The organism is Amycolatopsis dendrobii (assembly GCF_014145675.1).
Lineage (GTDB): Bacteria > Actinomycetota > Actinomycetes > Mycobacteriales > Pseudonocardiaceae > Amycolatopsis > Amycolatopsis dendrobii.
In genome coordinates, this window is record NZ_JACGZW010000013.1 from 112,725 (window position 1) to 312,433 (window position 199,709).

Annotated in this window: 158 protein-coding genes and 1 pseudogene; 102 read left to right on the top strand and 57 right to left on the bottom strand. The window is 71.4% G+C overall.

Annotated elements, in window-relative coordinates; genetic code table 11:
* Positions 1–175 precede the first annotated feature (175 nt).
* From H4281_RS34575 to H4281_RS34635, 13 genes are all read left to right on the top strand, one after another.
* Positions 176–3,760 carry a discoidin domain-containing protein gene (locus H4281_RS34575; protein ID WP_182895067.1) on the top strand — a complete coding sequence of 1,195 codons (3,585 nt, stop codon included), beginning with the start codon at positions 176–178 and terminating at the stop codon, positions 3,758–3,760.
* A 67-nt stretch (positions 3,761–3,827) separates the two neighbouring features.
* The gene (locus H4281_RS34580; protein WP_182895068.1) at positions 3,828–7,499 is read left to right on the top strand and encodes a CARDB domain-containing protein; all 3,672 of its coding nucleotides are present in this window, start codon (positions 3,828–3,830) and stop codon (positions 7,497–7,499) included.
* A gap of 162 nt (positions 7,500–7,661) precedes the next feature.
* Positions 7,662–7,946 carry a DUF1905 domain-containing protein gene (locus tag H4281_RS34585; RefSeq protein ID WP_182895069.1) on the top strand — a complete coding sequence of 95 codons (285 nt, stop codon included), beginning with the start codon at positions 7,662–7,664 and terminating at the stop codon, positions 7,944–7,946.
* A gap of 113 nt (positions 7,947–8,059) precedes the next feature.
* Positions 8,060–10,198: a N,N-dimethylformamidase beta subunit family domain-containing protein gene (locus tag H4281_RS34590; RefSeq protein ID WP_182895070.1), complete on the top strand. Its 2,139-nt coding sequence runs from the start codon at positions 8,060–8,062 to the stop codon at positions 10,196–10,198.
* A gap of 28 nt (positions 10,199–10,226) precedes the next feature.
* Complete coding sequence (locus H4281_RS34595) at positions 10,227–11,249, top strand: LLM class flavin-dependent oxidoreductase (protein ID WP_182895071.1); 1,023 nt, start codon at positions 10,227–10,229, stop codon at positions 11,247–11,249.
* Between the two features lie 253 nt (positions 11,250–11,502).
* Positions 11,503–12,621, top strand: coding sequence for a cobalamin-independent methionine synthase II family protein (locus tag H4281_RS34600; RefSeq protein WP_182895072.1), 1,119 nt, complete (start codon positions 11,503–11,505; stop codon positions 12,619–12,621).
* A 291-nt stretch (positions 12,622–12,912) separates the two neighbouring features.
* Entirely contained in the window at positions 12,913–14,181 is a 1,269-nt protein-coding gene (locus tag H4281_RS34605) for an ABC1 kinase family protein (protein WP_182895073.1), read from the top strand.
* On the top strand, positions 14,181–15,113 hold the full coding sequence (locus H4281_RS34610) for a DUF1702 family protein (protein ID WP_182895074.1): 933 nt from the start codon (positions 14,181–14,183) through the stop codon (positions 15,111–15,113). The genes H4281_RS34605 and H4281_RS34610 overlap by 1 nt, the downstream gene beginning before the upstream one ends.
* The gene (locus tag H4281_RS34615) at positions 15,110–17,023 is read left to right on the top strand and encodes a CRTAC1 family protein (RefSeq protein WP_182895075.1); all 1,914 of its coding nucleotides are present in this window, start codon (positions 15,110–15,112) and stop codon (positions 17,021–17,023) included. Before H4281_RS34610 ends, H4281_RS34615 begins: the two co-directional genes overlap by 4 nt.
* Entirely contained in the window at positions 17,020–17,952 is a 933-nt protein-coding gene (locus H4281_RS34620) for an RnfABCDGE type electron transport complex subunit D (protein ID WP_182895076.1), read from the top strand. Before H4281_RS34615 ends, H4281_RS34620 begins: the two co-directional genes overlap by 4 nt.
* The gene (locus tag H4281_RS34625) at positions 17,949–23,162 is read left to right on the top strand and encodes a type I polyketide synthase (RefSeq protein ID WP_182895077.1); all 5,214 of its coding nucleotides are present in this window, start codon (positions 17,949–17,951) and stop codon (positions 23,160–23,162) included. The genes H4281_RS34620 and H4281_RS34625 overlap by 4 nt, the downstream gene beginning before the upstream one ends.
* Entirely contained in the window at positions 23,159–23,590 is a 432-nt protein-coding gene (locus H4281_RS34630; RefSeq protein ID WP_182895078.1) for an acyl-CoA thioesterase, read from the top strand. Before H4281_RS34625 ends, H4281_RS34630 begins: the two co-directional genes overlap by 4 nt.
* A 12-nt stretch (positions 23,591–23,602) precedes the next feature.
* Positions 23,603–24,298: a winged helix-turn-helix transcriptional regulator gene (locus tag H4281_RS34635; RefSeq protein ID WP_182895079.1), complete on the top strand. Its 696-nt coding sequence runs from the start codon at positions 23,603–23,605 to the stop codon at positions 24,296–24,298.
* A gap of 142 nt (positions 24,299–24,440) precedes the next feature.
* On the opposite strand, the gene H4281_RS34640 is transcribed toward H4281_RS34635, so the two are convergent.
* The 6 genes from H4281_RS34640 to H4281_RS34665 form a co-directional block, all read right to left on the bottom strand.
* Positions 24,441–25,178, bottom strand: coding sequence for a twin-arginine translocation signal domain-containing protein (locus tag H4281_RS34640; RefSeq protein ID WP_182895080.1), 738 nt, complete (start codon positions 25,176–25,178; stop codon positions 24,441–24,443).
* Positions 25,179–25,348: 170 nt separating this feature from the next.
* Complete coding sequence (locus tag H4281_RS34645) at positions 25,349–26,023, bottom strand: 3,4-dihydroxy-2-butanone-4-phosphate synthase (RefSeq protein ID WP_182895081.1); 675 nt, start codon at positions 26,021–26,023, stop codon at positions 25,349–25,351.
* Positions 26,020–26,580: an NADPH-dependent FMN reductase gene (locus H4281_RS34650; protein WP_220508274.1), complete on the bottom strand. Its 561-nt coding sequence runs from the start codon at positions 26,578–26,580 to the stop codon at positions 26,020–26,022. The genes H4281_RS34645 and H4281_RS34650 overlap by 4 nt, the downstream gene beginning before the upstream one ends.
* 45 nt (positions 26,581–26,625) lie before the next feature.
* Entirely contained in the window at positions 26,626–27,408 is a 783-nt protein-coding gene (locus tag H4281_RS34655) for a creatininase family protein (RefSeq protein ID WP_182895083.1), read from the bottom strand.
* Between the two features lie 23 nt (positions 27,409–27,431).
* Complete coding sequence (locus H4281_RS34660; RefSeq protein WP_182895084.1) at positions 27,432–27,839, bottom strand: RidA family protein; 408 nt, start codon at positions 27,837–27,839, stop codon at positions 27,432–27,434.
* Positions 27,836–29,203, bottom strand: coding sequence for a purine-cytosine permease family protein (locus H4281_RS34665; protein WP_182895085.1), 1,368 nt, complete (start codon positions 29,201–29,203; stop codon positions 27,836–27,838). The genes H4281_RS34660 and H4281_RS34665 overlap by 4 nt, the downstream gene beginning before the upstream one ends.
* Before the next feature lie 193 nt (positions 29,204–29,396).
* Between H4281_RS34665 and H4281_RS34670 the strand changes: the two genes are divergently transcribed.
* Entirely contained in the window at positions 29,397–30,563 is a 1,167-nt protein-coding gene (locus tag H4281_RS34670; RefSeq protein ID WP_182895086.1) for an LLM class flavin-dependent oxidoreductase, read from the top strand.
* 39 nt (positions 30,564–30,602) lie between these two features.
* Here the strand turns inward: H4281_RS34670 and H4281_RS34675 are convergent, their stop codons facing one another.
* Together H4281_RS34675 and H4281_RS34680 are read right to left on the bottom strand one after the other, a co-directional pair.
* Complete coding sequence (locus H4281_RS34675; protein WP_182895087.1) at positions 30,603–31,187, bottom strand: helix-turn-helix domain-containing protein; 585 nt, start codon at positions 31,185–31,187, stop codon at positions 30,603–30,605.
* Positions 31,188–31,307: 120 nt separating this feature from the next.
* Positions 31,308–31,529 carry a hypothetical protein gene (locus tag H4281_RS34680; protein WP_182895088.1) on the bottom strand — a complete coding sequence of 74 codons (222 nt, stop codon included), beginning with the start codon at positions 31,527–31,529 and terminating at the stop codon, positions 31,308–31,310.
* Between the two features lie 439 nt (positions 31,530–31,968).
* On the opposite strand from H4281_RS34680, the gene H4281_RS34685 reads away from it, so the two are divergent.
* The 5 genes from H4281_RS34685 (at position 31,969) to H4281_RS34705 (ending at position 37,051) form a co-directional block, all read left to right on the top strand.
* The gene (locus H4281_RS34685) at positions 31,969–32,688 is read left to right on the top strand and encodes a GntR family transcriptional regulator (protein ID WP_182895089.1); all 720 of its coding nucleotides are present in this window, start codon (positions 31,969–31,971) and stop codon (positions 32,686–32,688) included.
* Positions 32,685–33,620, top strand: a complete 936-nt coding sequence (locus H4281_RS34690; RefSeq protein ID WP_182895090.1) for a carbohydrate kinase family protein — start codon at positions 32,685–32,687, stop codon at positions 33,618–33,620. The genes H4281_RS34685 and H4281_RS34690 overlap by 4 nt, the downstream gene beginning before the upstream one ends.
* Positions 33,621–33,634: 14 nt before the next feature.
* Complete coding sequence (locus H4281_RS34695; protein WP_312872240.1) at positions 33,635–34,657, top strand: ADP-ribosylglycohydrolase family protein; 1,023 nt, start codon at positions 33,635–33,637, stop codon at positions 34,655–34,657.
* Between the two features lie 38 nt (positions 34,658–34,695).
* Positions 34,696–36,066, top strand: coding sequence for an MFS transporter (locus H4281_RS34700; RefSeq protein ID WP_182895092.1), 1,371 nt, complete (start codon positions 34,696–34,698; stop codon positions 36,064–36,066).
* A gap of 271 nt (positions 36,067–36,337) precedes the next feature.
* On the top strand, positions 36,338–37,051 hold the full coding sequence (locus H4281_RS34705) for an alpha/beta fold hydrolase (protein ID WP_220508275.1): 714 nt from the start codon (positions 36,338–36,340) through the stop codon (positions 37,049–37,051).
* A 63-nt stretch (positions 37,052–37,114) separates the two neighbouring features.
* Here H4281_RS34705 and H4281_RS34710 read toward each other — a convergent pair whose 3' ends face one another.
* Positions 37,115–37,324: a CsbD family protein gene (locus H4281_RS34710; RefSeq protein WP_037812879.1), complete on the bottom strand. Its 210-nt coding sequence runs from the start codon at positions 37,322–37,324 to the stop codon at positions 37,115–37,117.
* Between the two features lie 183 nt (positions 37,325–37,507).
* On the opposite strand from H4281_RS34710, the gene H4281_RS34715 reads away from it, so the two are divergent.
* The 7 genes from H4281_RS34715 to H4281_RS34745 are packed head-to-tail and all read left to right on the top strand — an operon-like array spanning position 37,508 to position 40,136.
* The gene (locus H4281_RS34715; RefSeq protein ID WP_182895094.1) at positions 37,508–37,969 is read left to right on the top strand and encodes an Asp23/Gls24 family envelope stress response protein; all 462 of its coding nucleotides are present in this window, start codon (positions 37,508–37,510) and stop codon (positions 37,967–37,969) included.
* Positions 37,966–38,196 (top strand): hypothetical protein, encoded by a 231-nt coding sequence (locus H4281_RS34720; protein WP_182895095.1) that lies wholly within the window; start codon positions 37,966–37,968, stop codon positions 38,194–38,196. Before H4281_RS34715 ends, H4281_RS34720 begins: the two co-directional genes overlap by 4 nt.
* Complete coding sequence (locus tag H4281_RS34725; protein WP_182895096.1) at positions 38,193–38,507, top strand: hypothetical protein; 315 nt, start codon at positions 38,193–38,195, stop codon at positions 38,505–38,507. Before H4281_RS34720 ends, H4281_RS34725 begins: the two co-directional genes overlap by 4 nt.
* Positions 38,504–38,680, top strand: a complete 177-nt coding sequence (locus H4281_RS34730; RefSeq protein WP_037370607.1) for a hypothetical protein — start codon at positions 38,504–38,506, stop codon at positions 38,678–38,680. Before H4281_RS34725 ends, H4281_RS34730 begins: the two co-directional genes overlap by 4 nt.
* Positions 38,681–38,683: 3 nt before the next feature.
* Complete coding sequence (locus tag H4281_RS34735) at positions 38,684–39,052, top strand: Asp23/Gls24 family envelope stress response protein (protein ID WP_182895097.1); 369 nt, start codon at positions 38,684–38,686, stop codon at positions 39,050–39,052.
* A complete protein-coding gene (locus tag H4281_RS34740; protein ID WP_182895098.1) occupies positions 39,049–39,576 on the top strand; it encodes a DUF6286 domain-containing protein in 528 nt (175 codons plus the stop codon). Before H4281_RS34735 ends, H4281_RS34740 begins: the two co-directional genes overlap by 4 nt.
* A complete protein-coding gene (locus tag H4281_RS34745; RefSeq protein WP_182895099.1) occupies positions 39,573–40,136 on the top strand; it encodes an alkaline shock response membrane anchor protein AmaP in 564 nt (187 codons plus the stop codon). The genes H4281_RS34740 and H4281_RS34745 overlap by 4 nt, the downstream gene beginning before the upstream one ends.
* A gap of 33 nt (positions 40,137–40,169) precedes the next feature.
* Here H4281_RS34745 and H4281_RS34750 read toward each other — a convergent pair whose 3' ends face one another.
* Genes H4281_RS34750 through H4281_RS34765 form a run of 4 tightly spaced genes read right to left on the bottom strand, consistent with a single transcriptional unit; the run spans position 40,170 to position 42,357 of the window.
* A complete protein-coding gene (locus tag H4281_RS34750) occupies positions 40,170–40,664 on the bottom strand; it encodes a nitroreductase family deazaflavin-dependent oxidoreductase (protein ID WP_182895100.1) in 495 nt (164 codons plus the stop codon).
* Positions 40,665–40,690: 26 nt separating this feature from the next.
* The gene (locus H4281_RS34755) at positions 40,691–41,200 is read right to left on the bottom strand and encodes a pyridoxamine 5'-phosphate oxidase family protein (RefSeq protein WP_182895101.1); all 510 of its coding nucleotides are present in this window, start codon (positions 41,198–41,200) and stop codon (positions 40,691–40,693) included.
* Positions 41,201–41,207: 7 nt separating this feature from the next.
* Entirely contained in the window at positions 41,208–41,864 is a 657-nt protein-coding gene (locus H4281_RS34760; protein WP_182895102.1) for a TetR/AcrR family transcriptional regulator, read from the bottom strand.
* Positions 41,865–41,919: 55 nt separating this feature from the next.
* On the bottom strand, positions 41,920–42,357 hold the full coding sequence (locus H4281_RS34765; RefSeq protein ID WP_182895103.1) for a MarR family winged helix-turn-helix transcriptional regulator: 438 nt from the start codon (positions 42,355–42,357) through the stop codon (positions 41,920–41,922).
* A 95-nt stretch (positions 42,358–42,452) separates the two neighbouring features.
* Between H4281_RS34765 and H4281_RS34770 the strand changes: the two genes are divergently transcribed.
* Complete coding sequence (locus tag H4281_RS34770) at positions 42,453–43,709, top strand: alpha/beta hydrolase (protein WP_182895104.1); 1,257 nt, start codon at positions 42,453–42,455, stop codon at positions 43,707–43,709.
* Positions 43,710–43,756: 47 nt separating this feature from the next.
* Here the strand turns inward: H4281_RS34770 and H4281_RS34775 are convergent, their stop codons facing one another.
* Positions 43,757–44,686 carry an NADP-dependent oxidoreductase gene (locus H4281_RS34775; protein WP_182895105.1) on the bottom strand — a complete coding sequence of 310 codons (930 nt, stop codon included), beginning with the start codon at positions 44,684–44,686 and terminating at the stop codon, positions 43,757–43,759.
* A 127-nt stretch (positions 44,687–44,813) separates the two neighbouring features.
* Between H4281_RS34775 and H4281_RS34780 the strand changes: the two genes are divergently transcribed.
* The 5 genes from H4281_RS34780 to H4281_RS34800 all read left to right on the top strand — a co-directional run bounded on the left by H4281_RS34780 (position 44,814) and on the right by H4281_RS34800 (position 47,956).
* Entirely contained in the window at positions 44,814–45,311 is a 498-nt protein-coding gene (locus tag H4281_RS34780) for a MarR family winged helix-turn-helix transcriptional regulator (RefSeq protein WP_182895106.1), read from the top strand.
* 45 nt (positions 45,312–45,356) lie between these two features.
* Complete coding sequence (locus tag H4281_RS34785) at positions 45,357–46,001, top strand: helix-turn-helix transcriptional regulator (RefSeq protein WP_182895107.1); 645 nt, start codon at positions 45,357–45,359, stop codon at positions 45,999–46,001.
* Between the two features lie 32 nt (positions 46,002–46,033).
* Complete coding sequence (locus H4281_RS34790) at positions 46,034–46,501, top strand: DUF3291 domain-containing protein (protein WP_182895108.1); 468 nt, start codon at positions 46,034–46,036, stop codon at positions 46,499–46,501.
* A 64-nt stretch (positions 46,502–46,565) separates the two neighbouring features.
* Positions 46,566–47,093, top strand: coding sequence for a DoxX family membrane protein (locus H4281_RS34795; protein ID WP_312872233.1), 528 nt, complete (start codon positions 46,566–46,568; stop codon positions 47,091–47,093).
* A gap of 275 nt (positions 47,094–47,368) precedes the next feature.
* Positions 47,369–47,956: a dihydrofolate reductase family protein gene (locus H4281_RS34800; protein ID WP_220508308.1), complete on the top strand. Its 588-nt coding sequence runs from the start codon at positions 47,369–47,371 to the stop codon at positions 47,954–47,956.
* On the opposite strand, the gene H4281_RS46670 is transcribed toward H4281_RS34800, so the two are convergent.
* From H4281_RS46670 to H4281_RS34820, 4 genes are read right to left on the bottom strand one after another with little or no spacing between them, the layout of a single operon-like run.
* The gene (locus H4281_RS46670; protein WP_182895111.1) at positions 47,946–49,691 is read right to left on the bottom strand and encodes an ABC transporter ATP-binding protein; all 1,746 of its coding nucleotides are present in this window, start codon (positions 49,689–49,691) and stop codon (positions 47,946–47,948) included. The two genes, H4281_RS34800 and H4281_RS46670, sit on opposite strands and share 11 nt — an antisense overlap.
* 1 nt (position 49,692) lies before the next feature.
* Positions 49,693–50,526, bottom strand: a complete 834-nt coding sequence (locus H4281_RS34810; RefSeq protein ID WP_182895112.1) for an ABC transporter permease — start codon at positions 50,524–50,526, stop codon at positions 49,693–49,695.
* Positions 50,523–51,461 carry an ABC transporter permease gene (locus H4281_RS34815; protein ID WP_182895113.1) on the bottom strand — a complete coding sequence of 313 codons (939 nt, stop codon included), beginning with the start codon at positions 51,459–51,461 and terminating at the stop codon, positions 50,523–50,525. The genes H4281_RS34810 and H4281_RS34815 overlap by 4 nt, the downstream gene beginning before the upstream one ends.
* Positions 51,458–52,960, bottom strand: coding sequence for an ABC transporter substrate-binding protein (locus H4281_RS34820; protein WP_312872234.1), 1,503 nt, complete (start codon positions 52,958–52,960; stop codon positions 51,458–51,460). The genes H4281_RS34815 and H4281_RS34820 overlap by 4 nt, the downstream gene beginning before the upstream one ends.
* Before the next feature lie 173 nt (positions 52,961–53,133).
* On the opposite strand from H4281_RS34820, the gene H4281_RS34825 reads away from it, so the two are divergent.
* Positions 53,134–53,601, top strand: coding sequence for a cupin domain-containing protein (locus tag H4281_RS34825; RefSeq protein ID WP_182895115.1), 468 nt, complete (start codon positions 53,134–53,136; stop codon positions 53,599–53,601).
* A gap of 37 nt (positions 53,602–53,638) precedes the next feature.
* On the opposite strand, the gene H4281_RS34830 is transcribed toward H4281_RS34825, so the two are convergent.
* Positions 53,639–54,691 (bottom strand): LacI family DNA-binding transcriptional regulator, encoded by a 1,053-nt coding sequence (locus H4281_RS34830; RefSeq protein WP_182895116.1) that lies wholly within the window; start codon positions 54,689–54,691, stop codon positions 53,639–53,641.
* 147 nt (positions 54,692–54,838) lie between these two features.
* Positions 54,839–55,822, bottom strand: a complete 984-nt coding sequence (locus H4281_RS34835; RefSeq protein ID WP_182895117.1) for a nitroreductase family protein — start codon at positions 55,820–55,822, stop codon at positions 54,839–54,841.
* 230 nt (positions 55,823–56,052) lie between these two features.
* Between H4281_RS34835 and H4281_RS34840 the strand changes: the two genes are divergently transcribed.
* A complete protein-coding gene (locus tag H4281_RS34840) occupies positions 56,053–56,313 on the top strand; it encodes an ANTAR domain-containing protein (RefSeq protein WP_182895118.1) in 261 nt (86 codons plus the stop codon).
* 7 nt (positions 56,314–56,320) lie between these two features.
* Here the strand turns inward: H4281_RS34840 and H4281_RS34845 are convergent, their stop codons facing one another.
* Together H4281_RS34845 and H4281_RS34850 are read right to left on the bottom strand one after the other, a co-directional pair.
* Complete coding sequence (locus H4281_RS34845) at positions 56,321–57,079, bottom strand: GAF domain-containing protein (RefSeq protein WP_182895119.1); 759 nt, start codon at positions 57,077–57,079, stop codon at positions 56,321–56,323.
* Positions 57,076–57,783, bottom strand: a complete 708-nt coding sequence (locus H4281_RS34850) for a GAF and ANTAR domain-containing protein (RefSeq protein ID WP_312872235.1) — start codon at positions 57,781–57,783, stop codon at positions 57,076–57,078. Before H4281_RS34850 ends, H4281_RS34845 begins: the two co-directional genes overlap by 4 nt.
* Positions 57,784–57,910: 127 nt before the next feature.
* On the opposite strand from H4281_RS34850, the gene H4281_RS34855 reads away from it, so the two are divergent.
* Positions 57,911–58,378, top strand: coding sequence for an SRPBCC family protein (locus H4281_RS34855; protein WP_182895120.1), 468 nt, complete (start codon positions 57,911–57,913; stop codon positions 58,376–58,378).
* Here H4281_RS34855 and H4281_RS34860 read toward each other — a convergent pair.
* Entirely contained in the window at positions 58,369–59,949 is a 1,581-nt protein-coding gene (locus tag H4281_RS34860) for a phytoene desaturase family protein (protein WP_182895121.1), read from the bottom strand. The two genes, H4281_RS34855 and H4281_RS34860, sit on opposite strands and share 10 nt — an antisense overlap.
* Before the next feature lie 4 nt (positions 59,950–59,953).
* Entirely contained in the window at positions 59,954–61,024 is a 1,071-nt protein-coding gene (locus H4281_RS34865; RefSeq protein ID WP_182895122.1) for an NAD-dependent epimerase/dehydratase family protein, read from the bottom strand.
* A gap of 257 nt (positions 61,025–61,281) precedes the next feature.
* Between H4281_RS34865 and H4281_RS34870 the strand changes: the two genes are divergently transcribed.
* Together H4281_RS34870 and H4281_RS34875 are read left to right on the top strand one after the other, a co-directional pair.
* Positions 61,282–61,611 carry a hypothetical protein gene (locus H4281_RS34870; protein WP_182895123.1) on the top strand — a complete coding sequence of 110 codons (330 nt, stop codon included), beginning with the start codon at positions 61,282–61,284 and terminating at the stop codon, positions 61,609–61,611.
* A 49-nt stretch (positions 61,612–61,660) separates the two neighbouring features.
* Positions 61,661–62,512: a DUF72 domain-containing protein gene (locus H4281_RS34875; RefSeq protein ID WP_512699003.1), complete on the top strand. Its 852-nt coding sequence runs from the start codon at positions 61,661–61,663 to the stop codon at positions 62,510–62,512.
* A 41-nt stretch (positions 62,513–62,553) separates the two neighbouring features.
* On the opposite strand, the gene H4281_RS34880 is transcribed toward H4281_RS34875, so the two are convergent.
* Positions 62,554–63,450, bottom strand: coding sequence for a LysR family transcriptional regulator (locus H4281_RS34880; protein WP_182895124.1), 897 nt, complete (start codon positions 63,448–63,450; stop codon positions 62,554–62,556).
* Positions 63,451–63,550: 100 nt separating this feature from the next.
* Here H4281_RS34880 and H4281_RS34885 point away from each other — a divergent pair, with 100 nt between their 5' ends.
* From H4281_RS34885 to H4281_RS34915, 7 genes are all read left to right on the top strand, one after another.
* Positions 63,551–64,744 carry a CaiB/BaiF CoA transferase family protein gene (locus H4281_RS34885; protein WP_182895125.1) on the top strand — a complete coding sequence of 398 codons (1,194 nt, stop codon included), beginning with the start codon at positions 63,551–63,553 and terminating at the stop codon, positions 64,742–64,744.
* Positions 64,745–64,788: 44 nt separating this feature from the next.
* Entirely contained in the window at positions 64,789–66,063 is a 1,275-nt protein-coding gene (locus H4281_RS34890) for an MFS transporter (protein WP_182895126.1), read from the top strand.
* On the top strand, positions 66,060–66,830 hold the full coding sequence (locus H4281_RS34895) for an enoyl-CoA hydratase family protein (protein WP_182895127.1): 771 nt from the start codon (positions 66,060–66,062) through the stop codon (positions 66,828–66,830). Before H4281_RS34890 ends, H4281_RS34895 begins: the two co-directional genes overlap by 4 nt.
* A complete protein-coding gene (locus tag H4281_RS34900) occupies positions 66,827–67,615 on the top strand; it encodes an enoyl-CoA hydratase/isomerase family protein (protein WP_182895128.1) in 789 nt (262 codons plus the stop codon). Before H4281_RS34895 ends, H4281_RS34900 begins: the two co-directional genes overlap by 4 nt.
* A 5-nt stretch (positions 67,616–67,620) precedes the next feature.
* Positions 67,621–68,691 (top strand): acyl-CoA dehydrogenase family protein, encoded by a 1,071-nt coding sequence (locus H4281_RS34905; RefSeq protein ID WP_220508276.1) that lies wholly within the window; start codon positions 67,621–67,623, stop codon positions 68,689–68,691.
* Positions 68,688–69,581 (top strand): acyl-CoA dehydrogenase family protein, encoded by an 894-nt coding sequence (locus H4281_RS34910; protein WP_182895130.1) that lies wholly within the window; start codon positions 68,688–68,690, stop codon positions 69,579–69,581. The genes H4281_RS34905 and H4281_RS34910 overlap by 4 nt, the downstream gene beginning before the upstream one ends.
* Before the next feature lie 150 nt (positions 69,582–69,731).
* Complete coding sequence (locus tag H4281_RS34915; protein ID WP_182895131.1) at positions 69,732–71,192, top strand: hypothetical protein; 1,461 nt, start codon at positions 69,732–69,734, stop codon at positions 71,190–71,192.
* On the opposite strand, the gene H4281_RS34920 is transcribed toward H4281_RS34915, so the two are convergent.
* Entirely contained in the window at positions 71,189–71,953 is a 765-nt protein-coding gene (locus H4281_RS34920) for a helix-turn-helix domain-containing protein (protein WP_182895132.1), read from the bottom strand. The two genes, H4281_RS34915 and H4281_RS34920, sit on opposite strands and share 4 nt — an antisense overlap.
* An 86-nt stretch (positions 71,954–72,039) precedes the next feature.
* Here H4281_RS34920 and H4281_RS34925 point away from each other — a divergent pair, with 86 nt between their 5' ends.
* On the top strand, positions 72,040–72,981 hold the full coding sequence (locus H4281_RS34925; protein ID WP_182895133.1) for an amidohydrolase family protein: 942 nt from the start codon (positions 72,040–72,042) through the stop codon (positions 72,979–72,981).
* A 3-nt stretch (positions 72,982–72,984) separates the two neighbouring features.
* Here H4281_RS34925 and H4281_RS34930 read toward each other — a convergent pair whose 3' ends face one another.
* From H4281_RS34930 to H4281_RS34940, 3 genes are all read right to left on the bottom strand, one after another.
* Complete coding sequence (locus H4281_RS34930) at positions 72,985–73,722, bottom strand: adenylyltransferase/cytidyltransferase family protein (RefSeq protein ID WP_182895134.1); 738 nt, start codon at positions 73,720–73,722, stop codon at positions 72,985–72,987.
* A gap of 70 nt (positions 73,723–73,792) precedes the next feature.
* The gene (locus tag H4281_RS34935; RefSeq protein ID WP_182895135.1) at positions 73,793–75,364 is read right to left on the bottom strand and encodes a 4-hydroxyphenylacetate 3-hydroxylase family protein; all 1,572 of its coding nucleotides are present in this window, start codon (positions 75,362–75,364) and stop codon (positions 73,793–73,795) included.
* Between the two features lie 23 nt (positions 75,365–75,387).
* Positions 75,388–75,951 carry a flavin reductase family protein gene (locus H4281_RS34940; protein ID WP_037819593.1) on the bottom strand — a complete coding sequence of 188 codons (564 nt, stop codon included), beginning with the start codon at positions 75,949–75,951 and terminating at the stop codon, positions 75,388–75,390.
* A 128-nt stretch (positions 75,952–76,079) separates the two neighbouring features.
* Between H4281_RS34940 and H4281_RS34945 the strand changes: the two genes are divergently transcribed.
* On the top strand, positions 76,080–76,889 hold the full coding sequence (locus H4281_RS34945) for an IclR family transcriptional regulator domain-containing protein (protein ID WP_376771990.1): 810 nt from the start codon (positions 76,080–76,082) through the stop codon (positions 76,887–76,889).
* Positions 76,890–77,701: 812 nt separating this feature from the next.
* Positions 77,702–79,681: a hypothetical protein gene (locus tag H4281_RS34950; protein WP_182895136.1), complete on the top strand. Its 1,980-nt coding sequence runs from the start codon at positions 77,702–77,704 to the stop codon at positions 79,679–79,681.
* A 110-nt stretch (positions 79,682–79,791) separates the two neighbouring features.
* On the opposite strand, the gene H4281_RS34955 is transcribed toward H4281_RS34950, so the two are convergent.
* From H4281_RS34955 to H4281_RS34975, 5 genes are all read right to left on the bottom strand, one after another.
* Positions 79,792–80,757, bottom strand: a complete 966-nt coding sequence (locus tag H4281_RS34955; RefSeq protein ID WP_182895137.1) for a M28 family metallopeptidase — start codon at positions 80,755–80,757, stop codon at positions 79,792–79,794.
* A 108-nt stretch (positions 80,758–80,865) separates the two neighbouring features.
* On the bottom strand, positions 80,866–82,479 hold the full coding sequence (locus tag H4281_RS34960; RefSeq protein ID WP_182895138.1) for a M4 family metallopeptidase: 1,614 nt from the start codon (positions 82,477–82,479) through the stop codon (positions 80,866–80,868).
* 463 nt (positions 82,480–82,942) lie between these two features.
* Complete coding sequence (locus H4281_RS34965) at positions 82,943–83,605, bottom strand: alpha/beta fold hydrolase (RefSeq protein WP_182895139.1); 663 nt, start codon at positions 83,603–83,605, stop codon at positions 82,943–82,945.
* Entirely contained in the window at positions 83,602–83,991 is a 390-nt protein-coding gene (locus tag H4281_RS34970) for a RidA family protein (protein ID WP_220508277.1), read from the bottom strand. The genes H4281_RS34965 and H4281_RS34970 overlap by 4 nt, the downstream gene beginning before the upstream one ends.
* Positions 83,988–85,469 carry an FAD-dependent monooxygenase gene (locus tag H4281_RS34975; RefSeq protein WP_220508278.1) on the bottom strand — a complete coding sequence of 494 codons (1,482 nt, stop codon included), beginning with the start codon at positions 85,467–85,469 and terminating at the stop codon, positions 83,988–83,990. Before H4281_RS34975 ends, H4281_RS34970 begins: the two co-directional genes overlap by 4 nt.
* A 67-nt stretch (positions 85,470–85,536) precedes the next feature.
* Here H4281_RS34975 and H4281_RS34980 point away from each other — a divergent pair, with 67 nt between their 5' ends.
* Positions 85,537–86,184 carry a TetR/AcrR family transcriptional regulator gene (locus H4281_RS34980; RefSeq protein WP_182895140.1) on the top strand — a complete coding sequence of 216 codons (648 nt, stop codon included), beginning with the start codon at positions 85,537–85,539 and terminating at the stop codon, positions 86,182–86,184.
* A gap of 273 nt (positions 86,185–86,457) precedes the next feature.
* On the opposite strand, the gene H4281_RS34985 is transcribed toward H4281_RS34980, so the two are convergent.
* The gene (locus H4281_RS34985; RefSeq protein WP_182895141.1) at positions 86,458–87,438 is read right to left on the bottom strand and encodes a GlxA family transcriptional regulator; all 981 of its coding nucleotides are present in this window, start codon (positions 87,436–87,438) and stop codon (positions 86,458–86,460) included.
* Positions 87,439–87,570: 132 nt separating this feature from the next.
* Between H4281_RS34985 and H4281_RS34990 the strand changes: the two genes are divergently transcribed.
* The 5 genes from H4281_RS34990 (at position 87,571) to H4281_RS35010 (ending at position 91,328) form a co-directional block, all read left to right on the top strand.
* Positions 87,571–88,521: an NADP-dependent oxidoreductase gene (locus H4281_RS34990; RefSeq protein WP_220508311.1), complete on the top strand. Its 951-nt coding sequence runs from the start codon at positions 87,571–87,573 to the stop codon at positions 88,519–88,521.
* A gap of 32 nt (positions 88,522–88,553) precedes the next feature.
* Positions 88,554–89,459, top strand: coding sequence for a class I SAM-dependent methyltransferase (locus H4281_RS34995; RefSeq protein ID WP_182895142.1), 906 nt, complete (start codon positions 88,554–88,556; stop codon positions 89,457–89,459).
* Positions 89,456–89,974, top strand: a complete 519-nt coding sequence (locus tag H4281_RS35000) for an oxidoreductase (RefSeq protein ID WP_182895143.1) — start codon at positions 89,456–89,458, stop codon at positions 89,972–89,974. Before H4281_RS34995 ends, H4281_RS35000 begins: the two co-directional genes overlap by 4 nt.
* Positions 89,975–90,181: 207 nt before the next feature.
* Positions 90,182–90,595 (top strand): hypothetical protein, encoded by a 414-nt coding sequence (locus H4281_RS35005; protein ID WP_182895144.1) that lies wholly within the window; start codon positions 90,182–90,184, stop codon positions 90,593–90,595.
* A 214-nt stretch (positions 90,596–90,809) separates the two neighbouring features.
* Complete coding sequence (locus tag H4281_RS35010; RefSeq protein ID WP_182895145.1) at positions 90,810–91,328, top strand: hypothetical protein; 519 nt, start codon at positions 90,810–90,812, stop codon at positions 91,326–91,328.
* A gap of 3 nt (positions 91,329–91,331) precedes the next feature.
* On the opposite strand, the gene H4281_RS35015 is transcribed toward H4281_RS35010, so the two are convergent.
* Entirely contained in the window at positions 91,332–91,742 is a 411-nt protein-coding gene (locus tag H4281_RS35015; protein ID WP_182895146.1) for a nuclear transport factor 2 family protein, read from the bottom strand.
* Positions 91,743–91,780: 38 nt separating this feature from the next.
* Here H4281_RS35015 and H4281_RS35020 point away from each other — a divergent pair, with 38 nt between their 5' ends.
* Positions 91,781–92,671, top strand: coding sequence for an AraC family transcriptional regulator (locus H4281_RS35020; RefSeq protein ID WP_182895147.1), 891 nt, complete (start codon positions 91,781–91,783; stop codon positions 92,669–92,671).
* Positions 92,672–92,682: 11 nt separating this feature from the next.
* Here H4281_RS35020 and H4281_RS35025 read toward each other — a convergent pair whose 3' ends face one another.
* Positions 92,683–93,867, bottom strand: a complete 1,185-nt coding sequence (locus H4281_RS35025) for an epoxide hydrolase family protein (RefSeq protein ID WP_312872236.1) — start codon at positions 93,865–93,867, stop codon at positions 92,683–92,685.
* A 277-nt stretch (positions 93,868–94,144) separates the two neighbouring features.
* Here H4281_RS35025 and H4281_RS35030 point away from each other — a divergent pair, with 277 nt between their 5' ends.
* The 7 genes from H4281_RS35030 (at position 94,145) to H4281_RS35060 (ending at position 100,841) form a co-directional block, all read left to right on the top strand.
* On the top strand, positions 94,145–95,800 hold the full coding sequence (locus H4281_RS35030; protein ID WP_182895148.1) for a hypothetical protein: 1,656 nt from the start codon (positions 94,145–94,147) through the stop codon (positions 95,798–95,800).
* Between the two features lie 34 nt (positions 95,801–95,834).
* Positions 95,835–96,239 carry a DUF6389 family protein gene (locus H4281_RS35035; RefSeq protein ID WP_312872237.1) on the top strand — a complete coding sequence of 135 codons (405 nt, stop codon included), beginning with the start codon at positions 95,835–95,837 and terminating at the stop codon, positions 96,237–96,239.
* Entirely contained in the window at positions 96,236–96,658 is a 423-nt protein-coding gene (locus H4281_RS35040) for a hypothetical protein (RefSeq protein WP_182895149.1), read from the top strand. Before H4281_RS35035 ends, H4281_RS35040 begins: the two co-directional genes overlap by 4 nt.
* A gap of 78 nt (positions 96,659–96,736) precedes the next feature.
* Positions 96,737–97,141, top strand: a complete 405-nt coding sequence (locus H4281_RS35045; RefSeq protein WP_182895150.1) for a hypothetical protein — start codon at positions 96,737–96,739, stop codon at positions 97,139–97,141.
* Between the two features lie 498 nt (positions 97,142–97,639).
* Positions 97,640–98,659: a streptomycin biosynthesis protein gene (locus H4281_RS35050; RefSeq protein ID WP_182895151.1), complete on the top strand. Its 1,020-nt coding sequence runs from the start codon at positions 97,640–97,642 to the stop codon at positions 98,657–98,659.
* Between the two features lie 94 nt (positions 98,660–98,753).
* A complete protein-coding gene (locus tag H4281_RS35055) occupies positions 98,754–100,052 on the top strand; it encodes an acyltransferase domain-containing protein (RefSeq protein WP_182895152.1) in 1,299 nt (432 codons plus the stop codon).
* Positions 100,053–100,076: 24 nt separating this feature from the next.
* Entirely contained in the window at positions 100,077–100,841 is a 765-nt protein-coding gene (locus H4281_RS35060; RefSeq protein WP_182895153.1) for a thioesterase II family protein, read from the top strand.
* 13 nt (positions 100,842–100,854) lie between these two features.
* Here H4281_RS35060 and H4281_RS35065 read toward each other — a convergent pair whose 3' ends face one another.
* Both H4281_RS35065 and H4281_RS35070 read right to left on the bottom strand, forming a co-directional pair.
* Positions 100,855–102,537 carry a non-ribosomal peptide synthetase gene (locus H4281_RS35065; RefSeq protein ID WP_182895154.1) on the bottom strand — a complete coding sequence of 561 codons (1,683 nt, stop codon included), beginning with the start codon at positions 102,535–102,537 and terminating at the stop codon, positions 100,855–100,857.
* Complete coding sequence (locus H4281_RS35070) at positions 102,534–103,775, bottom strand: ATP-grasp domain-containing protein (RefSeq protein WP_182895155.1); 1,242 nt, start codon at positions 103,773–103,775, stop codon at positions 102,534–102,536. Before H4281_RS35070 ends, H4281_RS35065 begins: the two co-directional genes overlap by 4 nt.
* A gap of 150 nt (positions 103,776–103,925) precedes the next feature.
* Between H4281_RS35070 and H4281_RS46860 the strand changes: the two genes are divergently transcribed.
* The 12 genes from H4281_RS46860 (at position 103,926) to H4281_RS35130 (ending at position 142,219) form a co-directional block, all read left to right on the top strand.
* The gene (locus H4281_RS46860) at positions 103,926–104,408 is read left to right on the top strand and encodes a transposase (protein WP_182895156.1); all 483 of its coding nucleotides are present in this window, start codon (positions 103,926–103,928) and stop codon (positions 104,406–104,408) included.
* 249 nt (positions 104,409–104,657) lie between these two features.
* Positions 104,658–105,884, top strand: coding sequence for an aminotransferase class V-fold PLP-dependent enzyme (locus H4281_RS35080; RefSeq protein WP_182895157.1), 1,227 nt, complete (start codon positions 104,658–104,660; stop codon positions 105,882–105,884).
* Between the two features lie 17 nt (positions 105,885–105,901).
* Positions 105,902–117,400 carry a non-ribosomal peptide synthetase/type I polyketide synthase gene (locus H4281_RS35085; protein WP_182895158.1) on the top strand — a complete coding sequence of 3,833 codons (11,499 nt, stop codon included), beginning with the start codon at positions 105,902–105,904 and terminating at the stop codon, positions 117,398–117,400.
* Positions 117,401–117,438: 38 nt separating this feature from the next.
* Entirely contained in the window at positions 117,439–122,010 is a 4,572-nt protein-coding gene (locus H4281_RS46675) for a type I polyketide synthase (RefSeq protein ID WP_182895159.1), read from the top strand.
* Positions 122,007–130,007 (top strand): non-ribosomal peptide synthetase, encoded by an 8,001-nt coding sequence (locus H4281_RS35095; protein WP_182895160.1) that lies wholly within the window; start codon positions 122,007–122,009, stop codon positions 130,005–130,007. Before H4281_RS46675 ends, H4281_RS35095 begins: the two co-directional genes overlap by 4 nt.
* Positions 130,004–131,557, top strand: a complete 1,554-nt coding sequence (locus H4281_RS35100; protein WP_182895161.1) for a formyltransferase family protein — start codon at positions 130,004–130,006, stop codon at positions 131,555–131,557. Before H4281_RS35095 ends, H4281_RS35100 begins: the two co-directional genes overlap by 4 nt.
* A 26-nt stretch (positions 131,558–131,583) precedes the next feature.
* Positions 131,584–131,820, top strand: a complete 237-nt coding sequence (locus H4281_RS35105; protein ID WP_182895162.1) for an MbtH family protein — start codon at positions 131,584–131,586, stop codon at positions 131,818–131,820.
* Between the two features lie 13 nt (positions 131,821–131,833).
* On the top strand, positions 131,834–138,130 hold the full coding sequence (locus tag H4281_RS35110) for a non-ribosomal peptide synthetase (protein WP_182895163.1): 6,297 nt from the start codon (positions 131,834–131,836) through the stop codon (positions 138,128–138,130).
* A gap of 229 nt (positions 138,131–138,359) precedes the next feature.
* Entirely contained in the window at positions 138,360–139,847 is a 1,488-nt protein-coding gene (locus H4281_RS35115; protein WP_182895164.1) for an MFS transporter, read from the top strand.
* Positions 139,844–140,671 (top strand): SDR family NAD(P)-dependent oxidoreductase, encoded by an 828-nt coding sequence (locus H4281_RS35120; protein ID WP_182895165.1) that lies wholly within the window; start codon positions 139,844–139,846, stop codon positions 140,669–140,671. Before H4281_RS35115 ends, H4281_RS35120 begins: the two co-directional genes overlap by 4 nt.
* A 116-nt stretch (positions 140,672–140,787) precedes the next feature.
* Positions 140,788–141,759: a 3-oxoacyl-ACP synthase III family protein gene (locus H4281_RS35125; protein ID WP_182895166.1), complete on the top strand. Its 972-nt coding sequence runs from the start codon at positions 140,788–140,790 to the stop codon at positions 141,757–141,759.
* Between the two features lie 34 nt (positions 141,760–141,793).
* Complete coding sequence (locus tag H4281_RS35130; RefSeq protein WP_182895167.1) at positions 141,794–142,219, top strand: gamma-glutamylcyclotransferase family protein; 426 nt, start codon at positions 141,794–141,796, stop codon at positions 142,217–142,219.
* A gap of 336 nt (positions 142,220–142,555) precedes the next feature.
* Here H4281_RS35130 and H4281_RS35135 read toward each other — a convergent pair whose 3' ends face one another.
* From H4281_RS35135 to H4281_RS35145, 3 genes are read right to left on the bottom strand one after another with little or no spacing between them, the layout of a single operon-like run.
* Positions 142,556–143,407, bottom strand: a complete 852-nt coding sequence (locus H4281_RS35135) for a fumarylacetoacetate hydrolase family protein (RefSeq protein ID WP_182895168.1) — start codon at positions 143,405–143,407, stop codon at positions 142,556–142,558.
* A complete protein-coding gene (locus H4281_RS35140; protein ID WP_182895169.1) occupies positions 143,404–144,291 on the bottom strand; it encodes a DODA-type extradiol aromatic ring-opening family dioxygenase in 888 nt (295 codons plus the stop codon). The genes H4281_RS35135 and H4281_RS35140 overlap by 4 nt, the downstream gene beginning before the upstream one ends.
* Positions 144,292–145,752, bottom strand: a complete 1,461-nt coding sequence (locus H4281_RS35145; RefSeq protein ID WP_182895170.1) for an aldehyde dehydrogenase — start codon at positions 145,750–145,752, stop codon at positions 144,292–144,294. It lies immediately after the preceding gene.
* A gap of 230 nt (positions 145,753–145,982) precedes the next feature.
* On the opposite strand from H4281_RS35145, the gene H4281_RS35150 reads away from it, so the two are divergent.
* From H4281_RS35150 to H4281_RS35170, 5 genes are read left to right on the top strand one after another with little or no spacing between them, the layout of a single operon-like run.
* On the top strand, positions 145,983–147,275 hold the full coding sequence (locus tag H4281_RS35150) for a glutamine synthetase family protein (RefSeq protein ID WP_182895171.1): 1,293 nt from the start codon (positions 145,983–145,985) through the stop codon (positions 147,273–147,275).
* 35 nt (positions 147,276–147,310) lie between these two features.
* Entirely contained in the window at positions 147,311–148,561 is a 1,251-nt protein-coding gene (locus H4281_RS35155; RefSeq protein ID WP_182895172.1) for a cytochrome P450, read from the top strand.
* A gap of 23 nt (positions 148,562–148,584) precedes the next feature.
* Entirely contained in the window at positions 148,585–149,955 is a 1,371-nt protein-coding gene (locus H4281_RS35160) for a pyridoxal phosphate-dependent decarboxylase family protein (RefSeq protein WP_182895227.1), read from the top strand.
* 1 nt (position 149,956) lies between these two features.
* A complete protein-coding gene (locus H4281_RS35165) occupies positions 149,957–151,165 on the top strand; it encodes a cytochrome P450 (RefSeq protein ID WP_182895173.1) in 1,209 nt (402 codons plus the stop codon).
* Between the two features lie 43 nt (positions 151,166–151,208).
* Positions 151,209–151,556 (top strand): hypothetical protein, encoded by a 348-nt coding sequence (locus H4281_RS35170; protein ID WP_182895174.1) that lies wholly within the window; start codon positions 151,209–151,211, stop codon positions 151,554–151,556.
* A gap of 129 nt (positions 151,557–151,685) precedes the next feature.
* On the opposite strand, the gene H4281_RS35175 is transcribed toward H4281_RS35170, so the two are convergent.
* The 7 genes from H4281_RS35175 to H4281_RS35205 form a co-directional block, all read right to left on the bottom strand.
* Positions 151,686–151,931 carry an acyl carrier protein gene (locus H4281_RS35175; RefSeq protein WP_182895175.1) on the bottom strand — a complete coding sequence of 82 codons (246 nt, stop codon included), beginning with the start codon at positions 151,929–151,931 and terminating at the stop codon, positions 151,686–151,688.
* A 17-nt stretch (positions 151,932–151,948) separates the two neighbouring features.
* Positions 151,949–152,827 (bottom strand): 3-hydroxyacyl-CoA dehydrogenase family protein, encoded by an 879-nt coding sequence (locus H4281_RS35180; protein ID WP_182895176.1) that lies wholly within the window; start codon positions 152,825–152,827, stop codon positions 151,949–151,951.
* Between the two features lie 5 nt (positions 152,828–152,832).
* Positions 152,833–154,047, bottom strand: a complete 1,215-nt coding sequence (locus H4281_RS35185; protein WP_182895177.1) for a class-II aminoacyl-tRNA synthetase family protein — start codon at positions 154,045–154,047, stop codon at positions 152,833–152,835.
* Positions 154,048–154,070: 23 nt separating this feature from the next.
* Positions 154,071–155,228, bottom strand: a complete 1,158-nt coding sequence (locus H4281_RS35190) for an acyl-CoA dehydrogenase family protein (RefSeq protein ID WP_182895178.1) — start codon at positions 155,226–155,228, stop codon at positions 154,071–154,073.
* Positions 155,229–155,274: 46 nt separating this feature from the next.
* A complete protein-coding gene (gene pepN, locus H4281_RS35195; protein WP_182895179.1) occupies positions 155,275–157,827 on the bottom strand; it encodes an aminopeptidase N in 2,553 nt (850 codons plus the stop codon).
* A gap of 223 nt (positions 157,828–158,050) precedes the next feature.
* Positions 158,051–158,971, bottom strand: coding sequence for an ornithine cyclodeaminase family protein (locus tag H4281_RS35200; protein WP_182895180.1), 921 nt, complete (start codon positions 158,969–158,971; stop codon positions 158,051–158,053).
* Between the two features lie 12 nt (positions 158,972–158,983).
* Positions 158,984–160,084 carry a CaiB/BaiF CoA transferase family protein gene (locus H4281_RS35205; RefSeq protein ID WP_182895181.1) on the bottom strand — a complete coding sequence of 367 codons (1,101 nt, stop codon included), beginning with the start codon at positions 160,082–160,084 and terminating at the stop codon, positions 158,984–158,986.
* 448 nt (positions 160,085–160,532) lie between these two features.
* On the opposite strand from H4281_RS35205, the gene H4281_RS35210 reads away from it, so the two are divergent.
* Both H4281_RS35210 and H4281_RS35215 read left to right on the top strand, forming a co-directional pair.
* Positions 160,533–161,462 (top strand): ParB N-terminal domain-containing protein, encoded by a 930-nt coding sequence (locus tag H4281_RS35210; RefSeq protein WP_220508280.1) that lies wholly within the window; start codon positions 160,533–160,535, stop codon positions 161,460–161,462.
* Positions 161,463–161,524: 62 nt separating this feature from the next.
* Complete coding sequence (locus H4281_RS35215) at positions 161,525–161,740, top strand: MbtH family protein (RefSeq protein ID WP_182895182.1); 216 nt, start codon at positions 161,525–161,527, stop codon at positions 161,738–161,740.
* A gap of 53 nt (positions 161,741–161,793) precedes the next feature.
* Here H4281_RS35215 and H4281_RS35220 read toward each other — a convergent pair whose 3' ends face one another.
* Complete coding sequence (locus H4281_RS35220; protein WP_182895183.1) at positions 161,794–162,405, bottom strand: transglycosylase SLT domain-containing protein; 612 nt, start codon at positions 162,403–162,405, stop codon at positions 161,794–161,796.
* Between the two features lie 172 nt (positions 162,406–162,577).
* Here H4281_RS35220 and H4281_RS35225 point away from each other — a divergent pair, with 172 nt between their 5' ends.
* The 15 genes from H4281_RS35225 (at position 162,578) to H4281_RS35290 (ending at position 180,771) form a co-directional block, all read left to right on the top strand.
* The gene (locus tag H4281_RS35225; RefSeq protein WP_182895184.1) at positions 162,578–163,609 is read left to right on the top strand and encodes an LLM class flavin-dependent oxidoreductase; all 1,032 of its coding nucleotides are present in this window, start codon (positions 162,578–162,580) and stop codon (positions 163,607–163,609) included.
* Complete coding sequence (locus tag H4281_RS45260; RefSeq protein ID WP_220508281.1) at positions 163,599–164,036, top strand: nuclear transport factor 2 family protein; 438 nt, start codon at positions 163,599–163,601, stop codon at positions 164,034–164,036. The genes H4281_RS35225 and H4281_RS45260 overlap by 11 nt, the downstream gene beginning before the upstream one ends.
* Positions 164,033–164,851, top strand: coding sequence for an alpha/beta fold hydrolase (locus H4281_RS35230; RefSeq protein WP_220508282.1), 819 nt, complete (start codon positions 164,033–164,035; stop codon positions 164,849–164,851). The genes H4281_RS45260 and H4281_RS35230 overlap by 4 nt, the downstream gene beginning before the upstream one ends.
* Positions 164,848–165,786, top strand: a complete 939-nt coding sequence (locus H4281_RS35235; RefSeq protein WP_182895186.1) for a DUF1028 domain-containing protein — start codon at positions 164,848–164,850, stop codon at positions 165,784–165,786. The genes H4281_RS35230 and H4281_RS35235 overlap by 4 nt, the downstream gene beginning before the upstream one ends.
* The gene (locus H4281_RS35240) at positions 165,783–166,928 is read left to right on the top strand and encodes a M20 family metallopeptidase (RefSeq protein WP_182895187.1); all 1,146 of its coding nucleotides are present in this window, start codon (positions 165,783–165,785) and stop codon (positions 166,926–166,928) included. The genes H4281_RS35235 and H4281_RS35240 overlap by 4 nt, the downstream gene beginning before the upstream one ends.
* A gap of 29 nt (positions 166,929–166,957) precedes the next feature.
* Positions 166,958–168,022 (top strand): S-methyl thiohydantoin desulfurase family protein, encoded by a 1,065-nt coding sequence (locus H4281_RS35245; protein ID WP_182895188.1) that lies wholly within the window; start codon positions 166,958–166,960, stop codon positions 168,020–168,022.
* Between the two features lie 11 nt (positions 168,023–168,033).
* A complete protein-coding gene (locus H4281_RS35250) occupies positions 168,034–169,308 on the top strand; it encodes a hydantoinase/oxoprolinase N-terminal domain-containing protein (protein WP_312872238.1) in 1,275 nt (424 codons plus the stop codon).
* Positions 169,305–170,888 carry a helix-turn-helix domain-containing protein gene (locus H4281_RS35255; RefSeq protein ID WP_182895190.1) on the top strand — a complete coding sequence of 528 codons (1,584 nt, stop codon included), beginning with the start codon at positions 169,305–169,307 and terminating at the stop codon, positions 170,886–170,888. Before H4281_RS35250 ends, H4281_RS35255 begins: the two co-directional genes overlap by 4 nt.
* 80 nt (positions 170,889–170,968) lie before the next feature.
* Positions 170,969–171,988, top strand: coding sequence for a glucose-6-phosphate dehydrogenase (coenzyme-F420) (fgd, locus tag H4281_RS35260; protein ID WP_182895191.1), 1,020 nt, complete (start codon positions 170,969–170,971; stop codon positions 171,986–171,988).
* A 107-nt stretch (positions 171,989–172,095) separates the two neighbouring features.
* The gene (locus H4281_RS35265) at positions 172,096–173,649 is read left to right on the top strand and encodes a helix-turn-helix domain-containing protein (RefSeq protein ID WP_182895192.1); all 1,554 of its coding nucleotides are present in this window, start codon (positions 172,096–172,098) and stop codon (positions 173,647–173,649) included.
* A gap of 51 nt (positions 173,650–173,700) precedes the next feature.
* The gene (locus H4281_RS35270; protein WP_182895193.1) at positions 173,701–174,954 is read left to right on the top strand and encodes an activator-dependent family glycosyltransferase; all 1,254 of its coding nucleotides are present in this window, start codon (positions 173,701–173,703) and stop codon (positions 174,952–174,954) included.
* A gap of 103 nt (positions 174,955–175,057) precedes the next feature.
* A complete protein-coding gene (locus H4281_RS35275; protein WP_182895194.1) occupies positions 175,058–175,669 on the top strand; it encodes a TetR/AcrR family transcriptional regulator in 612 nt (203 codons plus the stop codon).
* Positions 175,670–175,823: 154 nt separating this feature from the next.
* Complete coding sequence (locus H4281_RS35280; RefSeq protein WP_182895195.1) at positions 175,824–177,002, top strand: macrolide family glycosyltransferase; 1,179 nt, start codon at positions 175,824–175,826, stop codon at positions 177,000–177,002.
* A gap of 294 nt (positions 177,003–177,296) precedes the next feature.
* Entirely contained in the window at positions 177,297–180,080 is a 2,784-nt protein-coding gene (locus H4281_RS35285) for an AfsR/SARP family transcriptional regulator (RefSeq protein WP_182895196.1), read from the top strand.
* Positions 180,081–180,267: 187 nt separating this feature from the next.
* Positions 180,268–180,771, top strand: a complete 504-nt coding sequence (locus tag H4281_RS35290; RefSeq protein WP_182895197.1) for a hypothetical protein — start codon at positions 180,268–180,270, stop codon at positions 180,769–180,771.
* A 64-nt stretch (positions 180,772–180,835) separates the two neighbouring features.
* On the opposite strand, the gene H4281_RS35295 is transcribed toward H4281_RS35290, so the two are convergent.
* Both H4281_RS35295 and H4281_RS35300 read right to left on the bottom strand, forming a co-directional pair.
* Positions 180,836–181,300: a hypothetical protein gene (locus H4281_RS35295; protein WP_182895198.1), complete on the bottom strand. Its 465-nt coding sequence runs from the start codon at positions 181,298–181,300 to the stop codon at positions 180,836–180,838.
* A gap of 21 nt (positions 181,301–181,321) precedes the next feature.
* Positions 181,322–181,888 (bottom strand): hypothetical protein, encoded by a 567-nt coding sequence (locus tag H4281_RS35300; protein WP_182895199.1) that lies wholly within the window; start codon positions 181,886–181,888, stop codon positions 181,322–181,324.
* 322 nt (positions 181,889–182,210) lie between these two features.
* On the opposite strand from H4281_RS35300, the gene H4281_RS35305 reads away from it, so the two are divergent.
* Positions 182,211–184,301, top strand: a complete 2,091-nt coding sequence (locus tag H4281_RS35305) for an AfsR/SARP family transcriptional regulator (RefSeq protein WP_312872239.1) — start codon at positions 182,211–182,213, stop codon at positions 184,299–184,301.
* Positions 184,259–184,459 (top strand): hypothetical protein, encoded by a 201-nt coding sequence (locus H4281_RS45905; RefSeq protein WP_246412528.1) that lies wholly within the window; start codon positions 184,259–184,261, stop codon positions 184,457–184,459. Before H4281_RS35305 ends, H4281_RS45905 begins: the two co-directional genes overlap by 43 nt.
* A gap of 378 nt (positions 184,460–184,837) precedes the next feature.
* Here the strand turns inward: H4281_RS45905 and H4281_RS35310 are convergent, their stop codons facing one another.
* Positions 184,838–186,580 carry an AMP-binding protein gene (locus tag H4281_RS35310; RefSeq protein WP_182895200.1) on the bottom strand — a complete coding sequence of 581 codons (1,743 nt, stop codon included), beginning with the start codon at positions 186,578–186,580 and terminating at the stop codon, positions 184,838–184,840.
* Positions 186,567–188,366, bottom strand: a complete 1,800-nt coding sequence (locus H4281_RS35315) for a prenyltransferase/squalene oxidase repeat-containing protein (protein WP_182895201.1) — start codon at positions 188,364–188,366, stop codon at positions 186,567–186,569. The genes H4281_RS35310 and H4281_RS35315 overlap by 14 nt, the downstream gene beginning before the upstream one ends.
* Before the next feature lie 225 nt (positions 188,367–188,591).
* On the opposite strand from H4281_RS35315, the gene H4281_RS35320 reads away from it, so the two are divergent.
* Genes H4281_RS35320 through H4281_RS35335 form a run of 4 tightly spaced genes read left to right on the top strand, consistent with a single transcriptional unit; the run spans position 188,592 to position 192,764 of the window.
* Complete coding sequence (locus tag H4281_RS35320) at positions 188,592–189,899, top strand: FAD-dependent oxidoreductase (protein ID WP_182895202.1); 1,308 nt, start codon at positions 188,592–188,594, stop codon at positions 189,897–189,899.
* Between the two features lie 43 nt (positions 189,900–189,942).
* Complete coding sequence (locus tag H4281_RS35325) at positions 189,943–190,872, top strand: 4-hydroxy-3-methylbut-2-enyl diphosphate reductase (protein ID WP_182895203.1); 930 nt, start codon at positions 189,943–189,945, stop codon at positions 190,870–190,872.
* Positions 190,873–190,905: 33 nt separating this feature from the next.
* Positions 190,906–192,108, top strand: a complete 1,203-nt coding sequence (locus H4281_RS46430) for a sensor histidine kinase (protein WP_182895204.1) — start codon at positions 190,906–190,908, stop codon at positions 192,106–192,108.
* Positions 192,108–192,764: a response regulator transcription factor gene (locus H4281_RS35335; RefSeq protein ID WP_182895205.1), complete on the top strand. Its 657-nt coding sequence runs from the start codon at positions 192,108–192,110 to the stop codon at positions 192,762–192,764. The genes H4281_RS46430 and H4281_RS35335 overlap by 1 nt, the downstream gene beginning before the upstream one ends.
* 3 nt (positions 192,765–192,767) lie before the next feature.
* Here the strand turns inward: H4281_RS35335 and H4281_RS35340 are convergent, their stop codons facing one another.
* A complete protein-coding gene (locus tag H4281_RS35340) occupies positions 192,768–196,205 on the bottom strand; it encodes an ABC transporter ATP-binding protein (RefSeq protein WP_182895206.1) in 3,438 nt (1,145 codons plus the stop codon).
* A gap of 26 nt (positions 196,206–196,231) precedes the next feature.
* Entirely contained in the window at positions 196,232–198,253 is a 2,022-nt protein-coding gene (locus H4281_RS35345; protein WP_182895207.1) for a polysaccharide deacetylase family protein, read from the bottom strand.
* Positions 198,254–198,833: 580 nt separating this feature from the next.
* Here H4281_RS35345 and H4281_RS35350 point away from each other — a divergent pair.
* Positions 198,834–199,586, top strand: coding sequence for an AfsR/SARP family transcriptional regulator (locus tag H4281_RS35350; RefSeq protein ID WP_182895208.1), 753 nt, complete (start codon positions 198,834–198,836; stop codon positions 199,584–199,586).
* A gap of 5 nt (positions 199,587–199,591) precedes the next feature.
* Here the strand turns inward: H4281_RS35350 and H4281_RS45915 are convergent.
* Positions 199,592–199,709: pseudogene (locus H4281_RS45915) on the bottom strand (flavodoxin-dependent (E)-4-hydroxy-3-methylbut-2-enyl-diphosphate synthase); the annotation flags it as partial.

Genomic DNA, 199,709 nt, shown 5'->3' on the forward strand with positions numbered 1-199,709 from the left:
TGCGGAAAGCATCTGCCCAGCCTCAACGAAGAGGTGCCATGTCGACTGCTCCGCGCTGTTCTCGTGCGCCCCCGGACCCGGTTTCCCCGGTCCGCTCCCTGGTCCCTGCCGTCCCGCGCCACGCGGGGCGCTTCCGTTCGAGTCGTCTCCCTCCTCCTTGGATCAGAGGAAACCCATGAGAACGAAGCGACTGCTCGCGCGCGCCGCGACCGCCGCCCTGTCCCTGCTCCTGACCGCGCCCGCCTGGTCGGCGAGCGCCGCGCCGGCCCCCGCTGCCCAGCCGGCCGTCCGGCCCGCCGCCCAAGCCGCCACCGCGACCTACACCGCCAGCAGCCAGCTCTCCGGCTATCCCGTCGCCAACGTGGGCGACGGCAACCAGGCCACCTATTGGGAAAGCACGAACAACCAGTTCCCGCAATGGATTCAGGCTGATCTCGGCGCCGCGACGAACGTCGCCCAGCTCGTGCTCAAACTGCCCGCGAACTGGGAAGCCCGCACCGAAACCTTCGCAGTGCAGGGCAGCGCGAACGGCGCGAGCTTCAGCGACCTCGTGCCGTCGGCCGGCTATCGGTTCGACCCGGCGACCGGGAACACGGTCACCGTGAACCTCGCCGGCAGCACCCGCTACGTGCGGCTGAACATCACCGCCAACACCGGCTGGCCCGCCGCGCAACTGTCCGAGTTCGAGGTCCACGGCCCGGCGGGCGGCGACACGCAGCCGCCGTCCGCGCCCGGCAACCTCGCCTACACCGAGCCCGCGAGCGGCCAGATCCGGCTGACCTGGTCGGCCTCCGCGGACAACACCGGCGTCACCGGCTACGACGTGTATGCCAACGGCCAGCTCCGCGGCAGCGTCGCCGGGGACGTGCTGACCTACACCGACAACCAGCCGGCCAGCGCGAGCGTCGCGTATTACGTGCGGGCTCGCGACGCGGCGGGCAACCAGTCGGCGAACAGCGCCACCGTGACCCGCAACGGCACCCAGAGCGGCACGAATCTCGCGCTGCACAAGCCGATCACCGCGTCGTCGACCCAGCAGACGTATGTCGCGGCCAACGCCAACGACGATTCGGCGACCACGTACTGGGAGGGCAGCGGGGCGTATCCGAACCTGCTGACCGTGGGGCTCGGCTCGCACGCCGACCTCGACAGCGTCGTCGTGAAGCTCAACCCGGACCCGGCGTGGAGCACGCGGACGCAGACAATCGCCGTCGAGGGCCGCGACCAGGACGCGACCGACTTCACCACGCTGGCGCCCGCGCAGGCGTACCGGTTCGACCCCGCGAGCGGCAACCTCGTGACCATCCCGGTCAGCGGCCGGGCCAGCGACGTCCGCCTGCGCTTCACCGCCAACTCCGGTGCGGGCGGCGGTCAGGCCGCGGAATTCCAGGTCTTCGGCGTGCCAGCGCCGAACCCGGACCTGACGGTCTCGGACGTGTCCTGGACGCCGCAGAAACCGGTGGAGACCGACGCGATCACCGCGTCGGCGACCGTGCGCAACGCCGGTACGGCCGCCTCGGGCGCGACCGACGTGAACCTGTACCTGGGCAAGACGAAGGTCGGCACGGCGGCGGTCGGCGCGCTGGCGGCCGGAGCGTCCGCAACGGTGTCCGCGAACATCGGCACCCGCGACGCGGGCAGCTACGACGTGACCGCGAAGGTCGACGAAGCCAATACGGTCGTCGAACAGAACGAGGACAACAACTCCTACACCAGTTCGACGCCGCTGGTCGTCAGCCTCGTGCAGAGTTCCGACCTCGTCGCGGCCACCGCGTGGTCGCCGAACAATCCGGCGGCGGGCAACACGGTGACCTTCACCGCGACTCTGCGCAACCAGGGCACGGTCGCCTCGGCGGACGGTGCCCACGACGTCACGGTCACGATCGCCGACCAGAACGGCACAGTCGTCAAGACGCTGAACGGTTCCTCCGCCGGAGTCATCGCACCCGGGGCCACCGCTTCGGTGACTCTTGGCAACTGGACCGCAGCGAACGGGCGATACACGGTCAAGACGGTCGTCGCGAACGATGCCAACGAGCTGCCTGCCAAGCAGGGCAACAACATCAGCACGCAATCGCTGTTCGTCGGCCGCGGCGCCAACATGCCGTACGACATGTACGAAGCCGAGGACGGTGTCGTCGCGGGCGGTGCGACAGTGATCGGTCCGAACCGAACGATCGGTGATCTCGCCGGGGAGGCGTCGGGCCGCAAAGCGGTGACGCTGAACGCGACCGGCTCGTCGGTCGAGTTCACCACCCGCGCGGCGACAAACACGCTCGTCACCCGGTTCTCGATGCCGGACGCCGCGGGCGGCGGCGGGCAGAACTCGACGCTCAATGTGTACGTCGACGGCACGTTCCTCAAAGCCATCGACCTGACCTCGCATTACGCGTGGCTCTACGGCGCTGAAGCCTCACCGGGCAATTCGCCGGGCGCGGGTCCGGCGCGGCACATCTACGACGAGGCCAGCACGCTGCTCGGCACGACGGTCCCCGCCGGGCACAAGATCAAACTGCAGAAGGACGCCGCGAACAGTGCGAACTACGCGATCGACTTCGTGAACTTCGAACTGGCCGCCGCGACGGCGAACCCGGATCCGGCGCACTACGCGGTCCCGGCCGGGTTCAGCCAGCAGGACGTGCAGGCCGCGCTGGACAAGGTCCGCCAGGACCCGAACCTCACCGGCGTCTACCTTCCGGCCGGGCAGTACCCGATGACCGGCAAGGTCACCGTGTACGGCAAACCGGTCACGGTGCTCGGCGCCGGGCCGTGGTTCACCAGGTTCACCGCGCCCGCCGGGCAGGAGAACACCGACATCGGCTTCGACGCGCAAGCCAGCGCGAGCGGGTCGGCCTTCAGCGGGTTCGCCGTGTTCGGGAACTACACCTCGCGCATCGACGGCCCGGGCAAGGTCTTCAACTTCACCGGCGTCACGAACATGACCATCGACAACATCTGGGTGGAGCACCAGATGTGCCTGCTCTGGGCGACCGATGTGGACAACTCCACGGTGCGGAACTCCCGCATCCGCGACACGTTCGCCGACGGCGTCAACTTCACCAACGGCAGCACCGGCAACCACGTCACCAACAACGAGGCCCGGTCCACCGGCGACGACAGCTTCGCGTTGTTCGCCGCCACCGACATCAATCAGGGCAACCAGTACGACAATGTGTTCGAGAACCTGACCGTGCTGCTCCCGTGGCGCGCGGCGGGCATCGCGGTGTACGGCGGGTACAACAACACCTTCCGGAACCTCTACATCGCGGACACGCTGACGTACTCCGGGATCACGCTCAGTTCGCTCGACTTCGGTTATCCGTTCCTCGGGTTCGGGCCGCAGCCGACGACCGTCCAGAACGCCACGCTCGTCCGCACCGGCGGCCATTTCTGGGGCAAGCAGACGTTCCCGGCGATCTGGCTGTTCTCCGCGTCGAAGGAGTTCCGCGGCATCCGGGTGTCCGATGCGGACATCCAAAGCCCGACCTACAGCGGCATCATGTTCCAGACCAAATACACCGGCAGCCAGCCGGAAAATCCGGTCCAGGACACGGTGCTGACGAACGTGTCGATCAGCGGGGCGCACCGCAGCGGCGACGAGTTCGACGCCAAGTCCGGGATCGGGATCTGGGCCAATGAGCTGCCCGAGCCCGGCCAGGGCCCGGCGGTCGGCTCGGCGACGTTCACCGGGCTCACCTTGAGCGACAACGACCAGGACATCCGGAACACGACGTCCACGTTCACGATCACCCGCAATTGAGCGCGCGGGTGCCCGCCCGGCTTTCCCGGCGGGCACCCGCCCATACTCCGCAAGAACGGAAGACGCTATGACACGTATGCGGTTGTCCCGTCTCGTCGCCGGTTTCCTCGCCGCAGGGCTTTTCGCGGCAGGGCTCACCTCCGCCGCCGCGGCCGGTGGTCCCTCGCCTGGTCCGGCTCCGAACGCTGCCGATGTGCCGTTGACGCGCACGGTCTCGGCGAGCAGCGTGCAGCCCGGCTATCCCGTCGCCAACGCCTTCGACGGCAACCAAGCCACCTACTGGGAATCGGCCAACAACGCGTTCCCGCAATGGATCCAAGCTGACCTCGGCTCCACCAAGCCGCTCTCGCGGATCGTGCTGAAACTGCCTGCCACCTGGGAGTCCCGCACGCAGACGCTCACCGTGCGCGGCAGCACCGACGGCACGTCGTTCACCGACCTCGTCCGATCGACCGGGTACCCGTTCAGCTCCGGCACGGTCACGATCCCGCTGACCGCGTCCGCCCGTTACGTACGCCTGGACGTCACCGCGAACACGCAGTGGCCCGCCGCGCAGCTCTCGGAGTTCGAGCTGTACGGGCCGGACACCGGAGACACGCAGGCCCCGACCGCGCCCGCGAACGTCGCGTTGACCGAACCCGCCTCCGGGCAGGTCAAACTGACCTGGTCGCCGTCCGCCGATGACGTCGGTGTCACCGGCTACACGGTCTACCGCGACGGCACGCCCGTCACCACGGTTACCGGCACCGCCTTCACCGAGAACCGGCCGGCGGGCACGCGGATCGAATACTTCGTGCGCGCCAAGGACGCGGCCGGCAACGAGTCCGCCGACAGCAACCACGTCGTCCGGGCCGGGACGCAGACCGGACAGAACCTCGCCGCGGGCAAGCCGATCGAGGCTTCCTCGACGGTCGGCGCGTTCGCGGCCGCCAACGCGAATGACAACAACACTGGTACTTACTGGGAGTCTTCCGCAGGCTACCCGAACACCCTGACAGCAAAGCTCGGCGCCGACGCCGACCTTTCGTCCGTCGTCGTGAAGCTCAACCCGGACCCGATCTGGGGCGCGCGGACGCAGAACTTCGAGATCCTCGGCCGCGCCCAGGGCGCAGGGGAATTCACTACGCTGTCCGCACGAGCCGACTACCGCTTCGACCCGGCGGCCAACCAGAACATCGTGACGATCCCAGTCACCGGCCGCGCCTCGGACGTGCAGCTGCGGTTCTTCGCCAACTCCGGCGCACCGGGCGGCCAAGCGGCGGAATTCCAGGTCTTCGGCACACCCGCGCCGAATCCGGACCTGGTCGTCACAGACACGACGTGGACCCCGTCGAACCCGACGGAAAGCAGCGACCTCGCCGTGTCGGCGACCGTGCGAAACGCAGGCTCCGCCGCTGCCCCTGCGACGACGGTCAACGTCAGCCTCGACGGCGCCGTCGTCGGATCTGCACCGGTCGGCGCACTCGCTGCGGGAGCGTCCAGCACAGCGATTGTGCAGGCGGGCAAACGACCCCAAGGCACCTACCGCGTGGCCGCCACCGTCGACCCGGCGAACACGGTGATCGAGCAGGACGACACCAACAACACGTTCACCTCGCCGACGCCGCTGGTGATCGCACCGGCACCGGGACCGGACCTCGAGGTCACCGGCATCACGTCGAACCCGCCGAACCCCGCCGTCGGCGCGCCAGTCTCGTTCACCGTCGCCGTGCACAACCGCGGCACGTCCGGCGCGGGTGTCTCGGTGACCCGGCTGACCGCCGGCGAAACCACTCTGAACGCCGACACTCCCGCGATCGCGGCCGGGGCCACGGCGAATGTCGCGATTCCTGGCACCTGGACCGCCGCGAACGCGAACCTCACCGCGACTGCCGACGCGACCGGCACAGTCGAGGAAACCAACGAAGCCAACAACACGCTCTCCCGGGCGATGGCGGTCGGCCGAGGCGCAGCGCTGCCGTACGTCGAGTACGAAGCGGAAGCCGCGCAGTACCAAGGCCAACTGCTGGAGACCGACCCGCTGCGGACGTTCGGGCACACGAACTTCGCGACCGAATCGTCCGGCCGGAAGTCCGTGCGGCTGGCGAACCAGGGCCAGTACGTGGAATTCACCTCGACGAACCAGGCGAACTCGATCGTGGTCCGCGACTCGATCCCGGACGCGCCCGGCGGCGGGGGACAGGACGCGACGATCAGCCTGTACGTCAACGGCGCCTTCGTGCAGAAGCTGAACCTGTCGTCCCAGCACAGCTGGCTCTACGGCACCACCGACGACCCCGAAGGCCTGACGAACACTCCCGGAGCCGACGCACGGCGCCTGTTCGACGAATCGCACGCGTTGCTCGCGCAGTCCTACCCCGCGGGCACGAAGTTCAAGCTGCAACGCGACAACGGCGACACCGCGGCGTACTACGTCATCGACCTGATCGACCTCGAACAAGTCGCACCGGCCCTGCCGAAACCGCCGGAATGCACGTCGATCACCGACTACGGCGCCGTGCCCGACGACGGGATCGACGACTCCGAGGCGATCCAGCGCGCGGTCACCGACGACCAGAACGGCGTGATCAGCTGCGTCTGGATCCCGCCGGGCCAGTGGCGGCAGGAACGCAAGATCCTGACCGACGACCCGAACGTGCCCAACGGCGGCGGGCAGTACAACCAGATCGGCATCTCGAACGCGACGATCCGCGGCGCCGGGATGTGGTATTCGCAGCTGTACTCGCTGATCCAGCCGCAGGACGCGGGCGGCATCAACCATCCGCACGAGGGCAACTTCGGCTTCGACATCGACAAGAACGTCCAGATCTCGGACCTCGCGATCTTCGGCTCCGGCCGCATCCGCGGCGGCGACGGAGGCGCGGAAGGCGGCGTCGGACTGAACGGCCGGTTCGGCGCCGGCACGAAGATCTCGAACGTGTGGATCGAGCACGCGAACGTCGGGGTGTGGGTCGGCCGGGACTACAGCAACATCCCGGCGCTGTGGGGCCCGGCAGACGGCCTGGAGTTCAGCGGCATGCGGATCCGCGACACCTACGCCGACGGCATCAACTTCGCCAACGGCACCCGGAACTCGCGGGTGGTGAACTCGTCGTTCCGTACCACCGGCGACGATTCGCTCGCGGTGTGGGCGAACCAGTACGTGAAGGATCCGTCCGTGGACATCGCGCACGACAACGTGTTCCGCAACAACACGATCCAGTTGCCGTGGCGCGCGAACGGAATCGCGGTCTACGGCGGGTACGGGAACAAAATCGAGAACAACCTGGTCTCCGACACGATGAACTACCCGGGCATCATGCTGGCGACCGACCACGACCCGCTGCCGTTCTCCGGGCAGACGCTGATCGCGAACAACGCCCTGTACCGCTGCGGCGGCGTCTTCTGGGGCGAACAGCAGAAATTCGGCGCGATCACGTTCTTCGCCCAGGGCAAGGACATCCCCGGCATCGTGCTGCGGGACACGGAAATCCACGATTCGACCTACGACGGAATCCAATTCAAAACCGGCGGCGGCGCGATGCCGGACGCGACGATCAGCAATGTGCAGATCGACAAATCGAACAACGGCGCGGGCATCCTCGCGATGAGCGGCGCCCGCGGCGGCGCGACGCTGTCGAACGTGACGATCACGAACTCGTCGACGGGCGACATCGTCCGCGAGCCGGGTTCGCAGTTCACGATCACCGGCGGACCAGTCCCGGCGGTCGCCGCGCGCAGCCGCCGCGGAATGCGATAGGGGAGCGGTCCGGCGCCGGGGCGGGTGATCGCTCCGGCACCGGACCGACACCGTGCGTGAAGATTCCGGGTTTCCCGAAAGACAGGCCGGTACCGTGTCGAAATCCCTCGACCAGGTTCGTACCTCGAGGTGAACGTCCCGCCCGAGAAGAAGGAGAACCCGATGAAGACCGGCGAACTCGACGAGAAATTCACCGCGACCCTGCGCAAGAGCCCGGCCAAAGGCGGCCACACGTACCTGGTCTGGCCCGGCTCCGCGGAGTTCTTCGGCACCCGCGGCCTGGTGAAGGTCCGCGGCACCGTCGACGGCGAACCGTTCCGGAGCTCCTTCATGGCGCTGGGCGACGGCACCCACAAACTCCCGGTCAGCGCCTCGCTCCGGAAAGCGATCGGCAAGGAGGCCGGGGACACGTTGACGGTCGTCCTGCTGGAGCGCCTGGCCCGCTGAGCGTGCTGTTGGGCTTTTCGGGTGGTCGTCGCGGATCCCGGGAAACGCCGCGCCGTCTTTCCCGCGTCATCCCTTGAGAGGCGAGAAAACGTGCACCGAGCTCAGGGGGAGACATGGGAATTCTCAGCGGCCGTGCGGAACTGCCGATCACGGAGGCCGAAGCGCCCAAGGGATACGCGCGTCCGGCGGAAGCGGCGGGCCAGGGTTTTGATCCGCACCAGCGGTGGAGCAGGCTCGTCGGCGGAGGCAACGGAATCGTCTACGGCGTGCAGGCGGACGGTTCCCTTTACTGGTACCGGCACCGCGGCTGGGCCACCGCGGCCTTCGACTGGAGCAACGGCTCCGGGCTGTTGATCGGGTCCGGCTGGCAGGACTTCGTCACCGTGCTCGCCGATCTGAACGGCGTCCTGTACGGCGTGCGCGGGGACGGGACGGTGCTGTACTACCAGCGTCTCGTGTCCAATCCGGACACCGGGGACGGGACCTGGGCCAACAACGGCACCGGGGTCGTCGTCGGGACCGGATTCAACGCCTTCCCGCGGATTTTCGGCGGACCGGGCGGCGTCATCTGGTGCGTGGACGCCAACGGAATCCTGTACCGGTCACGGCGGATCAACGGCACTTTCGAAACGCCCCAGCCGCTCGGCGACGGATTTAATGTCGCGCGGTATCTGTTTTCCGACACCGCGAATGTCATCTACGCGGTCAGCGGCACCGGCGCGCTCACCTGGTTCCGCTACCGCGACGGCAGCGGATGGGCGAACGGCGGGCAGCCCATCGCGATCGGCGACAACGACTGGTTCGAGCTGTTCCGCCGGGACCTGTTCGCGGGAGGCGGCAACGGCGCCGTCTACCTCATCCGGATCGACCACTCGACGGTGCCGGGCGACGACGGCGATCTCGTCGAACTGCGGCTCACCAACCACGAAACGGTCGACACCGACGGCGGGCCGCGCTGGATCAACAACGGGACCGGCGCCGTCGTCGGCCAAGGCTTCACGGTCGAACGGAGTGCCGGGTTGCAGGGGTATCCGCAGCGGCAGAGCGTGCCCGCCGGCGGCCGGGTGTCCATCGCGCTGTCGACGGCGTTCAGCTCGGTCACTGCACAGCTCGTGCGGGTCGCGCCCGGCGGGGACACGCCGGAGGCAGTCACCGGGACGACCACCGTGGCCGGCGGCCTGCAGATGGTGGCCGCGAACTACCGGTCCGCCGGATGCGGCTGGGCCGAACGCTACGCCGTCGACATCCCCGCGACCTGGCCCTCCGGGGTGTATGCCGCGCGGCTGACCGGCCGGTTCGGGCGGGTGCAGCACATCCCGTTCGTGGTGCGGCCCGCGGCGCCCGCGCAGGACATCGCCGTGGTGCTGCCGACCAACACCTACCACGCGTACAACGGCTGGAGCGGCCACGACCAGTATTCCGAGGGCCAGGCCGGCGTCCGGCGCACGATTTCGTTCCTGCGGCCCAGCTACACCTGGCTGATCGCGCCGAAAGGGCAGTACGACGTGGAGCTGTACAGCGATCTGGAACTGCTGCGCTGGCTGAGCGCCGAGCAGATCGGGTTCGACTGCTACACCGACCGCGACCTGCACACCGGCGGCTGGCTTTCGGACTACAGCGCCGTCGTGCTCGGTTCGCATCCGGAGTACTTCTCGATGGCCATGCGCGCCAACCTGGCGGACTACCTCGCGGCCGGGGGCAGCGTGATCGCCACCGGAGCCAACCAGATCTACGAACGCGCGGAGTTCAACACCGACGGCACCGCCCTGACCTTCCGTGCCGCCGACGGCAGCCGCGATCTGTTCCTCGACCACTACAACCTGCCGGAGTCGCAACTGCTCGGAGTGAATTTCGAGTACGACGGCTGGATGACCTTCGCGCCGTACCGCGTGCTGCGCGACCATCCGTTCCTGTCCGGGACCGCCCTGGCCGTCGGCGGCGCGTTCGGCGCGCACGGCCGCAACGGAGCCGCGAGCGCCTGGGAGTTCGACACCCTCCAGGGCCTCGACGGCGAGGTACGGCCGAACGAGGTCATCGCACAGGGCACGAACCCGACCGACCGCGCGGGCGCGGCGATGGTGTGCAAGGAGCTGCCCGGCGGCGGGTTCGTGTTCAGCGCGTCGTCGATGACGTTCAACGGAGCGATCCGGGTCGACCCGGTGGTGCGGCGGCTGCTGCGGAACGTGTTCGACCGGGCACTGTCCAGTCCCGCGCCGGCGAGTCCGGACCGCGCGGCGGCCGCCGGGGAATGAGACGGGGTAGTTGAACGTTTGACGATGCGTGAAGAACATTGGCTTCCTGTCGTTCGGCCACTGGTCGCCGAGCCCGCACTCCGAGACCCGGTCGGCCGCCGACTTCCTGCACCAGTCGATCGACCTCGCGGTCGCGGCCGAGGAACTGGGCGTCGACGGCGCGTACTTCCGCGTGCACCACTTCGCGCGGCAGGCGGGCAGCCCGTTCCCGCTGCTCGCGGCCATCGGCGCGCGGACGTCGAAGATCGAGATCGGCACCGGCGTGATCGACATGCGCTACGAGAACCCGCTGTACATGGTCGAGGACGCCGGCGCTGCCGACCTCATCTCGCGGGGCAGGCTCCAGCTCGGCGTCAGCCGGGGGTCCCCCGAGCAGGTGATCGACGGCTGGCGGTACTTCGGCTACGCCCCCGCGGAGGGCGAGACCGACGCGGACATGGCCCGCGACCGCGTCGAGGTCTTCCTGAAGCTCCTCGAAGGCGAGGGTTTCGCGAAACCGAACCCGCGGCCGATGTTCGCCAACCCGCCGGGCCTGCTCCGGCTCGAACCGCACTCCGAGGGCCTGCGCGACCGCATCTGGTGGGGCTCGGGCTCGAACGCGACGGCCGTCTGGGCGGCGAAACTCGGCATGAACCTGCAGAGTTCCACGCTCAAGGACGACGAGACGGGCGAGCCGCTGCACGTCCAGCAGCGCAAGCAGATCGAGGCCTACCGCGAGGCGTGGAAGGAAGCGGGCCACGAGCGCGAGCCGAGGGTGTCGGTCAGCCGCAGCGTTTTCGCGCTGACCAACGACCTGGACCGCGCGTACTTCGGCGGCGACCGCAACTCGCGCGACCAGATCGGCATGATCGACGAGAACACCCGGGCGATCTTCGGCCGTTCGTACGCCGCCGAGCCGGACGAACTGGTGCGGGAACTGAAGGAGGACGAAGCGGTGCAGGCCGCGGACACCTTGCTGCTGACCGTGCCGAACCAGCTGGGCGTCGACTACAACGCGCACGTGCTGGAGAGCATCCTGACCCACGTCGCCCCGGAGCTGGGCTGGCGCTGATCGGACTCTGGACGAGGGGACGGCGGCTGGAATCGGCCGCCGTCCCCTCGTTCTGTTCCGGCCGCAGATCCTGGGAAAACCGCGTAAGGCGTCGTCGCCTGGAATGCTTTTTCGCGGCGCGCCAATAAAGCGTTTTTCTCGCCGCGGCGCCGTGTCAACACTTTCGAACCGGTAATGGCTCGAAAGGAGGAGAACGGCGTTCTCCGGTGTTTTTTCCTGTTCCGTTCCGTGCGGTCGCTCCTAGGCTCGCCGCATGACCATTCCTTCCGAACCCATCGGCAGCATCCCGCGTTCGCCCGAATTGCTCGGCGCTCTCGCCGCGCGCGAAAGCGGGCAGCTCGGCGACGCGGCCTTCGCCTCCGTTCTCGACCGGGCCGTGCGCGAGACCATCGAAACGCAAGCGAGCCTGGGCGCGACCGTGGTCACCGACGGCGAGCAGCGCAAACCCAGCTTCGTCACCTACCCGATCGCGGGCTCGGGGAACCTTTCCGCGGACGGCGTCGTCATCCCGTTCGCCGACGGCCACCAGCGGCAGCTGCCCTGTCTGACTTCCGGGCCGTTCCGCTACCAGGAGCACGCCGAGCGCTATGTGCGGGCCGCCCGGCAGTGCACGAACCTGCCGGTGAAACAAGCGGTGATCGCGCCTTCCGCGCTGTCGCTGCTTTACCCGGCGTCCGGGATCGACGGCTATTCGCGCGAGAATTTCCTCGACGACCTTGCCGACGGGGCCGAGGCCGATATCCGGGGCTGCCTGGACGCGGGCGCGCACGTCGTCCAGCTGGATTTCACCGAGGGGCGCCTGTCGCTCAAGCTCGATCCCAGCGGCCAGGTGCTGCGCGATTTCGTCGCGCTGAACAACCGGGTCCTGGAGAGGTTCAGCGAATCCGAGCGGGCGCGGATCGGCGTCCACACCTGCCCCGGCGGCGATCTCGACTCGACGCACAGCCTCGACGTCGACTACGCCGACCTGCTGCCGGCGCTGTTCCGGCACACCGTCGGCAATTTCTATCTCCAGCTGGCCGGCGAGCCCGATCCGGACCGGGTCCTGCGCGTCATCGCGGACCAGCTCCGGCCGGGAATCCGGGTGTTCGTCGGGGTAATCGACCCGATCGATCCGCAGGTGGAGACGGCCGAAGAGGTGCGCGACCGGGTGCTGCGCGCCGCCCGCTGCCTCCCGGCGGAGCAGCTGGGGACTTGCGACGACTGCGGGTTTTCCCCGTTCGCGGACGACCAGTCGACCTCGCGGCGGACGGCCTTCGCCAAGATTCGCGCGCGGCTGGAAGGCACTGCGCTCGCGGCGGACCAGCTCGGGGTCGGGTTTCCGGCTGCCCGCAACGGCCAGGATGCGCACCAGGCCGCCGCTGTCGACTGAATATCGCGTGGCGCAAGGGAAATCCGCCGGGCGGTGACTACGCACGGTGTTTTTCCGTGCCTGGATCGGGGCAAGCGGGGGCACGACCGGGGCGGCGGCCGTGACCCGCGGCCGAGTGCGCGCGGCGAACCGGGCCGGATTCCCGGCCACGAAAGGGAAAAGTACTGCCGGCCGGGTGTTTCCGGCCGGGTTTCGCCGGAACGGATGGTCCTGCGGTAACAGGGCGCGTTCTCAGCGCTACTGGTTGTAACGTCACTCGTCGGCAGTCAGCCCGGACGGCGAAGGGGAGAGATGACGTTTCCGAGAATCGGCGGCGGCGCGGTGGCGCTGCGGACGGCGCGGGCTTTCGCGGTCCTCGCCGGACGGTCGCTGCTGCTGGGACCGGCGACGGCAGCGGCGTGGCTGCGCGGCGAACGGTTCGACCGAGACGCCTGGCTGGCGGACACGGTGGCGGCGCTCGGCCCGGCGTTCGTGAAGGCTGCCCAGCTTTTGAGCACCCGGGCGGACATTCTGCCGCCTCGGACATGTCGCGCGCTTTCCCGGCTGCACGACCAGGTTCGCCCGGCTCCGCCGCGCACGCTGCCGCCCGCGCTGAGGTTCGGCGCGGGGGTGCCGCGGCTGGTCGGGGCGGGCAGCATCGCCTGCGTGTACCGGGTGGACCTCCCGGACGGCCAGGCGGTCGCGGCCAAGGTGCGCAGGCCGGGGATCGTCCGGTCCCTTTCGGCCGATCTCGCGATGCTGGAACGAGGCGCACGGGTGGCGGCCCGGCTGCCGGTGCTGCGCGGCGTGCCGGTCACCGCCGTCGCCGCGCAGCTCGCCGAGAGCATTCGCGCGCAACTGGACTTCGGAAGGGAAGCGGAGCGGCTCGAAGGCTTCCGGAAAGCGCTCAGCGTCGCGGACGGAGTGACCGTGCCCGGAGTGCGCCCCGGACTGTCCACTGAGGACATTCTGGTGATGGACTTCCTGGACGGCCTGGCGCGTCGCCGTCCGGAGGAACTCGGCGAGGCGGAGCGCCGGAACGCGGTCGTCACGGCGTTGCGCGCGGTGTACCGGATGCTCTTCCTGGACGGCGTGGTCCACTGCGATCTGCACCCCGGCAATCTCTACTTCCGCGAAGACGGCTCGATCGTCGTGCTGGACGCGGGTTTCACCGTCCAGCTGTCCGAACCCGCGCGGGAGAAGTTCGCGGCGTTCTTCTACTGCATGAGCCAGGGCGACGGCGAAGCCTGCGCCGACATCGTGCTGTCGACGGCGAAGGCTCCGCCCGGTTCCGACACCGCGAGGTTCCGCGCCGACCTTGCCGCGCTGGTGGCGGAACACACCGGACGCAGCGCGGCCGACTTCGACCTGGTTTCCTTCGCCGCCAGGCTGTTCGACCTCCAACGCGGGCACGGTCTCCACGCCGATCCGCAGTTCGTGTTCCCGATTCTGTCCCTGCTGGTCCTGGAGGGCACAGTGCGCGAGTTCCATCCCGACGTCGACTTCCAGCGCGAAGCCCGGCCCATGCTGGTCACCGCCTTGATGGAACGCGTCGTGGCCGTGCCCCAGGAAACGCGGTGATGCCCGGCGTCATGGCCCGGGCGCTGCGCCAGGACCTGCGGCAGGTCGATTTCGGGCTGCGCCGGTTCCGGCTTCGCCCCGGCCCTGCCCGCGGTGTCCTGGAGGCGTCCGGGCGAGCGTTCCTGACCGGGCTGAACGCCTCGGTCGAACCGGGCCGGGACGCGCTCGGGCAGCGGGTGTCCGCGCTCGAACCGGAGCTGCGCGGGTTCGCCTTCGAGGGCGCGGGAATGGGCTGCGCCCTGCTGGACCTGCTCCTCCCGGCCCGGCGCGGACGGGTCGCCGCCCTGCTGAACGGACCGGCCGCGGACTATCCGCACCTCGTGCACGTCGGCATCGGCTGGGCCTACGCCCGGCTGAGGCTGCGCCCGTCGCGGAGCGCGGGAACGGATCCGTTGCTGCGGTGGCTGGCCTGGGACGGATTCGGCTTCCACCAAGGGTTTTTCCACACCGACCGGGCAGTCGGCCGCCATCGCGTCGAACCCGGGGTCGGGTCCGGACCGCGGCGGATCCGCGACCAGGGGCTCGGCCGGGCGCTGTGGTTCTGCGAATGCGCCGACCCCGACGGCGTCGCGTTGCGGATCGCGGAATTCCCGGTCGAACGGCGGCCGGACCTGTGGAGCGGAATCGGCCTCGCCGCGACGTACGCGGGCGGCGCCGACGCCGGGGAACTCGCCCGCCTCGCCGACCTGTCCGGGCCGTTCCGCGCTCATCTGGCGCAGGGTTGCGCGTTCGCCTGCGCCGCCCGGCGGGTCAGCGGAATCGTGCCCGCGCACACGGACAAAGCGGCCGAGGTGCTGGCCGGGACCAGCACCGGCGTCGCCGCGGACTGGACCGACCGGGCGCTCGGACGCCTGCCCGCTCCGTCCACGCTCGCGCATTACCAGCGCTGGCGCGCGGAAATCCGGTATCTCTGGGAGAGGAAGAGCCGATGAGACCTTTTCTGCGCCGGCATCTGGCCCGTGTGGTCGCGCTGTTCGGCTGCGCGGCGGTCTTCGCGTTCACGGTCGTTCCGCAGTCGTCCTCGGCCGAGCGAGCCGAACTGGCACACCAGTTCTCGTTCGCCGCGGCACCGGTCAGCCCGGACAACGCACCCGGCGGACGGCACGTGCGCACCGTCGCCCCGGCCTACGAGCAGATCCGGTCGTGGATCTCCTCGGTGGGCGCGGCGACCGCCCTGTTCGCCGCGGACGGCGGCCCGGTCGCGCACGACGTCTGCCTGGTAGATCCCCGTACCGACACGGTCACCGTGGAACCCGCCCCCGGCACCGGCGCGCGCTACCAGCCGTTCACGCTGACCCCGACCGGGCTGGAGATGCCGTCCTTCGCGGCTCCGATGGGCTGCCTGCCCGCGGACGTCGACGAGACCGGCCGCCAGGACGTCATCGTCTATTACTGGGGCCGTTCTCCGGTCGTCTTCGAGCGTATGCCCGGGGCCACGCCGTCCGCGGCGGCGTTCCGGCCGCGCGAGCTGGTCAGCCCGTGGCGGGTCTGGAACACCAACTCGGCCACGATCGGCGATTTCGACGGTGACGGCCACCCCGATCTCGTGTTCGGCAACTATTTCCCGGACGGCGCGCGCGTGCTCGACCCGAGCGCGCACCAGCCGGAACTGATGATGAACGATTCGCTGTCCCACGCCGCCAACGGCGGCACGCTCCGGCTGTTCCGCTCCGCTGGTTCCGGACGGTTCGCCGAGGCGCCCGACGCTTTCCCGCCGGGCACCCGAACCGGGTGGGCGCTCGCGCTCGGCGCCCAGGACATCGGCGGCCGAGGGCTGCCGGATCTGTACGTCGCCAACGACTTCGGCCCTGACCATCTGCTGGTCAATGAATCGACTCCGGGCCGCGTCGCGTTCCGTGCGGCGACGGGAACCAGGCACGCGACGACGCCGAAGTCGAAGGTGCTGGGCAACGATTCGTTCAAGGGCATGGGCGTGGCCTTCGCCGACCTCGACGCGAAGGGCGTTCCGGACATCCTGGTCAGCAACATCACCGAGCCGTACGCGTTGCAGGAAAGCAACTTCGCCTACCAGTCCACTATGGATCGAGCCGGAACAGCCGCTCGATTGCGCGAGGGCGTGGCACCCTACGACGACCGCAGCGAGGACCTCGGATTGTCCCGCACCGGATGGTCGTGGGACGTCAAGGCCGCCGACTTCGCCAACTCCGGTTCCGACGAGGTCATGCACGCGACCGGGTTCGTCGCGGGCGAGGCGAACCGGTGGGCGCAGTTGCAGGAGACCGCGATGTCGAACGACCTCGTGCTCAGCCATCCCGCGCTGTGGCCGCGATTCACCGAGGGCGCCGAACTGTCCGGCCACGACCACAACTCGTTTTTCGCCCGCGGCTCGGACGGCCGCTACGTGAACGTCGCGGACCAGGTCGGCGTCGGAACCGACGCGGTCAGCCGCGCGTTCGCGGTCGGCGACGTGGACGGTGACGGGCGGCTCGACTTCGTCGTCGCCAATCAGTGGGCGCCGTCCGCTTTGTACCGCAACACCTCGCCAGCCGGTGCATTTCTCGGACTGCGCTTGCGAAAACCTGTCGGCGGCAACGCGTGCGGGACAGGCGGGCCGATCTCGCCTGCCATCGGGGCCGAGGCCGAGGTCGCCGCGCCAGGCGGAGGGAAGCGGCTGGAACAGGTGTACCCGGCCAATGGGCACAACGGCGTCAACGCCCCTGACCTGCACTTCGGCCTGGGCAGCCAGCCGCCTTCCGCGGTGCCGGTCCGCCTGGCGTGGCGGGACGGCTGCGGACACCGCCACGACGGTTCGGTGTCGCTCCCGCCCGGCTGGCACCAGCTGCGGCTCAACCCCGACGGCACCATCGAGGAGGACCGGTGACCAAATCGCCGAGCGAACGCCGTTCCGCTGCCCTGCGCCGGTTCGGCGCGTCGATCACCGTGCTGACCGTGCTCGGGCACACCGTGCTCGGCTTCGAACAGGCGTATCTCACCCCGGTGGTCGCCGTCTTCGCCGCGCTGACCGCGGAGATCGTGCTGGAGTCGGTGGAGGCCGCGACAGCCCGGCGCCGCCCGCGCTACCTCGGCAAACCCGGCGCGGTGGCCGACTTCCTGCTTCCCGCCTACATCACCGGCATGGCGTGCGCGATGCTGCTGTACGCCAACGACCGGTTCATGCCGACAGTGCTCGCCTCGGTGGTCGGTGTCGCTTCGAAATACGTCGTGCGTGTGCGGATCGGCGGCAAGAGCAGGCATGTGCTGAACCCGAGCAACGTCGGGATCGTCGTCGTCCTGCTGCTGTTCGGCTGGGTCGGCATCGCGCCGCCGTACGAGTTCACCGAATGGGTCACCGGCTGGTGGGGCGCGATCGTGCCCGCCGTGCTGCTGATCGCCGGGACCATGCTCAACGCCAAGCTCACCGGCAAGGTCCCGCTGATCCTCGGCTGGGTCGGCGGCTTTCTCGGCCAAGCCCTGGTGCGCGCGCTGTTCACCGACATTTCGCTGGTCAGCGCGGTACTGCCGATCACCGGGACGGCGTTCGTCCTGTTCACCAACTACATGATCACCGACCCGGGCACCACGCCGTCCTCGCGACGGAACCAGGTGTGCTTCGGGCTCGCCACCGCCGTGGTGTACGGCGTGCTCGTGCAATTCCACGTCGTGTTCGGCCTGTTCTTCGCGCTGACGATCACCTGCGCGCTGCGGGCCGTGGTGCTCGCGGTCGCCGCCCGGAAGAGTCCGCAGTGGACGGTCCTGGTCCCGGCGCAGCGCACCGCCGCCGAACCGATGCCGGCCCGGGAACCCGCATGACCCGCCGCGAACCCGGCGAGCCGATCGCGATCGTCGGGATGGCCTGCCGCTACCCGGACGCGGCCGACCCGGCGCAGCTGTGGGAAACCGTGCTCCACCAGCGCCGCGCGTTCCGGCGGTTGCCGCCCGGACGGCTGGATCTGGCGGATTACTGGAGCGCCGACGCGAGCGTCCCGGACCGGACGTACAGCACCCAGGCCGCGGTGCTGGCGGACTGGGAGTTCGACCGGGAGGCGTTCCGGATCCCCGGCTCGACCTTCCGCGCCGCCGACCCCGCGCACTGGCTGGCGCTGGAAACCGCGGACCGGGCGCTGGCCGACGCGGGTCATCCGGCGGGCGCCGGCCTGGACGCCGACCGGGTGGCCGTCGTCGTCGGCAACAGCCTGACCGGCGAAATGACCCGCGCCCGGACGCTGCGGCTGCGCTGGCCCTACGTTCGCGACGTCCTGCGCTCGACGCTGCCCGAGGCCGACCTCGCAGAGGTCGAAAAGCGGTACCTGGCGGCATTTCCCGAGGTCGGGGACGAGACGCTGGCCGGAAGCCTCGCCAACACCATCGCGGGCCGCATCTGCAACCACTTCGGTTTCCACGGCGGCGGGTACACCGTGGACGGTGCGTGCGCCTCGTCGATGCTCGCGGTGATCACCGCCTGCCGGGCGTTGCGAGACGGCGGCGCCGATTTCGCGCTGGCCGGGGGAGTGGACCTGTCGCTCGACCCGTTCGAGCTGGTCGGCTTCGCCAAGACCGGTGCGCTGGCTGCCGAGGAGATGCGGATTTACGACGAGCGTTCGGCGGGTTTCTGGCCGGGCGAGGGCTGCGGAATGCTCGCGCTCGCCCGCGCCGAAGACGCCCGCGCGGCGGGATTGCCGGTGTACGCGGAAATCCTCGGCTGGGGCGTCTCCTCGGACGGCCGCGGCGGTATCACCCGGCCCGAGGCGGACGGACAACTGCTCGCGCTGCGCCGTGCGGGCGAGATGGCCGGGATCGAGCACGCCGAGATCGGACTCTACGAGGGACACGGCACCGGAACGGCGGTCGGCGACCTCGTCGAGCTGACGGCGCTGAACCGGGTCCGGTCCGGGCCCTCGTCGGCCGCCGCGCTCGGCTCGGTCAAAGCGAACATCGGGCACACCAAGGCCGCCGCTGGAGCCGCTGGGGTGCTCAAGGCCGCGCTGAGCGTGTCTTCGGGGCTGCTGCCGCCGACCACCGGCTGCGCGACCCCGCATCCGGCACTCGGCGAGACCCTGCGGGTGCTGTCGGCGGCGGAGCCCTGGCCGGAAGGCCGCCGGTTCGCCGGGGTGAGCGCGATGGGGTTCGGCGGCATCAACACCCACGTCGTGCTGGGCACCCCGACGCGGACCCGGCCGGTGCGGTCTCCGGTGGCCGATCGGTCGACTCCGGAATTCGACGTCCTCGCCGTCAGCGGGCCGGACCCGGCGCGCGTCGCTGCCGAACTGACCCGGATCGCCGAAGCGGCACCGCGGCTGTCGCGAGCCGAACTGCACGACCTCGCCTGCCAGTACGGCCGCCAGGACGCCGCCGGGCCAGTCCGGGCCGCACTGGTCGCCCGCACCCCGGCTGAGCTGGGCTCGCTCGCCGCCCGCGCGGCAGCCGAGGTGCCGACGCTGACCCACGGCCGACTGTCGAGGTCTCCGGGCTGCTGGCTGGGCAACGCCGTGCCAGGCCGGGTCGCGCTGCTGTTCCCCGGACAGGGCGCGAGCGGCGCGGAACCGGCCGACACCACGCTCGCTCAGCCCACGATCTACCGGGCGTGCGCCTCGGCGCTTGCGCGGCTCGACGAACTGGGCGTGACCGCGAGCGCCGCGATCGGACACAGTCTCGGCGAACTGGCCGCGCTCACGTGGGCGGGCTGTCTGTCCACCGAGGACGGTGAACGGCTGGCCGTCGAACGCGGCCGGATCATGGGCACGTACGGCAGGCCCGGCACCGGAATGCTGGCTGTCGCGGCGAGTGCGGCCGAGGCGCAGGCGCTCTGCACCGGGACCGATGTCGTGCTGGCCGCCGACAACTCCGCTCTGTCGCAGGTGCTTTCCGGTTCCGTGGAAGAACTCCGGATGGTGGCGGACACGGCCGAGCAGCACGGTTTCCGCGTCTCCTGGCTGCCCGTGTCCCACGGCTTCCACAGCCCCGCCATGGTTGCCTGTATCAAGCCGTGGCGTGCTTTCCTCAAGGGAATGGCTCTCGCTCCGGTGCGGCGCACGATGGTGTCCACTGTGCACGGCCGACCGCTCACCGAGGAGGACGATCTCGTCGAACTGCTCGTCCGGCAGTTGTGCGCGCCGGTGCAGTTCCGGGCCGCCGTACAGGCCGTCGACGCGGACTTGTTCGTCGAAGCGGGCCCCGGCCGTGCGTTGAGTGCGCTGGCCGGGCGGGCGGCGGTCAGCCTGGACATCGGCGAAGCCGGCGACCGCGCGTCCGCTGATTCCGCCGCCGCGCTGTTCGCCGCCGGAGCCGTCGCGGACCTCGTCCGCTGGTTCGCCGGACGAGCCGCCCGTCCCATCGAGCTCGACCGCGAACCGGAGTTCCTGACGAACCCGTGTTCGGCGGCGCCCTCGGAGATCCCCGCCCCGCGAGAGGCGCTCGACGCCGCGCCGGCTCGCGACGCCGCCGCGACGATCACCGGCCTGCTCGCCGAGGCCACCGAACTCGATGCGGCGCTCATCGGCTCCGACGCCCGCCTGCTCGCCGACCTCAACCTGAGTTCGCTGCGGGCTACCCAACTCGTCGTCGAGGCGGCGTCGGCGCTCGGCCGGAAGCTGCCGTCGGTGTCGATGGCGTTCGCGGACAGTTCGGTCGGCGAGGTGATCGCGGAGATCGAACGGCTCCCGGAGACCGCCGAACCCGATGCGGAGACGCCGGGCGTGCGGCCCTGGACCGGCTGTTTCGCCGAGGTCCTGGCGCCGGCCCGGCCGGAATCGTGGCGTCCGACGGAAACCGTGTGCCTCGCCGACCCCGAAGACGTCGAGGCACTGCTCGACGCCGGGCGGAAAGCCCTGCACCGCCAGGCGCTCGTCGTCGTGACGCACGACTGCGCGATCAGCGGCTTCTTCCGTTCGCTGCACCAGGAACACCCCGGGGTCGGCATCACCCTCGCCCAGGTCCCGGCCGGCACTGCGGATTTCTCCGCACTCCACGCCGAACCCGGCCGTTTCCGCGAACTGGTCCTCGGCGAGGACGGCGCCTGGTACGAACCGCGCGAACAGCTTGTTGCCGCGAAGCCGGACGACATACTCCTCGGTGACCAAGACGTGCTCCTGGTCAGCGGAGGCGGCAAAGGCATCGGCTACGAGTGCGCGCACGCCCTGGCCGGCGAGACCGGACTCGCCCTCGCCGTCCTCGGCCGCTCCCACCCGGAGACCGACGATCTCCTCCGGGCAAATCTGGACCGGCTCAGGGCGGACGGGATCCGCGTCGCCTACGAGGCGGCCGACGTCGGCGACCTGGACGCCGTCGCGCTCGCCGTGGAAAAGCTCACCGCCGAAACCGGCCCGGTGACCGCGCTGCTGCACGCGAGCGGCATCAACGAACCCGCCCGATTCTCCGACCTGACGCCGGATCGGATCCGCGCGCACCTGCGCCCGAAGGTCACCGGGCTCCGCGCGTTGCTCGCCGCCGTCCCGCCCGGATCGCTGCGGCTGCTGGTCACGTTCGGCTCGGTGATCGGGTCGGCCGGGATGGCGGGGGAGTGCCACTACGCGCTGGCCAACGGCCTCCTGCGCGCCGAAGCCCGGCGGCTCGCGCGGGAGCTGCCGTCCTGCCGGGTGCTCGACATCGCCTGGTCCGCGTGGTCCGGCGCGGGCATGGCCGAACGCATGGGCGCGGCGCAGGTCCTCGCCCGCTCCGGTGCCGCACCGATCCCGGTCGAGGAAGGAACCGGCCTGTTCCTGCGGTTGCTGCGCACGCCGTCGACCCCCGCCGACGTGTCCGTGCACGGACGGCTCGGCGCCGCGTTCCCGGCTGGAACGGGCCGCTTCCTGGAACGGATCCGCGCAGGCCACCCCGGCGTCGAACTCGTCGCCGACGCGACGCTTTCCCTGCGCACCGAGCCGTGGCTGGACGGTCACCGGGTCGACGGAGCGGTTCTGTTGCCCGCCGTCGTCGGGCTGGAAGCCATGGCGCAAGCCGCTTCCACAGTCGCTGGCCGGGCTCTGACGACGGCGTCCGATGTCCGGTTCGACCGGCCGGTCGTCATTCCCGACACCGGAGAGCACGTCGTCCGAGTCTGCGCGCTGCGGGACGGCGACGTGATCACCACCGTGCTGCGCTGTGCCGAATCCGCCTTCCAAACGGACCACTTCACCGCCACTTTCCCGTTGTCTTGCAACGAGAACACTGCACCTTCACCGGCGGTTGCCGACCACGGCCGAATTGAGCCGGCCGAACTGTACGACCGGCTGTTGTTCCACAACGGACCGTTCCGCCGGGTCACCGCGGCAGCCGTCCCGGACCCGTGGTCCTGCCGGGCCGCGATCACCCCGAACGACGAGCCCTGGTTCGCCTCGGTTCTCGGCGACCCGGCCGCCCACGACGCCACCGTGCACGTCCTTCAATCCTGCGTCCCGACGCGGCGGTTGCTGCCCGTCGCCTGCGACCGCGTCGACTTCGACCCCCGCGCGACCGGCCCGCGGGAACTCCGCGGCACCGAACAACACGCCGCCGACGGCCGCTACACCTGGGATGTCGTCGCCACCGACGCGAACGGCCGCACCGCCGTTCACTGGACCGGCCTGCGCCTGGCCGACACCGGCGCACTGCCCGACGACCGGCCCTGGCCGTCTTCCTTGCTATCGGTGGCGATCACCCGGACAGCGGTGGCCCTCGGGCTAGATCCGTCCCTGCGCGTATCGATCGGCGAACCATTCACCGTGGACGCCGGCAGTTCCTGTCCGGCAGCCTGTGCCTGGGAATTCGTGGAACCTCGTGAATCACCAGACGCCCGGCTGCTCCGCGTCCTCTCGGGCCCGTGCGACGAGCCGCCCGAGCGCCTGGCCGCACGGGCCTCAACTGTGACGCGGTGCCTGACCCAGGTGAGCGCGAGTCCTTCGGAAGCAAGGTTTTCCGGTGCCTACGAAGGCGGCTGGCTCGTCCTTGCCGCCGGGGACGCGCGGATCGCCTCGGCCGTGTTCACTGTGGACGGTTACCGCCTGCCGATCGCGATCGCCCTGCTGACGGTCGGCGGCGTCGCATGACTCCCGCCTACCGGTACCGCCACCCGGTCACGCTGGAGGAGACCAATCTCGTCGGCAACGTCTACTTCGCGCATTACATTCGCTGGCAAGGACATTGCCGGGAGAGCTTCCTCGCCGAGCACGCCCCGGACGTCCTCGCGTCGCTCGCCGACGGCTTCGCCGTGGTCACCACCGGCTGCGGCTGCGAGTACTTCGGCGAACTGACCGCAGGGGACGTCGTCGAACTGCGGATGACCCTGAGCGAACTCGAGGGCAACCGGGTGGCGATGGCGTTCGACTACTACCGGACCGAGGTCGCGGTGCCCCAGCTGGTGGCCCGGGGCCATCAGTCGGTCGCCTGCATGACCCGCGGGCCCGCCGGGCTCGAACCGGTCCCGGTCCCCGGACAGCTGCGGACAGCCCTGACGCCGTACTTGAAAATCCAGTAGTATGCTGGGCTGGTGACGACCACCGCCCGAGGAGAACGGCAGTACCGCCAGTACTGCGGGCTCGCCGCCGCCCTCGACACCGTCGGCGAACGCTGGACGCTGCTCATCGTGCGCGAACTGCTGCTCGGCCCGCGGCGCTACACCGAGCTGCTCGCGGACCTGCCCGGCATCGGCACCAACCTCCTGGCGGACCGGCTGAAAAAGCTGGGCGCCGCCGGAATCGTCGAGCGCTCCGCAACGGGCACCGGACACGCCTACCGGCTCGGCCCGCTGGGCGAACAGCTGCGGGAACCCGTGCTGGCGTTGTCGAAATGGGGCATCGGGCTGCTGGGCGAACCGAGCGCGGACATGGTCACGCGCCCGCACTGGGCCCTGCTGGCGGTCCAGTCCATGGCGGACGCGAGCCGGCTGCCGGCGGTCGCGGAAACCTACGAATTCCAGGTCGACGACGAGACCTTCCACCTGACCGTCGACCGCGGCGCGCTCACGACGGCGCGCGGCCCCGCCGACGCCCCGGCGCTGAGCATCCGCACCGACGCGACAACCTTCGTCCGGATCGGCGCGGGGGCGCTGGGCCCGTTCGAAGCGCTGGCGACCGGGAAGCTGACGTTCTCCGGCGACCCGGACGCAGTGGTGCGCTGCTCGACCGTGCTGGGGTTGATGGCGCGGCCCGAGCAGATGGTTCGTGAGCGGCTGCGCCGGTTCTAACCGGGGTGAACACTCACGAGACCCACGCCGCCGGAAACGCGCACCAGCACCGGCAGCCATCCCACTCCCGACCCCCTGACCTCGCAAAGCGACCCAGCCCGCCCGGCAAGGACGAACCGGGCCGCTCAGCACGCCCGAGACCTCAGAGCCCGCCCACCTTCACCGGGAACTTCTGGATCGTCGCGATCGTGGTGTCCGGGTCGTCCGGCAGCACCAGGTCGATCGGGTTCTGCAGCTGGTAAAGATCCCCTCGCGGCGGGAACTGGGTCAGCTTCCCGACCAGCAGCCCCGGGTCCTTCGTGGTCAGCACCAGCGGCTCGTACGCCTTCCGGGACCGGATGCCCGCCCGGCGCAGCATGTCGTCGGGCTGGTCGATCGTCATGGTGAAGCTGAGCACCATGACCTGCTCGAAGCGCGGCGGGAACCGCTGGGTCAGCTTGAGCAGGCTCTTGGCGTCCACGTCGACGTCGTTCTGCTCGATCGTGATCGTGCCGCCGCCCTGCTCCGCGCTGTCGCCGCCGGGCAGTTCGGCCGACACCCGGTGCCCGACCACCCGCAGCCGCACCGAGTTGACCGGGTCGTCGGGGTTCACGTCGACCCGAACCTTGATCCCGCCGCGGAAATCGACGCTCACCAGGGAGGTTCGGATCTGCAGCGGCGTGTTGATCGCCAGGCAGCTGCACGGGATCTCCGCCCCGATCGGCGGGAGGCCGGTCTGCTGCGGGAAGGCCTGGGCCTGCTGCCCGCCCAGCAAGCCGCCGGCCGCGACCCCGCCCACTCCCAGCGCGGCCGCGGCGGCGGCGCCCTTCAGGAAGTCCCGCCGGTCCTTGCCGGACCCTTGCCCGGGCTGGTCGGGTTTCTCGTCGTTCGGAGCAGGCATCCTCTACCTCCGCGGGTGCGTTTCGAAGACTCTGGCTCGCTTGAATTTAAGGTAGTGCCCGCGTTGGCGAACAGGGCCCGGAGCAAGATCGACCCGGTCGTGTCCGTCCTCGGCGACCCATGGCGACCGGACCCGGGGGAGTGCGCCAGCCGGACAGGCGACACCGGTCATCAGGTCGGGTGTCGCTCGCCGGAACCGGCCGCCGAGAGCGCACGACACGATGCGTCGCGCGGGATTCCGGAACGGCCCGCCGCAGCCGAATCGAGTAGCGGCAACCCGTGCGTGGCGGCGAAGGCGGCCGCTTCGCCCGGCGTCGCCATTCGCGTCGGATCTTCGGGGCTGACCAGCGCGGCGAACGCGGCCGCAGCGGGCAGTCCGGCTCGCAGGCACAGTTCTACGCTCGCTTCGGGGACCCCGAAGACTCCGTCCGGACGGGTGGCGTAAGGCAGCACGTGTCCTGGCCGGTTGAGGTCTTCCGGCCGGGTGTCGCGGTGGGCGAGGCGCCGGATCGTCTCCGCCCGGTCCGTGGCTGAAATCCCGGTGGCGACGCCATTCGCGGCGTCGACCGCGACACACCAGCCACGCTGGTCGTCGTGGCGGAAACTCGGTCGCATGGGCGGCAGTTCGAGCGCGTCGCACCGATCGCCGGGCAATGCGACGCCGACCAGACCGGAGGAATGCCGGATGACGAACGCCAGCGCCGCGGTGGACGCCTCCGCGGCGGGCAGGACGAGGGCCGCGTCCTCGAGGGCGGTGAGCACGACCGGCTGGCCGCGCGCGAGGGCATCGAGCAGAGCGTCGATCGGGCGTACGTCGAGCGAAGTCGCTTGAACCGGCAGCGTCATGCGACCGTCCGGATCTCCGCCGTCGCGAACCGGGCCACCTGCTCGGCGACGGTCGCGAGCTGGGCGGCGAGTTTCCGGTCGGCGACACGGCCGTCGGCGGCGAACGGCTGGGCAGTCGAGTCGACCACGACGCCGAGCGGGGTCGGCCAGCCGCGCAGTGCGTGCACGGTCGAGCGCAGCGACGTCAACGTCGTCACCCCGGCTTGCGGACCGTACGCGCTGACGATGCAGCCGACGGCGCGTCCGTGCAGGTAAGGACGGTCGTCGTCGGCGAGGTCCTGGAGGTAGTCCAAGGCGTTCTTGAGCAGGCCGGACAGTCCGCCGTGGTAGCCGGGCGTCGAGATCAGCACGCCGTCGGCGCGGCGGACGGCGTCGAGAAACGCGGTCGCGGAAGGGGAGCGATGCGCGAGATCCGGTTCGTACATGGCGAAATCGAGGTCTCGCGCGGTGAACAGTTCGGTGCGAGCCCCGTGCGCCCGCACGGCGCCGAGGACCGCGCGGAGGGCTCGTTCGGAGGAGGAGTCGGGGCGGACGGTGCCGCCGATGCCCACGATCATGGGTTCCTGGACGGTATGCATGGCGAACCGGCTTCCTGCGGTGGGTTATCGCGATCGGGCGGAATCGGGGAAGTCGAAGCGGGCGACTTCCGCGAGCTGGTCGCCCAGGGTGGCGACCATCGACTTGAACCCGCTCGCGCCCGCTTCGGCGGTGGCCAGGGTCGGGTCGCCGAGGTAGCCCTCGGCGCCGAAATCGTTGGCCAGCCAGCCGAAAGCGACGCTGCCGCCGAATCGGGCGTGGACGTTGCCGGCCATCCGCGCGGGGATCCGCCGTTCCGCGGCGGAGAGGTCGACCAGGTCGGGACGCAGGTGCAGCATCAGGGACGTTTCCGCGGCGCCGCCGTGGATGCCGAGCCCGTCCTCGCTCGCTGCCCAGGCGGGATCGTGCTCCTCGGCGAGGAAAACGTTGATGCCGAAGGTCAGGAGGCCGTAGGCCAAGCGCAGATCGCGCAGCGCGGTCTGGATCTCGGACACGTTCCCGCCGTGGCCGTTCACGAGGACGATCCGGCGGATGCCGGCGGCGGCGACCGAACGTCCGATGTCGTCGAGCACCGCGGCGAAAGTCGCGGTGGACAGGGAAAGGGTTCCTGCCGCCCACGTGTGTTCGACAGAGCGGCCGTAGCTGATCGTCGGCAGCAGCCAGAGGTCTTCGCCTTGGGCGGCAACGACTTCTTTCGACACTGCTTCGGCGACGAGTGCGTCGGTGGCCAGCGGGAGGTGCGGGCCATGCTGCTCGATCGCGCCGACGGGCAGCACCGCGATCGAGGACGGTCCGCACGCTGCCTCGACCTGCGAGGCCCGCAGCTCGGCGAAGAACCGTGAAGCCATAAGGAATTCTCCTTCCAGCGCGCTCAGGCGCCGAGATAGGCGACGGCCCGGATTTCCACCCGCATCTCCGGGGTGGCCAGCGGGGGGTAGATCAGCAACGACGCGTACGAACGCTCGGACAGCAGTTTCGGCGCGTGCTCGGCCAGCCAGCCGTCGCGCACCCGCATGTACTCCGCGCGGTCGGCGGGATCGGCGAGGAACTGGTCGAACTGCACGATGTCCTCGAAGTCCGCGCCCGCGTCGGCGAGCAGCCGGTGCACGCGGTCGAGCGTGACCAGGGTTTGCGCGGCGACCCCGTGGGCGGGCCGGCCGTGCTCGTCGGTGACGCCGTCGATTCCGCTGAGGAAGACGAAGCCGCCCGCCGCGGCTCCTCTGCCCCATGGCTGGACCGTGGTGCCGTACTTCAAGGGGCCAAGCGCTTGTTTTGTCACTCGTCGGCCTTTCGATAGCGTCGGATGAGGTAGTAGGCCAGGGCGGCGACCGCGCCCGCGACCCACGGGGTGAGGTCGCCGAACTGCGGGAAGCGCGCCGCGAACGCGCCGGTGTAGAGGCTTTGGTTCATGAACGGCACGGAGACCGCGATGGCGATCACGAACGCCGCCAGGCCAGGGCGGAACCGCCGGGCGCGGTCGAAATACCGCCGCGGGTCGATCTCCTGGCGGCCGAATACCACGGCGTCCACGACGACGATCCCGAGCCAGGGGCCGATCCAATACCCCATCAGGAACAGGAAATTCTGGAAGGTGCCGAAGACGGATCCGGCGTTGTGCCCGGCGACGAAACCCACTGCGGTCCCGAGTACGCCGATGATGATCGCGGAGATCCAGCGGCGAACCTTCGCACCCGCCATCAGCAGGCCGAGCGACGCGGTGTAGATGTCCAGGACGCTGCCGGAGATCGAAGCCGCGAGCAGTGCCACCAGGATGACGGCGGCGAGGCCGGCCGGGATCAGCTTCGCCACCAGGTCGGTCGGACTGTCCACAGTGATCACGGTGCCGATCGCCGCTCCGACGACCGCCATCCACAGCCCGGCCAGCGACGCGCCGGAGAACGCCGCGAGCAGCACCCGCCGCCGGGACGTGTCGCGCGGCAGGTAGCGCGTGTAGTCCGAACCGCCGATCGACCAGCCGAACGTCCTGGTCGAAGCGAGGGCGACGGTGGTCAGCATGCCTCCGGCGACTCCGCCCGCGCCCCGGTGCAGGACGTCGCCCGGCGCGGCGAGATCGCCTTTCGCCAGGCCGTACCAGGTGAGGATCACGAACAGCACGGACGCGACGATCGCGAGGAAGCGTTCGGCCTGGTGCACCAGATCGTGCCCGACGATCGCGATGACGATCTGCACCGCCGCCACCGCGACGAGCGAAACCAGGAACGGCAGCCCGAACAGTTCGCGGACGATGTAGGCGCCGAGCACGGTGTTCACCGCGAAGTAGCCGAGGCCGGTCAGGCACAGGAGCAGCACCGGCAGGAAATTGCCGTAGTAGCCGAACGGAATCCGCGACTGGATCATCTGCGGCACCCCGGCGCGGGGTCCCATCGAGGCGGCGAAGCCCAGCAGGACGCTGCCGATCAGGATGCCGACGGCCAGCGAGAGGACGGCCTCGCCGAAGCCGAGGCCGAGGAACGCGGTGGGAATGGCGCCGACCGCGAGCGCGGAGTACTGCAGATTTCCCGCGAACCACAGGGAAAAGGCGGAGCGCGGCGAACCGTGGCGCTGGTCGTCGGGAATCCTTTCGATGCCGTGGTGCTCGACGGACACGGCGGGTGGGCGGACTGCGTGGGCGTCTTTGACCATCTGTCCTCCAGCGGAGAGCCCCCTGCGACGGAAGTGTTGATATAGGTAACACGGCTGGCACAGCCTGCGCTGCGCCTTCCCAAGATGTCAAGAGGCCGCTGGGGTCTTGACACTCCGCAGGTCGCACCGCACAGTGTTGATATTACTTACATTTTGCCGACGACCCGGCGAGCCCGGGCGGGATGGAGGCGCTGTGCGGCACGGAGTGTTTTTCTTCGGCTCGGTCGAGATGCCGGACGTGCTGGCCGGGAACCCGGTGCCCGCCGCGCGGCGCCGCGCCACTCGCGAGCAGGTGTGGCACGCGCACGAGCGGCTGGTCGGGATGGGCGAGCTGGCCGAGGAGCTGGGGTACGACAGCTATTGGCTGGCAGAGCACCATTTCCAGCACGAGGGCTACGAGGTCGTGCCCAACGCGATGATGCTCGAAGCGCATCTGGCCGCGCGGACGTCGCGGATCCGGCTGGGTTCGATGTTCAGCATCGTCCCGCAGTGGAATCCGCTGCGGCTGGCCGAGGACTTCAGCAGCCTGTTGAACCTCTCCGGCGGACGAGCCGTGCTCGGCGTCGGCCGGGGAACGGTTTCTCGCGAACTGCGCAGCCTCACCGCGCATCAGGCGGACATCGGCGTGATGACGTCCAGCGAGGAACGCAAGGTCATCGACGCGCACAACCGCGAGGTGTTCGCCGAGTACATGGACATCGTGCGCACGGCGTTGAGCCAGGAAACCTTCTCGTACAACGGGAAGTTCTTCGAACTGCCGCCGCCGGACAACCGCGACCCCGAGCACGAGGCGGACACGCTGACGCTGGTGCCGGGTCCGTTGCATCCCGTGGAGATCTGGCAAGCGGTCACCAGTCCGCCCACTTTGGACTACGCGGCCGAGGTCGGCCACGGCTGTGTCTGGTGGAACCAGTACCACGGATACATCCGCGAGCAGTGGGAGCGGTACGCCGAACTGTACGAACGGCGCCACGGCACGCGGCTGGCCCCGGGGCAGAACCGCATTCTGGTGCTGCCGGTGCACATCGCAGACACTCACGAGGAGGCTTGGCGCACCGGGCGGATCGGGCACGACGAGTTCTGGAACCTGCTCGCGCCGTTCGGCTGGAGCAGCGGCTACCGCGGCGACGACGGGAAGCGGGCCCCGGCCGGGCTGGTGCCGACGCTGGAGCAGTCCACGCAGCAGAAGTGCTGGGCGGTGGGCACGCCGGAGGAGGTCGCGGAGATCGTGCAGCATCACAAGGACACGCTCGGCCTCGAACAGCTCGTGGTGTTCCCGCATTTCCCCGGGCACACCTACGACATGGCCGCCGAGCAGATGCGGCGCTTCAGCGAACAGGTCGTTCCGCTGCTGCGCTGAGCCTTTTTCCGGACCGCGCGGCTCGCCAGGGCCGCGCGGTCATTCCCCTGCGTTGATCAGCAGGACCCGGACCGGTTCGTCGCCCAGCCTGCGCCAGCGATGCGGCCGCGACCCCGGATAGGTCGCCACGTCGGCCTCGCCCAGTTGCTCGCGGCGCCCGTCGGCGAAATCCAGCTCGATCCGCCCGGTGACGACGTAGAGCATCTCCTGCCCGACGTGCTCGAAATACTCGCCGAACTCGGCCGGTCCGCCGGTGTATTCGATGGGCTGCACCGGAAAACCCGCCCTGGACAGCGCCCGCGCCGTGGACCCGGTCGGGATCTCGGCTCCGGGCATCACCATTCCCTCGTCGGCGCGCAGCAATCCGACGCCTTGTTCCGCAGGTCCCGCGAGAAGCGCGGACACGGTGGTGTCCAGCGCGACCGCGATGCGCTGCAACGTGCTGACGCTCGCGGCGGCCAGGCCGCGTTCGAACTGGCTGAGAAAAGCGTGCGACAGGCGGGAAACCTCGCCGACTTGCTTCAGGGTCAGCCCTCGGCCGCGCCGCAATTCGCGCACCCGCGCCCCGAGCATCCGCGCCGGATCCGGCGCGTCTCCGGCATCGGGGGCGGGAGGGGTTCGCATGGGGCCGACTATACCGGAGCCGGGGTGTTCCGAAGTGGACGCCGGATCCGAATGCGGCGATGTGCAAGGGAAATTCTTGCCGGGGACCTTGGCGGCGCGCCGCCGTGGGGAACCGCGAACTCACCAGCAGGCACCGGTGTGCATGCGTCCGCCTCGGCAGACGCGTTCGAAGGCCTTGATCGAGCTGCAGAAGCCGTCGAGAACGTCGGTATTGACGGCGTCCTCGACGGTCGCGCCGTCCTGGAGCGCGGTCCAGACGCCCGGTGCGAGCTGTACGGCCCGGGCGGTGCCCTGCATCTGGAACCAATTGCGCACCTGGCTCGGCAATGACGAGACCTGCACGACCTTGGGGTAGCCGGCCGGAAGCGGTGCGGATGGCGAGGATGTCGCCGGTGCTTCCGCGGTGGTGGAGACAGCGGTCGTGTCCGACGGCGGCGGGCTGGCGGACGACGGAGCGCTCGAAGCCGCGGCTGACGAGGACGGCGTGCCTGGCGGGCTCGCAGCTTGAGTGCCGGGGCCTGCGCACGCAGCACAGGCGAATGCGCAGAGCGCGCTGAGGAGTACGCGCTTGCTCGGTCGTTTTCGCTGCGTCATCGCGGTTCAACCTCCCTGGCTGTGCCAACGCGGATCTCGTTCGCTGAGCGCCTGACCAGTCCGGCTGGTGCTCTTCGGGTCGGCGCCGGCCGGACGGCTGTTGCTCGACTGGACCGGCTTGTCGTCGAAAAGCGATGCCAGAGGCGAGGGTGGCGAGCCAGTTGACACACTTAGTACACTAAGTTGCATGACCGGTCGACCCAGTCGTGCGCCGCTGTATCGCACGATTCAGAGCGAGATCCAGCGCGACATCCTGAGCGGCAGGCTGAAGCCGGGGGACTGGCTCCCGTCGGAGAGCCAGCTCCGGGCGCAGTACGGGGTGTCCCAGACGTCCGTCCGGCGCGCCTTTCAGGAGTTGCAGCGGCTCGGGCTGGTGGAGCGGTTCCACGGCCGGGGCAGCATCGTCGCGTCGAACGAGATCCGGGCGATGAGTCCGATGCTCGGGCTGGGGCGCGAGCTCCGGCAGCGCGGCTTCGCGATCCGGCCCGAGTTGCTCGGCAATGCCGAGGAACCCGCCGGGAAGGCAGTCGCCAAGGCGCTCGACCTCGAACCCGGCGACACCGTGAGCCACATCGAGCGGCGGTACTGGATCGGCGACGATCCGTTCGTCTTCCTCGACCACTATCTGGCGCCCCAGCCGGGAATCGACTTCGCCGAGTTCACCGGGGATTCGCTGTACGCGTTCCTCTCCGGCCGCGACGCGCAGCCCACGCACGCCCGCGAACGGGTCAGCGCCGTCAATCTCTCCGCGGCGGAGGCTGAGCGGCTCCAGGTCGAGCCCGGGGTCGCGGCGATGCTGCGCGAGCGCACGTCCTTCGGAGCCGATCAGCGTCCGGTGGAGTTCACCCGGTACATCCTGCGCGGCGATCGCTACCACCTCGACATCGACCTCAGAAGCGAGCGATGAGCGCCGGGCCGCGGCTCGTCGTCGTGGGGGACGCGAGCATCGACTACTTCGTCCAGGTTCCGCACATCGCGGGCAACGACAACAAGGCCATCGGCTCCCTGTCCGGCGTGTACGGCGGCGGAATGAGCGCCAATCTCGCCGCCGCGGCGGCGCAGCACGGCATCGCGGTCGACCTGATCACGAAGACCGGCGCGGGGCCGGACACCGACGCCGCGCTGGCCGAGCTCAGCAGGCTCGGCGTGTCGATCGAGCATTCCCTCCGCGACCTCGAGCATCCGACCTGGATGTGCTTCGTCCAGCTCGACGCGAGCGGCGAGAAGGCGCTGACCGGCGCGGACACCGGGATCAAGATTCCGGCGATCGACGAGATCGACGCGTCGGTCCTGGCGGGCGCGGACATCGTGGCGCCGCTGGCCGACGACCTCGGGTGGGCGGCCGCCGTCGGCGAACTCGCCCGGGAACGCGGAGCGCGGGTCGCCGTCGATCTCGAACCGGACGCGTTCGAGCCGGGCCAGCCTGAGTTCGCGCGGCTGCTCGGGCTCAGCGACATCGTCTTCGTCAACGCCGCCTCGGCGGCCAAACTCGCGGCCACCTCGCGCGGTGCGGCCCGGCGGCTGATCCAGCTCGGCGCGGAACTCGTTGTCATCAGCGAAGGCGCGCACGGAGCGTCCACTGTGGACAAGGACGGCATCGTGCATCGCGCGCGGTTGAACGGCGAGGTGACCGCCATCGACACGACCGGTGCCGGGGACGCGCTGGCCGGGGCGTTCCTGGGCGCGTTGCTGGCCGGAGCCGAAGCAGCCGAAAGCCTTCGCCGGGCAGTAGCCCAGGCGACCCGTTGCGTCACCGCTGTCGGCGGACGCACCTATCTGTCCGGCTCGCAGCGCGGCGACTGGCCAGACGACCTGATCACGATCACGACTGAGAGGTAACCGACTTGAATTCTGTGCTGCGTTCCAAGATCCACGGCAGTCTCGCCGCGGCCTGCCTGGCCGACGCGCTCGGCGCGCCGACCGAGGAACTGAGCCGGGACCAGATCCGGGCCGCGTTCGGCGGCTACGTCACCGAATTCCACGCCCCGCTCCCCGGCGCGCCCTACGCCAAGGGGCGCGCTGCCGCGCAGATCACCGACGACTCCAGCCAGATGATCCTGCTGACCCGGCTGCTCGCCCGCACCGGAGCCGCGCTGAGCCCGGACGACATGGCGCGGCTGCTGATCGAGTGGTCCAAGAACGAGAACTACTTCCCGCACTTCGCCGGGCCGACCACCCGCGAGGCGATCGCCCGGCTGGAACGCGGCGAGGACCCGCGCGAGGTCGGCCGCACCGGGACGATCATGACCCAGGGCACCAGCAACGGGGCCGCGATGCGGGTCGGGCCGGTCGGCCTGTTCCATCACGGCGACCCGGACGCGGCGGTCCGTACCGCGTTCACCACGTGCGTGCCCAGCCACAACACGCCGCCCGGAGTCGCGGGCGCCGCGGCCGTCGCCGCTGCTGTCGCGCGGGCTTGCACTCCCGGAGCGGAGATCGTCGACATCGTCCGCGCGGCCGTCGACGGCGCGCGAGCCGGTGCCGAACTCGGCCGGACCGAGGGTCGCGACGTGCCGGGCGCGTCGGTCGAACGGCGGATCGAGCGGGCGGTCGCGCTGGCCATCACGGCTCGCGACGACGAGCACGCGATCGACCTGATCGCCGGGGAGATCGGCGTCGGCCTGCCTGCCGCGGAAGCGGTACCGGCGGCGCTCGGGTTTTTCGTCGCCGCAGGCGGGGATCCGGTGCGCGTCGCGCGGCTGGCCGCCAACGCGGGCGGGGACAGCGACACCATCGGCTGCATGGCGGCCGCGATCGCCGGCGCGCACCGGGGGATCGAGGCGATCGACGCGGACGCCGTCGCCGAGGTGGAACGCGCGAACGACCTCGACCTCGCCGCGCTCGCCGACGAACTCCTGGCCGCCGCGCAGCACTGACCCTCTCTCCCCGCCCCGATCCGAAGGGACGCTCGACGATGAGCGCACGAAGCGAAGAATTCGCCACGGTGACCTGGAAGGAACGCCTCTCCTTCGGAGGCGGTGATCTGGCCACGAACATCGCCTGGGGTGCGCTGGCCACCTACGTGGTCTTCTTCTATACCAACGTGATCGGGGCGGCGGCGTCGGCGGTCGGCACGATCGTGCTCATCGCGCGGCTGTTCGACGGCGTCGTCGACGTCGGGATGGGCGCGATCGTCGACCGGACCTCGACCCGCTGGGGCAAGGCACGGCCCTGGGTGCTGTGGGCCGCCGCGCCGTTCGCCGTCGCGCTGATCCTGGTGTTCACCGTGCCGGGCATGGAACCGGCGCCGACGCTGGTGTACATCGCGATCACCTACGCGCTGATGAACATCGCTCTCAGCGCGGCGGTGATCCCGTACGGAACGCTGAACACCCGGATGACGCGCGACTTCACCGAACGCTCCCGGCTCAACGTCACCCGGATGTTCGGCGCCACCCTCGGCTCGCTGGTCGTCACCGTCCTCACCCTGCCGCTGGTGAGCGCGCTCGGCGACGACCAGCGCGCGTGGATCATCACGTTCTGCCTGTTCGGTGCGGTCGCGGCGGTGCTGTTCTTCATCACCTTCCGCAATACGCGGGAACGCATCGTGGACACCGCCCCGCCGAAGGACCAGCCGGGGATCGTCGAATCGCTGAAGCTCGCCGGGCGCAACCGTTATTGGCTGCTGCTGTTCGCGATCTTCATCGTGTTCAGCGTCGCGGAATCGCTCTACACCGGAGCGACGGCCTACTTCGCCCAGTACTTCCTTGGCGACGCCGGATTCGCCGCGCTGATGTCGTTCATGCTCTACATTCCGGCGCTGCTCGGAATGCTGTTCATGCAGCCGGTGTACCAGCGTTTCGGCAAAGTCGCCCCGATGATCGCCGGCGCCGCGATCTTCGTGGCGGGGTCGGTGATCATCGCCGTCGACCCGACGGACATGACGCTGGCGGTCACCGGTTCGATTCTCCGCGGCATCGGGCGGATCCCGATCTTCGGCGCGATCTGGGGCATGCTCCCCGACACCATCGAGTACGGCGAGTGGAAAAACGGCCGCCGGCTGGAAGGTGTGCTGTACAGCGCGGGAAGCATGGGCCAGAAACTCGGCTACGGCCTCGGTGCGGCGGTGCTGGGCTGGGTCATGGGCGCGGCGGGCTACAACGGCTTGAACCGCACCCAGCCGGATTCGGCGCTGTCGGCGATCAACGCGTTGTTCGTTTATGTGCCGATGGCGTTGTTCGTGCTGTTGATCGTCCTGTTCTGGGCGTACCGCCTGGAACGGATCTACCCGACAGTGGAGAAAGACCTGGCCGAACGGCGTGCGTCGGCTGGAGTCGCGTCGTAAGCGGTCTCGAGGTGGGGTTGTCCCTACCGTGCTCGGGCAGCCAGCGGTATCGAGGTTGACCGGGTTGTTCGCCACGCTGATGTAACGGAAGTTCCGTTGCGTGGAGGGGGATTCGGTGACCGATTCTGGTGTGCGGCGGGGAAGATCGAGTCGGCCGCTGGCTGCTCTGACGGCGGCGGTCGTCGCGGTCGGCGGTGTGGCCGGGTGCGCTGCCGGCGCGGCTGGTCCTCCGGCCGCCGGACCGCATCTGGTTGCAGTGAATGGCCGCAAGATGGCGTTTTCCGTCGCTCCTGGGCGATTGCCCGCCATTGTGCTCGACGCGGGCGGCGGGATGGATTCTTCGGAATGGCGCAAGGTCGTCCCGGACCTCGCGGCCAGGACCGGATCCGAGGTGATCGCCTACGACCGGGCGGGGGAAGGCAAGAGCGACGAGGCGTCCGGCCCGTGGCGAGCGGACAATGCCGCCGCTGATCTCGCGGCCGGACTGACGCAGCTGGGGGTGACTGGAAACGTAATCCTGGTGTCGCATTCGCTGGCAGGCGAAATCGCCTTTTCTTTTGCCCGGAGCCATCCGAAATGGGTTACGGGTGCGGTGTTCGTGGACGCTAATCTGCCGCAGTTCTTCACGCCGAGCGAGACCGCCAAGCTGGTGGCGTTGAACGAGAAACAAGTCGAAGCGCTCAAGAAAGCGCCGTCCACCCGGCAGACCCGTCAGCTGCTCGCCCAAGCCGACGGTTACGGGCCGGTGCACGCGGCGTACCACAAGCTGACCTGGCCGTCCGGCATTCCGGCGGCCGTGATCGTGTCCGCCGCGACGCCGTTTCCGGCTCCCGAGGACGCGCAGTTGTGGCGGCAGGCGCAGCAAGACTTCGCGCACGCCGCGCCGAACCGGACCCTCGGCACCGCCGAGCACAGTTCTCACGACGTCCCGATCGACCGGCCGGACGCGGTCGTCGCGGCGGTCGCGAATCTGCTGAAACAGTGACCGGCGGAAAGCGAACGCGGGACCCCGGCGTCGGGCCGGGGTCCCGCGTTCTTCAGCAGAAAGTCAGTCTTTCTTCAGCGCGTTCTTGACTTTGCCCGCCGCGTCGCCGAGAGCGTCCTTCACGTTTTCGGCGGCTTCCTTGATCCCGGCCTTCGCCTGGTCGGCTTTGCCTTCGTTCTCCAGCTTCTCGTCGCCGGTCAGCGAACCGGCGGCTTCCTTGGCCTTGCCGCCGAAGTCGTCTGCCTTGGCGCCGATCTTGTCGCCCATCGACATGGGTCTCCTCCTTCATTGCCGAACAACGAACGCGGGAATGCGTCATCGTGAACGACAACGCGGATCCCGAATCGTCACTCACTCGATGATGTGATCGTCATCACTCGTTCGGGGAGTGAGTTTTGCGTGGCCGCCGGGTCGAACCGATGAACTGAACAACGGGAACCGACTGGAGGAGAATCGATGGCTTCGACGACTGACGCGGCGGCCAAGTCCCAGGACGTGGAGAAGGTCAACGCCGGTCCGCTGACCAGTTCGCAGGGGAGCACGACCGTCGCGGACGTGGTGGTGCAGAAGATCGCCGGGCTGGCGACGCGGGAGATCCCGGGCGTGTACGACCTGGGCGGCGGCGCGGCGCGGGCGTTTTCGGCGCTGCGCGAGCGGATCCCGGGCGCTACGGCCTCGGCCGGGCAGGGCGTTTCGGTCGAGGTGGGGGAGAAGCAGGCCGCGGTGGACCTGCAGATCGTGGTCGAGTACGGCGTCTCGATCGCGGAGGTCGCGCGCTCGATCCGGCGGAACGTGATCAGCGCGGTGGAGGGGATGACCGGACTGGAGGTCGTCGAGGTCAACATCAACGTGGGCGACCTGCACCTGCCGTCCGACGACGAGGAGGACGCCTCCGGCGACAGCGGCCGGGTGCAGTGAGCGCGGTCGCGGGGCCGGGCCGGATCCTCGCCGCGGTGCGGACGCCGGTGACGGCGGACGTGCGCGGCGGGCGGTCCGGCCGGGCCGCGGCGTTCGGAACGGTCGAGGGCGATGGCGCCCGCTCAGGCGCAGCGGCCGCCGTCGCGAGCCGGACCGTCGCGGTGGTGCGGAAGCGGCCGGATGTGCCCGAGGCGATCGGGTCCTGCGACGGCGGACGGGCCCGGTGACCCCCCTGGACGAAGCCCGCCGGATCGTCGCCGCGGTGCGCGGGCTGCCCGAGGTGGCGGACGTGCACAGCGGCGAGTTCGGCCGGGTCGCGACGCTCGGGGCGGGCGGCCGGGTGGGCGGTGTGCGGGTGACCGAGGAGGACGTCACGGTCGGCGTGACGGTCCGGGCCCCGTTCTCGGCAGCGGACGTGGCCGCCGCGGTACGGGCGGCCGTCGCGTCGGGGCGGCCGGTGCACGTGGTCATCGCCGACGTCGAAGTGCCGGCTTCGGGGGAAACCGAGCCGGGAAACCGGAAGGAGACGGTGTCGTGAACGCAACGGGATTGGGGCTGATCACCGGCCTCGCGCTGGGCCTCGCCGCCGCGATCGGCGGGTTCGGGGCGTTCCTGCTGGTCCTCGTGCTGGGCGCGGTGGGACTGCTCGTCGGCCGCCTGCTCGACGGCAAGCTCGATCTGTCGCAGCTCACCGGCCGCGACCGGGGGTGAGCCGTGGCTGTCGCAGCGGAGGAACGGGGCGGCCTCACGATCAGCGAGCACGTCGTCGAGCGGCTGGCCGCCCACGCGGCGAGCGAGATCGACCGGGTCGGCGGGGCCGCCGGGCGGACGCTCGGGATCAGCCTCGGCGGCGAAGCGCTGGACCGGTCGGCCAAAACGTCCGCCCGGATCGCTGGCGGCGAGGTGGAGCTGGACGTGCGGATCTCGCTGGAGTACCCGGCCCCGGTCGGCGCGACGACCGAACGGGTCCGCGGCCATCTGCGCGGGCGGGTCGAGGAACTGACCGGGATGCCGGTCCGGCGAGTCGGCATCACGGTGACGGCCTTGCACGCCGAGGCCGCCGGGCAGAGGAGGGTTGAGTGAAACGCCGAACCCGCCGGTCCGTTCCGGCGAGCTTGACCGCCGGTGTGCTGCTGGCCGGGTGCGTATTGGCGGCCGTCGCGGCGATCCAGCGGCTGACCGGGCACCAGCCGTGGCTGGACTATCGCGCGGTCGCGACCGCGGTCCACGACGCGCGTTGGACGGACCTCGTCCCGGCACTGGTTTCCGCAGCGGTGGCCCTGCTCGGGCTGGTGCTGCTGTGGGCCGCGCTGCTGCCGGGCAAACGCCGGATCCTCCCGTTGACCGGAGATCCGGATTCCGGGGCCGACACCGTGGGCTACCGGTCCGCGTTGCGGGCAGCCGCGGCGGGCGTGGACGGTGTCGAGCGAGCCCGGCTTTCGACCGGACCGCGCAAGGTCAAGGTGCGGGTGAAAACCGCGCGCACCCGGACGGACGGGTTGGCCGACGCGGTCCGCACGGCCGTCGAGTCGCGGCTCGACCACATCGCACCGGCTCGGCGGCCCGCGGTGTCGGTGCGGGTCCGTGCTACGAGGGAGGGATCATGAATCGTCCGGCCGCGCTCAACCGGTTCCTGCTCGCGGTGCTCGGTCTCGTGCTGCTCGCCGCGGGCGGATTCGGTCTGGCCACCCACTTCCGCGTGCTCAGGCTCGTGAATCCCGAAGCGCCGCTCGTGCCGGGCACGGAAGAGCCGCCCACCTGGGCGTTTTACGTGATCGCCGCGGCGGCGGTAGCGGTGGGCCTGCTCGCTTTGCGCTGGCTGCTTGCCCAGCTCGCGCACCGGCCGCGCAGGGGAGTGTGGCGGTTCGAAACCGATCCCGCCTACGGACGCACCGAATTGCGCGCTGACGACGCGGTGGCTCCCTTCGCCGAAGAACTGCGCGGGTATCCCGGAGTGCACAAGGCGAGCGCGTCGCTCGCCGGGACCCGGGAGTCGCCGTCCCTGGCGTTGATCCTCACCTGCGAGCAGGACGCGGATCTGGGCGAGATCCGCGGCCGCGTCACCGGGGAAAGCCTGCCGCGGCTCGAGGAAGCGCTGGAGCTGAAGGACATTCCGGTCGCGATCGAGTTCCGGTTCACCGGGCGGGCGGCGTCCCGCGTCGGATGACGATCGGCGAGGGTGCCGACCCCGCGCACGCAGTCAGCGCGGAGTGAGCACCACGACCGGGATCTCGCGCTCCGTCCAGGCCTGATACTTCGCGAAATCCGCGTACAGCTCGACCAGCCGCGGCCAGAGTTCGCGCCGTTCCTCCGCCGACGCGACTCTTGCCGTGACCGGGACGTCGCGGCGGCCCTTCAGATGCACGCGGGTCTCCGGTTCCGCGCGCAGATTGAAGTACCACTGCGGATGCTTCGGCAACCCGCCTTGCGACGCGACGATCACCAGGTCGTCGCCGGACCGCAGGTACAGCAACGGGGTGGTGAACAGCCGTCCGGACTTGCGGCCGCGGTGGTCGAGCAACAGCGTCGGCACGGGCTTGCGGAAGCCCGCGCCGACGCGCCACTTGTGGCCGACCCGGCCGTTGGTCAGGGTGAAGACCTTCGCCTGGACCCGCGCCAGGTATTTCATGAGCGCCGCTGTCACCGGCGAGTCCAGGCCGTTCGGCTTCTGTGCGGGAAGGGAAAAGCGTCCCATCGTGACCTCCTGGCGGGGCGGACGCGTCAGCGGGCAGGCGGGTGCTGGGCGGCGGTCGAGCCGGCGAGGGGCATCGGGCCGAGCCCGAGCTTGCGGTGGTCCCAGGACCGGACCCGCTCCACGTCGACGCGGATCGCGACCCGTTTGCGGAGCATGAATTCCACCATCGGCTTCGCCTCGTCGGTGTACTCGCCGTGGTATCGCTGCCAGACGTTGACTCCGACCGCCCACAGCGCGTCCGCGTCGTCGACGACCTCGGCCCGCCCTTCGAGCGAGACGCCGCGCAGGACGTCGTAGGTCAGGCCGTCCTCGATCAGCACGGTGACGCGCGGGTCGCGGCGGAGGTTGACCGCCTTCTGCGCCTTGGCTTTCGTTTCGAACCACAGCACGCCGTCGATGACCGCGTACCACATGGCGACCGCGTGCGGATGCCCGCCGGGGCCGAGCGACACCAGCGTCGCGGTGCGCTGCGCGTCGAGGTAGGCCGACACCTCCCCGGGGGTCATCTCGATCTGCGCTCGCTGATTGGTTCCCATCGGTTCCTCACTTCCTGCGGCGGGCCCCGGGCGGGCCGGCGAGTACGGAGGTCACGACGTCGACGAGGTCGTCGACGATCTGGCCGGTGGTCCAGTCCGCCGCGTCCGGCCCGTGCAGGCGGCGGGTGCGGCCGACGTCGCCGAGGACGTTCAGCGTCACGGTCATCGCTTGGGACAGCCGGAAATCGAGCGTCCGGCGGGGGACTCCGGGGCTGAGCCGGTCCAGTTGTTCGACGAACGCGGCGTTGCGTTCGAAGAACGACTCGGCGATCGCGTCCAGTCCGTCGCCGCCGGTCGCCAGCAACTGGCCGACCAGCCGGATCCAGCATTCGCCGCCCGATTCGAGCACGGCGACCACCGGCTGCACGAACGCGCGGGCCAGTTCTCCTGCGGTGACGTCTTTTCCGGGCGATTCCCGCAGCATCGCGGTGCGTTCGCCGGTCACCTGGCCGAGCCGGCTGCGCAGGACCGCGTCGAGCAGCCCTTCCTTGGAACCGAAGTGGTAGTGGATCGCCGCGACGTTCGTCTGTGCCGCTTGCATGACGGTCCGCAGCGACACCGCGCCGACGCCGTGCTCGGCGAAAAGCCGTTCCGCGGCGGCGATCAGGCGCTGCTCGGTCGCCGCTCCGCGAGCGGCGGGGACCCGCGCGGCTTCGGTGCCCATGGCGCGGACTCTATCAGCCAATTCAATCAGTTGATAGAGTTTGCCGCTTCGCTGGTCAGAGGCGGTCGTAGAGCGAAGCCAGCCGGGCGAGCACCGTGCCCGCGGCTTCGATCGCGCTTTCGTCGAGGTCCTGGGTCAGTTCGCGCAATCCGGCGGCGAGGACCTGCTCGCGCTCCTCGTGCCGTCGACGGCCCGCGTCGGTCAGCGCGACGATCGACGTGCGGCGGTCCCCGGAGGCAGCCCGTTCACGCGTGACGTAACCGGCGTTGGTCAGGCCATTGACCAGTTGGGTGACTGCCGCTCCGGTCGTTTCGACGTGCCCGGCAAGCTGGTTGACCGTCATCGGCCCGTGTTCGGCCAGGCTCTTGAGCGCGCGGGCGTGCGCGAGCGAAAGGGCTTCGGCGCTGCGGGTCGCGCGGCCGCGCAGCCGGGAATCGGCCGCGCTGAGCCGGTAGGCGGCTCGTGCCAGCCGGGTGATCGCCTCGTCGCCCATCGGTTCGTTCTCCTGTGGTGCCCGCCGCATTCCTTGCCGCGCGGAGTCTAGCCGTGGCATATTAGCTAAGTACTTAGTTAATTGAGGAGGCGATCATGACGGCACGTTCGGCCGGGCAGAGCTGGGCCCTGGACATCGCACTGGCGCAGGGCGGCTTCGACGCGTTGCACCCGGAGGGCAAGGGCACGCTCGAACAGCTCGGGCACGATCACGCCGACTTCGACAAGGTGTTCGCGATGGTCCGCGCCGGAGCGATGCTGCCGAAGGCGTGGGCCGTCGTCGCGGGGCAGGCGGAGGAGCGGGCCGCGCACCACGAGCGGCTGGGCTACCGCAGGACGGCGTCGGACCTGTACCTGCGGGCAGCGGTGATGTACGGCCGCGCGCAGTACTCGATCTTCGACTCCGGCGACGGGCGCAAGGCGAAGTTCCGCGAGCGCTGCGATTCGTGCGTGGCGCGGCTGGCGGAGCTGCGGGGCAACACGGTCCGCCGGGTCGAACTGGACTTCGAAGGCGGCAAGATCTTCGCCCTTCTGCACCTGCCGGCACAGCCGGTTTCCGGTGCCCCGGCAGTGATTCTCGGTCCCGGCATGGACATGATCAAGGAGGACTACATCTTCGCGGCCGAGCGCTACTACACCTCGCGCGGCGTCGTGGCGCTGTCCATCGAAGGGCCGGGACAAGGGGAGACGCGGGCGCGCGGGCTGACCGTGACGCTGGACAACTACGAGCGCGCTCTCGAAACCTATGCCGCGCACCTCGCCGGTCTGTCCGAAGTGGACGAAGACCGGATCGGCATGTTCGGCATCAGCATGAGCGGCTATTGGGCCCTGCGCGCCGCGGCGATGTCCGGCACCCGCCTGCGCGCGGTGGCCGCGTTCGAAGCGGTGTCCGGCGACTTCGAGACGATTTTCGAGCGGGCACAACCGAGTTTCAAGAACAACTACCTGTACATGGCGGGCTATGCCGACGAGGCGGCGTTCGACCGCGACCTCAAGGCGAAGATGCCGCTGGGCGACCTCGTCACCGGCATCCGGTGCCCTGTGCTGCTCGGCATCGGCGAATTCGACGAGCTGACGCCGGTGGAGAGCGCGCTCGAGACTTACGAGAAGATCCGCGCGCCCAAGGAAATGCGCGTCTACGAGGACGAATTCCATCCGCTGGGCGGAACGGCGGCGGAGGTCTTCGCGTTCGGTGCGGAGTGGCTGACGCGCGGCCTGGACGGGGAGTTCGACACTTCCGGGCGGGACGAGCGGTTCTTCGTCCACCGCGACGGCCGTACGACCGAGGGAACCGCGGACCCGCGTTGGTGGCTCGGCGCGACTCCGGCCGGCCTGGCGGAGGCTCGGAGGTAAGCGGTTCGAGTGCTGAAGGCGGGGCCTCCAGCGCTCGAACCGGAGTTTCAGGGAATGAGGACGGTCTTGCCGACGAGTCGTCCCGACGCCGCTTCGTCGTGCACAGCCGGGAGATCCGCCAGCGGCCGCCGGTCGGCGACGGTGATCCGCAACGTCCCCGCGTCGACGCGCGCGACGAGTTCGGCCAGCCGCTCGGCGTCGCTGACGACGAACACCCGCGCCGTCCGGATCCCGCGTCCGGGATTCTCCGGCGGGGGAGTGGTGGTGCTGACCAGCGCTCCGCCGTCGGCGACCAGATCGGCGAGCGCCGCGGTCTCCTCCGGCGTGGTCGGCACGAGGTTGAGCACGACGTCGAACGGCGCTCCGTCGGCCGCGTCGGAAGCGAAGTCGAGGTGTCCGATGATCCGATCGGCTCCGTATTCGCGGAGGCGTTCCTCGCTGTGCGGGCTCGAGGTCGCGGTCACCGCCGCGCCTGCCTGATGGGCGAGCTGAACGGCGAAGCCGCCGACCGCCCCGCCCGCGCCGTTGATCAGGATCGTCTGGCCTGCTCGCAGTTCAGCGTGGTCGAAGAGCGCTTGCCGGGCGGTCAATCCGCCGACCGGCAGCGCGGCGGCGTCGGGCAGATCGACCGTCTTCGGGGCGGCGGCCAGCGCGTCGGCGGGAACGACGGCGTACTCGGCGGCCGCGCCGTCGGCGTTCATCGGCAGGAAGGCCACGACCGCGTCGCCGACCTGACGGCCGTCGACCCGGGGCCCGAGCTCGGCGATCGTCCCGGCGACCTCGATGCCCGGCACGTGCGGGAAGGCCAAGGGGAACACCTCTTGCAGACCGCCCGCCCGGATCTCGAGGTCGACCGGGTTGAACGAGGTGGCGACCACCTCGACGAGCACCTGCCCCTCGGCGGGCGCCGGCCGCTCGGCGTCCTCGATCGCCAGGACTTCGCTTCCGCCGTAACGGTGGTAGCGCGCTGCCTTCATGACATCCTCCAGAATATGTTTCGAAGTCGAAGCATCTGACGGCAAGTATGCTTCGATGTCGAAGCAAAGTCTCGGAGACGTGAGGACGACCACAATGATTCGACTTCGAAGCATCTAGACTGGCGGCATGGCGGACGTGCTGGAGCCCAAGCAGCTCAACACCTACTTCGCGCTCATGGAGGCCGTGAGCCTGCTGCAACACGCCGTCAGCCAGCAGTTGCGAGCCGAGGGCGGCCTCAGCTACGTGCAGTTCGAACTCCTCGCCCGGCTCTCCAGCTCCGACGGGCCGCTGACGATGACGGAACTGGCCGACGGCGTCGTCTACAGCCGCAGCGGCCTGACTCATCAGGCGGGCCTGCTCGAAAAGGCGGGCCTGGTCACCCGCGGTCCCAGTGCTGACGACCACCGGGCCACCGTCGTCGGCATCACCGAGGCGGGCCGGGAGCTGGTCGCGAAGGTGCTCCCCGGGCATGTCGACGCCGTCCGCCGGCTGCTGTTCGCCCCACTGTCCACTTCGGACCTGGACGCGCTGGGCGGCATCATGGCCCGCGTCCGCGACCACATGCGCGCCGAACCGCCGCGGTCGGTCGCGACGCGGAGGAGCCCGAAGGGGAGCGGCGCCTAGTCCGCCTCCTCTAACGCGCAAGCTCGTTGTTCTTAGACTGGCGGCGTGGAAGACATCGAGGCGATCGCCGTCTTGCAGGATCCGGTCCGGCGGCGGCTGTATGACTACGTGGTTTCCCAGGATCACGACGTGAGCCGGAACGAAGCGGCCGAGGGGGCCGGGATCCAGCGCACGCTCGCCGCGTTCCACCTCGACAAACTCGTGGCCGCCGGGCTGCTGGAGACGGAAAGCAAGCGGCTGAGCGGACGTTCGGGCCCGGGCGCCGGCCGTCCGGCGAAGCTCTATCGCCGGTCTGCGGCTGAACGCCAGTTCTCCGTCCCGGCGCGCGACTACCGCACCGCCGCCGACCTGCTGGCCGAGGTCGCCGAGATCGCCCGTCTCGACACCGAGCTCCAAGCCGCCGCCCGTCGCGAGGGCCGCGCCGCTGCCTGCGCGATCGAAGACCTCGCCGCGGCGAAGGAACTGCTGGCCGCCCGGGGCTACGAACCCCGCTCGGACGGCGACGTCCTGCGCCTCGTCAACTGCCCGTTCCACGTCCTCTCGCAACGGCATCCGGGGCTGGTGTGCGGCATGAACCTGGCACTGCTGGAAGGACTGCTCGACGGCGCCGAAGGCCTGCGAGCGCGGATGGACCCGCGTCCCGGACTGTGCTGCGTCGTCGTCGAGTCTTCTAAAAATAATGAGAGTTGACATAGAAGGCGCGGCGATGGTGAGGTGAGGGAGTGACGGAATACCACCTCGCCCAGCTCAACGTGGGCATCCTCAGGCACCCTCTCGAAGACCCCCGGATGCACGGCTTCACGTCGATGCTCGACACGCTCAACGAGGTCGCCGACAACGCGCCCGGCTTCGTGTGGCGCCTGGTCGAGGACGGCGGCAACGACGCGACCGCGATCCGGACCTCGCTCGGCGACGACGTCCTGGTGAACATGTCGGTCTGGGAGAACCGCGACGCGCTGTGGGACTACGTCTACCGCAGCGGCCACCTCGACATGCTGCGCCGCCGGTCGGAATGGTTCGAGCTGCCGAAGGCGCCGTTCCAGGTGCTGTGGTGGGTGCCCGCCGGGCACGTCCCGACGGTCGAGGAGGCCGTGGAGCGGCTGGAACTGCTGCGGGAGAAGGGGTCCTCGCCGAGCGCGTTCGGTTTCCGGGACAGCTATCTGCCCGAAGGCGCCGCCTCCGCGTCGTGACGTCCGCCCCCCTTTCGGCGACACGTCCGGCGGGTCGCCCGGCCCGGCCCGCGGGATGGCTAGGGTGTCCGGCGTGGCGAACATGTCCCGTTGGTCGGATGAGAATGGCGGCTTGGACTTCGGTCTGCTGGTGCTGCGGCTGATGCTGTCGGTCGCGATGGGGGCGCACGGGCTCACACAGGTCTTCGGCCTGTTCGGCGGCGCGGACATGGCGCACTTCGAGAACCTGTTGCGCGGCTACGGGTTCAGCCACAACATCGAATTCCTGGCCTGGCTGACCGGCATCACGGAGGTCGGCGGCGCGGTCCTGCTGGCACTGGGCCTGCTGACCCCGCTCGCCGCGGCCGGCCTGCTGGGCGTGGCCATCAGCGCGGTCCGGGTGAAGTGGTCGGGCGGCCTGTTCGGCAGCAGCGGCCCGGGGTTCGAACTGGAACTGACGCTCGCGGCGATGGCACTGGCGCTGTTGCTGACGGGGCCGGGGTGGTACGCGTTGGACCGGCATACGGCATGGCGGCAGAAGCCCCTGGGGTTCGCGGTGGGCGGGCTGTTCCTGGCGATTTGCGCGGCGATCGGGGCGGGATCGCTGTTCTGATCGGCGAGTGCCCCGTCGTCCGGTCCGGCGCGCGATATCGAAGTCCGTGAGGGGCCCTTGAGGGAATCTGATTCCCTCAAGGGGGCCCCTCACCGGCCTGTCGAGAGAGTTCCCCTCGCGGACGTCTGGGGGGAATGCGGGCTGGCTGTCCGGGAGCTGAAGACGGATCCCGGCTCAACGCATGGCGCTCCCGCCTCCGTCCTGCTATCTTCCTCCCAACCGCTTGCAGATCGCAATCACTCGGGAGGATCGCCGTGCCGGACACCACCTGTCACATGTCGATGTCGCTGGACGGTTTCGTCGCCGGGCCGGCGCAGAGCCGGGAAGATCCGCTCGGCAAGCGGGGGAAGGAACTGCACGGGTGGCACATCGGCGATCCCCGCGCCACCGATGCCGACAGGACCGCGAGCGAATGGCTCATGCGGCCGCGGGGCGCGTATGTGATGGGGCGGAACATGTTCGGCCCCGTCCGCGGCGAGTGGGACGAGGACTGGTCGGGCTGGTGGGGTTCCGAGCCGCCGTATCACGCGCCGGTTTTCGTGTTGACTCATCATGCTCACGAGCCGATCGAGATGGAAGGCGGGACGACGTTCTACTTCGTCACCGAAGGTTTCGACGCAGCCTACGCGGCCGCGTGCGAGGCCGCGGGGGACAAGGGCGTCGACATCGCCGGAGGCGCCTCGACCGTGCGGCAGGCGCTCAAGGCCGGGGTGATCGACGAGTTCACGCTCGACATCGCGCCCGTTCTGCTCGGGTCGGGCGAGAGCATGTTCGACGGCGTGGAGTCCTTCGGTTTCGAGCCCGTCGAGGTGCTGCATTCGCCGCTGACCACCCACATCCGCTACCGCCGCGTCAGTTCGTAGGCACCTCCAGCGTCGCGGCGAGCAAGCTTCGCGTGTACGGATGCGACGGCGAAGCGAGTACCCGCTCAGTCCGTCCCGATTCGACGGCCCGGCCTTCGCTGAGCACGACGACCTCGTCCGCGATGCTGCGCACCACCGCGAGGTTATGCGTCACGAAGATCATCGAGGGGCCCTCGTTCATCAGGGAGCGCAGGAGTTCCACTACGGACGCCTGCACCGAAACGTCCAGAGCGGACGTGACCTCGTCGCAGATGATCAGCTTCGGTTCGCACACCAGTGCCCGGGCGATCGCGACGCGCTGGCGTTGCCCGCCGGAGAGCTCCGACGGGTAGCGGCCGGCCAGCCGCGCGGGGATTTCGACGCGGTCGAGTGCGGCGCGGGCCCGGCGGCGGCCTTCGCGCGTGGTCACGCCGAAGTAGTGGCGCAGGGCGACCAGCAGGCCGTCCTCGACGGTCCGATGTGGACTCAATGAGCCATAGGGGTTCTGGAAGACGTACTGCAGTTCGCGCCGGGTGCGGGAGCCTCGCCGTGCAGCGGCGGGCGGGACAGGTTCGCCTGCGAACACCATCGAACCTTGCTGCTCGGCGTGCAGTCCGGCCAGGCAGCGCGACATGGTGGTCTTGCCGCTGCCGGATTCGCCGACGACCGCCAGGCATTGGCCGGGCCGCAGGTCGAAGGAGACGTCGAAGACGACCTGTCGGCCGCGGTAGCTGGCGTTCAGTCCGGAGACCGACAACAGCGCCGCCTGGTCCGCGGCAGGTACGTTCGGTTCGGGAGCGCGCGGCACATCGTGAACGCTCCGAGCTGCTTCGTCGGCGTGAATGCACCGGGCGAGGGTTCCGGAAGCCGAGCGGGCCAGCGTCGGATGCGTTGTGCTGCAAGCGGTGGTGGCGTAATCGCAGCGTGGCGCGAAGGTGCATCCGGCGCGGGGATCTTCAATACCGGGCGCTCGGCCGCGGATGGGGACCAGCCGGTGCCGGTGGGTCGCGGAGGGCACGGCCGCCAGCAGGGCGCGGGTGTAGGGATGCGCGGCGCGGGTCAGGACCTCGCGCGCGGGGCCGTGTTCGACCGTCTCGCCGCCGTACATCACCAGCACCTGGTCGGCGACGTCGGAGACCACCGCGAGATCGTGCGACACGTAGATCGCCGCCAGGTCGCGGGCCCGGCACAGTTCCCGGACCAGGTCGAGCACGCGGGACTGGGTGGCGACGTCGAGGCCGGTCGTCGGCTCGTCGAGCACGATCAGCCGCGGTCCGGCGGCGACGGCCATCGCGATAGCCACTCGTTGCTGCTGGCCGCCGGAAAGCTGGCGCGGGCGGCGGCGCAGGAACGCGTCGTCGCCGGGCAGCCCGACGGTGTCCAGCAACTGCCGTACCCGGGTTCGTGCGGGCTGGTCCAAACCTTCGGTCAGCTGGGTCGAGACCCGCAGGCCCGGGTTGAGCGCGGTCGCCGGGTCCTGGGGTACATACGCGACTTTCCGGCCTCTCGCGCGGCGCAATTCCGCGGCGGGCAAGGAAAGCAGGTCGACGCCGTCGACCACGACCCGTCCGCCCGTGATCTTCGCGCCAGGCCGGGCGAAACCCAGCAACGCGAGCGCGAGCGTGCTCTTGCCGGAGCCCGATTCGCCGACCACGCCGAGAACCTCGCCCCGGCCGAGCTCGAAGCCGATCTTCCGCACGATGGGGTTCCCGGCGGCCTCGACGGTCACGCCCGACACCACGACTTCCTTGGCCACGTCAGCTCTTTCCTTCCGTGCGGCTGACCGTCCGGGCGACCGACTCGGCGACGAGGTTGCCGCCGAGCGCCATCATCAGGATCAGCGCGATCGGCGCCAGCACGGGCAGCGGCGCGGCGGCGAGACCGTCCTGGTTCTCGCTGACCATGAGGCCCCAATCGGGAGCGGGCGGCGCGATGCCGAAGCCGAGGTAGTTCAGCGAGGCGATCGCGGTGACCGCCCACACCAGCCGCATTCCGGTCTCCACCATCAGCGGCGACGTCACGCCGGGCAGCACTTCGCCGAGGACGATCTGCCGCCCGGGCAGCCCGTTGGCCTTGGCCCACAACACATATTCGCTGTCGAGCACCGGCAGTGCCGCGCCTCGCAGCACCCGCGAGACGCCAGGTGCGAACGCCACTCCGACGAGTGACGCGGTGAGCAGCGGATGACGGCCGAACGCGGCCACGAAGACCAGCACGAAGATGGTCTCCGGGAAACTCAGCACGACGTCCATCGCTCGCATGAGGACGGTGTCGGCGAGCCCGTCGCGGTAGGCGGCCGTCAACCCGACGAGTGCGCCGAGGACCACGCCGACGGCGGTCGCGAGGAGCGTCGTCCAGGTGAGGGTGCCGCCTCCGGAAAGCAGGCGGCTGAGCACGTCCCGGCCGAGAAGATCCGTGCCCAGCGGGAATTTCGCGCTCGGTCCCTCCAGCGGCGGCGCGACGATGGCGGTCGGCGGCCACGGCGCGAGCGACGGGCCGAAGACGACGATGAACCCCGTCGCGGCAAGCAAACCGAGACCCAGCCGGGCGCGTCCGGTGCGGGCCGCGCGGCGCACCACTGAGACGCTCATCGGGCCCGCTCCGCCGCGGCGAGGACGTCCGCGAGGAGATTGCACAGGTAGTACGTCGCCGCGAGGATGAGCACGCACGCCTGCAAGACCGGCAGATCATGCGAGTTCACCGCGCTGACCAGCGCCGTGCCGAGGCCGGGATACGAGTAGACGTATTCGACCACCACGACGCCGGTGATCGTGACGGCTGCGACCAGGCCGGCGGCGGGCAGGCTGGCCGCGAGGGCGTTGGGCAGCGCGTGCCGGAACAGGACGCGGCGGCGGCTCAGTCCTTTGAGGACGGCCATCTGCGCGTATTCGCTGTCCAGCGCGTCGATGACCGAAGCGCGGACCAGGCGGCCCAAGTACATCACCCCCATGAACGCGAGCGTGGCGACCGGCAGCACGAGCTCCGCCGGATGCCACCACGGCAGGTCGCCGGGCGGGATGTCCGAAACCCCCGGCAGCACCCCGAGCATCGAGGTGGCGAAAAGCGCGATCAGCAGCATCCCCACGACGAACGGCGGCAGCGCCATGCTCAGCGACGTGACCGCGACGAACGCCTTGTCCGCGAAACTGTCGCGGTGCGCGGCGCTCAGCACCCCGGCGACCACCGAAAGCGGCAGGATCAGCAGCATCGAAACGAAGCCGAGGGTGAACGAGTTCAGCATCCGCGGCCCGAGGATTTCCGAGACCGGTTCCCGGTTCTGCAGCGACACTCCCGGGTCGCCGGTGAGCAGCCCGCCGAGCCAGCGGCCGTACTGCGAGACGAGCGGCTGGTCGAGCCCGAGCTGATGACGCAGCGCGGTCACCTGCTCGACGGTCGCGTCCTTGCCGAGGACGATCCGGGCGACGTCGCCCGGCAACGCTTGGGTCACCAGGAAGACCAGGATCGAGACCACCAGCAGCACGAGCACGCCGAGCGCGAGCCTGCGCACGAGCCATCGCGCGGTCATCCGACGGTCACCCCGGTCAGGAACGACAGCGGGCGGCCGTTCACGTCCGGCACCAGCCCGTGCACGGCCGGCCGGTGCGGCATCAGCACGTCGGAGAACGCGGGCGTGATGTTCGGGCCGCTCGTGTGCTCGATCTCGTGCATCCGGTTCATGAGCGGGCACTGGTCCTGTTCGGGGGAGGAGAACAGTTTCCCGGCGAGTTTCACGAACGCGGGGTCGTTCCAGTTGGAGCCGTTGCCGATCCGGTCCGGCAGCAGCGAGCCGAGCACCGACGGCAGGTAGGGCACCGGGTTGTAGTCGACGAAAGCGGGCCACTTGCCCCATTTCGCCAGCAGTTCCGGGGTCGGGACCACGTTGACGCTCACTTTCACCCCGGCCTGCGCGGCGTTCTGCGCGAAGACCTGCGCCAGTTCCGACATGCCCGGCAGCAGGCCGTCGGTGGTGATCGCGAACGACAGATCGGTCTGCCCGGCCTCGGCCAGCAGCCGCTTCGCCGCCGCGATGTCCGGAGCCCGCTGCGGGATGTCGGGCGCGGCGCACGGGGGCGCGGTGGTCTCGTAATCGTTCGCGATCCGGGCGTAGCCGCTGAAGACGTTGGACACGATCTGCTGCCGGTCGACCAGCAGCCGCAGGGCCTGGCGCACCCGGACGTCGCTGAACGGCGCGACCGCCGTGTTGAGCCCGATCCGCAGGCTGAAGTTCCCTTTGCTGTCCAGCACTTGGATGCCGTCCCGGCCGACGAGCGACTTCGCGATCGTCGGGGTCGTGTTCGACGCGATGTCGACCCGGCCGGACAGCAACGCGTTCGCCTGCGCCTGCTGGCTCGGGTACTCGATCAGCTGGACGGCGTCGAGCCGGGGTTTCTCGCCCCAGTACCCGTCGAATCGCTCCACTGTGGACTCCCGGCCCGGTGCGAACGACTTGACCGCGAACGGTCCGGTGCCGATCGGTTTCGCCGGCGCCGACCCGGTTTTGGTCATCGGCAGCAGGACACTCGCCCAGATCTCCTTGAACGGGCTGAACGGTTCGCTCAGTCCGACCCGGACGGTGAGCTTGTCCACCGCTTGAATCGAACCGGGTTCGATCATCTGGATCAGCGCGAGGCCCTGCGTCGCGTGTCCGGGATCGCGCAGGTACTTGATGCTCGACACGACGTCCGCTGAGGTGAACTCGGCGCCGTCGGTGAACTTCACGCCGGGACGCAGTGTGATCGTCCACTGTGTCCGGTCGGCGTTCGAGGTCATTCCGGTCGCGAGCCGCCATTCGGCTTTGCCTGCCGGGTCAAGGGCGGTGAGGCCCTCGAAGAGCAGGGAGCTGCGCAGTTCCTGGATCGGGCTCTGGCTGCCGACGTAGGGATTGAGGCTCTCGCCCGCGTCGGCGGAAACGGAGACGCGAAGCGTGTTGGCGCCGCCCGCGGTCGCGTCGTACGGAGGGCTGCAGCCGGCGAGCAGCGCCGCGGCGAGCAGGAGGGTTGGCAGGCATCGGGGTCTGCGCGACACTGGGGACCTCCAGGGAAGCCTGAAATCTAAGCGATTAGATACGCCGAACGTCGCCACAGGGTACGGGCAGTTGCTCCACGAGGGAAGAGTCTACAAGTGGAGAAGCTAATCGTTTAGAGTGAGCTGTCGGCCGAGTCGGCCCCCGCCGGTGGAGCAGAGGAGGAAGCAGCCGCATGACCAGTCCGTACGAGCGCCTGTTCGTGAGGAAAATGCCCAACTGTCTCGACGACCTCGTCAACGAGGGAGCCGCGGCGGGCGTCGTCGAACCGCCCAACGTCGGTGAATCGCTCGCCCTGATGCGCGCGAAAGAGGTCCCGGAGAGCAAGATCCACCTCACCTACACGTGGATCAGCGAATGCGACACTCCGGTGCAGTGGGTCAAGGAACACCAGCACGACTACGACGAGGTCCTGATCTGGCACGGCAACGACCCGGCGGACCCGGACGACCTCGGCGCGGAGATCTATCTCGACATCGAGGGCCATCGCCACGTGATCACGACCAGCGGTTCGGTCTACCTGCCCGCGGGCACGCGGCATTGCCCGCTCGGCTTCACCCGGGTCGACCGGCCGTTCCGGTTCAGCGCGCTGTCGCTGAATTCGGAGTACGCGTCGGACGAGCACAACACGCTCGCACTGTGACGGACTGCCCCGCCGCGCCGTGGCCGCGGCGGGGCGGTCATCCGCTCGCGGCCGCTCCGGCGTGCGCGGTTTCCTCGGCGGCGCCGGGTTCGCAACCGCAGGTCACGCCGATGCTGAGCGTTCCTTCCAACACGGAGGAATCGCCTCGGCCGTCGAGCGCGTCGAAGGCCCGGACCGCGAATTCCTCCAGCGGAACGCGGACGGTCGTGAGCGGAACGTCGCCGAGCCGGGCCTCCCGGGTCCCGTCGAAGCCGACGACCGCGAGGTCTTCCGGCACGCGCAGACCGAGGCTGTGCGCGATGCGGATGGTCACCAGCGCCTGCTCGTCGGTGGTCGCGTAGACCGCGCGGATCCGGCGGCCGCTCGTCAGCACCTCGCGCACCGCGCGGCCCGCCTCGACCTTGTCGAAGGACGTCCGGACCAGCCTGCCTTCGGCGGGCAGCCCGGCGTCCGCCATCGCCCGCCGCCAGCCGCCTTCGCGTCCTTCCGCCGGTCCTGCCGCGAATTCGCCCGCCACGCACAGAATGTCTTCGTACCCGTGCCCGAGCAGATGCTCGGTGACCAGCCGCGCGCCGTCGAAGTCGTCGAACACCACGCTGGGCGAGTCGTCCGGCGCCGCCCATTGCAGGAACACACACGGCGTTTCGGCCGACAGCCGCGGTTCTTCGCCGGTGGTCACGAAAATCCCGCGCGGGCGCAATTCGGAGAACGCCTCGCCGTACTCGTCGGCGAGGCCTGGGCGGTAATCGGTGTTGCCGAGCAGGGTGAGCAAACCCCGGCGGCGTCCTTCCGCTTCGAGGCAGCGCGACATCTCGCCGAAGAAGGCGTTCGCGGTGTCCGGCACCAGCAGACCGACCAAATTGGACCGTCCGCCGCTCAACGCCCCGGCGAGCGGATTGCGCCGGTAGCCGAGCATCCGGATCGCGTCCTCGACCTTGCGCCGCGTCTTCTCGGCCACCGGACGCGGCCCGTCGTTGACGACGTAGCTGACCACCGCCGTGGAGGTTCCGGCCAGCCGCGCGACATCGGAAAGAACCGGCCGGCGCCCGGGACGCTCGGCGCGGGGGAATTCGCCGGTTTCCGCTGCCACGGTGCCACTCTAAGGCACCAGCGCGAGAGCCGCGTCCAGCCAGCACAGTGGACACCCGCCGACCGCGTGCCGAGGCTGAGCATGGCGCGTCCGTGAGGGAATCAGAGTTCCCCTCACGGACTTTCTGCCGAGCGCGGGCGAATCCGGTCAGCCGTGATACCTCGCCGGTGCCTGGAGCGGTTCGAGCACGTCGTCGACGCTGGCCTGCGAGCGCGTCCGCTGGAGCCGCTTCACGCCGACCGGCGGCCGTCCCACCCACAGCACCGCCTGGGGCTCGTGCCCGAGCGTGACGCGGTCCGCGAGAGTTTCGCGCAGCCGCCGGCTGGCCCGGTTCAACCGGCCGGACGAGAGTCCGTGCGCGGTGGCGGTCAGCAGCACCGAGCTCAGTGCCTCTCCCGCGCGCAGCCAGGCGAGGTGGTCGTCGCCGGGCGTGCTGAGCACCAGCAGCGACGCACCGTCGCTGCGAAGTTCCGCTTCGTCTCGGGGGAACCGGTTTCCCGTCGATCCCGCAGCGGCGCGGACCAGAACGCCCTGGGGAGTTAGCGACGCGCTTCGCGCGTACGACTCTTCACGACGCATCTGGGCGGGAACCCGGGCGCTTTCGCCGATCGCGGTCATGAGGTATCTGCGGACTGCGCGGTCTTCCACTGGGTGCACTACCGCGCCTTCGCGGGCGGCTGCTTGCGAAAGCCGGTCAAGGCAGTCCGACGGCACGGGCCGTCCGCCGCACGGCCGCAAATCCTCGCGGCGCCGGGCGATCGACGTCGCGAGGGCAGCTTCCCCGGGGGCCGGTTCGCCCGGCCGCGGCGTCACGACGGCCAGATGGCCCGGTTCCTTCGGGCACGGCAGCCGGTCCACCGCGCAGGCCCAGCCGAGACCGGCGAAGGCGATCCGGAGGTGGTGCAGGGCCGCGCCGCTGGTGAGCGTCTGCCATCGCCCGGCGGGGTCGTCGGCGGTTCGCCAGCGGGCCGGGTCGGCGTACAGGTGGAGCGCGCGGTACCCGATGCGCCAGTGCCAGAACGGGGCGTCGGAGGCACCCGGCGCGAGGAGAGCGGCGGCGACCGCGGCCTCGACGGCGGCGGGGCTGGGAACCCGCGAATTCGCCGGTGAATCCGGCAGTGAGTTCGGCATTGTTGCTTCCCGCTCGGGTTGGGGGAGTGCGTCCGGTCGGTGCCTGGCTCCATGGTGCGCTCCCGCACTGGCCCGCGATAGGGTCCAAGGTTCATCAATTCGGCGCGACCTGGTTCAGGAACGCGCGCGCTCCGCGCATACCGGACGCGGCGCTCCTGTCCGTGATCGCGGCCCGATCCGCCCGCTGGGAGGTACTGGCGGGCGTCCCCGCGAAAGAGGACGGTAGGGGCATGGCCCTTCAGCTTCCGGACGACGCCGAGAACGCCGCGGCGGCCCGGATGCTGCGCGCGTCAGTGGCCGCGCGGGCGACGATCGACGAGGCGGTGGGCATCCTCCAGGGCAGGCACGGACTTGATGCCGAACAGGCCTTTCGTGCCTTGGCCGGAGGCGCGGGCGTCCAGGGCACGGGAGCGGAAGCCGCGCGGGTGGCGGCGGTCGCCGACGCCGCCGCTGAGGGCGGCGCGGACCCGGATTACGGGGACTGGGCCTGAGCGACGGTCAGGTGGCGAGGGCGGCCGGGTCGAGGGTGTGGTCGATCAGCGCGCGGGTGACCTCGCGCAGCGGCCGGTCGTGCCGGGTCGCGTAGCCGTTCACCAAGGCCCGGGCGGTGTCCGGGTCGGTGCCGAGGGTTCCGGCGACTACGCCGACGGCCTGGCTGTGCTGGACCCGGTCGTTCAGCGACGTGAGGGTCGCCTCGAACAGCCGGTCCGAGCGCCGCGGGCCGGTTTCCTGGACCAGGGCCAGCACCGCGAGGTCCGACACCACCTGCGCCAGGGCCGACTGCCACGGCTCCAGTTCGGTGGGCGCGGCGAACAGCAGGTTGAACCCGCCGACCGCCTCGCCGTCCAGCCGCAGCGGCACCGCGACCACGGCCTGGTACCCGGCGTCCAGCGCGGCGGCGGCGAAATCGGGCCAGCGGTCCAGCTTGCGGGTCAGGTCGGGCGCGGCGACCACGGCCGCAGTCGTGATGCAGTCGACGCACGGGCCCTGGCGCAGGTCGGTCTGCAGCAGCTCCAGGAACTGCGTGGTCTCGTCCGACGTCGCCACGACTGCGGGCTCGCCGCGCGGATCCTTCAGCAGCACCCCGGTGCCGCGCGCGCCGAGGAGGCCGGTGCCGACCTCGGTGATCAGGCGCAGCACCGCGGCGTTGTCCGGGTTTCCGACCAGCCGGGAGGTGATCGCGGCGAGCGCGGCGGGCGCCTCCGCGGGCAGGAGACCGGCGGTCGTCCGGCGGCCGGTGCTTTCGTGGTGGGTCATTCGGACGACTCCTCAAGGGTGATGCGGCGCTCCAGCACGTCCTTGGCCACGTCGAGCAGCGGCCGGTTCGTGCTGTAGGCGTGGGCGCGCAGGCGGGCGAACGCGTCGTCGAGGCTGATCCGCAGCTGGGCGGCGAGCATGCCGGTGGCGATGTGGACGTCCTGGTAGGAGATCACCGTGCGCGGGGCGAATTCGAGGCCGGCGCGTTCGGCCTCGCGGGACTGCCGCAGCAGCGCCGCGGTCGCCAGGTCGGCGGCGAGCGCGGCGTCTCTCGTCTCCGCGCTGGTCAGCCCGCCGGGGCGGCGCCGGACGAGTTCGAGGGTGCCGAGCCGGATGGCCCCGAACCGCAGCGGGAACGCGAAGGCCGCGGCGAGGCCGGTCGCGAGCGCGGTCTGGGCGAACCCGGGCCAGCGCACCTGGTCGACGGTCAGATCCGGGACCAGCACCGGGCTTCCGGTCTCGAAGGCCTCCGCGCCCGGCCCCTCCCCGGCGGTGTACTCCAGCTCCGCGAGCCGGGCCGCCCACGGATCGCTGGCCCCCAGCACTTCCTCCGACCGGGGGTCCGCCCGCAGCGACAGGATCGCCGCGTCGACCTGGTCGAGCGTTTCCACACAGGCGAGACACACCCGCTGCGCCCAGCTGTCGCGGCTGCCGTCGGCGCCGGGCGCGGCGGCGATCGCCGTCCACAGCGGCTGCCGCTCCACTGCCGTGCCCCCTTCGCACTGCCGGACATCCCGGACCCTCCACCCTACGAGACGTCTCGCGGGCGGGCAGGCCGGGCGTTTGCCCGCCCCGTCCGGGGGAATCCGGCGGGCGACAAGGAGGATACGCATGGTCGAAGTGAGTGCGACGGTGCCCGCGCCGCCGGAAGCGGTGTTCGAGGTGCTGGCGGACGGCTGGTCCTATTCCGGCTGGGTCGTGGGCAGCTGCCACATCCGCGACGTCGACGCGAGCTGGCCTCAGGTCGGTGCGCGGATCCACCACAGCGTCGGGGGATGGCCGCTGCAGCTGGAGGACACCACGGCGGTGCTGGCGGTCGAACCCGGGGCTTCGCTGGAACTGGAAGCCCGGGGCGGCGCGCTCGGCACGGCGCGGATCGAACTGTCGCTGGTTCCGGACGGGGCGGGCGAGACGACCGTGCGGATGGCCGAGCGGGTGACCGGCGGAATGGGCGCTCTGCTGCCGGAAAGGGTGCAGGCGCTGGTGCTGGGGCCGCGGAACCGGGAGTCGCTGGCGCGGTTGTCGGCGTTGGCTTCGGGGCGCTGGCGGGGGACCGGCGAGCCCTCCGGTCAGCCGTAGACGGCTCGGTTCGCCGCGCGGATCACCGCGGCGTAGCCCGGGCCGAGCAGGTGCTCGCGGGCCAGCGCGGCACGGGCGGCGTTCGCGCCCGGCCCGCCGTGGACCGCGCCGCCGGGATGGGCCGCCGCGCCGGCGAGGTACAGCCGGTCCACCGGGGTGTCCGCGCGGCCGAGGCCCGGCACCGGGCGGAAGAACAGCTGCTGGTGGATCGCCGTGGTGCCGCCGTTGACCGCGCCGCCGACGAGGTTCGCGTCGTGGCCGGCCAGCTCCGCCGGGCCCTGCACGCGGCGGGCCAGGATCAACTCCCGGAACCCGGGTGCGTTGCGCTCCACCGTCGCCTCGATGCGTTCGGCCTGCCGCCGCACCGTGTCCCGGTCGCTGCCGCGCGGGACGTGCGTGTAGGCCCACCCGGATTCGGTGCCGGCGGGCGAGCGCGTCGAGTCCGCTGTCGTCATCTGGCCGAGCAACAGGAACGGCTGTTCGGGGACGCGGTCCCGGGCCAATTCCGCGCCGAAAGCGGACAATCCGTCCTCGTCGCATCCTAAATGGACGGTTCCCGCGCCGCGAGCGTCCCTCGCGGTCCACGGGATCGGCTCGGACAACGCCCAGTCGAGCTTCACCGTCGCGCTGTCCCATTCGAACACCCGGAGATCGGCCAGCAACCGCGAAGGAAGCCATTCCGGTGCGACGAGGTTGCCGTACAACGTTTCCGCGGTGACATCGGCCAGCACGGCCTTGCGAGCCCGGATCGGCTCGCCGTCCGCGCAGCGCACCCCGACCGCCTTGCCGCGCGCCACCAGCACCTCGGTCACCGGAGTTCCGCAATGGACAGATCCGCCCTTGGAGCGGAGCCTGCGCGCCAAAGCGGCCGCCAGTTCGCCCGCGCCGCCCTCCGGGACCGGGAATCCGATGTCCTGGGCCAGCATGCCCAGCAGCCAGCCGAAAACCGCGCTTCCGGCATTGTCGACGGAAAGGTCGCTGTGCGCGGCGTTTCCGGACAGCAGCAGCCGGGTGCCCTCGCCTTCGAAGCGTTCGCGGGCGAATCGGCGGGCGGGCAGCGTCAGCATCCGCGCGAGCCGCAGCAGTTCGGCGGTTCCGGTGCGGCGCACGAATCGGGCACCGGCCCGCAGCGGCGGGAACGGCGTGAACAGCGCGTCGAGGAATTCGTCGCGGAATCCTTGCCATTGCGAGAAAAGCTCCCGCCATGAGTGCGCGTCTTCGGGGGCGAACTGCGCGACCGATTCCGCGGTGCGGTCGAGGTCGCGGGAAAGGACGGCGCAGCGGTCGTCCGGGAAGACGTGCGCGAGTGCGTCCGGCGCGTGGAGCCAGCGCAGGCCGTGCTCGGTCAGGTCGAGGCCGCGGAGCACAGGGGACGCCGCGCCGAGCGGGAAGAACGCGGCGCACAGGTCCGAGCGGAAGCCGGGAGCGGTGATCTCCTCGGTGCGCAAGGCCCCGCCCGGGTCGGGTTGTTCTTCCAGGACGACGACATCCCAGCCCTCGTCGGCGAGCAGGTTCGCCGCGACGAGCCCGTTGTGCCCGGCCCCGATGACGATCGCGTCGGCGGTGTGCACGGGCTCAGGCCTGCGACTGGCGGGTCGGGCGGCCCCGGCCCAGCGTCCGCGCGCGGTCGAGCAAGCCGGGCCGCGCCGAGGCGAGCGGGGCCGACGGCGCGCCCTCCTTCCGGCGCATCCCGGCGACCAGGTCCTGGACGGTCTCGGCGGAGCTGTACCGCGGCGCCCAGCCGAGCACGAGCCGCGCCCGCGAGGTGTCGACCAGTGCGGCCCGGTCGGCGAGTTCGAGCCAGCCAGGGTGCAGCGGCTGGATTCCGGCCAGCCACGCCGCGCGCGCGACTGTCCGCGCGACCGGCTTCGGCACCGTGACCCGGGCGCCGCCGACCGCGTGCGCGAACGCGGACGCGTCGAGCACGTCCTCGGCGGCGAGGTTGAACGGGCCGACCGCGCGCTGGGCGAGGGCCAGCCGGAACGCCTCGGCGACGTCGTCGGTGTGCACGGCCTGCAGCCGCAGCCCCTGCCACAGCGGCACCGGCGAGAACCGGCCGCCGATCAAGCGGGGCGGCAGCGCGGGCGGGAGCAGCCACCGGGTGAATTCCCCTGCCGCGCGCCGTTGCAGGACCGCGCACGGGCGCATCCAGGCGACGGCGACGTCCGGGTGCGCGGACGTGAACAAGTCCAGTGCGTCTTCCAGATCCGCTTTGCCCCGGCTGTATGCGCTGGCTGCGATTCCGCGGCACGGCCAGTCCTCGGTGACTTTTTCGTCGTTCGGCTCCGGCGCGTAGGCCGCTGCCGAAGACGCGCACACCACCTGTCCGACGCCTGCGTTGCCGACGGCCTTCAAGACGTTCGCGGTGCCGCCTTCGTTGGTGCGCGCCATCGGCGGGTCGCCCCATGCGGGGGAGATGGCCCACGCGAGGTGCACGACTGCGTCCGCGCCGGCGAAGATCTCCGTCAGCGCTTCGTCGGCGCCCGGCGCGCCGATGTCCACCGGCTGCCACTTCGCGCGCGAGTACGGCTGAGCGGCGCGATCCGGCACCCGGCGGGCGACACCGACGAGGTCGTGGCCGGGTTCGAGGGCACGCAGCAGCGCGGTGCCGACGTTGCCGCTGGCGCCTGTGATCACGATCCGCATGCGGGCCGTTTACCCGCTCCGCGCTGTCGGAAACCCGCCGGGCCGCTTCCCCGGTGCCCGCGCGTGTGCCGTCGCGCACACCGCGGCGGCTCCGAAACCCGGGCCGTCCAGCAAGAGCGGCGGATGCCGGAATCGCCTGCTCACGCGCTGCTGTCCAGTCCAATTTGACACCTGATGCGAACACATGTTCGACTCCCGTCCCGGGGCGCCGAGAACGCGGACGGCCCGGAGCGGGGAAGCGAGCGGGTGAGCCAGAGGTGAGCGAGTGGCCGTCGACGGTGCGGAAAGTGGATCCGCCGATTCCGGTGTGGGTGGGCGTGCGCAAGCTGCTCGTGCTCGGCACGGAGATCCTCGCGCCGCGCGATCGCGCCGGGCTGCGGATCGAGACCGAGCATCCCGGGCTGCTGTTCGAATGGGCGCGCCGCGAGGACGGCGGGCTGCTCGGCTGGGTCACCTACCAGCTCGTCACCGCGGACGAGCAGTGGTCGCGGCCGGTCAGCCACTACGTGCCCGCGCACCTGCTCCGCCGCCGGGGGCCCGCGCGCCGGCAGCAGCACGGCGACTACCGGCCCCGGACCCACGGATGACCGCACCCGGGTAGTAATTTCCCTCGCGAGCGAGGGGAGCGGACGAGAAGTGGCACGTCTTCATGTCGGCTGCGCGATGTGGACGCACAAGGCGTGGCCGGGGCGGTTCCTGCCGCCGTCGCTGCCTGCCAAGGAGCGCCTGCGGGCCTATGCGGGCTGGTGCAACGCGGTCGAAGGCAACACCACCTTCTACGCGACCCCGGCCCGGAGCACCGTCGAGACGTGGGCGGAGCAGACCGGTCCCGACTTCCGGTTCGTGGTCAAAGTGCCCAAGACCGTGACGCACGAGCGGCGGTTCGCCGGGGTCGAAACCGAGATGCGGGCGTTCCTGGACGCGCTCGAACCCCTCGGCGAGCGGGCCGTGCTGTGGACCCAGGTGCCCGGTTCGTTCGGCCCTTCGGACGTCGACGTGCTCGGCCGGTTCCTGCGCCGTCTGCCCGCCGCCCTGCGGCGCGCCGTGGAGGTGCGGCACCCCGGGTTCTTCACTGACGCCGGCGCGGCGTCGCTGCTGGAGGGGACGCTCGCGACCGCGGCCGCCGAGTGGGTGCCGTTCGACACCACGGTCTTTTTCCAGCGCCCGCCGACGAGCGAGGCCGAGCAGGACGCCTGGGCGAAGAAACCGCGGCTGCCGCGCCGGACGCGAGCGCTGACCGACCGGCCGGTCGTCCGTTATCTGGGCCGGGACTCGGTGGCGGAGACGGTCGAGGGCTGGCAGCCGTGGGCCGAGGTGGTCGCGGGCTGGCTGCGGGAAGGCCGCTCGCCGACGGTTTTCCTGCACACTCCCGACAACGACGAAGCGCCGGCGCTCGCCCGCCGGTTCCATGACGACGTGCGTGCGTTGGCGCCCGATCTGGATGCGTTGCCCGAGCCGGCGCCGGTGGAGCCCGCGACGCTGTTCTGAGGCGCGCGAACCCGCGTCCCGGCCGCAACCGGCGGCAGGAGTCAGGCGGATCGCGCCAGGGCCAAGACGCGCTCCACGGCCGGATCCCGTTGTCCCGCACGGGTAGCGGCGACGACCGTCAGCGCCAGATTGTCGTCCGGTCCGTCTGGATCCAACGTCCGGAACACCACCCCGGGCAGCGCCCCGGCGGGCACCTGCTCGGGCACCAGGCACACACAACTCCCCGCCGCGACATGGCTGATCAGGCCGGGAAGGCTGTCCGCGCGGGCTCCGTCGCGCGGGGCGAAACCGGCGGCGCGGCAGGCGGCGGCGACCTGTTCGGCGAGGCCGGCCAACGCGGTCAGCGAGGGCAGCGAGAAGCTCTCGCCGGCGAGGTCGGTCAGCCGCAGGGTCGTGCGCTCGGCCAGCGGATGTCCGGCGGGCAGCGCGACGGCGAGCCGCTCGGTCGCCACCGTGCGCAGGCCGAGTCCGTCCGGGTCGGCGAGCGGGCCGCGCACGAAGGCGAGGTCGAGTCTGCCGGAGCGGACCATCGACGCCAGTTCGGCCGAGGTGTTCTGGTGCAGGTGCAGGCGCAGCCCGGGGAAACGGTCCCGCGTCAGCCGGAGCACCCGCGGCAGGAACGTGTAGGAGATGCCGCTGATGAAACCGAGGTGCAGTTCGCCCTCGGTGCCGCTCGCGATCCGCTGCGCGCGGCCGACGGCGGCCTGCTGCGCCTCGAGCAAATGCCGGGCGTCGCGGGCGAACGCGGAGCCTGCCGCGGTCAGCCGCACGGCGCGGGTGCTGCGGTCCAGCAGCCGCACGCCAAGGCCGCGTTCGAGGCGCTGGATCGCCTGGCTCAGCGGCGGCTGGCTCATCGAAAGGCGCGCGGCGGCCCGGCCGAAATGCTCCTCCTCGGCCAGCACGACGAACTGCTCCAGCAGGCGAGTCGTCAGATCCATATGGCACAGCATATGGATAACCGGCCAAGAAGTATTGGCCGTAGATGAATGACCTCGTCTTGACTGGGCGCAGCTGCCGAGGAAACAGGAGGTGCGGGCGATGGCGCCTGGCGAGGTGGACGACGGGAAGCCGCGAGGCCCGCTCACCGGAGTGCGGGTGGTCGAGCTGGCCACCGTGATCATGGGCCCGTACGCGGGCGCGCAGCTGGCCGACCTCGGCGCGGACGTCGTCAAGGTCGAGGCTCCGGGCGGGGATCCGACCCGGCACTTCGAGCCGCGCCGGCACCCCGGGATGGCGGGTGCGGCGCTGAACTTCAACCGCAACAAGCGCAGCGTGTGCCTCGACCTGAAAACCGGGCCCGGGCGCGACGCGCTGCTCGCGTTGCTGGGCACCGCGGACGCGTTCGTCACCAACATCCGCCCGGGCGCGCTGGGCAGGCTCGGACTGGCCTACGCCGACCTGGCGGCCGGGCACCCCGGGCTCGTCTACGTGAACGCGCAAGGGTTCCGGAGCGATTCGGAGCTCGGCGACAACGCCGCCTACGACGACATCCTCCAGGCCGCCTCCGGGCTGGTCTGGTTGAACGAGCAGGCCACCGGCGAGGCCTATTACGTGCCGACGGTGCTGGCGGACAAGGTGTGCGGCCTGTTCATCGTCCAGTCCGTGCTGGCCGCGCTGCGCCATCGCGACCAGACCGGCGAGGGCCAGCACGTCGAGGTCCCGATGGCGGACACGATGATCGCGTTCAACCTCGTGGAGCATCTCGCCGGAGCCTCGCTGGACCCGACCGAGGAACCGGGTTACGGCTATCCGCGTGTCCTGAGCAAGCAGCGCCGGGCGTGCCGCACGGCGGACGGGTGGATGTGCATCCTGCCGTACAACGACCGCAACTGGCGCGATTTCTTCGCCCGCGCGGGCCGTCCCGAGCTTTCCGCCGACCCGCGCTTCGCGACCATGCCGGCCCGCGTCGCGCATGCCGACGAGTTGTACGGCCAGGTCCGCGAACTCACCCCGCAGTTCACTTCCGCCCAGTGGCAGGAATTCTGCGACCGCGTCAGCATCCCCGCGCATCCCGTGTACAGCCTCCAGGAAGCGGCCGAGAGCGACTACGCCCGGCAAGGCGGTCTCGTCCGGACAGTCCAGCACCCGACCGAGGGCGCCTGTCGTCTCGTGGCCCCGCCGGTCCGCTACTCCCGCACGCCGCCCGGGATCTACCGGCAGTTCCCGCCGGTCGGCGCGGACACCGCCGAGGTGCTGGCCGAAGCGGGCTTCGACCCGGCCCGCCTCGGCTGACCCCAACCGTCCCCACGACAACGTCGTCGTTCCGAGGAGAACCCATGGCGCCATCCGAACCCCTCGCCCCGCGTCCCGGGCGGGCGTGGACCGTCACCGCCCTCGTGCTGCTGTTCCTGCTGCTCAACTACGCGGACAAGACCGTCGTCGGCCTCGCCGCCGAGCCGATCATGAAAGACCTCGGACTCGGCGAGGAGCAGTACGCCTTCGTCCAGTCCAGTTTCTATTTCCTGTTCAGCGTTTCCGGCATCGTCGTCGGGTTCGCCGCCGCGAAACGCCGCACGACGCGGGTCATGGCCGTGCTCGCCCTGGTCTGGGGCCTGACCGCGCTGCCCATGGCGGCCGGACTCGGCTTCGGCGCCTTGGTCGCGTCGCGGATCGCGCTCGGCGCGGCGGAAGGGCCCGCGGTGCCCGCGGCGACGCACACCGTCTACGGCTGGTTCCCCACGCGCGATCGTGCGCTGCCCAACGCGTTGGTCCACATCGGACCGACGCTCGGCGTCGTGGCGAGCGCGCCGCTGCTCAGCTGGATCATCGCGGACTTCGGCTACCGGACCGCGTTCGGCGTGCTGTTCGCGCTTTCCGTGCTGTGGGCCGCGGCGTGGCTGTTGTTCGCGAACGACGGCCCGTACGCCAAATCCGCCGTACCGTCCGGCGTGCGCCGCGAACCGGTGCCGTACCGCGTGTTTTTCCGGTCCGGAACGGTGCTCGGCGCGATCCTCACCGGGTTCGTCGCCTTCTGGGCGACCACCACCGCGCTGGGTTTCCTGCCCCGCTACCTGTCCGCCGGGCTCGGGATCGGGCATCAGCAGGCAGGCACCCTCTCCGCGTTGCCGTCGTTGTTCGCGACCGTCGTGATCGTGGTGATGGGTGCTGTCTCCACGCGGTTCCGGCGCGGGGGAGCGGGCAGCCGCCGCGCGTACTGTCTGCCCGGGATGGCGCTGCTCGCGCTCTCCGGCGCCGCGATGATTCTCTTTCCGCACACGGAAAAGGTCATGGCGATCGTGTTGATGACGGTCGCGTTCGGGCTGCCGAGCGCGTTCTATCCGATGGTGTGGCTGCTCATCGGAGAGCTGGTCCCGCCGGAGCGCCGCCTCGCCGTGACCGCCGCGACGACCGCTGTCGCCACCTCCGCCGGAGTGTTCGCGCCGTTGGTGATGGGCGGTTTCCTCACCGCGGAAAACGGCTATGCGGCGGGATTCGGCGTGTGCGGCGCGCTGTTGCTGGCGGGCGCGGCCGTGGGCACTGTGCTGATCAATCCCGAACGAGACCAGCGGCGGCTGCCCGCGTTCTCCGTGAAAAGCGTCAGTGCCGCATGAAGCGGACCGACGAAGACGGAATCGCCGCCGTGGTCCTCGACTCTCCGCACAACCGCAACGCGCTGTCGGTCCGGCTGGCCGGCGAACTCACCGCGCAGCTGAGCCGAGCCGCCGAGGATCCGGCCGTCCGTGCGGTGCTGCTCACGCACACCGGCGAGACGTTCTGCTCGGGGATCGACCTGGCCGAAGCCCGCGCGGGCACCGGGCTCACCGCCGAGCAGCTGACGAACCTGCTGCGCATGGTCGTCGAAATGCCGAAACCCGTGGTCGCTCGCGTGACCGGGCATGCCAGGGCAGGAGGGCTCGGGCTGCTCGGCGCCTGCGACATCGTCGTCGCCAGCCCGGCCGCGAGCTTCGCGTTCACCGAGGTGCGCATCGGGCTCGCCCCGGCCGTCCTGTCGACTGCCGTGCTCCCGCGCGTGGATTCGCGGGCCGCCTCTCGCTACTACCTCACCGGAGAACGCTTCGACGCCGCCGAGGCCGCCCGGATCGGACTGATCACGCTGGCCGCGGACGACGTCGACGAGGCGCTCGAACCAGTGCTCGCCGGACTGCGCGCCGCCGCACCCGGGGCACTCGCCGCCGCCAAACACCTCACCACGACAGCCGCGCGGCAATTCTTCGGCGCCCACGCGAGCGAACTGGCCGCGCTCGCCGGGCGCCTCGGCGCCGGTGCCGAGGCAAGGGAGGGGATCGCGTCCTTTCTCGAACGCCGAAGCCCGGTCTGGGCGGCAACCCGTTTCTCCCTCAGGAAGGAGTCGCGATGACTTCCACCCCCGGTCTCGACGTCCGCGTCGAAGACCACGTCGGCTGGATCGTCCTCGACCGGCCGCGGCAGAAAAACGCCTTCACCGGCGACATGCTGCGTGCCTGGGCCGAGGCGTACCGGGCTTTCCAAGCGGACGACCAGGTCCGCGCGGTCGTCGTCACCGGCACCGGCGACGCTTTCTGCGCAGGAGCCGATCTCGCCGACCTCGGCCAGTCGCGCACCCCGCTGGGCAGCAGGCGGCTGATGACCGAGCACGTGCACCCGGTCGCCATGGCCGCGGAAGACCTCGCCAAACCGCTGATCGCCGCGGTCAACGGGGCGGCGGTCGGCGCGGGCATGGACATGGCCCTGATGTGCGACTACCGGATCGTCTCCGAGCGCGCCCGGTTTTCGGAGGGGTACGTGCGGGTCGGCCTCGTGCCCGGCGACGGCGGCTGCCATTACCTGCCGCGGATCGTGGGCCGGTCGCGCGCGCTGCGGCTGCTGTGGACCGGCGAGTTCGTCGGCGCGGACCAGGCGCTGGCCTGGGGCCTGGCGGACGAGACCTGCCCGCACGACCGGCTGGCCGTGCGGGCCCGGGAGTTCGCCGGGACGCTGGCGGCGCGGCCGCCGGTCGCGGTCGAGCTGATCAAACGCGCGGTCCGGGCGGGCGAGCACGCGGATCTGCGGACCTCGCTGGATCTGATCGCCTCGCACCAAGCCGTCGTCCAGTCGACCGCCGACTCCGCCGAAGCGCTCGCCGCGTTCGCCGGCGACCGGCCGGCGCGCTACACCGGGGAGTGAGCCAGATGACCGAAGATCTCCGCCGCCGGGTGCGGGATTTCCTCGCCGCCCACCCGTTCACGCCGCGCTGCGATTCCTGGGCGGGCTCGTACGACCTGGACTTCAGCCGCGAACTCGGCGCGGCCGGGCTGCTGGCCGTCTCCTGGCCGGAACGTCTCGGCGGCGGTGGCGGAACGGCCGTCGACCGGCTGGCCGTCACCGAGGAACTGCTGCGCGCCGGTGCTCCGCTGGCCGCGCACTGGGTGGGGGAACGGCAGATCGGCCCGACCCTGCTCCGGCACGGCAGCCCGGAGCTGCAGGAGGAATTCTGCCCGCCGCTGGCGCGCGCGGAGTGCACGTTCGCGCTCGGGATGAGCGAACCGGACGCCGGTTCGGACCTCGCTTCGCTGCGCACGTCCGCCGTCCGCGACGGCGACGGCTGGCGCATCACCGGGCGCAAAATCTGGACCAGCGGCGCGCACCGGGCAAGCCATCTCTACGTGCTGGCCCGCACCTCGCGCGAAGCCGACCGCCACGACGGGTTGACGGAGTTCGTCGTCGCGCTGGACTCCCCGGGGATCACCGTCACGCCGATCCTGGACCTGCGCGGCGAACACCACTTCAACGAGGTCGTCCTCGACGAGGTGGCCGTTCCGGACCGGTGGGTGATCGGCCGCGTCGGCGAGGGCTGGCGGCAGGTCGTCGGGCAGCTCGCTTTCGAACGGGGCGGTCCGGAGCGGTTCCTCTCGACGTATCCGCTGTTGTCGGCGGTACTTGCCGCGGGGCTGGCGGACGACACTGCGCGGCGCGGGCTGCGCGCATTGGCGGCGCGGTTGCAGATCCTGCGCGCCTGGGTGCTGGAAACGGCGCAGGTGCTCGACGCCGGCGGCTCCCCGGTCGTGCCCGCCGCGACGAGCAAATATCTCGGCCACCACTTCGAACTGGGCGTCATCGAGTGGGCGCGGCCGCTGATGCCGCGCGCGGCGCCGGAGGTCCGCGCGCTCTACGACCAAGCCCTCGCCGCCGCACCCGCCTCCGGCCTCCGGGGCGGCGCGGCCCCCGTCATGCTGTCGATGATCGCCAAGGACAACCGATGACAACGCACTCTCTGGAAACCGACCTCGACGTCTCGGTCACCGAGGTGATCGCGGACTGGGACCGGCCCGGCGACCTCCGCGAGCACTGGCGGATCGCGACCGGGCTCGGCTGGACCGCCATCCTGGACGACTTCCCGGACCAGCGAGAACTCCTCGACGCGGCGTGCGGCGCGGTCACCGCCCTCGCCCGCGGCGGGATCGCGCTCCCGCTCCGCCAGACGCTGGTCGCCCGCGCCGCGGCCGAGGTGCCACTGTCCACAGAGGACGCCATTGCCGGGCATCCCGCGGCACAGGGAATCTGGGCGCCGATCGCGGACGTCCTCGTCGGTGCGGACGGCGCGCCCGCTGAGGCCGGGCGAGATTTCGCGGGCCGGCCGTATTCTGTCTCTTCGTCGCCGGAGATCCCGTTGCGGGTCGCCGCGTTGTCGGAAATCCTCCGCTGCCAGGAAATGCTCGGCGCGGCCCAGGGCGCGTTCGCCGAAGCCCGCCGGTATGTCACCGAACGCGTGCAGTTCGGCAAGCCGTTGGCCGCCATTCCCGCGGTGCGGACCACGCTCGGCCAGCTGAAAGTCGATGTCCGGCAATTGGAAACGGTTACGCACGAAGTCAGGCTCCGCCTCTTCGGCGACGAGGCCGCGCTCGCCTTCGCGCTGGCCACCGCCCGCGCGGTCGCGGCGGAGGTCGCCCCGCGGATCGCGCAAACCGCGCATCAGCTGCACGGCGCGATGGGCATCACTTACGAGGCCGCACTGCATTGGCGGACCAAACTGCTGTGGGCGGACTGCGACGAAGGCGCACTGTGGGGCGACGACGGCATTGCCGCCATCCCGGTTGACGAAACCGCCCTGTGGTCGTTGACCGCTCCGGGGGACCGCGGCCAGCGTTATTAGCAAACCTGATCGCGAACAATGGAAATTCGAGGGCGATCAGGACGGTTTTCCTGCGCCACTCGGCCCAATTCTTCGCGGCATGGCTTTCGGTTGTCTCCTTTCGTGGTGAACTCGACGCCGGCCGGTCTTCGCGGGAAAAGGGGATGAGTCGTGCTGGTGCGTTCTGTGTCATTGCTGGGTTCGAGTGTGCTCGCGGCCGGTGCGCTGGCGGTGCCCGGGACGGCCGTCGCGCCGGTCCCGTGCGACGAGGCGAGTCTCGTCGCCGCCGTCAGCGCTGCCAACGCCCATCCGGGCAGTTCGATCGACCTGACGGAAGGCTGCACCTATCAGCTCACTGAGGCATTGCCCGCGATCTCCGCCGCCACGACCGTCAACGGCCATCACGCCACCCTCGCTCGCACGCAGACGGCCGCGCCGTTCCGGATTCTGCGCACCGACGCGGCCGGGGTGTCGATTCTCGATCTGTCGGTCACCGGCGGCCACACCGCGCCGGGCGAGGACGGCGGCGGCATTCTCAATACCGGCGCACTGGTCCTGACCCGGGTGACGATCCGCGGCAATTCCACCGGAGACGGCCCGCCCGCAACCGACGGCGGCGCCGGGGGCGGCGTGTTCAGTTCGGGCGGCACGCTGTCGATCGCCGACAGCACGGTCACTGGCAACGTCACTGGCAGCGGCGGTCCCTGGGCCCGGGTCGGCACGGGCGGTTTCGCCGGTTCCGGCGGCAATGGCGGCGGAATCGGGGTCCGCCAAGGCACCTTGACGGTCGAGCGCAGTTCGGTCGGCGGAAACCGGACCGGGAACGGCGGAGACAGTTCGGCGGCTCCCGGCGCCGAGGGGGACAGCTGGGCGCACGGCGGCTACGGCGGCGGGATCTGGAGCACCCAGCGCACCACCGGCACCGATAGCGCAGTGTGCGACAACACCGCGGGCGACGGCGGGACCGGCGGACCGGTCGGCAGCTCTCCCAGCGGATCCGCCGGTCATGGCGGCCCCGGCGGAAACGGCGGCGGCGCCTACGTCGCGGGCACCGCGACGTTCACGCACAGCATGTTGTGCCGCAACAGTTCCGGCGGCGCGGGTACTGGCGGTTCCGGGACCGCGCGCGGGTACGACGGAAACGCGGGCGACGGCGGCGGACTCTGGACCGGCTCGGGCACGGCGACCCTCGCCGACACCACGATCACCGACAATCGCACCGGCTCGCCCGGCACCGTCCGGCCCGGAACTCCCGGCTCCGGCGGCGGGATCTACGACCACACCGGCGACCTGACCGTCACCGGCGGCCGTCTCGCCCGCAACCGCAGCGGCCGAGACGGCGGCGGAGTCGGCCTGCACAGCACGCGGAAGCAGCCGGTCGCGCACTTCCGGATCACCGGAGCGAAGATCACCGGCAACCTTGCAGGCGGAAACGGCGGCGGCATCGCGGTCTCCAGCGTCCACGACACCGCGGCGCACGTTCTCGCCGACAGCGTCGTCACCGGGAACACCGCGGCCAGGGGCGGCGGCATCCACCTCGGCTCCGGCAACACGGTGCAGCTGGACCACGACACCATCGGCGGCAACCGTCCCGACGACTGCGTTCCGCCCGGCTGCGGAGGGTCGCGCTAGCCGGCCGGGACGAACGCGATGAGCCGCTGATGCGGATCGTCGACGACCTGCAGCACCACCTGGTCCAGCGTTTCCCCGACCCCGTCCGGCCGCCGCAGCCGCACCCGCAGGTGCGTGTGCGGCCGGACGACGTCGTTGCGTTCCCAGAGCGCGGCGAACCCGGGGTCCGTGCGCAGCAGTTCGTCGATCCAGCCGCCGGTCGGCGCTCCGGCCGGGGTGCTCGCGCGCACGATGCCGATCACGGTGCGCCGCATCGCTTCCAGGTCCGCGAACCGGCTCTGGAGGACCGGATCGGTGAACAGCATCTGCACGTACCGGCGGCGCTCCGGCGGGACCGCGCCGAAATCGGTCAGCAGCCGCGCGGCGGCGGCGTTCCAGGCCAGGACCGACGTCGCCGGTCCGACGAGGATCGCGGGCACCTCGCCCATCCGGTCGACCAGCCGGCGCAGCGGATCGCTCGGCTCGGGGTTCGGTGGAGGGGCTTCGCCGGCGACGACGAGATCGAGTGCGTACCGCGTCTGGTCGCCGTCGAGCCCGAGCGCGTCGGCGATGCGGCGGACCACGTCGGCGCTCGGCATGACCCGGCCCTGCTCGATCCGCGTGTAGTACTCGTCGCTGACGAACGCCAGCGCCGCGACCTCGCCGCGCCGGAGACCAGGCACCTGCCGACGCCCGGTTCCGGTGGAGGCGGGCGGCGGGGCCTCGTCGCGGCGGGCGTGCAGGAAGGCACCGAGCTGGGCGAGCCGGGGGTCGCGCGCCATCAGCGCGGGCTCCGGCTCCGCCGCCGGGGGAGGGGGATCGGATTCTCCCCCTCCCGCGCCGGCTGCCGCGGGCGCACGGTGGAGGCATGATCGACCGCGAACGCATCGACGTCCACACCCACCTGGTCCCTCCGTTCTGGGGCGAGGCCCTCGCACAGCACGGCGGCGACCCGTCGGGCTGGACGCTGCCGCCGTGGACGCCGGACGACCACCTGAAGTTCATGGACGCCAACGGCATCGCCACGAGCGTACTGTCGCTCACCGCCCCCGGCGTGACGGGCTGGACCGGCTCGGCGCGTCGCGAGACGGCCCGCCGCGTCAACGAATACACCGCCGAACTGGTGCGCGACCGCCCGGACCGGTTCGGCTTGTTCGCCACGGTCCCGCTGCCCGACGTCGAAGGCGCGGTCGCGGAGGTCGACCACGCGTTCGCCGCGCTCCGAGCCGACGGCGTGGTCCTGCTCTCCAACTACGACGGCGTCTACCTGGGCGACGACCGGTACGCCCCGCTCTGGGCGGCACTCGACCGGCAGCGCGCGGTGGTCTTCATCCATCCCGCGCACCCGCTCGTGCCGCTGCTTCCGGGGATCCCGGGGCCGCTGGTGGACTATCCGTTCGACACCACCCGCAACGCGGTGCACATGGTGTTCCACGGCATCACCGAGCGGTACCCGAACGTGCGGATCATCCTCGCGCACGCTGGCGGGTTCGTGCCCTTCGCGGCGTTGCGGTTCTGCCAGATCCAGGCCTCACTGGAGCCGGGCGGGCCTGCCGCGGAGGACTTTCTGGCACGGTTCCGCGGTTTCTACTGGGATACGGCGTTGTCGTCAGGCGAGTACGCGTTTGGTGCGCTGGCTCGGTTCGCTGACCCCGCGCGGATTCTTTACGGCAGTGACTTTCCTTATGCGCCACCGGAAGTGGGTGCTCGGTTCACGGAGATCCTGGACGCGGACAGCGGATTGACCGCTGAACAGAGCCGGGCGATCGACTCCGGAAGCGCCCGCGCCCTCTTCCCCCGACTGGGCTGAGAATCACCTAGCGTCGACGAGATCCACCGCGGTCGGCCCGTCCGGCAGGTCCGCGAGCAACAGCCCGGCCTCCACCTCGACGGTCCGGTCGCCATGCGGGGTGCGCGCCCAGTATTTGCCCGGCGGCGGCAGCAACGTCGTGCACGGCGTGACGATTTCGCCGTCGACCGTCCCGTGCACGCGATGCGGTCGGCCGAGAATCGCCGCGGCGCCAACGAGATCGCCCGCCGTGACCAGCGTGCGGACCAGCGTCGAGGAACAGCCGGGAAGCAGGTCGAGGGCATGCGCGGTGAAACCGGAGACAGGCCCGAGCTTCCGCAGGAGGGCGGTGTCCCCGGCGCCTCGGTGGCCGAAGCGGAAGTTGCTGCCGGTGACCACTGCGGTGGCGTCGAGGGTGCGCCTCAGCACGCCGTCGACGAAATCCTCGGCGGACGTCCGCGCGAGGCATTCGGTGAACGGGAGGACGAGCACCTGGTCGGCTCCGTGCCGACGGGCCAGCTCGGCTCGGTGTTCCACCGTCGCCACCGGTGTCGTGTCGCGCGGCCGTCCGGCGATGGTCGCCGGATGCGGGTCGAACGTCGTGAGGACCACCGGCGCTCCGCGCTCGCGGCCCAGGCGCACCGCGTGGTCCAGAACCCGTTGGTGGCCGCGGTGCAGTCCGTCGAAAACGCCGAGCGCGACGACGGACGGGCCCCAGCCGTCCGGCACCTCCGCGGTGCCGTGCCAGAAAACCGTGCTCACGCGAACCTCCCGCGTTCGGGCAGCGCTGGGAACCGCGGCGCCCCCGGGGACGCGAGGGCGCCGCGGCGGATCAAGAGCCCCGCTTCTTGAGGAACGAGACGTCGTCGTTGCCGATGAGGTCCGGCACGGTCCAGCCGTCGAGGTCGTATTCGGCGAGGCACTGCTCGGCCAGGCCCTTCATCGACTCGGTGGTGCCCTGGGCCTCGGCGGCGAAGAGCAGTTCCGCCTTGACGTTTTCGTGGTTGCCGGAGTAGTTGCGTTCGTAGAGTTCGTGCCGTCCGCCGAACTCCGAGCCGACGGCGTCCCAGAGGGCTTTCATGACCTTGACCCGGTCGACGGCTTCGTAGCCGTTGGAGCCGCGCACGTACTTGTCCAGGTACGGCCGGACTTCGGGGGTTTTGAAGTCGATGGAGTGCGAGTTGAGGTAGATCAGGCCGCTGGCCACGTCGGATTCGATGATCTCCTTGATCCGGGGGTAGGCCTGGATCATCAGCATCCGGTAGGTCAGGCCGTAGTCGAGCTTGGGCAGCAGCGCCCCGTTGGTCCATTCGTCGGGGTTGCGCGCCATCGCGTCGGCGAGCGCGAAGAAGGTGTTGCGCCATCCGACGACCTCGCCGACGCGGGTCTGCACGCCGCGGAAGTCCTTGCTGCCGGTGATCTCCAGCGCCTTGAGCAGGAGTCCGGCGATGAAGTCGATTTTGGTGGCGAGCCGGATGCAGCCGTGGAAGGTGAAGCGCGGGATGAAGCCGGAGACGGGGAAGAACCCGTTGATCTTCTCGATGTCGCCGTAGAGGAACACGTTCTCCCACGGCACGAGGACTTTGTCGAACACGAAAATGGTGTCGTTCTCGTCCATCCGGGAGGACAGCGGGTAGTCGAACGGGCTGCCCATCACCGCCGCCTGCTGCGTGTAGGAGGTGCGGCAGATGAGTTTCACGCCCGGCGCGTCCATCGGCACCGTGCAGATGAGCGCGAACTCCTTCTTCTTGATCGGCAGCCCGTAGTGGGCGATGAAGTTGTAGTTCGTGATGGCCGAACCGGTCGCCACGACCTTCGCCCCGGACACGATCAGGCCCGCGTCGGTTTCCTTCTCCACCTTCATGAACACGTCGCCGACCTCGTCCGGCGGCAGGTTCCGGTCGACCGGCGGGTTGATGATCGCGTGGTTCCAGTACAGGACCTTCTCCTGCGATTCCTTGTACCAGCGCTTCGCGTTGTCTTCGAACGGCGCGTAGAAGTCGGAGTTCGCGCCGAGCGTGCCGAGGAAGCTGGCCTTGTAGTCCGGGCTGCGGCCCATCCAGCCGTAGGTCATCCGGGACCAGGTTTCGATCGCGCGGCGGTCGGCGAGCAGGTCGTCGACGGTGTGCGGGCTGCGGAAGAACGGGTGGGTGACCCCGCCGTTGCCGGTGTCGGTCGGCACGGTCAGCGCGTCGCGCGTCTCGGGCGAGTGCAGCGCGTCGTACAGCCGGGCGGTCATCCGGACCGGGTTGCGGAAGGCGGGGTGGGTGGTGACGTCCTTGACGCGCTCGCCGTAGATCCACACCTCGCGTCCGTCCTGAATGGACTGGATGTACTCGTCGCCGGTCATCGGCGCGGAGGCGGTGGGGGCGGCGGCCGCGGAGCGGTCCTGCTGGATGGTCATGGCGATGTCCTTTCGGGTGGCGGTCAGGCGGCGTGCGGGCGCAGCGGGGTGAACGTGGTCGAGGCGCCGAACCAGCCCGCCTCGGGGCAGTCGAGCGAGCCGCCCCAGTGGGTGCCGGTCTCGCGGGGGCCGAGTTCGCGGAACGCGCCGGCGTAGAACAGCAGCGGCTGCCGGTTTTCGACAGCGACGTCGACGACCTCGCCGACCACGATCAGGTGGTCGCCGCCGTCGTAGGTGCGCCACGGGCGGCACGAGTACACCGCGGCGGAGCCGACGAGGACCGGTGCGACCGGCCCTTCGGCCCATTCGGGTCCGGGATCGGCCGGACGTCCGGCGAAGTGCCAGGCGGTGTCCGCCTGGTCGGCGCCGAGCACGTTGACGGCGAACGCGGCGCCGTCGAGGTAACTGCAGGCCTTGGACTGCCGGGTCAGCGTGACCTGGCACAACGCGGGTTCGAGCGAGACCGCGGTGAACGCGTTGACCGTCGCCCCGTGCGGGGTCCCCTGGTCGCTGCGGCAGGTCACCACGGTGACGCCGGTGGCGAACCTGCCGAACGCGTCGCGCAGTTCGCGGGACGGAACCGTCATCTCGCACCTCCTCGTGCGATGTACGCTATGCGTACAAAGTGAACGCTATGCGTGCAGTGAGTGGAAGGATGCATCAGGAGGCGACGGAGGTCAAGGGCGATACCGGAGCGGGTGAAATACTGCGGAGCGTGACGGCAGCCGGAAACGAGCGCGACTTCGTGCAGAGCCTGGAGCGCGGCTTCGCCGTGCTGCTCGCCTTCGACGAGGAGCGCACCAACCCCACGCTCACCGAACTGGCGACCGCGACGAACCTGTCGCGGCCCGCGGTGCGCCGCCTGCTGCTGACCCTGCAGCGGATGGGCTACGTGACCAGTGACGGGCCGCGCTGGTCGCTGACCCCGCGCGTGCTGACCATCGGCCAGCACTACACGGCGACCCGCGCGATGATCGACCTGGCGCATCCGCACCTGCTGCGGCTGGCGGAGACGACCGGGGAGTCCGCGTCGCTGGCCGAACTGGACGGCAACGAGGCGGTCTACGTCGCCCGCGTGCCGGTGCGGCGGATCATGAGCATCAACGTCGCGGTCGGCACCCGGCTGCCCGCGCACGCGACGTCGATGGGCCGGGTGCTGCTCGCGTGGGCGGGCCCGGAGCGGATCACCCGCTACCTGGAGGAAGCCCCGCTGCGCTCGTACACCGCGCGCACTGTCACCGATCCGGCGGAGCTGCGGACCGCGCTCTCCGCGGTGCGCGACGCTGGTCTGTCTATTGTGGACGGTGAGCTGGAGGAGGGCCTGCTGTCCGCGTCGGCCCCGGTGCGCGACCGCACCGGAGCGGTCGTCGCGGCGCTCGCCTCGTCGACAGCCGCCGGACGGCTCGCGCCGGAGCGGCTGCGCAAGGAAACCGTCCCGGTGCTGCTCGAAACCGCGGCAGCGATCAGCGCGGACCTCGGGTACGACCCGAGGCCCGTGCCGGTGAAACGGGACGGCTTCTACTGAGTTCGGGTCATCCGATCAGCGACGGAATCTGCGTGAGCGCCCCGTCGTGCGCGACGATCCTGCCCCGCTTCATTGCCAAGCTGCGCGGAGGGGAAAGCACCACGGTTCACCCGGCAGCACGAGCAAGTCGGCGACATCTCCCGGCGCGAGACCGGACTTCTCGTAACCGAAGGCGACGCTGGGGATGCTGAGTTCGCTGGGCCTGGTGGAGATCCAGGCCGACCGGGGCGCGTTCGTGACCGAAAGGACGTCGCCGCGCAGTCGCGGGAGGTGCAGCGTTCGCTCACCGACATCGATCTGGTCCGGGCGGTCCTGGAAATCGGAGCGCTGCGACTGGCTCGGCGGCGCGGCGTGTCCGCCAAGGGGCAGGCGACCGTGCGGAAGGCACTGGACGGGCTGGAGAAAACCGTCGCACCGGGCGCTGGTGCGGGCGACCGGATCCGATTCGCTGATCCGGCTGTGGGACGAGCACGCCGCCGAGATCGACCAGATCGTGCAGATCGGCCCAAGGGGCACGTGACGGACGCGGAAGACTTGGCCCGGCACCGGCTGCTGGCCTGGGGGAATGCTGGACGGCGACGTCGACGCGGCCATCGAGGCGGGCCAGTTTCTGCCCGAGGTTTGCCGCGATTTCCTTCGCCGGTTGCTGGGCTGAGGAACCCGGCATCATCCGGATTCCGTTCTCTGCTCGCTGATTTCCCACGAATGACGTGGTCGTCCACGCCGCTGACCACATCGGACTTTGCGCCTTCGGCCCAGCCGAAAACCGGCGTCCGCGAAAATTGTCAGACCTCGCCGCTACCTTGCTGGGCATGACGCTACTGGGGTTCTCCGAGGAGGACGAGTACCTGCCCGACTACGGCACCATTGTGCTTCGAGACGTATACCGCGACAGCAGTGTGCCCGTGCTGGGCAACGACCTGCTTGGCGAAAGCGCGACGAACGCGTTGTCCGGCACGGTCGCGACAGCAGGCGACGGCTGGCTGCACTGCACCGCCAACGACCCCTGGCAAGCAGTGCGCTGCGAGGCCCACGACGGGCCGCCGGAACTGCGGCTCGAGGAATGGGAAGACGTTGTCGAGTCGCCGTTTCACAGCCGTTCCGGGGCCGTGAGCCTGGCATTGCTGACCGGCGGTGCCACCGGCGACCAACTGAACCTGGGCGCGCAAGGCCTTTTCCGCACCCGGATCTGCCGCAAACCAGCGGAACCCGGGGAAGAGGGCGACGTCTGGCTGATCCAGTTCTGGCCGGCGCCCGACCGGCCGGAGCCGCCGCGGTGGCTCAACCGCACCCGCGCCACGCTGCACCCGGAAAACCCGGGCTGGCAACAGGTATTGGGATACCACTTGATCGAAGTGTCGTGGTACTTCACGCTCGCCGGCATGCCGCGCCGGGACGGCTGGCTCGACGAACCGTTGCCCGGCGAGCCGCCCTCGGACACTGTGTGCGCGCAGCTGGGCGTCGATCCGCCGCGTACGCGACGGGACGCGATTCCCCTGCTGGTCGCGGCAGGACTGCTCGTGGCGGACGGCTCCGGCGGCTACTCGGCGGGAACGCCGCGGCGGGCCACGGAAGTCCTCGACCTCCCGGCGGACCTGGCCGCCCGGTTGGATGCGGCGGCGGTGCGGGCCGTGTACGTCTGGCTCGCGGCCGACCTCGTCAGCATCGCGGCCTGGTCGAATCCGGCGCACGTCAAGGATGTCGCTGCTTTGCTGGCCGTCCCGGAGGAAACCGTCGAGCCGTTGCTCGAGTATGCGGTCAGCGACAAGCTGATCCGCCGGGAGGACGACACTGTCGCGGCGCTTCCCCGCCCGCCGCTGCCGCAGCAGGTGCCCCGCGTGACAATCGTTCACCGGGAGGAACCTCCGACCGTGGCCGGTGCTCCGCCGCGAGCCGGGTTCGTCTCCGGCGACGGCACGGTCGGCGTATGGCACGCGGGAGAGTTCGCGATTCTCGGCCGGGTCGAGAGCGACTACCGGTACCGCGCTTTCGAGACCCTGGCCGGAATTTACGTCGCGGCGTCCGGCGGGCAAGGACAGCTGATCGACTGGTCGGGCACTGCCCGGCAGCTTCCGGTGGACTTGGACATGGGGCCTGTCCGCAGCGCGGACGGACGCTACCTGGCGGGCGTGCAGACTCACGTCGGCAGGCGGTCGTGGGACCAGGTGCATTTGTACGACGTGACAACGGAAGAATCGTGGAGCCTGCCGAAATCGCCTGAGCTGACCCGAAGGGTCCTGGGCATCCACGACGGGGCGGTCTATTTCGTCACCGGTTCCGGAGGCGGGCCCTTCGTCGCTTCCCGCTGGACGCCGGGTCACGAACCGGCGGACCTCGCGTCGCCGATGCATCTGCTCGACCCGTTGTCCGGGGCGCAATTGCGCGAAGAAGCCTGGGGAATGGCGGTGGTCACCACGTCCGGGGAACAGCTGGCGGCGAGGGAACCCTACCGCTGGCGTTTCGTGCCGGGCGGCACGCGGATGTATTCGTTCCGGTACGACCCGCCCTCCGCGGAACTGCTCGACCTGGCTACCGGGTCGGTCACCGCCTGTCCGCTCCCGGCGGCCTGCGACCTCGGCGACACCGCGCCGACCGCGCCGGTCTGGGAAACCCCCGACACGGTGGTCTTCTCCCAGCCGCACCACGGGTGGACTCGCCGCATCGTCCGATGGCACGTGCCTCGCGCCGAGTTCGAGCATTTCGACCTGCCCGAAATCGCGGGATACCGCCCGTTCCCGGTCGAACCGATCCTCGCGGGAGAACCGGGCGCCGGAAAGCCGGTCCGGTCATGACGAACGTGTCGGCCGACTATCGCGGGCATCCGTCCGGGGGACGCTCCGGGCCGCCGCCGCAGTTTCCGCGGCGGCGGCCCGGAGCGGTTGCCCGGCTCCGGCGTTCAGTGTCAGCGATGCGCGACCGCGACGGGCGCGGCGACCGCCAGCTTCCACACCGCGTACCCGATCGCGTCGGAGTTCTTCTCCAGCGGCGTGTCCGGGATGTTCGACGTCGTGTCGCAGGCGCGGTGGTAGCAGTTGTCGAACGCCGCGCCCGGCGTGCCGCCCCACTTCTCGGCCTGTTCGTAGCTCTTGATGTCGCCGGCGCCCGTCGCGAGGCCGCCGACCGGGATGCCCGCGCGCTTGAACGACGCGTGGTCGGACCGTCCGTCGCCTTCGGTGTCGCCCTCGGTCTCGATGTTGATGGAGGCGAAGTACTCGTCGAAGACGGCCTTGACCGAAGCGACGTCGTCGTAGACGAAGTAGCCCCAGTTCTTCGAACCGATCATGTCGAAGTTGAGGTAGGTCGTGATCTTCGCGCGCTCGGTGCTCGACAGCGTGCTCACGTAGTACCGCGAGCCGACCATGCCGGACTCCTCGTCGGCCCACCACGCGAACCGGACGCGCTTGGCCATCGCCGGGTTGGTGCGGGCCAGCGTCAGCGCGACCTCGAGGATCGACGCGCTGCCGGAACCGTTGTCGTTGATGCCGGGGCCGGCGCTCACCGAGTCGAGGTGCGCGCCGAGCATCAGGACCTGGTTCGCGTCGCCCTGCGGCCATTCCGCGATCAGGTTCTGCGAGCGGCCGGTGCAGCTCGTGCAGGTCTGCCGCTTCGTGGTGTAGCCCGCGTTCTTGAGCAGGTTCTCCACATAGGACACCGACGCGGCGTAACCGCCGCCGCGCGGCGAGCGCGTGCCGCCGTTGTTGCGGGCGATCGCCTGGAACTGGTTGAGATGGGTCTTGATGTTGGCCAGCGAGATGTCCGGGGCCGCGAGCGCCGAGGCGGGCGCGGCGGTGGCCGCGGGCACGCTGACGACGCCCAGTACCGCCACCAGGGCGGTGACCCCGGCGCCGAGTCTTGTCTTCCACTTCATGACGGTGCGTTCCTTCGGTTGGGGTTGGGGGAGCGGGTGTTTCCGGGGGAGGGGCCGGGCGGGCCGGGTCCCGCCGCGCGGCGGCGAGCGGGACCCGGCCGCGTCAGGTCAGCGCGCGGCGCGCGTCGTGCAGGTCGGCTCGCCGGACACCGCGGGAACGGAGACGGCGTTCCAGGCTGCCTTGGTGGCGTTGAACTCGGTGCAGCTGCCCGGGTAGAGCGCGATCGCGGCCTGGAGAGTCGCCTTGCGGGCCGCCTTGTGGTTCCACGACGAGGTCTTCTTCAGCAGGCCGTTGTAGAAGATCTTGGCGGCCTTCTGGATGCCGACACCGGTGACGCTGCTGTTGTTGCAGGTCGGGCTGGCGGGCTTGCCGCCGCCCGGGTTCGAACCCTCGGCGAGCAGATAGAACCAGTGGTTCTGCGGACCGGCCGCCGCGTGCACCTCGGTGCTCGGGATCGACGACGAGTAGCAGTTCGGGTCGCCGGCCTTCGACGGGTTGTACATGTAGCGGATCGGGCCCTGGCCGACCAGGTTCACGCCCTCGCCGACCTCGTAGTCCGGCCGGTCCTTCGCGTTGTTCGCATACGCTTCGGTCATCGCGCCGAAGATGTCGCCGGTCGACTCGTTCAAGCCGCCGTTCTCGTTGCCGGAACCCGCGCCGCCCGGGGTGGTCTGGAAGATGCCGTGCCCGAACTCGTGGCCGACGACGTCCATCGACGTGGCCTGGCGCTGGTTGTCCTGCGAGTGCCCGAAGTGCGTCGACGAGCCGTCCCAGTAGGCGTTGACGTCGTTGAGGCCGACGGATGCCGGATAACCGCGTCCGCTGCCGTTGATGCCGTTGCGGCCCAGCCAGTCCTTCAGCATCTTCCACTCGGTCTGGACGCTGAAGAGAGTGTCGACGCAGCCGGTTTCGAGGTTCGTGCCCGAGCCGTTGCCCCAGCTGTTGTCCGGTCCGCTGTAGACAGACCCGCCCTCGCGGCCGCAGCTGATGCCCGGGCGGCCGGGGTCGCGCATCGAGTACGAACTGCCGGAACCGGTGGTGTCGATGGAGACGGTGCCGACGTAGTAGCTGTTGCCGGTGCCCGCCGCGTTCACCGCGTTCGGACCGGCCTGGGACTTGGCTCCGGAGCTGAAGGTCTTGATGTCGTCCCGCTGGTCGAGCACCGCGCCGGTGGCGGCGTCGACGAACACGTGCAGCCTGCTCGGCGCCGCGGCGGTGCGCCCGGTGACGACGACCTCGTAGGCCAGTTTCGGATTCGCCCCGGCCAGCACCACCTTTTCGGGTGCGCTCACACTGTCCACAGTGGGCAGTTGGGCGCGTGCGGTGGAAGCGGCCTTCGCGGCGTCGAGCTCTGCCTGCGTCCCGACGGCGATGGGTGCGGTTTCCGCGGCGCTGGTGTCGCGGACGTTCCCGGCTCCGTCCGCGACGACGACCGCGTCCCCGCCGACGACCCGCAGGCCTTGGTAGGTGCGCTCGTAGGCGCTGTAGAAGAGTCCGGCGTCGCCCGCGGTCTGGCCGACGCGCCGGAACGCCTCCGCCGGGCCGCGGCTGAGCCGGCCGAGCCCGGAGGCGACCGCCTGGTCGGCCGCGCGAGCGGCGGCCGCGTCGGGGGACGCGGGCTGGGCTTCGGAAGCCGCGCTCGCCGGGACGGCCGGCAACGCGAGGGACATGGCGAGACCGGCGGCGGCCGCCAAGCCCGTGGTGAGTCCGCGATGGGGCATCGAGGTCTTCCTTCCATGAAGGCAGGACGATGGGTGCGGGGAGAGGGAACGCGCCCGGCCGCTCACGGTGGGTATGCGGCCGAGCACAGTCGAGTAAAGGATCGGCGCAGAGGGGCGTCAATGCTCCAAACGGACCAACGGAATGTTCCGGATTCGGCGGTCAATTGGTATATGCCTTGCCGGTGCTGGGATTCCTCGCGCGTTCGGCGCTCAGCCGACTTTCGTAGGGAATGTCCCGGGTGCCGTACGAATGTCGGAAGAGTCCGGGCTGCGCAATGGCCGGGCGGAGGGGGAAGAGCGATTCCCCGGCGGGCGCGCGTTCGGCGGTGCCCGCTGCGGGTGGGCGAGGTGCTGCCCGGCGAACTCGATGGGCTCGCGGCGTCGACCCGCCGGACCAGAGCGCCGCCCGACCTGATTCCCGGACTCCCGGAACCTGTTCGCTGACTGGGACGACGTCGATGCCTCAGCGAGGTCCGGGCCGGCACCCCTCCGGCCCTGTCATGGCCGCGCACACTTCGGCGGCCGCTGTCCACAGTCCGAAATGGCCGGTCGCGACGGTCCGGCACACCATCCCCTGTTCCCGGGCGCGGGCAGACATAGCCGAGAAAGGAGAGTGCTCGCCGAAAAGAACGCAGCGGCCAGGCGGCCGCGGGCCGGCAGACGGCGGCGGCAAGGGTTCTTCGTGGCTGGCGAGGTCGATCGGCCGCAGCCGGGAGACCACGTCGGCGTGGGTGAACCCGAGCGCGTCGAGCCCGAACGGCGGCACGGTCCGGCCCGACGGGTCGTGGGAACGCGCCGCCTCGGCGAACAGCCGACGCAGCATCGGCATCAGGTCGAACGCGGATTCACCGGGCGAGGGAAGGAAAGCGTCGAGATAGATCGCTTCGCGCACCTGCTCCGGATGCGCGTCCGCGACCCCGGCGACGACCATTCCGCCGTAACTGTGGCCGACGAGGACGACCTGGTCTTCCAGCAGCAGCGCGACTTCGTCGAGGTGCTGCACCAAGCCTGGGCCAGTGAGCGTGGGCGCGGCAACGGTGTGCCCTTGTTCGGACAACCGCGCCGCGATCCGGTCCCATACCCAACCGCCGCACCACGAGCCGTGCACCAGGACGTAGTGGCTCACGGCGTGGGCACTTTCGCGACGACGTCGACCTCGACCAGCACATCGGGGGCGAACAGTGCGGCGACCCCGACCATCGTGCTCGCCGGCGCTGTGGGCACGCCTTCGCGCAGCGCGCCGAAGAGGCCGGAGATCAGCTCGGGGCGGTAGTCCACGACGTAGACGGTTTCCTTGACGACATCCTCGCGTCCGCAACCGACCGCGGCGAGCGCGATGTCGAGGTTCTGCGCGATCCGCCGCATCTGGGTCGCGTGGTCCTCGCCGCACAGGTTCCCGTGCTCGTCCCAGGCGACTTGCCCGGAAAGGAAAGCGAGGTCGCCGACGCGCACGACCGGAGTGAAGGCCCCGGGAGAGCGGTGGAGTCCGGCGGGCGTCAGGTGCTCGGTCATCGCCGCACCGCCGCTCCGGCCCAGTCGGTGATCGCGGCTTCCCGGAGCGCGGCGTCCGGCGGATCGGTTGCGCGGCGGACCCACGCGATGTGTCCGTCGGGCCGGACGAGGAGTTCGCTGAGGTTCTCGGGTCTGGTGCCGGCCACCGTGATCCGGTCTTTCCACCCCTCGGCGACCTGTTCCGCGCCGTCCCCGAAGTAAGCGAAGGTGCCGCTGTGCACCAGATCCGCGCCTTCCGGCCCGAACATCCGGCCGGTCGCGCGGGCGCCGATGAGCGGGTCGCCCTCCGGTGCCGGATAGGACGTCGACAGCGCGGACACCAGACCGGCCAGCCGGGCGTTGACCTCGGGGATTTCGAGCAGCGAATCCAGCAGTCCGCGCAGCGCGGCGACCGGGCGCTGGTAGCCGGGAACCAGGGTGAGTTCCAGCAGCAGCGTCTGGGCCCGGGTGTTGTCGGTGACGAGCTGCCCCGCCGGGAACCGCTCCGCGTGGTAGGTGTCGAGCAGGCCCGGCGGCGCCCAGCCGGTGATCTCGGCGGCGAGTTTCCAGCCGAGGTTCATCGCGTCCTGCAAACCGGTGTTGAGGCCCTGGCCCGCCGCCGGGAAATGGATGTGCGCCGCGTCGCCCGCGACGAAAACGCGGCCGGACCGGTAATTCTCGGCCAGCCGCGTGGCGTTGCCGAACCGCGAAAGCCAGCGCGGCTCCGCGATGCCGAAGGACGTCCCCGTCAGCTCCACCAGCGTCGCGCGGAACTCCTCGAAGGTCACGGGTTCCGTTGCCGGGACACGCATCCGCTCCGGACTGGTGACCACGATGCGGGTCAGTCCTCCGGAAAGCGGGGCGATCAGCAGGGGAGTCCGTCCGGCCGCGGCGATCGCCTCCTGGTCGGCGACGGCGAAGTCGCCGAGCATCGAGCTCATCGTGCCGTCCGAGCCCGGGAAACGGATGCCGGCTGACTCCCGGACCTTGCTCCGGCCCCCGTCGCAGCCCACGAGATACGCGGCGCGCAGCCGGAAGTCCCCGTCCGGCCCGATGCCCGCGACGTCGACCCCGTTGTCGTCCTGGGCCAGCGACACGACTTCGTGCCCGTAGGAGATTTCGGCGCCGAGTTCCCGTGCGCGTTCTTCGAGCAGTTGCTCGGTCCGCGCCTGCTCCAGAAACAGCGTGTAGCCGTGGCGAGTGTCCAGCACGGAGAAGTCGAGCCTCCGCGACAGCCCGGCGAAATGCCAGCCCGGCACGGTTCGGCCCTGGGCGAGAAACCGGTCGGCGATGCCGCGCAGCTCGAGGATCTCGATGCTGCGCGGATGCAGCGTGAGCGCGCGCGACTGCCCGTGCCGCGCTTGCTGTCGTTCGAGGATCCGGACCCGCACTCCGGCCAGCGCCAGTTCGGCGCCGAGCAGCAGCCCCGTCGGGCCCGCCCCGCTGATCACGACATCGGTGTCCACAACCGCCTCCACTATTTTCCGAACGATGTTCATTTAAACCTGCCGCCAGTGTCCTGAGGAAGCGCGAAGCTGTCAAACACGCTGCTAGGCTCACCTCGACATGACCGCGCACCAGCCCCGCACCCGAGGACGTCCGCCCGCCGCCGACCGGGCCCACGTCACCGCCGCCGCGCTCCGGCTGCTCGACGAAGAGGGCCTCGACGCGCTCACCATGCGAAAACTGGCCACCGCGGTCGGCGTCCAAGCGGGCACGCTCTACGGCTACTTCCCGACCAAAACGGCCTTGCTGACCGCGATGGCCGAGTCGATGCTGAACGGCTGCCGCGCCGCCGCCGACGAAATCGCCGATCCGCGCGAACGGGTGCTGACCCTCGCGAGAAGCCTGCGCACCGCGCTCCTGTCCTATCGCGACGGTGCGCGGGTGTACGCGGGCACGCACGCCGTCGGACCGAACACCCTAGGCTTCGCCGAAGCCCTCAACGGCGCTTTGCGAGAGTCCGGCCTCGACGCCGCGGCGGCGATGAAAACCGCACTGCTGGTCCTGCACTTCGCGACCGGCCACGCACTGGAGGAACAAGCAGCGATCCAGTCCGGCCCCGACCTGCCCGTCGGCATCGACCGCCTGCGCGAGGCGATCCAGGACGGGGATTATCCGCATCTCGCCGAGGCACAGGACCATCTGACCGGAGCGGACTTCGCCGAACTTTTCGAGCAGGGCTTGCGCTTGCTCACCGCGGACCTGCCCTGACGGCCGGGTTTCACCGTGCTGTCCACGGTTCCGGTGCCGGGCTTGAGGAACGGGTCGCGTCCCGGACCTGCCCGTCGGCATCGGCCGCCAGCGCGAGGCGATCCGGTGCGAGGGTTATCCACGTATCGGCGAGGCGCAGGATTGCCTGACCGCAGCGGCCCTGCCCGAAGGGCGGATTTCACCGCACTGTCCACGGTTCCCGCGCGTCGTGGGCCCGGCTTGAGAAACGGGCAGCGACCCAGTTCTGCCCGGACCCGCCCTGTCGGCCGGATTTCACCGTGTTGCCAACGCCTCCGGGGCGTTGTGGGCCCGCCGGTAAGCCAGCGGCGACAGACCCAGGTTGGCGTAGAAATGCTTGCGCAGCGCGACCGGATCGCCGAAACCGCACGCCGTCGCGATGCGCGCGACGGGCAGGCCGGTGGTCTCCAGCAGCAGCCGGGCGTGCGCGAGCCGTTGCTGTGCCAGCCATTTCAGCGGGCTGCTGCCGACCTCGCTGCGGAATCGCCGGGTGAAGGTGCGCGCGCTCATGTGCGAATGCCGCGCCATGTCGTCGAGGGTGATCGGTTCGGCCAGCCGGTCCAGCGCCCACTGCCGGGTCGCCGACGTCGAGCGGTCGGCGTCGTGCGGAACCGGGTGCTCGATGAACTGCGCTTGCCCGCCCTCCCGCCACGGCGCCACCACACACCGGCGCGCGGCGGCCGATGCCACTGCCGCGCCGTGGTCTCGGCGGACCAAGTGCAGGCATAAGTCGATACCGGCCGCTCCGCCCGCGGAGGTGAGGATGCGGTCGTTGTCGACGAACAGCACATCCGGGTCGACTTCGACCTGGGGGAACAGCCGTGCCAGCGCGTCGCACAGGGCCCAGTGCGTGGTGGCCCGCGCGCCGTCCAGCAGGCCGGCCGCCGCGAGGAGGAACGCCGAGGTGCACAGGCTGACGATGCGGGTCCGCGGCCCGATCCGGTCCAGCGCGGCGGCGATGTCCCCGGGAAGTTCGCCGGTCGCCAGCAGGTGTTCGCCGGGCTCCTGGGTGGCGAGCACGACGGTGTCCGCGGTCGCCAGCGCCGATTCGTCGTGCTCGACGACGATCCGGTAGTCCTCGTGCGTGCGCACCGGACGGCCGCCGAGCGAGCAGGTCGCGACGGAGTACAGCCGGGTCCCGTCCGGTTCGCAGGCCTCGTTGAACACCCGCGCCGGGATGCCCAGGTCCAGGGGCAGGACACCGTCGAGGGCGAGAACTGCGACACGATGCGGCATGGCTGGAATAGTACGATAGGTGTCTTCCCGGCCACTCACTCCTCGCCGCGAACGCGGGCCACTCTGGTCTGGCGCCGCAGTCCCGGCGCGCGATCAACGACAGGAATGAGCGAGAACACCATGAGCGAGCACATGCGGGCGATCACCATCCGGGAGTTCGGCGGGCCGGAGGTGCTGACCGCCGAGCAGGTCGCGCGACCCGAGCCGCTGCCGACCGAGGTGCTGGTGCGCGTGCGCGCCGCCGGGGTCAACCCGGTGGACTGGAAGACCCGCGAAGGCCACGGGATGGCGGGAATGCAGACGTTCCCGCTGGTCTTGGGCTGGGACGTCTCCGGCGTCGTCGAAGAGGCCGGCTTCGGCGTCACCACCCTCGCGCCGGGCGACGAGGTCTACGCCATGCCTTGGTTCCCTCGCGCCGCGGGCGGTTACGCCGAGTTCGTCACGGCCCCGGCCCGGCAGTGGGCTCGGAAGCCAGCCAGCCTCGACCACGTGCACGCGGCCGCCGTGCCGCTGGCGGCGTTGACCGCGTGGCAGGCGTTGGCCGACACAGCTCAGGTGCAGGCCGGACAGCGAGTCCTGATCACGGCCGCTGCCGGCGGGGTGGGCCACTTCGCGGTCCAGTTCGCGCGGCACCTCGGCGCCCACGTGATCGCCACCGCCAGCGCCGCCCGGCACGCGTGGCTCGAGGAACTCGGCGCCGTCGAGACCATCGACTACACCACGACCCGCTTCGAGGACGTCGCCAACGACGTGGACGTCGTCATCGACCTGATCGGCGACGCGAAGGACCAGACCAGTACCCGCTCGCTCAAGACGGTGCGCCCCGGCGGCCTGCTGGTCGCCGTCCCCTCCGGTGTTTCGCCGGAACTGGCCCAGGCAGCGAAAGCCGCTGGTGTGCGCGTCACGCCGTTCCTCGTCGAGCCGGACGGCACCGCGCTGACCACGATCGCGGGCCTGATCGACGCGGGGGAGGTCGCCGTCGAGGTGGAGGAAACCTTCCCGCTGGACCAGGCGGCGGAGGCGCATGCCCGCGGCGCGGCCGGTCGCACCCGCGGCAAGCTCGTCCTCACTGTCGCGGAGTAGGGGGAGCACGACCGGATGGATAGAGTTCGCGGATGGCGGTGCTGGAGATCTCCGATCTGGTGGCGGAGTGGGATCCGTCGACCGGCGAACGCCTTCCGGTCCTCCGGGCGGACGTGGTCGCCGCGCTGCGCGCGGCCGGTGACGAACGGGCGGCCCGGATCGTGCGGCGGATCCCCGTCCTCGGCGAGGTATTGGATCCCGCGGCGGTGGACCGGCTGCTGATCCGGGCCCACACCGAGTTGCAGCGGCTCAACGAGGAAGTGCGGATGGCGCAGCGCTTCGCTGAACTGCTGGCGCCGATCCTCGCCGCGGTCCGGGCGCGGGGGATCCGCCCGCGGGTGGTGGACATCGGCTGCGGGTTGGGGTTCATCGTGCGCAGCCTGGCCAGTTCCGGTGTGCTCGGCCGCGACGTCGACCTGGTGGGTGTGGATTTCAACCGCGCTCTCGTGGCCGAAGCGAGCAGACTGGCCGAAGACGAGCGACTCCCGTGCGCGTTCGTGTGCGGGGACGCGTTCGCGCTGGCCGAGGACGCCACCGTGTACCTGTCCAGCGGGGTGCTGCACCATTTCCCGGCCGACGCGCTGCCGGATTTCTTTCGCGCCCAAGACCGCGCGGGCACGGAGGCGTTCATCCACTACGACCTCGCCGCGACCCGGCTGGCGCCGTTCGGCGCCTGGCTGTTCCACCGGGCCCGGATGCGGGAACCGCTGGGACGGCACGACGGCGTCGCCTCCGCGCGGCGCGCCCACGGCGACCCGGTGCTGCTGTCGGCCGCCGCGCACGCGGCCGGGATGGAAACGTTTCTCTTCGAAGCGACCAAGTACACCAACCCGCTCTGCGCGGCGATGCGTCCGGTTGTCGGCCTCCGTCCGCAGCTGACCGGCGACGTCCTTCGCGCGCTGGGACGCCGCGCCCGCGGGCTGGCTCCAGCGAGATGACCGTGCTGGTTCCGCTTTCGCTGGGCACACTCGCGCTCATCGACGCCGCTCTCGCCGGGTTCCGGGCCGCGACCGGACGCAACGCCCGGATCCGCAAGCGCGCCTACTACCTGACCGCCTCCCGCCGGGGCCTGGCGAGCGGTGCCGCAGGCCTCGGCTTGCCGGCGTTGCTGATCGCGGCGACCTTGCCGTTCTCGTCGGACCCCGGCGCCCGGTACGCCGGACTGGTCGGCGCGGGTGCCCGGATGCTGCAGGTGCTGACCCCGTTCGCGGTGGTCGTGGTGCTTTCGCTGCTGGCGTACTGGCTGCTGCCGATGCGGGGGAGCACGTTCGTGATCCTGATCGGGCTCGGGCCGTTCACGCTGGCGAGGCCGGCGGTCGTGCTCGTCGCTGTGGTGTGGTCGGTGGCACCGTCGGGCGACTGGCTCGTCTGGGCGGTCGCGCTCGCGGCGGCGGTTGCTGTGCTGGCGGTGGAGCCGATGGTCCACCGGCGCTGGTACCGGAATCCCGGGTGAGCGTTGTGCCGATGCCGGAATAGCACGACCCGGTGAACACGGCTGGCGTGATCGGGTTCTCCGGCGAATAGTTCAGCAACAGCGGAAATGCGCACCGAAAGGTCTTGAGTCCCGGGAGGAAGTGACGTCCGGCGGTGGGCGTCTTGCGCTGCGCGCGGTGGAATCGGGATCCTGGGCTCGTCGGGGGCGCCGGGGAGGAGCTGGGCGATGGACGACGTGGAGCTGACGCATCGCGAATGCGTCCGGCTGCTCCGGTCACCCGAACGGGGCCGTCGCGGGATTGTCGCGATCGACGGGCTGAAGCCGGTCGATCGGGTCTGCCTTCTCCTCGACGCGGGGGACGTGCTGATCCCGACCGGGCCGGACAGCGGGCTGGTGCGGGCCGCGGCGTTGCGCCCGGTTTCGCTGGAGTTCACCGATCGGGGCAAAGACGGGCAGTTGCGGTGGACCGTCCGCGGGATCGGGCTCGCCCGGCCGATGACCGGGCTCGACGTTCCGCATCCGGTGCCGCGCAGCACCGTGCTCGCCGCGGCGCCCGACGCGTTCCGCAACGGGGTCCGGGTCGTCGTGGCCCGGTACCGCGGCAACCGGTCCGCGATTCCCTCGCCGCGCGTCGGCTGAGAAGGCCGCGCGGCGGGCTTGGTAACCGTTTGGCGACGCCGCCGCACGGCCCAACCCAGGCGGTTGCGACCGGATAAGATGCGTTTGCCTGAAATCAGTTGTTCATGCGTTTCGCGAGCGGCTGGGTGATCAGGAGGGGGACTGCGAGGCGAAGCCGGGCCGTGCACAGGCGGCCGGGCTGCCGAGCGGCGGCGTCATTCAGTCGGAAGGAACCATGAGCGCACCTGTCAGCATCGCGAGAACCAACGTCAAGACCTTGACGTTCATCACCATCTGGATCCTCGTTGCCGGCGCCGTATTGCTGGGCACGGGATTCATCATGCTCATCACCGCGCCGCCGCACAGCGGAGCCAACATCGGCGCCGGGGGAGCCTTCACCTTCGGCCTCGGCGGGACCGTGGCGGGCCTGCTGATCGGCATGGGGACAGCGGTGGCCGCGCTGCGGGTCCGGAGGCGCGAGGGGCGCCGCGACGCGCATCTGCTGGCCTGGGAGAAGCGTCTCCGGCGCTTGACGGCGGCCGCGGTCGGCCTGGTCACGATCGGGGGCCTCGTGCTGTGCTGGGCGACTGTCGTTTTCATGCAGGGACGCGTCGGAAGCGGCATCGTCAATTCTTACTCGCTTTTCGTGACCGGTATGTGCATCGCTGGGTGCGGTTTGCTCGCCGGGACCCCGCACACGCTGTACTGGCTGTCGCGCCAGCGGACCCGCCGCCATTTCGCGCGCCGGGCATAGCGGTCACGCGGGCCGCATCGTCCGCATGGTGCGCTCGAACTCCCAAAAGGCCCGCACCGCAAGGATTTTGCCTTCGTCGTCGACCCGGTAGACGAACACTCCTTCGGCTTCGAGCACCTGCCCGCCGTTCTGGCTGCGGACCTGGCCGGTGAAGGCGACCTCGTTTCCGCAGGCGAAGGAGTCGTCGAAGAGGAACTCGACCGACTCGCTGGGCGCGATCGCGCGGTCCCAGAACGCCGAAATGGCGTCGCGGCCGCGATGCCCGGCGCCTTCCGGGTCGAACAGCGAAGGGCCGACCGGGTCCTCCACGAGGGCGTCCGCGGCGAACAGCGCCAGCCAGGCCTCCTTGTCCCGCCTCCGCACGGCGGCGTGCAAGGCCTGGCTGGCGGTGCGAGCGGGATGGGCGGTGGTCATCGAGCCTCCTGGGGTCGATCGTCGCTAGCCTGGGAACCATGGTGTTCGACTCCACGCGGCTGGATCTGCGGCCGTACGCCGGGTTCGCCATGGAGCGGTACGTCCGGCGCACGTATTGCAGCTGGGAGGACGCCGGCTGGGAGTCCCTGCTCGTACAGCGGTTCGAGCACGTCCCCGTCGCCGAGGAAATGGCGTTGCCCGCCGCGGCGGATCTGCATTTGGTGTTGCCGGTCGGGAGAAGCGCGGAGATGGAGACGTGCCGGGGCGGCCGGTGGGGGCGCACTCCGTGGACGCCGGGGCGCGTCGAGCTGATGCTTCCGGACCAGCCCGCTGTGCGGCGTTACCGGGCGACGGGCGTGCTGGACAGCGTGCAGGTCCACATTCCGCGCGGCACCGTCGACGCGACCGCGGCGCAGCTCGGCGGCGGCGCGGTGGACTTCGCTGCCGTGGCCGCGTCGCTGGCGGCGGGGGATCCGCTGGTCGAGGAGATCATCCGAGCCGTCGGCGCCGCGGGCGGGGCCGACGACCTGTACGCCGAGTCCGCGGCGGCGTTCCTGACGATGCAACTGCTCACCCGGCACACCCGGCGGTCCGCTCGCGCCGCACCGGGGCGGGAGAACGCGCGGGTCCGGGCGGTCGTCGCGGCGATGCGCGAGCGGCTCGCCGAGCCGATCAGCCTGGCCGACCTCGCCGGCGAGGCGCATCTGAGCGTCTACCACCTGGTCCGGGTCTTCAAGGAAGCGACCGGGGAGACGCCGTACCGGTATCTGACCCGGTTGCGGATCGACGAGGCGAAACGGCTGCTGCGCGGCACCGAGCTGACCATCGCCCAGATCGCCGGGCGCTGCGGATTCGCCAGCCCGGCCGCGCTGTCGACGGCCTTCCTGCGGCACACCGGGACGCGGCCCTCGGCGTACCGCGGTTCCTGACGGGCCCGGCATCAGGGCTTGCGCTGGTGCCGGAACGCGTCCCGGATCTCGGACACCAGCAGATCCGGCTGCTCCAGGCCGGGGAAGTGGCCGCCGCGGTCGAGTTCGTGCCAGGAGCGCAGGTCGAGGTAGCGGCGTTCGGCCCAGTGGCGGACGGTCGGCCAGGGATCGGCCGGGAAGATCGAGCAGGCGGTCGGCACGGTCACCGGCTGCGCGTTCTCCGCTTCCGCGCTGCGGGCCACCCAGCGCATCGCCTCCCAGTACCAGCGCGAAGACGACGCGCCGGTGCCGGTCAGCCAGTACAGCGCGATGGTGTCGATCTGCTGCGCAATGCTTACCCCGCCGCCGGATTCGGGCCGGGTGTCGGAGTAGGCGGCGAATTTCTCGCCCAGCCACGCGGCCAGCCCGGCGGGGGAGTCGAGCAGCGAGTAGCCCAGGGTCTGCGGGCGGGTGCTCATCTGCATCCCGAAGCCGTAGCCGTCGGCGAGGTGCAGGTTTCGCCGGTCCAGGACGCGTTGTTCGGCCGGGCCGGGCGCGAGCAGGTCGTCGGGCAGGGGCGAGGCGATCGGCATCGTCAGGTGCAGGCCCGCGACGCGTTCGGGGACGAGACGGGCGAGTTCGGTGCTCACGAACGCGCCCCAATCCCCGCCGTGGGCGCCGAACCGCGGATAGCCGAGCACGGTCATCAGCCGCGCCCACGCCCGTGCGGTACGGCCGGGATTCCAGCCCTGTTCGCGCGGCCGGTCGCTGAACCCGAACCCCGGCAGCGCCGGAATCACCAGGTGGAAGGCGTCGCGCGCGGAACCGCCGTGCGCGGCCGGATCGCTCAGCGGGCCGATGACGTCCTCGAACTCGAGAACCGAACCGGGCCAGCCGTGCGTCAGCACCAGCGGAAGCGCGTCCGGCTCGGGGGAACGCACGTGCCAGAACGCGATCCCCAAGCCGTCGAGGACGATCCGGTAGTGCGGGATGGCGTTCCACCGCTCCTGCCGCGCGGGCCAGTCGTGCTCGCGCCAAGCCGTCAGCAGGGTCGACAGCTGCGCCAGCTGGATGCCTTGGGCCGCGTCCGGCACGGTCTCGTGCTCGGGAAGGCGGACCCGGTCCAGTCTGGCGCGCAGATCGGCGAGGTCCGCGTCGTCGACGCGAACGGCGAAGCGTTCGGGGGCGGGCGTCTCGCCCGCAGAAATGTCAGCCACGCAATGAACCGTAGGGCCGGGGGCGCGCTCGCCTCAATGTCCGATATTGCTGTGTGTGAGTCAATAATTGCTGTGCGGCAGCCCGGCAGCCCGGCGGTCCGCGCGGTGCGCCCGCTGGCGTCAATTATCTCGCCGGCCGGACGGTGCACAATAAGCCCAGCAAATATGTAGTCGATTATTTTCCCTTGCTGAATCATTTTTCCGGACGATGTAACGGGAGGCGTTTCCCTCTCGATTACGAACTGATCAGTCGAACGAATCCCCGGATGGGAAGCGCATGTCGACAGAAAATGATCTCCACTTCGCCGAATCTGATGTCGTGGTGCGCGAAAAGCGACGGCGGGTGCCGTGGCCGCTGCTGACCGTGACCGCCGTTGTCGTGCTGGGCTTGTACTCCTGGTGGCTCGGCCCGGTCGCGCTGGTGGCGCCATGGGATAATTTCATCCTGCTGGACGGCGGTTACCGGATCGCGCAAGGGCAGGTGCCCGGAACAGATTTCTCTAATGCCATCGGCCCGCTCGTCTATGTGCTCGCTTCGCTCGGCATGCAGATGCAGGCGGTACCGTCATTTGCCGCAGTGGCCTACGGCTGTTTGCTGTTTCTTCCGATCGCGACGGTGCTCGCCGGATATGTCGCGCACCGGCGGTTGCCCGGCGGGTACGCGACCGGGTTTACCGTATTCATGGCTTTGCTCGTCATTTCCGTCCGGCCGCCGGGGTACTCTCCGGGCACGACGACGTACGCGATGCTCTACAACAAGTTCGGCTGGCTGCTTTACTCCGCGCTTTTGCTCGCTGTATCAGTCCCTCCGCGCACCCGGCGCCCGCTGGCCGACGGCGCCGCGATCGGCCTGATGCTCGGTTTGCTCGCCTACGACAAGGCCAACTTCTTCCTGATGGGCGTGCTCGCTGTCGTCCTCGGACTGGTCCTGCGGACCCTCGCCGCCCGCGCGCTAGCCGGTGCGGCCGGCGGATTCGCGCTGGTCGTCGTGGTGTTCTGGCTGGGTTTCGGGATCGGCCCAGCCGGCTACGCGGGCGACGTCGCGACGGCGTTCGCCGCGCAGGGCGCCGGGAAGCGGCTCGGCCTGCTGCTGCGCAGCATCGCCTACAACGCGCCAGTCGGGGCGCTCGCTTTGCTCGTCGTCGCCGGTCTTTTCTGGCTCGCCCGGCGGCGCGGAGAACCGGCCCGGCCGTGGCGGCTGCTCGTGCTCACCCTGTTCGTGCTCGGCTCGAGCGTGGTCATTTCCGCTGCCGACAGCCCGGAGAAGTCCGACCTCGCCGCGCTCGCCGTCATCCCGCTCGTGCTGGTGGCGGCGCTGAAACCGGAGTTGCCGCGCTGGAGTGGAGGAGACGGCCGGCGCCGGATGCCGGTGCCGCTGCTCGCCGGGCTCGTCCTGCTGCTCGTCGCGACGACCGCGCCGATAGCCGGGAAAGACGCGTTGGCGCTCGGCATCAGCGCGGCCCGCCGGGAGGTCGTCGCGGCGCCGCCGCCGTCGCAACGGATTGCCAGCCCGCATCTCGGCGACTTCGTCGTCCCGGCGGACGCGACGTGGCAGACCGCCTACCGCACCGCGTCCGCGGTCCCGTCGATGCTCGACGACGGCCTCGCGTTGCTGCGCCGCCACATCCGGCCCGGCGACCGCGTGGTCAGCATGTCCTTGGCCAACCCCTTCGCCTTCGCGCTCGACCTGACGCCGGCGACCGGCGGCCCGCTCTGGTGGGACCTGGGGATCAGCTTCGACGAGCGCACGCACCCGGCGGCCGAGCAGGTCTTCGGGGAAGCGCAGTGGGTCATGGTGCCCAAGCTGCGGCCCGGGCAGGGTTGTTGCCAGGACACCGTCGAGGCGATGACCCGCGTCTACGGCGGTTACCTGGCGGACAATTTCCGGCTTGCCGAGTCCACAGAGGATTGGACGCTTTTGACGCGCAGTTGAACAGCTCTTGACCTTCGAGGCTAAGCTCCCTGTCGTGGACACGGGTGGCTACCGGGCCGCGGTGACCGGGATCCTCGGCTCCGCGTCGCACGAAACCTCCGCCCGGCTCGAGCAGTTCTGGGCCGCGGCGCGCGCGGACGGCGTCGAGGGCGTCGTGATCGATGTCTTCGTCGACCAGGACGGCGAGGGCCCGTTCGACGTCTGGGCCCGGTTCGAGGGACGCGACGCGTTCGCGCTCGACCGCCGGTTCGGCGACGAGCGGCATCTTTTCGGTGTGGCGTGGGGCGAAGACGGCTGGGAGCCTGGCGTTCCGCCGCGGCCGAGCGGGTGGACGCGCGACGACCTCGAAGCTGCCGTCGTCGAGGTGGTGGCGCAGTGGATCACGCCGCTCGTCCCGGCCGGAGCGCCCGAGGGCTTCTGGCGGATCGGGTCCCCGTGAGCGCGCGATCGCCGGGAAGCCTGTCGTTCCGGACCGTCTACGGCGACCCGGCGATTCCGACGGCCGTGATTTCCGAGCTGACCCGGCTCAAGGCCGGCTTGCGTCCGCTGGACTGGCAGTTCGGCTACGACCTGTTCGTGACCGTCGGCGGCGACCTCACTGTCGTCACCGAGCCGACCGCCCTGCTCAGCCCTCGGGTGATGCTCGCCGAACGCAGGGCGAGCGGCGAGCTGCGCCTCAACAGCGACGACGTCCTGCGGACGACGGACCCGGCGGCCCTGTTGCGGCCGGCGGTGCATGACGCGCTCGGCGAACTCGTCACGCGGGCAGCTCGGCGGGTCCCCGGATTCGACGCGGAGTCCGAGCGTGCCCGCTTCGCTTTTCTCCGAAGCTCCGCCGTGGAGCGAACGCCGTCGTGACGCGCCCGGACATCGTGACCTACGACGGTCTTCCGGCCGGCGCGGACGCACCGGGAATGGCGCGTCCGCGAGGACAGCGTGGACGCCGTCCTCACCGCACTCGACGATGCCGAGCCGGACGCCGTCACCCGATACGGCCGGTCCGCGGCCTGCCTGGTGCTGAACGCTCCCGTGCGGCTCGTCGACCCGGCCGGCCGCGAACCGTACGCCGGAGTGTCCGAAGAGGACACCGGCCGGTTCGCGGTCGACGGATACGGCCGGACGCTCGGCGCCTCCCGAGTGCGGGCGACGATCGGGTCCGCCGCTTCCTCGCTGTCGCTGTGGCTTTCGTTCCCGGCCGACGACCGCCTGAGCGCCGCGGCCGCGCAGGTGCAGAAGCACGCACCAGTGCGTCTCGCGGCGAAACACTGGCGACGCTGGACGCCGGGCCGGGACGAAGCCGGCTACCGGTCGGGCAAGATCCCGTCGCCGGTCGCTCGGTGAGCAGCTTCGGCGGGAAATGCTCTTTTCGAGCGAAATCGCGTCTTCCGGTGAATTGACGCACCGAGCGGAGAGTAATTCCGCAAAGGGGCTCGTGCGGAAATAAGAACGATGGTCGGCGGCAGGCCGCCGGAATGGCTGGCGAGACGCGGCAGCTGTCTGTTCGCCGGGCTTGACAGACTCCGCTATCGTTCGCCGCGAACCGCTGCCGCTCCGCCGGAGGGCGTGCGAGCGCAGGGCAAAGCTGCCTTTTCCGCTGGTGCCGGTGTTCAACTGGTTGCCCCGGACCGCCCGAACGGACGAGTTGTTTGCCGCCGGTTGCGGTGAAGAGTTTGCCGTTGCTAGGGTCATCTTGTTGGTTAAGGCCGAAATGCCCGGGAAGAACTGGGGTCGTTTCCGAGCGCGTTTCGCTGTCCGGCCTCCGCAATCGCGGAGCAGGCCCGGGTCCGTCCGATCCCTCGTTCTTCTTTTCCGCTGTCCGAATATCGTGAGGGAGCGCTGATGGTGCAGCCGGGTCGTCCGCCGCGGGACGGCATGCGCGGCGAGTCCGGGGCGTGCGCGGACTGGGCGCGGGCCGAACTGGAAGGCTGCCCGGTCGAACAGGTCGCGGTGGCCGGGCTTTCCGTGTCGGGATGGGTGCGCGGCGGGGGCGGGGACGACGCCCACGTCGGCCTGCTCGCGGAAACCGAGGCGGACCTGCCGCCGATCGTCGTGCACGTGCCGTCGATGCGCGTCGTCGACGGGGTGCACCGCGTGCGCGCCGCGGCGGCCCGGGGCCGTGCGAGCGTCGCCGCGGTGCTGTACGCGGGCAGCGCGGCGGACGCTTTCGTGCTGTCGGTGTGGCTGAACCGCGTGCACGGGCTGCCGCTGGACCGCGTCGACCGGCGCGCGGCGGCGGAGCGGATCCTTGTCTCGCACGGACATTGGTCGGACCGCAGGATCGCGGCGGCGGTCGGATTGGCCGCGGGAACGGTGGCCGGTCTGCGCGGCCGTTCGACTGGCCAGAATGATCAGTTGGACAGACGGGTGGGCCGCGACGGCCGGGGCCGCCCGGTGAACGCCGCGGCGGGCCGCCGGCTCGCCGGGAAACTGCTGACCGAGGAGCCGGGCGCGTCGCTGCGCTCGGTGGCCCGGCGCGCCGGGGTTTCCCCGGCCACGGTGCAGGACGTGCGGCGGCGGCTGAGCGCCGGGGACGATCCGGTGCCCGCGCAGCGCCGCGGTTCGCCGCCGCCGCGCCGGGTCCAGTCCTGGGCGGTCTCGGCCGCGGAGCTGCGCCGGGCGCTGGAGCAGATGAAACGGGATCCCGCGCTGCGGTTGAGCGAATCCGGCCGGGCGCTGCTGCGGTGGCTGGACCGGCACGCCGCGGGCATCGCCGAATGGGGCCAGCTCGTGCAGGCGGTGCCGAGCCACTGCCGCGCGCTGGTGGCGGAATTCGCCAGGGTGTACGCGGCGGCCTGGGCGGATCTGGCCGGTTCGCTGGAGAACAGCGGCGCGGCCGGGCTCGAGACCGCCCGGGGCTAGGGAATGCGGTGCCGCAGGTGATTCCGTTCTCGAGGACCGCACTGGCGCGCTGGCGGCCGGACGCGGGACCGCTGGGGGTTAGGGGAAAAATGTGATGCTGCATCTGATTCCGGTGAGCGGAGCCACTGCCGAGGACCTCGAGGACCGCACCGTCGCGCTGGCCGCCGAACTGGAGACCGCCGCGGGCGGGCTCGCCGCGGTGGCCAAGGCGATGCCGCTGGATCCGGCGCACCGCCACCGGCGCTGTGTGCTCGCCTACGACACCGCGCACGCGCTGGCCACGGTCCGGGACCGGGACACGCGCTGGCTGCTGACCCGGTCGCCGTCCGGCAGCGAACCGGCGGCGGCCGGGACGCCGTCGGTCGCCGTGCTGTTCGCCGGGTTCGGCAAGCTGTCGGTGGTGCGCGGGTCGGATCTGTACGACCGGCTCGGCCGGTTCCGCGCGGTGGCCGACCGGCTCGGCGAGCTCCTCGTGGCCGAGTTCGGCGTGGACCCCCGGCAGGCGATGTTCGCCCCGGCGGGCGATCCGCGGTCGGCGGAGTACGAGGAGCTGCTGCGCCGCAACACGATCGGGCATCCGGCGCTGTTCGTGCTGGAGTACGCGCTGCTGCGGGTGTGGCGGGACTGGGGCGTCGAACCGGCGGCGATGCTGTCGCACAGTCTCGGCGAGTACGTCGCCGCCACGGTCGCCGGGGTGCTGGAGGCCGAGGACGCGCTGCGGCTGATCGTGCGCCGCGCGCTGATGGTCGACGAGCTGCCGCAGGGCCGGATGCTCGCGGTCTCGCTGTCCAGGGAAGAGCTGGAACCCTATCTGCGCGAAGGGCTTTGGCTCGCCGCGACGAACGGGCCCGACGTGAGCATCGCCGCCGGCGGCACCGCCGACACCGAGGAACTGCGCGCCCGGCTGGCCGCCGACGGCATCCGCTGCGGGATGCTCGACACCACCCACGCCTTCCACACGCCGAAACTCGAGCCGGTCCGCCCGCGCCTGGTCGAGGCGGCCGCGTCGATGACGAGGAAGCCGCCGCGGCTGCGGTACGTCTCGTGCCTGACCGGCACCCGGCTGAACCCGCGCCAGGCCACCGATCCCGAGCACTGGGGACGGCACATGTGCTCGCCGGTGCTGTTCGCCGAGGGGCTGCGCGCGCTGTGGCGCCGTCCGCCCGGCGCGGTGCTGGAGATCGGGCCCGAACAGACCGCGCTGAACATGGCCACCCGTTTCCTCGCGGCGAGCGGAGCCGAACCCGCGCCCGTGGTGGCGTCGCTGGCGCCGTCGCCGTACTGGGAATCCCACACCGACAGCCTGCTGGCCGCCGCCGCCCGGCTGTGGCTGGAAGGCGTCCCGGTGAACTGGGACGCGATCCGGTCCGACCGGGCCGCGGCGGAGAACTGACACCTCTGGACAGGAGCGCACGGCATGGCCGGAACGACCCGCAATCCCTGGACGCTCACGCCGCAGCCGAGGCCCGGCGCGGCGCTGCGGCTGATCTGCCTGCCGCACGCGGGCGGCGGCGCGGCGGCCTACCGGGACTGGCCGGGCTGCTTCAGCAGCGACGTCGAAGTCACCCTGGTGCAGCTGCCCGGCCGCGAGAACCGGATGTTCGAGACCCCGCACTCCCGGATGGACACCCTGGTCCCGGAGCTGGCCGAGCAGCTCGGCCCGCTCACCGCGGACCGGTACGCGCTGTTCGGGCACAGCATGGGCGCGCTCGTCGCGTTCGAACTGAGCAGGCGCCTCGCGGCGGACCGGCGGCCGGAGGTGCTGATCGTGTCCGGGCACCACGCCCCGCACCTGGAGCGCACCGGCCCGCACCGGCACGCGCTGTCGGAGGCCGAACTCGTCGCCGCGCTGCACGAACTGGGCGGGCTGTCGCCGGAGGTGCTCGAGAACCCCGAGTACCTGAAGCTGGTGCTGCCCACGGTTCGCGCCGATCTGGCGGTGGTGGAGGAGTACAGCTGGCCGGGCGGGGAACCGCTGGACCACGACCTGGTCGCGCTGGGCGGGGCGGAGGACCGGATGGTGCCGCCCGCCGACCTGCGCGCGTGGGAGCGGCACACGACGGGACGGTTCAGCCACCGGGTTTTTCCGGGCGGGCATTTCTTTTTGCAGGAGCACCTGGCCGACGTGGTCGACGAGGTGCGGCGTGCGCTTGTTCCGGGGGAGCGGCGGGTGGCGCGGTAGCGTGCCGTGCTGGTCAGTGTTCTTCCAGTGAACGGGCCAGTTCGCCTGCGGTTTCGGCCAGCAGGAGGTCCGCGAGTGCGATCGGGAGTCCGGTGGCGCGCCGCAGTTCTGCGGCGACGCGGTTCATCCGCAGCGAATCGCCGCCGAGTTCGAAGAAGTTGTCGTCCATGCCGACCGCGTCCACGCCCAGCACCGCCTGCCAGGTCTCGGCGACCAGCTTCTCGGCCGGGGTGACCGGCGCCGGGCCCGTCTCGGCGGACGGCTCGCCGGGCACCGGCAGCGCCGCGACGTCGACCTTTCCGTTGGGGGACAACGGCAACGCCGGAAGCCGCAGCACCGACGACGGCACCAGGTAGGCGGGCACCCGCTCGGCCAGCCATGTCCGGAGCGCGCTGAGGTCGGCCTCGTCCCGCTCGGGCACCACGTACGCGAGCAGCCGGGAGCCGCCCGCCTCGTCCGGTACGCCGACCGCGGCGGCGGCGCGGACGTCGGGGTGCTCGCCGAGGACGGCTTCCAGTTCGCCGGGTTCCACCCGGAAGCCGCGGATCTTCACCTGCCGGTCGGCCCGGCCGCGGAACTCCAGCGCGCCGCCGGGCAGACGCCGCACCAGGTCGCCGGTGCGGTAGCGGCGCGTGCCGTCCGGGCCCGCGACGAACCGGGCAGCCGTCGCGCCCGGCCGGGCGTGGTAGCCGCGGGCCAGGTTCGGGCCGCTCACGTACAGCTGCCCGGTTTCCCCGTCCGGCACCGGGGCCAGCCGGTCGTCCAGGACGTGTGCGGCGACCCCGGCGAGCGGCCGCCCGATCGGCATCGTGGACCGGCCGTCCGCGGCCAGTGCGCCGAGGCCGGGCTGGAGGGTCGCGAAGGTGGTGCACTCGGTCGGCCCGTATCCGTTGACGAGCACCGTTTCCGGCGCGAGCGCGGCGGCTTGGCGGACGACGTCGGCGCGCACGGTGTCCCCGCCGGAGAACAGCAGGCGCAACCCGGCCGGCAGGCGCTTCTCCGCGGTCACCAGTTCGTGGAACAGCCCCGCGGTGAGCCAGGCGACGCTGACCTCGGCTCGCTCCATGAACTCCAGCAGGTCGCTGGTGCCGAGCGCGCCGGGCGGTGCGACGGCGAGCGTGGCGCCGCGGGCGAGGGCGCCCCAGATCTCGAAGGTGGAGGCGTCGAAGGCGAGCGGCGCGTACTGCATCACCCGGTCGCCCGGCTCGATGCCGAGCCCCGGCTGGGTCACCAGGTTCGCCACCGCCTCGTGGGTGGCCGCCACGCCCTTGGGCGTCCCGGTGGACCCCGAGGTGTAGACCAGGTACGCGGGATTGCCCGGGAGCGGAGCCTCGGGCAGTGCGGTGTCCACTGTGGAGTCGAGATCGGCGGTGCCGGCGAGGACGAGCCGGGCCCCGGAATCGGCGATCGTCCGGGCGCGGTGCGCGTCCGGGTGGCCGGGATCCAGCGGGACGTAGAAGCCGCCGCATTTCAGCACGGCGAGCATCAGGAGCACGGCTTCCGCACTGCGCGGCACCTGGAGCGCGACCGGGGTTTCGCGACGCACGCCCAGCGCGGCCAGCGCGGCCGCCAGCTCGTCGGAGCGGGCTTTCAGCGCGGCGTAGGTGAGCGTGCCGCCGGGGTGGTGCAGGGCGATCGCGTCGGGTGTGACCGCGGCCTGGCGGTCGACGAGTTCGGGCACGGTGCTGCCGGTCATCGGGCCACCTCCGGTTCGGCCGCCGGGCGAAGGGATTCGCCGACGAGCTGGCTGAGGAAACGCAACTGGGCGTGGTCGGCCACGGCGCCGTACACCGTGCCGACCCGGCTGCTCGCGCCGGTCGCGACGGCGGGCAGCACGCGGGGCAGGTCGGCGAGGTCGACCTTGCTCACGCCGGGCAGGGCGCGGACGGCGGCCGCGCCGCTGATCCGCCGCACCACCCTCGTTCCGTCCGGCGCCAGCACGAAATGCTGGAAGGACACCCGGTCCCAGCGCGGCCGGTCCGGGACGCCGGCGGCGCCGAGCGCGGCCAGCAGGGCGAGCCGGACCAGGTCGGGGCCTCCGGCGCGGCGGACCAGATCGGCCACGTGCCCGCCGAGCCGTCCGTTGACCTCGATCAGCCGGGGGCCGTCGGCGGTCAGCTTGATCTCGGTGTGCGTCAGGCCGTGCCGGAAGCCGAGCGCGGCGAGCGCGCGCCGGGTCAGGTCTTCGGTCTCGGCCCGCAGGTCGCCGGGAAGGTCCGCCGGGACGAACATGCCTGTCTCGCGGAAGCCCGCGGCGAGCGGGAGTTTCCCGGTGACCGCGAGCGGAACCGTGACGCCGCCGGAGGTCAGCGACTCCACGCTGACGTAGTCGCCCCACCCGCCGAGCGGTTCGCCCTGGAGGAATTCCTCCAGCACCAACCGGTCTTCGGGACCGGCGAGCAGCCGCCGGGCCCGTTCCCCGCCTTCGCCGGCCGAGGTGACGAGCGAGGTGTTCCGGCTGGACCCGCCGACCGCCGGCTTGAGCACCGCGGGCAGGCCGACTACGGCGAGCGCGGCGTCGAAATCGTCCGGCGCGTCGACGCGGGCGATGCGGGTGGCGTCCACCCCGGCCGCGGCGAACGCGGCCCGCTGGGCGGCCTTGTCGGTCAGGAGCTCCGCGGTTTTCCGGTCCTGGTAAGGAAGTCCGAGCGCCTCGGCGAGTCCGGCGGTGCGGCGGAGCTGGTACTCGGCGAAGGTGACGATCCCGGCCGTGTCCCGGCGGCGCAGTTCCGCGGCGGTGCGCCGCAGGTCCCAGCCGGTGGTGTCGAGGGTTTCGCCGAGGTCCGCGAGCAGCCCGGCCACCTCGGCCGGATGCTCGTCGGCCCGGTCGTAGACGAAAACCGGGGTGCACACGCCCCGCGCGGCGCGCAGCACGTCGGCGGGACCGGCCGAGCCGAGGTCGTAGACGACCGCGACCCTCGGCGGTGCGGGCATAGTTCGCTCCCGGAGTGCTTTTCGGGGGGATTTTCGCGCCCCGACTCTATCGGCGGCCCCGGGTTCTTGTCATCGACGGCGAATCGCGGGAAATAGCTGCGCAATGAACGCGATTGCCCGATCGGCGGGCGCGGTGCGATGGTCTTTTTCATGGCCGATGCGTTGATGCGGAGAGTGGTTCCCGACGAGTTGTGGGAATTGGTGGAACCGGTGTTGCCGAAAGCCCCGAAACGTCCGCAGGGCGGCGGCCGGGCCCGCGCCGAGTCGCGCCGGGTGTTCGCCGCGGTGGCGCTGGTGCTCAGCGGAGAGACGTCGTGGCGGGCGGTGCCGCCGTCGCTCGGGGTCGCCGTGCCGACCGCGCACCGCTGGTTCGCGCGGTGGACCGAAGCCGGGGTGTGGGAGCGGCTCGCGTTCGCCGCGCAAACCCGGGAAATCGACCCTGAGCTGGACGAATGGCTCACCTTCCTGGTCGAGGCGGCGACCGCGAGGGCCGGCGCGGCCGACCGGCGGAGCATGTCCGCGATGGCCGCGGGAACGCGGGTCGAGGCACCGGTGCGGCTGCCCGGCCAGGTCCGGCGCGAGGATGTCCAACCGAGACGGCGCGATTCCGGGCCGGTCCGCGTCGCGGTCTGATCCGACCTGCGGAAATGCGCGGGAGACAATCGCGGCGACGCTGTCTCGGACCGGTGTTCGAGGCTGCTTGCCCCCGCGCTTTCCGGTGGTACTGTCGAACTCGTCCGGCGATCGGAAACTGATTGCCGGAATATGTTCCGCGACCGGTCCGGCCGCGTCCGTTTCTTTTCCGGCGCGCCATTGCGGATCCGGTTTTCCCCTGCTTGCGGCACTGATATCTCGGAGGTTGCTGGCGTGTGCGGCGGTCGGATGGAGCTAGCCGATCCGGAGGCGGTCGGCGGCGCGGCGCGCTTCGACATCGCGCGGGCGCGGGCGGAGACCGCCGGCTGCGGCGGGGTGATCCATCTGAACAACGCGGGTTCGGCGCTGATGCCGGGGCCGGTGCTGGACCGGGTGGTCGGGCACCTGGAACTGGAGGCGCGGATCGGCGGGTACGAGGCCGCCGAACTGGCCGAGGCGGAGGTGTCCGGCGTCTACGAGTCGGCGGGAGCCCTGCTCGGCTGCCTGCCGTCGGAGGTCGCGCTCACCGAGAACGCCTCGCGCGCCTGGCAGGCCGCGGTGCAGGCGGTCCCGCTGGCGGCGGGGGACCGGATCGTGGTCGGCGCGGCCGAGTACGTGAGCAATCACCTGGTGCTGCAAGCGGTCCGCGAGGCGACCGGGGCCACCGTCACCGTGGTCCCGGACGACGAGCACGGCCGGTTCGACGTCGAATTCTTCCGCGGCGTGCTCGACGAGCGCACGAAACTGGTGGCGCTGACCCACGTTCCGGTCTACGGCGGCCCGGTGAACCCGGTGCGCGAGGTCGGCGGGCTGCTCCGCGACGCACCGGCGTTCTATCTCGTCGACGCGTGCCAGACAGCCGGGCAGCTGCGGCTGGACGTGGCGGCCATCGGCTGCGACCTGCTGACCGCGGCGGGCCGCAAGTACCTGCGGGGCCCGCGCGGCACCGGGCTGCTCTACGTGAACTCGGCGCGGATGCCCGAACTGCGCGGAGCCTGCCTGGACACGCGCGGCCTGCGCTGGTCGGGCAACGGCGAGGTCAGCGCGCGCCAGGACGCGCGGCTGTTCGAGAGCTGGGAGGCCAGCTTCGCGATCCGGCTCGGGCTCGGCGCCGCCATCGACTACGCGCTCGCCTGGGGTCTCGACGCGATCTGGGAACGGATCCGGCTGCTGTCGGCGCGGCTGACCGAACGTCTCGGCTACGTGCCGGGCGTGCTGCTGCCGGACAACGCGGCCGTGGCGCCGAGCGGGCTGGTCCGGTTCCGGCTGCCGGGGGCCGACCCGCACCGCATCCGCCGGGAACTGCGCCGGGGCGGCGTGAACGTGTCGGTGTCCGAGCGCGAGCTGGCCCCGCTGGATCCCGCGCAGCGCCGGGAAACCGCGCAGCTGCGCGCCTCGGTCCATTACTACAACACCGAAGACGAGATCGACCGCTTCGGCGACGCGCTCGAACTGCTGCTCAAAAAGGACGCCTGAGAACAGGGGAAGACTCGATGGAGCAAGGAACCGGGCTGGAGATCGCCGTGGTCGGCCTCGGCGGCAGGTTTCCCCAGGCCCCGGACGTCGCGCGGTTCTGGTCCCTGCTGTGCGACGGCGCCGAAGGCATCCGCGAACTGACCGAGGACGAGCTTCGCGGGTCCGGTGTGGACAGTGCGGAAGCCGCGGCGGCCGGGTACGTGCGCGCGGCCGCGGTGGTCGAGGGCGAGGACCGGTTCGACGCCGGCTACTTCGGCTGCACCCCGCGCGAAGCGGCGCTGCTCGACCCGCAGCAGCGGCTGTTCCTGGAGTGCGCGGCCGAGGCGCTGCAGTCGGCCGGGCACGACCCGGAGCAGGAACCGGGCGCCATCGGCGTGTTCGCCTCGGTCAGCGTCAACGAGTACGGCTTGCGCAACGTCTATCCGCACCGCGGTCTGGACGACGTGGTCGGCTACCTGCAGAAGCTGCTGGCCAATGACAAGGACTTCATCGCCAGCCGCACCGCGTACAAGCTCGGCCTCCGCGGACCCGCGGTGACCGTGCAGACCGCGTGCTCCAGTTCGCTGGTCGCGATCCACCTTGCCTGCCAGTCGCTGCTGGCCGGGGAGAGCGATCTGGTGCTGGCCGGCGGGGCCACGGTGCGGGTGCCGCAGCGGATCGGGTACCACGGCGGGGAGAACGGCATCGCCTCGCCGGACGGGCACTGCCGCCCGTTCGACAAGCTCGCGGCGGGCACGGTTCCCGGCAACGGCGCCGGGGTGGTGGTGCTGCGCCGGCTGCAGGACGCGCTCGACGACGGCGACCCGGTCCGCGCGGTGATCCGCGGTTCGGCGATCAACAACGACGGTGCGGCGAAAATCGGCTACACCGCGCCGAGCGTGACCGGGCAGGCGGAGGTGATCCGCGCCGCGCTGGCCGCCGCCGAGGTGCATCCGGACACCGTCGGCATGGTCGAGGCGCACGGCACGGCGACCCCGCTGGGCGACCCGATCGAGGTCGCCGCGCTGACCCAGGCCTACCGCTCGGCGGGAGCCGCGGGCGAACGGTACTGCGCGCTGGGCTCGCTCAAGGGCAACGTCGGCCATCTCGATTCCGCGGCGGGCGTGGCCGGGGTGATCAAGGCGGTGCTGGCGGTCGAGGCGGGCCTGATCCCGCCGAGCCCGCATTTCGCCGAGCCGAACCCGGAGATCGATTTCGCCCGCAGCCCGTTCTACGTCAGCACGGACCTGCACGAGTTCCCCGGCGACGGCCCGCGCCGGGCCGCGGTCAGCTCGTTCGGCATCGGCGGCACGAACGCGCACCTGCTGCTGGAGCAGCCGCCCGCCAAGGCGGAGCACAAGCGGGTGCGCGCGGCCGAAACGATCGTGGTTTCGGCGCGGTCGGCCGCCGCGTTGCAGCGGTCCGCCGAGCGCCTCGCCGACCACTTGGCGGCCCGCGAGGGGACGAATCTGGCCGACGTCGCGCACACGCTGCAGACCGGCCGCACGGCGATGGCGCACCGCCGGGCCTTCAGCGCGCACGACGTCGAGGAGGCGGTGCGTGCGCTGCGGGATCCCGAGGCGGGCGCCACCGCCGAAGCCGGTGAAGGCACCGCCCCGGTGGCTCTGCTGTTTCCCGGACAGGGCAGCCAATACGCCGGCATGGGCAGCGGACTGCACGCCGAGGAGCCAGCGTTCCGCGAGGCGCTGGACGACTGCGCGAGCCTGCTGGACTTCGACCTGCGCGCGCTGCTGTTCACCACGGGTGACGAAGCGGCGGAACGCTTGGCGCGCACGGAATTCACCCAGCCCGCGTTGTTCGCCGTGCAGTACGCGGTGGCGCGGTTGTGGGAGTCGCGGGGAGTGCGGCCCGCCGCGATGCTCGGGCACAGCATCGGCGAGTTCGTCGCGGCTCATCTGGCCGGGGTGTTCAGCCTCGAAGACGCGGTGCGGCTGGTGGTCCGGCGCGGCGAGCTGGTGCAGCGGATGCCCGGCGGGGCGATGCTCGCGACCCGGCTTCCCGCGGTCGAACTGGCCGCCCTGCTCGACGGCGAGGTAGCGCTGGCGGCGGACAACGGCCCGGCCGATTCGGTCGCGTCCGGTCCGGTGGCGGCCGTCGAGGCCCTGCGGGACCGGCTGGCCGAGCGCGGGGTGCGCACCCGGTTCCTGCGCACGGCGCACGGGTTCCACTCCTCGCTGGTGGACCCGGTGCTCGGCGAGTTCCGCGCCGCCTTCGACGGCGTCGTGCTGCACGCGCCGCGGATTCCATACGTCACCAACGTGACCGGCACCTGGGTCCGGCCGGAGGAGGCGACCGATCCCGCGCACTGGGTCCGGCACCTGCGGGGCACGGTCCGGTTCGCCGAAGGCGTCCGCACGCTGCGCGAGGAGGTCGGCGGCGTGCTGCTCGAAGCCGGGCCGCGGCGGACGCTCAGCTCGCTGGCCGCCGCGCAGACCGGAGCCGAAGGCGTCGTCCCCACGCTGCCCGCCGCCGATCCGGCCACCGAGGGCGCCCAGCTGGCCGCGGCCACCGGTGCGGTGTGGGCCGGGGGAGTGCCGGTCGACTGGGCGGGGCTTCGCGGGGCGGAACGCCGGTCCCGCGTCGAACTGCCCGCCTATCCGTTCGAACGGCGGCGGTACTGGATCGACCCTCCCGCCGACGACGGCGCGCGGGCAGCGGGCCCGCGGATCCGGACCTGGGAATCGGGTGCCTCGCCCGCTGAAGGCGGACCGTTCCTGCTGCTCGCCGAACCGGACCACCCGCTGGCCGCCGAACTCGGAAACGCCGCAGCAGCAATGAATCCGGACGACGTCGAGGCCGCCGCACGCGAGCACGGCCCGCTGCGGCTGGTGACCTCTCAGGAACCGGACCGCTTCGAACACTTGGTCTCCGCCGGGCTGCTCACCGGCATCACCGTGCTCGCCCAGGGCGGGCTGGCGGTGGAAAGCGCCGATCGCGCGAAGGAGTTCGCGGTCACGGTGGCTGCCGTCGGAGCGTACCGGGTGGTGGACGTGGACCGGCTCCCGGCCGGTGGCCGCCGGAGGGCCGCGGTAATGCGCTCGGTGCTCGCCGACGCTTCGTCGGTCGAAGGGCCGGAGGTCGTGGCGTATCGCGGAGAGCGGCGTTACGTGCCGGGGCTTCGGCCGGTGGACAGTGGCGGGCAGGGCTGGCTGCGTGCGGGGAGCACCTTCGCGGTGGCTGGCGCGCGCGGGCCGCTCGCCGATGCACTTGCTGATGTCGCGGTTCGTCCCGCCGCTGAACTGGGTGCCGCGGACGGTGTGCTGTTCGAAGGCGGCCCGGCCGGGGACGTCGAGCGGATCGGGCGCGAACTGCTCGAGTCCGCCGTCCGGCTGAACGCGGAAACCGTGCTGCTGGTGCTGCCGTGCACCACCGGCCAGGAGCGGGTTTTCGCGCGCCGCCTCGGCATGTTCGCCGCAGAAGCCGACGTGGACTGGGTCGTGCTGGAGTGGGACGGCGAGCCGCGGCCTGGCGAATGGGCCGCGGCACTGGCCGCCACCCGTGCGACGACGCTGAGCGCGGCTGCCCCCGCCTCGGCGTGGGTCGACACGGGGGACACCGAGGAAACCCCGGTGGAAACGCCGCCGCGGACCGCTGTCGAGGAGCAGGTCGCCGGGGTGATGGCGAACCTGCTCGGCGTGCCGGATGTCGGGCTGCGCAAGGACTTCTTCGCCCTCGGCGGGCATTCGCTGCTCGCCACCCAGCTGGCCGCCCAGCTCGCCGGCCGCTTCGGCGTCGAGCTTTCGGTGCGGGACCTGCTCGCCGAACCGACCGTGGCGGGCATCGCCGCGGCGCTCGACGGGCTGCGCGCGGCACCGGCCGCGCAGGCCCTCCCGGAACTGCGCCCGACGCCCGCCGACGGCCCCGCCCCGGCGTCGTCGACCCAGGAAAGCCTGTGGTTCCTTCAGGAACTCGATCCCGGCAGCGCGTTCTACGTGATGGCCAACGACGTCTGGCTGACCGGCGAACTCGACACCGGCGCCCTGCGCGCGGCCTTGGCCGAACTGGTCCGCCGCCACGAAACGCTGCGCACCGCGATGCCGCTCGCCGACGGCCGCCCGGTGCAGGTGGTCGGCCCGCCGCGCGAGCAGCCGCTGCCGGAGCTGGATCTGTCCGGTGCGGACGATCCGGAAGCCGAGGCCGCGCGGATCGCCGCCGGATTCTGCCGCGAGCCGTTCGACCTGCGCGCCGGGGACTTCCTGCGGACGCGGCTGCTGCGCCTGTCGCCGACGCGGCACGTGCTGCTGGTCTCGACCCACCACATCGTCTCCGACTACTGGTCCAGCGGCCTGCTCTTCCACGAGATCTTCCGGCTGTACGAGTCCTTCGCCGCCGGTCGCGCGCCGGAGCTGCCCGAGCTGGCCGTGCAGTACCGCGACTACGCGCGCTGGCAGGCCGCCGTGCACGAGGGCCGGTACCTGGACGACCAGATCGCCTACTGGAAGCAACGGCTGGCCGGGGCCGCGCCGCTGCTCGAACTGCCCGCCGACCGGCCGCGTCCCGCGGTGCAGAGCCGCCGCGGCGGCTGGCAGGAGTTCTCGCTGAGCCCGGCCGCCGCCGACCGGCTCAAGGAACTCGGCCGGGAGACCGGCGCGGCGCCGTTCATGGTGCTGCTGGCCGCGCTGAAAGCCGTGCTGCACCGCTACACCGGGCGCGAGGACCTGCTCGTCGGCACGTTCAACGCCAACCGCACCAAGGCCGAGCTCGAACCGGTGATCGGCCTGTTCGCCAACACGCTGGTGCTGCGCACCGAGGTCGGCGGCGAGCTGAGCTTCCGCGAGCTGCTGGCCAGGGTGCGCGACACCTGCCTCGGCGCCTACCAGCACCAGGACGTGCCCTTCGAACGGCTGGTCGACGAGATCGCGCCCGGCCGCGACCTCAGCAGCAACCCGCTGTTCCAGGTGATGCTGGTGCTCGAATCCGCGCCGGTGGGCGAGATCGGGGCGAGCGGGCTGGAGGTGGACGTCCGCGCGCTGGACAACCGCACCGCCAAGTTCGACCTGCTGTTCATCGTCTTCCCGGGCGAGGACCGCGGCGCCTTCCACGGTCTCGTCGAGTACAACGCCGACCTGTTCGACCCCGGAACCGTCGAGCGGATGGCCGGGCACTTCACCACCTTGCTCGCCGCCGCCGTCGAAGCGCCGGACACCCCGGTCGGCCGCCTGCCGCTGATCCAGGCGGGCGAGCGGGCCCTGCTCTCGCGCTGGGCCGGGAACCCGGACCCCGAGCCCGCCGGAGAAACCCTCGTCGACCTCTTCGAACGCGAGGCCGCGGCGAACCCCGCACGGCCCGCCGTGCGCACCGCGGACACCACGCTTTCCTACGGCGCGCTGGACGAATCGGCCAACCGGCTCGCCCGGCGGCTGGCCGAACTCGGCGCCGGGCCGGAAGCGCCGGTCGCGGTCTGCCTGCCGCGCGACGAGCGCCTGGTGGCGACCCTGCTCGCGGTGCTCAAGGCCGGATCCGCCTACGTGCCGCTGGACCCGGCCTACCCGGCCGAGCGGCTGGCCTTCATGCTCGCCGACTCCGGCGCCTCCGTCGTGGTCGCGACCGAGGCGGACGCGGCGGCGCTGGCCGGTTCTCCCGCGTATGTGCTCCGCCTCGACGATCCCGCCGAAGCCGCCGGGATCGCCGGGCACGCGGCGACTCCGCCGCAGCGGCGGCTGACCTGCCGTTCGGCGGCCTACCTGCTCTACACCTCCGGCTCGACCGGACGGCCGAAGGGCGCGATCACCGAGCACGGCGGCCTGCGGGTGCTGCTGGACTGGGGCCGCGGCCTGTTCTCCGACGAGCTGCTCGCCGGCATGCTGGCCTCGTCCTCGGTCTGCTTCGACTCGTCGGTGTGGGAGCTGTTCCTCCCGCTGAGCCACGGCGGCTGCGTGGTGCTGGCGGAGAACGTGCTCGCGCTGCCGCGGCTGCCCGAGCAAGTGGCGGCGGCGGTCCGGATCGTCAACACCGTGCCGTCGGCCGCCGCGGAACTGGCCAGGACCGGCGGGATCCCGCGCGGGGTCGAGGCGGTCAGCATGGCTGGGGAAGCCCTGCCGAACGCCGTGGCCGCCGACCTGCACCGGCTGCCGGGCGTGCGCCGGGTGCTCAACCTGTACGGGCTGACCGAAGCCAGCGTCTACTCGACCTTCGCGGACCTGCCGGGCGGACCGGCGGACGGCAACGCGACCATCGGCGCTCCGGTGCCGGGTGTTCGCGTCTTCGTGCTGGACGAGCGGCTGGAGCCAGTGCCGCTCGGCGTGCCGGGAGAGCTGTACGTGGCGGGACCGGGCGTCGCGCGCGGCTACCACGACCGGCCCGCGCTGACCGCCGAGCGGTTCCTGCCGGACCCCTCCGGCACGCCGGGATCGCGCATGTTCCGCACCCGCGACCTGGCGCGCTGGCGGCCGGACGGCACGCTGGAATTTCTCGGCCGCGCCGACCACCAGGTCAAGGTCCGCGGGTTCCGGATCGAGCTCGGCGAGGTCGAAGCCGCCCTGCGCGGCCGGGCCGGGGTGCTCGAAGCCGCGGTCACGACAACGACCGAACGCGGCGGCACCCAGCTGGCCGGTTTCTACGTGCCGGACGGGGAAGATCCCGGCGAGGACGCGATCCGCGCCGCCTTGCGCGAGATCCTGCCCGAGTACATGGTGCCCGCGCACCTGCGCCGCCTCGCCGCGCTGCCCCGCACGCCGAACGGCAAGTTCGACCGCGGCGCACTGCCCTCGGTGTCCGCTCGGAGCGACGGTCCGCGCGGCGCCGCGCGGACCGCCGCCGAAGAGGTGGTCAGCGGGATCTGGGCGAAGGTGCTCGGGGCGGGCGAGGCCGGCCCGGAGGACAACTTCTTCGCGCTCGGCGGCGATTCGCTGCGGAGCCTGCGCGTGCTGGGCCTGCTGCGGGAGCGGGGATTCGCCCTCGAACTGCAGGACCTGTTCCGCTGCCAGACCGTCGCCGAGCTGGCCGCCGCGCTCGAACACGGCGGCCAGGTCCCGGAGCCGACCGCGCCGTTCGACCTGGTGTCCGGAACCGACCGTGCGCTGCTGCCGGACGGCCTCGCCGACGCCTACCCGATGGCCGCGGCGCAGGCGGGGACGCTCTACCACAGCACGATCGACCCGAACACGCCGATCTACCACGACCTGATCGGCTACCACGTCCGCGCGCCCTACGACGAGCAGGCACTGCGCGGCTCGCTGGCCGCGGTGGTCCGCAGGCATCCGGCGCTGCGCACCTCGTTCGACCTCGTCGCGTACAGCGAGCCGATGCAGCTGGTCTGGGGCAGGGCCGAACTGCCGCTCGAGTTCGGCGATCTGCGCGAACTCGCCGCCGCCGAGCAGGAATCGCGGATCGAGGCGTGGCTGGAGGAGGAAAAGACCCGCGGCTTCGACTGGACTCGCGCGCCGCTGGCCCGGATCAGGGTGTTCCGCCGGGCGGCGGACCGCTTCACGGTCGTGGTCAGCTTCCACCATTCGATCCTCGACGGCTGGAGCATCTCGACGCTGTTCGGCCACTGGCTGAGCGACTACCGGCGCCGGCTGCGAGGCGAGCCCGGCGGGCTGGACGAGCGGGACGCCGGCGCCTACCGGGAGTTCGTCGCGCTGGAGCGCCGCGCCGCGCGCGACCCGCAGCAGCGGGATTACTGGTACCGCAAGACCAGCGCGCTGCCGTCGCTGCGGCTGCCGGAGACCGCGGGCACGGTCGCCGGGCCGCGGGGCGCGGCACGGCAGTACGTGCTCGACGGCGGGGTCGCCGACCGGCTGCGGGAGGCCATGCGCGCCGAAGGGCTCACGGTCAAGTACGCCTGCCTCGCCGCGCACCTGTGGGTGCTCGGGCAGGTGACCGGGCACGCCGAGGTCTACACCGCGCTCGCCGCGAACGGACGGCCGCCGCAGCCGGGCGTCGCCGAGGAATGCGGGCTGTTCGTCAATGGCGCGCTCGTGCGCACCACACTCGCCGACGGCAGCTGGACCGATCTCGCGCGCACGGTGTTCGACGCCGAATGCGAGCTGATGCCCTACCGGCACTTCCCGTACGCCGAGGTGCACCAGCTCGCCGGGCCGGGCCTGGTCGTGGAGACGGGGGCGAACTTCGTCCGCTATCTCGCCTACGAATCCTTGGCGGACAACGAAGACGTGCACGTGCTCGACTCGACCCTGTTCGAGGAGACGGAATTCCCGTACGCGGTCTACTTCGTCGCGGACCCGCAGAACGCCGAAATCCTCATCCGGGTCCAGTACGACGGGCACCGCTTCGGCCCCGACTGGATCGACGAGGTCGCCGGGCAGTACCTCGCGGCGCTGGAACGGTTCGCCGCCGATCCTTCGGCCCGGTACGGAAAGCCGGCCGGGTTGACCGACCGGGTGGCGCAGCGGTTCGGCCTGCCGCCGGGCGGGATCGAGCGGATCAGCGCGTTCACCCCGGTGCAGCGCGACCTGTATCTCGAACACGCGGCCCGGCCCGACGTCGGCGCGTTCATCCCGGCCTTTTCGCTGGATCTCGGACCGGACGGGGACGCCGAGCGGTGGCGTGCCGCGGTGCGGTCGGTCACCGCGGCCGAGGAGCTGATGCGCTCCGCGCCAGTGCTGCTCGACGGGGAACCGGCGCTTGCCGTGCTCGCACCGTCCGAAGCGGACTGTCCGCTGCTCGACGTGCGCGAGGCGGCCGAGCAGCCGTACGGCCTGCTCGACGCGATTCCCGAGCACGCGCAACGGCCCTACGCCCCGGAGGGCGAGCCGCTGATCCGGCATCTGCTGGTGCGGGACGAGCACGGGCATCTGCAAGCGGTCGTCGGCGCGCACCACGCGGTGATCGACGGGCCGTCGGTGCCGCTGATGTTCCGGCGGCTGGTCGACGCCTACCGCGGCGTCGCGGCGGAACGGGACGGCGCGGAGTCGTTCCTCGACCGTGTGCCCGAGATCGCCGCGCGGTTCGACCGCCCGGAAACGCTGGACTACTGGCGCGGCCTGGCCGCCGGTTCGGCGGCGCTGGAGATCCCGCCGGTGCCCGAGGGCGACGGCCGGGCGGTGCTGCGGCCGATGGCTTCGCTGGAAGGCGAGGACCTGGCCGCCCTTCGCGGCTGGTGCGAGGCCAACGGGCAGCGGCTGCCCGGTTTCCTGCTCGCGTTGTTCGCCGTCTTCGCCGGACGGCATTCGGCGGGGGACGACGACTACTTCGTCTACACGCTCGCCGGCGGCCGTCCGCCGGAGCAGGCCGGTTCCCTCGGCTGCTATCTGCACGTCCTGCCGGTGCACGTGCCGCGGCCGGGGCCGGCGGAATCGGCGGCCGAGTACGCCGCGCGCTTCCGGCAGCGGCGGCGGGACGCCCGCGGACACGAGGCAGTGTCCGCGTTCCAGCAGCGCCGGATCCTGCCCGAGGACAACCTCCGGTTCGTCTTCAACTTCCTGCCCGCGAACCTGGTCGCGAAGGTCGGCGGGGACATCGGGTACGCCACCTACGAGGACGTGCCCTTCGACGAGGCGCATCTGACCCTGCGCGAGTACGAGGACCACGTCGAGCTGCTCTTCCAGTGCGCGCCGGAGCTGTTGTGGGGCGAGCATTTCGCCGCCGAGTTCGCCCGGTTCGCGGTCGCCGCGGTGTCCGGCGGCCCGCTGTCGGCGGTGCCGTCGGTGCACGGCGAAGCGGAGGCATGGCTGAAGCGGGTCAGCGCCGGCGCCGTCGGCGAACCGGGCTGGGACACGGTGCTGGAGTGGGTCGAGCACACGGCGGCAGCGCAGCCGGACACCGTGGTGCTGTCCGAAGGGGACCGGCAGTTCACCCACCGCGAACTGGGCGAGCAGGCGAACCGGCTGGCCAGGGAACTGGCCGCGCTGGGCGCCGGGCCGGACGAGGTGGTCGCCGTCGCGGTGCCGCGCTCGGCCGAGCTGGTGGTCTCGCTGCTGGCTGTCGTCAAGACCGGGGCCGCGTTCCTGCCGGTCGACCCGGAACTGCCCGCCGAGCGGACGGCGATGATGATCGGCGACGCCGGCGTGCGGCTGGGCGTCACGGTCGTCGGCGCCCTGCCGGTCCTGCCGGAGTCGAACTGGCTGGTCCTCGACGACGACGCCACCGCGGCACGGCTCGCCGAATCGCCTTCGCACGGCCTGAAACCGGAGATCTCCGCCCGCACGCCGATGTATGTGCTGTTCACCTCGGGGTCCACGGGCAGGCCGAAGGGCGTGGTGGTCGAGCACGGCGGCGTGGTGAACCGGCTGCGGTGGATGCAGGACGAATTCGCGCTGACCGGCTCCGATGTCGTGGCGCAGAAGACGCCCGCCGGATTCGACGTGTCGGTGTGGGAGTTCTTCTGGCCACTGGTCGCCGGTGCGCGGCTGGAGGTGCTGCCGCCTGGTGCCCACCGCGATCCCGGTCAGCTGGTGAAGGTCGTCCGCGCGGCGGGAGTCTCGGTGCTGCACTTCGTGCCGTCGATGCTGAGCGTGTTCGCCGAAGACCCCGAAGCGCCGGAATGCACGACCGTGCGCGACATCGTGTGCAGCGGCGAGGTTCTGCCGGGTGCGCTGCGGGACCGGGTGGCCGCTGTGCTGCCGGGAGCGCGGCTGCACAACCTGTACGGGCCGACCGAGGCTTCGATCGACGTGACGCGCTGGGCGTGCGCGGAGGATTCCGGGCCGTCGGTGCCGATCGGCCGGACCGTGCCGAACACCCGGCTGCACGTGGTCGACGCGGCGGGCGGGCTGGCGCCGCCGGGGGTGGCGGGCGAATTGTGCATCGGCGGGGTGCAGGTGGCCCGCGGGTACGCCGGCCGGCCGGGGCTGACCGCCGAGCGGTTCGTGCCGGATCCCTGGGGCCCGGCCGGGTCCCGGATGTACCGCACCGGGGACCGCTGCCGGTGGCGCGCGGACGGCGCGCTCGACTACCTCGGCCGCGACGACGGCCAGCTGAAGATCCGGGGCCAGCGCGTGGAACTGGGCGAGATCGAGGCTGTGCTGGCGCGGCACGAGGGCGTGCGGGAGGCGGTGGTCCGGGCCCGCGACGGCGGTCGCGGCGAAGGCGACGTGCTGCTCGACGCCTACCTGGTGCCGTCCGGCTCCGGACTGTCCACAGAGGACGTCCGGGCGCGGGCGAGGGCAGTGCTTCCGGGCTACATGATCCCGGCGACCTGGACCGTGCTGGACACGCTGCCGGTCACCGCGAACGGGAAGCTGGACCACCGTGCCCTGCCCGCTCCGGCCGACGCCGCCGGAACCTCGGCCTCGGCGGTGCCCGCGACGGAACTGGAGAAGGCCATCGCGGCGGTGTGGGCGGAGACGCTGGGCCGTCCGGTGCCCGGGGTCACGGACAACTTCTTCGACCTGGGCGGCCATTCCTTGCTGCTGCTGCGGGTGCACGCCCGGCTCCAGCGGGCGCTCGGCAGGCCGCTGCGGATCGTGGACCTCTTCAGCCATCCGACAGTGCGCGCGCTCGCCGCGCATCTCGGCGGCGCGGACGGCGGCGAACCCGTCGCGCCGAGGGCGGGCAGGCGGCGGGCCGCCGCCGAACTGCGGCAGAAACGCCTCGGGGCCAGGGGCGCGCGGTGAACGAGACGAACGACTTCCGAGACGGTCAGGTGAGGTTTGTGAGTGATCCGGTAGACGCGATCGCGGTCGTCGGCATGAGCTGCCGGTTCCCGGGCGCGGACGATCCCGAGCGGTTCTGGGCCAATCTGGCCGCGGGCGTGGAGTCGATCTCCACGTTCGACCGGGACGAACTGCGGGCCGCCGGGGCCGATCCGGCGGTGCTGGACCACCCCGGGTTCGTGCCGAGGGGCGGCGTGCTCAGCGACATCGACCGGTTCGACGCCGCCTACTTCGGGTACAGCCCGCGCGAGGCGGAGCTGATCGACCCGCAGCAGCGGCTGTTCCTCGAATGCGCGGCGGGCGCGCTCGACGATTCCGGCTACGACCCGGCGCGGTTCGGCGGCGTGGCCGGGATTTACGCGGGCGTCGGGCTGAGCTCGTACATGTGGAACAACATCTACCCGAGCGAAAGCGAACTGGCCGACGTCAGCCAGATGCAGATGATCCTGTCGGTGGACAAGGACTACCTGGCCACGCGCGCGGCGTACAAGCTCGACCTGCGCGGGCCCGCGGTCACCGTGCAGAGCGCCTGCTCCACCTCGATGGTGGCCATCCACCTCGCCTGCCAGGGGCTGCTCACCGGCGAATGCGACCTCGCGCTGGCCGGCGGGGCCTCGCTGATCCTGCCGGAGGTCCGCGGGTACGTGTACGAGGAGGGCGGCGTGCTCTCCCCGGACGGGCACTGCCGCTCGTTCGACGCCGCCGCCAAGGGCACCGTGCCCGGCAGCGGGGTCGGCGTGGTCGTGTTGCGGCGCTTGGAAGACGCGCTCGCCGACGGCGACACGATCCACGCGATCGTCCGCGGTTCGGCGATGAACAACGACGGTTCCGCGAAGGTCGGCTACACCGCGCCGGGCACGCGCGGGCAGACCCAGGTGATCACCGACGCGGTCAGCGCCGCGGGCGTGGAGGCGGACACCATCGGCTACGTCGAGACGCACGGCGCGGCCACCCCGCTCGGCGACCCGATCGAGATGACCGCGCTCGCCGACGCCTTCCGCGCGCTCGGCGCCAGCGGCGGGCACCGGTGCGCGATCGGCTCGCTGAAGTCGAACATCGGGCACCTCGACTCGGCGGCCGGGGTGGCCGGGTTCATCAAATCGGTGCTGATGGTCAAGCACGGCAAGGTCCCGCCGAGCCTGCACTTCCGCGAGCCGAACCCGAACATCGACTTCGCCTCGACTCCGTTCTACGTCAACCGCGAACTCTCCGACTGGCCGGTGACCGGGACGCCGCGCCGGGCGGGGATGAGCTCGTTCGGCATCGGCGGGACCAACGCGCACATCGTCGTCGAAGAGCCACCGCCGCCGCGGCGGCGCGAGCAGACCGCGAAACCGCGGCCGGTGCTGCTCTCCGCCCGCACTCCCGCCGCGCTGGAGCGGGCCACCGACCGGCTGGCCGAGCACCTGCGCGCGCATCCGGAGCTGTCGCTGGCCGACGTGGCGGGCACGCTCGCCGCCGGCCGCCGGGTGCACGCCCACCGCCGCGCCGTCGTGGCGGCCGACACCGCGGGCGCGGCGAAGGCGCTGGAAAGCCGGTCGCCGGAGGTGTTCACCTCGGCCGGGCCCGCCGGGACCCGCTCGGTGGTGTTCCTGTTCTCCGGCGTCGGCGACCAGTACCCGAACCTGTGCTCCGGGCTGTACCGCGACGAGCCGGTGTTCCGCGCCGAACTCGACCGGTGCGCCGAATTGTTCGCCCCGCACCTGGGTTTCGACCTTCGGGAGCGGTTGTTCGCCGCTCCGGCCGAACCGCCGCGCGAACTGCCCGCCGACCCGCTCGCCCGGATGCTGCGGGAACGGGAGGCGGGGCCGCTCGACGAGACGATCGTCGCGCAACCGCTGCTGTTCTCCGTCCAGTACGCGATGGCGCGGCTGTGGATGCACTACGGCGTGCGCCCGGACGCGCTGCTCGGCTACAGCGTCGGCGAGTACGTCGCAGCCGCGGTCGCCGGGGTGTTCTCGCTGGCGGACGCGGCCTGGCTGGTGGCGCGTCGCGCCCGGCACATCGGCGGTCTGCCCGGCGGTGCGCTGCTCGCGGTGATGAACTCGGCCGAACAGGTCGAGCCGCTGCTGGAGGGCCAGCTGTCACTGTCCGCTGTGGACGCTCCTTCGCTGTGCGTGGTCGGCGGTCCGGCCGAGGAGGTCGACGCGCTCGCCGAACGCCTTCTCGCCGACGGGATCGCCAGCCGCCGCGTGCCCGCCGAGCACGCGTTCCACACGGCGATGATGCGCCCGCTGGAGGAAAGCCTGCGCGCCGACTTCGCCGGGGTGGAGCTCAAGACGCCGGAGATCCCGTACCTGTCCAATGTCACCGGCCAGTGGGTCGCCCCGGCCGAGGCGGCCGATCCCGCGCACTGGGCCCGGCACAGCGTGGCCACCGTCCGGTTTTCCGACCAGATCGCCGCGATGTGGCAGCTGACCGCGCCGGTGGTGGTCGAACTGGGACCGGGCCGCGCATTGGGGAGCCTGCTGGTGCAGCACCCCGACCGCGCCGACGACGGTCTCGTGCTGGCGTCCTCGCCCGCCGCGCACGATCGCGCGGACGACCGGACGGTGCTGCTCGAAGCGCTGTCCCGGGCGTGGCTCGCCGGGGTCGAGGTGGACTGGGCCAAGCTGCACGCGAACGGCGAGTGGGGGCGGGCGAGCCTGCCCGGCTACCCCTTCGAACGCGCCGGCTACTGGCTTTCCGCGCGTACGCCCGGCAAATCCGGTGCGGCCGCGCCGGGCACCGGACGGCAGGCCGATCCGGCGGACTGGTTCCACCTGCCGGACTTCTCGCGCAGCCTGCCGCCGCGGGCCGAGCCGGACGCGGCGGCAGGCGAGACCTGGCTGGTCGCCGGGGACGCCGCGTCGATCGCGGAAGAGGTCGCCGCCCGCTCGGCCGCGAGGGTGATCCGGGTGAGCTGGGCCGAGGAGTTCGCCGACTGCGGCGACGACCGCTACACCCTCGATCCCGGCGATCTGACGGGCTGGCTGACCCTGCTCCGCGGGCTGAAGGGCGCGGCGCCCGGGCGCGTGGTGTTCGGCGCGGACGGCCCGCAGTGGGACTTCACCGCTTTCCACGGCCTGGTGCTGCTGATGCGGGCGTGGACCGAATGCGGACTGGTCGACGACGTCGAGATCGGCGTGCTGTCGGTGTCCGGCCTGGTCGTGGCGGGCGAGACCGAGGTGCGGCCGGAACGCGGCATGACGGCGGCGCTGTGCCGGGTGATCGGCCAGGAACTGCCGCAGGCCCGCTGCCGATTCGTCGACACCGCCCCGCCCGCCTCGGCGCGGCAGCGCGCCCGGCTGCTGACCCACCTGCACGCGGAAATCGTGGCGGGCACGGACGATTGCGTCGCCTACCGGGGCGACACCCGCTGGGTGCGCGGCTTCGTGCCCGCCCGGCTGGAGGCCACTGGAGCCACGCGGCTGCGCGAGGGCGGCTGCTACCTGGTTTCCGGCGGGCTGGGCCGGATCGGCGCGGTGATCGGCGATCTGCTGGCGGCCCGCCGGGCCCGGATCGGGGTGATCCGGCGCTCGGCGGTTCCCGCCCGCGACCACTGGGATTCCTATGTGGCCACGGCGGATCCGGACGATTCCGTCGCCGCGGAGATCGCCGCGATCCGGCGGCTGGAGGCGGCGGGCGCCACGGTGGCCACCGCGTCGGCCGACGTCGCCGACGACGAGGGTTTCGCGGCCGCGGTGGCGAAGCTGGAGCAGGAACTCGGCCCGTTCGACGGCGTGTTCCACGTGGCCGGGGTGGTGACCGCGGACGGCGTGGTGCCGCTCGCGCAGGCGACACCGGAGAGCGCGGAACCGCACCTGGCCGCGAAAGCGCGGGGGGTGCGGGTGCTCGCCGGAGTGTTTTCCGGACGGGAGCTGGACTTCGTGCTGCTGTGCTCGTCGATCGCGTCGGTGCTCGGCGGGATCGGGTTCTCCGCCTACGCCGCGGCGAATCTGTACCTCGAGCTGTTCGCGGCCGCGCGGTCCGCCGACGGCGGCACCCCGTGGACGGCGCTGGCCTGGGAGGGCTGGACCGTCGAAGGGGACGACGCGGCCGCGGCGACCCTGCGCGAGTACCTGATCGACGAGGCCGACGCGACCGCCGTGCTCGACCGGGTGCTCGCCGGGAGCCTGCCCGCCCAGCTGGTGAACTCGACCGGCGACCTGCGGTCCCGGTTCGACCAGTGGTCGGGCGACGAGGCCGGATCCGCGCCCCGCCGCGGCGGCGGGCACGCGCGCCCGGACCTGCAAACCTCATACGCCGCACCGGTGACCGACACCGAGAAGCTGATCGCCGAGGTGTGGGCGGGCCTGCTCGGCATCGACCGGGTCGGCCTGCACGACAACTTCTTCGAGCTCGGCGGCCATTCGCTGCTCGGCACCCGGGTGATTTCGCGCCTGCTCAAGGAACTGCGGGTCCAGGTGCCGCTGCACACCCTGCTGACCAGCCCGACGGTGGCCGAGCTCGCCGCCGCGGTGGCCGAGCTCCAGGACGCCCCGGCGGCGCCGTCGATCACCCGCGTCGACCGCGGCGGCTACCGCCGGAGCGGCGAGGCGGCCGAGCCGACAGGAGCGACGACCCGATGAACAGCGACACCCCGGAGATCCACCGGTTCCCGGCGTCCTTCGCCCAGCGCCGGCTGTGGCTGGTCCAGCAGGTCGATCCGGGCAACCCGTTCTACCTGATCCCGATGGGGATGCGGCTGCGCGGCGAACTCGACGGGCCCGCGCTCGAGCGGGCGCTCGCCGCCGTGGTCGACCGGCACGAGGCGCTGCGCACCGGGTTCGCCGTCGAGGACGGCGAGCCGGTGCAGGTGGTGCACGGCCGGGTGGACGTGCCGCTGCCGGTGGCCGATCTCAGCGCGCACGCCGATCCGGCGGCAGAGCTCGCCCGCCTGGAGACCGAACTCGGCTCGCGCCCGTTCGACCTGGCCGCGCCGCCGCTGCTGCGCGCGCTGCTGGTGCGGCTCGGCGAGGCCGACCACCAGCTGCTGATCACCGTCCACCACATCGTGTGCGACGCCTGGTCGCAGGACATCTTCTTCCGCGAACTGGGCGAGTGCTACGCCGCCTTCGCCCGGAACGAGACGCCCGAGCTGCCCGAACTCGCCGTGCAGTACCCGGATTTCGCGGTCTGGCAACGGGAGCTGGCCGGCACCCCGGAGTTCGCCCGGCAACTGGACCACTGGCGGGAGCACCTGCGCGACGCGCCCCGGCTCTCGGCGCTGCCCCTGGACCGGCCGCGCCAGGCGAAACGCGACCATCGCGGCGCCTGGCACGATTTCGTGGTCCCCGCCGCCGTGCTCGACGACCTGCGCGCGCTGGCGAGAGCGCACAACTGCACGCTGTTCATGGTGGTGTTCGCGGCTTTCTCGGTGCTGCTGTCGCGTTCGGCCGGGCAGGACGACCTGGTGATCGGCTCGCCCATCACCGGCCGGGGCCGCCCGGAGCTGGAGGACCTCGTCGGGTTCTTCGTGAACACGCTGCCGCTGCGGGCCGATCTGTCCGGCGACCCGGCGTTCGCCGACCTGCTCGCCCGGGTGCGCCGGACTTGCCTGGACGGGGTGGCCAACCAGGACGTGCCGTTCGAGAAGCTGGTCGAGGAGCTGGCCCCGGACCGCGATCCCAGCCACGACCCGCTGTTCCAGAACATCCTGGTGTTCCAGGGACCGGCGAGCGCCGAGGTCGGCGTCGGCGATCTTTCCCTGGAATACCAGGGCAAGAACAACAACACGGCGAAATTCGACCTTTCGCTGTACGCGGGCGAGGCCGGGGACGGCCTGCGGTGTTCCTTCGAGTACGCCACCGCGTTGTTCGACCCCGAGACCATCGAACGCCTCGGCCGCCGGTTCGCCACGCTGCTGGCCGGGATCGCCGCGAACCCCGGTGCCCGGCTGTCCGCCCTGCCGCTGCTGGACAGCGGTGAACGCGACCGGCTGCTGGCGTGGGGGCAGAACGGCTGGCCCGAAGTGCCGGTGCCGGAAGCCACCCTGCCGGAACTGGTGATCCGGGCCGCGGAATCGGCACCGGACGCCACGGCGGTCTGGCACGCGGACCGCGTCCTCACCTACCGCGAACTGGAACGGGAGTCCGGGCGGCTGGCCCGGCGCCTGCGGGCGGCCGGGGCCGGACCGGGCACGCGAGTCGGCGTGTGCCTGCCGCGCACCCCGGACCTGGTGGTCGCGCTGCTCGCGGTGCTGCGCGCCGGGGCGGCGTATGTGCCGCTGGACCCGGAGTACCCGGCCGGGCGGCGACGGCTGATGCTCGCCGACGCGGCCGCGCCCGCGCTGGTGACCGACGAGCCCGGCGGTTTCGACGGCTATCCGGGGAAGGTGCTCGCGGTCGGCGGCTCCGGCGACGAGGCGCCGCTGCCCGAACCGCCGCCCTCCGGGCAGAGCGCCGCCTACGTCATCTACACCAGCGGTTCGACCGGAAGTCCGAAAGGGACAGTCATCTCGCACGATGCCGTGCGGCACCTGCTGTCCTGGGGCCGCGACCTGCTCGACGACGACGAACTGGCGGGCGCGGTCGCGACCTCCTCGGTCTGCTTCGACGCCTCCGTGCTCGACCTGTGGGTGCCGCTCGCGTTCGGCGGCCGGGTGGTGCTCGTCGACAACGCGCTGCACATCGGCGCCTTGCCCGGGGAAGCGGCCGCGATGGCGCGGTACTTCTTCGCGGTGCCCTCGGTGGTCGGCGAACTGCTGCGCGCCGGGCATCTGCCCGACGGCCTGCGCACCTGCATCGCGGGGGGAGAGGAACTGCCCGCGGCGACCGCGCGCGCGATGTTCGACGCCGGGGCCGCCCGGGTCGTCAACGTCTACGGCCCCACCGAAACCACGGTCGTCGCCACCAGCCTGGAACTGACCGCGACCGAGCAGCCGGACGTGCACCTCGGCGCCCCGCTCGGCCACGCCAGGGTCTGCGTGCTCGACGACGCGGGCGGGCTCGCGCCGACCGGGGTGTTCGGCGAGCTGTGCATCGCCGGTCCCGGCGTCGGTCTCGGCTACCTCGGCAATCCGGCGCTCACGGCGGCGCGGTTCGTGCCCGACCCGTGGCGCGCGGGGGCCCGGATGTACCGCACCGGCGACGTGGTGCGCTGGCGGTCCGACGGCGGGCTGGAGTTCCGCGGCCGCGCCGACCACCAGGTGAAGATCCGCGGATTCCGGATCGAGCTGGGCGAGGTGGAGGCCGCGCTGGCCGCGTTCCCCGGCGTCGCCGAGTCCGCGGCGAAGGTCGTGACCACCGACGCGGGGGAGCGGTTGCTCGCCGGGTACCTCGTCGGGGAAGCGGAAACCGATGCGGTGAAAGCGTTCCTGCGCGAGCGCCTGCCCGCCTACCTGGTGCCCGGCGCGCTGATCCGGCTGGGCGAGCTGCCCCGCACGGTGAGCGGGAAACCCGATCGCTCGCGCCTGCCCGATCCTCGGCCCGCCGCCCGCGAGACCCCGCGCGTCGCCCCGCGCAACCGGATGGAACGGCTCGTCCTCGGCGTCTGGCAGGACGTGCTGTCCCGCCGCGACGTCGGGCCGCAGGACAACTTCTTCGACCTCGGCGGCCATTCGCTGCTGCTGATCCGCATGCACACCGCGCTGACCGAGGCGTTGCCGGTGACCGTGCCCTTCGCCGAGCTGTTCCGCCACACCACCGTCAGCACGCTCGCGGCCTATCTCCGCGAACTCGCCGAACCGGCCACGCCGAAAGCCGTCCCGAAGGAGGAAAAACCGGTGCGCAGCAGCGAGAAACCCAGCGACACCGACATCGCGGTGGTCGGCATGGCCTGCCGCTATCCCGGCGCGAGCAGCCCGGAGGAGTACTGGCGGGTGCTGCTGGAAGGCCTCGAAACGATCAGCACCGCCACCCCGGACGAGATCCGCGCGGCCGGGTTCGGCGACGACGCGTTCGCCGAGGACTTCGTGCCCCGCGGCGGCGCACTCGCCGGCATCGAGTACTTCGACGCGGGCTATTTCGGCTACAGCCCCAGCGAAGCGGCGCTGATCGACCCGCAGCAGCGGCTGTTCCTGGAATGCTCGGCCGAGGCGCTGCAGCGCGCCGGGCACGACCCGGAGCAGTTCGACGGCGGCATCGGCGTCTACGCCGGGGTCGGGCACAGCGACTACATGTGGAACAACACCTTCGTCAACCAGGAGACGGTGCCCAACTCCAACGGCGCGCACCTGCTGATCTCCTGGGACAAGGACCATATGGCCACCCGGGTGTCCTACAAGCTGAACCTGCGCGGCCCGGCGATGACCGTGCAGACCGCGTGTTCCACCTCGCTGGTGGCCACCCACGTCGCGGCCCGCGCGCTGCTGTCCGGCGAATGCGACATGGCGCTGGCCGGCGGCGCGTCGATCCTCATCCCGAACGTCGGCTACAAATGGGTCGAAGGCGGGATCTTCAGCCCGGACGGGCATTGCCGCCCGTTCGACGCCGCGTCGCAGGGCACGCTTCCGGGCAGCGGGGTCGGCGTGGTCGTGCTGCGCAGGCTGGCCGACGCGCTCGCCGACGGCGACCCGGTGCACGCGGTGATCCGCGGTTCGGCGATCAACAACGACGGTTCGGCGAAGGTCGGCTACACCGCGCCGGGCGTCGCCGGGCAGGTCGAGGTGATCCGCAAGGCGCTGGCCGCCGCGGACGTCGAACCGGGCAGCATCGGGCTGATCGAGGCGCACGGCACCGGCACCGTGCTCGGCGACCCGATCGAGGTGACCGCGCTGACCCAGGCGTTCACCGGACCGGGTCCGCTGCCGCCCGCGTCGTGCGCGCTCGGGTCGGCCAAGTCCAACTTCGGCCACCTCGGGACCGCCGCCGGGGTCGCCGGGCTGATGAAGGCGGCGCTCGCGGTGGAGCACGGAGTCGTGCCGCCGTCGCTGCACTTCGAACGCCCGAACCCGAACACCGATCTCGAGGGCAGCCCGTTCTTCGTCAGCAGCGAACCGGCCGCGTTCCCCGGCGAGGGCCCGCGCCGCGCGGGCGTCACCGCGCTGGGCATCGGCGGCACCAACGCGCACGTCGTGCTGGAGCAGCCCCCGGCGAGGCAGCCGTCGACCCCGGGCCGGGGCTGGCAGGTCCTCCCGCTCTCTGCCCGCAGCCGCGGCGCACTGGAGACGGCGGCCAAGGAACTGGCCGACCACCTCGCCGGCACGCCGGACATCGACCTCGCCGACGTGGCCTACACGCTGCAACTCGGCCGGACCGCGCTGGACCAGCGTCGGGTGGTGCTGGCCAGGACGACCGCCGAGGCCGCCGGCCTGGCGCGCGACGGCGGCGAGGAATTCGTGCGGGTGCGCGAAAGCGGCGACGCGCAGAGCTCCTGGACGCTGGTGCTCCCCGGCGGTTTCCCGGTCGTGCCGGGCAGGGCGGCGAAGCTGTACTGGCGGCTGCCGGTGATCCGGTCCGCAGTGGACGAATGCAGCGAACTGCTCGCTCCGGGCCTCGGCGCCGATCTGCGCGAAGCGGTTTTCCTCGCGTCCGCGGACGAACCGGTGGATCCGCGCTTCGAGCACCCCGCGCGGTTCGTGACGCTTTACGCACTGGCCCGCGGTCTCGTGGAGCTAGGCCTGCGGCCGGACGAGATCGCCGCGTCCGGGGCGGGCGAGCTGGTGGCCGCGTGCCTGACCGGAGTGCTGGACCTGCCACAGGCGGTCGCCGTGCTGCTGGGCCAAGGCGCGCCGGAGGTCGGTGCCGCGCCGGAGACGCCGTGGAGCTCGGTGGCGTGCGACGGATTCGTCACCGAGGACGAACTGGCCGATCCGGAGTTCTGGACCAGCGGCATCTGGGCCGGCGGCGACTTCGGCGAGGTGCTCGAACCGCTGCTGGACGACCCCGCGCAGGTGCTGGTGGTGGCGGGAGCCACCGCCTGGGCGCCGGGCTGGGAACAGCCGGCCGGAGAGCTGGTCGAGGTGCTGCCGCAGGATTCGGCCGACGCCGAGTACGACTTCGCCGCGGCACTGGGCAGGTTGTGGCTTTCCGGCGCGACAGTGCGCTGGAAGTCGTTGTTCGAAGGACAGCGGCGGAAGCGGCTGCTGCTGCCGGCCTATCCGTTCGAGCGGAGCCGGTACTGGCTGGAACCGCCCGCGGACGCGAAGCCGTCGGCGATCGCGGTCCCGGCCGGGGAACGGGCCGCCGATCCGGCGGACTGGTTCTACGCGCCCTCGTGGAAACGCGCCGCCCGCCCGGTCGCGGCCGGCGCCGGAGGCACCTGGCTGGTCGCCGGGACGGACACGATCGCCGGGGAGGTCGCCGAACTCGGCGCCGGCCGGGTCATCCCGGTCCACTGGGGACGGTCGTTCGCCGACCTCGGCGAGGACGGCTACCTCGTGGACCCGGAATCGCCGGCGGACTGGGAAAGCCTCGTCCAGGCACTGCGGGACGCGGGCGAAACGCCGGACCGCATCGTGCACGGCGCCGGGGCACTGGACGAGGACGCCGCTCCCGGCGGCTACGACTCCTTCCTCGCCGTGCTGTTCCACGCCAGGGCGCTCGCGAAGGCCGGAATCGCCGCGAACCTTTCCGTGCTCGCCGTTTCCGGGCTCGCCATCGCCGACGAACCGCGCGTGGCGCCCGAACGGGGCATGATCTCCGGACTGTTGCGCGTGGTCGCGCAGGAAGCGCCGGGCCTGCGCTGCCGGTTCGTCGATGCCGCCCCGGCAGGGACCGGCAAACGGCGTTCGCGGCTGCTGGGCAGGCTTTCCGCGGAAGTGCTCGCGGGCGAGGAGCCGTGCGTCGCCTACCGCGGCGAGCACCGCTGGGTGCCCGGATACGCGGCGATTCCCCTGCCGGAAGCCGGGTCCTCGATGCTGCGGCCCGACGGCTGCTACCTGATCGTCGGCGGGCTCGGCCGGATGGGCTCCGAAATCGCGCGGGAGCTCGCCGGGGCGCGGATCGGCCTGATCCGGCGTTCGGCCCCGACCGCCGACGAGACCCGCGCGATCCGGGAGCTGGAGTCCGCCGGTTCGGAGGTGGCCGCGATCGCCGCGGACGTCGCCGACGAGGCCGCGTTCGGCGAAGCGGTCGCCCGGCTGGAGGAGCGGCTCGGCCGGTTCGACGGCGTTTTCCACGCCGCCGGGGTGGTTTCCGGCGACCGGCTGGTCCCGGTGGCGGGCGCGACCGCCGAATCGGTCCGCGCCGATCTCGCCGCCAAGGCGGACGGCGCCGCGGTGCTGGCCAGGGTGTTCGCCGGGCGGGAACTGGACTTCGTGTTCCTGTGCTCGTCGATCTCCTCGGTGCTCGGCGGTGCGGGTTTCGGCGCCTACGCGGCCGCGGCGGTGTACGCCGAGCTGTTCGCCGCGCAGCAGTCGATCGCGGGAGAGACGCCGTGGCTCGCGGTCGCCTGGGACAGCTGGCGCGCCGGCGGGAAGCTCGGCCTGGACGGCGGGGAGGCGCGGGAGGTGCTGCGCCGGGTGCTCGCCGCCGATCCGCTGCCGCAGCTGGTCGTGTCCACCGGGAACCTGCCCGCGCGGATCGCCGAGGCCGCGGGCGGTCCGGAAACCGGTGCGGCGGAACGGGAAACCGGCGAGACCGTCTATCCCCGGCCGGACCTCGCGACCGAGTACCTCGCCCCGCGCGACGAAACCGAACGCCGGATCGCCGGGCTCTGGCAGGGCCTGCTCGGCATCGACCGGGTCGGCGTCCGGGACAATTTCTTCGAACTGGGCGGGCATTCCCTGCTGGCGGTCCGGCTGGTGAGCGCGCTGCAGGCGGAGTTCGGCGACACCACGGTCTCGCTGGCCACCGTGCTCAAGGCGACCACGGTGGAACTGCTCGCCGGAGCGGTCGCGGGCGCCTCGCCCGGCGGGGACGCCTCGTGCGTCGTCCCGGTGCACACCACCGCGGGCGCCCCGAAGCTGTTCCTGGTGCACCCGCTCGGCGGCACGGTCCTCTGCTACCACGCGCTGGCCGCCCAGCTGGCCCCCGGCTGGTCGCTGTACGGGCTGCAGTCGCCGTCGGTGTCCGGCGGGGACGGCCCGGCCACCGTGCCCGAACTGGCCGCCCGGTACGTCTCGGATCTGCGCGCCGAACAGCCCGAAGGCCCGTACCACCTCGGCGGCTGGTCGCTCGGCGGCGCCATCGCCTACGAGATGGCCCGGCAGCTCGCCGCGGCCGGGCAGCGGGTCGCCGAAGTGGTGATCATGGACGTCGAACCGCCGGATCCGGACCAGCCGGTGCGCACCACCGAGGCCGAGATCGTGCTCGCGCTGCTCGACGCCCGCGACCTCGCCGCGTCCGACCTGCCCGAGCCGGGCGCCGGCCCGGTGGCCGAGCGGATGCGCGCCTACGCGGACTGGGCCGGCGAACGCGGGCTCGTGAAGCCCGGTCCGGACACCGACCGGCTGGTGCGGTTGTTCGTGGCCGCGCACCGCAATCTGACCGCCTGGCAGTCGTACCGGCCCGAGCCCTACTCCGGGCGCGTGGTCTTCCTCCAGGCCGAGGAAAGCGGCGCGGACGGCACGGACTGCTACGGCTGGCGGTCCTACGCGAGCACCATCGAACGGCACCAGGTGCCCGGCGGCCACGAGACGATGCTGCGCGAACCGCACGTCGCCACCGTCGCCAAGGTGCTGTCGGGATCGCTGGTCGAACCGTGACGGCATACGACTGCCAGCTGATCGGCTGGGGCGCGCTGCTGGTGGAGAGCGCGGAACTGCTCGCCGCCCGCGGGCACCGGGTGACCGGCGTGGTCACCCGGTATCCGCCCGCGCTCGACTGGGCTCGGGAGCACGGCGTGCCGGCCGCTGCCCGGCTCGGCGACCTGCCCGGCCGGCCGGACTACCTGTTCAGCATCACCAACGACGTGCTGCTGCGGGCCGAGGACCTGGCGCGGCCCCGGCGGATGGCGATCAACCTGCACAGTTCGCTGCTGCCCCGGTACGCGGGCGTGCACCAGACGACGTGGGCGCTGCTGCACGGCGCGACCGAGCACGGCGTGACCTGGCACGAGATGGTCGCCGAGATCGACGCGGGCCGGGTGCTCAAGCAGTCCAGGTTCCCGGTCGGGCCCGGCGACACCACGCTCGCGCTGGACGTGCGCTGTCACGAGCACGGGCTGCGTTCGCTGAAGGAACTGCTGGACGACCTGGAGGCGGACGCGCTCGTCCCGGTCGCGCAGAATCCGGGCGAACGCACGTACTTCCCGGCCCGGCGGCTGTTCCCGGACGGCGGCCTGGTCACCGGCCGGCAGACGGCGGCGGAACTGGACCGCTGGCGCCGGGCAGGCGAGTTCGGCCGGTTCGACAACCGGTTCGGCCGCCCCCGGATCGTCGCCGGCGGCGAGGCTTTCCTCGTGACCGGCCTGCGCCCGCGGCCTGGCCCGGTCGAGGCCGAGCCGGGCACGGTGCTGACCGGCCCGCAGGTGCGCGTGAGCACCGTGGACGGTTCCGTCGAGCTGACCGCCCTGTCCACAGTGGATGGCGAGCCGGTTTCCCCGGACGCGGTCCTGGCCGCGGGCGACCGCCTCGGTGCGCCGGAGTTCACCGGCTGGTTCGGGAAATGGGCGCACCGCGAAGGCTTCTGGCTCGAGCGGCTCGCCGCCTGCGCCGCCGCCCCGGACCCGCTGGTTCGTCCATTGTGGACTCCTTCGCCGGTGACCCGCGGAACCACGCTGGTCCCGCGCGCGCTGGTGGACCGGCTGCGCGACCCGGCGGCCGAACTGCTGACCGCGTGGCTGGTCTGCCTCGGCTCCCGGTACGGCACCGTCCGCTACAGCGACGACGACCGGCGGGCGTCGGTGGCCGGGCTGGAAGCGCTGGTCGCGAGGGACGTGCCGCTCCCGGTCGAACTGCCGCCGGAACTCGGCTTCGCAGGCGCGACCGCCGCGGTTTCGCGAGAGCTGGCCGGGCTGCGCGGCAGCTACCTGCGCGACCTTCCCGCGCGCTATCCCTTGCACGGCCTGGCGAACCGTCCGATGCCGGTCGCTCTCGCCGTGACCGAAACCGGGGCCCGGCTCGATCCGGCGCCCGGCACGGCCGCGGTGCTGGCGATCGACACGGCGACCCCGGCGTTCCACTGCGCGGCGACCGGGCATCTGGGCCCGCCGCGCGAGACGGTCCGGGAGTTCGCCGGGCTGGCGAAATCAGTGCTGACCCTGATCGAGGCGGTCGTGGAACGACCCGCCGTCCCGCTCGCCGCCGTGCGGTGAGCGGTTTACCCCGAGGAGAGATGGACATGGCTTTCGAGGACGACGATTCCGCTGCTGTTTACACGGTGGTGGTGAATGGCGAGGAGCAGTATTCGATCTGGCCGCGTGAGCGTGCTCTTCCCGCAGGTTGGCGGGACGCGGGTTTCCACGGCCCGAAGGCGGAGTGCCTCGCGCATGTCGAGAGCGTCTGGACCGACATGCGTCCGTTGAGCGTCCGGCGCCAGATGGACGGCGCGGCCTGGCTGACCGGTCTTCCCGAGTGAGGAGTGCCTTGCGATGAACCTGTCCTTCGGCCAGGAGCGCCTGTGGTTCACCCACCAGCTCGACGCCACCGGGCACGCGCAGAACGTGCCGGTGGCGGTGCGGGTCCGCGGCGAACTGGACGTCGCGGCGCTGGCCGCGGCGTGGGCCGAGGTGGTGGCCAGGCACGAGGTGCTGCGCACGGTCGTGCACGCGGAGCACGGCGATCCTCGTCCGGTCCTGCTGGACACGGCCGAGGTCGCCGCTGTCCGGATCGGCGATCCGGCGCGGGCGGAGGAGGAACTGCGCGCCGAGGCGGAGCACCGCTTCGACCTGGCGGCGGGACCGCTGGTGCGGGTGACCGTCTGGCGGCTGGGGGAGCGGGACCACCTGATCGGCGTCGTCCTGCACCACCTGGTGTGCGACGCGCACTCGCTGTCTTTGCTCTTCGACGACTGGGCCCGTGCCTACCGCGGCGAGGAACTGCCGCCGTCCGACACCGGGTACGCGGATTTCGCGGCCAGGCAACGAAAAGACGACGCGTTCGCGGAACAGCTGGAGTACTGGGCGGCGAACCTCGCGGACTCGCCGGCGGACACCGGGCTCCGGCCGGACCGGCGGCGCACCGGAGCGCCGTCCTTCCGCGGCGCGCAACACCGCTTCACCGTGCCCGGCAAGGCGGCCGGGCGGGTGAAGGACCTCGCGCGCGCCCACCGGTGCACCCCGTTCATCGTGCTGCTGGCCGCTTTCCAAGCGACGCTGGGCGCGCGTACCGGCGCCGACGACGTAGTCGCGGGCACCCCGATGGCGGCTCGCTCCGATCCGGATTTCGAGCGGGTCGCGGGCTATTTCCTGAACACCCTGCCGATCCGGGTTTCGCTGGCGGGCGATCCGGATTTCGCCACCCTGCTCGGCCGTGTCCGCGAAGCCTGTTTCGGCGCTTACCGCCACCAGGACGTGCCGTTCGAGAAGCTGGTCGACCGGCTCCGGCCGGATCGCGCGCTCGGCGCGAACCCGTTCTTCCGCGCCATGCTCGTGGTCCGGGGCGAAGACGCCGAGCTGGCGCTGCCCGGAGCCGAGACCGAGGTTTCGTTCGTCCCGAACGGCACCGCCAAACTCGACCTGACCCTCTATCTGTCCGAAAAGGACGGTGAACTCGCCGGAGAGCTCGAATACGACACCGATCTCTACGACGAGGCGACCGTGCGCGCCTTCGCGGCGCACTTCGGCAGGCTGCTCGACACGGTGACGGCGCACCCGGACGGCAGGCTCTCGGCAGTACCGGTGCTCGACGCCGCCGAAGCCCGGCAGGTGCTCGATTGGGGCACGGGTGAGCGGACCGATCCGGGTGCTGCCACGCTCGTCGAACGGTTCGCCGAAGCGGTGCGCCGCCAGCCCGACGCGATCGCGGTGGTCTCCGGCGAAAAACGGCTCACCTACGCCGAACTGGACCGGCGCGCGGACCGGGTGGCGAGCGTGCTGTCCGCCCGCGCGAGCGGCTCGGTGGTGGCCGTCGCGCTGCCGCGGTCGCCGGAGCTGATGGCCTCGCTCTGGGGCGTGCTGAAGGCGGGCCTCGCGTACCTGCCGGTGGATCCCGAACTCCCGGCCGAGCGGATCGCCGCCATGCTCGCCGACGCCGGGGCGGAGACCGGCCTGACCCTCGCGAAGCTCCGCGACGGCTTGCCCGGCGACGGCTGGCTCGCGGCCGACGACCTGCCCGAGGACGCGGCCGCCGCGGGCGGACGCCGGGACCGCGCGCTGTACGTCATGTTCACCTCCGGCTCGACGGGACGGCCGAAGGGCGTGGTCGTCGAGGAGCCCGGGGTGGTCAACCGCCTCGACTGGATGCAGCGCGCGTTCGAGCTGACCGCGGGCGACGTCGTGCTGCAGAAGACGCCGATCGGCTTCGACGTTTCGGTGTGGGAGCTGTTCTGGCCGCTGATCACCGGCGCCCGGCTGGTGCTGGCCGAACCCGGCGGGCACCGCGATCCCCGGTACCTCGCCGGGCTCATCCGGGCCGAAGGCGTTTCGGTGCTGCACTTCGTGCCGTCGATGCTGAGCGCGTTCGCCGAGGAACCGTCGGCCGCGGGCTGCACGAGCGTGCGCGACATCGTGTGCAGCGGCGAGGTCCTGCCGGGTGCGCTGCGGGACCGGGTGGCCGAGGTGCTGCCGGATGCCCGCCTGCACAACCTGTACGGGCCCACCGAAGCGTCGGTCGACGTCACCTGGTGGCCGTGCGACCGCGAGCGCGAACCCGACGTGCCGATCGGCTTCGCCGCGCCCAACACCCTGCTCTACGTCACCGACGCCGGGGGACGCCTGCTCCCGCCGGGCGTCGACGGCGAACTGTGGATCGGCGGGGTGCAGGTCGCCCGCGGCTACGCCGGACGGCCGGACCTGACCGCCGAGCGGTTCGCGCCGGACCCCTTCGGCCCGCCCGGAAGCCGGATGTACCGCACCGGCGACCGGTGCCGCTGGCGCGCGGACGGCAGCCTCGCCTACACCGGCCGCGGCGACCGGCAGGTGAAGATCCGCGGCCTGCGCGTCGAGCCCGGCGAGATCGAGGCGGTGCTGCGGGCCCATCCGTCGGTGCGCCAGGCCGTGGTGCTCGCCCGCGACGACGGGCAGGGTTCCCTGCGCCTGGACGCCTACGTGGTGCCCTCGGCCCCGGCCGGACTGCGCGAGTTCGCGCGTTCACGGCTGCCGGAGCAACTGGTGCCCGCGACCTGGACGCCGGTGGAAACCGTGCCGGTCACGGCGAACGGCAAGCTCGACGTCTCGGCGCTGCCCGGCCCGCGGCCGCCGGAGCCGGCTGCCGCGACCGGCGCGGCGACCCCGCTGCAGGAGACCCTGTGCGGCATTTTCGCCGGCGTGCTCGGGGTGCCCGAGGTGGGCGTGCACGACGACTTCTTCGCCCTCGGCGGGCATTCGCTGCTGGCCACCAAGCTGGTCAGCCGGATCCGTCCGGTGCTCGGCGCGGACGTGCCGATCCGGGCGCTGTTCGAAGCCCCGACGGTCGCCGCGCTCGCCCCGCGCATCGCCGAGCACCGCACGGAAGAGACCGGGCTGACCGCCCGGCCGCGACCGGGCCGCGTGCCGCTTTCCTCGGCGCAGCGCCGATTGTGGTTCCTGCACCACGCGTCCGGACCGAGCGCCGCCTACCACATGCCGCTCGCTTTCCGGCTCCGCGGCGAACTGGACACCGGCGCGCTGGAACAGGCATTGGCCGACCTCGCCGAACGGCACGAAAGCCTGCGCACGGTCTTCCCGGACACCGACGGGGAACCGGAACAACTCGTGCTCCCCGGCGCCCGGCCCCGGCTGCGCACGGCCGAGGTCGGCCCCGCCGACCTGACCGCGGCACTGGAAACCGCCGCCCGCGAGGGTTTCGACCTGGCGACCGAACCGCCACTGCGCGCCTACCTGTTCACCACCGCCCCCGGCGAGCACGCGTTGTTGCTGTCGCTGCACCACATCGCCGGAGACGGCTGGTCGCTCGCGCCGCTGAGCCGCGACCTGGCCACCGCCTACCGCGCGCGGCTCGACGGCCGGGCATCGGACTGGGAACCGCTCCCGGTGCAGTACGCCGACTACACGCTCTGGCAGACCGAACGGCTCGAGCGCGACGCGTCAGCCGAGGCGGAGATCGCGTACTGGCGCGAACGGCTGGCGGGCGCTCCCGAGCAGCTGACCCTGCCGATGGCCCGGCCGCGACCGGAACGGGCGAGCCAGCGCGGGCAGACCGTCGAATTCGCTTGGGACGCCGAACTGCACGCCGCGCTGGCGCGGGTGGCGCGGCAGCACCGGTGCACCATGTTCATGGTCCTGCACGCCGGGCTCGCCGCCCTGCTCACCCGGCTCGGCGCGGGAACCGACGTGCCGCTGGGCAGCCCGATCGCCGGCCGGACCGACGAGGTGCTCGACGAGCTGATCGGCTTCTTCGTCAACACCCTGGTCCTGCGCACCGACACCGCGGGCGACCCGACCTTCGCCGAACTGCTGGACCGGGTCCGCGAAACCGACCTCGCCGCTTACGAGCACCAGCGGGTGCCGTTCGAGCGGCTGGTCGAGGAGCTGAACCCGGTGCGCTCGACCGGGCACCACCCGCTGTTCCAGATCATGTTCGTGCTGCAGAACGCGGGCAGCCCGGAGCTTTCCCTGTCCGATGCGGACAGCGAGCCGATCGCCGTGGCCACCGGGACCTCCCGGTTCGACCTGGTGGTGAGCCTGACCGAACGGCCGGGCGAGGGCGGGATCGAGGGCGACATCGAGTTCAGCACGGACCTGTTCGACGACGAGGACATCGACCTGCTGATCCGGCGCTGGCGACGGCTGCTGAGCGCGCTGGCCGCCGACCCGGCGCAACGCATCGGCGCCCCGGACGTGCTGTCCGAGGAAGAACGACACCGGCTGCTCGTCGAATTCAACGACGTGGGCCGGGAAGCGACCACGGCGAGCGTCGCCGAGCTGTTCGAGGAACGGGCCGCCGCGTCTCCCGAGGCCACGGCGCTGATCCAAGACGACGCCTCGATGACCTTCGCCGGGCTCGAACGGACCGCGAACCGGTTCGCCCGCCACCTGATCGGGCAAGGGGTCGGCACCGAAGAGGTGGTGGCACTGCTGCTGCCGCGGTCCTTCGCACTGGTCGCCGGAATCCTGGGGGTGCTCAAAGCGGGCGCGGTCTACCTGCCCATCGACCCGGAATACCCGGCCGACCGCGTCCGCTACATGATCGCCGACAGCAAGCCCCGGCTGGTGCTGACCGCGCCCGGGCTGGAACACCTGGTGCCGGAAGGCGCTCCGCGGCTGGTGGTGACCGGAACGGAAACGCTCGACGCGCTGTCCGCAGCGGACACCGCGCCGACCGACGCGGACCGCGTGCGCCCGGCGCTGCCGGGCAACCCGGCTTACGTCATCTACACGTCGGGTTCCACCGGCAGGCCCAAGGGCGTGGTGATGCCGACCTCGGGCATCGTCAACGTGCTGGACTGGCACCGCGCGACCCTGCGCGGCGGCCCCGGCTGGCGGACCGCGCAGTTCACCGCGATCAGCTTCGACTTCTCGGTCCAGGAAACCCTGGTCACCCTGCTGATGGGCAAGGCGCTGGCGATTCCGGGGGAGCGGGTGCGCCGGGACCCGGACGAACTGGTCCGCTGGATCGACCGGCACCGGGTGAACGAGCTTTTCGCGCCGCGGCTGGCGATCGAGGCGATGATCGAGGCCGCGACCGCGCAGGGCAGCGGACTGGACTCGCTGACCGACGTGCTCCAGGGCGGCGAGGCGTTCATGGTCACCGACGCGATCCGCGAGTTCTTCCTCGCCCGCCCCGACCGCCGCGCGTACAACTTCTACGGCCCCACCGAAACGCACGCCGCGACCGCGCACCTGCTGGACCCCGCGCCCGGCAGCTGGCCGCACCGCGTGCCGATCGGCCGGGGACTGGGCAACATGCGCATGTACGTGCTCGACACCGGGCTCCAGCTGACCCCGCCCGGCGTGCCCGGCGAGCTGTTCATCGCCGGACCGCAGGTCGCGCGCGGCTACTTCGGCAGGCCGGCGCTGACCGGCGACCGGTTCGTGCCCGACCCGTTCGGCCCGCCCGGCTCCCGGATGTACCGCAGCGGCGACCTCGTGCGCTGGAGCGCGGACGGGTTCCTCGAATACCTCGACCGCATCGACGACCAGGTCAAGATCCGCGGCTTCCGGGTGGAGCTCGGCGAAATCCAGGCCGCGCTGACCTCGCACCCCGACGTCGGCGAAGCGGCGGTCACCGTGCACACCGACGAAGGCGGCACCAGGCTGGCGGGATTCGTGGTGCCCCGCAACGGAACCGCCGACCTGCCCGCGGTCCGCGCTTTCCTCGGCGAGCGCCTGCCGGAGTACATGGTGCCCGCGGTGCTGACCGAGGTGCCGTCCCTGCCGCGCACGCCGAGCGGAAAACTCGACCGCCGCGCACTGCCCGTGCCCGACCGCGCCCGCCCCGGCGGCGACAGCGGATACGTCGCGCCGGCCGACCGGCTGGAGCGGACGGTGAGCGAGGTGTGGGGCGACCTGCTCGGCATCGAACGCGTCGGCGTGCGCGACAACTTCTTCGACCTGGGCGGGCATTCGGTGGTGCTGCTGAAACTGCAGAGCCGCCTGAGCGCGGCCACCGGCGTCCGGCTCGGGGTGGTGGACCTGTTCCGGCACACGACGGTCGCCGCGCAGGCGCGGGCCATCGCTGCCGCCGGGCAGGAGGCCGAGCCCGCCGACTCCGGGCGGACGGCGGCGGATCTGGGCGCTCGGGCAGCGGCAGGGCGCGCCCGGCTGGCGCGGCGCCGGAGCCGGGCATGAGGACGGGCGGCGAGTCCTTGGCCGTCGGAGGGCGTTCGGTGGTGCCGGCGAAGGACTCCGGGCCGAGGAGCACGGCTGCCGAACCGAGTGCCCGCGCGACGGCGAACCCGGGCAGGCACGGCGATTTCCCCGGCCTCGGCGGGTATCCGGCTGTGCTGCTGAAGAACTGTCTCGACGCGGCGCCCCGCCAAGCCCCCGAAACCGCCCGTCCGCGGCGACGGAGCCGGCCATGACCCCCGCCGGACCCCGGCGCTGGTGGGTGCTGTCCGCCCTGTGCCTGACGCTCTTCATGACCGTGCTGGACAACACGGTGGTCAACGTCGCGATCCCGTCGATCGTCGAGCAACTCGGCGCGACCACGGCGGACGTCCAGTGGATGGTGAACGCCTACACGGTCGCGGTCGGCTCGCTGGCGGTGGCCGCGGGCGGGATCGGCGACCGGGTCGGCTACCGGGCGATGTGGCTGGCCGGGCTGGCGCTCTTCGCCGGCTTTTCCGTGCTCGCGGTGACCGCGGGCGAGCCGGTGCAGCTGATCGTGGCCAGGGCGGGCATGGGCGTCGGCGGCGCGTGCGTCGTCCCGGCCACGCTCGCCGTGCTCACCCGGGTGTTCTCCGAACGGGACCGGCCGCGCGCGATCGGGATCTGGACCGCGGTGGCGGCGGGCGGGCAGGCGCTCGGGCCGCTTCTCGGCGGTGCGCTGCTGGCGCGGTTCCCGTGGCAGGCGGTGTTCGCGCTGAACATCCCGATCGCGGTGCTGTGCCTGGTCTTCGCCCGCACCTGGGTGCCCGAGTTCCGCGGGCCGGGCGGACGGCCCGACGTGGCGGGGGCGCTGCTTTCGGCCGCGGCCATGGTCGGGATCGGCTGGGCGGTCATCGCCGCGCCCGGCCGGGGCTGGACCGCCCCGGAGGTGCCGGCCTCGCTGGTGCTCGGGGCGGCGCTGCTCGCCGCCTTCGTCCGCCAGGAGAAACGCGCCCGGGAACCGATGCTGGACATGGCGTTGTTCCGGGTGCCCGCGTTCCGGCTGTCGGTGGTCACCAGCCTGCTCGCGGCCTTCGGGCTGGCCGGGTCGATCTTCCTGCTCACCCAGCATCTGCAGTTCGACTTCGGCTACTCGCCGCTGGACGCGGGGGTGCGCACGCTGCCGATGGCCGCCGGGCTGCTGGTCTGCGGCAGCCTCGTCAGCGCCCGCGTCGGCGCGCGGCTCGGGGCCGCGCGCGGGATCACCGCCGGGATGACGCTCGCCGCCGCCGGCCTGGCCGCCATCGCGCTGGTGCCCCTGTCGGCGGGTTATCCGGCGCTGGCTCCCGGGCTGCTCGCGGCGGGGTGCGGTCTCGGCATCGCCGGGCCGCTCGTGGCGAACGCGCTGCTCGGCTCGGTGCCGCCGGAGCAGACGGGGGCGGCGTCGGGAACCCAGGGCATGTTGCACGAAACGGGGGCGTCGCTCGGGGTGGCGGTGCTCGGCGCGGTGAGCGCGGCGCTGTTCACCGCGCGTCTCCCCGGCGACCTCGAGGCCGGCTCGCTGGCCGAGGCGCTCGCCCGCGCGCGGTCCGGCGGGCAGGCGGAGCACGCGCGCTCGGCTTTCGCCGGGGCGATCTCGGCGGCTCAGCTCACCGGGGCCGGGCTGGTGCTGCTCTGCGGAGCGGTGGCCTGGTTCCTGCCCCGGACCGAACCGGCCGTCGCGGCCGGGCAGACGACGAACACCGGAGGACAGCAGTGAGCACACCACTGGCGGGCAGGGCCGCGATCGTGTCGGGGTCCAGCCGGGGCATCGGCCGCGGCGTCGCGGAACGGCTGGCGGCCGAAGGAGCCGCGGTCGTGGTCAACGGCATGGACAAGCGGGCGGTGGACGACACCGTGGCCGCGATCGCCGCGGCGGGCGGCGCCGCGGCGGCGTGCGTCGGCGACGTGACCGCGGACGGGTTCGCGGAGCACTTCGTGCAGACCGCCGTCCGCGAGTTCGGCGGCCTCGACATCGTGGTGAACAACGCCGGGTTCCCGTGGGACAACGTGATCCAGAAAACCACCGACGAGCAGTGGGACACGGTGCTCGACACGCACCTGAAAGCGCCGTTCCGCATTCTGCGCGCCGCCCAGCCGGTGCTGCGCGACCAAGCCCGCGCGGACGAGGAAAAAGGCCGCCGGGTGCACCGGAAAGTCGTGAACGTCTCCTCGATCGCCGGTGTTTTCGGCAATGTCGGGCAGGCCGGGTACGCCTCGGCCAAGGCGGGCGTCTTCGGGCTGACCAAAACGCTGGCCAAGGAATGGGGCCGCTATCGCGTGAACGTGAACTCGGTGGCGTTCGGGCTGATCGACACCCGGCTGATCCGCGCGGTCGGCGACAACGAGACGATCACCGTCGGCTCGCGGGAAATCCCCATCGGCATCAACGAAGATGTGCTCGACCGGATCCGCGCGACGGTGCCGCTGGGCCGCTTCGGCACGGTGGCCGAGGCCGCCGGCTCGATCTACCTTTTCTGCGGACCGGATTCCGATTACGTCACCGGGGAAGTGCTGACCTGCGGCGGCGGAGTCACCATTTGAAACACCCGATTACCGTCGTCGTGCGCGCATTTCCTTGAACCGTTCGCCGACCGGCTGGTAATTTTCCGGCTGAACCGGCCTATTCCCTCGCTCGCCTTGCCAGAAGGAGCTTCGCCATGTCCACAGGAATTCTCGGCGCCGCCGGCTACCTGCCGCCCCGGGTGGTCGGCAACGACCAGGTGGGCGCCTGGGTCGGGCAGGAGCCGGACTGGATCCTCGAACGCACCGGAGTCGTCGAACGGCACTACGCCGCAGACGACGTGTCCACTTCGGACATGGCGTGCATCGCGGTGGAGAAACTGTACGCGGACTGCCCGGAAAAGCGCGCCAGCGTCGGCGCGGTCATTCTCGGCACCAGCACGCCGGACCACAGCTTTCCGTCCACCGCGGCGATCGTGCAGGGCCGGATGGGACTGGGCCGGGCGTTCGCGTTCGACCTGAGCGCCGCCTGCTCCGGGTACGTGTTCTCGTTCGTGATGGCGCACTCGCTGCTTTCCGCCGACCCGAACCTCGACGAGGTGCTGGTGATCGGGTCCGACACCATCTCGAAGGTGCTCTACAAGCCCGACCGCAAGACCGTCACCGTGTTCGGCGACGGCGCGGCGGCCACCCGGGTCGGCCGCGTCCCCGACGGCTACGGCCTGCTCGCGCACACCCTGATCACCGACGGGTGCCACGCCGGTTTCGTCGGCCAGCCCGCCGGCGGCAGCCGCCGTCCGCTCGACGCGGAGACGGTGGACTCGCGCGAGCGGTACATGGTGATGAACGGGCGCCCGGTGCGGGAGTACTTCGAGGACGTGGTGCCGAAGCTGGTGCACGAGGTGGCCGAGCAGGCCGGGGTTTCCCTGGAGCAGATCGACCATTTCGTCTTCCACCAGGCCAATCCGCAGATGCTGGCCGACTGCGTCGAGACCATGGGGCTGGACCCGGCGAAGTGCCCGGTCCCCGGTGTCTACAGCGGCAACACCGGTTCGGCGTCGATCCCGCTGGTGCTCAGCGGCCTGGAGGCGAAGCGCGGCGACCTGGTGATGATGGCGGCGATCGGCTCCGGGATGACCGCGGGCGCGGCCGTGCTGCGCTGGTACTGACCGGGCGGGAACGGAGAGAAGGGCGGTGGCCGGGATGGAACAGCTTCCGGTGTTCGTGTACGGGACCCTGCGCAGCGGGCAGCGCAACCACGGGCTGATCGGCGACCGGGTGGCGCAGCGGTTCCCCGCCAGAGCGGCCGGGCTCGGCCTGTTCGGCGACCGGATCCCGTTCGCGCTGGACCGCCCGGGGCAGCAGGTGGTCGGCGAGCTGATGGTGCTCGCCGAGGCGCAGTACGAAGCGGCGATGGCCGACCTGGACCGGCTGGAGAAGTACCATCCGGACCGCCCCGGCGACTGCCTCTACCTCCGGGTGCGCAGGCCGGTCGACTACCTGGCCGAGAACGGGGAATGGGCCGAGACCCCCGCCTGGCTGTACCTGACCGGGCAGGCCGCGCGCGGGCGCTACGACGAGAACGTGCCGATTCTGGGCGGCGACTGGGTGGCCGTGCAGACGGGCTGAGAACCGGGCGAGGCGAAGGCGGCCGGCGAGACGATGAGGTCTCGCCGGCCGCCTTCGCGTCGGAGGTGTGCGCGGGGAGCCCCCGCGCACTCAGAGTCAATGTCAGGAACTCAAGGCTGTGGCTTGGACGTGCTTCCGGGGTGCTGCAGGCAGCGGAAGCCGGGTTGTGGTCCGTGAGGGACTCCTTGAGGGAATCAGATTCCCTCAAGGAGTCCCTCACGGACTTCAAGACACGGTCGCCTGGCGATAAATCGGGCAGTTCGGCACAGCTTGAGTCCTTTGTGGACGGTTAGTCTGCCGTGTTCCCCTCGCGTACGTTCGCCCGCGGCCCCGGAGTCAGGCGGGGTGCGGGGCCCGGATGCCGCGGAATTCCCAGTCTCCGCCCAGCGCGGTCGAAAGGACCTGCTCGGATTCCGTGGGCTGGGCCCCGATCGGGCCGGTCGCCGGGGTCGGGCCGGTCACCACGGTGTTGCGCAGCACGCCGAGGCCGTCCGCCTCGACCTCGACGGTGTCGCCCGGCTGGATCGGGCGGGAGTTCGCCGGGGTCCCGGTGAGCAGGACGTCCCCGGGATGCAGGGTGATCAGCCGCGCGATGTCGGCCACCAGGTAGTGCGCGTCCCAGGTCATCTCGTCCGTGCTGCCCTCCTGGACCACCTCGCCGTTCACCCGCGTCCGCAGCACGCGCCCGCGCGGATCCCAGCCCTCCACGATGCCCGGACCCAGCGGGCACAGGGTGTCCGCTCCCTTGACCCGCAGCATCGAGCCTTCGTCGGTGTCGCGGAAATCGTGCAGCCCCAGGTCGTTGGCGAGCGTGTAGCCGCGGATGTGCGCGGGAGCCTCGCCGACGCTGATGTTGCGGGCGGTGCGGCCGATGACGACGGCGATCTCGCCCTCGTAGTTCAGCCATTTGCAGCCCTCCGGCCGCACCACGTGTCCCTGGTGCCCGGTCAAAGCGGACACCGGTTTGTGGAAGTAGGTGGGAGCCGAACGCGGTTTCGCGCGGAACTCCTCGAACCGGCTCCGGTGGTTGAGGTGCACGGCGATGATCTTGCTCGGCGTGACCGGCGGCAGGTGCACGGCGTCGTCCGCCGCGATCGTCCGGCCGTCCGGCGCGAGCAGGGTGTCCCCGTCGCGGCGGACCTCGACGGCGGCTCCGTCGAGCAGGATCCTGCGGTATTCGGTGGTCATCGGTTCGCTCCCGTCCATCCGCCGGCCGGCCGGTCGAACCACAGGTGGATCTGCCCGGTGCCGATCGCGTTCTCGTATTCGCTGCAGCGCCGCGCGGGGGCGGCGCAGTCCTGTCCGCCGAGCGCGCCGGCCAGCATCAGGTAGTGCGCGAAGCCGGCTTCCGGCTTGAACCGGCGGAAGTCCGCCATCGTGGCCAGCACCTTCGCGTGGTCCCCGGATTCGAGCCAGCCGATGCGCTCGGCGTCGGCGGTCACCGCCTCCTGGCTGAAAATGTGCTCTGCTCCCGCCGATTCGTGGGCGCGCAACGCGCGCAGCGAATGGAATCGGTGGCTGAGCGCGCCGGAGGCGATCAGCAGCACCCGGCGGTCGGCGGAGGCGATCGCGTCGGCGAGCGCGCGGCCGAGCCGGAGGTGGTCCTCGTCGTCGCCGGTCTGGCAGACGCTGACGCTGAGCCACCGCTTGCCCGGAACTCCGAGATAGGTCCACAGGTTCACGGTGGCGTACGAAACCGGCAGGCACGGGTCGTCGATCGGGGTGATCCACGTGCCGTGCGCCTCGGCGCGGTCCGCCAGCGCGTGCGCCAGCTCCGGGTCGCCGGGGAAGTCGTACGGGATGCGGCTCATCCCGCGCGGGAGTTCGTCCGAAGTGAACAACCCGGCGCGGCAGGCGTGCGAGGCGACCACGAATTCCACCGTGGTCGCCCAGTGCGAATCGAAGACGACGACCGTGTCGTAGTCGGCGGTGTCGAACACCTCCTCGCGCAGCCTGCGCAGTCCGGTGACCAAAGTGGACTCTTCGCCGTGGTTCAGTTCCCGCCGCGTCGCCTCCGGCAGCATGATCGTCGGCACGTGGGACAGCAGCCCGCCGCCGGCCGTCTCGCCCATCTACATCCATCCTTTCGGGCTGGTCACGGTGTTCTTGACGTCGCAGAAGAAGTCGAAGCTCCAGGTGCCGCCCTCCCGGCCGACGCCGGAGCGGCGGGACCCGCCGAACGGCGCGCGCAGGTCGCGCACGAAGAAGCAGTTCACCCAGACCGTGCCCGCGGTGAGCGCGGCGGACACCCGTTCCGCCCTGGCCGGGTCGCCGGTGACCACGGTCGCCGCCAAGCCGAACCGGGTGTTGTCGGCGAGTGCGACGCCCTCGTCCTCCGAGCCGAATTCCTCGAGCGTCAGCACCGGGCCGAATACTTCCTCGCGCAGGATTTCCGCGCCCGCGGGCGCGTTGGCGAGCAGCGTCGGCCGGTAGTAGGTCCCGCCGAGGTCGGCGTTCGGCCCGCCGCCTTCGAGAACCTCGGCGCCCTCGGCGACCGCTCGCCGGACGAAACCGTCGACCCGCGCGACGTGGTCGGGGTGGATGTTCGGGCCGAGGCCGGTCTCCGGCTGCCGGGGGTCGCCTTGGCGCAAGCCGCGGACGGCCGCCCGCAGCCGCTCGGTGAACTCCGCCGCGACGGGGGAGTGGACCAGGATCCGGGTGGCGGCCAGGCAGACCTGTCCCGCGTTGTCGAACTGCTCCGCGGCCAGGTCGACGGCGAGGTCGAGGTCGGCGTCGGAGAAGACCAGCAGCGGCGACTTCCCGCCCAGTTCCATCGACACCGGCGTGAGATTCCCGGCCGCGGCCGCCGCGATGCGCCGGGCGGTCGGCTCGGACCCGGTGAAGCTGATCCGCCGGACGTCCGGATGCGCGCACAGCGCCGCGCCCGCCTCGGGGCCGAGCCCCTGCACCACGTTGAAGACGCCGTCGGGCAATCCGGCCCCGGCGGTGATGTCGGCCAGCAGGGACGCGGTCATCGGCGACCACTCCGCCGGCTTCAGCACCACGGTGTTGCCCGCGGCGAGCGCCGGGGCGATCTTCCAGGACGCCAGCATCAGCGGCGCGTTCCACGGGGTGATCAGCGCGCAGACCCCGGCGGGGTCCCACGACACGCGGTTGCGGTGGCCGCGGGTGTCGAACTCGGGGTGGCGCAGTTCTCCGGTGAGCCAGTCGGCGAAGAACCGGAAATTGTGCGCCACCCGCGGCATCACGCCGCGCAGGTGCGAACGCAGCAGAGCGCCGTTGTCCTCGGTTTCGACCGCCGCGAGCTCCGGCGTCCGGCGTTCCACTTCGTCGGCGATCCGGTGCAGCAGCTCGGCCCGGCGCGCCGGGCTGGTGCGCCGCCACTGTCCGAACGCGGCGGCCGCGGCCCGCACCGCGCTGTCCGCTTCGGCCGGGCCGCCGCGGCAGAACTCGCCGAGCGCGCGTCCGTCGATCGGAGAGAACGACGTGAAGCGCCCGGCGGATTCGACTCGTTCACCGCCGATCCAGTGCCCGGTGTCGACCGGGGTCCCGGAAACTGTCGCAACGGGCATGCGGCTCCCTCGAGAGAATTGTGCGTGGACGTCCGCGACGGTAACCGGCGGATCCGCAGGGCGGCAATAAAGCGCGCGACCGCGCTCGCCATTCGAGACACCGGGGCGCCATCAGAGACAGTTTTTCCCATGGCTACGCGACTTCCCGGTCGCTACGCTGAACCGAGAGCGCAGGCGGCGCGGCTGTTTCTGTTCGTGTTTCCCCTTTCCCGGAAAGGCGATGGTTCATCGTGGAGAACGCCGGAACGGTGCGGATCCAGTATCCCGACCTGATCGGCACCGAACGCGGCCGCGATCTGCCCTCGGACGTATTCGCTTCCCTTTCCGGCGGGCTGCATTTCTGCCGCGCGGTCTACTACACCACCACCCAGGGCGAAACGCTCGACGGCGAGCATTCGCTGTCCGACGGCCTTCCGGACGTGCTGTTCCGGCCGGACCGCGCGACGCTGGCCCCGATGCCGTGGGAACCCGGCTACCAGTCCTGCCTCGGCGACATGCTCGACCCGGCGACCGGGCTGGCGATCGGGGAATGCCCGCGCGGTGCGGCGAAAGCGGCGGTCCACCGGCTGGCCGCGCTCGGCAGCCGCGCGGTGGTCGGGCCGGAACTGGAGTTCTTCCTGCTGTCCGAACGGGACGGAGCCTGGGCCCGGTACGGGGATTCTCCGGGCAACGTCTACCGCGTGGGCCGTCGCGGCGACCCGGACGGGCTCGCCCCGGCGCTGCTGGCGATGCTGCGCTCGGCCGAACTGGGCGTCACCGCGGTCAACCACGAGTTCGCCGCCGGGCAGTTCGAGGTGAACCTCGGCCACTCGGCCGCGCTCGACGCCGCCGACCGCGCGTTCCGGTTCAAGCACGCGGTGCGCGAGTTCGCCGCCCAGCGCGGCCTGAGCGCCACCTTCGTCGGCAAGCCGTTCAACGAGGAAGCCGGATCGGGCTTCCACCTGCACCTGTCCCTGCTCGACGAGAACGGCCGCAACCAGTTCGCCGCCGACGGCGCGCCCGCCGGACTCTCGGCCACCGCGCGGCACGCCGTCGGCGGCATCCTCCGCCACGCCCGCGCGCTGTGCGCGCTGCTGGCTCCGACGGTGAACGCCTACCGCAGGCTCGGCCCGGACACGCTCGCTCCCGCGCTGGCCGACTGGGGCCTGGACAACCGCTCCACCATGGTGCGGGTGCCGCCCGAACGCGGCGAGGCGACCCGGCTGGAGGTGCGCCTCGGCGACGCCGCGGCGAGCCCGTACCTGGCCGTGACCGGGGTGCTGGCGGCGGTGGCGCTGGGCATCGAGGGCCGGATCGAGCCGCCGGACCCGGTCCGCGGCTACGGCTACGACGGCGCCCGCGCACCGGCACTGCCGGAAACGCTCGACGCCGCCCTCGACGCGCTGGCCGCCGACGACGAGTTCGCCGACGCGGCGGGCAAGGACCTGGTGGCCGCCTTCGACCGGGTCAAACGCGACGAGACCGCCCGCTTCCGGCGCTGGGTGACCGACTGGGAGCTGCGCGAGTACCTGCCGCACCTGTGACGCCCTCCCGAGACCGAGCCGAACGAGGATTCCCGATGCGCCTGGACGAAGTGGACCTGTCCGACGTCGACCGGTTCCTGGACCCCGAGACCCCGTGGCGGATGTTCGACGTCCTGCGCGAGCGCAGCCCGGTGCACTGGCAGCCCGAGGCCGCGCCGAACAGCGGGTTCTGGGCCGTCACCCGGCACCGCGACCTGGTCGCGGTCAACCGCGATCCGGACACGTTCACCTCCGAGCAGTTCACCAACCTGGAGGAGGTCACCGACCCCGGGCTGCGGGACCGCAGGCGCTCGCTGATGGAGACCGACGGCGAACGGCACCGGGCGATGCGGCTGCTGCTCAGCCGGGAGTTCAGCCCGAAGCTGGTCTCCCGGTACGCGGTGTTCCTGCGCGGGCTGACCGCGTCCACTTTGGACACAGCGCTGGCCGAGGAATCGTTCGACCTGGTCGCCGGGATCGCCGCCGAGCTGCCGATCATGGTGCTGGCCCGGCTGATGCTCGACGTGCCCGCCGCCGACACCGGCAAGCTGATCGCCTGGGGCAACCGGATCATCGGCAACAACGACCCCGACTGCGCGGACGTGCTGCTGGAGAGCGCGGACAGCGAGCGCTACAAGCACGTCCCGTTCCGCAGCCCGGCCGCGCTGGAGATCTTCGAGTACGGCAGGGAACTGGCGGAAAAACGCCGCGGCGGCACCGGGACCGACCTGGTCAGCAGGCTGGTGAACACCGTGCCCCGGGACGGGGTCCCGCTCACGCCCACCGACTTCGACAACTACTTCCTGCTGCTGGTGGTCGCGGGCAACGAAACCACCCGGCACGCCATCTCGGCCGCGGTGCACGCGCTCGCGCGGAATCCGGCGCAATGGTGGCGGCTCAAGGAAAACCCGGCGCTCATCGGCACGGCGGTGGAAGAGTTCCTGCGCTGGGCGTCGCCGGTCTACCACTTCCGGCGCACCGCCACCCGGGACACCGAGATCAGCGGCCAGCGCGTGCGCGAGGGCGACAAGGTGGTGCTGTGGTTCGCCTCGGGCAACCGCGACGAGGCCGCCTTCGAGAAACCGTACGAGTTCGACGTGGGCCGCGAACCCAACGACCACCTCGCTTTCGGGCTCGGCGGCCCGCACTTCTGCCTCGGCGCCGCGCTGGCCCGCCTCGAACTGCGGATCCTGTTCGAGGAATTGCTGGCCAGAGCGGAGCAGATCCGGCTCGCGGGCCCGGTGACCCGGCTGCGGTCCAACTTCGTCAACGGGATCAAGACGCTGCCGGTGACCGTCACCAGGTGAAGCTTCGCGAAAGGCTGGACACGGTGGATCTTCCCTACTGGATCGCGCGTGCGGTCGAAGGGCACGGGCAGTGGACGTCGACCTTCGCGCCGTACGAGCGGCATCCCTCGCTGGAGATCAGCGACGACCGCTTCGCGACGGTCTTCGAGAACTACGAGAAGCTGCTGCACGGCAACTACCCGTTCTTCCACCCGCGCTACATCGGGCAGATGCTCAAGCCGCCGCACGAGGCCGCCGTGGTCGCCTACCTCAGCGCGATGCTGATCAATCCCAACAACCATTCCTCCGACGGCGGCCCGGTCACCGACCGGATGGAGCGGGAGGTGATCGACCAGCTCGCCGCGATGTTCGGGTTCGGCAGCCACCTCGGGCACCTCACCTCGAGCGGCACGATGGCGAACCTGGAGGCGCTCTACGTCGCCCGCTGCCTGCACCCGGGCCGCGGCGTGGCCTACAGCTCGGCCAGCCACTACACGCACGAGCGGATGACCCGGCTGCTGGGCATGGACTCCCGCGCGGTGCCCGCCGACCGGTACGGCCGGATGGACCTGGACGCGCTGGAAGACGTGCTGCGCACCGGGAAAGTCGGCACCGTCGTGTTCACCCTCGGCACCACCGGCGTCGGCGCGCTCGACCCGCTGGCCGAGGCGATGGCACTGCGCGAACGCTACGACGTCCGGTTCCACGTCGACGCCGCCTACGGCGGGTTCTACTCGGTGCTCGCCGGCACGCTCGGGCTGGACCCCGCGCCGTGGCGGGCGGTCCGCGACTGCGATTCGGTGGTGGTCGACCCGCACAAGCAGGGCCTGCAGCCCTACGGCTGCGGTTCGGTGCTCTTCGCCGATCCGTCGGTGGCGAAGTTCTACGTGCACGATTCGCCCTACACCTACTTCACCCCGGCGGACCTGCACCTCGGCGAGATCAGCCTGGAGTGCTCGCGGGCCGGGGCCACCGCCGCCGCGCTGTGGTTCACCTTCCAGCTGCTGGCCCCGACCGCCGACGGGCTCGGCGAGGTGCTCGCGGCCAACCGGCGGGCCGCGCTGCGCCTCGCCGCGCTGACGGCGGACTCGGACCGGCTGCGGCTGCACCAGGAACCCGACCTGGACATCGTGACCTACTTCCCGCGCCGCGCGGGGGATTCGCTGTCCGGGATCGGCCGCGCGTGCGCGGCGATGCTGGAGGAGGGCATGCACGACGGGGCCGACCCGGTGTTCCTCAGCCTGATGCGGATCGAGCGCGACGCCTTCGCGCAGCTGCACCCGGACGTGCGGGCGGACGCGGACTCGACCCGGATCCTGCGCAGCGTGCTGATGAAACCCGAATCCGAGACCTATGTGGACGAACTGCACCAGCGGCTGGAGCGGCTGAGTGCGAGCCAGGGGAAAGAGGGCTGAGATGACCGAAACCACAGCGGCCGCCACGCGGCCGGGGCCGCCCCCGCCGCTGACCGACGGCGGTGCGGCGCAACTGGAATGGCTGCGGCGGATGCGCGCCGAGGAACCGGTGCACCGCGACGAGCACGGCGTGTTCCACATCTTCCGGTACGACGACGTGCGGCGGGTGGCGAGCGATCCCGGGGTGTTCTCCTCCGGCCTCAACCGGGACGTGCTCGGCGCGGAGGACATCACCCGCGGCAACCCGGCGTGGACCGACCCGCCCGAGCACCGCAGGCTGCGCGCGCTGGTCGGGCAGGCGTTCACCAGGACCAATGTGCGCGAGTACGAACGGCGCACCTACGACCTCGGCAACGCGCTGCTCGACGAGGTCGACGGGCAGGACCGGTTCGACCTGGTGGAGAAGTTCGTCTGGCCGCTGCCGGCGATGCTGATTGCGGAACTGCTCGGCGTGCCGGTGTCGGACCGCCAGCTGTTCCTGAGCTACGCGGACAAGCTCGCGTCGCTGCAGGTCGGCGATCCGACCGATGACGAAGAGGGCTACGGCGGGATGATGAGCCGGGTCACCGGCGAGATCCGCGGCTACCTGACCGAGCAGTACCGGAGCAGGCTCGCCGCCCCCGCCGACGACCTGATCAGCAAGCTCGCCGCCGCCGAGGACGACGGAAGCGGGCTGGACGAGGACGAGGTCGTCAACATCTGCCTGGCGCTGCTGTTCGTCGGGCACTTCAGCACCAACGGGCTGATCGGCAACCTGCTGCTGTGCCTCGACGAGCACCCCGGCGTCGCCGCCCGGCTGCGCGCCGACCGGAGCCTGATCCCGGCCGCGGTCGAGGAAGTGCTGCGCTACCGGCCCTCGGGCACCCGGTTCATGCGGGTGACCAGCCAGGACACCGAGGTGGCCGGCACCCCGATCCCGGCGCGCTCGCTGGTGATGCTGTGGTTCTCCTCGGCCAACCGCGACGAGCGGCGCTTCCCGCGGCCCGACGAGTTCGACATCGGCCGCACGCCCAACGGGCACATCAGTTTCGGGCACGGCATCCACTTCTGCGTGGGAGCCCCGCTGTCCCGGATGGAGGCGGCGGTCTCGGCGAACCTGCTGTTCGACCGCTTCGCCGACCTCCGCATCGAAAGCGAGGGCCCGCTGCCCTTCTACGAACAGGGCATGTGGGCGCCGCGGCGGATCCCGGTGGCGGTGCGCCGGGCTTGACGGGGCCGCGAGGGCGGCCCGGAAACCCAAGGAGAGGAAGAACATGGCCGAGACCGAAGAGAAGAAGCCCGCCGAGGGCAACTTCATCAAGAACTACATCAACGACATCCTCGACAGCACCAAGACCCTGGTCGAACGGGACAAGAACACGATTTTCCTGTACCTGGCCAGCATCGTGCGCAGCACCGAGGGCGTGATCGACCGCGTGCTGCGGGAGGTCGAACACGCCGAGAACGACATCTGGGGCTCGATCAAGGCTCCGGTCAGCAGCGGGGACAACACGTCGCACCTCAACGAGCTGACCGAGCTGAAGGCGTCGCTCGACGACCTGAACGCGAAGATCGACAAGCTTTCGTCGGCGAAGATGTACACCGACCGCGAGGCGAGCTGACCCGTTTTCCGCGCCAGGGCCCCGATCCCGAGCCTGGGATCGGGGCCCTTCGCTGTGCAAAAGGACTGCCTGGCGCCACGAAAAAAGCCCCCGCTTCCCAGGAAGCGGGGGCTTTGCGGCCGGACAGGCTCAGCCGACCGGCGCGTTGTTCGCCTCGACGAACGCGGCGATGGCCCCGATGGACCGGAAGTTGTCCAGCGTCAGGTCGCCGCCGCGGACGGCGATGCCGAACTCCTTTTCCAGCCAGACCACGATCTGCACGGCGAACAGCGAGTTCAGGTGCCCGCCCGCGAACAGGTCCTCGTCGTCGGGCAGGGTCTTGCCGCCGAGGTGCGAGGTGATGTATTCACGCACCGTCGCCAGGTGGTTTTCCATGGATGGCAACCTTTCGCTCAGTCGTATGCGTAGAAACCGCGGCCGGTCTTCACCCCGTGCAGGCCGGCGTCGACCAGCCGGGTCAGCAGCGGACACGGCCGGTACTTGCTGTCGCGCAGGCTGTCGTGGATCACCTCCAGCGACAGCAGGACGGTGTCGAGGCCGATCAGGTCGGCGGTGGCCAGCGGCCCCATCCGGTGCCCGAAGCAGTCCTTGAACAGCCGGTCGACGTCGGCGGCCGAATCGGCGACGCCCTCGTGCAGCAGGAAGATCGCCTCGTTGACGGTCAGCATCATCACGCGGTTGGTGACGAAGCCCGGCGCGTCGTTGACGACGATGCTGTCGCGGCCCGCCGAGCGGAACAGCGCCTGCGTGCGTTCCACGGTGGCGGCCGAGGTGTGCGTCCCGCGGATCACCTCGACCAGCGGCTTGAGCGGCGCGGGGTTCATGACGTGCGTGCCGATCACCCGGTCGGCCCGGCCGGTGCGCCCGGCCAGCCGGGTGATCGAGACGGCCGAGGTGTTCACGCCGAACACGCAGTGCGGCGGGCAGATCTCGTCCAGCAGCGGGTACAGCTCCTCCTTGAGCTCCCGTTTCTCGGTGACGTTCTCCACCACGAAGTCGCTGGTCTTCAGGTCCCCGTGGTCGGTGGAGAACACGATGCGGCCGGTCACCTCCGCCGGGTCCAGCCTCGGCAGCGAGGCGTCGACCAGCGGGTAGAACGCCACGTTGCGCTCGATCAGCCCGCGGGACTTCTCCAGCGCGGCTTCGGCGGTGTCGACCAGCACGACCTCGTGCCCCGCCGCGGCGAACAAGTGCGCCACCCCGGTGCCCATCGTGCCGGCGCCGACGACGCCGATCGTTTCCTTGTCCCGCGTCCCAGCCGTCTCGGCCATCCCGGTCATCCCAGCCTCGCCCTCGGATCGGTCTCGATGCGCACGTCCTGCGGCCAGCCGGCCGGGTCGGCGCCGTGGCGGCACAGGAACGCGTAGGTGAAGCGCTCCAGTCCGATGCCCGCGCAGCCGGTGATGACCGGCCCGGGCCCGCCGTCGTGCGGCCGGATGCCGAACGACCGGCCGAAGAAATCGTCGTGGAAGTTGAACGAGGCCGCGGCGAGGGTCTTTTCCGGGCCGATCGGCAGCCGCAGTTCGTACTTGAGCTCCAGCAGCCGCTGCGACCACGCCCGCTGCGGCGATTCGACGCTGCCGAAGAACGGGTCGTTGCCGACCTCGCAGTGCCCGCCCAGGCCCAGTTCCGCGGCGAACGCGGTGGTCAGCTCCAGCATCCGGCGGCGCTGGTCGAGCACCTCTTCCCGGCCGCCGAGGAAGACGATCTCGCGGATGGTGAAGTCCCACAGGCGTTCCAGCGACCGCCAGTACCGCGATTCGTGCCGGAAGGACTTGCCGCGCGCGGTGATCACCAGGCCCGGCGAAGGCAGCGGCTGGTCCTGCAGATGCCGGTAGGTGTGGTAGCACATGGTCGGCGGCAGGCAGTGCGAAGTGTCCCCGCAGTAGTCCAGCAGGCCGGGCAGCCCGCCGTCGGAGGCCTCGACGTCGGCGAGGAAGCCGCGGTAGTTGTCCGCGTCCGCGTGCAGCCGGGTGACCAGCATCAGGAAGTGCGGGAACGAGGAGAAGTACCCGCACCGGCGCATCGTCTCGGTCGCGATCAGCGTCGGGTACCGGTACTGCCGCGCGCCGAACTCGGCGGCGACCATGCCGGTCAGGCGCCGGTCGAAGTACTCCATCAGCGCGGTGACGGCCGGGCCGAGGGCGAACTGCCCCGGTCCCATGTGCACGAGTTCGCCCGAGCCGAGCAGTTCTCCGGCCACGTCGTGCACCTCGCCGGAGTGGGGCGAGGTCCAGACGATCTTCGGCGGCCCGGCGCGCTGCGGCCGGACCTCCTCGTCGGCCATCCGGTTGACCTTGGCCGCCAGGTCGGCGGCGTCGCCGGGGCTGCCGGGACCGTCGGTGCGGAGCACCACCTCGGTCAGCTCGCCGTCGCCGCCGGGCAGCGTGAAGTCCACAATGGACTCGGAAAGGAAGTAGATGCGCTGGGCCAGTTCGCCCGCCAGCTCGGCGGGGAGCGGTTCGGTCAGCGCGATGCGGTGCTGCGCCATGGTTGCCTCCTCGGCGGGTGCGCTCAGCTGGGGACGCCCAGCAGGCTGGCGACGATGTCGCGCTGGATTTCCGAGGTACCGCCGTAGATCGTGCCGCCGAGCGCGTCGCGCAGCTCGCGTTCGACGCCGAACTCGGCGAGGTACCCGCGGGCCCCGTGCAATTGGACCGCGTCGAGCATGGAGCTGAGGTGGCTCTCGCTGATCGCCAGCTTCGCGATCGCGGAGTCGAGCGGGGCCAGCTGGCCCTCGCGTTTGCGCCAGGCCGCCTTGTACAGGGCCAGCCGCGCGAGTTCCAGGCGGACCTTCATGTCGGCGATGCGGTGCCGCACCGCCTGGTTGACCCCGATCGGCCTGCCGAACTGCACGCGGTCGCGGGCGTGCGCGACGCAGTCGTCGAGCACCCGGTCCATCACCCCGATCTGGCTGGCGAACAGCAGGCTGCGCTCCCAGTCGATGGAGCTGGTGAACAGGTTGAACCCGTTGCCCTCCGCGCCGAGCAGGCAGGACGCGGGCACCCGGCAGCCCTCGAATTCGACCTGCCCCATCTCGGTCGAGCGCAGCCCCGCTTTGTCCCAGCTGCGGCTCACCGAAACCCCGGGCAGGTCCCGGGACACCACGAACGCGGTCAGGGCCGCGGCCGCCGGCGCGTCCGGGCCGCCGGTGCGGGCGAAGGTCAGGAACACGTCGGCGACCGGTGCGTTCGAGATGAAGGTTTTGGTGCCGTGCAGCACGTACTCGTCGCCCTCGCGGACCGCGGCGGTGCGCATGCCCAGCACGTCCGAGCCGGATCCGGGTTCGGTCAGCGCGTGCGCCCCGATCAGCGAACCGTCGGCCAGCCCGGGGAGGAAGCGCTGCTTCTGGTCTTCGGTGCCGTGCTCGACCAGGTAGACCGCGCACGCCCAGAGGTGGTTGTTGAGCGCGAACACCAGGCCGTTGTCCCGGCAGCCGTATCCGAGCGCCTCCAGGCCGACGGCGATGGTGACCGGGTCGAACCCGGAGCCGCCGTAGGCGGTCGGGACCGGCCAGCCGGTGATGCCGAGGCCGGCGCACTTCTTCCACGATTCCCGGTCGAGCCGGGCCAGCCGGTCGCTTTCGGCCGCCGCGTCGTTCAGTTCGGTCCTGGCGAACCGGATGACCGACCGGCGCAGCGCCGCTTGCTCGGCAGTGATGCTGAAGTCCACCGAAGGATGCCCTCTCGTCCGCAGGTTTCCGGGTAGTCAGGGGGAGTCACGCCGCTTCGCGGTCGCGTTCGCGGGCGGCGAGCGGCCGCGCCAGCATTTCCGTCCGCAGTTCGAGGATCAGGCGGTGCAGCGCGGGCGGACGCGTCCCGGCGAGCCAGCCGTCCGCGGCGGCCAGGTTTTCCGGGGTCAGCTCCCAGCCGGGGAAGAGATGGACCACCGCGGGCAGCGCGCGCTCGCTGGAGCGCCGTTCCCAGACCTCGCCGATTTCTGCGAAGTAGCGGGCGCCGTACCCGGTCAGCAGTTCGTGCTGCGCGGGGTGGCGGAAGCCGCTGACGATCGCGTCGCTGACCGCGTTGGGCAGCTCGTCGTCGGTCAGCGCTCGGCGCCACGCCTCGGCTTTAGCTTCCGGATCGGGCAGCAGAGCACGGGCTTTCTCGGCCTGACGACGGCCCGCGGCGGTGTCGTCGAGCTGGAGCGCTTCGCCGATTTCCTTTTCGCCGCGGCGGCCGTGGGCGACCAGGGCTTGCAGCAGCCGCCAGCGCAGATCGGTGTCCACGGTCAGCCCGGCCAGCGGCGCGGTCCCGTCCAGCCAGCCGGTCAGGAGGTCGAGCAGCGCGTCCTCCAGCGGAGCGGCGGCCAGCGCGTTGACGAAGGTGAGCTGGCGGTCCGAGCCGGGCTCGGCGCCGTCGGCCAGTTTCCGGAGCACACCGGCGAATTCCGGCCATCCTCGCTGCTGTGCCCATGCGGGGTCGGCGTAGGAGCCGAGCGCGGTCCGCGCCTGGGCGAGCAGGGTTTCCACCACGCTCAGCTCGGTTTCGGCGGCGATGCCCCCGGCCACCAGCTTGACGTAGTCCCTCGCGCGGAACTCGGCCGCGCGCGTCATCTCCCAGGCGGCCGACCAGCAAAGACTGCGGGGGAGCGGGTCGGCGAGGTCGGCGATGCGGTCGATCAGCGCGGTCAGCGAGCGCGGGTCCAGGCGCAGGCCGCAGTAGGTCAGGTCGTCGTCGTTGACCAGCACCAGGTCGCCCGCGGCCTGCCCCGCCAGCTCCGGGACCTCGGTGCGTTCGCCGCTGACGTCCAGTTCGATCCGCTTGGCGCGCACCAGTTTCCCGGCGTCGTCGGACCGGTAGACGCCGACGGCGATCCGGTGCGTCCGGTGCTCGCCCGCCCCGGGTTCGGCACCGCTCTGCTCGACGGCGAAGCTGGTGAACCGGCCCTCGCCGTCGACCTCGTATCGCGGCCGCAGGGTGTTCAGGCCGGTGGTTTCCAGCCATTCGGCACTCCACCGCGACAGGTCGCGGCCGGATGTTTCTTCCAGCGCCGCCAGCAGGTCGGCGAGGGTGGCGTTGCCCCACGCGTGCCTGGCGAAGTACCGGCGGAGGCCGTCGAGGAAATCGTCCTGGCCGACATAGGCGACCAGTTGCTTGAGCACGCTGGCGCCCTTGGCGTAGGTGATGCCGTCGAAGTTGACCTCGACCGCGTGCAGGTCCGCGATGTCCGCGGCGATCGGGTGCGTCGACGGCAGTTGGTCCTGCTGGTACGCCCAGGCCTTTTCGACATTGGCGAAGCTGGTCCACGCGTTCTTGTACTCGGTCGCCTCGGTCAGGGCGAACACGCTGGCGAAGGTCGCGAACGACTCGTTCAGCCACAGGTCGTCCCACCAGCGCATGGTGACCAGGTCGCCGAACCACATGTGCGCCATCTCGTGCAGGAGTGTTTCGGCGCGCCTTTCGTAGGCGTAGTGCGTGACGCGCGAGCGGAATACGAAATCTTCGAGGACGGTGACCGTGCCGGCGTTCTCCATCGCGCCCGCGTTGAACTCCGGCACGAACAGCTGGTCGTACTTGGAGAACGGGTACGGGGTGCCGAATTTCTCGTGGTAGAAGGCGAAACCCTGTTTGGTCTCGGTGAACAGCCGCTCGGCGTCGAGGTGCTCGGCGAGCGAGGCGCGGCAGTAGAGGCCGAGCGGGATCTCTCCGTGCTGGTCGCGGTAAGTGTCGTGCCACGAGGCGAACGGACCCGCGACGAGCGCGACGAGGTAGGTCGGGAGGCGGCTGGTCGGGGTGAACACCGTGGTGACCGCGCCGTCCCCGGCTTCACGCGTGGTCGCGGGCCGGGTGTTGCCGATGACCGACCATTCGGCGGGCGCGGTCACTTCGAGGGTGAAGCTCGCCTTCAGATCAGGCTGGTCGAAGCACGCGAAGACGCGCTTGGCGTCGGCGGTTTCGAACTGGGTGTAGAGGTAGCCGGCGTCGTCGACCGGGTCGACGAACCGGTGCAGGCCCTCGCCGGTGTTCGTGTACCGGCATTCGGCGTGCACCACGAGCTCGTTGGCCTCCGCCAGTTCGGGCAGCGCGATGCCGTCCTCTTCGCGGTACCCGGACACATCGAGCGCGACGCCGTTGAGCGTGGCCGAACACACCCGGTCGGCGACCAGGTCGATCCAGCTCGGCTCGCGCCGCGCGCCGGAGAACCGGACCGTGGTGACCGACGAGAACGTCCCGCTCCCGGTCAAGTCGAGCACGACCCGGTAGGACTCGACGGCGAGCAAAGCCGCCCGCTGTTCGGCGGCGGCGCGGGACAGGTTGGGACTGGCCACGAAAACCCCTCGCTCGTGCGGTACCGGCACTCGTCAAACTAGCGAGGGAAATGCGTCCGGAAAACGGTTTCGATTGAACGCCAAATGAGACGCGGAAAACTGATAAGAATGCGAATCGGCGGCTTTTGCCCAGCGGGCTCGCTGTGTTGTCCGCCAAGCAGCACGGCAGCCAGGGGAGAGTCCCACGGGTCCGGCAACGCGGTGCCCGCTCGGCGGGTTTTGCTCAGTGGCGGGCGTGCTGTGCGAGCAACCGCGCGATGGCCCAGTCTTGTGCGGCGACGCCGACCGATTTGAACACCGTCCGCCCAGTCGCCTCCGGCGGCTCCGCCAGCGCGTTCCCGAGGTCGAGCACCCCTGAGCGTTCCAGCAACCCACGGTCCAGCGCATGCCGGATCTCCCCGGCGTCAGCGGCCGCGGCGAACTGGTCGACCAGCACCGTCGAAGCGGTGGCGAGCAATTCGGCGGGAAGTTCGCGCATGGACGCGCGGAACGAGCCGATCGCGTTGACGTGCACGCGTTCCGGCAACGCCGACAGCTCGAACAGCGGCTCCTCAGCCGACGTCGCGCAGCACACCACGTCGGCGCCCGCCACCGCCTCGGCCGCGCTCCCGGCCGCACGCACGCGCAGCCCCGGGAATTCGGCGGACAGCTCGTCCAGCAACGGCCCCACCCGCCGCGCGGTCCGGTTCCACACGGTCAGCTCGCTGATCTTCCGGACCGCCAGCACCGCGCGGACCTGGTCGGCTGCCTGGGCTCCGGCGCCCAGCAGGGCGAGCCGGTTCGCGTCCGGGGCGGCCAGCAGGTCGGTCGCGACCCCCGCCGCGGCGCCGGTGCGCAAGGCGGTGACCGCGCCCGCTTCGGCGGTGAGCTGGCCGCCGTCGTCGGTCCACACGAGCGTGGCGAGGATGGCGGGATCGCGGCCGAGCACCACGCCCGCGGTTTTCACCACGGCCGCGCCGCTGGGGCCGTGGTGCGCGGTCATCACCATGACCGCCTGGTCGTCGGTGCCGAGGACGAGCCGGGGCGGTTGCGAGAAATGCCCGGCGGCCAGCCCGGCGAATGCCTCGCGCACCGCGCTCACGGCCGCGGGCATGCCGACCGCCGCGCGGACGTCGGCGGCGCTGTAGTTCCCCAGTGCGGGCATGGAATTCCTCTTTCAGACGGCCCAGTCGCGCAGCACGGCTTCGTGATGCGCGCCGGGCGGCGGGGGCGCGGCGGGAGTGGCGGCGGCGGTCCGGGAGAACTCCGGAGCGGGCGAGGGCTGCCGGATCCCGTCGCGGGTGAAGAACCGGCCCCTGGCCCGGTGGTGCGGATGCGCGGCGACCTCGTCGAGCGAGAGGACCGGGCTGACGCACGCGTCGGTGCCCTCGAAGACCTCGGCCCAGTGGTCGCGCGGGTGTGCGGCGAACACGCCGGCGAACCGCGCGCGCAGCACCGGCCAGCCGTCCCGGTCCTGTTGCGCTGGCAGGTCTTCGCCGTCGAGGCCGAGTCCTTCGAGCAGCGCGCGGTAGAACTGTGCTTCGATGGCGCCGACGGCAACCCAGCGGCCGTCGCGGCAGGTATAGGTGTCGTAGAAGGGCGCGCCGCCGTCGAGCAGGTTGGCCGCGCGTTCGTCCTGCCACGAGCCGTAGCCGCGCAGCATCCAGATCATCTGCATCAGCAGCCCGGTCCCGTCGATCATCGCCGCGTCGACCACCTGGCCGAGCCCCGAGCGCTCCCGTTCCCACAGCGCCGCGAGCACCCCGGCGACCAGGAACAGCGAGCCGCCGCCGAAATCGCCGATCAGGTTGAGCGGGGGCGCGGGGCGGTCGCCGGTGCCGATCGCGTGCAGCGCGCCGGTGAGCGCGAGATAGTTGATGTCGTGGCCGGCCCGGTCGGCGAGCGGGCCGGTGCGGCCCCAGCCGGTGACGCGGCCGTAGACCAGCCGGGGGTTGCGGGCGAGGCAGTCGTGCGGGCCGATGCCGAGGCGTTCGGCCACGCCCGGCCGGAACCCTTCGAGGAGCACGTCCGCGCGTTCGGCGAGACGACGCGCCAGTGCGAGCCCCGCTTCCGACTTCAGGTCCGCGACCAGTGCCCGCCTGCCGCGCAGCAGGTGGTCCGGTTGCCCGCCGGCGAGGTCGAAACCGCCGCCGGGCCGGTCGATCCGGACCACGTCGGCCCCGAGATCGGCCAGCAGCATCGCGGCGTGCGGCGCGGGCCCGAGCCCGGCCAGTTCGAGGACCCGGAGCCCGGCCAGCGGGCCGGTCGGTGCGGTCACGGCGGATCCTCCTCGGTCCGGTCGATCATCCTCCCGTTCCTAGCCGAGCCCGCGCGTCGTGTCCAGGGTGGACTGATCGCGACGGCGATTGTCGTTTCGCCGCAACGCGAATCACTCGGACAGCCTAGTCGGTTCGCCGCTCCGGCGACGCTGCGTGGAGGGGGCGACCGTTGTTGCGGGGGCGGGAATCCCGTTGCTAGTCTCGGATTGTGAGCATGCCTTGACATGGCGGGGCCCGGGGGCTCGGGGGGACATGGCTTGGTCTGGGGCCTGGGGGCCGTTCGCCGGGAGCGTGCCGGCGCCGCGTCCGCCGGATTCCTCGAACCACGAGTTTTCCCTTCTAGTTCCGGGAACCGACGAGTCCTGTGGGGTGCCGATGATGCGGGCGGATGGCGGTGCGTCGGGAGGCTGCGCGGACTGGGTCCGGGCCGAGCTCGACGGATGCCCGGTGGAACCGGTGGCGGTCGCGGACCTGTCGGTCGCGGGTTCGCCGCGGCGGGCGGGCGAGGACGAAGCGCACGTGGAGGCGCTGGCCGAGGCGGACGGAGAGCTGCCGCCGATCCTGGTGCACGTCCCCTCGATGCGCGTGATCGACGGCGCGCACCGGGTGCGCGCGGCGCGGGCACGCGGGAACACGCACGTCGCGGCGCGCTGCTACCGCGGCAGCGAGGCGGACGCGTTCGTGCTGTCGGTGTGCCTCAACACCGCGCACGGGCTGCCGCTGACCCGGGCGGACCGGCGGGCGGCCGCGCAGCGCATCCTCGCCTCGCACGCGCAGTGGTCGAACCGGCGGATCGCCGCGGCGGCCGGACTGGCCGCGGGCACCGTCGCGGCGCTGCGCGAGCGTTCGACCGACGAGGATCGGCAGTCGAACAAGCGGGAGGGCCGCGACGGCCGCCGCAGGCCGGTCGACGCGGCGGCGGGCCGCAGGCTGGCCGGGAAGCTGCTGGCGGAAGACCCGCAGGCCTCGCTGCGCTCGATCGCGCGCCGGGCCGGGGTTTCGCCCGCGACCGTGCAGGACGTGCGGCGCCGGCTGGCGGCCGGGGACGACCCGGTGCCCGCGCAGCGGAGGGCCCGCGAGCGGCCCGCCGCCGAGAGCCGGGCGTGGCAGGTGTCGGCGGAGGAACTGCGGCAGTCGCTGGAACAGATGAAGCGGGACCCGGCGCTGCGCTTCAGCGAAACCGGCCGCGGCCTGCTGCGGTGGCTCGACCGGCATGCCGGGGGCATGGGCGAGTGGGCGGAGCACGCTCGTTCGGTGCCGAGCCACAGTGCGTCGCCGGTGGCGAATTTCGCGCGGATGTATGCGGCGGCGTGGTCGGATCTGGCGGCGTTGCTGGAGGACGATTCCCCGGTTGACTGGGAAGCGGCGCGGTGCTGAACGCTGGCTGCCGTCCGCGGTGCTCCGCTAGAAAGGGCGCAACCGCGAGAAAGGCGCTGGCGATGAGCGACCCGTTCGATCAGGAAGACGGCGTGTTCCTGGTGCTGGCCAACGACGAGGGGCAGCATTCGCTGTGGCCCGCTTCGGCGGCCGTGCCCAGCGGCTGGACGAAGGTCCACGGCGAGGCGAGCCGCCAGGACTGCCTGGACTACGTCGAGGAGCACTGGACCGATCTGCGGCCGAAGTCGCTGGCCGAGGAGATGAACCGCGTCCGGTGACGCCGGTCCGGGCCGGGGCCGGACGTCCGTCTTCCGGCGAGGCGTGAAGCCGTTCACGGCTCGCCGAGTGCCTTGCCCGCCTTGGCCCAGTTCTCGCGCAGATTGTCCAAATAGGACTGAGCCTGCGCGCCCGGCTTGGTCCCGCGCGCGAAGCTCTTCATCGCGGCCGGCCCCGCGTTGTAGCCGAGCGCGAGCAGTTCGTCGGGGGTGATCGAGCCGGACCGGTGTGCGGGCAGTTGCCCGGCCAGGTCGTGCAGGTACCAGGATTCCGCCTGGATCGCCAGGTCCGGGTCGTCCGGCAGCTGGTCCCACGAGCGTCCCGCGAACGCGCGGCCCTTCTTCGTCGCGTTGAAGGTCGCCTCGTGCATGTTCGCCACCCCGAACGCGGCACCCGGTTTCAGCCGCTGCCAGGCGCGTTCGAGAGCCGGATCGTGCGGTTTGTACGACTCGTTGAAGAGAATCGCCATGACCAGCCGAGGGGATGCTCCCGCCTCCTTCGCCCGGGTCCAGACGATGGGGGCGAACCGCGCCGGGTCGTAACTCCCGCTGGGGGCGGAGGTGGTCGGGGGCGCGGGTTCCGGCCGGCTTACGGGGCTGGTGCAGGCGGCGAGACACAGCCCCAGCATCGCCGCTGACAGCCAGGTCCGCCAATGTCGCTCGCGCATCGTCTCCGCCTTCCTGCTGCTTCCACCTTGGCAGAAAACCGGCGCGTCGGTGGTGCACCGTGCACTGTCGCGTTTCGGCCGTTTCGTCGCCGTGCCCGAAGCGCCGGGACCGGTGCGGTTCCTAACGTCGAGCCCAACGTTGTGATCCAGCCCGCACGACAGGAGCCCGCCGATGACCCACCCTTCCCGCAGCCGGCTGGGAGTGCTGCTCGGCAGCACCACTCCGCCCGAACAGATCGGCGCACAGGCCGCGGCCGCGGAAGCCGCCGGTTTCGGGGAATTGTGGCTGCCGGAGGACTACTTCTTCCTCGGCGGCATCGCGGGCGCGGCGCTCGCGCTCGGAGCGACGTCGCGGGTCCCGGTCGGGATCGGGGTCGTGTCGTCGGTCGTCCGGCATCCGGCGTTGCTGGCCATGGAAATCAGCACGCTGGCCCGCGCATACCCGGGCAGGCTGATGCCCGGGATCGGGCACGGCGTCCCGGCCTGGACCGCGCAGATGGGCCTGACCCAGCGGTCGCCGATGAGCGCCCTGCGCGAAACCCTCACCGCCGTCCGAGGGCTGTTGCACGGCGAGACGATCAACGAGGAGGGCCGGTTCGCCGCCTTCCGCGAGGTCGCGCTCACGCATCCGGTCGCCGGGCCGGTGCCGCTGTTCACCGGGGTGCTCGGGGACAAGGGGCTCGACCTGACCGGCCGGCTGGCGGACGGCCTGCTCGTCAGCGCGCTCGCACCGGTCGAGTACGTGCGGAGCGCGCGGCGCAAGCTGGACGAGGCCGCGCGCGCAGCCGGGCGGGACGAGCGCATCACGATCACCGTCCTTGCCGCGGCCAACGTGACGCGGGATCCGGGACAGGCGGCTGCCACGAGGGAAGCGCTCAAGGCGGTTCTCGCCTTTTACCTCGCCGCGACGGGCCCGGGGCCGTTGTTCGGTGCGGTCGGCGCCAACGAGCAGCTCGCGGACCTGCTTTCCCGCGGCGGTCCCGAGACGGTCGCGGCGGAGATGCCGGACGAGTGGCTCGACGTCTTCGGCGTCGTGGGCGGGCAGGACACCGCGCGGGCCCGCCTCAAGGAATACCTCGACGCGGGCGCGGACAACGTCGCCATCGCGACCGTCGTCGCCGACGGCGCGGAAGAAACTCTCGCCGCGGTCGGAGAACTGACCGGCGAATTCACCCACGGAAAGGGCACGACCCATGAGCACTGACCTCGAGCGGATCCTCGAAGTGCACCAAGGCTGGTACGAGGCGAACATCGGCCTCGTCGCCGACCGGATGCTGCGGTACTTCCCGGAGGGCGGCGGCTACCACCAGTTCAACCTCAACGGCCACACCTACCACGGCGTGCTGGACAAGCACCGCCTGTGGGTCAACGCCGCGAAGATCGGGCTGAGCATCACCGCGATCAAGGACACCGTCGGCCCGGACGTCCAGGTTTTCGGCGACGTCGCGCTGCTCACCGCGGAAGGAACCGCGGACGTGCTGGCTCCCGGCCGGCAGGACGCGGTCCCGACCCCGTTCCGCACCACCGAGTTCTTCCGCCGCGACGACGGCAAGGGCGGTCCGGACTGGCGGATCTGGCACATGCACGTCAGCGTCCAGGACCCGCAGATGCCCAAGCACGGTACGGAATGAGCAGGGTCTTGCATCGCGTCAGCGTCGAGGGGCCGACCGGCCGGCTGTCAGTGCTGCGCACGGCGGACGACCGGCCGGGCGTCCCGCTCGTGCTCCTGCATCCGATCAACTCCGCGGCTGTCGTCTGGGAGGACGTCGCCGCCCGGCTCGACCGGCCCGTCGTGGCTCCGGACCTGCGCGGGCACGGGAACTCCGGGCGGACCGGACCGTTCACCGTCGAAGACGGCTACGTGCCGGACGTCCTGGCGGTCCTCGACGCTCTCGGCCTGGACGAGGCGCATCTGGCCGGCGGGTCGCTCGGCGGCACGATCGGCGTCGCGCTGGCCGCCCTGCACCCCCGGCGGGTGCGCAGCGTCGCGACCTTCGGTTCGACGCTGGGCACCGGCGTTCCGGCCGAAGCGATCGCCGCGATGGTGCGCGAACTCGAGGCAGCCGGGACCGCCGGGTATTTCGCCGGTCAGGTGCCCGAGATCGTCGGCCGGGAACACCGCGACTCGGCGAGAGTCCGGGAGGTGATGGCGGAAGCCGTCGGCACCCGGCCGACGAGCGTGGTCGCGGAAATCCTTTGTGGAGCGTTCGGCGCGGACATCCGGCACCTGGCGGGAAAGGTTGCCACGGCAGGGATTCCGGTGCTTGCGGTGGCCGGAACCGAGGATCCGACGTGCCCGCCCGCGATGTCGCGCGAACTCGCCGAAGCCACCGGCGGCGCCGCGAAGGAGCTGGACGGAACGGGTCACCTGCCGATGCTCGAGGAAACCGGCCAGGTGGCAGACCTCCTCCGGGACCACCTCGCGCGGGCGGAAGGAAATTCGTGACGTACTCGATCGTCGCGCGCGATCCGGTCACCGGATGTCTCGGGGTCGGGGCCCAGACCCACTTCTTCGGCGTCGGCACGTTGCTGCCGCGGGCCGAGGCGGGCGTCGGCGCGGTGGCCACCCAGGCGTTCGTCAATGTCGATTATGGACCTCGCGGCCTGGAGTTGCTGCGCGCAGGCGTACCCGCACCGTCCACTGTGGATATCCTGGTGGCCGGGGACCCGGATTCCGCATACCGCCAGCTGGGAATCGTCGACGCGCGAGGCTCGGTGGGGGCCCACACCGGCGAGTCGTGCGCGCCGCACACCGGGTCCGCGCGCGGGCATCAGGTTACGGTGCAAGGGAATATGCTGGCCGCTCCAGGCGTGTGCCAGGCCGCGCTCTCCGCCTTCGAGACCGCGGACGGCGACCTCGCCGACCGTATCCTCGCCGGGCTTCAGGCCGCGGACGGCGCCGGGGGAGACGTGCGAGGCGCCCAATCGGCGGCACTGCTGGTCGTGTCCGGCCGACGCGGTCCGACGCCGTGGAACGAGGTGGTCGTCGATCTCCGCGTCGACGACCACCCGGACCCGCTCGCCGAACTGTCCCGGCTGCTTCCGCGTTCGCGGGCCTTCGGCGCGGTCGGCGAAGTGATGTTCGCGCGCGGCTTGACGCTCGGTCCGTTCGAGGGCGTCGCCCCGGACGAGCTGGACGCACGGCTGAGCGGCCTCGCTTCAGCGGCGGAGGTCATCGGGCCGGACAACCGCGAGGCCGACTTCTGGCGCGCGATTCTGCTCGCCCGCGCCGGACGGCGCCGGGAGGCCGCCGGCCTCTTCGCGGAGGTGGCGGCGTTCCGGCCCGCGTTGCTGGGATTCGCGAAAGGCCTTGCCCCGCTGGGTTTTCTCGACGCCGAAGCCCTCGCCGCGATGACCGCACACCTCGAGGAGCCCGCATGAACGCCGCAGCCGCCGTCCGAGCCGCGCGGGTGACCGAACTGGCCGCGGACCTGATCCGGTGCGACACGCAGAACCCGCCGGGCGGGGAACGGCCGGCAGCCGAACCGCTGTGCCGGGTCTTGGCGGAGCTGGGCGCCGAGGTCGAGATTTTCGAGCCCGAACCGGGCCGTCCGTCGATCCTGGGCCGCATCGGGTCCGGCGACGGCCCCACGCTGCTGGTCAACGGGCACGTGGACGTCGTTCCAGTGTCCGAAGAGGACTGGTCGGCGCCGCCGTTCGGCGGGCTGGTGCGCGACGGGCTGCTCTACGGCCGTGGCGCCTGCGACATGAAGGGCGGGATCGCCGCGGCGCTCGAAGGGATGCGCGCCTGCCGCGACGCCGGAATCGTGCCGCCCGCGAATGTCGTCTTCCACCTCGTGGCGGACGAGGAGACCGGCGGCCGGGCCGGAACCGAGGCGCTGGTCGCGGCCGGGCTGGTGCACGCCGACGCGGCCGTCGTGCCCGAACCCAGCGAACTGCGGGTCGGGGTGGCCGAGCGCGGCTCGCTGATGGTGGAGATCGTGGTGCGCGGCCGGGCCGGGCACGGCAGCGATCCGGCGGCCGGGCACTCCGCCGTCGCCGACGCCGCGCGGATCGTCTCGGCGCTCCACCTCGCCGACTTCGGCGACCGGGCGCATCCGCTCCTGGGCACGCCCACCGCGAACGCGGGAACCATCGCGGGCGGCACCGCGGTCAACATCGTGGCCGCCGAATGCCGGCTGCGGATCGACCGGCGGGTGCTGCCCGGCCAGACCCGGAACGAGGCGCTGGCCACCGTGACCGGGCTGATCGACGCCGCGGGCGAATTCGACTACGACGCGGACGTGCTCGCCTTCGCCGAGGGCTCCGAACTGGACCCGGAACACCCGTTCGTCGCCGAGGTCCGGCGGGCAGCGGACGACGCGCCGGTGCGCGGGCTGAAACTCGGCACGGACGCCCGGTTCCTGCGCAATCGGCTCGGCATCCCGACGGTCGTGTACGGGCCTGGGTCGATGACGGTCGCGCACACCGCCGACGAGTACGTGCCGGTCGCCGAACTGACCGCCGCCGCCCGCGCGTTCGCCCGGCTGTATGCCGGTTTCCGGGGTGTCGCGACCGCCTGAGCAGCCACGACGCCGGTTAAGGTTGGCACATGGAGCACGTCGCCGAGTCCGCGATCGACGACGTGGTGCGCGGAGCCGTGCACTTCGGGAGCGGAGGCGGCGGCGACCCGTACCTGGCGCAGCAGCTCCTGGTCGCGGCCGTCCGGCGGCATGGGCCGATCCCGCTCGGCACGGCAGGCGAACTGGACCCGGACGCCCTCGTCCTCCCCGTGGTGTCCGGCGGAACCCCGCACACGCTCGTCGAGAAGGCGCACAGCACCGCCGAGGCGGAGACGCTCCGGAAAGCCGTCGAAGCACGCGCCGGGCGCGAGTGCGCGGCGGTCCTGCCGATCCAGCTCGGCAGCGTGAACGTGGCCGTCCCGCTGACAGTCGCGGCCGAACTCGGGCTGCCGTGCCTCGACCTCGACCTGATGCGCCGCACGCTGCCCTCGATCGACCTGACGCTGCTGCGGCTGGCCGGGTTCTCTGCCTCGCCGATCACCGTCGTCGGCGGCTCGGGCATCGTCGCCGAGTTCAGCCAAGGCACCGACGCGGTGCTCGGCGAGCTGGTGCGGGCCGTGCTGCCGCCGCTGGGGCTCGTGGCGCTGATCAGCGCGTATCGGGTGACCGCGGGGGACTGCGCGCGGCTCGGCGCCGTCGGGTCGATCAGCGAATGCGCCAGGATCGGAGCGGCGCTCGCCGAGGCCGGAACCGACGCGTACCTGCGCGCCTGCGGCGGGCGCCTCGTGTGCACCGGGACCGTCGCCGAGGTCCTGCAGCATTCCTCGGACGGCTGGCCGCGCGGCGTCGTTTCCCTCGACACCCCGGCGGGTTTCGTGCGGATCGACTTCCAGAACGAGAACCTGATCGTCAGCCGGGAAGGCACGGTGCTGGCCACGGTCCCGGACCTGATCGGCGTCGCGGACGCGGACACGGGCGCGCTGACGCAGACCGTCGACCTGGTCGCGGGCCAGGAAGTGCATGTGATCGCCAGCCCGGTCGACGACCGGTGGCACACGCCAGAAGGGCACGCGGCGGCCGGGCCGCGCGCGTTCGGCTACGCCGTCGACCCGGTGCGGTTCGACGGTTCGACGCCCTTGGCCGGTGTCCGATGAGCCGGTTGCGAGTGGGCATTGACGCCGTCGCCGCCCGCGCCGTGGCGCTGGACGAAGCGGGCCGGATCGTGGCGTCCCACCGAGGAATTCCCGGAACCGGCTCGCCGCCGGGATTGCTCGACGCGCTCCTCGCGGAGGTCGAGGCCGAAGCGGTCGACCGGGTCGTGGCGATCCTGCCGGAGCCCGTGCCCGCCGTGGCGGCATCTCGCGTCGGCGTCCTGCGCATCGGCGGCGCGACCGCGCTGCCGCCGCTCGTGGGCTGGCCGGTCGAGCTGTCCGGCGCGCTCGCGGGACCGGTCGCGATGGTGCGGGGCGGGCACGAATACGACGGCACGGCATCGGCTCCGCTGGATCTCGCCGCGGTGACCGAATTCGCCCGCCGGTGCGCCGGAACCGTCCGCGCGGTCGCGGTCGCCGGAGTCCACGGGCTGGAGAATCCCGACCACGAACAGCGGGCCGCGGCCGTCCTCGCCGACGTGCTCGGGCCGGACGTCCCGGTGCTCAAAGGCAGCGAGACCGAGGCGATCGGGCTGCTGGAGCGGGAGAACACCGCCGTGCTCGACGCGGCCCTGGCCGAGTCCGCCCGCGCCCGGATCGGCGAACTGGGCGCCGCGGTTCGGAACCACAATCCCGCGGCGGAGCTGTATTTGGTGCGCGGCAACGGAACCGTGCTGCCCGAGCCGGCCGCGCAGCGGCACGCGACGGCCTGCCTCGGAGCAGCCCAAGCGGCGTTGCTGCACGGTGCCGCCCGGCTGGCCGGAGTGCCCGCGGCCGTGGTGGCCGACGCGACCGGCGACCAGACCGTCGTCGGGACGACCCGCGGTGGTTTGCTCCCCGAATCGAGCGCACACCGGGAATTCGGCGGCGTCCGGATCGGCTCGCGGCTTCCGCGGCTGACGGTGGCGGATCGCTCGATGTCCGTCGCCGCGGCGGTCGCCCGCGCGCGGTACGGATCCGCCGATCTCCCCGTCGTGCTCGTCGGAGACCGGTCCCTGCCCGACGCGATCCGGCCGCCGGACGGCGATCTCGCGGCCGCCGCGGGCGCGGCTGGCGCGGAAGCGGCGGGCTCGGTCGACCGGATCTTCTGGCAGGGCGCCGGCGGACGCGAAGATTCGGCGGCCCGCGCCCGCCAGCTGGCCCGCGATGCCGCCGTCCGCGCCGGCGCCGATCCGCGCACCCTGCGGGAAACCCCGGTGAAGGAGGCGCTGATGACCTACGTTCCGGTGCCGGCCGCGCGCCTCCAGACGACCGCGGTGGGGCCGATCCTGGAACCGGCCGCGCCATGACGGTGACCCTCGCCCAGCTGCTGGACCTGGACCTGATCGGGCACTGCGAGGTGCTCGCGGGCGAGACCGGGCTGAAGAGGCCCGTCGGGGCGGTCGTCGCGGGTTCCGCGGTGCACGAGATCGCCGAACTCGCGCCGCGCAGCGTCGCCGTGTTCGGCCGGGAACAGCTCGTTCTCGACGATCTCGCCGCGGACCTCGCGATCCGGCTGGCGGGCAGCGCGGGCCTGTCCGGGATCATCGCGGCCCGCCCGCACCGGCCGGTGCCGTTCGCGACCCGCAGGCTCGCCGACCGCTTGGCGCTGCCGCTCATCGGCGTCGAGGACATGACCCCGACCGGGGTGATCACCGCGTTCGAGCCCTACGTCAGCGCCCCGGAAATCGCGGGCCTGCGCGTGCTCGGCGACGCGTCCCGCCGGTTCCAGCGCCCGCCCGCCGACGCGCACGCGCTCACCACGCAACTCTCGGCGACGCTCGGCGAACCGGTCGCGCTCGTCGATGCCGAAGCCCGTTTCGTGGCCGGTGCTCCGGAGGCACACGCGCTGCTCGTCAGCTGTGCCGACCCCGCCTTGCTGGCCGATTCGCGGCCGGTCGCCCTGACCGTCGGGACCGACGGCGAGCTGATGCTGCACCCGGTCCAGGTCGTCACGACCGGACCCGCGGTCTACTGGATCGCGGTGCGACGGCCCCGCTTCGCCGCCGGAGTGCTGCTCGAACCGGTCCGGCGCGCGATCGCGATCGCGGCGCTGTCGTTCGCGGTGCACGTGGCCGGGGAGGCGGTCCGGGACGAACGCGAACACCGGCGCCGTTCGCTCCTGCTCAGCGAAATCCTCGAACAGCCCGGCGAACCGGGACGCCGCACCGTCGAACGGGCCACCGCACTCGGCTGGCGGCTGGCCGGACGGCACACCGCGGTCCAGGTGCAGGCGGCGGCTGTGCCGTCCGCACTCCGGATGTCCGCGCTGGGCACGGAATTGGAGGCACAACTGGCCGAGCACGGCGTCGCCGCCACGCTGGTCGAACGCGCCGAAGGATGGCTGTTCTGGCTGACTTCGGACGCGCGGGCCGAGGATCCCGGCCCGTTGCTCGACCGGCTCGCCAGGACGCTCGCCGCCGTCGAAGCGGAGCATCCGGGCTTGCGGCTGTGCGCCGGGGTGGGCCGGGCGCACACCGGAGCGGCGGGCATCGGCCGCTCCGCCGAACAGGCGCGCCGCGCGGCGTTGCTGGCCCACACCTCGCACCGCCGGGCGGTCGTCGAGCACATCGACGCCGGAAGCGCCCGGAAACTGATCGCAGGCTGGTACGGCTCGGCCCCCTTGCGCGGTGCGGCAGCCGACTTGCTCGCTCCCCTGGAAGAGGCGGATCCTTCTGGCGGTCTGGTTCGGACGTTGCGCTGTTACCTGGATTTCCAGTCTTCGGCGAAGGCCGCTGGGGCCGCGCTCGGGGTTCATCGGAACACGGTGATGCAGCGGATGGAGCGGATCTCCGAGCTGCTGCCGGTCGATCTGGGTGATCCGGACGACCGGCTGGCGGTGCATTTGGCGACGCGCGCGGCGGGCATCGATTGGGACGAACCCGGCTGACGTCGAGCACAAGACAGCGAACCGCCCTTCGTCCGCCGTGCACGATGACCTCGTGCCGCCAACCGGGTTGAGTGTCCGGAATGGACACACGCACCGCGGGAATCACCGTTGGCTACAAGGCATCCGCCGAGCAGTTCGGGCCGCGTCACCTGGTGGACCTGGCCGTCCTCGCCGAAGAGCGGGGCTTCGACTCGGTCCTGGTGAGCGACCACTACCAGCCCTGGCGGCACCGGCACGGGCACGCGCCGTTCTCGATGGCCTGGCTCGCCGCGGCGGGGGAGCGGACCGAGCGGGTCCGGCTCGGCACCAGCGTGCTGACCGCGACCTTCCGCTACCACCCGGCCGTGGTGGCGCAGGCCTTCGGCACGCTCGGCGCGCTCTTTCCCGGACGCGTCCTGCTCGGCCTCGGCACCGGCGAAGCGCTCAACGAGGTCGCGGTCGCCCGCATGGAATGGCCCGGCTTCAAGGAACGTTTCGCCCGCCTGCGCGAGGCGATCGACCTCATCCGTCGCTTGTGGACAGAGGAGCGGGTGAGTTTCGACGGCGAGTACTACCGAACCGAAAACGCGACCGTCTACGACCGTCCGCCGCACCCGGTGCCCGTCTACGTCGCGGCAGGCGGTCCGGTGGTGGCGAAATACGCCGGACGGACGGCGGACGGCTTCATCTGCACCAGCGGCAAGGGCATGGAGCTCTACACGGAGAAGCTCCAGCCCGCTGTCGACGCCGGAGCCGAACAGTCCGGCCGCGCACCCGCGGACGTCGCGCGCTCGATCGAGATCAAGCTGTCCTACGACACCGATGCCGAGACGGCCGTCGCGAATACCAGGTTCTGGGCACCGCTGTCGCTGACCGCCGAACAGAAGCACGGCATTTCCGACCCTGTCGCCATGGAACGCGTCGCCGACGAACTCCCGATGTCCCAGATCGCGTCCCGGTGGATCGTCTCCTCGGATCCGGACGAGGTCGTCGAACGGATCCGCCCGTACGTCGACGCGGGCTTCACCGACCTGGTGCTGCACGCGCCCGGCGACGATCAAGCCCGTTTCCTCGACCTGGCCCGGCAGGATCTCCTGCCTCGGTTGCGCGGGCTGGGCTGAGAGCCCTGCCGAGCGGTCTTCGCAGTGCGGTGAGCCCACTGACGGCGCTCCGGCCGCTGCTTAGCCTTCCCCCGACGCAGCGTGGCGCGGACGGAAGGAGCGGCCCGATGACGGCAGTCGGCACCCGGCCAGGAGAACCGATCGCCGCCGATCTCCCTCCGCCGGACGGGATGATCCGGCTGCCGCTCCTGGTCAGCGCGCGACGCGGCTGGTTCAGCGTGGCGGCGCCGGCGTCGGGCCTGGACCGTCCGCTGGCCGGGGCGATCCCGTGGGACCCGGCCCGGCTGCCGGGCCGTCATCAGCTGGTGCTGATGACGAACCCCCGCCTGGCCGCCGACGACCTGGCGCAAGCCCTGACCGCTGCTGGTCGGGCGGGAGCCGCAGCTCTCGTCGTACGCGAGGGCGCCCTGCCGGCGGAAGCCGACCTCGCGACCGCCGCCGTGCCGGTTCTCGTGGCGGCGGAACAGATCGAATGGGCGGAGATCGGCACGGTAGTGCGATCCTTGCTGTCCGGTGCCAGGTTCGGCGGCGTGACGCCGACCGCGGCCGGTCTTTGCGATCTCGCCGAAAGCGCGGCCCTCGCACTCGGCGGTGCGGTCGTGGTCACCGACGCGGCCTTCCGCGTACTCGCGTTCGGTTGCGGCGAATCCGTGGACGCGCTCACCAGCGAAATGGTGCTCGCCCGGCGTGTTCCGGCGGAGTTGCGGAAGCGCCTCGCTCAGGTGCGAAGCGTCGCGCGCCTCGACCTCCCGGACGCGGGCCCGCGCTGGGCCGCTCCGATCCGCTCCGGCACAACGATCGGCGGCTATGTCCTGTGCGCGCCGCGGGGGGAGACGTCCGTGGCGCAGGTGCTGAGCGACCTGTCGGCGGCAGCCGCTGCCTGGTTCATCGACGAACCCGCCGGGCGAGACGACGAGGACGCCATCCGCGCCGAACTCCTGCGCGGACTGCTGACCGGTCCGGGATCGCTCGAAGCGCTGACCGAACGACTCGGCACTTCGCGGCGATGGCGGCTCGCCGCCCTCGGCGAGATCACTCCCGATCGCGAGGGTGCGCTGGCCCGCTGCGCACGGATGCTGAACCCGAACGCGGCGACGGCGACACTGGGTTCCCTCCTGTTCGTCCTGTTCCCCTCGACGCCTGATCCGGGACCCGCCGATTTCGCCGAACGCCTGCGACGGCGCGCGTCGACGACCACGCCGCTGGTTGCGTGCCTCGGCCGCCCCTGCGCCACCGCCGCCGAAATCCGCGCCGAACTAGATCCGCTCCGGCACGCTTCGCGCGTCCTGACCGCACCAGCCACCGCCCATCTGACGGACCTGCTCCCGCACGTCCTGATCTCCGAACTCGCGGAACTCGCCGCCGAACGCCCAGCCCTGCTCGACGGCTCCCTCGACGTCCTCCGCCGCGACTCCTCCCCGCGCGGCGCCGAGTACCTGAACACACTCCGCTGCTGGTTCGACGCCGGCGGCGACGCCACCCGCGCCGCAGCCGCCCTTCGCATACACCGCAACACTTTCCGCTACCGGCTGCACCGCATCGAAGAACTGTGCGCGGTCGACCTCGACGACCCCGTGCAGCGCTTCACGATCGAACTGCAGACGCGGCTTTTGGCGTCGCCCCTAGCCAGCCGGCTAGGGGTGGAGGCGAAATCGGACTGATCGGTATGTTTTGCCGCGTTCCGGATCGCACCGCCCGCGGGGGAGAGTGGCATGAAGGTTCTGTTCACGACGTTCGCGGCGAACGCGCACCTGTACAACCTGGTGCCGATGGCGTGGGCGCTGCGCGCGGCCGGGCACGACGTCCGGGTCGCCGCGCAGCCGGACCTGGCCGACGCGATCGTCGCGACCGGACTGCCCGCCGTCGCGGTCGGCCCGGTGCTGAACCTGGGCGGACGGAGCGGCAACGACCAGGAACGGCCCGCCGGAAAGACCGTCTTCGACTGGGAATTCGACATCACCGAGACCCGGGAGGACCGGCTCACCCTGGACTACGTCCGCGGCGTGTTCACGACGTGGTGCTCGATCGCGCTGGACGAACTCTCCAGCGACGCGGCGCTCGACGACCTGGTCGGGTTCGCCCGGTCCTGGCAGCCGGACCTGGTCGTCTGGGACGCCTTGACGTACATGGGCCCGATCGCCGCGCGAGTCACCGGCGCCGCGCACGTCCGGATGCTCTTCGGCCTCGACCACTGGGCCCGCATGCGCGCCCTTTTCGCCGGCCTGGGCGGCGCCGGGGGAGCCGACCCGATGGCGGAATGGCTGTCGGGCAAGCTGGAACGGCACGGCTGCGCGTTCGACGAGGAACTCGTCCTCGGCCAGCGCACCCTGGACCCGCTCCCGCCGTGGACCCGGTTCCCGACCGGCGCGGACTACCTCCCCGTGCGGCACGTCCCCTACAACGGCCCCTCGGCGGTGCCGTCGTGGCTGTCCGAACCGCCCGCCCGGCGCCGGGTCTGCGTCACCCTGGGCATGTCCCGCCGCGACCTGTGGGGCGACGACCAATTCTCGGCCGGCGACCTCTTCGCCGCGGTGGCCGGCCTGGACGTCGAGGTGATCGCGACGTTGACCGCCCGGCAAGCCGGATCGGCGTCGGCAGTGCCGGACAACGTGCGGCTGTTCGACTTCGTCCCGCTGGACGCCCTCCTCCCGACCTGCACCGCGGTGCTCCACCACGGCGGCGCGGGCACGATCGGAAACGCCGTGGTGCACGGGGTGCCGCAGCTGGTGATCCCGGGAAACATGTGGGACAAGGCGGGGTTGGCCGACCTGCTGGCCGGTCAAGGGGCAGGATTGGTGCTGGAACATGATCAGGTGACTGCCGGGCAGCTGCGGGCGCAGTTGTCGCGGTTGCTTGACGAGCCTTCGTTTGCCGCGTCTGCGGAGAAGGTGCGTGCGGAGGTGCTGGAAATCCCTGCGCCCGCGCAGATCGTGCCGGAGCTGGAACGGCTGGCGGGCGCCCGGTAGTGACGGTCGCTGGTTGGCGGCGGACATTCTGCGGCACCGAGGGGCACCGCCCGGTGATCTCCATGTCCCGGGACGCCGGGGCTGGACGTGGCAGAATCGGCCCATGTCCGGAGACCTGCCCCATGGCCTGCGCGAACGCAAGAAGGCGCGCACTCGCAAGACGATCCGGACCGAAGCGTTCCGCCTCTTTCGCGAGAAGGGCTACCCGCACACGACCGTCGAGCAGATCGCGGCCGCGGCGGAGGTCTCGCCGAGCACGTTCTTCCGGTACTTCCCGACCAAAGAAGACCTGGTGCTGGCGGACGACCTGGATCCGGCCCTGATCGAGGCGTTCCAGGCGCAACCGCCCGAGCTTTCCGCGCTGACCGCCTTCCTGCGCGCCGGCGAGGCGGTGGTGGCGACGTTGCCCGCCGAGGAACGGCAGTTCGAAAGGGAGCGCAGGCTGCTGCTGCGCACCGACCCCGAACTGCGCGGCGCGATGATGGTCGAACTGGGACGCAGCGTGGACCTGCTGGCCGGTCTGCTGGCGGGGCGGCTCGGTCGATCGACCGAGGATTTCGAAGTGCGCGTGACGGCAGGCGCCTGCGTCGGCGCGTTCTATCTCGGCATCGCCGAATCGGGCGAGGACCCGCGGGCGAGCGCCAGGGTCGTCGAGTTGCTGGAATCCGGCATGCCCGGCTGCGCCGGTGTGCCGGCGCACGGCAGCGGCCGCTGAGCGGCTTGCCCTCCCGCGCCTCCTGACAAGCCGAGCAACTCCCTAGCTGCTCCTTGCCGGCGATAAAATGGAACTCACTCTTTTTTGACAGTGACTTCCACTTTTTTGGTACTGTCGTTGTGACCGCGTGGGGGGGCAAGTCAGGAGGGGGACTATGGGGAAGCACTACGGTTTCGTGAGCGTGGCCGCGCACGGGCACGTCAACCCGACCTTGCCGCTGGTCGCGGAACTGGTCCGGCGCGGCAACCGCGTCAGCTATGCCACCGCGGAGCCGTTCCACGCCGCGGTGCGCGCGGCCGGAGCCGAGCCGGCCGCTGTGCCGTTCGAAGTGTCGAGGATGCCGTCGATCCGCAACGGCCAGCCAGATTCCGCGGCCATCGCAGCCAAGCGGGAGAGCGCGCTGGCGAGCATGACGCGGAGTTTCGACGTGCTGTGCGACCGGTTCGCGGGGCAACGACTCGACGCGATCTGCGGGGACGTCATGGCACCGGTCGGTGCCATGGTCGCGGAGCAGCTCGGTGTGCCGTTCGCGGCGCTGTGCCCCACCTACGCGAGCAATGAGACTTTTTCCTTGCGCACGGCCATGATTGGCGGCGCGGCCGCGGAATCCCCGGTCGCACACCTCGACGAGCGGCTGCAGGAGTTCGCCGGACAGCGGGGCCTGACCGGACGGTACCGCATGGTTTTGGACGAACCGGCTCCGCTGAATCTTGTCTTTCTGCCGAGGGAATTCCAGCCGCACGCGGAATCCTTCGACGAGCGGTACGCGTTCCTCGGCCCCTCGATCACCCGGCGAGCGGATTCCGGGCAGTGGCGGCCTCAGGGGCAGCCCCTGCTGTTCGTTTCGCTCGGCACGCTGTTCAACCAGCAGGCCGGTTTCTTCCGGCAGTGCATCGAGGCTTTCACGGACAGCGACTGGCAGGTCGCCATGTCCGTCGGCCGGGACATCGATGCCGCGGACCTCGGCCCGGTCCCGGCGAACTTCGAGATCCGGCCGCATTTCCCTCAGTTGGACGTGCTCCGGGCAGCGACGGCGTTCGTCTCGCACGCCGGCATGAACTCGACGCTGGAATCCCTCTATTTCGGCGTTCCGCTGATCGCGGTCCCGCACATGCCGGAACAGGAGATGACCGCGCGGCAGGTGGAGGAACTGGGAGTCGGCAGGCGCCTCGATCCAGCCCTGACCACGGCGGACCTCCTGCGCGCCACCGTGGACCAGGTAGCCGCCGACGAACAGATCCTGTCCACCGCGAACCGGATGGGCGTCAGCCTGCGGGAACGGAAAAGCGGCGCCGAGCGGGGAGCCGACCTGGTCGAAAAGCTGAGCTCGTAATTCATCCGCCGCGTTTTCCAGCAGTACCAGGAAGCCTGCTTCGACGGTGATCCGTCGAGATTGTCCGGCATCCGCCGGAACCCGCGAGAGCGCGCACTGCCATCGGTGTTCGCGCGCGAGAACGTCACCGTCACCCCGTACCTTCGCCCGCAACACCCAGTCACCGCCGGACTTCACCCGAACGGACCCGTATCTGGGCGCCGTCCCGCCGCTCCTGCTGGAGGTCGGTTCCGGCGCGGAGTCGCCGGTCCGGTTCGGCGGCCTTGTCGGAAAGGCCGGGCGCGAGGGGGACCGTTGGGCGTTGCCGATCGTCTCGAGTTCCGGCTGCTGGGACCGGTGGAGGTCTGGCGCGGCCCGGACCGGCTGGCGGTCTCCGGCCGGCATCAGCTGTCCGTGCTGGCTGCTCTGGCGTTGTGCCCGGGGCGGGCGGTGTCCGTCGGCGCGCTCGTCGACGCGGTGTGGGAAGGGGATCCGCCGACGTCGGCGCGCCGGCAGGTGATCAAGCTGGTGTCCCGGCTCCGCGGCGCGCTCGGCGAGGTGATCGCCACCTGTCCGGGCGGCTACCTCCTGGACGCCGAGGCGGACCAGGTCGACGTCGGCGTCTTCGACTCGTCGATCGCGAGCGCGCGCCGGCTCTCGGCGACGGATCCGGCCGGCGCGGCGGAAGCGGTGCGGGAGGCGCTTCGGCTGTGGCGGGGCCCGGCGCTGAGCGGAGTCACGCCCTGCCTGACGGCGCAGGCGACGCGCTTGGCGGAAAGCCGTCTGGCCGCGGTCGAGGACGGCATCGAATGGGGCCTGGCGGCGGGCGGGCACGCGGCGTTGGTCGCCGAGCTGGCGCCTCTGGTCACTGAACATCCGTTGCGGGAAAGACTTGTCGGCCAACTGATGCTGGCTCTGCACCGTTCGGGGCGGTCGACCGAGGCGCTGGAGGTTTACCGGCGCATCCGGGAACAGCTGGCCGACGATCTCGCGTTGGAGCCCGGTGCGCAGCTGCAACGCTTGCACTTGGCGATCCTGCGCAACGATTCCGCCGCGGCCGCACCGGTCCCGCAGCCCGAGGCAAGTCCTGGGGGCGCGGTGCCCCGGCAGCTGCCTTGTGCGGTGGCGGGTTTCACCGGCCGGGCATCGCAGCTGAAGGAACTCACCGGGTTGCTCGACCGCGAAGGCGTCGTGGTGATCTCGGCGATCAACGGCACCGCGGGCGTCGGCAAGACGGCGCTGGCCTTGCACTGGTCGCACCAGGTCGCGGACCGGTTCCCCGACGGGCAGCTCTACGTGAACCTCCGGGGTTTCGATCCCGGCGGCCCGCCGGTCCGGCCCGCCGAGGCGATCCGGGGGTTCCTCGACGCGCTCGAAGTGCCAGCCCAGCGGATCCCGGCCGGACTGGCCGAACAGGCGGCGCTGTACCGGTCCCAGCTCGCCGGGCGGCGGATGCTGGTGGTGCTGGACAACGCGCGCGACGCAGGCCAGGTCCGGCCGCTGCTGCCGGGCTCGGCGCGGTGCTTGACCGTCGTCACCAGCCGCGACCGGCTCGGCGGTTTGGTCGTCAGCGAAGGGGCGCGGGCGGTCCCGCTGGACCTGATGACCGCCGCCGAAGCCCGTGACTTGCTGGCGAGCCGGCTAGGCCCGGAACGGCTGGCCGCCGAGCCGCACGCGGTGCACGACCTGATCGAGCTGTCCGCGCATCTGCCGCTGGCGCTGAGCATCACGGCCGCCCGCGCCGCGCTCGCCCCCGCGTTGTCCTTGGCCGAGCTGGCGAAGCAGTTGCACGACGTCCGCGATCGGCTGCGCGGCCTGGACGCCGGCGACGCCAGTGTCGATCTCGGCGCGGTGTTCTCCTGGTCCTATCGGACGCTCGGCGCCGCGGCGGCGCGCATGTTCCGGCTGCTGGCCTTGCATCCCGGCCCGGAGATCTCGCTCGCCGCGGCCGCCAGCCTGGCCGGAACCGAGCGCCAGCACGCCCGCGCCGCCTTGTCCGAGCTGACCCGGGCGCAACTGCTCACCGAACCCGGCGCCAACCGGTTCGCTTACCACGATCTGCTGCGGGCGTACTCGGGGGAAACGGCGCACCACGAAGACAACGAGCAGACGCGCCGCGCGGCCGTGCACCGCATGCTCGACCACTACCTGCACACCGCGCACGCCGCGGCCCTGCTGATCAACCCGCCCAACGACCGGCTGCCTCTCGCCGAACCCCAGCCGGGCGCCGTCGTGGAAGAGCTCGCCGACGACGAGCAAGCCTGGCAGTGGCTGACCGCCGAGCGTCCGGTGTTTCCCGCTGTCGCCGAATGCGCTGCCGGAGCCGGTTTCGGTTGCCACGCTTGGCAGTTCGCCGGGAGTGTGGCCAGTTTCTGCATTCGTGCCGGGCATTGGGCGCAGATGGAGGCCACGCAGCAGGTCGCCGTCGCCGCGGCGGAACACGCGGGCGATCTGCGCGGGAAAGCCTGGTCGCTGCGCGAACTGGGCCGCGCCCGCATCCGGCTTCGCCGTTACCGGGAAGCCAGGGCCAGCCTGTGCCGCGCGCTGGAACTGGACCGGCGGCTCGGCGATCTCGTCGGCCAGGCGCGCAGCTTGAACAACCTCGGCATCGTGTCGTACGCGGAAGGCTCGTACCCGGAAGCACTGGAACAGGGCAATGCCGCCTACGCGTTGTTCCGCGCGGCAGGCCACCGGGCGGGCCAAGCGGAAGCGCTGAACGCGATCGGCTGGATGCGGACCCAGCTGGGCCAGCACGCCGAAGCGCTGCGCTCCTGCGTCCGGGCGCTCGAACTGCACCGAGCGGTCGGCAGCAGGCATGGCGAAGCGGATACCTGGGACAGCCTCGGCGTCGCCCACCACAACCTCGGCGAACACCGCCGAGCCGTCGCCTGCTACGAGAACGCCCTTGCCCTGTACCGGAAACTGGGCAGTCGTCATCCGCGGGCCGACACGCTCGTCCGCCTCGGCGACACCCACCAGGCCGCGGGCGACGTCCGCGCCGCACATCGCTGCTGGCGAGAGGCCGTGCTGATCCTCGACGAACTGCACCACCCCGACGCCGACCTCCTCCGCACCCGGCTGGCCGCGCCGACCCGGTGAGCCGGCGGGGTACCGGCTGGGTACCGCAAGGGAACCGGGCGCCGACAGGCTGACTGACGTCGGCCGACACCGAAGCGGTCGCGATCGCGGCGGAGGCGGCGGGGGCGCTCCGCCCGAAGACGACCGACGAGGACTGAGGAATGCCCGGTCCTCTCCGTGAAGCTGTCTCGAAAAATTTGGGGAGTCCATGAAGAACGTTTCTCTGTTCGCTCGCCGGGCCGCTGCCGCTGTCGGCATCGCGGCGGTCGCCACGGCTGTCGCCGCGGTCGGGGACGTGGCCGCGGCGAACGCAGCCGTGCCGCACGCTGACGGCGCGGTGCTCGTCAAGAAAGTCACCTCGGCCCGCGGAACGCTCGAGATCTTCGAGGGGGCCGCACCGGGCAGTGTCGTGACACCGCATTCGTCCTACGGCTGCGCCGGTTCCGACCCCAGTGTGTGCCTCGACATCGAAGGTTCCGGGCTCTACGTCGACCACATGCAGAACGACACCTACGTCCGGCGTTCCGGCGGGATGGACCTGCAGATCAACGGGCCCGGCGGCATCATCGTCGACAGCGGCTGGTTCACCGCGTACCCGGGCCACCACTACGCGTACTGGTGGCCGCGCGGCTACGTCGCTCGCGGGTACTACTGCGCCACCGCTTATGTCGGCGGCGGGCACGAAGGCGCCTGCAACACGGTCCACAACTGAACAAGCGCGACAAGACCCCTGGCCGGGCAACCCCGGCCAGGGGCCGTTCTGTGCGGAGGAAAGGTCAGCCCTGGTGGTGCACCAGGGTGGCGCCCGTCCGGAAATCCTCGAGGAACGCGGTGATCGACCGGTGGAGGAGCACGCACGTGTAACCGGGATCGTGCGTGATCTTCACCTCGACGGGAAACTGGGCGACCCCCGCGACGACGCCGTTCTTGACCGGGTAGTCCTTCGCGATCAGGCCGGTCGCGGACGCGCGGATGTCGAGAGTCGATTCGCCCTTCGTGCAGATCGCCTTGACCTCGGCGGTCAATTTGGCGGAAATCGTCGTGGCGCCTTTCACCGCCACATCCACCTCCCGGAACGAGACGGTCGCGACGACGCCGTCCCAGCCGACCTCGGTGGCCTCCGGCACGAAATGCGCCCCGTCCGCCCACGCGGAGTGGGCGCCGGCGGCAAGGATCGCCGCGGTCGTCGCGACGGTCGCGGCGCAGTTGCCGAGCAGAGTCCGAGCTTTCTCGAAGAACATGCCGACTCCTGGGAACTCCGGTCAGACCTGCTGGAAGTCCACCGGGACGTCGTTGTTGTTCTGGTCCTTGGCCCCGCCGGACGCTCCGTTGACGACCGTGAAGTCCTTGGTCTGCCCGTCGAGCTGCAGCCGCAGCGTCTCGAAACCGATCCGCAGGCTGGACACGCCCCGCAGGTTGGCCGCCGAGACGCGGAACTTGACGTCGATGTTGACGTCGATCAGCTGCTCGCTGTGGAAGACCTCCTTGAGGACGCTCCGGCTGCTGTCGTGCTTGAAGCTGACGACCCAGATCTTCCAGCTGTCCGACGACGGCAGGTTGTAGACCTGCCACAGGCTCTTGAAGTTGAACGTCCGGAGCCTGCCGTGGATCTCGCCTTCGAGATCGAAGCCGTGGGACTGGACCACGAGGTTCTGCAAGGTGCTGAACCCGTGGAACGCGGTGACGTCGCCGTCGAGCGGGGCGGCGGGTCTGGCGACCGGGTCGAACCGGCTGTGGACCGCGTCGAGCGCGGACCCGCCGGCCGGGCTCGCGGAAGCCGCCGCCGCTCCGGCGGTCAGCGCCAGGACGCCGACTGCGATCGCCACCACTGCGCGGGAGCATGCCTTCCAGGCACGATTTTTCATTTCCGTCTCTTTTCCTGTCCGATTCGGGGCACGTTTTCGGGAATGGTGGATTCGACGACGCGAGTCGTCTGCGAATACCTCATCAGGAGTTGTTGGACGGCTGCTGGACGGCGATTGGACGGCGTGCCGTTACCGGTGAACCCGTGTACCCGCAACATGATTCGGCAAACTCGGCGGCGTGCCCCCCGGCTGTCGGCGGCATTTTAGCCCGTGCGGAGCCACTTTCTTGTGTTCCGGTTGCCAGGCCCATTACTTTGGGTCCGGCAACCGATAGCTGGGGGCCGCGGTGGCGACGAGATCGGTACGCATCCAGGTGCTGGGATCGCTGCGGGCGTGGCACGACGGCACCGAACTCGCGCTCGGCCCGCCCGGCAGGCGCGCGGTGCTCGGACTGCTCGCGCTCGCCGGCGGGGACACCGTCGCGCGGCGGGACCTCGTGGACGCGCTGTGGGGCGACCGGCCGCCGCCGAGCGCGGTGAACGTGGTCCAGACCCATGTGAAGCACCTGCGGCGGCTGCTGGAACCCGGGCGCGCGCCGCGAGCGGGCAGCGGGGTGCTGCCGCATGTCAGCGGCGGTTACGCGGTGCGGCAGGACGCCGTCGACGTCGATCTGTGGCGATTCCGCGAACTCCTCGCCGAGGCGAACGACGCGCACCGCGACGCCGATGCCGCCCGCGTCGTGGCCTCGCTCCGCGAGGCGCTCCGGCTGTGGCACGGCAGGCCGCTGGCCGACCTGCCGCCGCTCACCGGCCACCCGAAGGTCGTTTCGCTGCTCACCGAACGCCGGGAAGCGTTTTGCCGGTACGCCAAGGCGATGATCGACACCGGGGCCGCCGCGGAGGTCCTGCCCGGCATCGCCGAAGCCGCCGCGGAGCAACCTCTCGACGAGGCAGCGCAGGCTCTCCTGATCCGGGCCCACCACGCGCTCGGGCAGCGAGGCGAGGCGTTCCGGCTCTACGGGCTGATCCGGACACGGCTCGTGGACGAGCTCGGGATCGACCCGGGGCCCGAACTGCGGGCCGCGCATGCGGCCGTGCTGTGCGACCCGGTGGCCGCGGTGTCCGCTGAACCCCTTCCGGTGCACGGGGTTCCGAAGCAGTTGCCGGCCGAAACACGCGGGTTCGTCGGCCGGGCAGCGGAACTGTCGCTTTTGGACGGTCTGTTGTCCGGCGGCATCGCCGCGGTCTCCGGCACGGCGGGCGTCGGCAAGACAGCGCTGGCCGTGTGCTGGGCCCACCGCGTCCGGGCCCGCTTCCCGGACGGGCAGTTGTACGCGAACCTGCGCGGGCACGCACCGGGCGCCCCGGCCGCGCCGGTCGAAATCCTCGCGCAATTCCTGGCCGCGCTGGGGATTCCGCCGGATCGCGTACCTCCCGACGCGGAGACCGCGGCGGCTCTCTACCGGACCCTGACGGCCGACCGCCGGATCCTGGTCCTGCTGGACAACGCCGTGAACCCGGACCAGGTCCGGCCGCTGCTGCCCGCCGGACCCGGGTGCGCGACGGTGGTGACCGGGCGCGACCGCCTGACGGGTCTCGTCGCGGTGAACGGCGCGTGCCGGCTCACGATCGACGTGCTCAGCCCCGGCGAATCCGTCGAACTGCTCGAAGGCGTCCTCGGCCCCGGGCGCGTTCGGGCCGAACCGGCGGCGGCCGCCGAGTTCGCCGAGGTGTGCGTCCACCTCCCGCTCGCGCTGCGGATCGCCGCGGCCAACCTCGCCGACCGGCCCGGCTCCGGCATCGGGGAGTACGTCGCGGAACTGCGCGAGGACAACCTGCTCGCCGCCCTCGCGGTGCCGGGCGACGAGCAGACCGCGGTGCGGGCCGCCTTCGACCTGTCCTACGCCGCCCTGCCCGCCGACGCCCGGCGGGTGTTCCGGTTGCTGAGTTTGGTTCCCGGCACGGACTTCGGCGCCGAGGCCGTGGCCGCGCTGGCCGGAGTCGAGACGCCGCGCGCGCTCGCCCTGCTGGACCGGCTCGCCGCCGCGCACCTGGTCGAACACGTGCCGGGCCGATACCGCTTCCACGACCTTCTTCGCCGCTACGCCGCCGAGCAAGCCGGCCGGCGCGAATCCGCCGCGGACCGCGAGCGGGCGCTTCGCCGCTTGCACGACTGGTACCTGGCAGCGGTGGACGGTGCCGCCCGCCTCCTTTACCCGCATCTGCTGCGATTGCCGGCTTCCGGTGCCTCGGCCGAATTCGCCGGGCTGGGCGAGGCGTCGGCGTGGTTGGACGCCGAACGCGGCAACCTCGCCGCCGCTGTGCGGTTCGCCGACGGCCGCGGCCCATGGCGTGGCGGCTCTCCGGCGCGTTGCGCGGGTACTTCCGGATGTGCATGCGCCGGGTCGAACGGCTCGCGGTCGCCGGAGCCTGCCTGAACGCGGCAGGCTGGACCGAGGCGCGGGCCGCGGTGCTCGGCAACCTCGGATTCGTCCGCTGGGAAAGGGCAAGCTCGCCGAGTGACTACACCCAGGCGCTCCTCCGGCGCCGCCGGATCGGGTTCCGGCACGGCGAAGCAGCAACCTCGCCGGCCTGAGCCGGAACCGGCACGCCCGCGGCCGGAGCGCCCTGGCAGCCGTGCAGGCTTCCGCGCTCGCCTAGCGGGCTCTCGAGTGTTGCAGGGAAAGGCTCCGACTGCGTTGGCTGGTGCTTTGCTCGCCTGCGGGAGTCGGGGAGCGCGGCCGAGCATGCCCGGAGCGCGCTCGCCGTACATCGGGAGATGAGCACTTGCCGGAGGGAACGCGGACGCTGGCACTCCTTTCCCGGTTGCGCTGGGGTGAGCACAACCGAGCCGTCCGTGCGGGGAACCCTGGGGAAATCTGAGTCCGTCAGGGTTTCCCTCAAGGACTCAGATTCCCGGGGGCCAGGCTGGGAAGCGGACGGCCAGTTCGGGCTCGTGAGGTCCTTCGGCTTCTCAACGCAGCCGTGCCGCCAGTTGTGTGCGGTCGAGTTTCCCGTGGGGGTTCAACGGAAGCGCATCGGCCGCGAAGATCCGTTCCGGGACCATGTAACCCGGCAGGCTGCGGCCCAGCGACAGGCGCAGAGCGGCCTCGTCGACAGTCCCGGTCTCGACGAACAAAGCCAGGACGGTGTCGCCGCGGACGCCGGGCACGGGAGTCGCGGCGGTGCGCACGCCGAGAAGACCTGTCGCGACGTGTTCGATCTCGGCGAGTTCGACGCGGTGGCCGCGGATCTTGACCTGTCCGTCCAACCGGCCGCGGTGGTGGAGAAGGCCGTCGTGCCATTCCGCCAGGTCGCCGGTGCGATAGCGCCTCCGGCCGTCCCGGGTGATCAGTTTCTCCTGGTCCAGCGACGGGTCCGAGTAGCCCGCGAAAACCTGCGGGCCCGCGACGAGCAGTTCGCCGTCGTCGTCGATGCTCAGGTCGGCGCCGGGCGTGGGGGTGCCGATGGGCAGGATCGCGTGGCCGGGGACCGGGTCGGCGGGAGCCAGCCGGTAGGTGCTGACCCAGACTGTCGTCTCGGTCGGTCCGTAGACGTTGTCGATGACCGCCTCCGGCGCGGCGGCGCGGGCGAGCGCGACGGTCTCGCGCCGGAGCGGTTCGCCGCCGATCACGACATGCCGCAGTCCGGACAGCGACCCCGGCGCCAGGTTGCCCGCCGCGGCGGCTGCTTCGAGCAGGCTCGGCGTGCAGGCCCACACGGTGACGCCGTGCCGGGCGATCGTCCCCGCTGGGTTGAGCGCGTGCACGCGGGGCACGGCGGCGAGCGCGCTGCCGCTGCTCCACGCGCCCCACATCTCGAACACCGAGAAGTCGAACGTCAGCCCGTGGCACTGGGAGAAGACTTCCCCCGGACCGGTCCGGAACGACGGCAGCGCGGCGGCCAGGAACGCTTCCACGTTCCCGTGGGTGATCCGCACCCCCTTCGGCCGCCCGGTCGAGCCGGAGGTGAACAGCACATACGCGGGGCTGTCGCCGGTGACCGGAGCCGCGGCCCGTGCGGCGGGGCTCGGATTCGCCGCGCCGTGGATGTCCACCACGGGGATCCCGGCCATCGCGGACAGCTGCGCCTCCAACGGTTCTTCGCCGCGCAGATCGGTGTGCACGACGCAGCGCGCGCCGGCCTGACGGACGATGTCGGCGTTGCGTTCCGGCGGAAAGTCCATCGACAGCGGCACAATCGTCGCGCCCGCGTAGAGGACGCCGAGGTAGGCGCAGTACGTCGCGATCTCGCGTTCGCCGAGTACGGCGACCACGCCGCCCGCGCCGACGGTCTCGGCGAGTGCGGCGGCGTGGGCCGCGGTTTCCGCGTACGTCAGCACACCGGCGTTGTCGACCAGGCACGGCTCGTCGGCGAACCGTGCGGCTGTCTCGGCGAAACGCGCGGCCAGTCCCTGCGCGGGTGCGCGCCAGACACCTCGGGCGGCTCCGTCCGCGGGGACGTCCAAGGTGCCTTCGACGAGTTTCCACAGCGAACGCGGCGTACGGAACGCGCGCTCGTCGAAAGCGGGCAGCTCGATGCCGTACCGCGTAACCAGTTTGCTGCTCAACGCCAACGTGCTCAGCGACGTGAGCCCGTAGTGCAGCAACGGAGTATCGGGTTCGAGCGAAGACGTTTCGTCGCACAGGGCCAGTTCGCTGCGGAGCAGTTCCTCGAACTCCGCGCTCCACGGCTTGACCTGCTCAGTGGCTTCCATGCGGCACCGCCCAACGCGGCTGGTCGAACGTTCCCGGCGCGGTCGCGGTGCCTTCGCGCAATGCTTCGCGATAACGCGCGAGTGCTTGCAGGGCATAGCCGTTCGCGGTGTGGTCGTGCCGGTACAGCAGTTCGAGGAAGTAGACGCCGAGCAAACTGGGTTGCCACAGACCGTCCGCGTCGCGATGGTCGACGAGCCAGCGTGCGCCGCGGGCCGCCATCGGCGCGGTCGGTGTCACGCCCGCGGCGCACAGGCCCAGCAAGGCCATCGCCGTCTCCTCGACCGTCGAGCGGCCCCGGCCGAGCGCGTCGCCCCAGCCGCCGTCTTCGTTCTGGTTGAGCCGCAACCACGAGACGCAGCGCCGCGCGACCGCGCTCGAACCCAGGCCGGCGTCGCCCAGCGCGCGAAGCACGGAGCCCGTTCCGCACACTTGCCCGACGTACCACTTGTTCTCGATGGCGCCGTCCGCACGTTGCACCTTCGCGAACCATGCGTACGCCTTGCGCAGCGGCTCGTCGTCCGGGCGGCAGCGTCCGGACAACGCGAGCGCGGAGAACGCTTCGGCGGACATCACCGCGCAGGGTCCGTACAGCACCTTCGGCGACCGCGCCTTGCCGACCATGGCGAAGGACGGGTCCATGCTCGCGATCCGGCCGACTTGCGCGAAGCAGCTCCACGAGCCGTCGTAGTTTTGCTGGCGGAGCAGCCATTCAGTGCCGCGCCGCACTTGGGGGTCGCTGACGTCCGCGCCGTCGCCGGACAGCGCGATCACCGCGTCTCCGGTGTTGCCGCTGTTCGGCCAGCCGGACGGCAGTCCCCAGCCCCAGCCGCCGGGCGGCGCGCCGGTCCAGATGAAGTCCTCGTCCCGTTGCGCGGAACGGATCCAGCCGACCGCCTTGGTCACCCGCGCGTCGTCGCCGAGTCCGGCGTGCTGCAGGCCGGTGGTGATGAAGTTGGTCGCGTCGACCTCGAGGTCGCGGGTGACCGCCCAGCCGCCTTCCGGCTTGATGGTGGCGCGGAAGTAGTCGAGGCAGTGCCGCACGATGTCCGGGCGCTGTTTCGCGATGGTGAGCCCGATGCAGACGTTGGCCGACATCATCGGCGATTCGACGAAACCGCCTTCCGGGCCTTCGAACCCGACCAGCCCTTCGAGGTATTCGATGGCCTTCGGCGTCGCGGCTTTGTTGAGCGCGGCGCGCACGCGGCCGCCGGGCATCAGTTCGGCGCACATCAGGCCCCACGACAGCGCGGTGGGCATCGCGAAGGTCAGCTTGCGGCGCAACGGGGCGGGCAGCAGGGCCAGTTCGATCGGGCAGCGCAGCAGGCCTTCGTCGCTCATCAGCCCGGCCAGCACCAGGTAGAAGTGCACCAGGACAGTCAGCGAGCACTGTTCCACGTCCCGGATCGCCGCCGTGCCGCCGAATTCCCCGACGCGCGCCCAGCCGCGGCGGATCTGCTCGGCGGCCTCGTCCGGGATGACCAAAGCGAGCGCGGCCACCGAAAGCGCGGTGCCGTTCAGCGTCGGCTCGGTGTCCACGTCGTCGCCCCAGCCGCCGTCCGGGCCCTGGTTGGCCAGCAGGAAATCCAGGCCCCGGCGGATCAGGTCCCGGCAGCCCGCGGGATCCGCCAGGTGCATGGCGATCACCACGTCGGCGGTGGAACCCGGGCTGGCCGACAGCCTGCCTTCCCAGCTGCCGTCGGAGCGCTGGAGAGCGAACAGCGCGTCGGCGGTGCGGGCCAGCGCGTGGTCCAGCTCCCCGGGCGGGAGAATGGGGTCGAGGCTCATGGTCGCTCGCTTTCGGACCTGGCGGGAAAGGGAATCGCGGCCGGAACGCCCGGAAAAGGACACAGGCGTGGCGCGATCAGTGTGACACGGCCGAGTTCGCGCGGTCAACCGAGCCGGCGGCCGCGTTGACGGTTTCGCGGGCCCGTGTCACGCTGTTCGCGGGGGATTCTTCTGTGCACTCGCGGTGCGATTTCGCGCGTCTTCCGGAGCAGAACGGTAAATGGTGTGAGCGATTACGACATTGTCATATGCGGGGCCGGGGCCGGCGGGCTGACCGCCGCGATTCTTCTCGGCGGGCAGGGACGCCGGGTGCTGCTGGCCGACAAACTCACCGACACGGTGGAAACGTTCAAGGGCGAACTCCTCCAGCCCGGTTCGCTGGCCACATTGGACTCGATCGGCGCGCTGGAAACCCTGCGCGGCGCGGGCGGGCGGCGGATCGACCGGCTGGTCTGCGCGGGCGACGACGGCGCGGAACTGTGCGCGATGGACTACCGATGGCTGCCGAGCGCCTACGACCACTGTCTCACCCACACCTACAAAGGCATTCTGGACAACCTCATCCAGGCGCTGCCCGCCGGCGTCGAATTCCGCCGCGGGGTCTCGGTCGACCGCGCGGTGCGGGACGGATCCGGCCGGGTCGCCGGGGTCGTGCTGCGCGAGCGCGGCGCCCGCGCCGAGGTGTCCGCGGACCTGGTCGTCGCGGCCGACGGGCAGGCGTCCAAGCTGCGCGCCCAGGTCGGGATCGAAGTGGACACCACGCCGTACGACCACCAGGTGGTCGCGATCGACCTGGCCGGCGTTCCGGAACTGGCGCACCAGGCGACCACCACGATCACCCGCGAGGGGATGCGGGTGATGTACCCGATGCCCGGCGGCGGCGGACGGCTGTACTTGCAGGTCGCGCGCGGGCTGGTGAACCGGATCGGCAAGGCCGGGCTGGCCGGGTGGGTGGACGAGGCGGTCGCCGCGTGCCCGAGCGCGGCCCCGATCGCGGAGTCCGTGCGCGCCGGGGTGCCGACCTGCCGGGTGCTGTCCGCGCGGCGGTTCGTCGCGCCGGTCTTCCACGGCGCGGGGATGCCGCTGATCGGCGACGCGGCGCACGCCGTGCACCCGATGGCCGGACAGGGCATGAACGCGGCGATCGCGGACGCGGTGCGGCTGGCCGGGGCGTTCCGGGACGTGCCCACCTCCGGAGCCGGCGCGGTCGACGCCGCGCTGGCCGAATACGACCGGGTGCGCCGCCCGGAGCTCAAAACCATTTCCGAATTCAGCCACCGGTTCGCGGAAATGTTCACCACCGCGGTCGGGAATTTCGGGTACGCGCGCAGCAAGTACATTCTTTCCTGCCACGGCCGGAATCGCCGGTTGTGCTACAAGATCATGCACAACATCTCCGGTCTCGGCTATCAGAAATTCTCCGTTCTCGACCGGTTGCAGCAACTCGGCTGGCCGGACCGCGCGGCCGATCGGTTGCCTCCGCGTCGAGCGAGCGTGGACGGCGCTGTTGAGGCCACCTTGGACCCGCGTTGAGGAATCTCGTGCGGTCCGCCGTGCCCCGCTTACGGTCGCGGCCATGAAACAGGTCTTGCTGGCGAGCCCGCGCGGGTACTGCGCCGGGGTGGATCGCGCCGTACGCGCCGTGGAGGCCGCACTGGAGCGCAACGGCGCGCCGGTCTACGTACGCAAGCAAATCGTGCATAACACGCATGTTGTGCGCCGGCTGGAGCGGCTGGGCGCGGTGTTCGTCGACGAGGTGAGCGAAGTGCCGCCTGGCTCGGTCACGGTGTTCTCGGCGCACGGCGTCGCGCCCGCGGTGCACGAAGCCGCAGCGGGGCGGTCGTTGCGCACTATCGACGCGACGTGCCCGCTGGTGACGAAGGTGCACCGCGAAGCAGTGCGTGCGGCTGCGCGCGGCGACCAGATCCTGTTGATCGGCCACCACGGGCACGAAGAGGTCGAAGGCACGAGCGGCGAGGCTCCCGCGGACACCATCGTGGTGGACGGCCCGGAAGCAGTGGCCGGCCTGGAAGTGCGCGATCCGGCGAAAGTGACCTGGTTGTCCCAAACGACCCTTTCGGTCGCGGAGACCGAACAGACCGTCCGCCGGCTGCGCGAACGGTTCCCGCTGCTGTCCGACCCGCCGAGCGACGACATCTGCTACGCCACCCAGAACCGGCAGGAAGCGGTCGCGGAGCTGGCGTCCCGGGCCGGGCTGGTGCTTGTCGTCGGTTCCGCCAATTCGTCCAATTCGGTGCGGCTGGTGGAAGTCGCGCTGGACGGCGGCGCATCCGCGGCGTACTTGGTCGAGGACGCCGCCGCGGTCGATCCCGCGTGGCTGGAGGGCGTGCCGACGGTCGGGGTCACCAGCGGCGCGTCCGTTCCCGAGGATCTGGTCGAGCAGGTGCTCGAACTGCTCGCCGGACACGGTTTCGGCGACGTGCGCGAGGTGCGCACCGCGGAAGAGAAGCTGAGTTTCGCCCCACCGCGCGAGTTGCGGTCGTAACGACCGGCCGCGGCTGCGGTTAACCTGCCAGGCATGGACGAGGCGAGGAGGACCGTACGGGCCGCGGTGTCCGGCGAAGGACGGTCCGAAGCGCTCGCCGCTGCCGTGCGCTGGGCGGTGCGCGTGGGCCTGATGGTGGTGCTGGCCTACACCGTCGCGGTGACCCCGCCGGGGATCGGCGCGCACGGGCTGCCCGGGCTGAACCTGCTCGGCCTGCTCGTCGGCGCGGCGGGCTGGCTCGGCTGGGGCCTGCTGCGCGACCGGGAAGGCCTGCTGCGGCTGATCGCGCTGCCGGTCGGGGTGGCGGGCGGCGCGCTGCTCGTGCCCGGCACTTCCGGTTCGGACGTCGGCGTGATCCTGGTCTGCCTGATGGTGCTGGCCGCCGCCAGCGTGCTGGAGCCGGGTCCGGCCGGGGTGCTCGCGGTCTTCGCGATGGCCGCGGCCGGGATCGCCGAGCGGTTCTGGGAGAACCTGCTGCCCGGCGGGTTCGCGGTGCTCGCGGTCGCGGCCTCCTATCTGGCCGGGATCGTGCGCCGCCAGCGCACGCTGCACGTCGCGCAGACGGAGCTGCTGCTGGTGGAAACCCAGGTGGCGAAGGAGGAACAGGCCCGTTCCGCGGCGCTGGCCGAGCGGGCCCGGATCGCCCGTGAGATCCACGACGTGCTGGCGCATGCGATGGGCGGCTTGATCGTGCAGCTGGAGGCCGCGGACGCGCTGCTGGAGACGGTGCCGGGCGCGGACCGGGCGCGGGCCTGCGTGATCCGCGCGCGCGGGCTGGCCGGGGAAGGCCTGACCGAGACCCGCCGCGCGATCGGCGCGCTGCGCGGGGACAAACGCTCGCTGCCGGAATTCCTGAGCACGCTGGTGGAGGACTACCGCGCCGACTATCCCGACGTGCCGGTGTCTTTCGAGCAGCCCGCCGAACAGCCGGAATTGCGCCCGGAGGTCACGCTGGCGCTGCAGCGCCTCGGCCAGGAAGCGCTGACGAACGTGCGCCGGCACGCCCCGGGCGCGCCCGTGACCGTCTCGCTGGCGGTGGATGCGGAGCGGGTCGAACTGGTCGTGCGCAACGGCGCGCCGGGCGAAGCCGAGCGCGGCACGACCGGCGGCGGGTACGGGCTCGTCGGCATGCGGGAACGGATCGAGCAATTGGAAGGCACGCTGGACGCGGCGGCCGAAGGACCGGGCTGGACCGTGCGGGCGCGGGTGCCGCGGCCGCGAACCGAGGGGGACTGATGGACGGGCCGTTGCGGGTGCTGGTCGCCGACGACCAGACGGCGGTGCGCGAGGGACTGGTGACCCTGCTGGAGACTTTCCCCGGGACGACGGTGGTCGGCGCCGCCGCGAACGGGGACGCGGTGCTGGAGATGGTCGCCGCCGATCCGCCGGACGTGGTCCTGATGGACCTGCGGATGCCGGTCCGGGACGGGGTCAGCACCACCGCCCGGCTGCGCGACGAGTATCCGGCGGTGAAAGTCGTCGTGCTGACCACGTACGCCGACGACAGTTCGGTGCGGGACGCGTTGCGGGCCGGCGCCCTGGGATTTCTCACCAAGGACGCCGGCCGCGCGGACATCGCCCGCGCGCTGGCCGCGGCCGCGTCCGGCCAGTCGGTGATGGACGCCGAGGTGCAGCGGCGTCTGCTCGCCGGGATGGACTCGCCGGAGGAGCCACCGGCGCGGACCGCGGCGCACGAGGTGTTGAGCGGCCGCGAGGTCGAGGTGCTGCGGCTGGTCGCCGGCGGGTTGTCCAATCGCGAGATCGCCGGTCGGCTGTTCATCGGCGAGGCGACGGTGAAGAGCCACATCAACCGTATTTTCGCGAAGATCGGCGTGCGGGACCGGGCGCAGGCGGTGCGGTACGCGTTTCGGCACGGGCTTACGAGCGAGTGAGGTTCATCTGGGCGTGGTTTCGGGGGAGCCCCAGAGCTTCGTGTAGTGACCGTGGGCAGCCAGAAGTTCGGCGTGGGTGCCAACCTCGGCCAGCCGCCCACCCTCCAGCACCGCGATGCGGTCGGCCCGCGCGGCGGTGTGCAGGCGGTGCGCGACGAGGATCACCGTGCGTCCGGCGCACGCCGCGGCCGTCGCGGCCTGGCATCGTGCTTCGGTCCGCGGGTCCAGATTCGCGGTGGCTTCGTCAAGGACAAGGATGGCGGGTGCCAGAAGCCGGGCCCTGGCGAGCGAAACGAGCTGACGTTGGCCTGCCGACAGCGCGGAGCCGCCGACGCCGACCGTAGTGGCGTAGCCGTCCGGCAACGCCTCGAACACTTCATGCGCGCCCACCGCACGCGCTGCGGCGACGGCATCGCGCGGGCTGGCATCTGGGCAGCCGTAACGGATGTTGTCGAGCACGCTGCGCCCGAAGAGGTACGGTTCCTGCGGCACGAACCCGATCTGCCTGCGCAGCAACCGTACGTCGTAGCTGCGCAGGTCGACGCCGTCCACCAGAACTTGCCCCTCGCACGGATCGTGAAACCGGAGAAGCAGCTTCAGCAGCGTGGACTTCCCCGCGCCACTGGCACCGACCACGGCCAGCGTGCTGCCCGCCGGCACGTCGAGAGAAACGTCCGACAGGGCGTCGCGCTGGGTGCCGGGGTAGCGCATGCGTACCTGGTTGAACTGAACCGCGCCTAGGTGCTGGGACGGCGTAAGAGGCTGTCGCGGAGACGGTACGGCCGGTTCAGTACGGAGGAAGGCGCGAAGCCGTCGTACGGCGACAGCGGCCTGCGCGTAACCGTCGTAAGCCTGGGCGAACTGTTGCACGGGCGCGAAAAGCGAGTCGAGGTACAGCACGAAGGCGACCAGTACGCCCGCGGTGAGAGTGCCGTCTTCGATGCGCGCTGCTCCGGCCGCAAGCACTACGGCGGCTGTCACGGCACCCACCAACTCGACGAACGGGAAGTACAGCGCGGTCAACAGATGCGTGCGTACGCGGGCGTCGCGGTACCGGCGGTCGTGCGCGCCCAGTTCGGTGACGCTGTCGTGCCGGCGGCCGTGAAGCTGCACCACGGTGAGCCTGCTGATGGTTTCGCGAAGTGCGGTGGTGAAGGTGGTCAGGCTCTCCCGCGCGAGGGTGTAAAGCGGGGTGGAGCGGCGTCGGAACCACCCCGTGGCCAGCAGCACCAATGGAACTCCGGCGAGCGCGAGCAGCGCCAGTCCGCCGTCCATTAAGGACAGTGCGGTGATCGCGCCGATGGTGCTGACCGCGCTGACCAACGCGCCGGGCAGATCGTTGCGCAAGAAATGGGACAGTGCCTCGACATCGGCGGTGAGCAGGGTGATCAACCGGCCGCGGTCCCGTTCCGCGGGGCCGAGCGCGAGTGCGTGCTGTGCGGTGCGGCGGCGCAAGCCGAACAGCACCCGCTCGCAGGTGCGGCCGGTCACCACGGTTTCGCCCGCGGTGCTCAGCGCGTTGAGCGCGACCAAGCCCGCACCGGCGGCGACCCATGCCAGCAGTATGCCGAGTTGCCCGGCATTCACGCCCGAGTCCACTCCGCGGCCCACGGCCAGCGGTAGCAGCACGTCGGTGGCAGTACCAGCGGCGAGCAGCGACAAACCGGCGAGGAATCCCTTGCGGTGCGCGCGGAACAGCCCGGATCGGCGAGGCGGGACGACGGCGGGTGCCGTAACCAGGTGCGAGAAGGCGGGTTCCTGCGGCGGTGCCGTGGGCACCGCGTCGCCGAGGAGTGCGCGGTAGGCGGAGGAGCGCGCCTGAAGCTCCTCGTGGGTTCCGATGTCCGCGACGCGGCCGGATTCCAGCAGCACCACCCGATCGGCGGTACGGAGGAGGTCCGGGCGGCTGGTCGCCACAACCCGGGTGGTGGCCAGGCCGCGCAGGTGACGGTGGATGGCGCGCTCGGTCACCGCGTCCACCGCCGTCGTCGGGTCGTCGAGCAGCAGCAGCTTCGGCTCCGGGAGCAACGCCCGGGCGAGCGCGATGCGTTGTCTCTGCCCACCGGACAGTTCGCCGTCGCTGATCCTGGTCTGATAGCCGTCCGGGCTTGCCAGGATGAAGTCGTGCAGCCCGGCCGCACGGGCCGCCGCGACGATTCGTGCGTGGTCGGCGTCTGGCGCGCCGTAGGCGATGTTCGTCTGGAAGGAGCCTGGCATCAGCTGTGGTACTTCGGTGAGCACCCCTACCGCTCGATGCAACGCTTCACCGTTCAGCGCGCGTACGTCCACACCGCCGACGCGTACGCAGCCAGCGGTCGCGTCGTAGCGGCGACACAACAGGCGTAGCAGGGTCGACTTCCCGGAACCCGGCGGCCCGGCAACCGCGACGTACTCGCCTGGCGCGATCGTGAGCGACACGTCGCGGAGCACCGGCTCGGCGTCGTAGCAGAAGTGCACGTTGCGCAGTGCGACGCCGAGCGCTTGATCGGGGAGCCCGTGCGGACCGTCCTGCAGTCTCGGCTGGACGTCGATGAGCGCGAAGCAGCGCTCCAGCCCCGCGCGTGCTTCCTGTGCGTACCCGACCAAACCGGCCAGGGCGCGCACCGGACCGACCAACTGCGCAAGGTAGCTCACGAAGGCGACGAAGGTGCCGAGGCTGATGTCGTGCCGCAGCGCGAGCCAGCCGCCGATGCCCAGCACCCCGACTTGTCCGGCCAACGGCACGGCGCTCATCAACGGCAGGATCGCCGCGGAGACCCGAGCGGTGCGGATCCGCGCGGTGCGCACCGCCGCGGCGTGCCGTTCGATGGCGGCCAGTTCGTGGTCCTGACGGCCGAACGCGGTCACCACGTGCAGTCCGTCCAGCACCTCGGACACCCGGCCGGTCAGCTCCGCCGACCGTTGCTGCGCGGCGAGTCCCGCCGGGAAGATCCGGCTGCGGGCCAGGTGGACGGCCAGCACCAGCAGCGGGCACACCGCCAGCACCAGCCCGGTCAGCACGGGGGAGAGCAGCACCATCGCGGTCGCCGACGCGGCCAGCAGCGCGAGGTTGCCGATCGCGGCGGGCAGCGGGTCGAGCAGGCCCTGTGCGTAGCAGACGTCGCCGGTCGCGCGGCCGAGCAGTTGCCCAGCGCCGAATCCGACGCGCTGGCTCTCGTCGAGGCGATGCACCGCGGCGACCACGTCGGCGCGTAGTTCGCGTTGCACGTCCAGGGCTGTCCGGCCGCCCCAGTACTGCCGGACGGCGGTGGCCGCGAACCGGCCGAGCGCGAAAGCCAGCAATACCACCAGATACGGTGCGATCGGATCGGCGTGCGTGACGACAGTGCGGTCGATCAGCCGTTGCTGCACCAGCGGCAGCGCCGCGGCGAACCCGGTGGCGGCCAACGCGGCCGCTGTCGCCAGCACGCACGCGCCGCGATGCCCGCGCAGATGACGCACCAGCCTCCGCAGAGCCGGTGGTGCCATCACATCACGCCGGTGGGTGCGGCCAGCGCCGCCGTCCGCGGCTGCCCGGCCGGAGCCGGGTGCAGGACGTCGCGCGCCATGGCCAGCCAGCGCACCGCGAACGCGTCGTGCACGAATCCCGCGCCCAGCAGCAAATCCACGTGCGTGTCGTGCGCGACGACGGTGGCCGGGAACCCGTGCCCGGCGGCAGTGGGCTCGTCGGTGTGCACGGCAGCCTGCCCGGGATCGAACGCGAGCCAGCACTGGCTCGCCCCGCTTTTCCAGCCGCGCCAGAGTTCCCCGCCGATCGCGCTGACCGCCTCCCGGCCGTCGAGCAGCGCCTCCAGGTAGTCGGGCACGATCAGGTTCTCGATCCGCCGCCCCGGCGTCGCGGTGTGGATGCAGGCCAGCAGCGCCGGGACGCCGTGCCGGAGCGCGTACCGGCGCACCTCGGTGGCGGAGCCGTCTTCCGGGCGAAGGTCGACCGCCACCGCGGACGAGTCCTGCGCGGACACCCACGGGATCCAGGCGCGGTGCGCGGTCTCGCGGTCGGCCAGCGCGCCGGGATGCGCGGCGGGCACCTCCATGTAGCGGTGCAGTTCCTCCTGGAAGTTCCAGTGGTCGGCCGGATTCCCGGCGATCAGCGCCGGACCGTCCTCGCCGGAACCGCGCGGGCGGCGGTGCGCGAGCAGGGTCACCCGTGCGCCCTCCCTCGGCGAAACCAGGCACCACACGTCGTCGCTCACCAGGATGAGTTCCCCGTCGCCGTCGCGGTCGATGTCGTGCAGCCCGGCGGAAGGCGCGTAGCGGCCGCCCGCCGCCCAGCGGGCCGCGGACAGCAGCGGCCGGGCCAGCCGCGCGTGCGACGCGGTGGCGCGCACCCACGGGGCCAGCGCCCGGCCCTGCCCGTCCTCCGCGCGGTCGTGCCAGCCCAGTTCGTGCTGGCCCAGCAGGAGCATCCGCTCGGCGACCGCCCGCAGCCGCGGTTCGACGGCGCTGCCCGCCTCCCGGATCTCGTGTTCGACGGAGGCGAGCAATTCCCCGTAGGACCACCATTCCTGGGTGTCGGTCCAGCCGCGGTACGACGGCCCGGCCGACCAGTCCACCTCCAGTTCGTAGTAGGTCCCCGCCGGCACGTCGGCGGGTGCGGCCCGCGGGCGTCCGTCCAGCCAGGAATCGAGGCAGACCGGTTCGGCCGCCCCGGATTCGGCCAGGAACCGCAGCAGGCGCTCGTAGCGTTCCAGCGCGGGTTCCCAGCCGCCGACGCCGGCCGCGCGTTCCATGTCGTCGGCGTACACGAGGATTTCCTCGCCGGTCTGCCGCTCCCCGACATCGGCGAGGAACGCCTCCAGGAAGTGCAGGTGCGCGTCCGTCCGGGGCGGGAACAGGTACCGCAGGTAGGAACAGATCGGCAGCACGGTCAGGTCGCCGGTCGCCGCGCGCGGGCGCAGCAGGCGCAGATCGGCGAGGCCCGGGCGGAACGGCGGCGGCCGCTCGGCGTCCCAGTGGAACGGTCCGTGCAGGTCGGCGTGCGCGCGGGAGTCCGCGGGATAGCCGTCCTCGGGGACCGGCTTCGCGAGCAGCCGGTCGTCCACCAGGACCCGGCGGATCCCGGCCTCGGCCAGCACCCCGGCCAGCTCCGGCGCCCACACCCGCTCCGGCAGCCAGGCGGTCGGCGGCTGGCCCTCGGGCAGGTCGAAGTGCCGCCGGTGCAGGTCCGCGGCGGCGGCCAGCTGGCGGCGGTTCGACCACTCCGAGCACGCGGGCATGATCGGCTCGGAGTAGGTGCCGCCGAGCAGCGAGACGGTGCCGTCGGCGATCCGTTCGCGCACCAGGCCGACGAATCCCGGACGGTGCCACAGGGCGGCTTCGAGCAGCGTGCCGGACAGGTGCAGCCCGGTCGGGATCCGGTAGCGGCGGTGCAGGTCGAGCACCGCGGCGTAGCCGTCGCAGATCCGCCCGATGCCGTCCCGGTTGTCGTAGCCGTCGGTGATGTTCAGCTGGTTCGCGTGGTGCACGAAGGCGAGTGGCGCGCCCGACATGACAATCCTCCCGGCTCCGGTGGCTGTCGCGCGGGACCCCGCGACGACCGCTGCCGCCGACGGTAGGAGCGCGGCCCGTCCGGCGTCGTCCACCGCTGGTTGGGTTCGCGGGTGGGTTCGCCGGGTCCACCCGTGGGTGGAAGGCGCGGGATCAACGCGGGCTCAACAGCCGCGCAATCCGGGGCCCGCGGCGGACGGGCGCCGGGAATATCCGCTTTCCGCGCCGGGCGGAAAGTAAATACAGATTAAATAGCGATATCCATATTTTGCCCGACCCTGACTTTCGCGCGGGTGTGCCGGGTTGTTTCCTTGTATCGGGCAAGCATTGCGCGGTCCGCGGGGTTGCTCATTGCCCCGATCGGCCGCGGTGTCGGTGGACAGTGCCGAACCCGATATGGCAAGCTGCGCCCAGCGGCACTGGCGGGAGAAAAAGAAATGCCGCGCGACGCGGTCCGGGAACTCCGGATTCCGGCGGCGTGCGACCCCGCGCAGCGCCGTTACTGGGTGCGGTAAAAACTGGCTGGTGCGGAGAGGGCGGGTCGCCCGGGCCTCTTCGTGCGGTGATTCCTGGGGGAAAGCCGTGGATTTCAAGCTTTTGGGCCCGTTGCGGGTCGAATGCGGGGACGCCGAGGTAAGCATGCCGAAGGCGCCGAAGGTCCGGCAGCTGCTGGCGTTGTTGTTGTTCTACCACAACCAGATCGTGAGCACTGACCAGATTGTGGACGAACTGTGGGGCGAGGAGTCGCCGCGCCAGGCCGCGCTGACCGTGCGCACGTATGTCTGCCACATCCGGAAAGCGATGGGCGAGCCCGGCGGCGGGCACGGCTTGCGCACGGTCTCCTCCGGCTACCTGCTTTCGCTGGGCACCGGCCAGCTCGACGTCAGCCGGTTTTCCTCGTTTTACCACTCGGGCCGCGCGCATTACGAGGCCGGTGAACATGAAAAGGCCTCGGAAAGTTTCCGGCGCGCGTTGGAGGTTTTCCGCGGCCGGGTCCTCGCCGACGTGGAGACCGGGGCGATTCTGCGCCCGTTCAAGGCCCGGCTCGAAGAAGAACGCACCGCGGCGCAGGCGCTGCGGATCCAGACCGACCTCGCGCTGGGCCGGTACCTGCAGCTGATCGGGGAACTGCGTTCGCTGACCATCAGCCAGCCGCTGAACGAATGGGCGCACGCCCGGCTGATGGAGGCGCTGACGCATTCCGGCCGCCGCAGCGACGCGCTGAACGTGTACCGCACGCTGCGGCGCACGCTCGACCAGGAACTGGGCATCGCGCCCGCGCCGGAGCTGCAGCGGCTGCTGCAACGGATCCTCGCCATCGGCCAGCCCACCTGATCGCCTCAGCCCACCGTCACAGTGGGTGTGCCCGGAGTGTCGACGGTGTCCGCGATGCGCATGGCCTCTTCGATCAGGGTCTCCACGATCGCGTGCTCGGGCACGGTTTTGATGACTTCGCCT

What these genes read in the sequence shown, in the direction of transcription:
- H4281_RS34575 (WP_182895067.1), top strand. Translation starts at nt 176, where the DNA reads ATGAGAACGAAGCGACTGCTCGCGCGCGCCGCGACCGCCGCCCTGTCC.
- H4281_RS34580 (WP_182895068.1), top strand. Translation starts at nt 3,828, where the DNA reads ATGACACGTATGCGGTTGTCCCGTCTCGTCGCCGGTTTCCTCGCCGCA.
- H4281_RS34585 (WP_182895069.1), top strand. Translation starts at nt 7,662, where the DNA reads ATGAAGACCGGCGAACTCGACGAGAAATTCACCGCGACCCTGCGCAAG.
- H4281_RS34590 (WP_182895070.1), top strand. Translation starts at nt 8,060, where the DNA reads ATGGGAATTCTCAGCGGCCGTGCGGAACTGCCGATCACGGAGGCCGAA.
- H4281_RS34600 (WP_182895072.1), top strand. Translation starts at nt 11,503, where the DNA reads ATGACCATTCCTTCCGAACCCATCGGCAGCATCCCGCGTTCGCCCGAA.
- H4281_RS34605 (WP_182895073.1), top strand. Translation starts at nt 12,913, where the DNA reads ATGACGTTTCCGAGAATCGGCGGCGGCGCGGTGGCGCTGCGGACGGCG.
- H4281_RS34610 (WP_182895074.1), top strand. Translation starts at nt 14,181, where the DNA reads ATGCCCGGCGTCATGGCCCGGGCGCTGCGCCAGGACCTGCGGCAGGTC.
- H4281_RS34615 (WP_182895075.1), top strand. Translation starts at nt 15,110, where the DNA reads ATGAGACCTTTTCTGCGCCGGCATCTGGCCCGTGTGGTCGCGCTGTTC.
- H4281_RS34625 (WP_182895077.1), top strand. Translation starts at nt 17,949, where the DNA reads ATGACCCGCCGCGAACCCGGCGAGCCGATCGCGATCGTCGGGATGGCC.
- H4281_RS34630 (WP_182895078.1), top strand. Translation starts at nt 23,159, where the DNA reads ATGACTCCCGCCTACCGGTACCGCCACCCGGTCACGCTGGAGGAGACC.
- H4281_RS34640 (WP_182895080.1), bottom strand. Translation starts at nt 25,178, where the DNA reads ATGCCTGCTCCGAACGACGAGAAACCCGACCAGCCCGGGCAAGGGTCC.
- H4281_RS34645 (WP_182895081.1), bottom strand. Translation starts at nt 26,023, where the DNA reads ATGACGCTGCCGGTTCAAGCGACTTCGCTCGACGTACGCCCGATCGAC.
- H4281_RS34650 (WP_220508274.1), bottom strand. Translation starts at nt 26,580, where the DNA reads ATGATCGTGGGCATCGGCGGCACCGTCCGCCCCGACTCCTCCTCCGAA.
- H4281_RS34655 (WP_182895083.1), bottom strand. Translation starts at nt 27,408, where the DNA reads ATGGCTTCACGGTTCTTCGCCGAGCTGCGGGCCTCGCAGGTCGAGGCA.
- H4281_RS34665 (WP_182895085.1), bottom strand. Translation starts at nt 29,203, where the DNA reads ATGGTCAAAGACGCCCACGCAGTCCGCCCACCCGCCGTGTCCGTCGAG.
- H4281_RS34675 (WP_182895087.1), bottom strand. Translation starts at nt 31,187, where the DNA reads ATGCGAACCCCTCCCGCCCCCGATGCCGGAGACGCGCCGGATCCGGCG.
- H4281_RS34685 (WP_182895089.1), top strand. Translation starts at nt 31,969, where the DNA reads ATGACCGGTCGACCCAGTCGTGCGCCGCTGTATCGCACGATTCAGAGC.
- H4281_RS34690 (WP_182895090.1), top strand. Translation starts at nt 32,685, where the DNA reads ATGAGCGCCGGGCCGCGGCTCGTCGTCGTGGGGGACGCGAGCATCGAC.
- H4281_RS34700 (WP_182895092.1), top strand. Translation starts at nt 34,696, where the DNA reads ATGAGCGCACGAAGCGAAGAATTCGCCACGGTGACCTGGAAGGAACGC.
- H4281_RS34705 (WP_220508275.1), top strand. Translation starts at nt 36,338, where the DNA reads ATGGCGTTTTCCGTCGCTCCTGGGCGATTGCCCGCCATTGTGCTCGAC.
- H4281_RS34710 (WP_037812879.1), bottom strand. Translation starts at nt 37,324, where the DNA reads ATGTCGATGGGCGACAAGATCGGCGCCAAGGCAGACGACTTCGGCGGC.
- H4281_RS34715 (WP_182895094.1), top strand. Translation starts at nt 37,508, where the DNA reads ATGGCTTCGACGACTGACGCGGCGGCCAAGTCCCAGGACGTGGAGAAG.
- H4281_RS34745 (WP_182895099.1), top strand. Translation starts at nt 39,573, where the DNA reads ATGAATCGTCCGGCCGCGCTCAACCGGTTCCTGCTCGCGGTGCTCGGT.
- H4281_RS34750 (WP_182895100.1), bottom strand. Translation starts at nt 40,664, where the DNA reads ATGGGACGCTTTTCCCTTCCCGCACAGAAGCCGAACGGCCTGGACTCG.
- H4281_RS34755 (WP_182895101.1), bottom strand. Translation starts at nt 41,200, where the DNA reads ATGGGAACCAATCAGCGAGCGCAGATCGAGATGACCCCCGGGGAGGTG.
- H4281_RS34760 (WP_182895102.1), bottom strand. Translation starts at nt 41,864, where the DNA reads ATGGGCACCGAAGCCGCGCGGGTCCCCGCCGCTCGCGGAGCGGCGACC.
- H4281_RS34765 (WP_182895103.1), bottom strand. Translation starts at nt 42,357, where the DNA reads ATGGGCGACGAGGCGATCACCCGGCTGGCACGAGCCGCCTACCGGCTC.
- H4281_RS34770 (WP_182895104.1), top strand. Translation starts at nt 42,453, where the DNA reads ATGACGGCACGTTCGGCCGGGCAGAGCTGGGCCCTGGACATCGCACTG.
- H4281_RS34775 (WP_182895105.1), bottom strand. Translation starts at nt 44,686, where the DNA reads ATGAAGGCAGCGCGCTACCACCGTTACGGCGGAAGCGAAGTCCTGGCG.
- H4281_RS34780 (WP_182895106.1), top strand. Translation starts at nt 44,814, where the DNA reads ATGGCGGACGTGCTGGAGCCCAAGCAGCTCAACACCTACTTCGCGCTC.
- H4281_RS34800 (WP_220508308.1), top strand. Translation starts at nt 47,369, where the DNA reads ATGTCGATGTCGCTGGACGGTTTCGTCGCCGGGCCGGCGCAGAGCCGG.
- H4281_RS34810 (WP_182895112.1), bottom strand. Translation starts at nt 50,526, where the DNA reads ATGAGCGTCTCAGTGGTGCGCCGCGCGGCCCGCACCGGACGCGCCCGG.
- H4281_RS34815 (WP_182895113.1), bottom strand. Translation starts at nt 51,461, where the DNA reads ATGACCGCGCGATGGCTCGTGCGCAGGCTCGCGCTCGGCGTGCTCGTG.
- H4281_RS34825 (WP_182895115.1), top strand. Translation starts at nt 53,134, where the DNA reads ATGACCAGTCCGTACGAGCGCCTGTTCGTGAGGAAAATGCCCAACTGT.
- H4281_RS34835 (WP_182895117.1), bottom strand. Translation starts at nt 55,822, where the DNA reads ATGCCGAACTCACTGCCGGATTCACCGGCGAATTCGCGGGTTCCCAGC.
- H4281_RS34840 (WP_182895118.1), top strand. Translation starts at nt 56,053, where the DNA reads ATGGCCCTTCAGCTTCCGGACGACGCCGAGAACGCCGCGGCGGCCCGG.
- H4281_RS34845 (WP_182895119.1), bottom strand. Translation starts at nt 57,079, where the DNA reads ATGACCCACCACGAAAGCACCGGCCGCCGGACGACCGCCGGTCTCCTG.
- H4281_RS34855 (WP_182895120.1), top strand. Translation starts at nt 57,911, where the DNA reads ATGGTCGAAGTGAGTGCGACGGTGCCCGCGCCGCCGGAAGCGGTGTTC.
- H4281_RS34865 (WP_182895122.1), bottom strand. Translation starts at nt 61,024, where the DNA reads ATGCGGATCGTGATCACAGGCGCCAGCGGCAACGTCGGCACCGCGCTG.
- H4281_RS34880 (WP_182895124.1), bottom strand. Translation starts at nt 63,450, where the DNA reads ATGGATCTGACGACTCGCCTGCTGGAGCAGTTCGTCGTGCTGGCCGAG.
- H4281_RS34885 (WP_182895125.1), top strand. Translation starts at nt 63,551, where the DNA reads ATGGCGCCTGGCGAGGTGGACGACGGGAAGCCGCGAGGCCCGCTCACC.
- H4281_RS34890 (WP_182895126.1), top strand. Translation starts at nt 64,789, where the DNA reads ATGGCGCCATCCGAACCCCTCGCCCCGCGTCCCGGGCGGGCGTGGACC.
- H4281_RS34895 (WP_182895127.1), top strand. Translation starts at nt 66,060, where the DNA reads ATGAAGCGGACCGACGAAGACGGAATCGCCGCCGTGGTCCTCGACTCT.
- H4281_RS34900 (WP_182895128.1), top strand. Translation starts at nt 66,827, where the DNA reads ATGACTTCCACCCCCGGTCTCGACGTCCGCGTCGAAGACCACGTCGGC.
- H4281_RS34905 (WP_220508276.1), top strand. Translation starts at nt 67,621, where the DNA reads ATGACCGAAGATCTCCGCCGCCGGGTGCGGGATTTCCTCGCCGCCCAC.
- H4281_RS34910 (WP_182895130.1), top strand. Translation starts at nt 68,688, where the DNA reads ATGACAACGCACTCTCTGGAAACCGACCTCGACGTCTCGGTCACCGAG.
- H4281_RS34920 (WP_182895132.1), bottom strand. Translation starts at nt 71,953, where the DNA reads ATGGCGCGCGACCCCCGGCTCGCCCAGCTCGGTGCCTTCCTGCACGCC.
- H4281_RS34925 (WP_182895133.1), top strand. Translation starts at nt 72,040, where the DNA reads ATGATCGACCGCGAACGCATCGACGTCCACACCCACCTGGTCCCTCCG.
- H4281_RS34935 (WP_182895135.1), bottom strand. Translation starts at nt 75,364, where the DNA reads ATGACCATCCAGCAGGACCGCTCCGCGGCCGCCGCCCCCACCGCCTCC.
- H4281_RS34940 (WP_037819593.1), bottom strand. Translation starts at nt 75,951, where the DNA reads ATGACGGTTCCGTCCCGCGAACTGCGCGACGCGTTCGGCAGGTTCGCC.
- H4281_RS34950 (WP_182895136.1), top strand. Translation starts at nt 77,702, where the DNA reads ATGACGCTACTGGGGTTCTCCGAGGAGGACGAGTACCTGCCCGACTAC.
- H4281_RS34955 (WP_182895137.1), bottom strand. Translation starts at nt 80,757, where the DNA reads ATGAAGTGGAAGACAAGACTCGGCGCCGGGGTCACCGCCCTGGTGGCG.
- H4281_RS34960 (WP_182895138.1), bottom strand. Translation starts at nt 82,479, where the DNA reads ATGCCCCATCGCGGACTCACCACGGGCTTGGCGGCCGCCGCCGGTCTC.
- H4281_RS34970 (WP_220508277.1), bottom strand. Translation starts at nt 83,991, where the DNA reads ATGACCGAGCACCTGACGCCCGCCGGACTCCACCGCTCTCCCGGGGCC.
- H4281_RS34975 (WP_220508278.1), bottom strand. Translation starts at nt 85,469, where the DNA reads ATGAACATCGTTCGGAAAATAGTGGAGGCGGTTGTGGACACCGATGTC.
- H4281_RS34980 (WP_182895140.1), top strand. Translation starts at nt 85,537, where the DNA reads ATGACCGCGCACCAGCCCCGCACCCGAGGACGTCCGCCCGCCGCCGAC.
- H4281_RS34985 (WP_182895141.1), bottom strand. Translation starts at nt 87,438, where the DNA reads ATGCCGCATCGTGTCGCAGTTCTCGCCCTCGACGGTGTCCTGCCCCTG.
- H4281_RS34990 (WP_220508311.1), top strand. Translation starts at nt 87,571, where the DNA reads ATGCGGGCGATCACCATCCGGGAGTTCGGCGGGCCGGAGGTGCTGACC.
- H4281_RS34995 (WP_182895142.1), top strand. Translation starts at nt 88,554, where the DNA reads ATGGCGGTGCTGGAGATCTCCGATCTGGTGGCGGAGTGGGATCCGTCG.
- H4281_RS35000 (WP_182895143.1), top strand. Translation starts at nt 89,456, where the DNA reads ATGACCGTGCTGGTTCCGCTTTCGCTGGGCACACTCGCGCTCATCGAC.
- H4281_RS35005 (WP_182895144.1), top strand. Translation starts at nt 90,182, where the DNA reads ATGGACGACGTGGAGCTGACGCATCGCGAATGCGTCCGGCTGCTCCGG.
- H4281_RS35010 (WP_182895145.1), top strand. Translation starts at nt 90,810, where the DNA reads ATGAGCGCACCTGTCAGCATCGCGAGAACCAACGTCAAGACCTTGACG.
- H4281_RS35015 (WP_182895146.1), bottom strand. Translation starts at nt 91,742, where the DNA reads ATGACCACCGCCCATCCCGCTCGCACCGCCAGCCAGGCCTTGCACGCC.
- H4281_RS35020 (WP_182895147.1), top strand. Translation starts at nt 91,781, where the DNA reads ATGGTGTTCGACTCCACGCGGCTGGATCTGCGGCCGTACGCCGGGTTC.
- H4281_RS35030 (WP_182895148.1), top strand. Translation starts at nt 94,145, where the DNA reads ATGTCGACAGAAAATGATCTCCACTTCGCCGAATCTGATGTCGTGGTG.
- H4281_RS35050 (WP_182895151.1), top strand. Translation starts at nt 97,640, where the DNA reads ATGGTGCAGCCGGGTCGTCCGCCGCGGGACGGCATGCGCGGCGAGTCC.
- H4281_RS35055 (WP_182895152.1), top strand. Translation starts at nt 98,754, where the DNA reads ATGCTGCATCTGATTCCGGTGAGCGGAGCCACTGCCGAGGACCTCGAG.
- H4281_RS35060 (WP_182895153.1), top strand. Translation starts at nt 100,077, where the DNA reads ATGGCCGGAACGACCCGCAATCCCTGGACGCTCACGCCGCAGCCGAGG.
- H4281_RS35065 (WP_182895154.1), bottom strand. Translation starts at nt 102,537, where the DNA reads ATGACCGGCAGCACCGTGCCCGAACTCGTCGACCGCCAGGCCGCGGTC.
- H4281_RS35070 (WP_182895155.1), bottom strand. Translation starts at nt 103,775, where the DNA reads ATGCCCGCACCGCCGAGGGTCGCGGTCGTCTACGACCTCGGCTCGGCC.
- H4281_RS46860 (WP_182895156.1), top strand. Translation starts at nt 103,926, where the DNA reads ATGGCCGATGCGTTGATGCGGAGAGTGGTTCCCGACGAGTTGTGGGAA.
- H4281_RS35080 (WP_182895157.1), top strand. Translation starts at nt 104,658, where the DNA reads ATGGAGCTAGCCGATCCGGAGGCGGTCGGCGGCGCGGCGCGCTTCGAC.
- H4281_RS35085 (WP_182895158.1), top strand. Translation starts at nt 105,902, where the DNA reads ATGGAGCAAGGAACCGGGCTGGAGATCGCCGTGGTCGGCCTCGGCGGC.
- H4281_RS35095 (WP_182895160.1), top strand. Translation starts at nt 122,007, where the DNA reads ATGAACAGCGACACCCCGGAGATCCACCGGTTCCCGGCGTCCTTCGCC.
- H4281_RS35105 (WP_182895162.1), top strand. Translation starts at nt 131,584, where the DNA reads ATGGCTTTCGAGGACGACGATTCCGCTGCTGTTTACACGGTGGTGGTG.
- H4281_RS35110 (WP_182895163.1), top strand. Translation starts at nt 131,834, where the DNA reads ATGAACCTGTCCTTCGGCCAGGAGCGCCTGTGGTTCACCCACCAGCTC.
- H4281_RS35115 (WP_182895164.1), top strand. Translation starts at nt 138,360, where the DNA reads ATGACCCCCGCCGGACCCCGGCGCTGGTGGGTGCTGTCCGCCCTGTGC.
- H4281_RS35125 (WP_182895166.1), top strand. Translation starts at nt 140,788, where the DNA reads ATGTCCACAGGAATTCTCGGCGCCGCCGGCTACCTGCCGCCCCGGGTG.
- H4281_RS35130 (WP_182895167.1), top strand. Translation starts at nt 141,794, where the DNA reads ATGGAACAGCTTCCGGTGTTCGTGTACGGGACCCTGCGCAGCGGGCAG.
- H4281_RS35135 (WP_182895168.1), bottom strand. Translation starts at nt 143,407, where the DNA reads ATGACCACCGAATACCGCAGGATCCTGCTCGACGGAGCCGCCGTCGAG.
- H4281_RS35140 (WP_182895169.1), bottom strand. Translation starts at nt 144,291, where the DNA reads ATGGGCGAGACGGCCGGCGGCGGGCTGCTGTCCCACGTGCCGACGATC.
- H4281_RS35145 (WP_182895170.1), bottom strand. Translation starts at nt 145,752, where the DNA reads ATGCCCGTTGCGACAGTTTCCGGGACCCCGGTCGACACCGGGCACTGG.
- H4281_RS35155 (WP_182895172.1), top strand. Translation starts at nt 147,311, where the DNA reads ATGCGCCTGGACGAAGTGGACCTGTCCGACGTCGACCGGTTCCTGGAC.
- H4281_RS35165 (WP_182895173.1), top strand. Translation starts at nt 149,957, where the DNA reads ATGACCGAAACCACAGCGGCCGCCACGCGGCCGGGGCCGCCCCCGCCG.
- H4281_RS35170 (WP_182895174.1), top strand. Translation starts at nt 151,209, where the DNA reads ATGGCCGAGACCGAAGAGAAGAAGCCCGCCGAGGGCAACTTCATCAAG.
- H4281_RS35175 (WP_182895175.1), bottom strand. Translation starts at nt 151,931, where the DNA reads ATGGAAAACCACCTGGCGACGGTGCGTGAATACATCACCTCGCACCTC.
- H4281_RS35180 (WP_182895176.1), bottom strand. Translation starts at nt 152,827, where the DNA reads ATGGCCGAGACGGCTGGGACGCGGGACAAGGAAACGATCGGCGTCGTC.
- H4281_RS35185 (WP_182895177.1), bottom strand. Translation starts at nt 154,047, where the DNA reads ATGGCGCAGCACCGCATCGCGCTGACCGAACCGCTCCCCGCCGAGCTG.
- H4281_RS35200 (WP_182895180.1), bottom strand. Translation starts at nt 158,971, where the DNA reads ATGCCCGCACTGGGGAACTACAGCGCCGCCGACGTCCGCGCGGCGGTC.
- H4281_RS35215 (WP_182895182.1), top strand. Translation starts at nt 161,525, where the DNA reads ATGAGCGACCCGTTCGATCAGGAAGACGGCGTGTTCCTGGTGCTGGCC.
- H4281_RS35220 (WP_182895183.1), bottom strand. Translation starts at nt 162,405, where the DNA reads ATGCGCGAGCGACATTGGCGGACCTGGCTGTCAGCGGCGATGCTGGGG.
- H4281_RS35225 (WP_182895184.1), top strand. Translation starts at nt 162,578, where the DNA reads ATGACCCACCCTTCCCGCAGCCGGCTGGGAGTGCTGCTCGGCAGCACC.
- H4281_RS45260 (WP_220508281.1), top strand. Translation starts at nt 163,599, where the DNA reads ATGAGCACTGACCTCGAGCGGATCCTCGAAGTGCACCAAGGCTGGTAC.
- H4281_RS35230 (WP_220508282.1), top strand. Translation starts at nt 164,033, where the DNA reads ATGAGCAGGGTCTTGCATCGCGTCAGCGTCGAGGGGCCGACCGGCCGG.
- H4281_RS35240 (WP_182895187.1), top strand. Translation starts at nt 165,783, where the DNA reads ATGAACGCCGCAGCCGCCGTCCGAGCCGCGCGGGTGACCGAACTGGCC.
- H4281_RS35245 (WP_182895188.1), top strand. Translation starts at nt 166,958, where the DNA reads ATGGAGCACGTCGCCGAGTCCGCGATCGACGACGTGGTGCGCGGAGCC.
- H4281_RS35255 (WP_182895190.1), top strand. Translation starts at nt 169,305, where the DNA reads ATGACGGTGACCCTCGCCCAGCTGCTGGACCTGGACCTGATCGGGCAC.
- fgd (WP_182895191.1), top strand. Translation starts at nt 170,969, where the DNA reads ATGGACACACGCACCGCGGGAATCACCGTTGGCTACAAGGCATCCGCC.
- H4281_RS35265 (WP_182895192.1), top strand. Translation starts at nt 172,096, where the DNA reads ATGACGGCAGTCGGCACCCGGCCAGGAGAACCGATCGCCGCCGATCTC.
- H4281_RS35270 (WP_182895193.1), top strand. Translation starts at nt 173,701, where the DNA reads ATGAAGGTTCTGTTCACGACGTTCGCGGCGAACGCGCACCTGTACAAC.
- H4281_RS35275 (WP_182895194.1), top strand. Translation starts at nt 175,058, where the DNA reads ATGTCCGGAGACCTGCCCCATGGCCTGCGCGAACGCAAGAAGGCGCGC.
- H4281_RS35280 (WP_182895195.1), top strand. Translation starts at nt 175,824, where the DNA reads ATGGGGAAGCACTACGGTTTCGTGAGCGTGGCCGCGCACGGGCACGTC.
- H4281_RS35290 (WP_182895197.1), top strand. Translation starts at nt 180,268, where the DNA reads ATGAAGAACGTTTCTCTGTTCGCTCGCCGGGCCGCTGCCGCTGTCGGC.
- H4281_RS35295 (WP_182895198.1), bottom strand. Translation starts at nt 181,300, where the DNA reads ATGTTCTTCGAGAAAGCTCGGACTCTGCTCGGCAACTGCGCCGCGACC.
- H4281_RS45905 (WP_246412528.1), top strand. Translation starts at nt 184,259, where the DNA reads ATGCGCCGGGTCGAACGGCTCGCGGTCGCCGGAGCCTGCCTGAACGCG.
- H4281_RS35310 (WP_182895200.1), bottom strand. Translation starts at nt 186,580, where the DNA reads ATGGAAGCCACTGAGCAGGTCAAGCCGTGGAGCGCGGAGTTCGAGGAA.
- H4281_RS35315 (WP_182895201.1), bottom strand. Translation starts at nt 188,366, where the DNA reads ATGAGCCTCGACCCCATTCTCCCGCCCGGGGAGCTGGACCACGCGCTG.
- H4281_RS35325 (WP_182895203.1), top strand. Translation starts at nt 189,943, where the DNA reads ATGAAACAGGTCTTGCTGGCGAGCCCGCGCGGGTACTGCGCCGGGGTG.
- H4281_RS46430 (WP_182895204.1), top strand. Translation starts at nt 190,906, where the DNA reads ATGGACGAGGCGAGGAGGACCGTACGGGCCGCGGTGTCCGGCGAAGGA.
- H4281_RS35335 (WP_182895205.1), top strand. Translation starts at nt 192,108, where the DNA reads ATGGACGGGCCGTTGCGGGTGCTGGTCGCCGACGACCAGACGGCGGTG.
- H4281_RS35345 (WP_182895207.1), bottom strand. Translation starts at nt 198,253, where the DNA reads ATGTCGGGCGCGCCACTCGCCTTCGTGCACCACGCGAACCAGCTGAAC.